General features: G+C 61.2%; 233 protein-coding genes, 4 tRNA genes and 12 pseudogenes (1 of these 249 only partly in view). 100 read left to right on the top strand and 149 right to left on the bottom strand.

Annotated elements, in window-relative coordinates; all coding sequences use genetic code 11:
• On the bottom strand, positions 1-396 hold the 5' portion of the coding sequence (locus tag EJ077_RS16000; RefSeq protein WP_127279942.1) for a MarR family winged helix-turn-helix transcriptional regulator. The gene continues 57 nt to the left of window position 1, outside the view; the window shows 396 of its 453 coding nt (coding positions 1-396); its start codon is at positions 394-396; its stop codon lies beyond the left edge, outside the window.
• A 47-nt stretch (positions 397-443) separates the two neighbouring features.
• On the opposite strand from EJ077_RS16000, the gene EJ077_RS16005 reads away from it, so the two are divergent.
• Positions 444-1355, top strand: a complete 912-nt coding sequence (locus EJ077_RS16005) for an alpha/beta hydrolase (protein ID WP_208695212.1) — start codon at positions 444-446, stop codon at positions 1353-1355.
• Between the two features lie 7 nt (positions 1356-1362).
• Here EJ077_RS16005 and EJ077_RS16010 read toward each other — a convergent pair whose 3' ends face one another.
• Both EJ077_RS16010 and EJ077_RS16015 read right to left on the bottom strand, forming a co-directional pair.
• A complete protein-coding gene (locus EJ077_RS16010; protein ID WP_208695213.1) occupies positions 1363-1761 on the bottom strand; it encodes a rhodanese-like domain-containing protein in 399 nt (132 codons plus the stop codon).
• A gap of 63 nt (positions 1762-1824) precedes the next feature.
• Positions 1825-2439, bottom strand: a complete 615-nt coding sequence (locus EJ077_RS16015; RefSeq protein WP_208695214.1) for a TetR/AcrR family transcriptional regulator — start codon at positions 2437-2439, stop codon at positions 1825-1827.
• A gap of 100 nt (positions 2440-2539) precedes the next feature.
• Here EJ077_RS16015 and EJ077_RS16020 point away from each other — a divergent pair, with 100 nt between their 5' ends.
• Both EJ077_RS16020 and EJ077_RS16025 read left to right on the top strand, forming a co-directional pair.
• Positions 2540-3286 (top strand): 3-oxoacyl-ACP reductase family protein, encoded by a 747-nt coding sequence (locus EJ077_RS16020; RefSeq protein ID WP_208695215.1) that lies wholly within the window; start codon positions 2540-2542, stop codon positions 3284-3286.
• A 211-nt stretch (positions 3287-3497) separates the two neighbouring features.
• A complete protein-coding gene (locus tag EJ077_RS16025; protein ID WP_208695216.1) occupies positions 3498-5384 on the top strand; it encodes a L,D-transpeptidase family protein in 1887 nt (628 codons plus the stop codon).
• Positions 5385-5387: 3 nt separating this feature from the next.
• Here EJ077_RS16025 and EJ077_RS16030 read toward each other — a convergent pair whose 3' ends face one another.
• The 6 genes and pseudogenes from EJ077_RS16030 to EJ077_RS16050 all read right to left on the bottom strand — a co-directional run bounded on the left by EJ077_RS16030 (position 5388) and on the right by EJ077_RS16050 (position 8265).
• Positions 5388-5864: a hypothetical protein gene (locus EJ077_RS16030; protein ID WP_208695217.1), complete on the bottom strand. Its 477-nt coding sequence runs from the start codon at positions 5862-5864 to the stop codon at positions 5388-5390.
• A gap of 114 nt (positions 5865-5978) precedes the next feature.
• The gene (locus tag EJ077_RS32580; protein WP_281040171.1) at positions 5979-6107 is read right to left on the bottom strand and encodes a hypothetical protein; all 129 of its coding nucleotides are present in this window, start codon (positions 6105-6107) and stop codon (positions 5979-5981) included.
• On the bottom strand, positions 6100-6720 hold the full coding sequence (locus tag EJ077_RS16035; protein ID WP_245458432.1) for a lysozyme inhibitor LprI family protein: 621 nt from the start codon (positions 6718-6720) through the stop codon (positions 6100-6102). Before EJ077_RS16035 ends, EJ077_RS32580 begins: the two co-directional genes overlap by 8 nt.
• A gap of 120 nt (positions 6721-6840) precedes the next feature.
• Positions 6841-7097: pseudogene (locus EJ077_RS32805) on the bottom strand (PepSY domain-containing protein).
• A 273-nt stretch (positions 7098-7370) separates the two neighbouring features.
• Positions 7371-7445 (bottom strand) — tRNA-Val (locus EJ077_RS16045).
• Between the two features lie 136 nt (positions 7446-7581).
• Positions 7582-8265, bottom strand: a complete 684-nt coding sequence (locus tag EJ077_RS16050; protein ID WP_208695218.1) for a phosphoglycolate phosphatase — start codon at positions 8263-8265, stop codon at positions 7582-7584.
• Between the two features lie 249 nt (positions 8266-8514).
• On the opposite strand from EJ077_RS16050, the gene rpiA reads away from it, so the two are divergent.
• The 3 genes from rpiA to gor all read left to right on the top strand — a co-directional run bounded on the left by rpiA (position 8515) and on the right by gor (position 11364).
• Complete coding sequence (gene rpiA / locus EJ077_RS16055) at positions 8515-9246, top strand: ribose-5-phosphate isomerase RpiA (protein ID WP_208703018.1); 732 nt, start codon at positions 8515-8517, stop codon at positions 9244-9246.
• Positions 9233-9853: a DUF2059 domain-containing protein gene (locus EJ077_RS16060; protein ID WP_208695219.1), complete on the top strand. Its 621-nt coding sequence runs from the start codon at positions 9233-9235 to the stop codon at positions 9851-9853. The genes rpiA and EJ077_RS16060 overlap by 14 nt, the downstream gene beginning before the upstream one ends.
• A gap of 119 nt (positions 9854-9972) precedes the next feature.
• Positions 9973-11364 (top strand): glutathione-disulfide reductase, encoded by a 1392-nt coding sequence (gene gor / locus EJ077_RS16065; RefSeq protein ID WP_208695220.1) that lies wholly within the window; start codon positions 9973-9975, stop codon positions 11362-11364.
• 56 nt (positions 11365-11420) lie between these two features.
• On the opposite strand, the gene mgtE is transcribed toward gor, so the two are convergent.
• The 4 genes from mgtE to EJ077_RS16085 form a co-directional block, all read right to left on the bottom strand.
• Complete coding sequence (mgtE, locus tag EJ077_RS16070) at positions 11421-12785, bottom strand: magnesium transporter (protein WP_208695221.1); 1365 nt, start codon at positions 12783-12785, stop codon at positions 11421-11423.
• A gap of 270 nt (positions 12786-13055) precedes the next feature.
• Positions 13056-14948 carry an ABC transporter ATP-binding protein/permease gene (locus EJ077_RS16075; protein WP_208695222.1) on the bottom strand — a complete coding sequence of 631 codons (1893 nt, stop codon included), beginning with the start codon at positions 14946-14948 and terminating at the stop codon, positions 13056-13058.
• 489 nt (positions 14949-15437) lie between these two features.
• Positions 15438-16118 (bottom strand): DsbA family oxidoreductase, encoded by a 681-nt coding sequence (locus EJ077_RS16080; RefSeq protein WP_208695223.1) that lies wholly within the window; start codon positions 16116-16118, stop codon positions 15438-15440.
• Between the two features lie 16 nt (positions 16119-16134).
• Entirely contained in the window at positions 16135-17955 is a 1821-nt protein-coding gene (locus tag EJ077_RS16085) for an extracellular solute-binding protein (RefSeq protein ID WP_208695224.1), read from the bottom strand.
• Between the two features lie 232 nt (positions 17956-18187).
• Here EJ077_RS16085 and EJ077_RS16090 point away from each other — a divergent pair, with 232 nt between their 5' ends.
• Positions 18188-18817, top strand: a complete 630-nt coding sequence (locus tag EJ077_RS16090; RefSeq protein WP_015317881.1) for an invasion associated locus B family protein — start codon at positions 18188-18190, stop codon at positions 18815-18817.
• A gap of 83 nt (positions 18818-18900) precedes the next feature.
• On the opposite strand, the gene hspQ is transcribed toward EJ077_RS16090, so the two are convergent.
• The gene (gene hspQ / locus EJ077_RS16095; RefSeq protein ID WP_416859554.1) at positions 18901-19272 is read right to left on the bottom strand and encodes a heat shock protein HspQ; all 372 of its coding nucleotides are present in this window, start codon (positions 19270-19272) and stop codon (positions 18901-18903) included.
• Between the two features lie 100 nt (positions 19273-19372).
• Positions 19373-20586, bottom strand: a pseudogene (locus EJ077_RS16100) (UbiH/UbiF family hydroxylase).
• A 71-nt stretch (positions 20587-20657) separates the two neighbouring features.
• Between EJ077_RS16100 and EJ077_RS16105 the strand changes: the two are divergent.
• The 8 genes from EJ077_RS16105 to EJ077_RS16140 all read left to right on the top strand — a co-directional run bounded on the left by EJ077_RS16105 (position 20658) and on the right by EJ077_RS16140 (position 28996).
• The gene (locus EJ077_RS16105; protein ID WP_208695225.1) at positions 20658-21587 is read left to right on the top strand and encodes a DUF2182 domain-containing protein; all 930 of its coding nucleotides are present in this window, start codon (positions 20658-20660) and stop codon (positions 21585-21587) included.
• Between the two features lie 14 nt (positions 21588-21601).
• Positions 21602-22216 carry a DUF1326 domain-containing protein gene (locus EJ077_RS16110; protein WP_208695226.1) on the top strand — a complete coding sequence of 205 codons (615 nt, stop codon included), beginning with the start codon at positions 21602-21604 and terminating at the stop codon, positions 22214-22216.
• Positions 22189-23031 carry a phosphatidylcholine synthase gene (pcsA, locus tag EJ077_RS16115; RefSeq protein ID WP_208695227.1) on the top strand — a complete coding sequence of 281 codons (843 nt, stop codon included), beginning with the start codon at positions 22189-22191 and terminating at the stop codon, positions 23029-23031. The genes EJ077_RS16110 and pcsA overlap by 28 nt, the downstream gene beginning before the upstream one ends.
• 27 nt (positions 23032-23058) lie before the next feature.
• Positions 23059-24036, top strand: a complete 978-nt coding sequence (locus tag EJ077_RS16120) for a quinone oxidoreductase family protein (protein WP_208695228.1) — start codon at positions 23059-23061, stop codon at positions 24034-24036.
• 216 nt (positions 24037-24252) lie between these two features.
• On the top strand, positions 24253-25830 hold the full coding sequence (locus tag EJ077_RS16125; protein WP_208695229.1) for an ABC transporter ATP-binding protein: 1578 nt from the start codon (positions 24253-24255) through the stop codon (positions 25828-25830).
• Entirely contained in the window at positions 25827-26957 is a 1131-nt protein-coding gene (locus tag EJ077_RS16130; protein WP_208695230.1) for an ABC transporter permease, read from the top strand. Before EJ077_RS16125 ends, EJ077_RS16130 begins: the two co-directional genes overlap by 4 nt.
• The gene (locus EJ077_RS16135) at positions 26957-27877 is read left to right on the top strand and encodes an ABC transporter permease (RefSeq protein ID WP_172737685.1); all 921 of its coding nucleotides are present in this window, start codon (positions 26957-26959) and stop codon (positions 27875-27877) included. Before EJ077_RS16130 ends, EJ077_RS16135 begins: the two co-directional genes overlap by 1 nt.
• A 51-nt stretch (positions 27878-27928) precedes the next feature.
• On the top strand, positions 27929-28996 hold the full coding sequence (locus tag EJ077_RS16140) for a BMP family ABC transporter substrate-binding protein (RefSeq protein WP_208695231.1): 1068 nt from the start codon (positions 27929-27931) through the stop codon (positions 28994-28996).
• 77 nt (positions 28997-29073) lie between these two features.
• Here the strand turns inward: EJ077_RS16140 and rimO are convergent, their stop codons facing one another.
• The 6 genes and pseudogenes from rimO to EJ077_RS16170 form a co-directional block, all read right to left on the bottom strand.
• Positions 29074-30387, bottom strand: a complete 1314-nt coding sequence (rimO, locus tag EJ077_RS16145) for a 30S ribosomal protein S12 methylthiotransferase RimO (protein ID WP_208695232.1) — start codon at positions 30385-30387, stop codon at positions 29074-29076.
• A 158-nt stretch (positions 30388-30545) separates the two neighbouring features.
• On the bottom strand, positions 30546-31232 hold the full coding sequence (locus EJ077_RS16150; protein WP_208695233.1) for a TerC family protein: 687 nt from the start codon (positions 31230-31232) through the stop codon (positions 30546-30548).
• 181 nt (positions 31233-31413) lie between these two features.
• Positions 31414-31821 (bottom strand): DUF930 domain-containing protein, encoded by a 408-nt coding sequence (locus EJ077_RS16155; RefSeq protein WP_208695234.1) that lies wholly within the window; start codon positions 31819-31821, stop codon positions 31414-31416.
• A 55-nt stretch (positions 31822-31876) separates the two neighbouring features.
• Positions 31877-32575, bottom strand: coding sequence for a DUF2161 domain-containing phosphodiesterase (locus EJ077_RS16160; RefSeq protein ID WP_208695235.1), 699 nt, complete (start codon positions 32573-32575; stop codon positions 31877-31879).
• A gap of 100 nt (positions 32576-32675) precedes the next feature.
• Positions 32676-33482 (bottom strand): alpha/beta fold hydrolase, encoded by an 807-nt coding sequence (locus EJ077_RS16165; RefSeq protein WP_208695236.1) that lies wholly within the window; start codon positions 33480-33482, stop codon positions 32676-32678.
• Between the two features lie 117 nt (positions 33483-33599).
• A pseudogene (locus EJ077_RS16170) lies at positions 33600-34463 on the bottom strand (sterol desaturase family protein).
• Between the two features lie 328 nt (positions 34464-34791).
• Between EJ077_RS16170 and EJ077_RS16175 the strand changes: the two are divergent.
• A complete protein-coding gene (locus EJ077_RS16175) occupies positions 34792-35025 on the top strand; it encodes a hypothetical protein (RefSeq protein ID WP_208695237.1) in 234 nt (77 codons plus the stop codon).
• 591 nt (positions 35026-35616) lie between these two features.
• Here the strand turns inward: EJ077_RS16175 and EJ077_RS16180 are convergent.
• The gene (locus EJ077_RS16180) at positions 35617-35850 is read right to left on the bottom strand and encodes a hypothetical protein (RefSeq protein ID WP_208695238.1); all 234 of its coding nucleotides are present in this window, start codon (positions 35848-35850) and stop codon (positions 35617-35619) included.
• 439 nt (positions 35851-36289) lie between these two features.
• Here EJ077_RS16180 and EJ077_RS16185 point away from each other — a divergent pair, with 439 nt between their 5' ends.
• From EJ077_RS16185 to EJ077_RS16205, 5 genes are all read left to right on the top strand, one after another.
• Positions 36290-36490, top strand: a complete 201-nt coding sequence (locus EJ077_RS16185) for a helix-turn-helix transcriptional regulator (RefSeq protein WP_245458433.1) — start codon at positions 36290-36292, stop codon at positions 36488-36490.
• 117 nt (positions 36491-36607) lie between these two features.
• Positions 36608-37063 (top strand): hypothetical protein, encoded by a 456-nt coding sequence (locus EJ077_RS16190; protein ID WP_208695239.1) that lies wholly within the window; start codon positions 36608-36610, stop codon positions 37061-37063.
• A gap of 248 nt (positions 37064-37311) precedes the next feature.
• Positions 37312-39657, top strand: a complete 2346-nt coding sequence (locus tag EJ077_RS16195) for a DUF3987 domain-containing protein (RefSeq protein WP_245458434.1) — start codon at positions 37312-37314, stop codon at positions 39655-39657.
• A gap of 266 nt (positions 39658-39923) precedes the next feature.
• Positions 39924-40619 (top strand): hypothetical protein, encoded by a 696-nt coding sequence (locus EJ077_RS16200; RefSeq protein ID WP_208695240.1) that lies wholly within the window; start codon positions 39924-39926, stop codon positions 40617-40619.
• A 216-nt stretch (positions 40620-40835) separates the two neighbouring features.
• Entirely contained in the window at positions 40836-41882 is a 1047-nt protein-coding gene (locus EJ077_RS16205; protein WP_208695241.1) for a hypothetical protein, read from the top strand.
• A gap of 203 nt (positions 41883-42085) precedes the next feature.
• On the opposite strand, the gene EJ077_RS16210 is transcribed toward EJ077_RS16205, so the two are convergent.
• Both EJ077_RS16210 and EJ077_RS32585 read right to left on the bottom strand, forming a co-directional pair.
• Positions 42086-42538 (bottom strand): hypothetical protein, encoded by a 453-nt coding sequence (locus tag EJ077_RS16210; RefSeq protein ID WP_208695242.1) that lies wholly within the window; start codon positions 42536-42538, stop codon positions 42086-42088.
• Between the two features lie 158 nt (positions 42539-42696).
• Positions 42697-42825 carry a hypothetical protein gene (locus EJ077_RS32585; protein WP_281040172.1) on the bottom strand — a complete coding sequence of 43 codons (129 nt, stop codon included), beginning with the start codon at positions 42823-42825 and terminating at the stop codon, positions 42697-42699.
• A 180-nt stretch (positions 42826-43005) separates the two neighbouring features.
• Here EJ077_RS32585 and EJ077_RS16215 point away from each other — a divergent pair, with 180 nt between their 5' ends.
• From EJ077_RS16215 to EJ077_RS16345, 27 genes are all read left to right on the top strand, one after another.
• A complete protein-coding gene (locus EJ077_RS16215) occupies positions 43006-43392 on the top strand; it encodes a hypothetical protein (protein WP_208695243.1) in 387 nt (128 codons plus the stop codon).
• 22 nt (positions 43393-43414) lie between these two features.
• Positions 43415-45262, top strand: a complete 1848-nt coding sequence (locus EJ077_RS16220; protein WP_245458435.1) for a terminase large subunit — start codon at positions 43415-43417, stop codon at positions 45260-45262.
• On the top strand, positions 45262-46551 hold the full coding sequence (locus EJ077_RS16225) for a phage portal protein (protein WP_208695245.1): 1290 nt from the start codon (positions 45262-45264) through the stop codon (positions 46549-46551). Before EJ077_RS16220 ends, EJ077_RS16225 begins: the two co-directional genes overlap by 1 nt.
• Entirely contained in the window at positions 46548-47174 is a 627-nt protein-coding gene (locus EJ077_RS16230; protein WP_127869494.1) for an HK97 family phage prohead protease, read from the top strand. The genes EJ077_RS16225 and EJ077_RS16230 overlap by 4 nt, the downstream gene beginning before the upstream one ends.
• Positions 47175-47309: 135 nt before the next feature.
• Positions 47310-48581: a phage major capsid protein gene (locus EJ077_RS16235; RefSeq protein ID WP_208695246.1), complete on the top strand. Its 1272-nt coding sequence runs from the start codon at positions 47310-47312 to the stop codon at positions 48579-48581.
• Between the two features lie 53 nt (positions 48582-48634).
• Positions 48635-48835 carry a hypothetical protein gene (locus tag EJ077_RS16240; RefSeq protein WP_208695247.1) on the top strand — a complete coding sequence of 67 codons (201 nt, stop codon included), beginning with the start codon at positions 48635-48637 and terminating at the stop codon, positions 48833-48835.
• Positions 48825-49331, top strand: a complete 507-nt coding sequence (locus tag EJ077_RS16245) for a head-tail connector protein (RefSeq protein ID WP_245458436.1) — start codon at positions 48825-48827, stop codon at positions 49329-49331. The genes EJ077_RS16240 and EJ077_RS16245 overlap by 11 nt, the downstream gene beginning before the upstream one ends.
• 28 nt (positions 49332-49359) lie before the next feature.
• Positions 49360-49767 carry a hypothetical protein gene (locus tag EJ077_RS16250; RefSeq protein WP_208695249.1) on the top strand — a complete coding sequence of 136 codons (408 nt, stop codon included), beginning with the start codon at positions 49360-49362 and terminating at the stop codon, positions 49765-49767.
• Complete coding sequence (locus EJ077_RS16255) at positions 49768-49959, top strand: hypothetical protein (RefSeq protein WP_208695250.1); 192 nt, start codon at positions 49768-49770, stop codon at positions 49957-49959.
• A complete protein-coding gene (locus EJ077_RS16260) occupies positions 49929-50315 on the top strand; it encodes a head-tail adaptor protein (RefSeq protein WP_208695251.1) in 387 nt (128 codons plus the stop codon). Before EJ077_RS16255 ends, EJ077_RS16260 begins: the two co-directional genes overlap by 31 nt.
• Positions 50315-50818: an HK97 gp10 family phage protein gene (locus tag EJ077_RS16265; protein WP_208695252.1), complete on the top strand. Its 504-nt coding sequence runs from the start codon at positions 50315-50317 to the stop codon at positions 50816-50818. Before EJ077_RS16260 ends, EJ077_RS16265 begins: the two co-directional genes overlap by 1 nt.
• 19 nt (positions 50819-50837) lie before the next feature.
• On the top strand, positions 50838-51269 hold the full coding sequence (locus tag EJ077_RS16270) for a DUF3168 domain-containing protein (RefSeq protein ID WP_208695253.1): 432 nt from the start codon (positions 50838-50840) through the stop codon (positions 51267-51269).
• A gap of 64 nt (positions 51270-51333) precedes the next feature.
• Positions 51334-51768 (top strand): phage tail tube protein, encoded by a 435-nt coding sequence (locus EJ077_RS16275; RefSeq protein ID WP_127869485.1) that lies wholly within the window; start codon positions 51334-51336, stop codon positions 51766-51768.
• 4 nt (positions 51769-51772) lie between these two features.
• Complete coding sequence (locus EJ077_RS16280) at positions 51773-52129, top strand: hypothetical protein (RefSeq protein WP_208695254.1); 357 nt, start codon at positions 51773-51775, stop codon at positions 52127-52129.
• Positions 52130-52155: 26 nt separating this feature from the next.
• A complete protein-coding gene (locus EJ077_RS16285) occupies positions 52156-52326 on the top strand; it encodes a phage tail assembly chaperone (RefSeq protein ID WP_127869483.1) in 171 nt (56 codons plus the stop codon).
• 285 nt (positions 52327-52611) lie between these two features.
• The gene (locus tag EJ077_RS16290; RefSeq protein WP_208695255.1) at positions 52612-54891 is read left to right on the top strand and encodes a phage tail length tape measure family protein; all 2280 of its coding nucleotides are present in this window, start codon (positions 52612-52614) and stop codon (positions 54889-54891) included.
• 128 nt (positions 54892-55019) lie between these two features.
• On the top strand, positions 55020-55496 hold the full coding sequence (locus EJ077_RS16295; protein ID WP_208695256.1) for a hypothetical protein: 477 nt from the start codon (positions 55020-55022) through the stop codon (positions 55494-55496).
• Between the two features lie 9 nt (positions 55497-55505).
• Complete coding sequence (locus EJ077_RS16300; RefSeq protein WP_208695257.1) at positions 55506-56069, top strand: hypothetical protein; 564 nt, start codon at positions 55506-55508, stop codon at positions 56067-56069.
• Between the two features lie 25 nt (positions 56070-56094).
• Complete coding sequence (locus EJ077_RS16305; protein ID WP_210212116.1) at positions 56095-56514, top strand: DUF6950 family protein; 420 nt, start codon at positions 56095-56097, stop codon at positions 56512-56514.
• 13 nt (positions 56515-56527) lie between these two features.
• The gene (locus EJ077_RS16310; RefSeq protein WP_208695259.1) at positions 56528-59236 is read left to right on the top strand and encodes a phage tail protein; all 2709 of its coding nucleotides are present in this window, start codon (positions 56528-56530) and stop codon (positions 59234-59236) included.
• A 24-nt stretch (positions 59237-59260) separates the two neighbouring features.
• A complete protein-coding gene (locus EJ077_RS16315) occupies positions 59261-60868 on the top strand; it encodes a hypothetical protein (protein WP_208695260.1) in 1608 nt (535 codons plus the stop codon).
• Between the two features lie 19 nt (positions 60869-60887).
• Positions 60888-62354, top strand: a complete 1467-nt coding sequence (locus EJ077_RS16320; RefSeq protein WP_208695261.1) for a hypothetical protein — start codon at positions 60888-60890, stop codon at positions 62352-62354.
• Positions 62335-62775 carry a hypothetical protein gene (locus EJ077_RS16325; RefSeq protein ID WP_208695262.1) on the top strand — a complete coding sequence of 147 codons (441 nt, stop codon included), beginning with the start codon at positions 62335-62337 and terminating at the stop codon, positions 62773-62775. The genes EJ077_RS16320 and EJ077_RS16325 overlap by 20 nt, the downstream gene beginning before the upstream one ends.
• Before the next feature lie 24 nt (positions 62776-62799).
• Positions 62800-63033 (top strand): hypothetical protein, encoded by a 234-nt coding sequence (locus EJ077_RS16330; RefSeq protein WP_208695263.1) that lies wholly within the window; start codon positions 62800-62802, stop codon positions 63031-63033.
• The gene (locus EJ077_RS16335) at positions 63014-63607 is read left to right on the top strand and encodes a lysozyme (RefSeq protein ID WP_208695264.1); all 594 of its coding nucleotides are present in this window, start codon (positions 63014-63016) and stop codon (positions 63605-63607) included. Before EJ077_RS16330 ends, EJ077_RS16335 begins: the two co-directional genes overlap by 20 nt.
• Positions 63604-63981 carry a hypothetical protein gene (locus EJ077_RS16340; protein ID WP_208695265.1) on the top strand — a complete coding sequence of 126 codons (378 nt, stop codon included), beginning with the start codon at positions 63604-63606 and terminating at the stop codon, positions 63979-63981. The genes EJ077_RS16335 and EJ077_RS16340 overlap by 4 nt, the downstream gene beginning before the upstream one ends.
• A gap of 204 nt (positions 63982-64185) precedes the next feature.
• Positions 64186-64359: a hypothetical protein gene (locus EJ077_RS16345; RefSeq protein ID WP_208695266.1), complete on the top strand. Its 174-nt coding sequence runs from the start codon at positions 64186-64188 to the stop codon at positions 64357-64359.
• 665 nt (positions 64360-65024) lie between these two features.
• On the opposite strand, the gene EJ077_RS16350 is transcribed toward EJ077_RS16345, so the two are convergent.
• Positions 65025-65456 carry a hypothetical protein gene (locus tag EJ077_RS16350; RefSeq protein WP_208703190.1) on the bottom strand — a complete coding sequence of 144 codons (432 nt, stop codon included), beginning with the start codon at positions 65454-65456 and terminating at the stop codon, positions 65025-65027.
• 705 nt (positions 65457-66161) lie between these two features.
• Here EJ077_RS16350 and EJ077_RS32110 point away from each other — a divergent pair.
• Positions 66162-66443 carry a CatB-related O-acetyltransferase gene (locus tag EJ077_RS32110; RefSeq protein ID WP_245458437.1) on the top strand — a complete coding sequence of 94 codons (282 nt, stop codon included), beginning with the start codon at positions 66162-66164 and terminating at the stop codon, positions 66441-66443.
• Here EJ077_RS32110 and EJ077_RS32115 read toward each other — a convergent pair.
• Together EJ077_RS32115 and EJ077_RS16360 are read right to left on the bottom strand one after the other, a co-directional pair.
• A pseudogene (locus tag EJ077_RS32115) lies at positions 66440-66535 on the bottom strand (IS5/IS1182 family transposase); the annotation flags it as partial. The gene EJ077_RS32110 and the pseudogene EJ077_RS32115 overlap by 4 nt on opposite strands.
• Before the next feature lie 12 nt (positions 66536-66547).
• Entirely contained in the window at positions 66548-66727 is a 180-nt protein-coding gene (locus EJ077_RS16360) for a hypothetical protein (protein WP_208695267.1), read from the bottom strand.
• Positions 66728-66774: 47 nt separating this feature from the next.
• Here EJ077_RS16360 and EJ077_RS16365 point away from each other — a divergent pair, with 47 nt between their 5' ends.
• Entirely contained in the window at positions 66775-67002 is a 228-nt protein-coding gene (locus EJ077_RS16365; protein ID WP_208695268.1) for a DUF768 domain-containing protein, read from the top strand.
• A gap of 32 nt (positions 67003-67034) precedes the next feature.
• Here EJ077_RS16365 and EJ077_RS16370 read toward each other — a convergent pair whose 3' ends face one another.
• Positions 67035-67340: a hypothetical protein gene (locus EJ077_RS16370; RefSeq protein ID WP_208695269.1), complete on the bottom strand. Its 306-nt coding sequence runs from the start codon at positions 67338-67340 to the stop codon at positions 67035-67037.
• 202 nt (positions 67341-67542) lie between these two features.
• On the opposite strand from EJ077_RS16370, the pseudogene EJ077_RS32120 reads away from it, so the two are divergent.
• From EJ077_RS32120 to EJ077_RS16385, 4 genes and pseudogenes are all read left to right on the top strand, one after another.
• Positions 67543-67656: pseudogene (locus EJ077_RS32120) on the top strand (ATP-dependent DNA ligase); the annotation flags it as partial.
• A 59-nt stretch (positions 67657-67715) separates the two neighbouring features.
• Positions 67716-67952 carry a DUF6894 family protein gene (locus EJ077_RS16375; RefSeq protein ID WP_208695270.1) on the top strand — a complete coding sequence of 79 codons (237 nt, stop codon included), beginning with the start codon at positions 67716-67718 and terminating at the stop codon, positions 67950-67952.
• Positions 67953-68400: 448 nt separating this feature from the next.
• Complete coding sequence (locus EJ077_RS16380; RefSeq protein WP_208695271.1) at positions 68401-68583, top strand: hypothetical protein; 183 nt, start codon at positions 68401-68403, stop codon at positions 68581-68583.
• On the top strand, positions 68580-68804 hold the full coding sequence (locus EJ077_RS16385) for a DUF768 domain-containing protein (RefSeq protein WP_208695272.1): 225 nt from the start codon (positions 68580-68582) through the stop codon (positions 68802-68804). The genes EJ077_RS16380 and EJ077_RS16385 overlap by 4 nt, the downstream gene beginning before the upstream one ends.
• Positions 68805-69087: 283 nt before the next feature.
• Here EJ077_RS16385 and EJ077_RS16390 read toward each other — a convergent pair whose 3' ends face one another.
• Positions 69088-69336 carry a hypothetical protein gene (locus EJ077_RS16390; protein WP_208695273.1) on the bottom strand — a complete coding sequence of 83 codons (249 nt, stop codon included), beginning with the start codon at positions 69334-69336 and terminating at the stop codon, positions 69088-69090.
• A 109-nt stretch (positions 69337-69445) separates the two neighbouring features.
• Between EJ077_RS16390 and EJ077_RS16395 the strand changes: the two genes are divergently transcribed.
• Both EJ077_RS16395 and EJ077_RS16400 read left to right on the top strand, forming a co-directional pair.
• Positions 69446-70060, top strand: coding sequence for a DUF262 domain-containing protein (locus tag EJ077_RS16395; protein ID WP_208695274.1), 615 nt, complete (start codon positions 69446-69448; stop codon positions 70058-70060).
• Positions 70061-70196: 136 nt separating this feature from the next.
• Positions 70197-71054, top strand: coding sequence for an HNH endonuclease signature motif containing protein (locus tag EJ077_RS16400; RefSeq protein WP_208695275.1), 858 nt, complete (start codon positions 70197-70199; stop codon positions 71052-71054).
• 153 nt (positions 71055-71207) lie between these two features.
• Here EJ077_RS16400 and EJ077_RS32125 read toward each other — a convergent pair.
• Positions 71208-71324 (bottom strand): annotated as a pseudogene (locus EJ077_RS32125) (IS1595 family transposase); the annotation flags it as partial.
• On the bottom strand, positions 71323-71685 hold the full coding sequence (locus EJ077_RS16405; protein ID WP_208695276.1) for an Imm8 family immunity protein: 363 nt from the start codon (positions 71683-71685) through the stop codon (positions 71323-71325). The gene EJ077_RS16405 and the pseudogene EJ077_RS32125, both read right to left, overlap by 2 nt.
• Before the next feature lie 113 nt (positions 71686-71798).
• Between EJ077_RS16405 and EJ077_RS32130 the strand changes: the two are divergent.
• Positions 71799-71882 (top strand): annotated as a pseudogene (locus EJ077_RS32130) (SOS response-associated peptidase); the annotation flags it as partial.
• A 509-nt stretch (positions 71883-72391) separates the two neighbouring features.
• Here EJ077_RS32130 and EJ077_RS32810 read toward each other — a convergent pair.
• From EJ077_RS32810 to EJ077_RS16435, 6 genes and pseudogenes are all read right to left on the bottom strand, one after another.
• On the bottom strand, positions 72392-72571 hold the full coding sequence (locus EJ077_RS32810; protein ID WP_367142409.1) for a Lar family restriction alleviation protein: 180 nt from the start codon (positions 72569-72571) through the stop codon (positions 72392-72394).
• Positions 72568-73007, bottom strand: a pseudogene (locus EJ077_RS16415) (MucR family transcriptional regulator). Before EJ077_RS16415 ends, EJ077_RS32810 begins: the two are co-directional and overlap by 4 nt.
• Before the next feature lie 89 nt (positions 73008-73096).
• On the bottom strand, positions 73097-73759 hold the full coding sequence (locus EJ077_RS16420; RefSeq protein WP_208695278.1) for a hypothetical protein: 663 nt from the start codon (positions 73757-73759) through the stop codon (positions 73097-73099).
• Positions 73760-73894: 135 nt separating this feature from the next.
• Positions 73895-74380 carry a hypothetical protein gene (locus tag EJ077_RS16425; RefSeq protein WP_208695279.1) on the bottom strand — a complete coding sequence of 162 codons (486 nt, stop codon included), beginning with the start codon at positions 74378-74380 and terminating at the stop codon, positions 73895-73897.
• Entirely contained in the window at positions 74377-74925 is a 549-nt protein-coding gene (locus EJ077_RS16430; protein ID WP_208695280.1) for a hypothetical protein, read from the bottom strand. The genes EJ077_RS16425 and EJ077_RS16430 overlap by 4 nt, the downstream gene beginning before the upstream one ends.
• 236 nt (positions 74926-75161) lie before the next feature.
• Entirely contained in the window at positions 75162-75320 is a 159-nt protein-coding gene (locus EJ077_RS16435; RefSeq protein WP_127869455.1) for a DUF1778 domain-containing protein, read from the bottom strand.
• Positions 75321-75417: 97 nt separating this feature from the next.
• Here EJ077_RS16435 and EJ077_RS16440 point away from each other — a divergent pair, with 97 nt between their 5' ends.
• On the top strand, positions 75418-75624 hold the full coding sequence (locus EJ077_RS16440) for a hypothetical protein (protein WP_127869454.1): 207 nt from the start codon (positions 75418-75420) through the stop codon (positions 75622-75624).
• A gap of 93 nt (positions 75625-75717) precedes the next feature.
• Here EJ077_RS16440 and EJ077_RS16445 read toward each other — a convergent pair whose 3' ends face one another.
• The 5 genes from EJ077_RS16445 to EJ077_RS16465 all read right to left on the bottom strand — a co-directional run bounded on the left by EJ077_RS16445 (position 75718) and on the right by EJ077_RS16465 (position 79384).
• Positions 75718-75999 (bottom strand): hypothetical protein, encoded by a 282-nt coding sequence (locus EJ077_RS16445; RefSeq protein ID WP_208695281.1) that lies wholly within the window; start codon positions 75997-75999, stop codon positions 75718-75720.
• Positions 76000-76064: 65 nt separating this feature from the next.
• Complete coding sequence (locus tag EJ077_RS16450) at positions 76065-77297, bottom strand: tyrosine-type recombinase/integrase (RefSeq protein ID WP_208695282.1); 1233 nt, start codon at positions 77295-77297, stop codon at positions 76065-76067.
• A gap of 204 nt (positions 77298-77501) precedes the next feature.
• Positions 77502-77591, bottom strand: a tRNA-Ser gene (locus tag EJ077_RS16455).
• Positions 77592-77672: 81 nt separating this feature from the next.
• Positions 77673-78827, bottom strand: a complete 1155-nt coding sequence (gene xerC, locus EJ077_RS16460; RefSeq protein WP_208695283.1) for a site-specific integrase — start codon at positions 78825-78827, stop codon at positions 77673-77675.
• A complete protein-coding gene (locus EJ077_RS16465) occupies positions 78824-79384 on the bottom strand; it encodes a hypothetical protein (RefSeq protein WP_210212117.1) in 561 nt (186 codons plus the stop codon). Before EJ077_RS16465 ends, xerC begins: the two co-directional genes overlap by 4 nt.
• A 10-nt stretch (positions 79385-79394) precedes the next feature.
• On the opposite strand from EJ077_RS16465, the gene EJ077_RS32135 reads away from it, so the two are divergent.
• The 8 genes from EJ077_RS32135 to EJ077_RS16505 all read left to right on the top strand — a co-directional run bounded on the left by EJ077_RS32135 (position 79395) and on the right by EJ077_RS16505 (position 86930).
• Positions 79395-79784 (top strand): helix-turn-helix domain-containing protein, encoded by a 390-nt coding sequence (locus EJ077_RS32135; protein WP_245458438.1) that lies wholly within the window; start codon positions 79395-79397, stop codon positions 79782-79784.
• 202 nt (positions 79785-79986) lie between these two features.
• The gene (locus EJ077_RS16475) at positions 79987-80817 is read left to right on the top strand and encodes a hypothetical protein (protein ID WP_208695285.1); all 831 of its coding nucleotides are present in this window, start codon (positions 79987-79989) and stop codon (positions 80815-80817) included.
• Complete coding sequence (locus tag EJ077_RS16480) at positions 80795-81340, top strand: hypothetical protein (protein ID WP_208695286.1); 546 nt, start codon at positions 80795-80797, stop codon at positions 81338-81340. The genes EJ077_RS16475 and EJ077_RS16480 overlap by 23 nt, the downstream gene beginning before the upstream one ends.
• Before the next feature lie 60 nt (positions 81341-81400).
• Complete coding sequence (locus EJ077_RS16485) at positions 81401-82492, top strand: hypothetical protein (protein ID WP_208695287.1); 1092 nt, start codon at positions 81401-81403, stop codon at positions 82490-82492.
• Between the two features lie 65 nt (positions 82493-82557).
• On the top strand, positions 82558-83031 hold the full coding sequence (locus EJ077_RS16490; protein ID WP_208695288.1) for a hypothetical protein: 474 nt from the start codon (positions 82558-82560) through the stop codon (positions 83029-83031).
• A 61-nt stretch (positions 83032-83092) separates the two neighbouring features.
• Positions 83093-83440, top strand: a complete 348-nt coding sequence (locus EJ077_RS16495; RefSeq protein ID WP_208695289.1) for a head decoration protein — start codon at positions 83093-83095, stop codon at positions 83438-83440.
• A gap of 62 nt (positions 83441-83502) precedes the next feature.
• Positions 83503-84159: a DUF6441 family protein gene (locus tag EJ077_RS16500; RefSeq protein WP_208695290.1), complete on the top strand. Its 657-nt coding sequence runs from the start codon at positions 83503-83505 to the stop codon at positions 84157-84159.
• A gap of 2 nt (positions 84160-84161) precedes the next feature.
• Positions 84162-86930 (top strand): hypothetical protein, encoded by a 2769-nt coding sequence (locus tag EJ077_RS16505; protein ID WP_208695291.1) that lies wholly within the window; start codon positions 84162-84164, stop codon positions 86928-86930.
• A 475-nt stretch (positions 86931-87405) separates the two neighbouring features.
• Here the strand turns inward: EJ077_RS16505 and EJ077_RS16510 are convergent, their stop codons facing one another.
• Genes EJ077_RS16510 through EJ077_RS16520 form a run of 3 tightly spaced genes read right to left on the bottom strand, consistent with a single transcriptional unit; the run spans position 87406 to position 89354 of the window.
• The gene (locus EJ077_RS16510) at positions 87406-88092 is read right to left on the bottom strand and encodes a hypothetical protein (protein WP_208695292.1); all 687 of its coding nucleotides are present in this window, start codon (positions 88090-88092) and stop codon (positions 87406-87408) included.
• Positions 88093-88106: 14 nt separating this feature from the next.
• Positions 88107-88985, bottom strand: a complete 879-nt coding sequence (locus tag EJ077_RS16515) for an AbiJ-NTD4 domain-containing protein (protein ID WP_208695293.1) — start codon at positions 88983-88985, stop codon at positions 88107-88109.
• Positions 88986-89027: 42 nt separating this feature from the next.
• A complete protein-coding gene (locus EJ077_RS16520; protein ID WP_208695294.1) occupies positions 89028-89354 on the bottom strand; it encodes a hypothetical protein in 327 nt (108 codons plus the stop codon).
• A 438-nt stretch (positions 89355-89792) separates the two neighbouring features.
• Here EJ077_RS16520 and EJ077_RS16525 point away from each other — a divergent pair, with 438 nt between their 5' ends.
• The 5 genes from EJ077_RS16525 to EJ077_RS16545 all read left to right on the top strand — a co-directional run bounded on the left by EJ077_RS16525 (position 89793) and on the right by EJ077_RS16545 (position 95635).
• A complete protein-coding gene (locus EJ077_RS16525; protein WP_208695295.1) occupies positions 89793-90623 on the top strand; it encodes a hypothetical protein in 831 nt (276 codons plus the stop codon).
• Positions 90624-91352: 729 nt separating this feature from the next.
• Complete coding sequence (locus EJ077_RS16530) at positions 91353-92576, top strand: septal ring lytic transglycosylase RlpA family protein (RefSeq protein WP_208695296.1); 1224 nt, start codon at positions 91353-91355, stop codon at positions 92574-92576.
• Between the two features lie 88 nt (positions 92577-92664).
• Entirely contained in the window at positions 92665-93828 is a 1164-nt protein-coding gene (locus tag EJ077_RS16535; protein ID WP_208703023.1) for a D-alanyl-D-alanine carboxypeptidase family protein, read from the top strand.
• An 80-nt stretch (positions 93829-93908) separates the two neighbouring features.
• Positions 93909-94583: a dTMP kinase gene (gene tmk, locus EJ077_RS16540; RefSeq protein WP_208695297.1), complete on the top strand. Its 675-nt coding sequence runs from the start codon at positions 93909-93911 to the stop codon at positions 94581-94583.
• Positions 94580-95635 (top strand): DNA polymerase III subunit delta', encoded by a 1056-nt coding sequence (locus EJ077_RS16545; RefSeq protein ID WP_208695298.1) that lies wholly within the window; start codon positions 94580-94582, stop codon positions 95633-95635. The genes tmk and EJ077_RS16545 overlap by 4 nt, the downstream gene beginning before the upstream one ends.
• Before the next feature lie 61 nt (positions 95636-95696).
• Here the strand turns inward: EJ077_RS16545 and EJ077_RS16550 are convergent, their stop codons facing one another.
• The gene (locus tag EJ077_RS16550) at positions 95697-96560 is read right to left on the bottom strand and encodes a hypothetical protein (protein ID WP_208695299.1); all 864 of its coding nucleotides are present in this window, start codon (positions 96558-96560) and stop codon (positions 95697-95699) included.
• Positions 96526-97650, bottom strand: a complete 1125-nt coding sequence (locus EJ077_RS16555; protein WP_208695300.1) for an aminotransferase class I/II-fold pyridoxal phosphate-dependent enzyme — start codon at positions 97648-97650, stop codon at positions 96526-96528. The genes EJ077_RS16550 and EJ077_RS16555 overlap by 35 nt, the downstream gene beginning before the upstream one ends.
• Positions 97651-98010: 360 nt before the next feature.
• Between EJ077_RS16555 and metG the strand changes: the two genes are divergently transcribed.
• From metG to EJ077_RS16570, 3 genes are read left to right on the top strand one after another with little or no spacing between them, the layout of a single operon-like run.
• Entirely contained in the window at positions 98011-99564 is a 1554-nt protein-coding gene (gene metG / locus EJ077_RS16560; RefSeq protein ID WP_208695301.1) for a methionine--tRNA ligase, read from the top strand.
• Positions 99564-100364, top strand: coding sequence for a TatD family hydrolase (locus EJ077_RS16565; RefSeq protein ID WP_208695302.1), 801 nt, complete (start codon positions 99564-99566; stop codon positions 100362-100364). The genes metG and EJ077_RS16565 overlap by 1 nt, the downstream gene beginning before the upstream one ends.
• Positions 100334-101185 (top strand): MBL fold metallo-hydrolase, encoded by an 852-nt coding sequence (locus tag EJ077_RS16570; protein ID WP_245458439.1) that lies wholly within the window; start codon positions 100334-100336, stop codon positions 101183-101185. The genes EJ077_RS16565 and EJ077_RS16570 overlap by 31 nt, the downstream gene beginning before the upstream one ends.
• Positions 101186-101477: 292 nt before the next feature.
• On the opposite strand, the gene EJ077_RS16575 is transcribed toward EJ077_RS16570, so the two are convergent.
• The 5 genes from EJ077_RS16575 to EJ077_RS16595 form a co-directional block, all read right to left on the bottom strand.
• Positions 101478-102362 (bottom strand): aldose 1-epimerase family protein, encoded by an 885-nt coding sequence (locus EJ077_RS16575; protein ID WP_208695303.1) that lies wholly within the window; start codon positions 102360-102362, stop codon positions 101478-101480.
• A 191-nt stretch (positions 102363-102553) separates the two neighbouring features.
• The gene (locus tag EJ077_RS16580; protein ID WP_208695304.1) at positions 102554-103270 is read right to left on the bottom strand and encodes a Bax inhibitor-1/YccA family protein; all 717 of its coding nucleotides are present in this window, start codon (positions 103268-103270) and stop codon (positions 102554-102556) included.
• A 22-nt stretch (positions 103271-103292) separates the two neighbouring features.
• Positions 103293-104066 carry an anti-sigma factor family protein gene (locus tag EJ077_RS16585; RefSeq protein WP_208695305.1) on the bottom strand — a complete coding sequence of 258 codons (774 nt, stop codon included), beginning with the start codon at positions 104064-104066 and terminating at the stop codon, positions 103293-103295.
• On the bottom strand, positions 104063-104581 hold the full coding sequence (locus EJ077_RS16590; RefSeq protein WP_245458440.1) for a sigma-70 family RNA polymerase sigma factor: 519 nt from the start codon (positions 104579-104581) through the stop codon (positions 104063-104065). Before EJ077_RS16590 ends, EJ077_RS16585 begins: the two co-directional genes overlap by 4 nt.
• A gap of 101 nt (positions 104582-104682) precedes the next feature.
• On the bottom strand, positions 104683-105294 hold the full coding sequence (locus EJ077_RS16595) for a histidine phosphatase family protein (protein WP_208703025.1): 612 nt from the start codon (positions 105292-105294) through the stop codon (positions 104683-104685).
• Between the two features lie 130 nt (positions 105295-105424).
• Here EJ077_RS16595 and EJ077_RS16600 point away from each other — a divergent pair, with 130 nt between their 5' ends.
• Complete coding sequence (locus tag EJ077_RS16600) at positions 105425-106609, top strand: aromatic amino acid transaminase (protein ID WP_208703026.1); 1185 nt, start codon at positions 105425-105427, stop codon at positions 106607-106609.
• A gap of 89 nt (positions 106610-106698) precedes the next feature.
• Positions 106699-107523 carry a nucleoside triphosphate pyrophosphohydrolase gene (gene mazG, locus EJ077_RS16605; RefSeq protein WP_208695307.1) on the top strand — a complete coding sequence of 275 codons (825 nt, stop codon included), beginning with the start codon at positions 106699-106701 and terminating at the stop codon, positions 107521-107523.
• 62 nt (positions 107524-107585) lie between these two features.
• Here mazG and hflX read toward each other — a convergent pair whose 3' ends face one another.
• The 8 genes and pseudogenes from hflX to dusB all read right to left on the bottom strand — a co-directional run bounded on the left by hflX (position 107586) and on the right by dusB (position 117712).
• Positions 107586-108974 carry a GTPase HflX gene (gene hflX / locus EJ077_RS16610; RefSeq protein ID WP_208695308.1) on the bottom strand — a complete coding sequence of 463 codons (1389 nt, stop codon included), beginning with the start codon at positions 108972-108974 and terminating at the stop codon, positions 107586-107588.
• On the bottom strand, positions 108975-109220 hold the full coding sequence (gene hfq, locus EJ077_RS16615) for an RNA chaperone Hfq (protein WP_066989720.1): 246 nt from the start codon (positions 109218-109220) through the stop codon (positions 108975-108977). It lies immediately after the preceding gene.
• Positions 109221-109363: 143 nt separating this feature from the next.
• Entirely contained in the window at positions 109364-110227 is an 864-nt protein-coding gene (locus EJ077_RS16620) for a D-amino-acid transaminase (protein WP_208695309.1), read from the bottom strand.
• A gap of 95 nt (positions 110228-110322) precedes the next feature.
• Positions 110323-111684: a sigma-54-dependent transcriptional regulator gene (locus EJ077_RS16625; RefSeq protein ID WP_015317919.1), complete on the bottom strand. Its 1362-nt coding sequence runs from the start codon at positions 111682-111684 to the stop codon at positions 110323-110325.
• Entirely contained in the window at positions 111674-113959 is a 2286-nt protein-coding gene (locus EJ077_RS16630) for a sensor histidine kinase NtrY-like (RefSeq protein ID WP_208695310.1), read from the bottom strand. Before EJ077_RS16630 ends, EJ077_RS16625 begins: the two co-directional genes overlap by 11 nt.
• Positions 113960-114088: 129 nt before the next feature.
• Positions 114089-115549: a nitrogen regulation protein NR(I) gene (gene ntrC / locus EJ077_RS16635; RefSeq protein ID WP_027142746.1), complete on the bottom strand. Its 1461-nt coding sequence runs from the start codon at positions 115547-115549 to the stop codon at positions 114089-114091.
• Positions 115546-116687: pseudogene (locus EJ077_RS16640) on the bottom strand (nitrogen regulation protein NR(II)). The gene ntrC and the pseudogene EJ077_RS16640 overlap by 4 nt, the downstream one beginning before the upstream one ends.
• Entirely contained in the window at positions 116684-117712 is a 1029-nt protein-coding gene (gene dusB / locus EJ077_RS16645; protein ID WP_208695311.1) for a tRNA dihydrouridine synthase DusB, read from the bottom strand. The pseudogene EJ077_RS16640 and the gene dusB overlap by 4 nt, the downstream one beginning before the upstream one ends.
• A 140-nt stretch (positions 117713-117852) precedes the next feature.
• On the opposite strand from dusB, the gene EJ077_RS16650 reads away from it, so the two are divergent.
• Both EJ077_RS16650 and EJ077_RS16655 read left to right on the top strand, forming a co-directional pair.
• Positions 117853-119082 (top strand): bifunctional 2-C-methyl-D-erythritol 4-phosphate cytidylyltransferase/2-C-methyl-D-erythritol 2,4-cyclodiphosphate synthase, encoded by a 1230-nt coding sequence (locus EJ077_RS16650; RefSeq protein WP_208695312.1) that lies wholly within the window; start codon positions 117853-117855, stop codon positions 119080-119082.
• Positions 119079-119582, top strand: coding sequence for a CinA family protein (locus EJ077_RS16655; protein WP_208695313.1), 504 nt, complete (start codon positions 119079-119081; stop codon positions 119580-119582). The genes EJ077_RS16650 and EJ077_RS16655 overlap by 4 nt, the downstream gene beginning before the upstream one ends.
• Here EJ077_RS16655 and EJ077_RS16660 read toward each other — a convergent pair.
• The 12 genes and pseudogenes from EJ077_RS16660 to eno form a co-directional block, all read right to left on the bottom strand.
• A complete protein-coding gene (locus EJ077_RS16660) occupies positions 119558-120016 on the bottom strand; it encodes a type II toxin-antitoxin system RatA family toxin (protein WP_135928744.1) in 459 nt (152 codons plus the stop codon). The two genes, EJ077_RS16655 and EJ077_RS16660, sit on opposite strands and share 25 nt — an antisense overlap.
• Positions 120017-120052: 36 nt before the next feature.
• Positions 120053-121018, bottom strand: coding sequence for a lipoyl synthase (gene lipA, locus EJ077_RS16665; protein ID WP_208695314.1), 966 nt, complete (start codon positions 121016-121018; stop codon positions 120053-120055).
• Between the two features lie 136 nt (positions 121019-121154).
• On the bottom strand, positions 121155-121412 hold the full coding sequence (locus tag EJ077_RS16670; RefSeq protein WP_027142753.1) for a GlsB/YeaQ/YmgE family stress response membrane protein: 258 nt from the start codon (positions 121410-121412) through the stop codon (positions 121155-121157).
• 99 nt (positions 121413-121511) lie between these two features.
• Complete coding sequence (gene lpdA, locus EJ077_RS16675; protein ID WP_208695315.1) at positions 121512-122957, bottom strand: dihydrolipoyl dehydrogenase; 1446 nt, start codon at positions 122955-122957, stop codon at positions 121512-121514.
• 222 nt (positions 122958-123179) lie between these two features.
• The gene (locus EJ077_RS16680) at positions 123180-123815 is read right to left on the bottom strand and encodes an SGNH/GDSL hydrolase family protein (RefSeq protein ID WP_208695316.1); all 636 of its coding nucleotides are present in this window, start codon (positions 123813-123815) and stop codon (positions 123180-123182) included.
• 4 nt (positions 123816-123819) lie between these two features.
• On the bottom strand, positions 123820-124233 hold the full coding sequence (locus EJ077_RS16685; RefSeq protein WP_208695317.1) for a hypothetical protein: 414 nt from the start codon (positions 124231-124233) through the stop codon (positions 123820-123822).
• 14 nt (positions 124234-124247) lie between these two features.
• Positions 124248-125603 (bottom strand): pyruvate dehydrogenase complex dihydrolipoamide acetyltransferase, encoded by a 1356-nt coding sequence (locus tag EJ077_RS16690; protein ID WP_208695318.1) that lies wholly within the window; start codon positions 125601-125603, stop codon positions 124248-124250.
• Positions 125604-125606: 3 nt separating this feature from the next.
• Positions 125607-125894, bottom strand: a complete 288-nt coding sequence (locus tag EJ077_RS16695; protein ID WP_208695319.1) for a hypothetical protein — start codon at positions 125892-125894, stop codon at positions 125607-125609.
• A gap of 12 nt (positions 125895-125906) precedes the next feature.
• Positions 125907-127306 (bottom strand): annotated as a pseudogene (locus EJ077_RS16700) (pyruvate dehydrogenase complex E1 component subunit beta).
• Between the two features lie 14 nt (positions 127307-127320).
• Positions 127321-128358 carry a pyruvate dehydrogenase (acetyl-transferring) E1 component subunit alpha gene (gene pdhA / locus EJ077_RS16705; protein WP_208695320.1) on the bottom strand — a complete coding sequence of 346 codons (1038 nt, stop codon included), beginning with the start codon at positions 128356-128358 and terminating at the stop codon, positions 127321-127323.
• A gap of 191 nt (positions 128359-128549) precedes the next feature.
• Positions 128550-128873, bottom strand: coding sequence for an FtsB family cell division protein (locus EJ077_RS16710; RefSeq protein WP_208695321.1), 324 nt, complete (start codon positions 128871-128873; stop codon positions 128550-128552).
• 153 nt (positions 128874-129026) lie between these two features.
• Positions 129027-130301: a phosphopyruvate hydratase gene (gene eno / locus EJ077_RS16715; RefSeq protein WP_208695322.1), complete on the bottom strand. Its 1275-nt coding sequence runs from the start codon at positions 130299-130301 to the stop codon at positions 129027-129029.
• 201 nt (positions 130302-130502) lie between these two features.
• On the opposite strand from eno, the gene EJ077_RS32590 reads away from it, so the two are divergent.
• Entirely contained in the window at positions 130503-130628 is a 126-nt protein-coding gene (locus EJ077_RS32590; RefSeq protein ID WP_281040174.1) for a hypothetical protein, read from the top strand.
• 58 nt (positions 130629-130686) lie between these two features.
• Here the strand turns inward: EJ077_RS32590 and EJ077_RS16720 are convergent, their stop codons facing one another.
• The 6 genes from EJ077_RS16720 to EJ077_RS32595 form a co-directional block, all read right to left on the bottom strand.
• Complete coding sequence (locus tag EJ077_RS16720; protein WP_208695323.1) at positions 130687-131052, bottom strand: PRC-barrel domain-containing protein; 366 nt, start codon at positions 131050-131052, stop codon at positions 130687-130689.
• An 83-nt stretch (positions 131053-131135) separates the two neighbouring features.
• Positions 131136-131339: a dodecin family protein gene (locus tag EJ077_RS16725; protein ID WP_135918549.1), complete on the bottom strand. Its 204-nt coding sequence runs from the start codon at positions 131337-131339 to the stop codon at positions 131136-131138.
• 85 nt (positions 131340-131424) lie between these two features.
• Positions 131425-132285, bottom strand: coding sequence for a 3-deoxy-8-phosphooctulonate synthase (kdsA, locus tag EJ077_RS16730; protein WP_208695324.1), 861 nt, complete (start codon positions 132283-132285; stop codon positions 131425-131427).
• A complete protein-coding gene (locus EJ077_RS16735; protein WP_208695325.1) occupies positions 132282-133169 on the bottom strand; it encodes a VOC family protein in 888 nt (295 codons plus the stop codon). Before EJ077_RS16735 ends, kdsA begins: the two co-directional genes overlap by 4 nt.
• Before the next feature lie 138 nt (positions 133170-133307).
• Complete coding sequence (locus tag EJ077_RS16740; protein ID WP_208695326.1) at positions 133308-133598, bottom strand: Dabb family protein; 291 nt, start codon at positions 133596-133598, stop codon at positions 133308-133310.
• 157 nt (positions 133599-133755) lie between these two features.
• Positions 133756-133890, bottom strand: a complete 135-nt coding sequence (locus EJ077_RS32595) for a hypothetical protein (protein WP_272482999.1) — start codon at positions 133888-133890, stop codon at positions 133756-133758.
• Between the two features lie 337 nt (positions 133891-134227).
• Here EJ077_RS32595 and EJ077_RS16745 point away from each other — a divergent pair, with 337 nt between their 5' ends.
• Positions 134228-135484, top strand: a complete 1257-nt coding sequence (locus EJ077_RS16745) for an SAM-dependent methyltransferase (RefSeq protein WP_208695327.1) — start codon at positions 134228-134230, stop codon at positions 135482-135484.
• Positions 135485-135664: 180 nt separating this feature from the next.
• Here the strand turns inward: EJ077_RS16745 and EJ077_RS16750 are convergent, their stop codons facing one another.
• Together EJ077_RS16750 and EJ077_RS16755 are read right to left on the bottom strand one after the other, a co-directional pair.
• A complete protein-coding gene (locus tag EJ077_RS16750; protein WP_208695328.1) occupies positions 135665-137644 on the bottom strand; it encodes a bifunctional 2',3'-cyclic-nucleotide 2'-phosphodiesterase/3'-nucleotidase in 1980 nt (659 codons plus the stop codon).
• A gap of 150 nt (positions 137645-137794) precedes the next feature.
• On the bottom strand, positions 137795-139060 hold the full coding sequence (locus EJ077_RS16755; protein ID WP_208695329.1) for an NAD(P)/FAD-dependent oxidoreductase: 1266 nt from the start codon (positions 139058-139060) through the stop codon (positions 137795-137797).
• Positions 139061-139224: 164 nt separating this feature from the next.
• Between EJ077_RS16755 and EJ077_RS16760 the strand changes: the two genes are divergently transcribed.
• Entirely contained in the window at positions 139225-139884 is a 660-nt protein-coding gene (locus EJ077_RS16760; RefSeq protein ID WP_208695330.1) for a 5-formyltetrahydrofolate cyclo-ligase, read from the top strand.
• A gap of 16 nt (positions 139885-139900) precedes the next feature.
• On the opposite strand, the gene EJ077_RS16765 is transcribed toward EJ077_RS16760, so the two are convergent.
• Positions 139901-140374, bottom strand: a complete 474-nt coding sequence (locus EJ077_RS16765) for an Lrp/AsnC family transcriptional regulator (RefSeq protein WP_015317948.1) — start codon at positions 140372-140374, stop codon at positions 139901-139903.
• Between the two features lie 157 nt (positions 140375-140531).
• Here EJ077_RS16765 and ald point away from each other — a divergent pair, with 157 nt between their 5' ends.
• Positions 140532-141647 carry an alanine dehydrogenase gene (gene ald / locus EJ077_RS16770; RefSeq protein ID WP_208695331.1) on the top strand — a complete coding sequence of 372 codons (1116 nt, stop codon included), beginning with the start codon at positions 140532-140534 and terminating at the stop codon, positions 141645-141647.
• A gap of 203 nt (positions 141648-141850) precedes the next feature.
• Here ald and EJ077_RS16775 read toward each other — a convergent pair whose 3' ends face one another.
• From EJ077_RS16775 to sseA, 4 genes and pseudogenes are all read right to left on the bottom strand, one after another.
• A complete protein-coding gene (locus tag EJ077_RS16775) occupies positions 141851-142339 on the bottom strand; it encodes a DUF1203 domain-containing protein (RefSeq protein WP_208695332.1) in 489 nt (162 codons plus the stop codon).
• Between the two features lie 171 nt (positions 142340-142510).
• Entirely contained in the window at positions 142511-143068 is a 558-nt protein-coding gene (locus tag EJ077_RS16780) for an OmpA family protein (RefSeq protein ID WP_208695333.1), read from the bottom strand.
• A 99-nt stretch (positions 143069-143167) separates the two neighbouring features.
• Entirely contained in the window at positions 143168-143731 is a 564-nt protein-coding gene (locus EJ077_RS16785; protein WP_208695334.1) for a GNAT family N-acetyltransferase, read from the bottom strand.
• 4 nt (positions 143732-143735) lie between these two features.
• A pseudogene (gene sseA / locus EJ077_RS16790) lies at positions 143736-144601 on the bottom strand (3-mercaptopyruvate sulfurtransferase).
• Positions 144602-144715: 114 nt separating this feature from the next.
• Here sseA and EJ077_RS16795 point away from each other — a divergent pair.
• From EJ077_RS16795 to EJ077_RS16805, 3 genes are all read left to right on the top strand, one after another.
• Complete coding sequence (locus EJ077_RS16795) at positions 144716-145147, top strand: hypothetical protein (protein WP_208695335.1); 432 nt, start codon at positions 144716-144718, stop codon at positions 145145-145147.
• 71 nt (positions 145148-145218) lie between these two features.
• Positions 145219-146013, top strand: a complete 795-nt coding sequence (locus EJ077_RS16800) for an alpha/beta hydrolase (protein ID WP_208695336.1) — start codon at positions 145219-145221, stop codon at positions 146011-146013.
• A 26-nt stretch (positions 146014-146039) separates the two neighbouring features.
• Positions 146040-146828 (top strand): Stf0 family sulfotransferase, encoded by a 789-nt coding sequence (locus EJ077_RS16805; RefSeq protein ID WP_208695337.1) that lies wholly within the window; start codon positions 146040-146042, stop codon positions 146826-146828.
• A gap of 10 nt (positions 146829-146838) precedes the next feature.
• On the opposite strand, the gene EJ077_RS16810 is transcribed toward EJ077_RS16805, so the two are convergent.
• On the bottom strand, positions 146839-148089 hold the full coding sequence (locus EJ077_RS16810; RefSeq protein WP_208695338.1) for a cytochrome P450: 1251 nt from the start codon (positions 148087-148089) through the stop codon (positions 146839-146841).
• A 116-nt stretch (positions 148090-148205) separates the two neighbouring features.
• Between EJ077_RS16810 and EJ077_RS16815 the strand changes: the two genes are divergently transcribed.
• Both EJ077_RS16815 and EJ077_RS16820 read left to right on the top strand, forming a co-directional pair.
• Positions 148206-149132 (top strand): Lpg1974 family pore-forming outer membrane protein, encoded by a 927-nt coding sequence (locus EJ077_RS16815; protein ID WP_208695339.1) that lies wholly within the window; start codon positions 148206-148208, stop codon positions 149130-149132.
• Between the two features lie 65 nt (positions 149133-149197).
• Positions 149198-149998: an alpha/beta fold hydrolase gene (locus EJ077_RS16820; RefSeq protein ID WP_208695340.1), complete on the top strand. Its 801-nt coding sequence runs from the start codon at positions 149198-149200 to the stop codon at positions 149996-149998.
• Positions 149999-150041: 43 nt separating this feature from the next.
• On the opposite strand, the gene EJ077_RS16825 is transcribed toward EJ077_RS16820, so the two are convergent.
• Entirely contained in the window at positions 150042-150785 is a 744-nt protein-coding gene (locus tag EJ077_RS16825) for an alanyl-tRNA editing protein (RefSeq protein ID WP_208695341.1), read from the bottom strand.
• Positions 150785-151819, bottom strand: a complete 1035-nt coding sequence (locus EJ077_RS16830; protein ID WP_208695342.1) for a cysteine synthase A — start codon at positions 151817-151819, stop codon at positions 150785-150787. Before EJ077_RS16830 ends, EJ077_RS16825 begins: the two co-directional genes overlap by 1 nt.
• Before the next feature lie 225 nt (positions 151820-152044).
• Here EJ077_RS16830 and EJ077_RS16835 point away from each other — a divergent pair, with 225 nt between their 5' ends.
• Together EJ077_RS16835 and EJ077_RS16840 are read left to right on the top strand one after the other, a co-directional pair.
• Positions 152045-152866, top strand: a complete 822-nt coding sequence (locus EJ077_RS16835; RefSeq protein ID WP_208695343.1) for an SDR family oxidoreductase — start codon at positions 152045-152047, stop codon at positions 152864-152866.
• Positions 152867-152958: 92 nt separating this feature from the next.
• Positions 152959-153933 (top strand): alpha/beta hydrolase, encoded by a 975-nt coding sequence (locus EJ077_RS16840; protein ID WP_208695344.1) that lies wholly within the window; start codon positions 152959-152961, stop codon positions 153931-153933.
• Positions 153934-154037: 104 nt separating this feature from the next.
• Here the strand turns inward: EJ077_RS16840 and EJ077_RS16845 are convergent, their stop codons facing one another.
• Entirely contained in the window at positions 154038-155462 is a 1425-nt protein-coding gene (locus EJ077_RS16845; RefSeq protein WP_208695345.1) for a DEAD/DEAH box helicase, read from the bottom strand.
• A 410-nt stretch (positions 155463-155872) separates the two neighbouring features.
• Between EJ077_RS16845 and EJ077_RS16850 the strand changes: the two genes are divergently transcribed.
• Entirely contained in the window at positions 155873-157405 is a 1533-nt protein-coding gene (locus EJ077_RS16850; RefSeq protein WP_127869351.1) for an acyl-CoA carboxylase subunit beta, read from the top strand.
• Positions 157406-157431: 26 nt separating this feature from the next.
• Here EJ077_RS16850 and EJ077_RS16855 read toward each other — a convergent pair whose 3' ends face one another.
• Positions 157432-158961: an NAD(P)H-hydrate dehydratase gene (locus EJ077_RS16855; RefSeq protein WP_208695346.1), complete on the bottom strand. Its 1530-nt coding sequence runs from the start codon at positions 158959-158961 to the stop codon at positions 157432-157434.
• A gap of 357 nt (positions 158962-159318) precedes the next feature.
• Here EJ077_RS16855 and EJ077_RS16860 point away from each other — a divergent pair, with 357 nt between their 5' ends.
• Positions 159319-159657 carry a P-II family nitrogen regulator gene (locus EJ077_RS16860; protein WP_006205430.1) on the top strand — a complete coding sequence of 113 codons (339 nt, stop codon included), beginning with the start codon at positions 159319-159321 and terminating at the stop codon, positions 159655-159657.
• 66 nt (positions 159658-159723) lie between these two features.
• Positions 159724-161133, top strand: a complete 1410-nt coding sequence (gene glnA / locus EJ077_RS16865) for a type I glutamate--ammonia ligase (RefSeq protein WP_127279623.1) — start codon at positions 159724-159726, stop codon at positions 161131-161133.
• 797 nt (positions 161134-161930) lie between these two features.
• Here glnA and EJ077_RS16870 read toward each other — a convergent pair.
• The gene (locus EJ077_RS16870) at positions 161931-163355 is read right to left on the bottom strand and encodes an APC family permease (protein WP_208695347.1); all 1425 of its coding nucleotides are present in this window, start codon (positions 163353-163355) and stop codon (positions 161931-161933) included.
• A 147-nt stretch (positions 163356-163502) separates the two neighbouring features.
• Here EJ077_RS16870 and EJ077_RS16875 point away from each other — a divergent pair, with 147 nt between their 5' ends.
• Positions 163503-164105, top strand: coding sequence for a TetR/AcrR family transcriptional regulator (locus EJ077_RS16875; protein ID WP_208695348.1), 603 nt, complete (start codon positions 163503-163505; stop codon positions 164103-164105).
• A gap of 34 nt (positions 164106-164139) precedes the next feature.
• Positions 164140-165305: pseudogene (locus EJ077_RS16880) on the top strand (P1 family peptidase).
• A 120-nt stretch (positions 165306-165425) separates the two neighbouring features.
• Here the strand turns inward: EJ077_RS16880 and EJ077_RS16885 are convergent.
• Complete coding sequence (locus EJ077_RS16885) at positions 165426-166466, bottom strand: glutamine synthetase beta-grasp domain-containing protein (RefSeq protein WP_127280110.1); 1041 nt, start codon at positions 166464-166466, stop codon at positions 165426-165428.
• A gap of 313 nt (positions 166467-166779) precedes the next feature.
• Between EJ077_RS16885 and EJ077_RS16890 the strand changes: the two genes are divergently transcribed.
• Positions 166780-166974, top strand: coding sequence for a DUF2735 domain-containing protein (locus tag EJ077_RS16890; RefSeq protein ID WP_127280109.1), 195 nt, complete (start codon positions 166780-166782; stop codon positions 166972-166974).
• An 81-nt stretch (positions 166975-167055) separates the two neighbouring features.
• Here EJ077_RS16890 and EJ077_RS16895 read toward each other — a convergent pair whose 3' ends face one another.
• The 10 genes from EJ077_RS16895 to EJ077_RS16940 form a co-directional block, all read right to left on the bottom strand.
• Positions 167056-168945 carry an MFS transporter gene (locus tag EJ077_RS16895; protein ID WP_208695349.1) on the bottom strand — a complete coding sequence of 630 codons (1890 nt, stop codon included), beginning with the start codon at positions 168943-168945 and terminating at the stop codon, positions 167056-167058.
• Between the two features lie 184 nt (positions 168946-169129).
• The gene (locus EJ077_RS16900; protein ID WP_208695350.1) at positions 169130-169921 is read right to left on the bottom strand and encodes an ATP12 family chaperone protein; all 792 of its coding nucleotides are present in this window, start codon (positions 169919-169921) and stop codon (positions 169130-169132) included.
• Between the two features lie 11 nt (positions 169922-169932).
• Complete coding sequence (locus tag EJ077_RS16905; RefSeq protein WP_208703027.1) at positions 169933-170805, bottom strand: DMT family transporter; 873 nt, start codon at positions 170803-170805, stop codon at positions 169933-169935.
• A gap of 47 nt (positions 170806-170852) precedes the next feature.
• A complete protein-coding gene (locus EJ077_RS16910; protein ID WP_208695351.1) occupies positions 170853-171833 on the bottom strand; it encodes an RluA family pseudouridine synthase in 981 nt (326 codons plus the stop codon).
• Between the two features lie 107 nt (positions 171834-171940).
• Positions 171941-172315 carry a fluoride efflux transporter CrcB gene (crcB, locus tag EJ077_RS16915; RefSeq protein WP_208695352.1) on the bottom strand — a complete coding sequence of 125 codons (375 nt, stop codon included), beginning with the start codon at positions 172313-172315 and terminating at the stop codon, positions 171941-171943.
• A gap of 47 nt (positions 172316-172362) precedes the next feature.
• Positions 172363-174018: a hypothetical protein gene (locus EJ077_RS16920; RefSeq protein WP_208695353.1), complete on the bottom strand. Its 1656-nt coding sequence runs from the start codon at positions 174016-174018 to the stop codon at positions 172363-172365.
• A gap of 250 nt (positions 174019-174268) precedes the next feature.
• A complete protein-coding gene (locus tag EJ077_RS16925; RefSeq protein ID WP_208695354.1) occupies positions 174269-175099 on the bottom strand; it encodes an aspartyl/asparaginyl beta-hydroxylase domain-containing protein in 831 nt (276 codons plus the stop codon).
• 158 nt (positions 175100-175257) lie between these two features.
• Positions 175258-175641, bottom strand: coding sequence for a DUF930 domain-containing protein (locus EJ077_RS16930; protein WP_208695355.1), 384 nt, complete (start codon positions 175639-175641; stop codon positions 175258-175260).
• Between the two features lie 285 nt (positions 175642-175926).
• Complete coding sequence (locus EJ077_RS16935; RefSeq protein ID WP_127279756.1) at positions 175927-177234, bottom strand: replication-associated recombination protein A; 1308 nt, start codon at positions 177232-177234, stop codon at positions 175927-175929.
• A 41-nt stretch (positions 177235-177275) separates the two neighbouring features.
• On the bottom strand, positions 177276-178769 hold the full coding sequence (locus EJ077_RS16940; protein WP_208695356.1) for a DegQ family serine endoprotease: 1494 nt from the start codon (positions 178767-178769) through the stop codon (positions 177276-177278).
• A gap of 364 nt (positions 178770-179133) precedes the next feature.
• Between EJ077_RS16940 and EJ077_RS16945 the strand changes: the two genes are divergently transcribed.
• Positions 179134-179559 carry a hypothetical protein gene (locus tag EJ077_RS16945; RefSeq protein WP_208695357.1) on the top strand — a complete coding sequence of 142 codons (426 nt, stop codon included), beginning with the start codon at positions 179134-179136 and terminating at the stop codon, positions 179557-179559.
• 12 nt (positions 179560-179571) lie between these two features.
• Here EJ077_RS16945 and rplQ read toward each other — a convergent pair whose 3' ends face one another.
• From rplQ to rpsL, 31 genes are all read right to left on the bottom strand, one after another.
• Positions 179572-180000, bottom strand: a complete 429-nt coding sequence (gene rplQ / locus EJ077_RS16950; protein WP_127279754.1) for a 50S ribosomal protein L17 — start codon at positions 179998-180000, stop codon at positions 179572-179574.
• Between the two features lie 104 nt (positions 180001-180104).
• Positions 180105-181115: a DNA-directed RNA polymerase subunit alpha gene (locus EJ077_RS16955; RefSeq protein WP_006205443.1), complete on the bottom strand. Its 1011-nt coding sequence runs from the start codon at positions 181113-181115 to the stop codon at positions 180105-180107.
• Between the two features lie 102 nt (positions 181116-181217).
• Positions 181218-181607, bottom strand: a complete 390-nt coding sequence (rpsK, locus tag EJ077_RS16960; RefSeq protein ID WP_006205444.1) for a 30S ribosomal protein S11 — start codon at positions 181605-181607, stop codon at positions 181218-181220.
• 157 nt (positions 181608-181764) lie between these two features.
• Entirely contained in the window at positions 181765-182133 is a 369-nt protein-coding gene (gene rpsM, locus EJ077_RS16965; RefSeq protein ID WP_006205445.1) for a 30S ribosomal protein S13, read from the bottom strand.
• Positions 182134-182349: 216 nt separating this feature from the next.
• On the bottom strand, positions 182350-182946 hold the full coding sequence (locus EJ077_RS16970; RefSeq protein ID WP_208695358.1) for an adenylate kinase: 597 nt from the start codon (positions 182944-182946) through the stop codon (positions 182350-182352).
• Entirely contained in the window at positions 182849-184282 is a 1434-nt protein-coding gene (secY, locus tag EJ077_RS16975; protein WP_245458441.1) for a preprotein translocase subunit SecY, read from the bottom strand. Before secY ends, EJ077_RS16970 begins: the two co-directional genes overlap by 98 nt.
• A 193-nt stretch (positions 184283-184475) precedes the next feature.
• The gene (gene rplO / locus EJ077_RS16980) at positions 184476-184949 is read right to left on the bottom strand and encodes a 50S ribosomal protein L15 (RefSeq protein ID WP_095775807.1); all 474 of its coding nucleotides are present in this window, start codon (positions 184947-184949) and stop codon (positions 184476-184478) included.
• Positions 184950-184971: 22 nt separating this feature from the next.
• The gene (rpmD, locus tag EJ077_RS16985; RefSeq protein ID WP_006205449.1) at positions 184972-185169 is read right to left on the bottom strand and encodes a 50S ribosomal protein L30; all 198 of its coding nucleotides are present in this window, start codon (positions 185167-185169) and stop codon (positions 184972-184974) included.
• A 24-nt stretch (positions 185170-185193) separates the two neighbouring features.
• Entirely contained in the window at positions 185194-185757 is a 564-nt protein-coding gene (gene rpsE / locus EJ077_RS16990) for a 30S ribosomal protein S5 (protein WP_032933400.1), read from the bottom strand.
• Positions 185758-185885: 128 nt separating this feature from the next.
• Positions 185886-186245, bottom strand: a complete 360-nt coding sequence (rplR, locus tag EJ077_RS16995) for a 50S ribosomal protein L18 (protein ID WP_027145576.1) — start codon at positions 186243-186245, stop codon at positions 185886-185888.
• A 137-nt stretch (positions 186246-186382) separates the two neighbouring features.
• Positions 186383-186916 (bottom strand): 50S ribosomal protein L6, encoded by a 534-nt coding sequence (gene rplF / locus EJ077_RS17000; protein ID WP_013895694.1) that lies wholly within the window; start codon positions 186914-186916, stop codon positions 186383-186385.
• An 88-nt stretch (positions 186917-187004) separates the two neighbouring features.
• A complete protein-coding gene (rpsH, locus tag EJ077_RS17005; protein ID WP_006205453.1) occupies positions 187005-187403 on the bottom strand; it encodes a 30S ribosomal protein S8 in 399 nt (132 codons plus the stop codon).
• A 12-nt stretch (positions 187404-187415) separates the two neighbouring features.
• The gene (gene rpsN, locus EJ077_RS17010; protein WP_010909282.1) at positions 187416-187721 is read right to left on the bottom strand and encodes a 30S ribosomal protein S14; all 306 of its coding nucleotides are present in this window, start codon (positions 187719-187721) and stop codon (positions 187416-187418) included.
• 27 nt (positions 187722-187748) lie between these two features.
• Complete coding sequence (gene rplE, locus EJ077_RS17015; protein ID WP_127278265.1) at positions 187749-188327, bottom strand: 50S ribosomal protein L5; 579 nt, start codon at positions 188325-188327, stop codon at positions 187749-187751.
• A complete protein-coding gene (rplX, locus tag EJ077_RS17020) occupies positions 188320-188634 on the bottom strand; it encodes a 50S ribosomal protein L24 (protein WP_006205456.1) in 315 nt (104 codons plus the stop codon). Before rplX ends, rplE begins: the two co-directional genes overlap by 8 nt.
• A gap of 12 nt (positions 188635-188646) precedes the next feature.
• The gene (gene rplN, locus EJ077_RS17025) at positions 188647-189015 is read right to left on the bottom strand and encodes a 50S ribosomal protein L14 (protein WP_006205457.1); all 369 of its coding nucleotides are present in this window, start codon (positions 189013-189015) and stop codon (positions 188647-188649) included.
• A 72-nt stretch (positions 189016-189087) separates the two neighbouring features.
• Positions 189088-189327, bottom strand: a complete 240-nt coding sequence (gene rpsQ / locus EJ077_RS17030) for a 30S ribosomal protein S17 (protein ID WP_010909280.1) — start codon at positions 189325-189327, stop codon at positions 189088-189090.
• Positions 189328-189338: 11 nt separating this feature from the next.
• A complete protein-coding gene (gene rpmC, locus EJ077_RS17035) occupies positions 189339-189539 on the bottom strand; it encodes a 50S ribosomal protein L29 (RefSeq protein ID WP_006205459.1) in 201 nt (66 codons plus the stop codon).
• Between the two features lie 13 nt (positions 189540-189552).
• The gene (gene rplP / locus EJ077_RS17040) at positions 189553-189966 is read right to left on the bottom strand and encodes a 50S ribosomal protein L16 (protein WP_006205460.1); all 414 of its coding nucleotides are present in this window, start codon (positions 189964-189966) and stop codon (positions 189553-189555) included.
• A 27-nt stretch (positions 189967-189993) separates the two neighbouring features.
• Positions 189994-190719 carry a 30S ribosomal protein S3 gene (rpsC, locus tag EJ077_RS17045; protein ID WP_013895697.1) on the bottom strand — a complete coding sequence of 242 codons (726 nt, stop codon included), beginning with the start codon at positions 190717-190719 and terminating at the stop codon, positions 189994-189996.
• Positions 190719-191108, bottom strand: a complete 390-nt coding sequence (gene rplV, locus EJ077_RS17050; protein ID WP_006205462.1) for a 50S ribosomal protein L22 — start codon at positions 191106-191108, stop codon at positions 190719-190721. The genes rpsC and rplV overlap by 1 nt, the downstream gene beginning before the upstream one ends.
• Positions 191109-191110: 2 nt before the next feature.
• Entirely contained in the window at positions 191111-191389 is a 279-nt protein-coding gene (rpsS, locus tag EJ077_RS17055; protein ID WP_027044977.1) for a 30S ribosomal protein S19, read from the bottom strand.
• Positions 191390-191405: 16 nt separating this feature from the next.
• Positions 191406-192239 carry a 50S ribosomal protein L2 gene (gene rplB, locus EJ077_RS17060; protein ID WP_127278266.1) on the bottom strand — a complete coding sequence of 278 codons (834 nt, stop codon included), beginning with the start codon at positions 192237-192239 and terminating at the stop codon, positions 191406-191408.
• A 22-nt stretch (positions 192240-192261) separates the two neighbouring features.
• Positions 192262-192555 (bottom strand): 50S ribosomal protein L23, encoded by a 294-nt coding sequence (locus EJ077_RS17065; protein WP_010909275.1) that lies wholly within the window; start codon positions 192553-192555, stop codon positions 192262-192264.
• Complete coding sequence (rplD, locus tag EJ077_RS17070) at positions 192552-193172, bottom strand: 50S ribosomal protein L4 (RefSeq protein ID WP_127869366.1); 621 nt, start codon at positions 193170-193172, stop codon at positions 192552-192554. The genes EJ077_RS17065 and rplD overlap by 4 nt, the downstream gene beginning before the upstream one ends.
• On the bottom strand, positions 193172-193894 hold the full coding sequence (rplC, locus tag EJ077_RS17075) for a 50S ribosomal protein L3 (protein ID WP_208695359.1): 723 nt from the start codon (positions 193892-193894) through the stop codon (positions 193172-193174). Before rplC ends, rplD begins: the two co-directional genes overlap by 1 nt.
• A gap of 61 nt (positions 193895-193955) precedes the next feature.
• Positions 193956-194264, bottom strand: a complete 309-nt coding sequence (gene rpsJ, locus EJ077_RS17080) for a 30S ribosomal protein S10 (protein WP_010909272.1) — start codon at positions 194262-194264, stop codon at positions 193956-193958.
• Positions 194265-194333: 69 nt separating this feature from the next.
• Positions 194334-195509, bottom strand: a complete 1176-nt coding sequence (gene tuf, locus EJ077_RS17085) for an elongation factor Tu (protein ID WP_127869375.1) — start codon at positions 195507-195509, stop codon at positions 194334-194336.
• Between the two features lie 67 nt (positions 195510-195576).
• Positions 195577-197667, bottom strand: a complete 2091-nt coding sequence (fusA, locus tag EJ077_RS17090) for an elongation factor G (RefSeq protein ID WP_127869367.1) — start codon at positions 197665-197667, stop codon at positions 195577-195579.
• A gap of 29 nt (positions 197668-197696) precedes the next feature.
• Positions 197697-198167, bottom strand: a complete 471-nt coding sequence (gene rpsG / locus EJ077_RS17095) for a 30S ribosomal protein S7 (RefSeq protein WP_008875664.1) — start codon at positions 198165-198167, stop codon at positions 197697-197699.
• Positions 198168-198227: 60 nt separating this feature from the next.
• Positions 198228-198599, bottom strand: coding sequence for a 30S ribosomal protein S12 (rpsL, locus tag EJ077_RS17100; RefSeq protein ID WP_006333356.1), 372 nt, complete (start codon positions 198597-198599; stop codon positions 198228-198230).
• Positions 198600-199082: 483 nt separating this feature from the next.
• On the opposite strand from rpsL, the gene EJ077_RS17105 reads away from it, so the two are divergent.
• Positions 199083-199364, top strand: a complete 282-nt coding sequence (locus tag EJ077_RS17105; protein WP_208695360.1) for a transcriptional regulator — start codon at positions 199083-199085, stop codon at positions 199362-199364.
• Positions 199365-199507: 143 nt separating this feature from the next.
• Positions 199508-200431 (top strand): Gfo/Idh/MocA family protein, encoded by a 924-nt coding sequence (locus tag EJ077_RS17110; RefSeq protein ID WP_208703028.1) that lies wholly within the window; start codon positions 199508-199510, stop codon positions 200429-200431.
• A 25-nt stretch (positions 200432-200456) separates the two neighbouring features.
• Here the strand turns inward: EJ077_RS17110 and EJ077_RS17115 are convergent, their stop codons facing one another.
• The 14 genes from EJ077_RS17115 to tuf (EJ077_RS17180) form a co-directional block, all read right to left on the bottom strand.
• The gene (locus tag EJ077_RS17115) at positions 200457-201122 is read right to left on the bottom strand and encodes an O-methyltransferase (protein WP_208695361.1); all 666 of its coding nucleotides are present in this window, start codon (positions 201120-201122) and stop codon (positions 200457-200459) included.
• A gap of 80 nt (positions 201123-201202) precedes the next feature.
• The gene (gene rpoC, locus EJ077_RS17120) at positions 201203-205399 is read right to left on the bottom strand and encodes a DNA-directed RNA polymerase subunit beta' (protein ID WP_127277965.1); all 4197 of its coding nucleotides are present in this window, start codon (positions 205397-205399) and stop codon (positions 201203-201205) included.
• A 136-nt stretch (positions 205400-205535) separates the two neighbouring features.
• A complete protein-coding gene (gene rpoB / locus EJ077_RS17125; RefSeq protein ID WP_135867795.1) occupies positions 205536-209672 on the bottom strand; it encodes a DNA-directed RNA polymerase subunit beta in 4137 nt (1378 codons plus the stop codon).
• Between the two features lie 266 nt (positions 209673-209938).
• Positions 209939-210316, bottom strand: coding sequence for a 50S ribosomal protein L7/L12 (gene rplL, locus EJ077_RS17130; RefSeq protein WP_006202136.1), 378 nt, complete (start codon positions 210314-210316; stop codon positions 209939-209941).
• A 54-nt stretch (positions 210317-210370) separates the two neighbouring features.
• The gene (gene rplJ, locus EJ077_RS17135) at positions 210371-210889 is read right to left on the bottom strand and encodes a 50S ribosomal protein L10 (RefSeq protein ID WP_027146631.1); all 519 of its coding nucleotides are present in this window, start codon (positions 210887-210889) and stop codon (positions 210371-210373) included.
• A gap of 412 nt (positions 210890-211301) precedes the next feature.
• Entirely contained in the window at positions 211302-212000 is a 699-nt protein-coding gene (gene rplA, locus EJ077_RS17140; protein WP_127279517.1) for a 50S ribosomal protein L1, read from the bottom strand.
• 4 nt (positions 212001-212004) lie between these two features.
• Positions 212005-212433 carry a 50S ribosomal protein L11 gene (rplK, locus tag EJ077_RS17145; RefSeq protein ID WP_010909262.1) on the bottom strand — a complete coding sequence of 143 codons (429 nt, stop codon included), beginning with the start codon at positions 212431-212433 and terminating at the stop codon, positions 212005-212007.
• 173 nt (positions 212434-212606) lie between these two features.
• Positions 212607-213134, bottom strand: a complete 528-nt coding sequence (nusG, locus tag EJ077_RS17150) for a transcription termination/antitermination protein NusG (RefSeq protein WP_015317996.1) — start codon at positions 213132-213134, stop codon at positions 212607-212609.
• Positions 213135-213162: 28 nt separating this feature from the next.
• Positions 213163-213366 carry a preprotein translocase subunit SecE gene (secE, locus tag EJ077_RS17155; protein ID WP_013531408.1) on the bottom strand — a complete coding sequence of 68 codons (204 nt, stop codon included), beginning with the start codon at positions 213364-213366 and terminating at the stop codon, positions 213163-213165.
• A gap of 357 nt (positions 213367-213723) precedes the next feature.
• Positions 213724-213799, bottom strand: a tRNA-Trp gene (locus tag EJ077_RS17160).
• Positions 213800-213876: 77 nt separating this feature from the next.
• Positions 213877-214431, bottom strand: coding sequence for a putative glycolipid-binding domain-containing protein (locus EJ077_RS17165; protein WP_208695362.1), 555 nt, complete (start codon positions 214429-214431; stop codon positions 213877-213879).
• Between the two features lie 26 nt (positions 214432-214457).
• On the bottom strand, positions 214458-214940 hold the full coding sequence (locus tag EJ077_RS17170; RefSeq protein ID WP_208695363.1) for a group II truncated hemoglobin: 483 nt from the start codon (positions 214938-214940) through the stop codon (positions 214458-214460).
• Between the two features lie 95 nt (positions 214941-215035).
• A complete protein-coding gene (locus tag EJ077_RS17175; RefSeq protein ID WP_208695364.1) occupies positions 215036-216688 on the bottom strand; it encodes a hypothetical protein in 1653 nt (550 codons plus the stop codon).
• Between the two features lie 165 nt (positions 216689-216853).
• Positions 216854-218029, bottom strand: coding sequence for an elongation factor Tu (gene tuf / locus EJ077_RS17180; protein WP_127869375.1), 1176 nt, complete (start codon positions 218027-218029; stop codon positions 216854-216856).
• Between the two features lie 293 nt (positions 218030-218322).
• On the opposite strand from tuf (EJ077_RS17180), the gene EJ077_RS17185 reads away from it, so the two are divergent.
• Positions 218323-219210, top strand: a complete 888-nt coding sequence (locus tag EJ077_RS17185; RefSeq protein WP_208695365.1) for a DMT family transporter — start codon at positions 218323-218325, stop codon at positions 219208-219210.
• Between the two features lie 107 nt (positions 219211-219317).
• Here EJ077_RS17185 and EJ077_RS17190 read toward each other — a convergent pair whose 3' ends face one another.
• Positions 219318-219575: a GlsB/YeaQ/YmgE family stress response membrane protein gene (locus tag EJ077_RS17190; protein WP_127279958.1), complete on the bottom strand. Its 258-nt coding sequence runs from the start codon at positions 219573-219575 to the stop codon at positions 219318-219320.
• Between the two features lie 129 nt (positions 219576-219704).
• Here EJ077_RS17190 and EJ077_RS17195 point away from each other — a divergent pair, with 129 nt between their 5' ends.
• On the top strand, positions 219705-220163 hold the full coding sequence (locus EJ077_RS17195) for a YidB family protein (RefSeq protein ID WP_208695366.1): 459 nt from the start codon (positions 219705-219707) through the stop codon (positions 220161-220163).
• Positions 220164-220239: 76 nt separating this feature from the next.
• On the opposite strand, the gene EJ077_RS17200 is transcribed toward EJ077_RS17195, so the two are convergent.
• A tRNA-Gly gene (locus EJ077_RS17200) sits at positions 220240-220313 on the bottom strand.
• Between the last annotated feature and the right edge of the window lie 98 nt (positions 220314-220411).

Below are 220411 nucleotides of genomic sequence, written 5' to 3' on the forward strand. Positions count from 1 at the left end.
TTGTTCCGGCGTCGACTGGCTCATCGCCTTCTCGATCAGCGCCATATGCACTTTCAGCGCCTGCATCAGCAGCGCCTCGCCGCCTTCGGTCAGCGTAAGCCGCAAGATGCGCTTGTCCTTCTCATCGCCTTCCCGACGCAGCAGGCCGCGCGCTTCGAGCTGCGGCAGCAGCATGGTGATGTTGGAGCGGCCGACCAGCAGCTTGCGGGCAAGATCGTGCTGCGACATGCCGGGATGGCGATAGAGGTTCATCAGCACGTCGAGCTGCGCCGGCTTCAGGTCGAGCGGCGCGAGTTTCACCGCCAGCGTGCGTTCCAGCACATGGCACGCGCGCGCCACCGCGACCCAGTTGCGAAAACGCGGGTTGTCCCAGGGTAGCTCTTGTTTATTGTTCATCTTTGAACTATTATGTTCATGCTTGAACGTATGGATGGATTCTGACTATGGCATCATTCGGGCTGAAGGTCATCCGAGGTGTGTTTGGTGCGGCCGAACATGTCGCGCCGCGCATCACCGGACGCGCGGCTTTCGAATTGTTCTGCCGTACGCCAAGCGCCAAGACATTGACCGACGGCGAGCGTCGCGCCATCGACCGCGCCGCGGAGTTCATGGCCGAGGCGCGGCATCACCGGCTGAAAACCGCGACCGGCTGCGTCGTGCTGCATGAATTTCGTCCCGAGCCCGGCCGCGAGCCTGCCGGCACCGTCCTCGTCATCCATGGCTGGCGCTCGCGTACCGAATATATGCGCGTCTTGATCGAAGGTTTTCGCGCTGCCGGCCATAGGGTCGTCTCGCTCGACCTTCCCGGTCACGGCCATTCGCAGGGCAGGCACCTGAACATGGTCAACGCTGTCGAAGCAGCAAGAGTGGCCGGCGAATGGTTCGGGCCGTTCGTGGCCGCCGTCGGTCATTCCTTCGGCGGCGCCGTTGCCGCCAACGCCCTTGCCGGTTCCGTCAAGGACATCCCGCCGCTGGCGGCCGCACGCCTCGTGCTGATCGCGGCACCAAGCTCGCTGCCGGCAATCTTCGCTGACTTCAGCCGCATGCTGAATGTCGGTCCACGCTCGCAGGTCGCCATGGCCGACCGTGTCGAATATCTCTCCGGCCGGCCACTGCATGAATTCACCGGTGACCGCCAGCTCGCCCAGGCACCCGTGCCGACGCTGGTCATTCATGCCCCCGATGACCGTGAAGTGCCGGCTGAACACGCACGACGCTATGCCGGCGCAGGCGACCATGTGCGGCTTCACTGGGCCGATGGGCTTGGCCATCGCCGCATTCTGGCCGACAAGGGCGTGGTTGAACGCGCCGTCGGCTTCGTGACCACGCAGCGCGGGGCGTCGCTGGTCCACTGAGCGGCGTTCAGGCTTTCTTCTTTTCCCCCGGCTCTACTGGTAATCCGGCTGCCTTCCAGGCCGTGTAGCCGCCGAGAATATGCTTGACCGGCGAAAGCCCCATGTCTTGCGCCGTCTTGGTGGCAAGCGCCGAACGCCAGCCGCCGGCGCAGAAGAAGACGAAGCTTTTTCCGGAAGCGAAGAAAGGCTTGTGGTAGGGACTTTCGGGATCGATCCAGAACTCCAGCATGCCACGCGTGACATGCTTGGCGCCCGGTATTTTGCCGTCACGTTCGATCTCTCGAGGATCGCGAAGATCGACGAAAATGGTGCTTTCGTCTTCAAGCAGTCCTGCCGCTTCCTCGGGCGAAACCACTTCGATCTCGGCGTTGGCCTCATCCAGCAGTTCGCGATACCCTTTTTTCACGTCGTCCCTCCCGGCCGCAGGTTTGCTGGCAAGTCGAATTTCGAGCACAACGAACGGGATTTGTCACGCCTCGACGGTGTCGGCCATCGTCTTCCAGGCGGCCATTGCCCCAGCCACCGTCGCCAGCAGGGCGGCGCGGGAAGCGCCGTCGCGCGCCTGGATCGACATGCCGTTCTGGACCGTTGCAAAAAAGGTCGCGGCCGCACGGCAATTGAAGTGGGCAGGCAGCTCACCCTCGGCCACGCCGCGCTCGAGACGCTTCTTCAGGGCGGCTAGATTCTCGGCTCGGCGGCGCCGCAAATCCGAGCAGATCGCGCCTCGGCTCGAGTCTTCGTGCAGCGCACCCAGCGCAATCAGGCAGCCCTGCGGGCGATCGGTCTGCGAATAGGCCTCTGCGGTCCGGCGCAGAAACCGCTCGATCGCAAGGCGCGCCGTTGGCGCCTCTTCGAGCGCGAGCCAGATATCGGCGCCTTCCACGCGGGAGTAGAGATCCGTCGCCTCGAGGAACAAGGCTTCCTTGCTGCCGTAGGCGGCATAGAGGCTCGGCGAATTGATGCCCATCGCCGCGGCGACATCGCTGATCGATGCGCCTTCATAACCCTTGGCCCAGAACACATCCATCGCGCGCCGCAGGGCGGCGGTTCGATCGAAGGTGCGGGGACGGCCTCTTTCCGACATGACGCTCTGTTCTGTGTTGATCGATACATAAATGAGTTGACGCGATCAAACAAGGCTGGCAGGGATTTATGTATCAATCACTACATAAATGGAGAAACCGATGTCATCCAGGAATTTGAACGGCAAGGCGGCACTCGTCACCGGAGGCAGCCGCGGCATCGGCGCGGCAATCGCGCGAAGGCTTGCCGCGGAGGGGGCCGATGTCGCGCTGACCTATGTGCATGGCGAGGACCAGGCCCGTTCGGTCGTCGCCGAGATAGAGACCAAAGGCGGTCGCGCGATCGCGATCAAGGCCGACAACCGTGACGCCGAAGCCATAGACCAGGCGGTTGCCGATGCGATGACCGCCTTCGGCCGGCTCGACATCCTGGTCAACAGTGCCGGCATCTGGCGCGCCGCACCCATCGATACGCTGTCGCTTGCCGATTTCGACGAGACCATGTCGGTCAATCTGAGGGCGCCGTTCATCGCCTCGAAAGCGGCGGCAAAACACATGGGCGAGGGCGGCAGGATCATCTCGATCGGCAGCAATCTGGCCGAACGGGTCACCGACGCCAACCTGGGAGCCTACTCGACCAGCAAGGCGGCGCTGGTCGGCCTGACCAAAGCATTGGCCCGCGACCTAGGGCCACGCGGCATCACCGCCAATGTCGTCCACCCCGGCTCGACGGACACCGACATGAACCCGGCCGACGGCCCGCATGCCGAACATCAGCGAAAGAAGATGGCAACCCCGCGATTCGGCAAGGCGGAGGACATCGCCGGCATGGTTGCCTGGCTCGCAGGTCCAGAGGGCCGTTTCGTCACCGGAGCCGCGCTGACCATCGACGGTGGCGCAAACGCCTGAAGACGCCCGGATCGCCGCGGCCGGGGCGACTGTTGGGTCGCCCCGGCCGTCACGATCTTGTGAAACCGTTCTGCAACAGGCCCGCCGAAATTTATGAAAGCTTAACGAAATCGGTATGAATCGGTATAGTCGCGCCTTACATCCGCCATGCGGTGAGCGGGACGGTCTTGCGTGCGGAACGGGAACCGGTTGCGACCGGAGCGGGTGATCCATGAAATTCCTCGGTAAAAATGCAACCGTGATGCCGCTGGTGGCTATTACGGCGACGCTGGCTTTCGGCACGCCTCAGGCGGGTGCCCAAGGGCTTTTCGACATGCTGTTCGGCGGCGGCATCAGGCATGAGCCGAAGGGCGAGTTTCCGCCTCCTCCGCCAAAGCACAAGCCGAAGGCGCCGGCCGGTGGTGATGGCGGCGGTGTGAGGATCAGCAGTCCGTCCTACTATACTTACAAGGCCGACAGACTGGTGCGTGTCGACTTCTCGACGCTGGCCACCGCGCCGCAGCCGGCGGCGCCGCAAGATGCCGCTTTCGTTCCCTCGGCCACGGGTGCTGCTTTCCACGATGCCATTGCCGGCCTCAGCGACTACGAACTCTATGCCGAGCCCGACATCGCCAAGGCGCTGATCGCCTACTACTCGGCCAACCCGGATTTCATCTGGGTAGGCGGAACCAGCCCCAACAACCGTGCGCAAGATGCCGTGCGGGTGCTTGGCGAGGCTGCCAGCTACGGCCTCACACCCGCCGACTACACAGTCGATGTGCCGGCGCTCGGTTCGACCTCGGCGGACGACGCAGCCAAATTGAAGGAACTCGTCCGTTTCGAGATGGCGCTGTCGGCGCGTGTCCTGCGTTACGCCCATGACGCCCAGAGCGGCCGTGTCGAGCCCAACCGCATGACCGGCTACTACGATTTCCCGGCCAAGCCACTCGACATGGTGGGTGTGCTGAAAACACTGGCGCATACACAGGAAGTTCGCACCTATCTTGAATCGCGCCATCCGCAGAATGCGGAGTACCAGGCGCTGCGCGTCGAACTGGAGTCACTACAGGCGAGCGCCGAGAACGAGATCGTCGTCGATCCGAAACTGCTGCTGAAGCCAGGCGAAACCAGCCCCGAACTGCCAAAGCTCCTGTCGCTGATCGCGCGCAATCTCGATGACGAGATGGGCGGCACCTATGGCGAGGTTCTGTCGCGGCTGGCAACCAGCGAAGTCTATGTTCCCGAACTGGTGCCGCTGATCAAGGCGGTGCAGCAGAAGGAGGGCATGAAGGGCGACGGCGTCATCGGACCGCGCACCGTCGCCTTGCTGGCGGGGACGTCGAAGGCCGACCGGCTGCTCAAGGTTCAGGTGGCGCTTGAGGAACTGCGCTGGCTGCCTTCCGATCTCGGCAGTCCGCGTGTTTTCATCAACCAGCCCGCCTTCACCGCAAGCTACATTGACGACGGCCAGGAAAAGCTGAAGACACGCGCCGTCGTCGGCCGTGTCACCAACCAGACGGCCTTCTTCTACGACCAGATCAAGCAGGTCGATTTCCACCCCTATTGGGGCGTGCCGCAGTCGATCATCGTCAACGAAATGCTGCCGAGGTTGCGTGGCGATCCCGGCTATCTCGACCGTGCCGGCTATGAGGTGACGGATTCACGCGGCAAGCGCATTCCGTCGTCGGCGATCAACTGGGGCGATTATGGCGCCAACATTCCCTACAGCGTGCGCCAGCAGCCGAGCGAGGCCAATGCGCTGGGAGAATTGAAGATCCTGTTCCCCAACAAGCATGCGATCTACATGCATGACACGCCCCAGAAATCATTCTTCAAGCAGGACATGCGCGCGCTTAGCCATGGCTGTGTACGCCTGCAGGATCCGCGCGGAATGGCGGCGGCGGTGCTTGGCACCTCTGTCGACTATATCGCGGAGAAGCTGAAGCACGGACACTCGACCGAGGATGTGACGCGCAAGATCCCGGTCTATGTCGCCTATTTCACTGCCTGGCCCGACATGTCCGGCAAGGTCGAGTATTTCAGCGACGTCTATGACCGCGACTCGCGGCTGAAGCAGGCCCTTGACGCGACCGAAGCGGTGCGCTCCCCGTCGAGCTAACAGTCAACGCTCTGACATCGGGCGCCGGAAACCGGCGTCGCGGCCGGCGATCAGCCAATAGACCAGCCCGGCCACAAGACCAGCGGCCGCTGTGATTCCAATGTCGGCCCAGCGCTCCAGATCCACGTCCTCCGCCGCGCTCGGCCAGATCAGGAAGAAGCCGCCGGCCGCCGCCGCGGCGCCGAAGAGCATGTGCAGCAGGGCACTGCGCAGGGAGAAGAACTCGGCGATAAGCGCGAAAATCAGCGTCTGCGGCGCTGTCACCACAACCGTCAGGAAATAGATGAACATGCCGAGCGGCGGCACCACAAAGGCCGCGATCGGCGAGACGCCCATGAGGTCGAAATAGGCCGGCGCGTTGGGCAGGGAACTCAGCGCGGCATAGATCGCCACCACGGCGATCAGGCCAACCAGTATCGCGATAAGATAGCCGGCGAGCATCATCAGGACGCGCTTCATCAAGTGCTTCGCAGTCGACATGCCCACCCCATGAAGCCCGGTCACTCCACAATCAGCCATCAATGGCGAATTGACGCAAGGGGAGACAGAGACTGTTAACGTCTCGGCCCGACGCGGACGGACGAAACCCGCCGTTCAGGCGCCGCCGCACATATGCTGCGAATCCGGCAGAGCCCACGAGCCTTTCGAGACGAGGTCGACGGAATAATAGACCCGGCCACGGTCGTCGTCCTTGGGCAGTCCCTGGGAATCGAGATCAGGCATATGACGACCGGTTCTCCGACCTTCGAGGCGGCCAAGCCGGCCTCGCGATCATAGAGACAGCCCCGCCGCCATTGGTGAACGTGGTCGCGCTGCCCGCTTCGGGACTGGCCGTTTCCAGCGGATCGTCGCCGAGCCGGGCGGTAAGCGTCTTGATGTGCGTCGATGCGCATTGGCCGATCGCCGAAGGCAGGGGCTGATCGATGTACCCGGGGTTTCGCCCGGCGGCTTCGAGCGCCTTCTTGCCAATCAGCGCGATGTTGTAGTCCTGGACCCAGGAAGGCGCATTGCCATAGGTCTGCAAGGCGTTGTTGAGGGCGCTGACGATACAGGCCGTATCGCTCCTGCAGGCGTTGCGGTCGGCGATCAGCCCGCGGGCAATCCTGCGCTTGTCGCCGCCGAACGCCGGCTCGAATCCCTTGAACGCCTTCGAAACCAGCAGATCGATCGCCGACAGCTGCGGGTCGGCACAGATCGCTTTTTCCGCGGGCACTGCGGCCTTGGCGCAGTCGAAGGACGGGCCATCGGCTCGCGCGAGAGAAACGGCAAGGAAGCCGTCGGCTGGGATAATGGCGAGTACAGACAGAAAATAGGTTCCAGCGAAACATCGCATCATAGCCCCCAAGCCAACAGGTTTGCCCAAGGCATAACATACCCAGGATGGACAATGTGGGCGCGCGTTTCGTCGCTGAGAATGCTCGGAGGCAGCGCATTCGCGACGAGGTCCCTGCGAACCCTATTTTGGTTCGGCCGTCACAGGATCGAAGTCGATTTCGACTTTTGCCTTGTCCGCGGTGTAGTAGGTGACGGTGTAGCCGTCTTTGTCCCAATCGACTTCTTTCACGTAGCGAAAGCCGTCGCGTTGCTCAACCTTCGCGATGATCTCCGACAGCTTCTTGGCATTGGGTGGCGGCAGGGGGCTTCATCCGCGGCAAAGGCCGATCCGCTGGTAAGAAGAACGGCGACGCTGGTCGCCAGCAGAAATCTGGACATGGTTTTCCCTCAGGTTTCGACGGAAGGAAACTCGCTGGTGTATTGGTTGGTTCCGGAGGCAGGGAACTGTTGGCCTAAAAGAAGCGTGACCGCGCCGCCGAAAGACATCTAAACCCGTCGTGTTTTCGGAGGACCTGGAACGTCGAGTTTCCGACCAGGATTTTGCATTGGGCCTACATTTGCTTACGTCCCAGTAAGCTTTGTCCTACGTGCCAGTAAGCTTTCAAAACAATTTGGTTGCGGCCGAACATCCAACGATTTCTTCAAGTCGGATGGTGGGCGATGCAGGGATTGAACCTGCGACCCCACCCGTGTGAAGGGTGTGCTCTCCCGCTGAGCTAATCGCCCGCTCGTTGCCCGAAGGCCAAGCGAGCCGCGATATAAGGGAGGCCGGCCCTCTAAGTCAAGGCAGTGTCTGGCGTTCTCACACAGATCGGATTTGCGGTCCCGCCAGGCCGTTCCGGAGAGATTCCGTCGCCGGCGCTCAGTGTGCGGCGGCGCCGATCAGCCCTTGTGCCAGATCGAGCGTCAATGCATCAAAATGCGATATCACCGCCGAGGGCTCGAACTCGCGCACATGACGATCAGTGTAGCCGAAATCGACGGCGACGACAGGAATGCCGGCGGCCTTGGCGGTGTCGATATCGGTTTGCGAATCGCCGACCATCAAGGCGCGTTGCGGATCGCCACCGGCCAGTTTGATTGTTTCGATCAGGTGGCGCGGATCGGGTTTGCGGAACGCGAACGTATCCTGTCCGGCAATTGCCGCGAAATGCCTCGTCAGGCCGAGCGCCTCGATCAGCGCCAGCGAATTGGCTTCGTATTTATTGGTGCAGATAGCCAGCAGATAGCCAGCCTTCTCAAAGCGGGCAATCGCCTCGATCACGCCGGGGTAGGGGCGGGATTTGCCCGGAATATTGTCGGTGTAGTGATCAAGGAACAGTTTCAGCAGCCGGTCGTGCTCCTCAACCTTGAGGGATCGTTGCTGCGCGGCATGCGCCCGTTCGATCATCACCCGGCCACCATGACCCACAAATCGTTTGAAGCCGGCTTCGTCGACGGCCGCCAGTTCGCTGGCCGCCAGGCTGTGGTTGAGGCTGTCGAGCAGGTCCGGCGCCGTATCAATCAGCGTTCCGTCGAGGTCGAACACGATGATCGGGCGACTCATGATCCATCCTGAGCAGGTTTGCGCATCGGCAGGCGATAGCGGCTGCGACGCTTGAAGGCAAGCAGACTGGTGGCGCAGCCGCCAAGGGCTTTGACCCGGCCAGCAAAAATGCTAGGAGCCCAAAACGCTAAAGCGCGACGCGTCGAAAAGGACCCATGCGATGCGCTTTGGGTTTTGTTTCATGCATGTCGTTCCCAAGCCGAGGTCACTTTTGGGCGACGTGCATCAGGTTTCGGGGCAGCAAGCAGCATGGATGCGAGGCAATTGAAGGTCGAGGCCGCGCGGGCGGCTCTTGCCCATGTCACCGACGGCATGCGGCTCGGCATTGGCACCGGCACCACTGCCGAGGAGTTCGTGCGGCTGCTCGCCGACAAGGTTGCCTCCGGCATGACCATTATCGGCGTGCCGACCTCGGAACGCACCGCCGCGCTGTGCCGTGAACTCGGCGTGCCGCTGTCGACGCTGGAGGAAACACCCGAGCTCGATCTCACCGTCGACGGCGCCGACGAGGTCGACCCAGAGCTGACCTTGATCAAGGGCGGCGGCGGTGCGCTGCTGCGTGAGAAGATCGTGGCCGCGGCCTCGCAGCGCATGATCGTCATCGCCGACCGTTCGAAGATGGTCGAGACGCTCGGCCGATTTCCTCTTCCCATCGAAGTCAATCAGTTCGGCCTGCGCTCGACCGAGATCGCCGTGGCCGTGGTGGCCGGAAATCTCGGCCTTTCCGGTCCGGTGACATTGAGGATGACGGGAGGCCAGCCTTTTGTTACAGACGGCGGCCATTTTATCCTCGATGCATCTTTTGGCCGCATTCCGGATACAAGAGCGCTTTCGAATGCTCTCCACGCCATTCCTGGCGTGGTCGAGCATGGTCTTTTCATCGGGCTGGCGTCAGCGGCCATCATCGCCGGCGGCGACGGTATCCAAACTGTCCATGCCGCCCGAAAACCAGGGAGTTCTACCGATCATGATGTTGCATAACCGGGTTCGCCGTCTGTCAGTTCTCGTGGCGGCTTCGGCTGTCTTCGCGTTCTCCTCGCCTGTCTTCGCGCAGGACGTCACGGAATCGCATCTGAAGGCCGCACGCGCCGCGGTCGCCGCGATCCACGCGACCGACCCGTTCGACAACATCCTGCCGCAGGCCGCCGCGGCGCTCGAATCGCAGCTCATCCAGAAGAACCCTGACATGCAGGAGCTGATCGGCAATACGATCAACGAGAAGGCGCTGGCGATGGCCTCGCGCCGCGCGGACCTCGAGAAGGAAGCGGCTCTTGCCTATGCGAAGGTGTTTTCCGAAAAGGAACTCACCGACATCGCGGCCTTCTACAGCTCCGAGTCCGGCAAGAAGCTGCTCGACAGCGGCCCGACCGTAACGCGTGACCTCGTCAAGGCCGCCGACATCTGGCAGAACGGCGTAGCCCGCGATCTTGCCCAGCAGGTCGGCGAAACGCTGGCGGCGGCGGCAAAAGCGAATGCGGGGGCTGCGCCTGCGCCCGCCGATGGCGCCGCTCCGGCCGACAATGCGGCCCCGGCGGATGGCGCCGCACCCGCGGACGGGTCGGCTCCTGCCGACGGCACGCAGAACTGATCCTGCATTTCAAACGCGGCCTTTGCGGCCATCTGTAAAGCCCGGCCTGTCCGGGCTTTTCTTTTGATGGTTTGCGGCCTACCTGTCACTCACATTTTCGACGTTCAAGGAGCCGCTTCATGGCCGGTTACGACTACGACCTCTTCGTCATCGGCGGCGGCTCCGGCGGGGTGAGGGCGGCGCGGGTCGCGGCAGCGCTCGGCAAACGCGTCGGCATCGCCGAAGAATACCGTTTCGGTGGCACCTGCGTCATCAGGGGCTGTGTGCCGAAGAAACTCTATGTCTATGCTTCGCAGTTTCCCGAGCATTTTGCCGACGCCGCCGGCTATGGCTGGACGGTGCCGGAAGCCAGTTTCGACTGGCAGATGCTTGTCGCCAACAAGGACCGCGAGATCAGCCGCCTGGAAGCGATCTACAAGAGGAATGTCGAGGGCTCGGGCGGCGAGACCTTTCATTCGCGGGCGATGATCGTCGACCCGCACGTGATCCATCTCCTGGGCGAAGACCGCACCGTCACCGCCGATCAGATCCTGATCGCCACCGGCGGCCGTCCGGCTGCGCATCCGGCACTGCCCGGCCACGAACACTGCATCTTTTCCAATGAGGCTTTCGATCTCAAGGAACTGCCGAAGGCGATCATGATAGAGGGCGGCGGCTATATCGCGGTCGAGTTCGCCAACATCTTTCACGGCCTCGGCGTAGACACCACGCTGGTCTATCGCGGCAAGGAAATCCTTGGCCGCTTCGACATGGACCTGCGGCGCACGCTGCATGAGACGATGGAAAGAAAGGGGATAAAAATCCTTTGCCATGCCGTCTCCGAATCAGTCAGCAAGCGGCCGGATGGGCGGCTCGACGCGCAGCTCACGAGCGGGCAGGTGCTGACGGTCGACCAGGTGATGCTGGCCATCGGCCGCGTCCCCAACACCGAGAACATGGGCCTGGAAGGCGTAGGCATCGAGATGACCGCCGCGACGGGTGCGATCAAGGTCGACCGGTTTTCCCGCACCAACATCGACAATATCTGGGCGATCGGCGATGTAACCAACCGCGTGCAGCTGACGCCGGTGGCGATTCACGAAGCCATGTGCTTCGTCGAAACGGCGTTCAAGGACAATCCGACCGCGCCCGATCACGACACGATCGCGACCGCCGTCTTCTCGCAGCCGGAAATCGGCACGGTCGGCTTGTCGGAGGACGAAGCCGTCAAGCGCTTCGCCGATATCGAAATCTACCGCGCCAGCTTCCGGCCGATGCGGCACACGCTGTCGGGCCGCGACGAAAAGATGCTGATAAAGCTGGTCGTCGACGGCGCTTCGCGCAAGGTTCTCGGCGCCCACATATTGGGGCCGGATGCCGGCGAAATGGCGCAGCTGCTCGGCATCCCACTGAAGGCTGGGCTGACCAAGGACGATTTCGATCGCACGATGGCCGTGCATCCGACTGCGGCAGAAGAGCTCGTCACCATGTACAAGCCGACCTATCGGGTGAAGGACGGCGAGCGCATCTGACGCCTCGCCTGTCGGCGCGCCGCCGCCAGCCTTTGCCGGCGGCGACAGTCAAACCGCTACAGCAACGAGCCGTGCAGGATGACGAGCGCCACCGAGAAATAGATCACCAGTCCGGTGACATCGACCAGCGTGGCTACGAACGGCGCGGACGCACTGGCCGGGTCGAAACCGATCCGTTTCAGGGCGAAAGGCAGCATCGACCCCGACAGCGAGCCGAAGGTGACGATGCCGACCAGTGCAGCACCAACCGTCGCGGCAATCAGCGGCCAGTGCGGGCCATAGTCGTAGAAGCCCATATATTGCCAGAGCGCGATGCGGCAGACGCCGACCACGCCGAGCATGGCGCCGAGCACCAGACCGGTAGGCAATTCGCGCAACGCCACCCGCCACCAGTCACGAAGGCCGATCTCGCGCAACGCCAGCGCCCGGATGACCAGCGAGGTCGCCTGTGAGCCGGAATTGCCGCCGGAGCTTATGATCAGCGGGATGAACAGCGTCAACACGATCGCTTTCTCCAGCTCGCCCTCGTAGCTTTGCATGGCATTGGCCGTCAGCATCTCGCTGATGAACAGCGCGCAGAGCCAGCCGCCACGCTTCTTGATCATGGCGAGGAAGCTCATCTTCATATACGGCTCGTCCAGAGCCTCCATGCCGCCGAACCGATGCACGTCCTCCGTGGTCTCCTCGATCATCGTGTCGATGATGTCGTCGATGGTGACGATGCCGAGGATCTTGCCGTGGTCGACGACCGGGACGGCGAGCAGATCGTATTTGGAGATCGTCTGCGCCAGGTTTTCGCGATCGGTCAGCGGGCTGACCGTCACCGGCATGCGGTCGGGCGCAACCGACAGGATCGAGTCGTCCGGCTCACCGGTGATGAGTCGCCGCAAGCCAGTCGACCGCACCAGGAGGTGGGTTTGCGGATCGACGATGTAGATTGCATAGATGGTCTCGCGCGTCCGCTCGACCTTGCGGATGTAATCGAGCGTACGCCCGACGGTCCAGTCGGAGGGAACGCTGACGAACTCCGTCGTCATGATCGAGGCGGCGCTGCCTTCGGGATAGCCCAGAATGGAAAGCAGGGTCACGCGCAGTGGCGGGGCCAAAGCACCGAGCAGTTCGGAGCGTGCCGGCTCGTCGAGCTCGCGCAGGATGTCGGCTGCGCGGTCGACGGACATGGCGTTGAGCAGCTTGCTCGCCTTGGGACGGGGCAGGGCCTCCGCCAGTTCGGGCGCGCCTTCGAGCTCAGGCTGGTCGAAAATCTCGACCAGCCGTTCGAACGGTACAGCGCAAAGCAGCTCCGTCGCGGTTTCGCGCGACTCATGATTGAGCGCCTCGACGACGTCGGCGACGTGGTCGTTGGCAAGGATGCGGGCGATGGCGACGGCCTCATCGTCCGCTACGGGGAAAAAATCGTTCATGGTTCACTCCTTGCCGTCCGGCAGGACATGAACCACTCAGGTCACGTCTAGGCGGACGGCGGTTGCGTTCGACTGTGACTGTCGCCAGGCATGGCGCGGTGACCTTTCTGCTTGCGGGTTCGCTTTGACTGTCTGCAAGCCGGCGCAACATAGGAGCGAGCCTTGCCGAGTCAATCGCGGTGAGGAAGGAAAACAGTGCCGAACGGCCCTGATCGCGAGACTGTGATCACAGCCCGCCGGTTGACGCGGCAAGTTCCGGTGACGTCGTCGTTATTTCTGCTTCAGCCGGCGCGAAAACCGCGTCCATTTATCCTCGACCGGCCTTGGTTGGACCAGAATCGTGGTGAGTTCGACGGGCAGGCTCGGGGCGAGCGGCTTCTTCGTCGCGACACCGTCGGCAATCAAGACCATCGAGTGGTAGAACTCGGTGCCGGCAACCGATCTCGGCGCTACGGCTTCGTGCATGACACTGATCACCGTCACATCGGGGCAGTTGTCCTTGATGGCCTGATGGAAGGCAATCTTGCCGTCAGGATCGAGAGCACCGGTGGCCTCGTCGAGGAACAGCAGCCCCGGCTGCTGCAGTATGATACGAGCCACCACCAGCTTCTGTTTCTGGCCGCCCGACAGAACCTGATCCCAGCTTTTACCTTCGCGGCTTTCATTGGCCATGTGTTCGATGAAATCGCCAAGGCCAGCCTTATGCAGCGCGGAAGCAACTTGGGCATCGCCATGGTCGCGTTCGGAGCCGGGCAGGCAGACCAGCTGTTTCAGCGATACCTGCGGCAGCTTGACCTCCTGGGCGGCATAAAAACTCTTCACGCCGTCGGGGAAGACAATGGTGCCGCGGCCGTAGGGCCACAAGCCGTTGATCGCCTTGATCAGCGAGGTCTTGCCGCAACCGGATTCGCCTTTCAGGAAGGTCCATTCGCCGCGCCGGAACCGCAGGTTGGCGGAACTGAGGAATGGCGTCGCGTCCTCGCCCTGGTGCGCCAGCTCCAGCTTCTGGATGGTCAGGCCGAAAACCGGATTCTGGCTGACGTAGTGGAAGTCGGAACGGCCGCTCTGGCTGTAGAATTCCCGTGGATGCTGGACATTCTCGATCGCGTTGGCGAGCTCCGTCACGCGCTGGCTGTTGGCGCGAAGCGTGGCTATGGCGGGCATGACATGGATGAACCACGAACACTGGCTGATGAGTTGGGCAACCATTTCGGAGCCGGTGATGTAGCCTTTATAGTCCAGGCGGCTGTGGATGAACGGCACAAGGCCCGGAGCATAGGCTACCATGCGCGCGCCGATGAAATTGTAGATCAGCTCGAACGACATATAGCTGGTGTTGACGACATTCAGCCGTCCCCAAGTGCGATCGATGTCGACATAGAGCCGGTCGTGCATCGCTTTCTGGACGCTCTCGCCATGTGAGGCGGCGACATGGAAGCTGCGGCGCAGAAATGTCGTCAGTTCGCTACGATAGCTTCCCTCGGCCTTCTGCATGCGAATATTGAGACGTTCCAGCAGGCTGCCGAGCTTGACGGCGATCCAGGTGTTTAGGGGCACGTAAGTGGCAACGGCAAGAAGGGCGAGAACGGCGCTGCCATAGCTGCCAAGGAACTCCAGACCTTTGACCTCAACTGACGACTGCAACAGGTTCTGGCCGATAAAGTAGAGCGAAGTCGCCAGCCCCAGCACGCCCATGGCGAGGCCGATCGCACCGCCGGTCATGTCCTTGATCGATTCCTGGATGCGCTGGTCAACGTTGTCGGGCGCAACGATGCCGCCGTCCGCGGAACCATGTTGAGCATGGAAATGAGTATGGTTGCCGTCGAGCAAGGCCTGGTTGAATTGGTCGTTCAGCCAGCCACGCCATTTGCGGTGCAAGGTTGCCGAGACGAGATTGCGTATACCGGTGAAGCCCGCATCCTTGAGCAGGACCAGCAGCACCAGCACGCCGGCGTTGGTCAGGATTGTCTCCAGCGGGCGGGTGTTGGCGGCGTCGTGCAGGAAGGCGATCGAATTCACCAATTCGCCCGAAGCCATGGCGAACCACACGCTGGCCTTGCTGGACAGCGCGGTGAGCAACGCGATCACCAGCGTCAGCGTCCAGGCTTCCTTCCAGCGGTCCGAGACCCAGTAGGCTCGCACGAGCCCCCAGAAATTGCGCATCGAGGATACCGGCGTCAGATGCGACCGCCCTGAGGCATCGCCTTGTAGTCCATCCGGTACTGACTCTTGCGATCGTCTGCCGATCCGAATCACGATCCCGCCCAAACCTTTTTTGTTTTGTTACGGATGGTAACACCAATTGATCATTTTCCATTAATTTTTAAAGCGGGCATGCGAGGTTGCGTCCGCAGCCGTTGCCCTGAGGCAACATATCAATGGCTGGATCGCCACCCGAACGTCTGGCAAAAACCAGAAAAACTCAATTTATTTCAATCATCTAGACTCTAGGCAGATGGCCGCGAGAAACCTTCCCCAGGGGAAGCTCCGTACACGGTTTTGTGAATCAAAAATCCTTTGGCCCGGCCGAATTTCTTATCGGAAACTGACCAGAATTCCGAAACACGCCGTCCCTGATGTCTGATTGATGGCGTACGGGGCGCAGTTTGCTCACGCAACGCCTGCTCTTGATATCGGCGCGGGATGGCTTGCTCAGTCGGCCTTTTCCAACTCGCCACGCGCCTTGGCGGCCGCTACCTGACGGATCGCATCAGCCAACGTGTCCGCGTCCTGCGCGCCCATCACGGCATATTTGCCCTCGAGCAGGAAGCACGGCACGCCTGTGATGCCCATGCGCGATGCAGTGGCGATTTCCGTGCGAACCGCTTCAACATCGGCATCGCTCGGCAACAGCGTTTCAACAACCGAGGCATCCATGCCGGCCTCGCGGGCAGCTTCGAGCAGCACGGTGTGGTCGCCTATGTTGACGCCTTCCTCGAAATTCAACTGGAACAGGCGGCGCACCAGCCGGTTCTGGACGTCCTCGCCGGCGGCCCCGGCCCAGCGGATCAACCGATGCGCATCGAGCGTATTCGGCGCCACCTTGATGGCATCGAAGGCAAAGGAAATGCCCTCGGCCTCGCCAAGCGGTTCGATGCGGGCATGAATTTCGCGAATGCGCTTGTCGCTGCCGAACTTGGCCAGCATGTATTCGTGGCGGTCCTTGCCTTGCGGCGGAATGGTCGGATCGAGCTGGAACGGCCGCCAGCGTATGTGCACTTCGACATCACCGGCAGCCGCCACCGCCTTGTCCAGCCGCTTCTGACCGATGAAGCACCACGGACAGACGACGTCCGACACCACATCGACGGTTATGGCGTTCGCTTCGCTCATCTCTATCTCCGGATTTTCAGTTCGGTTTGCGCCACCACGTCGGCAGCTGGTAACCGAATATGGGCGTCTTTCGCGGATGTTCCAGATAATTCCAGTAAGCAAGCCACTGCTGCGTGTTGTACTGCATCGGCACGATATAGTTGCCGGAGATCAGCAGCCGGTCGAGCACGCGGACCGCGGCGACATAATCCTCCTTGGTGCGTGCGTTCAGCATCGCTTCGATCGCGGCATCGATTGCCGGGTCGGCGACGCCTGCGAGATTGAAGGTTCCTTCTCTCATCGCCTCCGAAGAACTCCAGCGCCCGACCTGCTCGCTACCGGGCGACAGCGAATTGTTGAAGCCGCTCGACCCGAACAGCACTTCGAAGTCCAGCCGCTGCTTTCGCGATTGGATTTGATCGCCATCGAGGCTACGGATGGCGACGTTGATGCCAATCTTCTCCAGCGTGCGCTGATAGATCGTGGCAAGGCGCTCTTCGTCCTGTGACGCGGCAATTATCTCGAAGCCGAACGGCTTTCCCTGGGGATCGAGCATTGTCCCGTCCTGCACGTGATATCCAATGCTCTTCAGCAGATCGAATGCAGCTCTCAACACCTTGCGGTCATTGCCTGATCCATCGGTGACCGGCGGCCGGTAAGTGCCTTCCATGACGTCGGGCGGCACGCGGCCGGGATAGGGGGCCAGAAGCGCCTTCTCCCGGTCATCGGCAGGATGCCCTAGCGCGGAAAGCTCGGAATTCTGCCAATAGCTCATCGTGCGCGTGTATTTGCCATCGAACAGGTTCTTGTTGGCCCACTCGAAGTCGTAAAGCATCCCAAGCGCACGCCGCACGGCCGGGTTGGAGAACTTTGGCAGTCTTGTGTTGAACAGGAAGCCGGTCACGACAGGCGGAATGCCGGTATCGAAATTCTCTGCCTTCACATCGCCATTGCGGAAGGCCGGAAAGTCGATATCGCGCTCGCGCTTGACCGGCTCCGTTTCATCGTCGATCGCGCAGATGCCCTTCTTGAAAGCTTCCGTCTTGGCATTAGCGTTGAGGAAGTACTCGATCGTGATCTGGTCGTAGTTGTCAAAGCCGCGCTTCGACGGGATGTCTTTGCCCCAGTAGTCGGGGTTGCGCTTGAATACGATGCGCTGGCCAGGCTGCACCTTGTCCACTGTGTAGGGTCCGCTGCCGATCAAAGGCTTTAGGGTGGTCTTGTCGAACGTGTCCTTGTCGAAAGCGTGTTTCGGAATGATCGGCGTCAACGCGATGATCAGCGGAAATTCACGATTGGCCTTGTCATTGAAAGTGAAGCGCACACTATGGTCGCCGGTCTTCTCCAGCTTGGCAATCATGCTCATGCGGGCGCTGTAGGGCGGGCGGCCCTTGTCGGTGAAGACATCGTAGGTGAACAGCACATCCTCCGGCGTCACTGGCTCGCCGTCTGACCATCTTGCATTGGGATTGAGATGAAACTCGATGCTCTTGCGTTCGGGGTCCATATCGGCGGCATCGGCCAGCAGGCCATAGAGGCTGAAGGGCTCGTCATAGTTGCGCTGCATCAGCGGCTCGAACACCAGATTGCCGAAAATCGTGTCCATCATGCCGCGCGCCGTCGTGCGCAGGCTTTTGAGGATGAAGGGGTTGAGATTGTCGAAGCTGCCGACGACGCAATAGGTGATGCTGCCACCCTTCGGCGCGTCGGGATTGACGTAGCTGAAATGGGTGTAGTCCGGCGGCAGGGCCGGTTCGCCCTGCATCGCAATCGCGTATTTCGGCTCCGACAACGCCGGTGGCGACGACAGGATGAAAAACGATAGCGCGGTGACCAGCCAAACAAGAACGCGGCCCATGACCGTCTCCTTAACAGGTCGGCTTGATGATTCGGTCCGCACCCTAGCATGGGGCAACTGCGTGGCGGCCAATGGCGTCATCAAGAATTACAAGTGGGCGGGCTGGATTCGACGCCGCTTGCAGTGTAACACGCCGTCCGAAGTCATTCTGTTGCCTCATTTTGGCAACAGGTAGCTGGACCACACGGCACGAAAAAGCCGGTCCCGGGATCATTGAGAGGAAGTGCACGACATGACGAGCCTGAACAGCAACGCGTACCGCCTGTCGGTCATGGCCGCAGGCGTGGTTGGCTTTCTCGGCGCAGGACTTCCCTCTGCTTCCGCGCAGCAGCAGCCGCAGATACCGCAGGGCTGGTTCAAGGCCTGCACCAAGCAGGAAGACGTCGACATCTGCAACGTCCAGAACATCGTCACCGCTGGCAATGGCCAGCTTGTCACCGGCGTCAGCCTGATCGAGCTCAAGGGCAAGGTGAACCGCAAGGTGTTCCAGGTGACGGTCCCGACCGGTCGCCTCGTGCCTCCCGGCATCGGCCTGCAGATCGACACCGGCAAGGCGCAGAAGCTCGACTATGTCATCTGCTTCCCGGATCGTTGCGTGGCGGAAGTGCCGCTGACCGACCAGCTCGTCGCCTCGTTCAAGAAGGGTCAGGGGATCACGCTGACCTCGATCAATTTCCAGAACCAGGCCAACCCGATCAAGATCGCGCTGCAGGGCTTCAGCGGCGCCTATGACGGCCCCCCGCTGCAGCAGTCGGACATCGAGGACCGGCAGAAGAAGCTCCAGGACTTCGTCGCCAAGAACAACCAGGATTTCGCCAAGAAGCTCAAGGACGAGCAGGACAAGGCGAAGACCGCCAACTGATCCGCGTCGGTTCATTATCGTGTCAAAAAAAGCGGGGCCATGCCCCGCTTTTTTATTTCTGGTCGTACCCGGCATGCCGGAAGTCAGTGCTTGGACTGTCGTTTCGGCGCGTAGCGCCCGTCCGGCTTCTTGTCGAACATTTCCTTGATCTGCGGATGGCGGACGGGTTCTCCCGACTGATCCTCGAGCAGATTCTGCTCGGACACATAGGCGATGTATTCTGTTTCCGAATTCTCGGCGAGCAGGTGGTAGAACGGCTGGTCCTTGCGCGGCCGTACGTCGGCGGGAATGGCTTCGTACCATTCGTCGGTGTTGGCGAACTGCGGATCGACGTCGAAAATGATGCCTCGGAACGGGAACAGCCGGTGGCGAACCACCTGTCCGATCGCGAATTTGGCCGTTTTCATCGTACTCACCACTGAATTCCTTGACTTTATTTGGCGCAGACTCCGCATCAATTCAATCCCAAGCGTCTGAGCGCCTTCAAGATACGCGGATTGCGCAACAAAGGTTTTTGGCAAACGTCGCGATACCGCGGCAAAATCCGCAGAATCGCTACCGCTGCCGCGTCGGCTTCCGAAAGCCACCCGCAAGCGCCGCAAAGCCGCTGCCGGGACGAAGCCCTTCGCGCATGAAGAAAGCGCGGAGCGGTGCAAAGCCGCCAAGCACGCCGAGACCGGCGCCGCGCGCCATCTGTGCGGGCAACATGTCCGAAAGCAGCGATATGTTGAGCAGATTGACAGCGCTGCTGCGCGCCAGAATATCGGGCCGGCGCTTGAAATCGTATACGGCAAGGGCGGCAGCAGCCCCCGGATCCTCACGATTTTCCCGCGCGATTCCAACAAGATCGTCGATATCCCTGATACCCAGGTTGAGGCCTTGCGCGCCGATCGGCGGGAACACGTGCGCCGCTTCGCCGACAAGCGCCACCCGCTGCGCCGCGAAACGCAGGGGGTCACCGTCGACAACGGATAAATCTGGCGGCCCGGCTCCACAGTTACCCGGCCCAGCATCGACTGCATCTGCCGTTCGACCCGCAGCGAGAGCGTTGCGTCGTCCAACGCGGCAAGCTCCTTGGCGGTCTCAGGCTTGACCACCCAGACAAGGCTGGAGCGATTGCCCGACAGCGGAACCTGCGTGAAAGGGCCGGTCTCGGTATGGAACTCCGTCGAGATGAAGCCATGTTCGCGGCTGTGGCCGAAATTGAGGACGAGCGCCGCCTGAGGGTAAGCGCGCGCCGCCGTCGAAATGCCCGCGGCCTCGCGGGCCGGCGACAGGCGGCCATCGGCAGCGACCGCAAGCGACGCATCGATCTCGCTGCCGTCAACCAGCGCGGCATGAGCATTGGCGGCGCCGAGATGCCAGGCCTTCACCATCGATCTGCGCCACTCGATCCCGGAATGCGCGGCCACCTTGCCGGCAAGCGCGGGTCCAAGGACGCCGTTGGGAAGGTTCAGGCCGAACTGTTCCTCGTCGATCTCGCTGGCGCGGAACGTAACGACGGGACTGCGGATCAGCCTGCCGGTCGCATCGACAATACGCATCACCTTCAAGGGTGCGGCCCTGGGCTCGATGTCCTGGAGCACGCCCAGCCGTTCGAGCACTTTCAGGGCAGGCGTCATGAGCGCCGTGGTGCGACCGTCGGGAGCCGAAACCTCAGGCCCGGCAATCGTCACCGGAAAGCCGGCATCGGCGAAGGCAAGCGCGGCGATCAATCCCGCCGGCCCAGTGCCTGCGATTAGTATCCGCGCTGTTTCCTGATGCTCCAAGATCGGCTTCCGGCTTGCTATGCGAGGCGGCCATCGGACCTGCCAGTCGATAGACGCATATAGGGCAGATCATGCGGCTTGATCAACGCGGCGATTCGGCCCATTCGAGTGTCATGACCGCCCAACAGGACGATTTCAGCCACCTCGACCGCGCCGGCCGCGCCACGGCAAACGTCGCGGGCAAGCCGCGCTGGACGGTCAACGTCGTCGTCGGTGCAAGCATCGCACTGGCCTGGCTGCTGCTTGCCGCGATGGCGATTCGCGGCGCCGAGGCCCAGACCAGCGCGCCAGGTGACACTTTGTTGCGTAACTTGCCGCAACTGCCGTTGCCGGCCGTGCTCGAACGGTTCTTCGCACTCTGCCTTTCACCCGCGCCGCTGGACGCAAGCATCGGCCCACTTACCCTGGCGCTCATCCTCATGTGGTTTCTCATGGCGATCGGCGCGATGCTGCCATCCGCGGCGCCAATGATCCGCACCTATTGCGAGATCGCCGATACGGCGCGGATCAGAGGGGAGCCAGTCGTCCATCCGCTGGTGCTGGTTGCCGGCTACCTCTGCGTCTGGCTTGCCGCCTCGATGCTGTTTGCGGCACTGACACTTGCCGTCCACGCATTCGCCGCGTCGGGAGGGATATTCGATCCGGTGCTTGGCGTTGCCGGTGGGCTCGCCTTGCTGGTTGCCGGCCTCTACCAGTTCAGTGGTCTCAAGGAGGCCTGCCTGAAGAAATGCCGAAATCCGTTCTCGATCCTGTTTTCGAACTGGAGCGCGAGAACCATCCGCGTCTTCCGGCTCGGCGTCGCGCAAGGCATCTGGTGCCTCGGCTGCTGCTGGGCATTGATGCTGGTGATGTTCGCAGTCGGCGTCATGAACGTCTTCTGGATGGCGCTGATCGGCGTGTTCACCCTGATTGAAAAACAGACGACGGGCAGTCTTCCAACCCGGCTGGCTGGTGCGATACTGCTTGTCTGGGCAGCCGCGCTGCTAGTAGTCTCGCTGTGAGTGGGGGAAAATCGATGGCAGATCAGAGCTGGGCAATGAAAGGAGAGCTCGTACTCTCCTGCAATTGCACGGTTTTTTGCCCTTGCGTGCTCTCCCTTGGCAGCCATCCTCCGACCGAGGGCTATTGCCAGACCTGGGCGGGTTTTCGTATCGACGCCGGCCATTTCGGCGAGGTCGACCTCTCCGGTCTCAATCTTGGGCTGATCATGGAAATCCCCGGCTACATGAGCCGCGGCAACTGGACCGCGGGCCTGTTCATCGACGTCAGGGCCTCGGTCTACGCGGTCAAGGCCTTGACCAAGATCTTCACCGGCAAAGCCGGCGGGACCACGTCGCTGCTCTCGATCCTGGTGGGCAAATTCCTGGGCGTCGAACAGGTGCCGATCACCTACGAGACGCGCGACAAGACGCGTATTTTCCAGATACCGAAGATCATCGACGGGGCGGTCACGCCAATCGGGGGCAAGGACCGCGAGAAGGACACGGTGATCACGAATTCCGAATACTGGATCGCGCCGGAGATCATCGTGGCCAGGTCCGACAAGAGCAAGATGCGGGCCTTTGGCCGCAACTGGAATTTCGCCGGCCGCTCGGCCGAGATATGCAAGCTGGATTGGCGGGGCCCGTGAGGAAGAACACAAAGGCCCGTAAGATCGCCGAGAAGATCACGGAACGGATTCCGCGACCGAAGAAGAAGGTCACTTGGCCGCAGGCGCGCGCGTTTTCGGTGCATCTGCTGACCGCTTCCGGTTCGTTCCTGGCTTTCCTGTCGCTGGTGGCGGCGAGCGAGGAGCGCTGGACGGCCATGTTCTGGTGGCTGGGGCTGGCGCTGTTCGTCGACGGTATCGATGGGCCGATCGCCCGAAAGCTGGAGGTCAAGGAAATCCTGCCGACCTGGTCGGGCGAACTCCTCGACAACATTATCGACTATGTGACCTACGTGCTGATCCCGGCCTTCGCGCTCTATCAGCGCGGTTTCATGGGCGAAGGCCTATCTTTCCTGTCGGCGGCGATCATCGTGGTCTCAAGCGCGATCTACTACGCCGACACCGGCATGAAGACGAAGGAGAATTTCTTCAAGGGATTCCCCGTGGTCTGGAACATGGTGGTGTTCACGCTGTTCGTCATTGAGCCGGGACAGTGGGTTTCGTTCGCGGTGGTGGTGGTGGCCGGCATTCTGACTTTTGTGCCGATAAACTTCATCCATCCGGTGCGGGTGAAGCGGCTGCGGCCGATCAATCTCGGCATGACGCTGTTGTGGTGCGCCTTCGGCGCGCTTGCGCTCGCGCAGGCGGCGCTCGCCGCCTTCTACGACCAGATCGGCGTGCTGGGTGAGCAGGTCGGCACTTTTACCAAGATCGGTATCACCATCACGGGGCTCTACCTGGCCTGCATTGGCGGCATCATGCAGTTCTTTCCAAACCTCGGCGCCAAAAAGGCCTGACCAGCCGCTCTTCAAGGAATCCTGTCCATGTCCAAAGCCATCCGAATTCACGCCAATGGCGGCCCCGACGTCCTGACTTACGAGGACGCCGATCCCGGCCAGCCGGGTTCGGGGCAGATCCTGATCAGGCATACCGCGATCGGTCTCAACTTCATCGATGTCTATCATCGCTCGGGCCTCTATCCGCCGCCTGGCGGATTTCCGCTCATTCCGGGCAGCGAAGCCGCCGGCGTGGTGCTGGAGGTTGGTCAGGGCGTCGACTGGCTGAAGCCGGGCGACCGGATTGCCTATGCCGTGACGACGGGGGCTTATGCGCAAGAGCGCGTCATCGACGCCAGCAAGGTCGTGAAGGTGCCGGACGGCATCAGCGACGAACAAGCCGCCGCCATGATGCTGAAGGGCATGACCGCGGAATATCTGCTGCGCCGGACCTTCAAGGTCAAGGCAGGCGACACGATCCTGTTTCATGCCGCGGCTGGTGGCGTCGGGCTCATTCTAGGCCAGTGGGCAAAACACCTCGGCGCAACGGTCATCGGCACCGCCAGCTCCGCCGACAAGATCGAACTGGCCAAGGCACACGGCTTCGACCATGTCATCAACTACAAGGAGCAGGATTTCGTCGCCGGCGTCGCCGCCATCACCGGCGGCAGGAAATGCGACGTCGTCTACGATTCCGTGGGTAACGACACATTCCCGGCCTCGCTCGACTGCCTGAAGCCGCTCGGCATGTTCGTCAGCTTCGGCCAGTCCTCGGGACCCATCCCGCCGTTCTCGATGTCGCTGCTGGCGCAGAAGGGCTCGCTGTTCGCCACGCGGCCGACGCTGTTCGTCTACAATGCAAAACGCGAGGACCTCGATGCGTCCGCCGCCGCATTGTTCGAGGTCGTGCTCACTGGCGCCGTCGAGATCAAGATCAATCAGCGCTATGCGCTGAAGGACGCTGGCAAGGCGCATCTGGATCTTGAGGGACGCAGAACGACAGGCACGACCATCCTGGTTCCCTGACGACAGTCTGCCTTGGTTTTCAGCGTCCTGCCGCAGCCGCGGACTTGGTTTGCACGAAAAGCCGGCCAGCCACATGCTTGTGCGACGCTGGCTGATCTTTGCCCTTGAGTTTCCGCTGAAATTCTTGAAGCTCTTTCAAGTCGGGTGCTGCTTTCGCACGAGAGCCGGCCGCGCATACGATGCTTGCGGGAACACAGAACATGTCCGGTAATCCGGATGGGAGGCACTGTGAGTGCAAATCATGATGGAGCGAACCTGCTCGAGGTTCGTGGCCTGACCAAGATATTCGGCACGCTGACGGCGTGCGACCATATCGATCTCAACATCGCCAAAGGTGAGATCCACGCTTTGCTTGGCGAGAACGGCGCCGGCAAGTCGACTCTGGTCAAGATGCTGTTCGGCTCGCTCGAGCCCAATTCCGGCGAGATTTTCTGGAACGGCCAGGCGGTGCGGATCACCAGCCCGGGCGCTGCCAAGAAGCTCGGCATCGGCATGGTGTTCCAGCATTTTTCGCTGTTCGAGGCGTTGACGGCCGCCGAGAACATTGCCCTGTCGCTGGATGACGGCTCGCCGATCAGCTCGATCGCGGCCAAGGCGAGGGCGCTTTCCTACAGCTATGGCCTGCCGCTCGATCCGGAATCGCTGGTCGGCGACCTGTCGGTCGGCGAGCGCCAGCGCATCGAGATCATCCGCTGCCTGTTGCAGACGCCGCAGCTCATCATCCTGGATGAGCCGACATCGGTGCTGACGCCGCAGGAAGCCGACAAGCTGTTCGAGACGCTGGAGCGGCTACGCGCTGAGGGCAAATCGATCCTCTACATTTCGCACCGGCTCGAGGAGGTCAAACGCATCTGCGACCGCGCCACGGTGCTGCGGCACGGCAAGGTGGTCGGCCACTGCAACCCGCGCGAGGAGACCGCCTCATCGCTCGCCCGCATGATGGTGGGCAGTGAGGTGCAGGCGGTGGTGCGGGCGCCGGTCGAGGGGATCGACACCGCGCAGCCGCTGCTCGAAATCCGCAGCCTCAGCCGCAAGCCGGCAACGCCGTTTTCCATTCCGCTCAAGAACATCAGCCTAAATGTCCGCGCCGGCGAAGTGATCGGTATTGCCGGCGTCGCCGGCAATGGTCAGGGCGAATTCTTCGAATCCGTCTCCGGCGAGGTTTTGCAGCAGGATGCCGCTTCGGTGCGCATCCGCGGCAAGGACGCCGGCGGCCTCACCATCACCGGGCGGCGCCTGCTGGGGGCGGCCTTCGTGCCGGAAGAGCGTCTCGGCCATGGTGCCGCGCCACGCATGAAACTCTCGGAAAACCTCCTGCTGTCGCGCCACGCCACGGATGGCAAGGCCTTTGTCGGCACCGGCGGCATGGTCAAGAGCGGCGCCGTCTACGTCGCCTCGCAACGCATCATCAAGGCGATGGATGTGCGCAAGAGCGCGCCGGATCCCGAAGCGGCGGCACTTTCGGGCGGCAATCTGCAGAAATTCATCGTCGGCCGCGAACTCGACCGCCGGCCAAGCGTGATGGTGGTGAACCAGCCGACATGGGGCGTCGACGCCGGTGCCGCAGCGCACATCCGCCAGGCCTTGATCGAGCTCTCTCGCAGCGGATCGGCCGTACTGGTGATCAGCCAGGATCTGGACGAGCTGTTCGAGATATCGGATGCGATCGCGGTCATGCACAATGGCGAGCTCTCGAAGCCGATGCCAATCGCCGAAGCGACTTTCGAGAAGGTCGGCTTGCTGATGGGCGGCGCCGAACCCGGCCACGCCGAACACACGCTGGAGACGGCATGATGCGCCTCGAACTCGTCAAACGCCCGCAGCGCTCGCCGCTGTTTTCGATGCTGTCGCCATTCATCGCGTTCGCGCTGACCATCATCGCCGGCGCCATTATGTTCGCACTGCTCGGCGTCAACCCGCTCAACGCGTTCCATATCTATTTCATCGAGCCGATCAGCCAGGTCTGGCAATTGCATGAACTGGCGATCAAGGCGGCGCCCCTGATCCTGATCGCCGTCGGCCTGTCGGTCTGCTACAAGGCCAACATCTGGAACATCGGCGCCGAGGGCCAGTTCATCTTCGGCGCCATCTTCGGTTCCATCATTCCGGTGCTATTTCCCCAATTCGAAGGCCCGCTGGTGCTGCCGCTGATGCTTCTGCTCGGCATGGTCGGCGGTGCGGCCTACGCCGCGATCCCGGCCTTGCTGAAGACTCGCTTCTCAACCAACGAAATCCTCACCAGCCTGATGCTGGTCTATGTCGCGCAGCTGTTCCTCGACTGGCTGGTGCGCGGCCCCTGGCGCGATCCGCAGGGACACGGCTTTCCGCAGACGATCCAGTTCGGCGACTCGGCCGTGCTTCCGGAACTGATGCCCGATGCCGGGCGCGCCAATTGGGGCTTCGTCTTCGCCCTTGTGGCAGCGGTGCTGATCTGGATCCTGATGGGCCGCATGCTCAAGGGTTTCGAGGTCCGCGTGCTGGGCTCCAGCCCGAGGGCCGGACGCTTCGCTGGCTTCGGCCTCAACCGCATGGTGTTCTTCGCCTTCCTGCTGTCGGGAGCGCTGGCCGGCCTTGCCGGCATCTCGGAGGTCTCCGGCGCCATCGGGCAATTGCAGCCGGTGATTTCGCCCGGCTATGGCTTCACCGCCATCATCGTGGCGTTCCTCGGCCGCCTCAATCCGCTCGGCATCATCGCCGCGGGTCTGGTGCTGGCGCTGACCTATCTCGGTGGCGAAGCGGTGCAAAGCGCGCTCGGCATTTCCGACAAGGTGGCAAGGGTGTTCCAGGGCATGCTGCTGTTCTTCGTGCTCGGCTGCGACACGCTCATTCATTACCGCATCCGATTGATCGGCCTGGCGCTGACCAAACAGGAAGCCCCCGCGAAGCTTGAGGCCGCGCCAAAGTTGAAGGAAGCCCGCTGATGGACATCACCGTCAATATCCTCCTGACCATCGCCACGGCCGCGACGCCGCTTTTGATCGCGGCGATCGGCGAACTGGTGGTCGAGCGCTCCGGCGTACTCAACCTTGGCGTCGAAGGCATGATGATCATGGGCGCGGTCGGTGGCTTCGGCGCCGGTTACGTGACCGGCTCGCCTTGGATCGGACTTTTGGCGGCAATCGCCATGGGAGCGCTTTTCTCGCTGCTGTTTGCCGTCATGACACTGTCGCTGGCCACCAACCAGGTGGCGACCGGCCTGTCGCTGACGCTGCTCGGCCTCGGCCTCTCAGGCATGATCGGAACAAGCTTCGTCGGCCAGCCCGGCGTCAGGCTGCCCAATCTCGACATTCCCGGCCTCAGCTCGATCCCGGTCGTGGGCAAGCTGCTGTTTGGCCAGGACCCGGTGTTCTATATCTCGATCGCGCTGACGGCCGCGGTGATGTGGTTCCTGTTCAAGACGCGTACCGGGCTGACGCTGCGCTCGATCGGCGACAGCCACACATCAGCGCATGCGCTTGGCATCAAGGTCATCCGCTATCGCTACCTCGCGGTCATCTTCGGCGGCGCCTGCGCCGGTCTTGCCGGCGGCCATCTGTCGCTCGTCTATACGCCGCAGTGGGTCGAGAACATGTCCGCTGGTCGCGGCTGGATCGCGCTCGCGCTGGTGGTGTTCGCATCCTGGCGGCCGTGGCGGGTGCTGGCCGGCGCCTACATCTTCGGCGCGGTGTGGATCGGCCAGCTTCATGCACAGGCTTTTGGCATTCCGGTGCCCTCGCAGATGCTTTCTTCTCTGCCCTATCTGGCAACCGTCGTGGTTCTCGTTCTAATCTCGCGCAACAAGCGTCTGACGATGATGAACACGCCGGCATCCCTGGGGCAGCCATTCGTTCCGGATCGTTGACAACAAGAACAAGACGGGAAGCTCCAAGGCTTAACTCAGAGAGGTAACACAATGAAAAAACTGCTTATTGCCCTGATGACCACGACCGCCGCGATGTCGCTGGCGGCATCCGCGCAGGCCGCCGACAAGTTGAAGGCGTGCTGGGTATACACCGGTCCGATCGGCGATTTCGGCTATTCCTACCAGCACGACCAGGGCCGCCTCGAGGTCGAGAAGGCCCTCGGCGACAAGGTCGAGACCGCCTATCTGGAGAACGTCTCGGAAGGCCCCGACGCCGACCGTGCTTTCGAGCGTCTGGCGCGCGAAGGCTGCAAGATCATCTTCGGCACCTCGTTCGGTTTCATGGACGCCGAAGTGAAGGTCGCCAAGAAGTTTCCCAAGGTGATGTTCGAGCACGCCACGGGCTACAAGAGCGGGGATAATCTCGGCATCTACAATGCGCGCTTCTATGAAGGCCGCTACGTGCTCGGCCAGATCGCTGCCAAGGAATCGAAGTCCGGCGTCGCCGGCTACATCGTCTCCTTCCCAATCCCGGAAGTGGTGATGGGCATCAACTCCTTCATGCTCGGCGCGCAATCGATCAATCCGAACTTCAAGGCCAAGATCGTTTGGGTGAACTCGTGGTTCGATCCGGGCAAGGAAGCCGACGCCGCCAAGGCACTGTTCGACCAGGGCGCCGACATCATCGTCCAGCACACCGATTCGACCGCCGCCCTGCAGGTGGCTGAAGAGCGCAAACTGCACGGTTTCGGCCAGTCGTCCGACATGATCAAGTTCGCGCCGAACGCGCAGCTGACGTCGCTGACCGACGAATGGGGGCCGTACTATATCAGCCGCGTACAGGCAGCCATCGACGGCACCTGGAAGCCGGACAATGTCTGGCTCGGCATCAAGGACGGCGCGGTCAAGCTCGCGCCCTACACCAACATGCCCGACGACGTGAAGGCGATGGCCGAAGCGACCGAAAAGAAGATCGCCGGCGGCTGGAACCCCTTCACCGGACCGATCGCCAAGCAGGATGGCTCGGCGTGGCTGAAGGATGGCGAGGTCGCCGACGACGGCACGCTGCTCGGCATGAATTTCTACGTCAAGGGCGTGGACGACAAGCTGCCGCAATAAACGGCAGAACACTTTTCGATATGGAGAGGGCGCCGCGAGGCGCCCTTTTCATTTGGATGGAGAAGCTGACGGGAGGCTCAGACGGCCGAGCCGTAGAGGTCGTAAGCGTCGGCGCGCTCGATCTTGACGGTGACGATGTCGCCGGCGCGCATCGGGCGGCGCGACTGGATGTGGACCGAACCATCGATCTCGGGCGCGTCATATTTGGTGCGGCCCCTTGCCGAGGTGCCGTGCGCCTCGTCGATCAGCACCGGCAGACGCTTGCCGACCTTCCTGGCAAGCTGCGTCGCCGAGATCTTCTGCTGGCGCTGCATGAAGCGATGCCAGCGCGCTTCCTTGACTTCCTGCGGCACCTGCTCGAGCCCAAGCTCGTTGGAGCGGGCGCCTCTGACCGGCTCGTATTTGAAGCAGCCGGCGCGATCGATTTTCGCTTTATCCAGCCAATCGAGCAGCATCTCAAAATCGTCGTCGGTTTCGCCGGGAAAGCCGACGATGAAGGTCGACCGGATGGCGAGATCCGGGCACACATCGCGCCAGCCGCGGATGCGCTCGAGCGTCTTCTCGCCATGGGCGGGCCGGCGCATGTTCTTCAGTACCTGCGGCGAGGCGTGCTGGAAGGGGATATCCAGATAGGGAAGGATTTTTCCATCGGCCATCAGCGGGATGACGTCGGCGACATGCGGGTAGGGGTAGACATAATGCATGCGTACCCAGATGCCGAGCTTGCCCAACTCCTCCGAGAGATCGAGGAATTTCGCCCGCACTTCGCGATCACCGAACATGGACGTCTGGTATTTGATGTCGATGCCGTAGGCGCTGGTATCCTGCGAGATGACGAGCAGTTCCTTGACGCCGGCCTTGGCCAGTTTTTCGGCTTCGCGCAGCACATCGGCCGCCGGCCGCGAGACGAGATCGCCGCGAAGGGCTGGAATGATGCAGAAGGTGCAACGGTTGTTGCAGCCTTCCGAGATCTTTAAATAGGCATAGTGGCGCGGCGTCAGCTTGACGCCCTGCGGCGGCAGGAGGTCGATGTAGGGATCGTGCGAGGGAGGGGCCGCCTCATGGACGGCGGCCATCACGCTCTCATAGGCCTGCGGTCCGGTGATCGCCAGCACGTTGGGGTGCTTCTCGCGGATCACGTCCGGCTCGGCGCCCAGACAGCCGGTGACGATGACCCTGCCATTTTCCGAAAGCGCGGAGCCGATGGCGTTGAGTGACTCATCGCGGGCGGAATCGAGGAAACCACAAGTGTTGACGACAACGAGATCGGCGCCGTCATGCTTGCGGGCGATCTCGTAGCCCTCGGCCCGCAGACGCGTGATGATGCGCTCGGAATCGACAAGAGCTTTGGGACATCCGAGACTGACGAAACTGACGCGCGGGGCGGACATGGGCGATTTTCCAATGGACGCGAACCGGAAACACCGATCCGGCCCGCAGTCTCAACATATAACGGTTTGCATGGCTCCTGGCAGGAGCTCAATTCGGGCGGCGCAATAGCACGGCTTCCTCGATCAGGCAAACGGAGCCCTGCGGCTCCGCCTGTGCGTCAGTGCCCGCTTGACCCGAACCAAGGTGACAGGAAGGCGAAATGATCGGGGAATTGCTGCACGGCCCCATCAAGCAGCATCTTGACCGCGACATAAAGGATGATGACCAGGCCGATATAGGCAATCCAGCGGTATTTGTGCAGCAGGCGCGCGACGAACGACGCAGCAAAGCCCATCAAAGCGATCGACAGCGCCAGCCCGACAATCAGAACCGTAGGATGGTTCATGGCCGCGCCCGCAACGGCCAGGACATTGTCGAGCGACATCGAGACGTCGGCAATGACGATCTGCCAGGCGGCCTGCGAGAAGGTTTTGCTCGGCCCCTTGCCGCCAATGGCACCATCCTTGTTGAAGTCGCCGTTCGACAGCGCTTCGGTGGCGTCGCGCTCCTCGTCGTGGGTGACGCGCAATTCGCGCCACATCTTCCAGCAAACCCACAACAAAAGCAGGCCGCCACCGATAAGCAGCATGGGACCAATGGTCAGCAGCCATTGCGTGATCAGGGCGAAGAAAATGCGAAGAACGGTGGCCGCCGCGATGCCGACAAGAATGGCTCGCTGGCGTTGGCTGGCCGGCAAGCCTGCAGCGGCAAGGCCGATGACGATGGCATTGTCGCCCGCGAGCGCAAGGTCGATGGCGATGACCTGAAGGAGAGCCGAAAAGCCTGTGGCGGTAAATATTTCCATCGACCTGGAAGCCCTTCGTCAAGTGTTCGTCGTCGATCGTCCGAACGGGCCTAAAGGCATGGTCCGCTGGCGTCAAGTCGCAGCACCGGACTACGCTGGAAAACCATTTTCGTGGCGGTGGAATTACAGGAGATTCTCAACAGCGACCGGGCTGCAGATGCCGGCACAAACCCGCGAGAACCTAATCGTAGAGATTGTACTTCGCCCAGTCGGCTTCCGGGATCTCATCCCCGATCCGATAGCGGAGCTGGATAACTTCCATATGATCCGGCCCAGTCTGGCATTTGAATTTCAGCCGGTACCACTGTCCCTTGCTGCGAAACGCCGCACCGGGGCTCCGGATCGCGTCGGCGCTCATCTCGGGCGTCGCGAAGGCGTAGGCGACGACGCGATCGGCCTTGAACTTGCGATCATCATGGCTGATCCGGTCCAGGACTTCGGCATCGCAACGCTGCTCGAGGCGGGTCTGCGGATCAAGTTTCATCAGTCCGGAGCGCAAGGCGTTGTCCATCGCACTGGCCGGAAAAGCCAGCGTCAGGGACGCAATGGCCGTCATGCAGAGTGTCTTCATGGGTGGGACAAGCAGCATGTTTTGTCTGAAAAATCAACCAACCGGGCGGTTCATGCTCGGCAAACCCCGGTATTCAGAGGCCCGGCGCAATCAAAATCTCGTGTCGGGCCTCATCATCCGGGACCTGTGGCCAACGCACCAGCGAGGCGCGGCCGGCATCCGTGAGATCGTAAAGACCACGCTCGACCCTTGCGAACCAGCCATAGACATTGTGCTGCAGAATTTTCGGCGCGATCGGCGTCAGGCCTTTCAGATCGCGCGGCCGCTTGGGGCCGTCCGAAAGCGCGGCGGCGCAGGCGAGGGCGCTCTGCCGGTAGGCGGTCATGATCGGAGTGCGCGATCCGCCGCCGGCGACAGGATCGCCGCGGCGGCGCTGGTGCTCGTCGACAAGGCGAGAACGCCGTCGCGCATTCTTGCGCGGCGCCACGGCGATCGGACTGAGAAGCACTTCGACCCGATCATTGACAGTCACGCCAATCAGGCCGAAGCCGAGTCGGCGGCAAAGGTTGCGGAACCTGGCATCGCTTTCGCGCCCCTTGCCTCGTGCCGACATGCGCGCCGCCAGCCACACTTCATCGCAAGCGGCCGCACGGTCGACGCCCTGCAGAACCAGTTCGAGATTGAACTGCAGCTTCAACTCGCAGATGACGACGATCGGCGGCTCCCCCTCACGCAGCGCGACGATATCGCAGCCGCCGATTTCCCCTTTCACGACGAAGTCGAGATTTTCCAGGAAACGCTTCACCGGCGCATAGAGTGAGGTCTCGTTCATACCGCAAGGTCTAGCCGATTCGACATGAAAAGCCTCGCAGGCGAAATGGTGTGTCGCGAGCCTGGGCCAGAGCGGTGATTCCGGAAGCGGCGAGGCAGGCTCAGGAATGAAGTTTTGCGAGGAAACCCAACAGTACGCGGTTGAACTGGTCGGGACGCTGCAGGGGCGCGAAATGACTGACCTCAGGCAGCGTCACCAGTTCCGATCCCGGTATGCTGCGGGCCAGATAGGTGGCGTGCTCATCCCTGATAAACTCGTCGTGTTCGCTTTGGACGACCGCAACGGGCACGCGGATTTCTCCCAGCTCGGCTGCGCCATAATTGGGTTCGCTCTTCATCATCAGGCCGACAGCTTTGACAAACGCATCGAATTGATCTGGCGTGGCCGACAGCTCGGCATAGTCCTTTTTGTGCCGGCTGAAACACCGCTCGATGACCGGACTGGCCTCGAAGTCCTTCGTGCCGCTGGGATCCATATTGCAGCCGAAGAAGAATACGCCCGCGATGCGATCGGCGGCCTTCATGCCAAGGATCAGGGCAAGGCAGGCGCCATCGCTCCAACCGACTGCGATAGCCTTGTTCAATTGCAGGCGATCCATCACGGCCAGGACATCCGAGGCCATCAGCTCGTATTTGTATGGCCGTTCGTCGCGGGTGCTGCGTCCATGGCCACGGCTGTCGATGGTGACGACCTGATAGCCGTGCTCGACCAATGTCGGGACCTGAAATCCCCAATTGCCGCTGTGGCCAAGGCCGCCATGCAACAAGATCACGGGAAACCCCGCCCCAAAGGTGGCGTACCAGATTCTCGCACCCTCATGCTCCACCTGGCCTTCTTCCGCCGCGACCGGCAAAGGAGCGGCACCATGCGCTTCGAATTTCGTGAGGTCGTCGTCGCGATAATCCATGCCGAAACAGCCTCGTGGCAAATGCGCAGGCTTACATTTATTGCCGGCACCCGCCGAGACCAACCCGCAAGGCAATTTCTGCTGCCATCAGGCGACACGACAGGGGAGATTGCAGGCCTAACGGCCGATATTGACCTCACCTGTTGCCGCTCGATCCTGGTTGTTTCGCGCCGGCTGATTTTCATGGAGGGCTTCACCGTCCGGCACTGCCCGATCCGATCGTTTCCTGCGGCGCCGCAGCGGATAGCCGATCTGTCCGAAATAGCTGGAGGGGACTGGGTCATCGACGCCATATTCTCAGGCACTTTGTTGCCAGTCGCATTGTACGTGCCGAACATCACGTCGAGGAAGGGCAACTGTCCGGCGAAGTTCTTGTCGTAGGCTTCGCGCTGGTTGGCATGGTGCCAGCGATGGAACTGCGGGCTGGCGATGAGCCACTTCAAGGGGCCGAACGGAATCCGCAAGTTCGAATGAACAAGCAGCGTGTGCCAGAAGTAGATGACGGAAAAGACAGCGATCGAGGCTTCGGAGAATCCGAGAAAAAGATCGGTGTCAGCGAAATTGCCTTCGTGACTATGGCGTCGACGGGATGAGAGTGGAATGCACCGAGCCAATCCAGTTCCTCAATGCCGTGATGAACCGCGTGGAACTTCCACAGCGCGGGATTTCGTGAAAGGCACGGTGTGCCCAATAGACACCTATGTCGGTAATCACGATGATTTCGGCGACCTGCAGCCAGATGGGCTGGCCGCCGACCGCATGCGTTACCGATCGCGGGATCAGCATTGCAGCGGCTTCGAGTGCGTTGGCCGCTATCAGGATTATCACTGCCTTTACCACGAGGCCGTTGAACAGCACGTAGATCAGGTCGACACCCAGGCCCTTGCGCAGGATCTTCTGCGGTCGCTCGGCAATCAGATGCTCGAACGGAATGAAGATCAGCGCGCAGATCAACAACCCCTTGATGCCAAAGATATCCATTCGACCGCTTTTCGCCTTGCCTTTGGCCAGCGCACCCCGCGCTTCAGCTCCCGAACAGAACCACATTTCTCCTTTCCAAAGGCTTGATGCCGGCCGCTTGTGTCGCTCCTGGCTTGTCATGTGGCAAACGCGCTCGCCGGGTGTCACATCCGTGTCGCAAGCTGGCGCTGCCTGGTCGGCGCGCGCTTGTCGAACGCAGCGCAACGCGCGTCCTCCCAGGATTAACCCCTCCGGTCCCTGCCGGCGGTTTTTCATTTCCAGAACCATATTGTCGGTCGCGAGTTGTCCTTGCTACTATGGCATTACGGTCAGCACAGGGACGCCCATGATGGACGCAAGTGAAATGAGTGCGATCGGCGACACCCTCATGCGGATCGTCACCCCCGACATATCTCCCAAACAGCTTGTCAAAGCCGCCCGGAAAGCTCACCCCAAGGCCTCGAAGAAGGATATTGCCAGAGCAGCCTTCTTCTCGATCATCGCAAACGCGGATCAGGACATCGGCAAGGCCAGGAACCTGCAGGCATTTGCCATCGCGGAGCGCGCACAGCAGTCGGACTGAGCAGGTCGCCGCTTCGCATTGTGGCTCGCCGGCACGCCTCATCGCCGCGCATATGCCGCCCGGCAGGCCGACATCACGATATCGCCCAGCCAACGGACCGACGAGTTCGTGTGCGTGATGGTCACAAATGCACTCAGCCCGATGCGTGCTTTCGAGAGCCGGAGCCATTTGTTCCGGCGACCGGCCTGATCGACGTGATGTCGTCCGGGCAGGGGAGCATCTCCAACAACGAGACAGGTCGACGTGAGGTATGCCGGGGCAGCAAGGCGGCGCTGAACATGTTCATGCGAAGCTTCGCCCCCGCCATGCCGCGACATCGCGTGCCATGGTGCTGATGGCGTCCGGCTGGGTTCGTACGGAGCTGGGAGGGCCGGATGGAAGGCTGAGCATCGAGGAAAGCGTGCCGAGCCTTGTCAACGTTCTGCTTGCCAAGAAGGGAAGCCAGGGATTGCACTATGTCGACTACCTCGGACGCACCGTCCCCTGTTAAATCCTGTCGCTATGCCTGCGCGGCGACGAGCGCCAGCTTGTCCGCGGCCACACCGAACAAATTGGTACCGCGACCGGCTGGCCGCTTCTGCATCCAGCCCTTTATTGACCTGCCGTCATGGCGATGAGCTTTCGGACCTGGACGCGCTCTACGCAGTAAGCAGGAAATTCCGGCCGGATGGCCTCCGCGCAGTCTTTCGCGGTGGCGACAGGTTCATTGAGCGGAACGTTCGATGCCTGCGTGGACGCGGATGAAAAAAGCAACGTTTGGGTGGTCAGCGCCGAGACGGCAGCGACTTGCATGAGAAGCGCGGCGAAGGCGATATTTTTGAGCATGCGCGACAACGCGCCTACCTGCTAGAACGTTCCAGTTGGTCGGGCCGCTTGGGGGCTTTCTTACTTCAACCGCCCATCTTGCGCCAGCGTCCGACGTAATTTCGGGCATTTTGGTCCCGGACTTCACCTGGTCGAAAGCGATTTTCCGGGCAGGGGTCACAGGCGTACATTGCCGTCGTTCTGGCGGAGGGAGTGTCCTTACGACCAGGTAACTAGTGCGTTGATTACAAACACGATTTTGTTACAACTTCTGAAAAGCACCCCATATCATACCCCAATGGACGGCGCGCATAAAAATAGTCCCATTTGGTTGAATGGGACTTGACATTAATCTGGTAAAGAGGTATTGGTTGCGGCTGTCTTAAGTTCACGACGCAATACGCCACACTTCGAATAATATCACTTTGCCAAAAGCTGTCAACCCCATCGGAGGAAAACTTTGGATCACTCGAACGACAACCTTCCACCGTTGCTGCTGCGCATCGGAGACGTGGAGCGAATGATTGGCCTCGGCCGCAGTTCGATTTACCGGAAGATGGAGACCGGCTTTCCTCATCCCGTCGCGCTTGGACCAGGCTCGGTGCGCTGGCGTTATGCTGATGTGAAATCGTGGGCAGACGGGCTGCAATCGGCAGCGTGACCTTTGGAAAAGGCCCGTAACCCCATACATCTACTAGCGCCCGCCGCTAGATAGTTCCAGCATCCAAACCCCAGCAACTAACTCCCGAGTGCCCGTACAAGCGGGGTGGAGATATCTTTGCGCTTCAAACCAACCTTCGAATTCACCGCCTGCCGGATCAATGCCGTTCAGTTTTGCGCCCAAGCGGATGGCCTTTCCACAATCACGATAATTTATTCGAAAGTCCGCGACCCGAACGTCGGGTGGCCACAGGAGTTTATCGGTGGTCTAGGCTTCACCTCGTGGCGTCTGCAGCGTCTTCTCAGCGCGGTCGGCATAGTTGGTGAGCTCACCGATCCTGACCAGTTGGTGGGTAGGTACTTCGCGATTAAAGATGGCGGCAGCCAACCCGACCACTTCGCCTCGCTAGAATATGCCAGCGCGTGCTTGCAGTCCGATCGCCAGGCCTTCGAAGCGGCGAAAGCCTACGCCGAAGAATGCGCAGCCGAAGAAGAAGCAGACGCGGCGATGGAAGCCTACTTAGAGACCGGCATTGAGGCGTTTTCGCGCAAGGCTGCCCGCTGTGCAGCTTGAACCGCGCATCCGATCCATCAGGGCGACGGGAGAAACCCCGTCGCCGAAAGGCTTCGCGTGTGTGGCCCGATTTGACGCCGAGATAGGCCCACACGTTGCGTTGCATGGCCTGCGGCTTGTGCAGACGCCAACCGGTGGCTTCCAGGCGTACCCGCCGGACACCCAATTCGGCATGCGCTCCGCTTCATTGGCGCCAGCGCTACGAGACCAACTCGCCATCCTTGCTGCCGCTTCCTTGGAGACACATTTTGGCGCCGATTCCCCGTCTGAAAATTAAACCTGCCTCTTCAGTCAAGACCCACGTTGAGATGCTGCACAGCTTGGCATCAGGTATCGACGGCGTACTGGTTGTCAGCGCATACGATGCGCTCGCCGCCGACACCAAGGGGACAGTCACCCACCACAGGATTGGTGACGTCGCGGGCATGGTTGACGCCATAGAGGCACACGCCGATACGCCGAACAAGAACGTGTTTACTGGTTTGCAATTGATGCGTCGCGGGCTTGCCCGTGGCTCTCGCGGCACGGAATCTGACATCGTTGCTATGTTGGGTTTGGTGGTCGACCTCGATGCTGACACTGGCAAGTCTGGTGAGATGCCGATTGAGGCAAATTATGTGCTCGAGACGTCACCTGGCAACTTTCAGCCATTTATCCTTTTCGATAAGCCTCTGGCAGCATCCGAAGCCAAGCCTTTGGCCGCCGCACTCAAGCGTGCAACGGGCTCTGACCACGGAACGGGTGACATCGCCCACGTCTGGAGAATCTCGGGGACCAAGAATTGGCCGAACCGCAAAAAGATTGAACGTGGTCGTACGCCCGATCCAGTTGGCGTCACGGTAGCGCAAGAATGGGACGGCTCGCTTACCTCAGTCGAGGAATTACGCACCGCCCTTGAGCCATGGGCAAAGGCCGCTGCTGAAGAGCGAACCGTGACCATCGGTGATGTTTTGCCGGATGCATCCGCCTTGTCTGTTCACGACAAAGCCGCCGCGGCTCTCGCTGCCAATGACGTCGGTGACCGGTCAGAACACGCGGCCCACGTCGTTGAACTGCTGGCCTTCGATGGCCATGCAGCCGAGGAGGCCATGGCCCTGTTCCTGGCTGCGTCTGGAGATTGGCTGGCGCGCTACAAGACGGAAGAAGCGGCGCGTGCCGACTTTACTCGGATGTGGGGTAAGTTCGGTCAGCCTCACGTTGACGCGCGAGCGGCGGCTGCGGAGATTGTCGCAAATCTTGGATCGAAGAAATCGGCCGCGACTCCGGAAGCTGCCAACGACAACGTTTCTGGTGCTACAGAGCCTGCTCGCAGCGTGCCAACGCCGCCCGCAATGTGCCCGGACCCATTCAGCCTAGAGAATGCTGGTGGTTTGCTTGCAGAGGTGGCTGACTGGATCACGTCGACTGCGATTATCCCGGTTGAGGAGCTGTCGCTGACCGCAGCTATCTCTCTGCTCGGCGGCATGTTCGGTGATAAAGCATTGGGGCCGACGCGAAGCGGCCTGAACCTGTACCTCGCTACCGTGATGGGCGTGGCTTCGGGAAAAGGTCATGCGCCGAAGAGCATTATTGCCTTGGCGTCGAACGCCGGCCGTCCCGGCGCGGTCACAAACGGCGATCCCACGTCTTACGCCGCCATCGAACGTATGCTGCGGAAGAATATTTCCACTGTCGTCGTCATGGACGAGTTGGGTGTGACGCTTCAGGACGTCAACAGCCGCCACAAAAACAGCGCCGCGGCTTCAATCCGCAAATTCTTGCTTACCATCTACGACCAGGCGGACACGGTATTTCATGGCCGCCAGTACGCCTCCGATGAAACGAAAAAGGACGACTCGCCACTAGTCGGCCCGGCCCTCTCGATTCTCGGTATGACGACACCCACGACACTTTACGCTGGCCTTTCTGACGATTCGTTGTCCGACGGTTTCTTGAGCAGGTTCGTCTTCATTGAGGGCGCTGGGCCTGACCAGATCGTGGCGCCCAAACTGAATCGAACCGTGAAATTACCTCGGGACCTGATTGCGAAATTGAAGCTTGCGTTCGAGAGTTTCCCGAAAGTGCCGCGTGACGGCACGCAACTCCATAACCCGAAGTATCAAATCCCCTTCGAAGGGGAAGGGGATGGCGAAGCGTACAAACGCTGGACCGAGGTGTTTGACTGGCAACATGATAGGGCCTGGTCGATACGCGAATACCACGTGAATGGTCGCGCAGCGGAAAACACCATCAGACTTGCCACCATCCGCGCAGTGAGCCGGCGACCGTCCGACCCCGTGATTACAGTTGATGATGTTGAGTGGGCATGGGCGATCGTCCACCGCTCGATCCAAGTAATAACTGACGGCGTCGAGCGGCACATGGCGGGCAGCATGGCGGAAGCGCTGCGCAAAGCTATCATCCGAGCGCTATCACAGGCCAAGGAAACGACTCTGCCCTGGTCTCAGTTGTTGCAACGCGAGGGTGTTAGCCATGCGGACAGCGAAGACGTTGCAAAGGCCCTCACATGGCTAATTGAAACAGGGAAAGTGGTGGACTTATCTGGACGCTCCAAGCCGGCCGCCCGTGCGTCCTTCAAACTTTTGGATGCGTGAAAAGTTAGCCACAACTTCAAAAGTTGCCCCCCCTAAAATGGCCTCAAAACTTTTGGAGTTTTTGGCTACTTTTGCCACCAACAAAAGTTGAGGCGGGACGAGAAAGACAAGCAATATCAATATAATAATAGAGAAAAATATATATAATATCTACTACTTTTGAACTTTTCCCATCGGTTTGGGAAACTGTTTTCTTGCCCCGTCCCCCTGTCTGTCAGAGCGTTTGGAAAAGTTCAAAAGTTCAAAAGTTGCAACGGAGGATTAAAATGGGCGAGGCAAAGCGACGTCGGGAGAGTGCGGCTCCAACTGTCTATCACCACACGAGTACACTGCGCACCAACTTGATCTGGATGGCTGGCGTCATTGAGGTGGAGGGAAAGTCACAGGGCGCGTTTCATCCAAAGCTTGGCGAGATCAAAACCGATGCCATTACCAGGAGGGCGATGAACGATTTTCCAGCGCTAGCCTGGTTCACAACCAATATCGATATCCCGAAGACGCTTACAACTGGCGCGGCCATGTTCACAGTCGATAAAACGACTGGTGAGCGAAAGGAACTCAAGGCCACATCGGATGATCTGAATGCGCTTGCCTTGAACCGCGTTGCCCTTGGCTTTCACGTCTCTGACATTCCTGTCGCCCCTTGGCGTGAGCACAAGGGTTACTCTACGGAGGAAGGCCAAGAATTGAATGAATCTGCTCGCAGTGTGGGGGACGACCCCCGCGATTGGTACGTGTCAGAAACACCGGTCGACGTCCTCCAGGCATCTGAGTTCTGGATGTCGCCGAGCGTCATAAATCCGAAGCTCCGGCGTCTGGACGCCTATATCCCTGAAATGCGGCGCATGGTGACGATGTGCCGAGAAACAAAAGGCTGCTTTATCCCGCCATCGTGGCTCAAGCCAGAAGAAGCCATGCTGCTCGCGAAGCAACTTGGCAAACCCGTTCGCCAGTTTTCCTGACGGAGTTTCGATTGCCACCCTTCAGACCCTTCCGCGCTCAAGGCGCACCAGCATGGCGCGGCCCTGCTCCAGCGATGCTGCGTGATTTCCACTTGCCGCCTGACGGCATCACCGGACTCGACCGATTCAATGCCGCAGCATCCGGTGTGTACGCCTCTACGCCGCGGCCACACTTTCCGGCCAACGATAACTGCAAATCCGAGGAGGGCGCCGATAATGCAGCAGCCTAGCCACGACGAAAAGTACCGTTCGTTTCAGACGGCACTGGCGGCCTATCTGGATCGTCCGGCCCCGAAGAAAAAGACGAACGCGAAGGCAAAGCGACTTGCTGGCGTGCTGGCTTGGCGTAACAAGCCCGAAACGGTCGAGCCAATGCAGTCGAATTGGTCGACCTCTGCCGACAACGATAACCGGCAGGATCCTGAGGCTGATCAGGAGGAGCGGACGTACTCTGTCGAACACAGGCATGAGATAACACCGAGCTTGCAGGAGATGGAGCGGTCGATCAGCACGGTCGAATGGGTAGTGCGACCGCTCGCTAGATTCGGCGGCAGTGTCGATCAGCACCTTGTGCCCGTTGCCGGTAACTTTGAAACTAAGGGTGGCCATGTCGTGCGCGTAGGCAAGTTGCGCTTCAGCGACGGCACACAGATGGAGAAGGCCCTGCGAAAGCCGCCCGCCAAGAAGGGCAAAGCCGTCGAGTTTCGGGCCGAGATGCCTGTTGGAGCTATGCTCGGCACAAGCGAGAAAGCCGCTGACGAGAAGGGCGCCCGCAAGGCAAGCTCCAAACGCTTCTTCGAAGGTGTGCTTGGCGCGCGCCATCGGTACATCGCCAGCAGCCGAAAGAAGCGCGGTGGGAGATCCTACTCGGCCGACGAATCCCGCGAGATGTTGGCGCGGGCAATCGCGAACACGCCAACCATACCGCCCGCGACCGTGTATGAATCGGGCATAGCAAGCGGGAGTCGCGACGTCGGCGAGTTGTTCATCGGAATGAAGAAGACCACCTGCGCAGGCGGCGGAGCCATCTCGTGGGTCGACCTATACACGGCGCAGCGAAATAAGGAGACGTGGAAAGAGGCCGCCAAGGAACTGTCTCGGGAAGACACCGCCGTGCTCGACGCGGCTATGACCGCCAGAAACTATGGGGATATCGGTGCTGCACTTGGACATACTGGCGCCTATGCGGCCAAGGTTGGGAGGCAACGCCTGCAGGCTGCGAACGACAATCTCGTCGCCGCCGTGAAAAAAGTTGCGGCCTGAAGGTCGGATTTGCCCGGCTCGTCACCCTTACAAACTGTACAGCGGTTACGGCCGCCCCGGCGTCACTTGTTGAACGCCGGGTAACTCTTTATTGCCGCTGGCGCCTCTTAACGGGCGACGACGGCATTTCGCTTAACCGTTTAGCGGCGCGGGCGTGTGCAACCCCGCATGACGGTCGGCGCGGTGCAAGGCCGCGGACCAATTTACCACCTGTAGAGATCGTGCCCTATTGCCACTACCGCCACGAAAAGCAGCACAAACGAAATGATCATTGGACCCGCAGTGAGCCAAAGATAGGTGCGAAACGCGCCCTCCGTTTTCTTCTCCCAGTGCCGAGTATTTACCTCTTCAAGGGCGTAATACGAGAAAAAATTAGAAAACATCGATAGAATGAAGCCATAACAGAATACTGCGCAAAATACATTGGCGTTCGCAAGCTTAGCGTTCTGATTTTGACTTATAATTTGCAGAGATGCGACAACGGCGGCGCCGTGCGCAATCAATAATGCGCGAGACGCACTTGCAAGTCGTTCGATCGATCCCCTTGTTTTTGATGCGATCTCCTCATAGGCAACCTTAAACGCCTCTGGCCTGAGCAATATCTTCTTTATCTCGTCGTCCATTTCCTCAATGGGCACGGTGTCATCTTCACTCATATCAGCACCCCCAATTAGCTAAAGTCGATGTTATGCAGCCGATAGCGCGAAGTCTATCGACGCACACGGGCCGCTCGCAAGAAGCCACAGAATATCGCCGCCTCTATGCAACCGCTCAATGGCGCCGCCTACGCCTCGCCAAGCTAGCGCAGGATCCACTATGCCAGTGGTGTCTCGAGCGCGAGATAGTCGAGCCCGCGACCGAGGTGCACCACGCGGTCGCCCATCGCGGCGATGTAGCCAGGTTCTGGACCGGCCCATTCGTCTCGACGTGCAAACCATGCCATTCGAGCCGCGGGCAGCGCGAAGACCTCGGGCTGACTGTGATCCGGTTCGACCCGTCTGGCTGGCCGACGTGACAGGGTAGGGGGTGCCTCAGGCCTGGCGGACACCGCCTCTTAGTAACCGGTGCATCCCCAAAGCGCACGCATCCACAATTGAGAATATGACCATGATGAGGGATTGACGTGGCCAGGCCAAGAACACCTCGCGCCAAAGCGGCGGTTGAGGCCAGCGACAAGAAGAACCCGCAGCGATTTGCGGCGCGCAAAGAGCCGAAGACAAATGGTCCGCTTGGCGTTCCGCCGAAATGGATCGCCGATACGGACACCAGCAAGGCCAAATCGGCTTGGCAGCTTTTTGCCAAAGAGCTGCCCTGGTTGAACGAGTCGCATCGCACGCTGATTGGGATGGCGGCGAATATTCAGGGTCGGATTATGGCGGGGCAGGAAGTCGGCGTGCAGGCCATGAACCTGCTGCGCCAGATGCTTGGCCAGATGGGCGCTACGCCGGCCGACGCGACAAAGATCTCGGTGGCTGATGACGAAGAGGACGCTGACGACTTGCTCGACTGACGCCGCCCCTGCGCTGGCGCGTGTGAATGCCTACGCCGAGGCTGTTCTTGCCGGTGAGATTGTCGCTGGCCCGCATGTTCGGAATGCCTGCAGACGTCACCTCGATGACCTCGCCAACGGCGCAGAGCGCGGACTGTGGTTCGACGATGCCGCTGCTGTGCGCGTCTTCCGGTTTTTCGAGGAGCGGCTAAAGCTCTCCGAGGGCCAGTTCGAGGGCAAACCGTTCACGCTGGCTCCGTCGCAGGCTTTCAAGCTTGGCTCGCTCTTCGGTTGGAAGAGAGCGGATGGCACACGCCGTTTCCGACGCGCCTACATCGAGGAAGGCAAGGGAAACGGCAAGTCGCCATTTGCTGGCGGTGTCGGACTCTACGGTCTGATGGCCGACAACGAAGCAGGCGCGCAGATCTATGCGGCAGCGGCGAAAAAAGAACAGGCAGCCATCCTGTTCCAAGATGCTGTGAAGATGGTTCGCGCCGCTCCGGCGTTGAAGTCGCGACTAAAATTCAGTGGCGGTCTCGGGCGTGAGTACAATGTCGCGCACCATCGTTCCGGGTCATTCTTCCGACCGATTTCGAAGGACAGCGGCAAATCGGGCAGCGGACCACGACCGCATTTCGCCCTGGCAGACGAGGTGCATGAGCATCCCGATCGCTCCACGATGGAGATGCTGGAGCGCGGGTTCAAATTCCGGCGCCAACCGCTCCTGCTAATGATTACGAATTCCGGCAGCGACCGGAATACGGTTTGCTGGGAAGAGCACGAGCACGCCGTTCGAGTTGCCGCCGGCACCAGGGAGCCCGACGATGACTTCACCTATGTTGGTGAGGTGCTGGACGACACCACGTTCGCATATGTCTGTGCGCTGGATAAAGATGATGATCCGCTCGAGGATCCGGCGTGCTGGGTGAAGGCGAACCCGCTGCTCGGCACGATCCTGACCGATGAATACTTGGCTGGCGTTGTGGCGCAGGCGAAGCAAATCCCTGGCAAGCTGAACGGTATCCTTCGTCTCCATTTCTGCCGTTGGACCGACGCTGATAAGGCGTGGATGCCGCGCGCGACCGTCGAAGCCGTCATGGACGACTTCGATCCCGAAGAAGAGCACGCAGAGGCGCCGCTTTTCTTGGGTGCCGACCTCTCGGCGAGCAAAGACTTGACCGTGCTGGCGTGTGTTGTGCCGACTGGTCACAAGGACATGCAGCGAGACGATGGCACGGTCGTTAGCTTGCCGATGTTCGACGCTTGGGTGGAAGCCTGGACGCCAGGCGACACGCTGAAGGCGCGCGTACTGGCCGACAAACAGCCTTATGATTTGTGGGTGCAGGGCGGTTGGCTGAATGCACCGCCGGGTTCACGCATTCGGTTCGATTTCGTAGCCGCGCGTGTGCAGCAACTCGACCAGATTTTCGATATCCAGGCGATCGCTTACGACAAATACGCCTACGCCAAATTCCGCGAGGAAGTCGAAGCGCTTGGCGTAGAGGTTGAGCACATAGCGCACCCGCAAGGCGGCAAGGTTCGCGCCAGGCCAAGCGAAAACAAGGTGGAAGCCGCAAAGGCAGCAGGCGAGGCGCCTCCGTTGGGCTTGTGGATGCCCGGGTCCGTTTCTGCTCTGGAAGACATGATCATCGACGGCCGCATTCGGTTGCGGCGCAGTCCGGTGTTGATGACCGCGCTCATGGGCGCCGCATTTGATCGAGACCCGCAGGACAACCGTTGGTTCGTGAAATCGAAGGCCTCGGTACGCATTGATGCTGCCGTGGCCCTTTGTATCGCGATCGGCGCTGCGGTGGACGGCGGGTCGACCGCAGCGCAACCCACATCACCGTGGGATGATCCCGAATATTCACTCATGAAGGAGGCGGCTTGATGTGGCCATTTAGCCGCGAAAACCGAGCAGAATCGGTCATTAATGTCGCAGAAACACGCGATTCCATCGAAAACCAGAACATTCCGGTAAGTGCCGAAAATTTCTTGGCATATTTCGGCATCCAGTCGCTCAATCTGCCCGCCGTTACGATCGACAGCGCCCTGGCCGTACCGTCTGTGTGGGCCGCTGTGGCGTTTCTGTCGCGCACTCTGGCTGCATTGCCACTGCACGCTTACCGCGACACCAAGGACGGCCCTAAGCAACTTACAGGCAAGCTACAGGCGGTTGTGCACGACGCTCCAAACCCGGAGCAAGGTTCCTTCAAGTTCCGCCAGTGGTTTTGGCAGCAGGTGTTTACGGGCGGCCGAGGCCTGGCATGGATTGAGCGCACGCCGCAGGGCGTAGACTCTATCTGGCCTATGGATCCGACGAGGACGACGATCCAGAGGCGAGGTGGTAGAGTTGTCTATCAGTTCGGCGACTCAGCGCATCCGGTCAAGGAATACTCAGCCGAAGACGTCATCGACGTTCCATTCATGCTGTGGCATGATGGCCTGAGGCACTACGGGCCGATCACCATGGGGTCCAAGGCAATTCAGCTTGCCTTGGCCATGAATGATTACGGCTCGAATTTCTTTGCTGGCGGTGGCGTACCTCCGCTAGCGCTGACCGGCCCGCTGCCTGCTGGCAAAGACGCAATGCAGCGCGCTCAGGCCGACATCAAGCGGTCTGTCGACGCAGCGAAGAACGCAAACGAGGCGGTTTTCCCGATTCCGCCTGGCTACGAGCTTAAGCCGGTCGGCATCGACCCGGCAAAAGGGCAGATGATCGAAGCCCGTCGCTTCCAAGTGGAAGAGATTGCCCGCATCTATCAGTTGCCGAAGGTGTTCCTGCAGGATCTTATCGGCGCAACGTTTAGCAACACCGAGCAGCAAAACCTGATGCTGGTTCAGCATCTTGTTGGCCAGTGGGCCGAGGCTTTCGAGGACGAATTGAACCTCAAGCTGTTCGGTCGCAACGGCGCCGGCGGGAAGTACGTTTCCCACAACCTTGATGGCATCCTTCGCGGTGATTTCGTCACACGCATGACCGGCTTGGCACAGGGCGTGCAGAACGGACTAATCACGCCGAACGAAGGCCGCGCGCTGGACAATCGCCCGGCAATGCCGAACGGCGACGCATTGTACATCCAAGGTGCCACAGTTGCGCTTGGTAGCAATGTTGCCAAGTCTGTTGCGCCGCCTGCGAACGACAACAATGCTACAGACAGTGGGGCTGCTGCCGCATGACGAACGATATTGAACGGCGCGGCGGGCTGCTTGGTGTTGAAGCCCGCGCCGCGGACGGCAAGCGCACCCTTGTTGGGTATGCCGCCGTCTGGAATTCAGACACGACTATTGGCGACTATTTCGTTGAGCGCATCGCGCCTGGCGCCTTCAGTAAGGCGATCGGCGGCGACATCCTAGCGTTATACGATCACGACATGGGCCGAGTTTTGGGGCGCACTCGCTCTAAGACGCTGCGCTTGTCTGAGGATGCCAAAGGTCTGGCCGTAGAAATCGACGTACCCGATACGAGCGACGGCAATGATCTTTGGACGCTCGTCGAGCGCGGCGATGTTTCAGGCATGTCATTCGCGTTCCGCGCAACGAAACAAGAGTGGGATGACACTCAAGAGCCTCCGCACCGCACCATTCTCGAGGCTGAGCTTTACGAAGTGACGGCCACGGCAAACCCGGCATATCCGGACACCACTTTGGCGGCGCGCTCGCTAGAGGCTGCGCGCGAAGAGGTCGAGCGCCACAAGAAAGACGCTGAAAAGCGGACTGCAGATGCTACCGCTGCAGCCAGGCGAGTTGCCGAAAGGCGCGCCTCCATGGAGCAAAAGATCCGAGGCATCCAAATCGCCTGACGGGCGATCAGCGGACGCTTCGTAGTCACCCTCGGCAAGCCGAGGAGGGCGGCACGTCCGCCATTTCAACCCAAGACTGCCCGCTAGCGCCGCCAAAAGCCGCGCAAGGGCTTCCTATTGCCAAAAGGCTAGACAATGACTCTCAGGGAAATGCAGGAAAAGCGCGGCCAACTGGTCACGCAGGCGCGCGAAGCGCTCAACGAAATCAAGAAGAACACCGACCCGGCCCGCGCCGCCGAGCTTGAAGCTCGCCACGACTCCGTCATGGCCGATTTTGACAAGGTCGAGAAGGATATCGAGCGCGAGCAGCGCATGTCCGCGGCCGAAGATCGCATCGCTCGCGCGGCCGAGGAAGAGCGCAAGGCCAAGCGCCCGACTGGCGGCGATACCGAGCAGCGTGGCCGGGCCGAAGGCGACAAGCCGGAATACCGCTCGGTGTTCTACAAATTCCTCGCCAGTGGCGCCTCCCTCGACGCGCTCGACGCTGAGGAGCGCAACGTACTGCGCGAAGGCGTGCAGGACATTGAAAAGCGTATCCAGACCGCAGGCTCGAATTCGGCCGGCGGCTATACCGTTCCGGTCGAACTTCAGAACATGCTCGTCCGCGCGATGAAGGCGTGGGGCCCGATGTATGATGGCAACATCGTCAGCGAACTGAACACCACTTCAGGCAATGCTCTGCCGATCCCGACAACCGACGACACCGCAAACACGGGCGTTGCTGGCACGGAAGGCGTTGCGCTGACCGACGACGGTTCGGCTGATGCGGCGTTTGGCCAGAAGCAGCTCGAGGCATACGACTACAACACCAAGTTCGTGAAGTTCTCCTGGCAGCTGGCGCAGGACAGCATCTTCTCGGTCGAGGCGCTGCTCGGTGACCTGCTGGGCGAGCGCCTTGGCCGCCTTGCCAACGCACAGCTCACGACTGGCACCGGCACCAACGCCCCGAACGGCATTGTCACCGCCTCGACCCTTGGCAAGACGGCTGCGTCGGCCACTGCAATCGCCTCGGACGAACTGATTGACCTGCTGCACTCGGTAGACCCGGCTTACCGCCAGTCGCCGAAAGTGGGGTGGATGTTCAACGACAAGACTCTGGCGGCCATCCGCAAGCTGAAGGACGGTCAGGGCAACTACCTCTGGCAGATGGGCGACATTACCAAGGGTCAGCCGGCAGCCCTGCTGGACCATAAATATAACATCAACCAGGCCGTGGCCGATATTGCCACTGGCGCCAAGGCTGTGATCTTCGGTGACCTCGGCAAATTCTGGGTGCGCAAGGTGGGAAGCCCTGTAATTGGGGTACTCCGAGAAAGATTCTGGCCCGACTTGGGGATCGCCGGCTTGATCCGTTTCGACGGAGAGTTGCTCGACGCGGCCGCGGTCAAACACCTGAAGTTGGCCTAATCTGGAACAGCGGGCCGGCTATTGGCTGGCCCGCCTCCTTGTTTGGAGGCGACATGCTTTTGAAGATGCTTACCGGCCTTTCGGGGCCACTGTTCAGTCTAGCGCCCGGCGATGAGTATGATTTTGAAGACGCCGAGGCAGAGCGCCTTAAGGCTGCAGAGTTCGCTGTTGACGCCGACCCCAAGGAACCGGTCAAGGGCAAGAAGGGTAGGGGCGATGTGGTACCAGCCAGCGGTAACAGTAGTGCCGACTGATGAGCCGGTAACGGTCGCAGAAGCCAAGCGTCATGTGCGCGCTGTCGACTTCGATGATGATGACGAGTGCCTGGCGTCCCTGATCGCAGTTGCACGCAACCATGTCGAAAAGTACTGCGGCGTGTATCTGGCGTCGCAGACGGTAGAGGTGAAGGCGGATGATTGGTGCGATTTCGCGCACCTTCCGGTTGGGCCTGTGACGTCGATTACCTCGATTGCCTACGTGGATGCCGACGGCGACGCTCAAACGCTTGACGACACTGTCTACGAACACCGCGGCGACGCCATTGTGGTGAAGTATGGGCAGACCTGGCCGTCTATCCAGCCGCGCTCGCTGATTACCCTTACGGCGGTGATTGGCACAGAAGATGTGCCGCCTGCTGTTAAGCACGCGATGCTTATCCGCTTGGCCGATCTCTACGAAACTCGCGAGACGGCTGACGAGTCCGGCTGGACGACGTTCGACTCGCTACTCAGCAACCACCGATATTACTAACCGCGGCTAGGCCGCCAAGGAGGCCGCATTGACGGCACTAGTTATCACGGCAGCCAATGTCGCTGCCGGCGCTAATTCCACGCGCGAAAACGGCACCGCCGGCGCTTCAATCACTGCGGGCCAGGTTGTGTACAAAGCCGCGGACGGCACGTACAAGCTTGCCGACACCAACGACGCCTCGGCGGTTGTGCGCAAGCCTCGCGGCATTGCGCTGCACGCGGCGTCTGCTGGCCAGCCGCTTGCCGTACATCTGAGTGGCCCAATTACGATCGGCGCTACCGTGACGCCTGGCGTCGCGTACTATCTCGGCGGCACGCCCGGCGCGATTGTTCCCGTTGCCGACCTTACGACCGGCGACCACCCTGCCTTGCTCGGCCTGGCCGCTAGTGCGACCGTCATCAATATCGACATTCAGGCGCCAGACGCGGCTCTGTAAATGTGGGTGCGGTTTGTCGCCGACTACGAGTATCGGCAGCCCAATTTCACCATCGACTACAAGGCCGGCATGGAATGCAACGTGACGCGCAATTGCGCCGCTCTTGCTATCGATGCCGGCAGGGCTGAGCCGATAAGCAGAAGCCGCAAGGAGCCGGAAACATGGCAAAGCGATCAGGAGCCGGCGCCTTAAATTGTCGCGTGACTTTCCAGCGCCGCGATGTGGTGCAGGACGAGTACGGCAACGACGTCACAGGCGAACTTGCCGACGTGTTTTCGATATCGGCACGGCTTGCGCCGCAGTTCAATGGCAGGCTTAGCGTTGAAGGCGTCACAGCCGCCCGCCTAGCCGCCTTGCAGCCGTATAACCTTACGGTGCGCAGTTGTGCCGATACGCGTGCCGTGCGTGCTGACTGGCGCGTCTATGACGCGCGAAAAGGTAAGGTGGACGGCAAACCTCTGCGATTCTGGAATATCAAGACAATCGTTAATCCGGATGAGCGCGGCCAGTACATTGAATTGCTGGTGATAGAAGGCGAGGCCAGCTAATGGCAATGAAGGCCACCATCATCGGCCGCGAGGCTCTGCAGCGTCGACTAGACGAACTTGTGCCCGAAGCATCAGCAGCTGCAGCGAAAGCCAAGCTTGAGGTTGCTCGAGAAGCCGCCAATCGCATTGCGGCACGCGCACCGGTTGGCGCTACTGGAGTTCTAAAGGACAGCATCATCGGCGCGCGCCAGGCTGACATGCCAGGAGCAAAAGCGATCGGGAACAAGCCCTCCAAGGATCCTGATGCGACTGGCGTCTATGCTGACTTCACGTGGAAGTTCGTAGAACACGGCACCGCGCCGCACAAAATAACCGGACGCAATGGCAAAAACCTTGTGTTTACCGCGAGTGACGGCACTCGAGTTTCGACGCCGTCAGTCAACCATCCGGGTTCGCGCGCACAGCCTTTCGTCTTCTACACATGGAAGGCGTACCGCAAAGCCGCCAAGGCCAAGATAGCGCGAGCCATCGGCAAAGCCGTCAAGGCGTCAATGGGGCAGTAAAAACCCATAAGGAGCGAATATGGCCGCACCGGCACATGAACTTGTCGGCGTTGCCACGGCTCGCCTTAAGGCATACGCAGCGCTCACCGCACTGGTCCCGTCTGCCAAGATTTTCTACCGTCCGCCTGCGTCTTTCACGCCGCCTTATGTGACTGTGGATGACGTATCGACCCGCCGTGACGACATGCAGTGCGTTACGGGAATAATCGCCAGCCTTACAATCCATGTCTGGACTGACGATAGCAATCCGCTGCCAGGCGGCGGTGGTGCGCTACAGGACGCAAGGGCGATAGCGTGGGAAGTCGCCAACGCATTGCATCACTATCCGTTGGCGCTTCCCAATAACCGGCTGGTAACGCTCGCGCATACCGGCGAGCGGGTATTCTACGACGCTGATGGCACAACTGGCCATGCAGTCGTGGATTTCGAGGCGGAAATCGAAGCCGCATAGCGCGACACAGCAACCAAACTCAACAACTGCCCGCTTGGCGGGCTTTATCTTTATGGAGCCTACCATGGCAGTTACTCCCGGCCAGCAGACTGGTCGTCTTTTGCTCATCCAGATCGGCGACGGCGGCGGTCCCGAGACTTTTACGAATCTCTGCGGTCTTATGACCCGCAGTTTCAACCTGTCGGCCAACGATGTCGACACGACTGTCGTTGATTGCGATAATCCTGGAAACACGCCTCAGAAGACTGGCGTTCCCGGCATCCTGAATCGCACCTTCACCGGTTCTGGCAAGTACGTTGCTGGTGCCAATCAGACGGCGTTCATGGCCTACGTGGTTGCTGGCTCGACATTCAATGCCAAGGTCATTGTGCCTGGCCTCGGCACATTTACTGGCCCTTGGTACGTTACCAATTTTGAGCTGGGCGGGGATGTTGAAGGGACTATGACCTTCAACGCAACCTTCAACGCGGGCGGCGCACTGTCGTTTGTTGCGGAGTAATTGAATGACTACAGAGGAGAAGCCGTTTCCGTTGGAAGTCAACGGTGCGCGCGGCGAGGTACCGCTCTGGGTCGGCAATACGCCACTTGCTATTGCCGCCACTATGGCTGGCCTGGCTGCCGTCTCGACGCGGCTTGAGTGCAAGTCGCTGAACGATTTGTTTCAGCGACTCTCTGGCGTTGAGGCCGCGGCTACCATGGCCGCCATCGATCTGCTTACCGTCCGCGGTGACAGGGGTGCGGCCATTGATGCGCTTAAGCTTAAGCACTTCAAGGCGTGCTCGGATGCGTTCGCGCTCGCGCTGTCGCACCACTTCGATGGTGAGCAAAAAAACGACCAAGCCGCGCCGGCAGCGGGGTAGAAAAGCCGTTCCCTTGGCGAAATTGGATGAAGGGCGCATTTGGCGCCCTTCAGTGGACACCGGAGACCTTTTGGCGCTCGACGCTCACCGAGTACATGCTAGCGATTGACGGCTTTAACGAGCTTAACGACGGCGGCAAAAGGGACAATGGTCCGAGCGACGACGATTTGGCGACGCTATTGGCCAAATATGGTTGAGCCTAAAGATACGGGCGTGCCGCCTCGGCGAATTGCTTGTCGTGATCTGCGCAATTCTGGACGTATTCAGCAGTGCTGTGCTCGGTAAGAGGCGCATTCGCCGGCTCATAGCCTGCCTTGAAGGCACGTAGGTCGCTTAGGCGACCGGCGCAATAGGCTGCGTCGTAGGGGGCGGCCGGTGGCTCATTTGCGCCTGCGTAGATCGCCGCAACCGCAACTGCCGCGCCCGCAAGTATCCCGATTTGCCATTTCCACATAACTGTCCCGTGTCAAGAAGGTTTCTAGATGACCGATAGAACCGACGACCTTCTTATTAGTGTAAGTACCGATCTTTCTACCATCAAGAGGCAGTTAAAGCAACTCGGCCAAGATGTGGGCCAGGCAACCTCTGGAGTGCAGAGGCAATTCGATGCCATGGGTAAAGGCATCGATGCGTCGATGACGCCAATTCAGAAGCGCATCAACGCCATGGTTGGCCTGCCTGTCGGGCCAAGGCTTAAGGAATGGCAGGGCGCACTCTCTGGCGTTGAGGGCGGTTCAAAGATTACCGCTAACCAGCTTTTGAACCTGTCGCGACAAGGCAACGACGTCATCACGATGTTCGCGCTTGGCGCCAAGCCGATGCAGATTTTCGCATCGCAGGCCGGTCAAATTTTCGACGCACTGCAAAGCGGACCTGCTGGTGTCATGGGGTCGATCAAGGCCCTTGGCGAAGGCGCCATTGGTCTTGCCACCAAGTTCCCGCTGGTTACCGCTGCGGTTGCGGCGGCAGGCGTTGCATTCATCGCGTATGAGGCTGTCGGCGGATCGAACCTCAAGACTCTTGACGAGATCACCAAGACGCACGAGGGCAACATCAAGTTGCTTGGCGATGCGTGGGATGAGGCGTCCGCCAAGAAGAAGAATTACGCCGCGCTGTCGGTGAATTCCGTTGTCGCGCTGAACGAAAAGGACGTCCAGAACGCAAAAGATCTGCTTTCCGCGCAGATCAAAGGCATTTTGGATCAACTTTACAAGACGATCGGCGCGGGCGGCGGCAACCAGTTCGCGCTTTCCAAGTCGCTTATATCGACGTTTGAGCCGTTCAGGCAGGCGATTGAAGACCTGGCGCGCACCAGCGACGTCAAGACGTTCATCAGCCAGATTGACCAGATCGCCGAGGTGAATCCTAAGCTTTCGTCAACGCGCGATGAGCTTAAGGCGTTGGCGTTGGAGGCGGCCAACACGGCGGCTGCGATTCCGGGGTTGAGCCAGCCTGTCGATGAGATGGGCGACACGATTGACAAGTTCAATCGCGCGATGGCCTCGGTGACGTCTGAGCCGCTGCAAAAGACGCTGCAGGACATCTTCAACGACGCCAAAGACGGCAAGTCGAGTATTGATGAAATCAATGCAGCCATTGCTGCGCTTGAGCAGGCAAATCCTAGTTTTGCTGGCATACTTCAGGGCTTGCGCAATATCGCCATTGAGGCGCGCGGCGCATCGCAGGCTGTAGCCGACGCCTACGCTAAGGCGGCCGGCAGTTCTCCGAATGGCCGCGTTTACAATCCGCTCGGCGCACAGGTCGACGACGCGATCGCGCGCGGCGCGAATATCATTCCGACGCCTGCACCAAATCGCGAAGACCTCGGCGCCGAATACGACAAGGCGGTTGCGGCGGCACAGCGCAAAGCCGACGCAGCAGCCAGGCGAGCCAACAGGGCGCAGCCAAAGACTGCCGACGATCGCTTTGCAGAGGACTTGCAGTCGATCCGCGACCGCACTGCAGCGCTGACTGAGGAGTATAATTCGCTCGGCCTGTCGTATGAGGCGCAAACCAAGCGCAAGACGGCACTCGACCTCGAGCAGCAAGCATTGAAACAGGTCCGCGAGGAGGCCCGCAAGAAGGGCGACACGGACTGGCAGAACGCGCAGCTCACGCCTGACCAAATTGCCAAGATCGACGCCGTTTCCGAAGCCTACGCTCGGCAATCTGACGAACTGCGCAAAGCGCAAGAAATGTACGACCTGCAAAAGGACGTCATCAAGGGCGCGTTTGATGATCTGCGTTCGGCACTGGACGACGGCAAGCTGGATTGGCAGGACTTCGGCAAGATCGCCGAAGGCGTTCTCGATAAGATCATCGACAAGATCGAGAATGATTTGGTCGACGCCATCATGCAAGCCTCATCAAGCGGCGGTGGCGGTGGCGGCTGGCTTGGCAGTATCTTGGGCGCCGTTACTGGCGGCGGCGGTGGCAGCGACCCCGGCATTATCGGAGCGCTTGGCCTGCGCGCCAATGGCGGCCCGGTTACGGCTGGCCAGCCTTATATTGTTGGCGAGAAGAGGGCCGAACTGTTCATCCCGAGCACGAACGGCACGATTGTACCGCAGGTGCCAAGCATCCAATCTGGGGGTGGATCCTCGCAATCCAACGTCATCACCTTCGCCCCAACCATCCAGATGCAGGGTGGAGGCAAGGACGCTGGCGAGCAGGTGACTGCTGCGCTGAAGAAGTTCGAGAAGGAATTCACGCCGCGGGTTGTCAAGTCGCTGCGTGAGGCAAAAACGAGGGGGATGGCATGACAATAAACCTACCCGCCGTCCCCTTTATGCCAGCCTATCCGCAACTTGTGGAGTCGGTCTCGGTATCCCGTAGCGGCACGCGCGCAATGTCGTTTGTCGAGTATGCAGATGCGTATTGGACAATCCAGATGAAGACCGTGCCTCTAAAACCGGCACAGCGCCTTTTAGTGGAGGCGTTCAAGGACGCGTGCCGCGGCGGGCTAACCACGATCACCTACACGCCGCAGCATATGTGCGTTCCGCAGGCTTATTGGGGCGACGCCAACAACGCTGCGCTCGCCAACAACGGCAACCTTGTTTCGATCACAGGCAACAGCCTGGTTATCAACAGCGTCGACAACGGCCTGATACTTGGTCCTGGCGACCTGGTCTCGGCAACCACTGGCGGCTACAATTCACTATTCCGGGTGCAGACCGGCGCCACGGCTGTGGCCAACACCATGACCATTACGGTTGAGCCGACTGTGCCTGCATACATTACCGCTGGCGCCGTTATCACGTTCAAGAATCCGATTGCCAACATGCGCGTAATGCCTGGCTCGTTTTCGATCGGCGACGACTTCTTTTCGTCGGCATCGTTCACGCTTGTGGAAATTCCGAAGTAGGAGGCGCAATTGACATTCCCAACGCGCCTACAGGACGTTCTAACGGACGGTCGGGCAATCATCCGCTCCGGCATCAAGATCGTCTGTACGACCGGCACCTACGGCTTCTGGAACGGCAAGGGCGACATCACCATTGATGGCCAACTCTACTGGCCCAATGCGCTCATTACCGTTTCGGAGCCGATCTATGGCCTCGGCACCGCGGCGTCGACATTCACGGTCGACCTTGTCGCCCAACGCGATTCCGGCCTTACGCCCGACAAGCTCCTGCTTATCGAGGCCGAGGGCTACAAGGACGCACCGGTAACGGTTTACGACTTCTACTTCGATCCGGACGACCGCTCGTTCCTTTACGCGCAGCCTGGCGCTTATGGCTTCATCGATACCGTCGATCACTCTCGCGATAGCGGCGAGTCGAAACTGATTGCTAACGTGCGCTCAGGCGCGATTGCCAACCACCGCGACGGCTACAGGACGGCCAGCCATGAGGACCAGCAATTGGTTTTGGCTGGCGATATGTTCTTTCAGTATGCGTCCAAGGTGAAGCACGAGACGTTCGACATCACGTTCTAGGCGCGCTGCACGCTAAAGGAATCCCATGCTCACCCTAACCCGGTTGCCCGATTGGGACCGGCGCCTTGCGCGCATGGTCAACGAACACAACAAGACGCCAGGCGAGTGGGGAACATCGGACTGCCTGCTTACCGTCATGGACGCCGTTGTCGCAGTCACCGGGTTTGACCCCGCGGAGGACATCCGCGGCGGCAAATATAGCACCCCCGCAGGCGCAACGAAGATCCTTCTGAAACGCGGCTTTGCCGATGTCGAGGCGGCATTGGCAAGCCTATTCCCGCCCGTTGCTACGCTCATGGCGCAACGTGGCGACGTTGGCGTCGTTGAGCGCGATGGCGTGCTGTCCTGCGGCTTTGTCTGCGATCGCGGCTTTGCTGTGAAAGACGAGCGCGGGCTGTCGTTCATTCCCCAAACTGAAATCAAGACGGCATTCAAGGTCGGCTAAAGGCGGGTAACGAATGGGATTCCTAGTCCCTATTTTCTCGACCATCCTTGGGGCGGTCGGGCTGGGTGGCGTTGCGTCTTGGCTTGGCGGTTCGACTATCCTGGCGGGCCTGGCTCGCTTCGGCCTCGGACTGGCCGCCAAATATCTTCTTGGCAACCTCCTGCATCCGAAGGCGCAGGCGCAGACGTCGCAACTTGAGACCGCTTACGGCGAAGACCTTTCGCGTTCGGTCGCCATGGGCAAGGTCGGCACTGCTGGCCACCTCATCTATCGGAACGCCTACGGCTCCGGAAACCGCTCGGTGCAGGACGTATACATCCTGTCCAACTTTCGTATAGGCGGCGTTACTCGCGTTCGTTACAACGGTGTGTGGGCGACCCTCGGCGGCACAGTGGACGCGACGCGCGGCTATCGCATTCAGGGCATTGACTCGGAAATTTGGGTCAAGGTCTACACCGGTACGATGACGCAGACGGCCGATGCCGGCCTGATCGCGAATTCCAATCCCGCGGGTCGCTGGACATCTGCGCACAAGGGCGCAGGCATCGCCTATGCCGTCGTTACGCAATACCTCAACCGCGAACACCTGACGCAGCCGTGGCAGGCGTTCTTTGAGGTGCAGGGCGCGCCGCTCTATGACTGGCGCAAGGATAGCACGGTCGGCGGCTCGGGCAGCCATCGCTGGTCCGATCAGACCACATGGGAGTTTACCGAAAACCCCATTCTGATGGCCTATGCGCTCGAGCGCGGGATATTCAACGGCACAGAAATGATGGTCGGCAAGGGCGCTAAGGCGTCCAGCCTTCCTTTGGCAAATTGGACCATTGCGGCCAATATCTGCGATGAAGTCGTGGGCGCCGGCACGCGCTATTCGGCGGGCTTGATTCCGGCCGCTGGTTCTGGCGTGACGCATGACCAGAACATGCAGCCGCTGCTTGAAGCATGTGCCGCGACGTGGGTTGAAGATGCTACCGGCGAGTACCCGATAGTTGGTGCTGCGCAATCGCTGGTGTTGACGTTCACCGACGACGACATCATGGTCGATGAGCCTTTCCGTTTCTCGGTCAAACGCACGAAATCGGAACTGATCAACACGCTTGCCGGCACCTATTTCGAGCCATCCAACTTCTACGAGCAAACACCGTTCACGCCACGCATCGATGCATCGGCTCTGGCCGAGGACGGCGAGCGCCTAGCTGTGTCGGTGCCGTATAGCGCGGTAAACCGTTCCGATGTTGCTGACCGGCTCGCGGACATCGCCTTTAAGGCAAGCCGCTACCAGGCCAATGGCGAAATATGCATTCACCCTCGCTTCCTGGCGGATGCGCAAGTCGGGCGCTGGGTGCAGTGGACGAGCGCCGCGTATGGCACGCGCACTTTCCAAATCATGGAAAAGCGCCTCGGGCCGTTTGGCGATAAAGCTACCCGCAATATCTACTTGACGTTGCAGGAGGTCAGTACGGGCATTTTCGACGGCACGGCCTATGTGACTGTGCCTGTCGTTGCCGTCGATCCAGGCAACCCCAATTATGCAAATGCTGCATCCAACTTTGCCGCCATTGGCGTTCAAATCAAGGTTGCTGACGGATCCACGCAACGCAGGGCTGCCATCCGGTTCTCTTGGGATGCATTCACAGACATCACGGTTAGCGCTGTCGATGTCGAATACCGACCGCAGGCCGTTGGCGTTACCGTTTCCATACCGGGCGGAGTCATCACCTGGCCTAACCACGGCCTTGCTGCAAACGACCTGTTCTACCTCGCCACGACGGGCGCGCTGCCGACCGGCTTGACGCCTGACAGTCCGCTCTATGTCAAGACTGTCCTGACGGCAGGTACCTTCACGGCGTCGTTGACGCCAGGCGGCGCGGCCATCGTCACTAGCGGCACGCAGTCGGGCATTCATAGCGGCTACGTCAACAGCATCGTCAAGCGGGCAGAAATGCCCGTACAGGTGCTTACCGTCTCCGAGGGCGTGCTGCCTAGCAAGACATACGAGTATCGGCACAGGATCATCACCAGCCCGCCGCGCGCGACGTTCTTTACGGCGTGGGCGCAGGTATCGACGCCGACCGACGTATTTGACGTATCGGTCGGCCTGGCGCAGCAGCAGGCCGATGTTATAGCGTTCCTGACCAGCCTGTCGGCTGGTCTGCAGGATGCGCGCGACAAGCTTTCGCAGTTGGCCGCAGCGGCGGTTGAGTCTGCCGGACGCCAGGTTGAGGACAACTCGGTCTCGCGCCGGCTTCGCGATGCAAGTGCCGCAGCGTTTACCGAACTTGAGGCATCGATAACGGACATCGATGGGCAACTCACAGCGCAGGCCGCGGCCATTACAGGCGTCCAGGCGTCGGTAGGCACAGTGTCGGCCAACGGCCTATTCCAGATCGTTGCGACTGCCGGGACCGGAGATGTCGTGTCGCGGATGACGGCGCAGGTTCGCGCCACAACGGGCAGCGCTTGGGTTGACGCGGGATGGGTGATTGAGGCGGGTTTCACCGGAGGCAATCCGGCGTTGCCGTTCTCGAATTTCATCATCAAGGCAAGCCAGTTCGTGGTTACGGACGGCACCAATACGGGGACGCCGCTGACCTTCTCTGGCGGGACGCTGAAGTCGCTGGTGGCCAACATCGGAACGGTGACGGCGGGTCTTCTGCAGAGCGCGGATGGCTCGGTGAAGCTCGACCTGAACAACAAGTTTTTCTCGATAGCGGTGCCTTAGCGTCGCGCAGTGCGGAGTGCCTTAATGCCCAATATGGGATTTGGAATTCTATATAACGGCAAACCGGCACTTCGCATTGCGTTCGATAACTCTACCGACCTCATAAACGAGTCGATCACAAGTTTCGGCAAGTTCCAATTCGATAGTTCAAATGCCCAACTGGGCTACATCTACGACATCGTGCCGCTTACTTATCTCAGCTCGTTTACCAGCGGCGGTTATCTCGGCGCGTGGTGGTATTTCAACAATTACGATTTAACGGCCGGTTCGTCATCGCCGACGTCGGCGTTTGAAACTGCCGGTGCGATTACACGCTATAGGAGCACTAGTGGCGGAACTCAATCAATCCATTTCTTTCAAAATTGGTGGAATTTCGGATATTTACCTATTCTGGAAGGACGCATTCCGACCGGAGCGGGTTTGGATACATTCAACGGGCCGACTGTCAATTATAGCAATTTCGGCTCTACAAACGGATATGTAGACAGTTATACAGCTGCCGGCCCATTCTTTACCGCAAATGCTTTGGTGGACAGTAATATATTCTCAGGTATTAGCGGGAATGCCCGTGAATGCTACGGCCCTGCAAATTTGCGTGGCACCGGCACCAATGTAAATTGGCTGTTTAGCACTTTCCAGCTACCGGCTCGCAATGACGCCTTGCCGGATTTCTCCGCTACACCGGTAAGCGGCCAAATTCCTCTCTTGTACAACCCGACAGTGGCGCGCCTGGCTCTGCCGGGGCGTGACGTGACCGACTCCAATGTAGATCACTACATTTTCCACGAGAACAAGATACCAGCCAAAATCATGGCCGCTGGTGACGTCGAGGTTCCGGGAAGCGGCACGGCAACCATCAACTGCAAATTGCCTCTGACTAACCTGACGTACATGGACTTCCATGTTAAGCGGAAGACGGATACGGAGTTTTGGAACCCGCCATATTACGACAGCATTGCTTCGGACAAGTCGCTTCAGTTCACGTACAAAATCCAAAGCAACAGCGTTCTTATAACGAACGGCAACGCGACCGACATCACCATCAGGTACGTCGTTTTTGCCGATAGCGGCGAGGCCGAGACAACTGGCGGCAAGAAGGTCTTCCTTAAGGGTAACGATGGCACGCGAGACTACGTGCAGATCAAGCGGCCCGGTTCATCCGACCTATCGCCAAACCTAAACGACATCATTGTCGACACGCGCTTGGCATACATGCCTATCCTGGCGCAGGGGTTTCTTGCCTGGCAGACCGATTTCCCTACTGCGATCACCGGGTCTAATCGCTTCAAGGGCGAGAGGATGGCGACCGTATCCTTCAGCAACCCTTCGCCAGCCCTGAAGATATTCGTCAAGCAGACAATCGTCTTCCCGTCCAACTGCACGAACGTAACGGTTCGCAATGGATACCATCGGGTGTTCTGCAATAATGCAACGTGGGCGGGCATAGCATCCGGCGATAGCAGTTGGGCCAACATCCACGACACAAGCGTCGACTTCTATATGGCCGGCGATAATCCGATATTCCTTAATAGCGCTACCGGAGCCACCAACTACAATCCGGACACCGGCGGCACTAATCGCTCTGCGCTTGGCCTCCGCTACTACATCTTCGGCATCCCGCAGAGCTTGTAACCACCCGCAAGGAACATAAATGAGCACCTACAAAACCGGCACGGTATCCGTGACGAATGGCAGCGCTACGGTTACTGGCAGCGGCACCGCTTGGTCGGTCGCGCTTGTGGCCGGCGGCATGTTCTCGAGCGCTGGCGTGGCTGTGCCTATCGCATCGGTGGGCAGCGACACATCCATTACGCTCGACTACCCATGGCCAGGCTCCACGGCAAGCGGTGCGGCTTATTCGATCGCGCTGGAGAGTTCGTCCGCGGCTAGCGTTGTCAATCTGCAGACCACGCTGTCGCGCGTGCTGGTGACTTTGTCGCTCGCCGGAATCACGCCCAACTCATCTGGCAGCCTAACTGACCGCGCTGCACTTACGCTGACGATGGCCGATAAGGGCTATCTCTTCCTGCGCGCCGAGATCGGCGTTGCGTTCGCGTTCTATCGCTGGACCGGTACATCGTGGGACGGGCCGTTTGCGGTCGGCACAGGTGTGGTTGGAGGTGGCGTTAATAGCCTGGTGAGCGGCACTGGCATTACGGTCGATAACACCAATCCGCAGATACCGGTGGTCAACGCCGCCAGTATGTCAAATGCCACCATTAAAGGCCGCGCCAGCGCGGGCACAGGGGCGCCCGAAGACCTGACGCTTTCGCAAGTTGATGCGCTTCAGGTGGCAGCGGGCAAGAAGCGTGGAGTCCTTACGGCGGCGCGAACCTTTTACGTGCGGACCGATGGTGCTGATACTCATGACGGTTTGACGAACGCGGCGGGTGGTGCGTTCTTGACAGTTCAAAAGGCGATTGACGTTGCCGCTTCGTTGGATACGTCAATTTATGACGTGACAATTCAAATTGGCGCGGGAACCTATGATATCGGCAACGTTGGGTTGATCGCGAAATCTGCGGTGGGTGCCGGCTCAATTATTATTGTGGGTAATGAAGCGTCCCCGTCTACAGTCGTGTTGCGCACTACTGGTGTGTTTTCTGGGAACGTCGCAAATCTTGTCAGTCAAAATCTTTCGACTGTCTATAAGTTGCGCGGCGTGCGCATCGAAAGCACAGGAAGCGGTATATCGTTCGGCTTGTTGGTGGTCGGTTCATCGCGTCTGGAATTTCAGAATATTGACGTGGGCGCGGGGTTGTATCAGCAACTTCGAGCGGCAGATGGTGGCGTGCTTATTGCGACCGGGCCTTATTCGGTCAGCGGTAGTTCGTCCGCTGGCGGTCTCCATTGGTCGGCTGTAGGCGGTGCGATCATTCGTGTACAATCGCAAACAGTTACATTCGCGGGCACGCTTTCGTTCGGCTCATTTGCCAGTTCCACAACAGGTGCGATTGTCTTTGCGAACGGCATCACGTTCGCCGGAACTGCGGGTTCCGTTACTGGTACACGTTACGCCGTCGATGCTAATGCGGTTATTTCTATCAATGGCGCGGGCGCGACTTATTTCCCCGGCAATGCTGCCGGAACCGTAACCAATGGCGGTCAATATGTCTGATAATTATAATCCTTGCGATTGGTATTGGATCGTCGGGAACGATGAAAGCCGCGCGTGGTCGAGCGTGGCTGGCACCTACGTCGATGCGCTACCGGAGGATGCCGGAATAACCCACATTGTAAGCGAAGACGAACTTACCGACGTCTTGGCAGTCTACGGATTGCCAGGACCGTCGCTTCGCGTCCCCGATCGCGTATCACCGGCGCAAGCTGAGATCGCGCTATTCAATGTCGACAACGGATTGCTGCTCGGCATCGTCAACGCGGCAATCGAGGCGTTCCCATATGAGCCGGTCCGCATCTGGTGGCGCAAGGCGACCTACATTTCGCGCGACCATGCCTATCTACAGGCGCTCGCAATTGAGGTTGGTCTTACCGACGAACAGGTCGAAGATCTGTTCGTGGCGGCGGCTAAGCTTTAGCGCCCCACATAGAGATCCCCATCAATGCGCCTCATCCCTGACGTCGAGCGGGTGCTTAAACGCGCCTGGTCGCTGCGGCTCATTGAGCTGGCCGCGCTCGTAGACATCATCATCAACGTCGTCCCGTACGTGTCCGATTACCTGCCGTGGTGGCTCACGCTTGCGCTGCTCGGCGGCGCTTGGACGGCACGGCTCACTTGGCAGTCTGACGGCGACGACAAACAAATTGGAGGCAGCAATGCCGATAAACAAGATTAGGCCGAGCAGGCGGGCCATTGCGGCTATTGCGGCCGTCGTGGTTGCTGCCGGCGCTGCGCTTATGCCGTCCAGCCCGCCGCCCGCCGTTACGCTTGCCGTAGACTCGCTAATCATTCCTTGGGAGGGTCTTGTGCTGCACTCTCATTGGGATCGTTACGCCGAGATTTACGACATCTGCTACGGCGAGACGCAGATTGACGGCAAGCCGGTAAAGGCCGGCATGACGCGCACGAAAGAGCAATGTCACGACATGCTTATGACGCGCGTGGTTGCGGACTACTACAAGCCGCTGACACGCTGCATTGCCGGCTACACCAGCCTGCCGGTCAGCCTTCAGGCTTCGCTTCTGTCGGGCGCCTACAACTTCGGCGTAGCCGCGGCGTGCAAGTCGCGGGCGGCCAAGTTCGCGACCGCCAAGCAGTATCGGCAAGCATGCGAGGCGCAGACCGCATTCAATAAGGCGGGCGGCCACACCGTACAGGGCTTGGTGCTTCGCCGCGAGATGGGCGACGCGCAGCGCATCGGCGAAGCCGAGCTTTGTGTGTCTGGCTTGCCGCAGGCGGGTGGCGCATGAAGTGGCTTGACCTCCTGACAGGCGGATACGCCAGCCTCATCAAGTACGGCCTGATTGCCGCAGTGATCGTCGGTGCGTTTGGCTACACCTACCATTTGGGCGGCGCGCACAAAGAGGCCACATGGTCCGCGAAATACGACAAGCGCGAAGCCGAAATCAAAGCCGCTACGGCGGCCGAGATTTCGCGCCAGGCGCAAGCCAATGCGCAGGCCAAGGCGAATGAGTCAAAACGCCTGGACGAACTCGAGGCCGCAAACCAAGCCCTAGAAGCCCACATCAAGGAATTGTCAGATGCAGCGAACGCTGACCCTGATCGCGATCGCGTTTGCCTGTCTGACGGCAGCGGGTTGCGTATCGACTCGGTCCATCAGTGAACCGCCAACGCTAAGCGAGCCGGATAGGTCTCTGCTGATTTCCTGTCTTGGCCCGGTGCGCTTGCCGAATGGCGAGTTGAAACAAGGCGACGTCGAGCGGCTGTGGATCTCGGACAGGAAGGCGCTCATTCAGTGCGGCGGCCGACTGAAGGCGCTGCGCGATTTCTATCATGAGCGTGACGCAGCTTTGCGGGGTGCGAAGAAGTGATCAACGACCCCGTCATACAAGAGCGCATAACCACGGGCATCGCTGCAGCTGCAACGACCAACGCCCTTTGGCTTCCATACATTCAGGATGGCTCATCCCTGTTGCTGACGCTCCTCGGCATCGTGTGGCTCGCCGTCCAAATCTATTACAAAATCTGGCGCGGCAAGTAGCCCGCTCGATTTACGCCCATCGTGCTTCGGCATGAGGGGCTTTTTTGCTGGAACCAAACCGCTGCTATGAAATTCACTATATGCTCAGTCCCCTCAACTGAGCAGACCAACAAAGGGCCCGTCACTGCTTCCTCAGTGGCGGGCTTTTCCTAGTTCGAATAGCTCGGGGTTCCAACGCCTCGGGTTATTGCCCCTGATTCATCCCTGGGGCGCCCGTCGCTGCCGTGAAATGGGGCGGCGGGCTAATAGGGGCGGATCATACAGCATACCGGACTTGCCGCTGCCGGAAGGTAGCGGGCTTTTTGTTCTTTAGCCCGTGCTACAATGCCGATCTGCAACGAGGCGGGCGTCGCATGCGGCTTTTACTGTTTTCAATGGTAGTGCTGCTGTTCATGGCCAGTGGCTTCTGGCTGGCGGCCGAGCTGGTGATCTCTGGCGCAGGCGGTTGACAAGAATCGTCGGCGTAAGGCAGTTTCCTGACCGAGGGTAAAGCGAGGAGCGCCACTATGAAGAGAGCCTATGAGAAGCCAGTGCTGATTAGGCGCGAGCGCCTGTCGGTTGTGACAGCCGCCGTGAGCCTATCGTTTACACCGCCGCCTCCGCCGCCTTGAGTTCTGCCTTATGTTCCATAAAGCCCGTTTGCCCTGACCGGCAGGCGGGCTTTTCTATTTTGGTCGAGGGAAACTGAGGATTGTCGCGGGCTCTGTCTCCAGTGGCTCATGGCCAGGAACTTCATGCCACATGACTTGGCGCAAATCGCGCTGATCGACCTTCTGGCCGCAGGTCGGGCAATTGTAAAAATGGTCCTCGTCGCGGGGGAAGCCGCCTCCGTGCATTGTGCCGGCGATTGGCGGGCCAAGGTCTGACAACTTCGTCGATCCAGAGAGGTCTGGACGCTGGTCAGGTCCGACCAAGCTGTACTCGTATACGGCGGCCCGATCCTCGTCGACCACGCGGAACCAATGATCCTGTAGTGCCCTTGCCGAAACAGGTTGACCGGCCAGTATCTCGGCGGCCTTTATCGGATCGTCCTCCAAGACCACGCCAGCTGACACCACCGCGCCGCCGTAAATCTCTTCCACCACGTACTTCGTCATCGGGCGCCTCCGCAGATGCAGGCAACGTGGTTTGTCCCGCTTTGTTGCATGGCGCACGGATGGATGGTTTTGGAACTATTTCAGTCCGAGCTAATTTGAACTGCTGATAAGTCGCACTCGACGAATCTTGCACAGAGGCGTGATGTTCAGGGATAAAGAAACCCGAGTTTTAGAAGCGGTCCTGGTCGCCGCAGTTCCCCTCTCAACCCTGCTCGGGGTGGTGATGGTGTTCCTGACCTTCGGCTCGTCTGGATGAGCACGCGCTCGAACCGTTAAAATCTTCCGGAACTAATTAAGGGCATGCTAAATGATCGCGGTTCCGCGAGTCCTGTGCATGCGTTTGAAGTTCATCGAACCGGGGCGACGACTGGATACGGATGGGCCGGGGCTGCGCCATTGCGCAAGGGGTTGTATGTCGAAATTGACAGATTGGCTGCGCGGTCGCGGGGTGCTTCGGCCAAAAGTGGTGCTGCCTCCCTTTGTTACGCTGGGACCGCACTCGCATGGCATTCATAGCGGGTCGTTTCTCTTCCTCTCAGAGCAATCTCCAGTCAGGATTGGCGCCTTCTGCGCAATTGCCGCCGAAGTTCGCTTTATTTGTCATGCAGACCATCCAACGGAAACCCCGTCGAATTTTGGATTGCAGGACCAGATCCTGAAAACCAAGACCACAATGGAATACCTGCGCACGAAAGGCCCATCGTCTTGGGCAACGACGTATGGGTAGGAGCGCGGGCGACCATCCTCTCGGGTGTTAACATCGGCAATGGCGCCGTGGTTGCAGCGTGCAGTGTCGTGACCAAGGATGTGGAGCCTTATGCGATCGTTGCCGGCAACCCGGCACGTTTTGTCAGATACCGCTTTTCGGAGGATACTATCGCGGCCATGCAGAAAATCCGCTGGTGGGACTGGCCCATCGAACGCATCAAGCAGGAGAACGCAGCTTTCGACCTGCCTGCGGAGGAATTCGTTCGCCGGTTCAGCTAGAAAAGAAAGACTGCAGCGAAAGCGAGCGCCGACAGGAAAGTGTGAGCACATCGGTCGTACCCGGTGTGGATGCGACGCCAGTCTCAAACACGGGCCTTCTCGGACTATCCTCGGCCTTCGGCCAGGAAGGCGGCCAACGCGCTCATCAATGCCTCGGCGCTGTCCTTTTCAAGATGAAGCTCGATCTCTTCGTCATCTTCCGTGATCAGCAGTAGCTTGCCTATCAGCGGGTCGCGCGAGATCACCGCTATATCGTCATCCTGATAATCGGCTTCCTTAGCCATTGGCTTCCTCAAACGGAACCTAATATACCTATGCAGCTTATCGCGATATGAGCACTCGCGGCACAAACTTCTTAGATCGGTGGATAAGCAACAACGTTCCCAAGACAGTCGGGGCCGATGTTATCTCAGTCGCAGAATTGACCCAGAAGCTTTTTGCCGACGCCAAAGTGGTCGGAATCGGCAGCGTCGAGATCGAGGAAGATATCGGCAGCGTCTACGAGGCGATCCTTGATGCGATAGTGCACCATGATGCCGGCTTGGTGGATCGAAGTTAGCCCGCGGTCGCCATGCCAATGCCGACGACTTTCTAGGTTGCCTCGTCAACTAGCGGCGTCTTCCGCGTCGGCGGCTTATAGGGCGTCACCAGCCTGACGGTCGCGGCATCAACGGTGATGGGAATGCCCAGGTTCACCGTCACCTTTCCCTCATCGATGTGTGTGACGTCGCCAATCAGTTCGATCGGCTGCCCCTTCTGCACTTTCAACGTGCTGTCAACGATGGAGTGCGGCTGCCCATAGGAGGGTATGGAGACGCTCACGCGGTCCTCAGTTACGCGCCTGCGTATCGTTGCGGTGATGGCTACCTCGTCGCCGATGCGGAAGCTTCTGCCCATGTCATGATTCTGGAGCAGTGAACGGCCTCGTCAAGCGATTGCTAATATACGGCGGGGAACATTATGGCCTTGCTCGGGTAAAAGGGTAAGGACTATGCATATATGGCCGTAGGCAAGATTTCGGATCGCTGCTGGTCTTCGACTTGCCGTTGATCCGGCTGCTCATGCCACACAACCTGGCCAGATCGCGCTGATCGACCTTCTGAAGCGGCCGGCAACGCAATGGGTCAAGCCGGGCCTCATCGGTCGTGTGAAGCCCTTGCGCGGCGAGGAGGATTTGCGCCACGCTTCGTTGCAGGATTTTCGCGAGGAATAGGGCGGTTCACGAATTCTCCCTTTCAGGAAACTTTTTCACGGTTGCCAGATTAATTGCCTATGGCCCTCTATTTCTTTGACTTTTTGGATAATGGCGTAGCTCAGCCCGACGAGGTGGGGACAGACTTATCCAGTTTCGATGCCGTTAAGCGCGAGGCCATCAGCGCCTTGGTCGATGTGATAAAGGAAGTGTTGCCGGATGGTTCCCATCGGGAGCTGTCATTCAAGGTCCGCGATGAGAAGGGCCGCCAGCTTCTGCAGGTGGCTATGACTTTTCATATTCAGATCGATTCTTAGCCCGCGACATACAAATGTTGTGTCGGGCCTCCCCCAGATAGCGTAGGGTCCTTAAGTCGCCCGAAACTGCACGGCATACGGGTCGCTTGGAAGCCAACTACGGTGCTTTCGCCCAATCTTGGGAGGAAGCAATGGCTTCAGAAATAACCCCCGATCCCATCCACGATTCCGTCGAAATAACCGAGAACCTTGGCGTTGGTTCGTTCGCGTTGTGCGGAATGGCAACGCCACAATCAAGTCGTTCGAGGTCGAATCGTATGCACGAGCCTTCGCCGAGGGCCAACGGATCGGTCTCGGCCTGCATAAACCCTCGATGGAGGGTGAGGTTCGCGAAGACGCCTGCACCGACCGTCACGGGCAATAACATTTGATATTAGGCGGCAAAATTTCGTGTGGAACTTTTTCAAGGTCATTTCTTTTTTGGCTTGTCCGGCCAAAGGAGGCTGTCATGGCGCAACGCAAGGTCGATCGGGAAAGGCTTGAAAGAGCCGATCGGGAAAGCAAGCTTGTGCTGGCTGCGGAGCGGAAGGCAAGGGCCGATAAGACCGCTCGATTGAGAGAGCAGCGGCTTAAAGCCGCGCAATTGTCCTCGCAGGAACCTAAGCCGGCGACGAAGCTTCAGCGTCAATGAGCGCGCGCGGCATCAACTTCCTGGACCAGTGGATCCAGAACAACGTTCCGGAAAACGCGAAGGCCGATGCGGTCTCGATACACGACCTAACTCACAAGCTATTTTCCGACGCTAAGGCCGTCGGCATCCGGCGTGACGAGATCGATGATGAAGTCGACAGCCTATACCGCACGTTGGTCGATTGGATAGTGCACTCCCATGATCCTGGATTGGTGGACTGATGGCTGGGTTGACCCGCAATATTAGGGAGAGCCCGGGTTAACCCGCTACCACGAAAAGCTCTGACTGATGCCGAGATTTTTTTCGACAGCCACGATGGGACGATCCTTACACGCGACAGTGACGGCTTGGAGTTCGCCAACGCGCAGGAGGCGAAGCAGGCCCTTCAGGATTTCCTGATGAGCACATTGCAGAACTCCAAGCGAAAAGACGCGGAACGTTCCGTGGTGTGGGTACTCCTCCGCGACGAAACCGGTAAGCCGCTCACCCAAGCTATCGCGGAGATCAGAGACATTTCAAAATGACCCCTACCGGAAAGCGCGGCCGTATAAAAAGCGCCAGAAACCTGCTATCCGTTAAGCGATGAGGGAAACCGTTCTGGCGATGCTGGAGCAGCACGTGCTGCGAGGCGAGCGACACATTGCACGCCAGCGGGAAATTGTCGCCGACTTCCACCACAATGGTTTCAGGACGGACTTGGCCGAAGAGCTTTTGACGCTGTTTGAGCAGATGCAACTTCTGCACATTGCTCACCGGGATCGGCTTTTAAATTCAAACTGAGACACTACCCTGTTTGTTCTGGCTTGCCTGCTCTACCGAATTGAGGAATAAATTCCGCACTAGCGGGTGGGGAGAAATGCAGATGGTTAAGCGTCTAAATCTCGACGCCATGATCAAGCGCGAAGATTTGGAAATTAGCACCACTGGGCGGGGATCAATCGGTTCGGGCGGCATTCCTGTCTCTGAGTTGCAAACCAATCGCCTGCATTATGGGCTTTTGCGAAAACCGTCCTTTCAGCGCGTGACTAATGATTGGGATATCGACAACGTAGTTACGCTTATTAAGGCCTTCAGAAATGGTAGCCTGATCCCGGCCCTTATCCTGTGGAAGTCAGATGCGGGCTATACCTTCGTGATCGACGGAGCCCATCGACTTAGCGCCTTCATCGCATGGGTAAACGATGACTACGGCGCAGGGCCAATCTCGCGTCGTTTCTTCGAAGATAAGATCCCAAAGCAGCAAAAGGACTATGCCGATGAGTGCCGGCAACGCGTCGTAAGCGAGGTCGGCAGCTACGCAGAAATCAGCACCATCCTCCAGCAAGAAAATCCGACCAGAGAGCGCATCAAATGGGCGTCCAATATCGGCAAACCGCTGGACGCTCAGTGGGTTGAGGGTGACGCAGATACCGCCGAGGATTCGTTTCTCGCCATCAATCAACGAGCCGTTGAGATCAACGAGACTGAAAATATATGATCGTCTCGCGGCGAAAGCCGAATGTAATTGCTGCCCGAGCGCTAGTCCGCGCTGCAACGGGATACGAATATTGGTCCAAGTTCGAGGAAGCGCAGAGGGAGGAAATTAAGCGCAAGGCCAAGAAATCTATGACGTCATGTTTGAGCCTGAAAATGCCGATTTGTCGCGGTCAATTGAGATGCCTATCGCTGGCAAGCCGTACTCGGCGGAAGCTCTGCGCATCTCCCTCGACTTGGTAAATTTCGCTAACGATCTAAGAGCTAAGAAAGCTCTAGATGAACTGCAAAACGATGAAGATGGAAGCAAGACCATCCGTTTTTTGGACAAGGTTCACGGCGTCGTAAAGTACCTTTCAGGTGATGGCAAAGCGAGCCTTGGGCTGCATCCATCCGTCTATTTTTGGGGTGCCACTAAGCATCATCCATCTGCCTTCTTGGCAATGGTCAGCTTTATTCAGCACCTGAATTCATCCGGCCGAATGATCGATTTCTGCTTTCACAGAGCCGAATTCGAAGAGTTCTTGGTGGCTAACGACAACATCGTCAAACACATCTTGGGCAAGTATGGTGGATGGACGAAAAGTGCGCCATCTGTGTTCGAAATGTACAAGCTGATTTTTGAGGGATTTAGGGGAGGCAAGGCTTCGAGCGCAATCCTAGCATCGCTAATTGCGGATCATCGCTTCAAAGGACTTTCCGAGGTCGTTGAGATCGAAAATTCGCCGGGTAAGCGTTTCACGAATGACAGTAGGGGCGCGACGCGGCGTCGGGAATTGTTGAGATCAGCGCTCCGCTGTCCGCTTTGCTACGCCAGATTGCCCATTTCAGCCTTGAGCGACGACCATGTCGTTAGGGTGCAAGATGGTGGGAGGGGCGATGCGGACAATGACCAGTTGACCCACCCATTCTGCAATACGGGCTTTAAGGAGTATCTGGTTTCTTCCGGACGGGAGTTCCCGCCGCGTCCCGCTTTTCTGGCAGAAGCTGCCGAATAGCACGATCAAAGGCGGCTCCCGTCTCGTCGGCTTCAAGCTCCCGAGCGGTTTGCTTGAACCGCTCGGATTGCTCTTTCTGACTAAGTGGCTTTGCCTTTTTGCTGCTTGGCTTTGGGGCGGTATTTTGAGGGTCGCCAGACGCCATATGGTGCCTCACCTCGCTTTAGTTGTTTCATAGGTCAGGCGCTTGCCAACCACGCCATCAAGGATGCGCTCGGCGCGCGCTTCATCGTTCACGCCAAGGGCTACGCGCTGCTCAGTTTGAAATTCAGAGCTTGTATTCAAATTCCCATCGCCCGACCCGCGAAAGCTCACAGGCTATCTCATCCCAGCTATTGCCCTGAGCCGAAGCGCATCGAGCGATGAGAAATTTTTCAAGTTGAAGGTGATCGAACGCCCGCATGAAAATCACGCCTTCACCAGAAAAGGCCGCTTCTGTGTGGGACCGAAGAAACCATGTCGGCGAACACACCGTGGCCGTGAAAGCATCTGAGCCTTCTTTACCCTCTTCTCCCGCATAGAAATCAATGGTGAGCGAAAAATCAGTTGGATCAGACGGACGCCATGTAGAGAGATCGAACGCGAGTTTATCGGCGTCCACAATCCTATGACCCTTATACTCCGCTTTCATGAAACTCGCTTTTCCTGCTTCTTGTAAGTCCCGCGCTTGCCCGGCTTCGGTGCAACCGCGTCCATCTTCTCGCAAAGATCGTCCATTGACCAAAGCGTCTGCGACACGCCAAGAGGCCGCCCGTCAACGCCCGCTGCGAGACCATCCCCAGCAATGGCTTGTTTCGCAAGGCCTATGCGTCCCGCCGCTGCCTGGTTCTGACAAGGAAGGCCACCGCGGCGTCGCGATCGGCGAGGCAGTGAGCCGCCACTGCTCCTGCTTCCCGGCACCCACCCATAAGGCGCAGCCGGGGATATCCCCAAGCGCTGCTGCGGCCTCGAAGGAAGCAATACCGTCGTCAATCGCCGCGTGGTCTGGCTCTTGGTGCTGGCAAGCTATCGCACGGATTTGCGGCCAATCTGGCGGCTCCCGGATCTCTTAGCCACAGCGATCTCCTCCTTCTTTCAAGTGTCTCATTGAGGCTGACATCGACGCCCGATCGGCCTTTCGTCGCGGCGATCAAATAGTCGGCCTTGTTCGTTCGATAGTCTTCTTTCTGGGCAGACATTGGTTTTCCTCCCGATCCGCAGCCTTTCTCCTCCACCGGTATGGACGGAGACACTAGCTGCCGATGCACCATGGGAGTCTACAAATTGGGGATTGTATTAAAATGGCACACTTCGCGCGCGCGTTCGGGCGGGTCGACTATGCTTGCTGGAAACGGCCGCTAGTCCCAATCCTGATCAGGTGTAGCGGGACGACGATTCCAGCTTCTAAAGGCGTTCAATTCGTCGATGCAGACCGGGCCGGATGCACCGCAGTCTTCGCATCTCATCACCGTTCGCCCTTCTGCCACGTGTGAGATCACGTCAGAGCTTGTGCAAAACGGGCAGGGCTCCGCCGTCACCGTGCCGAGCGCCTTTTGCCGCCCTTCGCCGGTTTTGCCGCGGGCTTCCGCCCGAGCCCAGTCGATTTCGCCAACGCCGAACGCTGGGCAGCATAGTTGGGCGCAACCATCGGATAGTCCGCCTTCAAACCCCACTTCTCGCGATATTCTTCCGGGGTAAGGCCATAGTGTACGCTGAGGTGGCGCTTCAACGACTTGAATTTCTTCCCCTCTTCGAGGCAGATGATGTAGTCGGGAAATACCGAACGCTTCGGATTGACGGCCGGCTCCTGCTTGGGCTGCTCCGGGACGGTCGGTTGGCCTACAACTGACAATGATGCGTGGATCGAGGCGATGAGGTCGGGCAACCCTGAAACGGGGAGGGATTGTTGCCAACATAGGCAGAGACGATGTCTGCAGTCAGGGTGATCAGTTCATCGTTGTTTTCGTCGGCCAAAGTAGTTTGCTCCTGTGTCTTGTCACCCCGCCCCTGCAGTCGCTTGTAGTGCAAGTTTGCTGACTCGCCAATGACGAGCCGACCGCTCATCAATCCGTCGATCTCGTTGCCAGTTCATCGAGGGCTTGATTGATGCGTCCACGCAACAGCCTCCGCGCCTCCCGCAGATCCATGGGGTTCGGCGGCGGAGGGTTCTTCGTGTCATGGTGACGATGGAACCAGTTCGCAGTCCGGCTAAAGCGAGTCATTTCTTGCCCCTTTTTCGCAAATCCCGCCTGCTCAAGACACTCCATCGCTTTATAGAGGTCGAACCAGCCAGGCTCGCCAGCGCAATAGTTCAACGCATGCGTCAACAGCTCGTTTTTTCTCGATGCGGCATATCGGCTTTGTGCGGCAGACGGCGCTGGCGGTGGGACGACGATGTTTCCTTCCTTGTCTCGAATAATTACGGTGAATTCGGCCGAAGGTCCGCCAAAAGAAAAGTGTGCTGTTTCAGTCCGCATCATCATATGGCGGATCAGTTTGCCGCCGCGCATTTCGGCAGCGCCATCCGGCTCAACAGCAGACTTTTCCATTATGGCTGCGACGACTCCGTTCAAGGTGCGGACTATGCCCTCGCCGACGTTGTAGGTGTCCTTGAGTGTAGAGAGATCGTCCAATTCTTTAGTCTTGAGGACGAGCAATTGGTCGCCCGAATCATGAGACATAAGTTCGACGTGAGGATCGAAGGGGGCTTGAACATCTTCAGCCAATTGTATTGGTCTGACTCGTTTGCCTTAAGCACCAACCACATCGATCGGGTCCGACTCTTTCCTCGCTCGCGCGAACGGTCTTCGATCGGTGGACGGGACGCAAGTATGCTTTGTCCCGGAGCCGAGACAGTGCATTCAGGATTGGCCGTTAGCGGCCTCGGCTGCCCGCTTCGCCCGGTGGGCCTCTAGGGCATTGCGCTTTTTCACAGCCCAAGCCTCTGCGTTGGCTTTAGCCTCCGCTTTGCGCTGCGCATGAGATCGCCGAAGGTTTGTTCCCGGGTTAGTTCCCGGTGCATGGCTCGCGGTCGAATCGTCTCTGTTCTGATCGCGCGGTCGCCATGATCCCACCTTGTCGACACCGTCTGGCGGCGGCGCCATCGTGAAGCCAGCGGTGATCCCAAGGTAGAGGGCGTAAAATTGGCGCACGTGCGGCACGGCCCGCCCTTGGTGCAACGAGTCCCATTTCGGAAAGCCTCTGCGCTCGAGCGCCGGGATCACATCGCGCTTCCACCTTGATGCGTTCTGCTTGCCGACGATTGCGATGGCTATTTCCAAGTCGGTCGCGAATAGCGGTAGCTTGTCGAGAGCAGCATTCGTGACGGTGCGAGGCTCTGGCGTCATGGCGTGCTCTCCATCCGGGCGATGCGTTCCCGCCGCAGCCGCTTCTTTCGTTGCGACGTCCAGTACGACGGATCCTTGTTAGCGAGGTCGAGTTGTTCGCCTTCAACCGAGGCGCGCTTAGCCGCGGTCATCGCCGCTTTCTCAGCGCGCTTTGCCGCTCTCGCCTCGACTTTGGCACGCGACACTAGGCGCTTCTCTTCGAGGCGTCGCTCTCGGTTTGCGGCGTCCTTTTCCTTGCGGAGACGGCGTTTTTCTTCCCGCTCGCGTTGGTTGGTGCGCAGCAAGTCCTTGTAGGAGGTATCCGCCGAATAAAACGCCACGGCGCGCGCAGAAACAGGCTTGGTTTCCGTGGCGGGCGCCCGCATGACCTGCCAAATGTCGAGAAGATCCTGCTCTGAGAATAGCACGGATCTCCCGTGCATGGAGCAGCAGCCATAACGCTTGCCGAGTGTGATAACGCCTCGCCGCGTCATCTTGAGGCGCGTCGCAGCTTCCTTTGCTGTGTAGATGGTGCCAAGGCCAGCGAATGACGGAATATCGATCATTGCGCATGAAATCCATAAAATCCTTGCGGAGTCCAGAGGGAGTACTTGCAGGTATCTGTCTTTCGGCGACTACCGATTTACTGTCGCGTTATCTCGGTAAAGCGGTATTTGACTTGGCTGCCGGCGTTTTTATATGCTCTGCAGCCTACCGAGATCGGGTGGCAGGCATTTGGAAGGCCCGGCAATGACCGCTTCAATGCCGGGGCGCGCTGTAGCGTGGTAACTGCGGCGCGCCTCTACTCTGCCTTCGGAAGGAAGCCCTTGGCCTCTAGATCGGCAACGATCAAAAGCTCGACATATGCAGATAGCGTGCGTCTATCGGCCTTGGCTGCCTTGTCCAATGCGGCTTTGACCTCGTCTGACAGCCGAATGCCGATGCTTGCTGCGCGGATCATTTTTGCTCCTGTTGAACGATGTTGAACATTGTTGTTGACGATTGTTGAACATCGTTATATAACGTTCAACATCGCAACGCAACGAGGAGTCGCAGCAATGCTTAATGCAGTTCAACCCGGCCAGGTCGTGCAGTACGGCCACAACGCGGCTAAGGCCTTCGTCTTGGCGCCTGCGCACTACCGCGGATACTGGCAACTCGAAAACGTGTATGACGACGAGGGCGCGTTCGCCATTGTAGCCGAGAAGGATCTGCGGCCTGCCGAGCTTGATGATGATGAGCGGGAGCTTTGGGGAAGGAACTGACCACTTGCACCCGCGCGCGGTCTTTGACCAGCCATAACCCAAAGCCGACGTGCCGCGCGAGGCCCGTCTCTCGAAAGGGAGGCGGGCCTTTCTCTAGGTCGACTTCGCGGTATACTTCTTTCTGCCCACAATTTTTGTCCCGCACCAGGGACAATGGCTGATTGCGACGCCATTATCTCTTGCGAAATATCCTTCGCTTGTGACGGGCATCATATAGAACGAGTTGTTCCCTTCGCTCGCAAAATTGCTGACGAAGATAAATTTATCATCGTCCACGGCAGCCTTAAGCAGTGTGCAGCAGTTAGGTGCCACATCCCACTCGAAGTTGCCACCAACGTGATCTTTGCTTTGATCGAATTCCATTTGGTCGGCCATGCGACTCTCTCCGCAGCAGGCTATCATCGTGCCATGCCGATGGGCACAGCGAAAGCCGATTTTGACTATCGCCTCGGCCCGACCAGCAATTCGGTGGCGGGCTTCGCGCCCTCTAAAATCAAATCAGCCCATATCTGGGCGAGTTCCCGGCGCCGCTCTAAGTGCAGAGCGCGATTGTAGGCACCCTCTACCTTATCCTTCGGAACATGGGCCAGCATCAGGTCAATCACTGGCTTGTCTGGCCGGAACCGCTCGTTCATGACTGATGAGAACGTGGCTCGCCAGCCGTGCGGGACGTGCTTGCTGTGATAGCCCGCGCGGTTGAGAAGGTAGCCGATGGCATTCTCGCTCATAGGCTTGTGCGCATGGCGAGAGTTGGGGAAGGCGAGGGGACCGCGGCCCGTTATTGTGCGCAGCGCGTCGATCGCCTCAACGGCCTGACGAGACAGCGGCACAAGATGGTCACGTGTCTCGTCGTCCTTGTGCTGAAGGCGCAATTTCATCCGTTCGGCGGGAACCTGCCAAAGTTCGCTCCCGGCAGGCCACTCGCTCCATGGCGTTGTCGCTAGCGTGCCAGGACGCACGGCGGTCAAAGCGAGAATGCGGAGCGCAAGCTTGGTGACGGGGTGCGCTGTTTCCGCCTCCGCCTTGGCAAGCATTTCGCGCGCCTTATCCAGATCAGTGATGGCCGGCTGTTTGCCCTTCTTCATCGGAGCCATGGCTTTTTTGACCATGGCTGCAGGATCGTTGTCGGCTAGGCCGGAGGCCACCGCATAGACGAACACGGCGGACATGCGCTGCCGGACGCGGCGTGCCGTTTCTTTAGCGCCGCGCTTTTCGATCGGCCTCAAGCATGCCAGCACATCGGCGGCAGAAATGTCTCTTATTGGCGAGCTGCCAAGCGTGGGGAAGATCTCCGCTTCAAGGCTGTCGATGACATCGGACGAGTGGCGGGCAACCCACTGCGCCTTATTCAACTCGTACCATTCGCGCGCGATGGCTTCGAAACTGTCGTCACCGCTCACCGCGTTCAGCTTGCGGATCTTCTTTGCAACGCCAGGATCCTTGCCTGCGCGCAACTGCGCACGGGCCTCATCTCGAGCTTCGCGAGCCGCTGACAATGTGACTTCAGGGTAGGGGCCGAATGACAGCAGTTTCTCCTTGCCGCCAAACTGGTATTTCATCCTCCAGAGCTTACCGCCCGAAGTGGCAACGACCATATGTAGGCCACCCGAGTCGTAGAGCTTGTACGCCTTGTCGCGCTTCTCAGCCTTTCGAGCTGCCATGTCAGTCAGCATGCTACTGCCCCGCAGTCGTATTCAATTCGAATCCCACTTTACCCCATATACCCCACTCTGCAAGATGCGATACCCCACATGATACCCCGCGAGGCATGAGATTGATTGCTATCACGTGGGATTAGATGGGATAACAGAAAGGCGTCAAAGCCTTGCCTGTCAACGGTTTGTTCGTACTATCTGGGGCTGTTTGGGAATGCGAAGTGGCGGAGGGAGTGGGATTCGAACCCACGGTGAACTTGCGCCCACGCCGGTTTTCAAGACCGGTGCCTTAAACCGCTCGGCCATCCCTCCAAGGCTTGATTTGGTTAGCTTTTCTGGTTTTTTCCGCCGCCCGAAAATGGCTGCTGCTACCGAATTGCTACCGAACGCCTTTTAGGCCTTCGGCTTTACAGCCCGCCTGATCGCTTCGTCAACCTGTTCCGCAGCATTGGCCTGCATTCCAGGCATGACATGCGAATAGAGGTCGAGCGTGATGGCGATCGTCGAGTGGCCAAGCCGCTCCTGGGCGATCTTCGGGTGGATGCCGGCCGCCAGCATTTGCGTCGCATGGCTATGGCGCAGATCGTGAAACCGGATCCGCTTCAGCTTCGTCTTGGCAAGGACGCGCACCCATTCATGCGTCAGCGAGCGCGGCTGCAGCGGACTGGCGTCAGCCTGAGCGACGACGAAAGCGTCGTCGTCGAGCCTGACGCCGAGCCGCAAGTTCTCTTCGGCCTGGCGGACGCGGTGGCGCTTTAACTCCTCGACCACAGTCGACGAAAGGTCGACGACGCGGGCATGGCCCGACTTCGTCTCCTTGTAGCGCACCGCGCCCTTGATCTGCTCGGCCGTCTCGACGACCGACAACTGGCGATGGTTGTCGCCAAGCTCGACGTTTCGCCAGCGCAGAGCGACGATCTCGCCGCGGCGAAGTCCGCACATCACCGCCAGCAAGACCGGGATGAACATTCGCGTCGGGCGAAGTGCGTCAAGCAGCTCGGCCGTCGTGCCGGCCTCATAGGCCGTCATCGACTTCCGCTCGACCTTCGGCGGCTTTGATGCCGTGGCGGGGTTCTTGGCCAGCATCTCCCAGGTCACGGCCTGGTTGAGGGCCTTAATCAGCACCCGGCGCATGTGATGGACGGTGCGCGGCGAGAGGCCGCCCTTGCCGTCGCGGCGCCCCGATTCGAGCGCCTTGGTCCACGCGGCATCAATCTTCTCGGTCTTCAATTTCGAAATCACGACCTGGCCGATCAGAGGGACGATATTTTTCGTGGCCAACTCGGTATAGCGCTCCAGCGTCTTGGGCGAGACGCTCGATTTTTCATGCTTCAGCCAGCGATCGAGATAATCGGCGAGGGTGGTTTTGTCGGGCTCGAGATAGACACCGTGCTTCATTTCCGTGACCAGCCTGGCGCACTCCTCCTGCGCCTGACGCTTGGTGCCGGTGAAGCTGTGCCATTTCCGTCGGCGCTTGCCAGCTTCGGTGTATAGGTCGAGAACGATTGCCCACTTGCCCGGGCTGCGCTCTGTGATGTGCCCTTTCATTTGCGCTTCCTCGCCCTCATTTCCTGTGCCCGTTTATTGACATCGTCGAGCGTAGCGGGGGAGCGCTCAGCGACGTGACCAACGCGGCTCTTGACCCACCTCATCAATGAATCATTGCTTGTGCCGGCATGGCGCGGCAACGACAGATCGGCTGATTTGACATCTAGCCAGATAGCATCAGCTACGGTGTCCCGCATGTATTGCTGGACCGCTTCGATATCCTCTTTGGAGGCGGATGTTTTGATATTGGGAGATGTGTCTCCCTCTGGCCTCACAACTTCCAAAAGCCGGTTGATTGTTTTTACGGCTTGGTCAAACCAAGCCGGATCGTCTAGCCAACTCAAACGGCTAGCGATGCCGCCGACGCCGCTCCAACTGATCGCAAGGGCGATCGTCCTCATCATTAAATAGGTCTGCTCATCGCCAAAGTGCTCGGCAATCTTGTCATCCAGTTTGAACGATTGAACCAGCCGCGTCTGGATTTCTTCCGACAGGGTCACAGGCCGGAGCAACCTGGTGCTGCTCTCGGCGGCAGCTTCCTCCAGTTTCGCCTTCAATTCGGGAGCCATGCGCGAAGAAAAGACGACTGAAGGCGCGCCTGCTGCGTTCTGCGGTTTTGGCTTTGGGCCTCTCTTTGCCACGGGCGTTCCCACCTCTCGAATTAATTCTTACAATTTGTTGCATGGCGGAGTTGTCACCGTCAAGGACGGCGCGGTATCAAATCTTACAAATCGTAAGGCAGAGGACCGAAACAAAATGAAAAGCGCATCGAGCGAACTTCTCGTGATGACCGTTCCTGAGGCTGGCGCCAAGTTGGGCCTCGGCCGCAATGCGGCGTACGAAGCGGCGGCCAACGGCGAGATCCCCACGATCCGCATCGGCAAGCTCATCAAGGTTCCGAAGGCGGCGCTTGAGCGCATGCTGGAGAATGTCTCGACCAGTCGCCGCTTCGCTTAGGGAGCGCGATCCAGATGCGAGGGGTAAGAATGACGGCCGCGGGCTCGGCCGAAAATCGGGAAGGTTCGCTGCGTTCCCTCGGCGCTCTGCATGGCGCATATCCGACGTCCAAGCGAACCGCGAGCCCAGTCAAGCAAGTCGAGCAGTTCCCGCCGGCGATCGATACCGCCGGCGGGGGTCCATTTGCAGAGGTGCCGGCACCATGAGCGGACCTCGCTATTGCATCATTCCTGCCGATGCGCTGGCCGACGTGCGGATGACCGACCGTCATGTGCGCGCTCTTGCCGTTTGCGGCACCCTTTCCGACAACAACGGATGGTTCATCGTCGGCCAGTCGACGCTTGCCAAGCGGATGCGCTGTGCGCGCGAGACCGTAAACAGGCTCCTGCGTGACCTAGAGCACCTCGGCTATCTGCGCAAGCGGGGCCGCGTCGGAGAAGATGGCCGGCGCCTGGTCTGCCAGTACCAAGTCCTCATGGACCGCGAGCCGGCAAAGGCGGACCTCGCTCCAGGCGGTAACGAGGTGGCGTCCGAGGCTACCCATGTGATGGCCACGTCACAGGGGGTATGTGACGGCACCGTCACATACCCTGTGACAGAGCTTGATCACACCCCCTGTGACGAAGCTGCGTCACAACAAGTAAACGACCCTTTTCTAGAACGACCCTTTTCTCCTAACGGAGAGACGCGCGCGCTGCAGCTCTCGCTGGCGATGACGGCCTTCCCGGTGTCGTCATTCGAGTCGTGGTGGCAGCTCTATCCCGAGAAGGTCGGCAAAGGCGCAGCGCGAAAGGCCTTCGAGCGTGCGCAGCGCAAGGCCACGGTGGACACGCTGACTGCCGGCCTGGAACGCTATATCGCCGACAAGCCTGCTGATAGGGCCTGGTGTCATCCGTCGACCTGGTTGAACCAGGAGCGCTGGACCGACGAGCCGACGGCGACAAAGGCAACAACACAGAAGACGCTCGGCAATTGGGCGCTCGATCGCTTGAAAGAGATGGAGGGCGCTCATGTCGTCGGACATCAGCACTGAAGTCGTGAGGACAGCGACCGATCGTGACCTGCTGGTCAGCCTGGCTGCTCTTGATCCTTTGCCGCGCCGAGCCAGCACCAATCCCGAGTTGGAGTTCGCAGCGTTCAAGACGGCTCTCGAGGGCCGGCAGGTAGGTCTGATGGTCGTGGCCTATGTCGACCTGATGGCTGCTGTGAGGGCGATCGTGCAGGGCTGTCTTGGTCATGCCTATCACCCGAGCCCCGCTGAGTTGCGAATGCGTTGCAACGCGAAGCGCGACGAGCGTCTCGAAGAGATCGCAAAGGCGGCTCGCCGCCGTGCAGCTGATGAAGAGCAGGCCAGCTATCGCTCGACTTCGACCAAGACGGCTGAAGCACGTGAGCGCGCGGCCGCGACCTACGCGGCCTTCTGCGAAGCGAATGCCCAGGCCCGCCTCGATGTGGACACCAAGAACTATCACCGACCCCGACCGAGGAAAACGACGGGTCCTCCCGACGGCAAAACCGTATGCGGGACGGCGAAGCCCGATCCCGCTCCAGTCTGACGGTTTTTAGCGAGCCTAAACTCAAGCCTAAACGACAGTTCCAACCGGAGATTGTACGAAATGACACAGTTTTACGATGGCCAGGCTTCGATGTCGCCGATGGCCGGCGCCGAGATCGTCAGCGACAATGGGAAGAACGGTATCATCTCGATGCCGCCGATCGACGGGCCTGCGCTTGTTACGGCGGAACTGCCGAACATCATGAAACGCATCACCACGCCCGAGGGCCTGGTGTTGTCGCTGCCCAGGCCTGCAGCCATGCGCTATCGCAAGCTGACAGAGCTCAAGGAAGACGCTCACACGCTCTATCTTGCCGCCGAGCCGAAGATCGAAGAGATCCGCGTCGACATCAGCAAGGCGCGGACGCGCCTGGCCCGGTTCGACAACGAGTGGCGGTTGACAATGAGCCAGGACGAACTGGAAGCGGGAAAGGCTGAAATGGAGAAGGCGATCGCCAGGCTGAAGGCCGACATCGCCTACATCGAGGAGCGCCGACAGCCTTATTCGATGCAGCTTACTGCCATCGGCACCGCCATCCGCCGCGCCGACGCCTATATCGCCAGAATCGGGCCGTATGCCCTGAAGGATGCCGCTTTGCCGAAGCTCGGCAAGGGCGAAACGGTCGATGCCGCGGTTGCCCGCATCGCCGCCCTGCGCGCTGAGTTGGCCGATGTGATTTCCCGGCCGTGGCCGGCTGCGGATGCCAAGGCGCGCGCGCGGCGTGAAGTCGAATTCCTGGCGGACGAAGGCCGCGTCGATGTCAGTAAATCTGTACTGCATCGCAATCAGCTGGGGTGGCCAGTCGCAGAGCGCACCATCAACTTGCGTGGGTTCGGCAAGGGCATCGCGGACCAGTACGACACTACAAACGCGGCGAGCACCCTGGCCGTGGTTTGCTGGCTTTTCAAGGACGACATCATCGCCAAGCTGAACGCCGAAATCGATGCGGCCGCGCACGATACCGAAACGCAGGCCATGACCGCCGAGCAGCGCACCGCGCAGGTCGCCAAGATCAAGAACAGCATCGAAGCGGAACAGCGCATCATGGCGGCCATCATCTGGCAGGACGAGGCTTTCGATCGCATTCCAGGCGACATGGATCCCCGCGCCTTGCTCGGTCTGACAGGTCCAGAACCGGGCGAGTTCCATTGAAACGCTGAAGGCCGCTTTTAACCCCTGCCGATTTGGGCAGGGGCCGAACCTTGGAGCAAAAACACATGAGCACCTTGAACAACTTCCCGGCGCACTGGCGGAAGGCGATCGACGCCGAGGACATCTCCGCGTCGATCTTCGCCGACACTAAGGACGCCATTTCATTTTTCGTGGCGACAAACGGTTGCTTCATCGACCTGACGGATGCCCAGAAAGGCAACGTCATAGCTTTGCGCGATCGCTATGCCGACGAATCCCTAGAGGCGAACATGCGACGGGACAACAACAAGGCCCAAGCAGATTCCGCTCCACGTTTCATCGGCAACATCAGCAACGCACCGCCGACGCTTGAAACGTTGCGGCCGGAAATCGCCGGCATCGAAGGCGAGCTCGCCAAGATGCGGAGCGCGCCGGCGAGCAGCTCGCGCCGTCGGCCGGCACGCGACCCTGCCAAGCGGGCGCTGCATCCAACGTGGGAAAAGTTCGGTGCCGAGCATCCCGGCTTCTTCCGTTCCGACGAGCCGCCGGCCGCCGCATGATGTTCGCTACGCGCGGGTCGCGTAGCCCGTTACAACAGAAAGGGAACATGGAATGCCTACCATGTGGACTGAAAATGTCGCTCTTGTCGCTCACGAAGGCCGCCACGCGGCCGAGTTCATCCTGTCCGAGGGAAACGGTCACATATCGCGTGACTTGGGCAAGGCGGGCGCCACGCTCGCCCCTGGGGCAGTCGTCAAGCTCTCAGGAAATAAGCTCGTATCGTATGACGGCACGGGCACCGTCGCGGGCATCATGATGTACGACTGTGTCGACGACGCTATCGTCACATTCATCGTCCGCAAAGCCGAGGTAAACGGCAAGCTGCTGACGTCGACCGAACAGACGTCGGGTGAGATCGACGCTGGGGCGATCGCCGGTCTGCTTGCTCTGGGGATCGCCGTTCGCTGATCGGCCAGCCAGATCGCGGGGCTCAAGGTGTCCAATATCAACCGTAGTGGAGCAACAGCACCATGACCGCGCGCTTCCGGTACAGCTATGGCAAGGGCGAGTTCGCCTCCGCGATGGCGTCGATCAAGAACCCGATCGCCGCTGCCGGCACTGGCGCCATGAAGGAACTCGCCGACATGGTGAAGCGTGAAGGCCGGCAGAACATGGCCTCTGCCGGCTTCTCCAACCGTTTCCAGAACACGTTTCGCGGGCAGATCTATCCGACCGACCGGAACTCGATCGACGCGGCCGCGGTGCTCTATTCCAAGGTCCGATACAGCAATATTTTCGAGACCGGCGGTGATATCGGCGGCAAGCCGCTCCTATGGTTGGCGCTGCCATCGACGCCAAAGAGGATCGGGCGCCAGAAGATGACGCCGCAATTGTACGTTCGGCAGATCGGCCCGTTGTTCACGATCGAACGTCCGGGCAAGGCGCCACTCCTGGCAGCCAATATCGGGGTGTCGGCACGACAGCGCGCCGCTGGCAACGTCGGCAAGATTTCCAACGCGAGATTGCGCAAGGGCGCATCCGGTGTCGGTGCGAAACAGGCAGTGCCGTTGTTCGTCGGCATCCCCAGCGTATCGATCAAAGACAAACTGCAAATCCGCGAGATCACCGAGCGCGCCGCCGGCCGCTTGGGCGAGCTCTATTTCAAGCATTTGAACCCGGAGGGCTAAACATGGCCAAGGCACCAATTGTTCAAAGAGTCGCGTTGGAAGGCGGCGCCGCGATCGAGGCGCAGCTCAAGAGCATGGGTGAGGCCGGTGAGCGGGCTTTCCGCGACCTGCAGAAGATCGCGGCATCCGTGAATTTTCAGAAGCTTTCCGCGTCTCTCAGCAAGGCGCGCACCGACCTCGTCGCATTCGGCCAGAACGTCGCCATCCTGGGAACGGCCATCACCGCCGCTGCGGCGGGCGCCGGCGCCGCTGTGTTGGAATTGGCGTCTTCGGCTGGCGAAGCCGCCGACCAGGCTGGCAAGGCTGCGCAAAGCGCTGGTGTCACCACCCAGGCATATACCGAACTCGCATTCGCGGCGAAGATGTCGAACCTTGAACAGGCCGACCTCGATGCCGGTATGGCGCGGCTGAACAAGACGCTCGGCGCAGCCGCGAGCGGATCGAAAGCCGCTGTCGACCTGTTCCAGAAACTCGGCGTTTCGATCCGCGATTCGACGGGCAAGCTGCGCTCGCCGGATGCCGTCCTGCTCGACCTGGCGCAGGCCTTCTCGAAGCTGCCGGACGGCGCTCTGAAGTCAGCACTCGCCATCCAGCTCTTCGGCAAGGCCGGCGCGAAGCTGATCCCGTTCCTCAACGAGGGCAAGAAGGGCCTGATAGATCTCGGCGCCGAGGCCAAGGCGCTCGGCGTCACGCTGACCGACGCCCAGGCCAAGATCGGCGACAATCTCGGCGACGCATTGGACGGTGTCGGCGCCGCAGCGCGCGGCGTGAAATTGCAGTTGGGGCTGATCTTCGCGCCCGCGATCACCCAGGCGGCCACGGCGCTGACCGAACGCATCAAGCAGCTTCGCCCGGTCATTCAGGGCTTTGCGCAGGACATCGCCAACAAGGCGCTGCCGGTCATGCTCGACTTCGCCAACGCTCTGACCGGCAATGACGCGAACGTGTCGAACAAATGGGTGCTCGAATGGAGGGACGGCGCCATCGCATTCGGCCAGTCGATGGTCCAGGCTTCCAGCATCGTCCTTTCGGCGATCGACAAATTGCGCTCGGGGCTCGATCTCACGGCAACTGCGCTAAATGGCGTTTTTGGCACGCACCTTTCCGGCGACGCTATTGGCCTTGTGCTTATCGCCGGCCAGATCACAGGCGGGTTCAAGGCGCTTTATTCGTCCGTTATCGCGGCGAAGGACGCCGTGGTCTTGCTGTTCGGCCTCGCTCGGGCCAACCCGTGGATTGCGGCAATCACCCTCATCGGTAGCGGGATCCTGCTTTGGGCCACGCGCACCGACAACGCCACCGCGGCACTACAGCGCCATGAGGGTCTGGTCGAGGGCGTTAAGGACGCCTACGGGCGGGCCGGCAATGCCGTCAAAAACATGACCGACGAGATTCGCAACGGTCTGATCATTCAACAGCGCGCCGCCCTGCAAGACCTGGTGCCGGCCTTCGAAGCCGAGATCAAGCGCTTGCGCGATCTGGCCGCCGCGCCTGCCAAGGAAAACCCCTTCAGCCAAGCCCTTCGGGACTTCGCCGGCGGTGGGAGCCTCGAAGCCTATCTCGCCGCGATCAAGAAAATCGGCGCCGCCAATCCTGAACTCAACGCCGCAGCGGATGCCTTTGTGCACTTGACCGACAAGGCCACCGGTTTGCAGGAGAAGATCAAGCCGTCGGCCGACTTCCTCGATCTGCTCACCGGCAAGATCACCGACGCCGCCTTCCAGGCGCGTCAGGCTGGTGCCGGCTTCCAAACGCTCGGCGCAGATGCCAACGCGGGGCTCACCAATGCGGGAGCCGCTGCCGATACGACGAAGGCCAAGGTCGAGGCATTGGGCCAGACGATCAACGTCATCCGCGGCGGTCGCGACAAGCTCACGTCCGAGACGTTCAACGTCGTCAACGGCATTGCCCAGCGTACCGAACAGGGCAAGCAGGCCCTCGACAGCTTGAAGACCAGTGTCGATGACACCAGCAACGCTGTTGGCGGTGTCTCGGATGAAATCACCAACAGCATCAGCACAATCGCGCCGGCTGCACAGGAGGCCGCCAGCGGGTTCAACAGTTCGCTCGGCAATCTTGACGCTGGTGCCGCTCAGGCAGCCGCAGAGGCTATCGTGGCACCGTTCACGACGCTGCCCGGAAAGTTCAGCGCCATCCTCAACGGCATCCGGGCACTGCTGCAAGGCGGCTTCACCGGCCTGCAAGGCATCGTCACCAGTCTCGCCAGTCAGATCGAATCCGCGATCGCCCGGATCCTGTCGGCATTGCGGGAGGCCGCCGCGGCAGCCTCGTCGTTGCGTGCACAGGCTGGCTCCTCGTCGGCTTCGCAGTCCGGCGGCTCGCATGGCGGCTTCTCTGGCGGCGGCGCCGTGCGCGGCGCCGGCGGGCCAAGGGATGACAGCATCCTGGCTTGGCTCTCGAATGGCGAATTCGTCATTCAGGCGGCGGCCGTGCAGCGGCTTGGTGTCGATTTCTTCCATATGGTCAACAATGGCTTCATGCCCTCACTGAAAGGCCTGCGCGGCTTCAGCCTTGGCGGTGTCGTCGACAACTTCAATCGCTCGATGGCGATCCCGAGATACGCGGCCGGCGGGCTGGTTTCATCTGGGGCACCTTCCAATGCGACCGGCAATCAGCGCACGCCGATCGTCCTGCAGCTGCCGGGCGGCGAGCGAATTGATGACCTCACTATCGGGGATATCGCGCTCAATCGCCTGCAGCAGTTCTTGCAGCGCGAGGCGACGACGAGCAACGGCAGGAGGCCCAAATGACTTTTCCAAATCCCGACCTTGGTGCATTCGAGGGCGACAATCAGCGGTGGTGCGTGCATTACACGGAGCAGTTTCTGAACAGGGTCACAATGCCCGAGATGGCAGCCCAGGGATGTGATGCGCATAGGGTATGGGCACACCTCGTAGGCGCCATGATGTGCGCTGTCGGGGACGCTGGCGGCCGAAACGAACATGTCATCTCGGATGAGATACTCCAACTATTCCGCGATGCGTTGCGAAACGTGGAGAATGGGGGGATCACGCTCAGCTTCCCGGATCGACGTCCCCGGCCGCGTCTGACGCCGTTGACCGGTGGCAGGAAAGACGACCCGGAGCCGGATGACGCCGCATGAATGGCCTATCTCGCTTTCACGAAGGTGTCGCCAGCCTCGATCTAAGCGGCGGCTGGCATGGTGGCCGTTCTTGCTGCGCGTGTAGACGGCGGCTCTGGTTGGGGCAAGCCGTCTAGGCGTCATTACAGATCGCGGGGATAGGCTTCGATGCTATAATCGCCGGCCTGTCGCCGCTTGCGTCGCTCATCTTGGACGGCCAGTCCGTCGTGTATTGTGTAAAGCAGCCATTCCGCATCCGGCAGCGGGGTAACGATATGATCGTATGCCGTCTCACTGTCCAAAAAATGAGAAGCGATGATGTTCAGGACCTCGGCAAGCGATGTCAGTGCGGCATCGACCTTGAGCCGGGTAGCGGGCAGGAGCGCCCTGGCGTTCGGGTTGATCCGCATGTCGAGGTTGTTGTGCCCGATCCGATTGTTGCGCCAGTCTCGGCAAAACTTCTGTGCGGTCATCGCGAGATCGACTTTAGTCCTGACTGCATCGGCTAGCGCCGCGTCGGAAATGAGAGCGGCAAGCCGTCGAATCGTGAGCGTCTGCTTGCCGGCAATCTCGGGTTTGTCGGTAAATCTTGCGATGGCGAGAATCACCTGGTCGAATATGCAATCCTGGGCGACGCGAATGAAGGTGCCGCCGGCCTTGTTCAGAAGGTCGACGCGAGATTTCTTGGTTCCGAACAGGATCTTGTATTGGCCCCAAACGACGTAAATGTTGCAGAGTTCCTGCACTAGTTCGGCATATATCGCACCGAGTTCCGGACCCATGACGGTTTCATAGTCGGCGCGCAATTCGGCTGCGCTGCGGGTGGTCATTTGCGTGCCTCTTTTCAGAGCAGTCCAGCTGCGCGGCCTTTGTTGATGAGATAGGAGACGAAGGCGGCGCATGCGCCAAGCATAAACATCGCATCGGCCTCGTCGACAGTTGCGGCATCTTTGTCGAGCAAGGAATGCCGGATACCCTGCTCGTCACTGGCAAATCCGTATAGGCTCGCGAAGCCGGCTTTCATCGCGCCGTGGATCGCCCCGGCTTCGTCCAACTTCTTCAGCGCGGGGCCAAGCTCTTTGGTGCCAGGCGCCAGCTGAACAGCAACCGATTCGACAGCGTGGATGCTGTTGCGAACGCTGTCCGCGAAGTGGCCGGTCGAACAAGCGCCGGCCGCATCCAAAAGATGCTGCCTGGGTCCCTTCAATCCTGCGCTCTCGGCCGCGTTGAGGGCAGCGACAAAGGTTTCAGCTTCTTCCTTTGTCTGCTTTGGGACGAATGTCTTTCCGTCAACGAGAATGTATGCAGCCTGGCTGACACGCAAGATCCGCTCTAAATTGTCAGCGAAAAGATATGGACGTTCAGCGTGCCTTAAAACGTATTGGAGAAAGTCGAAAAATTCCACATAATCTCCGTTCCAAATAATGTGCTTCAACTCTCTTTTATTGATCTCCCAATCATTATCAAAATCATCTGCTGGACGATGTAGAACGTATACATAACGATCAAAGAGAATTTTGCGCCAGTTATTGACCAATACCCGGCCGCGACTATAAATACTGTCTCGTTCAGAGGTCTGCACCGTTTTCAATAGCTGGGCCCAAACCATTGACCTAAGTTGGTCAGAAATCTCCTTTGGCTGGAGCTGGCTCGGTAGTGCAGCGGCGCCCTCAGCCTGGGCGAAAGTGATAGATTTTCGCCGCTCGATCTCTTCGTCGCTCATGAAGATGGATTCCGCTTGGTGGCAAGAGCAGCGCAAGCGCCGCTAGTTGCTGGAGTGGGTCAAGTACCAGAACAATCCGAATAGAACGACCAAGACGACAGTTAGCAAAACATTTTGCCGCTTTACGCGCTCCACATCGAGCGGATTGTCGATTTCGCCCAGGATGAAGAGCGCGCGCATGTGAAACAGCCAGCCCACCAGAAGTCCTCCCATGAAAATGAGCGTCCCCTGATAGATCGTGGCTCTGTCTACTTGTTTCGTCATCAGCGCGACCGTTGGCGCCAAGCCGCCGACAGCCACGAACGCGAGGCCGACGCCGTTGTGGAACACCGCTCGCAACTTGATCTGTTCTTTCTCGCCCTCGGTCAATGCTTACACTCCCCACTATCGCTGGGATAAATCACCTCAGAACGCAAAATACAAGCCTCTCCCCCGGCGGGGAGCGCTTGACGATTTCGGCGAATAAGCGGAACGTGTCCGTGGGCTTCGAAACCCGGACCGTGATAGGCCGCGACCCTTTGGCGAGGATCAGCCGATCGATTGGCTTCGATCAGCTGCGGCTGAAAGAACTGCGGAAATTCCGCAGTGAACAGACGCGCTTGGCGGCGCGGCTCTGACCGGCTGAATAATGGCCGGGGGCGAGCGTGCTGTCCAGAGCGAAAGCTTAAAAGCGTCTCGGCCAGTCTCACGGCTGGTTTCGAACCCCCGGCTTCGGCGCCGCCCGCCGATCTTGGGAAAACCGTTTCAAGAGAACGGTTTTCCGCCGGCCTTCGAAAGCCGGTTCGAACCGTGAGAGGGAAATCCACCATGTCGAATATCAAGCCATCGGCGGCCGAGGGCCAGCCTAAGCACAGTTTCGTGACATTGATTTCGGAGTGGCTGAAGGCTCCGCCGCATCTTCAGCAGCTCGCCCTCGACCACGCACGGCGATCCGCCGAGGAAAACCAGCGCAGAGTTGAGAAAGTAGAAACCACGTCGGCCGGCGCCGGGGGATGTCCCCAAAAAGTAGAGCGGCATGGCCTCGTCGCGGGAACGCAACGGCATATCATCCCATCGGCGGAAGGAGGCCAACCGATGGAGGGTTTTTTGAACCAACACATTTCCCGCCGGACCATTATGGGCGCATCAGCCGGCCTCGCGGCGATCGCCATGCCTACTGCCGTAGCGGTCGCGGCCGATGGAAATTTGCAGACCCGCCAAGCTGGCGGCGTGGCTCTCGACCTGCAGGCATTGCAGAAAGCGTTCAACGTCGAATTTCGAGCGCTCAACAAGCACCGGAAGATTTTCACCGCTGCCGAGCAGCGGTTTTTTGCGATGCGTCCGGCTCAACCGAAACGGAGAGCCCAGGATGATGAGGCCTGGGACGCTGCCTATGAGGTGGCGCGACACAAGAGCGGCTTTGCTGCCGTCGACAAAGCGTTCGTGGCTCAGTTCAGGCGAACTGATCGGGCGGCCGGCAGAATCCTGCGCTTCAAGGCGACGTCGTTGGAAGACATCCAGGTCAAGGTCGAAGTGCATCGCAGGTGGGTATTCGATGAAGGCGACAAGATCATGCAGGTCTTGGGCAGCGATATCCGCCGGGTCGCCAAGGCACAGCGCTCAAATGTTTCACGGGGAACTGCTGCTGTAACAGCCTGAATTGGCGGCCCCTTTGGCATGTCTCACGCGGTGCGGAATTTCCCACGCGCGAACTGCGGAATTTCCGCAGTCGCGGTCCGCCCACCTTTGTTCGGAGCGAACAGTCGGGGGTCTGCAAATTTGCTGACCCGACGGGCTTCGGACATCCGGCGGCTGTGCAGCGTTCCGGGACGGGACGGTGCTGTTGACCCCGCCGAGGTGGGGGCAGGGCACACACAAGCCTTGACGTGCCCATTTGACAGCGCCGACCGGCCCCGCCGCCGCCAGAACGTCCAAGGAACGGATTGCTACCATTTTGCTACCGAACTCGGTAGCACCAGCCGGTACAGCCGAGCACGAAACCCGCATATGGGAGGGGAAACTGCAGACAAAACAGGCCGCTATAAAACAGGAAGAGACGGCGCGGGATATCGGTAAACGAATTTCAAGACCGGTGCCTTAAACCGCTCGGCCATCCCTCCGGTGACTGCCGGCCACTGCTCTAGTGTGCCCGGCAAAGGCCTGTCAACCGGCTTGCGTGAAGCGGCCCTTCTCCAAGCCCCAGGACAGGACAAGCAGCGTCACAATCTTGCCCGGTTCCGGCCACAATCGGTTAATACCGTGATAAACAATTCCTGCGCACAAAGGATCGGGGTCCGAGACGTCGTTGGCAGTGTCGAGTGAGCGCTTGGCTCCTCTGATGGTCGGACACGACGTCGTTGGTCGAGACTTTTAGGGGGGCAATCAAGAATGCAGGCTCTGACGCACCCGCGTCTTCGTCGCGTTGCCACGGTTGCGTTGCTTGCAGCGTCGGCTGCATTGCTTGCCGCTTGCGCGTCGCAGCCCGAGCCGAAGGGCATGGTCTACAAGAAGACCCGCTCCAAGGAATATTTCGCCGAGACCGAATATGGGGTGAAGGCCAGTCCGCGCGTTCAATTCATGCGGCGCGGCGGCGGCCGCGACCAGCTCGGCAAGCCGTATCAGGTGCGCGGCAAGTGGTATTATCCCAAGGAAGAGAAGCGCTACGCCAAGGTCGGCCTGGCTTCGTGGTATGGCGACGCCTTCCATGGCCGGCTGACCGCCAACGGCGAAGTCTACGACACGGCGCAACTAACGGCGGCGCATCCGACGATGCCGCTGCCCAGCTATGCCCGCGTCACCAACCTCGAAACCGGCAGTTCGGTCATCGTGCGCGTCAATGACCGCGGCCCATACCATGAGGGCCGCATCATCGACGTCTCGGAGCGAGCCGCGCAGATGCTCGACTACGACAAGGTCGGCACCGCGAAGGTGAAGGTCGAATATGTCGGCCGCGCGCCGCTCGACGGCAATGACGACCAGTACCTGATGGCCTCTTACCATCCGGGGAACCGGATACCGGATCCATCGGACGGCTTGCCGACCGGCGTCATGGTGGCCATGAACGGACCGTCGCCGAGCCTTCCGGTGGGTGCTGCCGCCGTGCCGTTTCCAGGTCAGCTGACCGATTCCACGACTCCGGTCCAGGCGCAGATGTCCGAGCAGTCGCCAGCCTTCGGCGATCTGGCGTTGCCCGATTTCGGACCGATCGTGCCGGAACGGCCCGAGATCGGCTTGCCGCCGCAATCGCCGTTCGCCATGGCCTCGCTGTCCTATGCGGATGAACGCGTCCGTCGCGCGGATGTGTTTGCCGCGCTGGACGACAACGGCATGTCGCCCGCCGACATCCTGCGGTCGTGGAAAAAGACCGATCACCAAGCGGCGCCGTCCAGCTCCGACTATGTCGCCGCCGGCACGTTCGACGATGCCTCCGAGGCCAGACGTGTGGCCTTGGCACTAAAATCCTTCGGCAGAATAGAGATCCAGCGCTCCGATCTCGACGGCAATGACTGGTATGCGGTCAACCTCTATCCGGACGGCCATGGCGGCCTGGACGAGTTGCTGAAGGCGGCATGGTCGCATGGCGCGCCCGACGCGCTGGTCGTGCGCGACTAGAGCCGGCTTGTCGCCGGCAGTTGATCCCTCGCCGAAAAAGCCCGATAGTTTCGGCACGCCGGAGGGGCCGGCCAACGGGTCGCGTTTCATGCAGTTTCGCTTGCTACAGCCTTTCGCCGGGTTCTTTCTCCTTGGCCTGCTGCTTACGCTTTCGCCGGCCCAAGCACAGCTTTTCGAGACCAAGGCCGCACAGGTCTTCATGATCGATGCCGACACCGGCACGGTGCTGTTTTCGAAAGATGCCGACAAACCCATTCCGCCGGCCTCAATGGCCAAGCTGATGACGATGGAGGTGGTTTTCAACGCCCTCAAGTCCGGGCGCCTCAAACTCGACGATACGTTCGTGGTCAGCGAGAACGCCTGGCGCAAAGGTGGCGCGCCGTCGGGGACCTCGACGATGTTCGCCAAGCTCAAATCGGCGATCCGGCTCGAGGACCTGATCCAGGGGGTGACCGTGCAGGCCGCGAATGACGGCTGCATCGTCATCGCCGAAGGCATGGCCGGGTCGGAGGATAATTTTGCCGGAGAGATGACCGAACGCGCGCGCCAGATCGGCCTCAAGACATCGACTTTCGTCAATTCGACCGGCCTGCCGGCCGATGGCCAGCAGACAAATGTGCGCGAACTGGCGCAGCTCGCGCTCCATCTGTGGCGCGAATACCCGGATTTCTATCGCTACTATGGCCTCAAGGATTTCACCTGGAATAAGATCTCGCAGAGGAACCGCAACCCGCTGCTGGCGATGGACATCGGCGCCGACGGCCTGGCTGTCGGCGCAAGCGAGACATCCGGCTTCGGCATCGTCGCTTCGGTCAGCCACGACGGCAAGCGGGTGATCGCTGCAATGAGCGGACTGGCCAATGACAAGGAGCGTGCCGAAGAGGCGCGCAAACTGCTCGATTGGGGCGTTCGTTCGTTCGAGAAGACCGAGATCTTCGCCAAGGACGAGGTGGTCGGGGAAGCCCAGGTCTTTGGCGGTGCGAAATCCGGTGTGACGCTGAAGGCAAAAGGTCCGATCGACATCTTCCTGCCGATCACCAACCGCGACAAGCTGACGGCGAGAATCGTCTACACCGGGCCGGTCGCCGCGCCGGTGGAGGAGGGGCAACCGGTGGGCGCACTGCGCGTCTGGATCGGCGACACGCTGAGCCAGGAGACACCGTTGTTCGCCGCCGAAACGATCGGCGTCGGCACCCTGCCGCAACGCGCGCTCGATGCCGTCAAGGAACTGGCTATCGGCTGGCTTCGATAGCACCGACGGCATGGACGTTTTCCCGAACGCGGACTATCTAGTGCGCAACAATCCACTCGAACACGAACAAAGGCCCTCGGTTGGCGCGCGGATTTTTCATCACCTTCGAAGGCGGCGAAGGCGCAGGCAAGTCGACACAGATCGAGCGGCTGGCCACAAAGATGCGCGCCAAGAAGTATGATGTCCTGCGCACGCGTGAACCGGGCGGCTCGCCGGGCGCCGAAGCGGTCCGGCATGTGCTGCTCTCGGGTGCCGCCGAACCGTTCGGGCCGAAGATGGAAGCGCTGCTCTTCGCCGCCGCGCGTTCCGACCATGTCGAGCAGGTCATCCGTCCGTCCGTCGAGCGCGGCTCGATCGTGCTTTGTGACCGCTTCCTGGATTCCTCGCGTGTCTATCAGGGCGTTACGGGCGGGATCGATCCGGCGTTCATGGCCATGCTGGAACAGGTCGCCATCAACGGCATGATGCCCGACATGACGCTGATCTTCGATATAGACCCGGCCGAGGGTTTGAAGCGCGCGACCTTGCGGCGCGGCAGCGATGCCGCCGCCGACCGCTTCGAGAAAGAGACGCTGGCCATCCACCAGGCCCGCCGCGAAGCGTTCCTGGCGATCGCGGCGGCAGAGCCGGAGCGCTGCATCGTCGTCGATGCGTCCGTCGATCCGGACACTGTGGAGGACGTCGTCACCGCGGCCGTGTTCGCGGCACTGGAGGCAAGGGCGCCCGAGCGCAACAGGCAGGTCGCACCGGTATGATCTTCGAACGCATCGCGCCGGAACAGCACGACACGCTGGACGGTGTGCCGGAACCCTCCGAAACGCCGCGTCTGGTCGGGCACGGGCAGGCCGCCGCCATGCTGGCCGCCGCCTATCGGGCGGGAAAGCTGCCGCATGCGCTGATCTTCGCCGGACCTGTCGGAATCGGCAAAGCGACGCTTGCCTTCCATCTTGCCCACCACCTTTTGAAGCATCCGGTTTTCGACCAGGCACCTGGCAAGCTTGCGGTTCCCGATCCGGCCTCGCCGCTGTTTCGCCAGATCGCCACCGGGGCGCATCCCGGGGTGCTGCACCTGACCCGCCCCTTGAACGACAAGACCAAGAGCTTCAAGACCGTCGTCACCGTCGACGAAATTCGCAAGGTCAGCCGCTTCCTGTCGCTGACGTCGCACGACGGCAGCTACCGGGTGGTGATCGTCGATCCGGCCGACGACATGAATGCCAATGCGGCCAATGCCTTGCTGAAGAATCTCGAGGAACCGCCGGCACGAACCCTGTTCATTCTCATCGTCCATGCGCCGGGCAGTCTGCTGCCGACGATCCGCTCGCGCTGCCAGGTGGTGCGGCTGACGCCGCTCGACGCCAACGAGCTGATGGCGGTGCTGGAGACCGCGGAGCCGCCGCCGCCGGACGATCCGGCCGCGCGAGCCGCACTGGTCGAGCGGGCAGGGGGAAGCGCCCGCAGCGCGATCCTGTTGACGCAATATGGCGGGCTGGAGATCGCCCAGACGCTCGATGGCCTGGTGGCGAAGGGAAAGGGCGATATTGGCGGCGCCTATCGCCTGGCCGAAGCCGTCGCGGGCCGAGATCAGGCGATCCAGTTCGACATCTTCAACCGCCGGGCGCTGGACCTTATGTCGGACGCGGCAAGCCAGGCGGCGCTGGCCGGCGACCTTGCGCGGGCCAAAACACTGTCGGACAGCTGGCATGAGGCGCTGGACGCCATATCGGAGACCGATACCTACAATCTCGACAAGAAGCAGCATGCCTTGACCATGATCGATCGACTGAATTCGGCGATGCGAGCGTGACGGTCATCTGGGGCAATCGCCACCCGCTGCCAGCCGTTGGACCGGATCGCGGCCGGGCTATTCAGACCGTCATCCGCGCTGGCTTGCTCGCGGCACCGTTGAGCGCGGCATCATATTTGGCGCGATTGGCCCAATAGATCGTGGCGAACAGCAGCGCCTGGTCGCGGAAAGGAATGTGGTCCACAGCATCGCTGGCGGCCTCGGCTTCGATCCAGTCGATATGGAAGTCGGCGGCCCCCTTCCTGTCGCCGCCATGTGCCATCTGCTGGAACCGATGCATATGGTCCTCGATGTCGGGATAGCGGTCGGCCCAGACGATCGACCATTGCCGGTTCTGCATGGTGAATTTGCGGATCCAGCGCTCGCTCAGGTCCATGTCGCCTTCGGGCTTCGAGTACATGACGTTTCGCCGCGCTTCGAGCAGCGTGTTGGTGGCCACGACTTCGTTCTCGCGCCATAGAAGCCGCATGGCCGGATCATTGAGAAACCGATCCGCATAAATGGGGTGAGGAAACGCGCTTTCCCTCAGTCCATCGATCTTGAAATAGACCAGCAGTTCGGAAGCCACGCTCGCTTCGAGCTCGTTGCGCTCCATCTTGCCGTGGAACGCCTCGAACCCGATGCCCGGTATGAAGGGCATGTGCGCGGCGTGCCAGATTTCATGCAGAATGTAGAGATCCTCGACGGCCGGGGCTGCATAGTCGTCCCGGCGCATCGTCAGCCCCCACCAGGTGCAGAAGTGCGCGCGTTCCAGGCGGTCGTTGGTGGTCTCGCAGGTGAAGCGCGGCAGGCGGGCGTACTGATCGACGACGTCGTGGATGTAGCCGCCCTCGCGATGCGAGGATCGGAATGCATCCGTTTTGCAGTGCGCCAGGCAGTGGGCATGGACGTCATCGCGGGTGACTAGCGGGATTAGATGCTTCATGAAACCGGTCCAGGAGGGCCATGCCGATCCGCTCCGCCATACCTGGCGTGAGACACAAGCGGGGCCGAGCACCAATCGCGCCAGGGGCGCGGGTGAGGTAGGAGGCCATGTCTGAATCCATGTCCGCCCCTGCCGATGCCTGGGCAAGAATGAAGACGTCCGCCGGCACCAGGGCGAGGCCGAGAGCCTGGCCGGCATGTTCTGCAGCGCTCTGTTGAACCTCGGTGTAGCGGCGCGCCATGGCGAACACGTCAAACCGCTCCATCAGCCGGATTCCCAGTTGCAGCGACGTCAGGTTCTTGAACCATTGATTGCCGAACAGGCCGAGATTCTCCGATCGGCAAAACACACCGCCTATGCGGTCGTAATAGGTGCCGAACGGTTTGGACAGGCTGATCACCACGGCACTCACGCAAGGCGCGTCGGCGAGGATCGTTTCCGGCGGCGGCTCGGCGGTTGCTCCGACATAGGTCAAATCGAAGACGACCTGGGCCGGGTTCGCGCGTCCGCTGAGCCGACGAAGAAATGCGTTGGCCTCGGGCCATAACATGCCGTCAATGGCCGAGGGTTGGCTGAGACACAGCAGATGCTGGGGATCGATGGTGTCGGCGATATCGCGCCAGTCGTGGCGGTCATATTCCGTCACCGGAATGCCGCAGGCTTCAGCATAGGCTCTGTAGCCCTCATACTCGCCACGAAAGATTGCAAGGCGAGGGGAGAACCCGTCGAGGCGCGCGCGGTTGCCGTAATCGGCAATCAGGTGAAAAAGCGGCTCGCTTGCACCAGCGGTCGGATAGCTGAATGGAAAGTCAGCCGTGTTCAACGGCGCCATCGGCTTCGCCCAACCGAGCCAGGTGTCGAAGAACCGTTTGTGCAGCGCGTTCTGCTTTCCGGTCCAGGCATGGCGAAACTGATCGAGATAGGCCGCACGGACCGGATCAGGGCCGTTTCCGGCACTGTTGCCGAGCAATTCGGCCTTTACCGCCTCGATCTCGGGGGTGACGAGGGCGTAGACGGTTTTGCTCGCGCCGGCCTGGCGCAAGCGCAGATCGAGATTCGGTCGCGGATCATATTGTGTGGTCGTGGCCATGCGCGTCTGCCTTTGCCCGTCACGACCCTAAGGGAACGTGGCCGGACTTTGCAACGGCTTGCCGCTGGACCATCGTGATGAATGCGGAGGTCAGGCAGGCGGTCTGGACTTGGCATGAGGCCTAGGACGTTATATTTGAGACCGACATCCCGCAATCTCGACAAGAAGCAGCACGCCCTGACCATGACCGACCGCCTGAATTCTGCAATGCGAATGTGACGGCCTTTTTTGGTGCATGCCGTTGCCCCCCAAACCGGGGCGACTTTTGGGCAGCATGCATTGGTCTCGGGATGGCAATCGCCATTCCGATGCGATATCCACCGCCACGGCTCCCATTCAGACATTCATGACGGTTCATTCATGTCACGCGACACATTCTACATCACGACCGCGATTTCCTATCCGAACGGCAAGCCGCATATCGGCCATGCCTACGAGCTGATCGCCACCGACGCGCTTGCCCGCTTCCAGCGGCTTGACGGCAAGCAAGTCTTCTTCCTCACCGGCACCGACGAACACGGCATCAAGATGCTGCAGACGGCCAAGCGCGAAGGCATTTCGGCGCGCGAACTGGCCGACCGCAACTCGGCTGAGTTCAAGCGCATGGCGACCGCGCTCAACGCCTCCAACGACGATTTCATCCGCACCACCGAGGAGCGGCATTACGCGGCTTCGCAGGCGATCTGGAAGGCGATGGCCGCCAATGGCGACGTCTACAAAGGCGGCTATGCCGGCTGGTATTCGGTGCGCGACGAAGCCTACTACGGCGAGGAAGAGACCGAGGTCCGTCCCGACAATGTCCGCTACGGGCCGCAGGGAACGCCGGTCGAATGGGTCGAGGAAGAGAGCTATTTCTTCCGGCTGTCGGCCTATCAGGACAAGCTCATTGCGCTTTATGAAGGCCAGCCCGATTTCATCGGTCCGACCGAGCGACGCAACGAGGTGATGAGCTTCGTCAAGTCGGGACTGAAGGACCTGTCGATCTCGCGCACCACATTCGACTGGGGCGTGCCGGTGCCTGGCGACGAAAAGCACGTCATGTATGTGTGGGTCGACGCGCTGACCAACTACATCACCGGCGTCGGCTATCCCGATGAAAAGGCTGAGAATTGGCGTTTTTGGCCGGCTGATGCGCACGTCATCGGCAAGGACATTGTGCGCTTCCACGCGGTTTATTGGCCGGCCTTTTTGATGTCGGCCGGAATTCCGCTGCCGAAGCGGGTCTTCGGCCACGGCTTCCTGTTCAACCGCGGCGAGAAGATGTCGAAGTCGGTCGGCAACGTCATCGACCCGTTCGCCATGATCGAGCATTACGGCCTTGACCAGGTGCGCTACTTCTTCCTGCGCGAAGTGCCGTTCGGGCAGGACGGCAGCTACAGCCATGAGGCAATCGTCAACCGCACCAATGCGGATCTGGCCAATGGTCTCGGCAATCTGGCGCAGCGCTCGCTGTCGATGATCGCCAAGAATTGCGGCGGCGTGGTGCCGAAGCGCGGCGATCTGGCGGAAGCCGACAAGGCGATCCTGGATCAGGCGATCGACGCCCTCGTCACCGCGCGCAAGGCAATGGCCGAACAGGGCATCCATCTGGCACTGGCGGCGATCTTCGGCGTGGTTGCGGAAGCGGACCGGTATTTCGCCGGGCAGGAACCCTGGGCGCTCAAAAAGACCAATCCGGAGCGTATGGAAACGGTGCTGTGGACGACGGCCGAAGTCGTCCGGCGCGTGGCGGTTCTATGCCAGCCCTTCATTCCGGGCTCGGCCGGCAAGCTGCTCGACCTCCTGGCGGTGCCGGCGGACAGTCGCGATTTCGTGCATGTCCACGCCGACCATGCGCTTGTGTCCGGCACGGCGCTGCCTGCGCCGGAGGGCGTGTTTCCACGCTATGTCGAACAGACGGACGCGAACGCCTGATGCTGGTAGACAGCCATTGTCATCTGGACTTTCCGGACTTTGCCGAGGAGCGGGCGGCCATTGTCGCCCGCGCCAAGGCGGCCGGTATCGGCCGCATGGTGACGATCTCCACGCGCGTTAAGCGGTTTCAGCAAATCCTTGAGATCGCGGAGACTTTCGACGAAGTCTATTGCTCTGTCGGTACCCATCCGCACAATGCCGCCGAGGAGTTCGACGTCACCACGGCCGACCTTGTCCGCCTGTCTGCTCATCCGAAGGTGGTGGCGATCGGTGAAGCGGGGCTCGATTTTTTCTATGACAAGGCACCTCGCGAGGCGCAGGCGCAGGGTTTTCGCGCTCATATCGCCGCCGCCCGCGAGACAGGGCTGCCTCTCGTCATCCACTCGCGTGATGCCGACGACGACATGGCCGCCATTCTCGAGGACGAGACAGGGAAGGGCGCCTTCCCGTTCATCCTGCATTGTTTTTCGTCGGGGCGGCGGCTCGCCGAGGTTGGCGTGTCGTTAGGCGGCTACGTATCGTTCTCGGGCATCCTGACTTTCAAGAACTCAGCCGAATTGCGCGCCATTGCCGCCGATGTGCCGCATGACCGGCTGCTGGTCGAGACGGACGCGCCATATCTGGCGCCGGTGCCGTTTCGCGGCAAGCGCAACGAGCCGGCCTATGTCGCGCAGACCGCCAAGGTGCTGGCTGAAACGATCGGCGTCAGCGAGGCTGAAATCGCAGCGTTGACGACTGACAATTTCTTTCGGCTGTTTGGAAAAATGCCATGCCCGGACCAGCGGGCGCTCGAGGCATGAGCGACGACCGGCTGCGCCTGACCATTCTCGGCTGTGGATCGTCGCCAGGTACGCCGCGCATCACCGGCGACTGGGGCAATTGCGACCCCACCAATCCCAGGAACCGGCGCATGCGCACGGCCGCGCTTGTCGAGCGCATTACCGCCAATGGCGGCCGCACCACGGTCGTCATCGACACCGGGCCGGATTTCCGCGAGCAGATGCTGATGGCTTCAGTCAGGCGCATCGATGGCGTGATCTACACGCATCCGCACGCCGACCACATCCACGGCATCGACGATTTACGCGGCTATGTGCTGGAACAACGGCATCGCATCGACATCCATGCCGACGAGCCGACCATGCTGCGGCTGCGCGAGGCGTTCGGCTATTGCTTCGAGACGCCGTCAGGCAGTTCCTATCCGCCGATCGTCGACGCCCACATCATTGACCATGCCAGGCCGGTTGTGATCGAAGGCGAGGGCGGTGCCCTCACCTTCGAGCCGTTGCCCCAGATCCATGGCGACATCATTTCGCTGGGTTTCCGCATCGGCGGGCTCGCCTATTGCCCCGATATCAGCGACTTTCCGGAAGTCACCGCAGAGCGGCTGCGCGGCCTCGATGTGCTGGTCATCGACGCGCTGCAATACCATACCCATCCCAGCCATCTGTCGCTTGGCCAGGCACTTACCTGGATCGAAAAGCTGGCGCCCAGAAATGCCGTGCTGACGCACATGCATGTGCCGCTGGATTACGCCACGGTGATGACCGAGACTCCCGACCACGTGGTGCCGGCCTATGATGGCATGGTGATCGAAATTCCTTGCGAGTCAAAGCGATAGAGAAAGCTGCTCAGTCGGGTTTCCAGTCGCCTTTCGAACGTTGGGCGATGGGTTCGAGGTCGTGAAGTGCCGCTAGAGTGCCGTCCACGATGGTTGCCCGCCAAGGGCCGAAACCGCAGCAATTCCGGGGTTACGCCCCATACGCTAGTTCCATAATCTATCTTATGCGACTTTTGTTGCAATGTGAAAGCGCCTCGAACCCATCTCGTCAATGTGATCGGCGCCGTGGCCCGGCAGGTTTGAAACCGACCTGAGGTCGAATACGGCTCCGGTCCCCTGCTTGCAGGAAACTTTACCGAGGCCCCTGCTCCAGCCTGATCCGATAACTCAGCGAACGCTTCGCGCCCGGCGCAATCAGCATCAGGCCGGGCTTGTCGGTGAACTCTCCATCGAAATCCAGCGGGCTGGCAATGCCGTGCCAAGGCTCGATGCACAGGAACGGTGCGCCGCCGGGTTTGGACCAAATGCCCAGTTCCTGAAATCCCTGCCATGAGACCTCGATCGCCGGACCGCGATCGGCGCTGTAGCGAACGCTGTTGCTGGCCGGCTGGTCCAGGATCACGGCGTCCCCATCAAACAGCCGTTCGGACAGCTCGAGGATATTGCCTTTGACAGGCGTTGGCTGCGGCGTTGCGGTGAGCAGGCCATCCTTCAGCCGGCGGATCGGTGTCCGCTCTGCTTCGGCGAACGTCAGGCGATAGGCGTCCTTGGCTACATCGGGCAGAAGCGGCCAGTTGAATGCCGGATGCGCCCCGATCGAGGCCGGCAACGGGTCGTCGCCGGTGTTGGTGACCTCTAATCCTATGTCGAGTTGCCCCTCGCCCAGCGCATAGGTCACGGCCAGGCGAAATGCGAATGGGTAGTGCGTTCGGGTCTCCGCGTCATCGGTGAGCACCAGCGTGCAGGACCGAGGGCCCCTCTCCGCCCACGCAAAAGGCTTATCGCGCGCGAAGCCGTGCTGCGTCATCGGATAGGTCTGGCCGCGATGGCGCAGCCGATCGCCCTTCAGCCGGCCGACGATCGGAAACAGCACCGGCGAATGGCGTCGCCAGGCCGGTCCGGCCTGCCACAGGAACTCAAATCCCCGTGCATCCCGCAGCGAAACCAGTTCCGCGCCATCCGCGATGATGGTTGCCGATATGCCGTCACCGTGGAGCGTCAGGCTGTCCTGTCCCATATGTCCTCGCGGTTTGTCTGGTGTGGCCAGCAGGCTAGCAAATGGCCGGGCTCGAACTCAAGGCGGCCGACCCATTTGCGTTTATGAACATCAACGGCGCTGCGGGCCAAGCGTCGTCTCGAATAAAAAAGTGGCCGGAGGTTTCCCTCCGGCCACGGTAGAATGCCAGATGTTGCCTGCTACGGTTCGAACTATTCCCGCTCGCCGGTGAAATTCAGCAGCAGCTGGAAGATGTTGATGAAATTCAGATAGAGCGAGAACGCACCGAAGACGGCGAGCTTCTGCCGCGACTCCGCATCGAAATTCTCCGCATACTGCTCCTTGATCGTCTGCGTATCCCAGGCGGTCAGGCCGATGAACACTGCGATGCCGATCACCGAGATGGCGAACTGCAGGGCGGTCGAGCCGAGGAAAAGGTTGACGATGCTGGCGATCATCACGCCGATCAAGCCCATGATCAGGAAGGACGAGAACTGGGTCAGGTCGCGCCTTGTCGTGTAGCCGTAGAGGCTGGTGGCACCGAACATGGTGGCGGCGATGAAGAAAGTGCGCGCGATGCTGGTTCCGGTGAAGACCAGGAACACCGAGGCCAGCGACAGGCCCATGACGGCACAGAAGGCCCAGAACATTGCCTGCGCGCTTGCCGCCGACATGGTCTGCATCTTGAACGAGAACAGCAGCACGAAAGCGAGCGGCGCCAGCATCACCACCCATTTCAGCGGGCTGGAAAAGATCGGCACATAAAGAGCGGGCGTCGACGACACCAGCAAGGCGACAAGGCCCGTAACCACCAGGCCGAGGCCCATATAATTGTAGACGCGCAGCATGTGCTGGCGCAGGCCCTCGTCGTAGACGGCTCCGGTCCGGGCGCCTGTGCCCACGCGGTATCCAAGATTGGGCGTATTCATTTCAGGTCTCCTTGTGGATCGGTCAGTAAAGCGTTTTGGCGAGCGTTTCGGCGGCGCGGTCGAGATCATGAACCTCGCTCCTCGCGACAACCGCGTAGGCGACATCGCCGATCTGGAAGTAAGCCGAGGAGATATCGCCGGAGGGCGCGACGGTGGGTTTGACCACATCGAAAGTGCCCGGCCGGATCGCGAACAGCGACACCAGGCCCATCTCCTTGGTCTCAACAGCAATCTCGACACTCGGGCCGAAGCGCGACGGATAAATCTGCACGTCGCGGACTTTCCAGTCCTTCGGCAGCGATGGCATGACGATGGCCGTGGCGGCGCGGATCTCGCCGGCATTGTAATTGGGTGCCTCGGTCTGCGAGGGCATGTTCTCGCGCAGCAGCGTCGTCCTATGTGCCTGTACGGCCTCGTCGACATAGGCTGGCGGCTGCGGCGAAGCGACGACCTTTGTCACCGACATCGGCCCGATGATGCCGTTGGCCAGCCAGCCGGCGGCAACGAAGGCAGCAACCGCCGCCGCGCGTTGCAGCACGCCGAAGATGCGGCCCCGGCCAAGTCCCCTCTCCAGCCGCCGTGCGGCATCGGCCGTTGCGGGTCGCGCCATGCCCTCGGAACCAGCCAGCGCCACGCGCAATTCGTCGCGGGTGCGCAGATCGGACATCACGCGCGCGGCAGACTCCGGACGCGCGGCCAGGAAAGCCTCGACCTCGATGCGGCGGGTGACGTCGAGCTGGTCGTCGACATAGGCGTCGAGATCGACGTCCGTAACCGGGTCGACAAGAGCGGTCATGAGTCACCTCCCACGATCCTGAGATGATTTTTGCCACGGGCGGGCGCCTCTTCCATCTGGCGCAAAGCCGCGCGCGCCCTGCCGATACGCGACATCAGCGTGCCCAGCGGCACGCCGCTGGCATTTGCCGCCTGCTGGTAAGAGAGGCCCTCGATGGCGACCAGATGCAGCGCCGAGCGCTGCTCTTCCGGCAGGCTGAAAAAGGCTTCGCGCACCTGCGCCAAGCGCACGGAATGTTCCTGCGGCGCCGGCGTGCTGCCGTCGGCCAGATATCCGGCCTGTTCCAGCCGCGCCGCTTCCGAACGGCGCGAACGCACGCGGTCGATGAAGGTGTTGTGGACGATCGACAGCAGCCATGCCCGCAGGTTTCCGCCGGAGCGGAAGGCGCCGCGCCGCTCATAGGCGCGCACCAGCGCGTCATGCACGAGATCCTCGGCCTCGACGCCGTCGCGCGTCAGCGAGCGCGCATAGCGCCGCAGCGACCCGAGCTGTCCTATGATGTCAAAGCGTGGCATCGACCGTTTCATGCCCTGTTTACGGAGCATGTGGGGCCTTTAATCCCGCTGGTGCCATTTTTTCTTCGTTGGAGGATACGTCGGCGGCCGCCCTCGCTCGCTCAACTGTCGCAGGCGCCCTCTGGTCCAAAGTGTTTTGCCGGTTTGGGAAGCGTTACGCCGCAGGCGCGCAGCATCCACCTGTGGCCATCGCTGCGAAAATCGGTGATGCTCAGCGGCTCGACGTCGATCTTCCAACTGGCGGCAAGCGGCGCGCCGAGAACATGCAGGATCGCGGCGCGGATGAAGCTGGCATGCGTCACTGCGATCGTGTGACCAGGTTCGGCGATCAATCGATCCATCAATCCAGCCGCCCTTTGGGCAACGTCGGCCAGCGATTCACCACCATGCGGGGCCGCATTCGGATCCGTGCGCCATGCGGCGATCTCGTCGGGCTGCCGCGCCTCCACCTCATCAAAGCTCCTGCCTGCCCACCGTCCGTAGTTCTGGTCCGCCAGCGTCGGATCGATAGATGCATCCAGCGATAGCGCCTGCGCGGTCTGACGGGCGCGAAGCGCTGGCGCTGTCCACACATGGTCGGCGCGACGCAGCGTCCCGCGCATCGCATTTGCCAGTGTCAGCGATCGTGGCTCCAGCGGTTCATCCGAAGGAAACGATCCTTTCCGGGTCGACGCCGCGGCGCCGGCGCAGATCATGGTCAGACGGACGAGCATGGAGCATGCTTTCTCTGAAGTATGTGGAAGCTGTACCAACAGGTGCCGCCTTTCGTGTCGGCGCACCGAAACCGCTGGTGAAACGTAGCCAATTTGCGTATCACTCCGCCGCGCCAACGGAACCATAATGATGTTCGAAGACCTGCAGCCAGCTCCCGCCGACAAGATTCTTGCGCTGATCGGCCTCTATCGCGCCGATCCACGCCCTGGCAAGGTCGACCTCGGCGTCGGCGTCTACAAGGATCGCGACGGCAAGACGCCGGTCATGCGCGCCGTGCGCGAGGCCGAGAAGCGGCTGCTGCAAGGACAGGATACCAAGACCTATCTCGGCCTTGCGGGCGATATCGGATTCAATACCGTGATGGCCAAGCTCGCCTTCGGTCCCGGTGCGGACCTGTCGCGTATCCGGGCAGCACAGGCGCCTGGCGGCTCCGGCGCGCTGCGGCTGGTGGCGGAACTGCTCAAGCGCACACGATCGGACGCGACGGTCTGGGTCTCCGACCCGACCTGGCCGAACCATATGCCGGTGATGCGTGCCGCCGGTCTGCAGATCCGCGAATATCCCTATTTCGATGCGGCCTCGGGTGCGGTTCGTTTCGACGATATGCTGGCCGCGCTACGGGCGGCCAACAACGGCGACGTGGTGCTGCTGCATGGCTGCTGCCACAATCCGACCGGCGCCAATCTGGACGCGGCCCAGTGGGAGGCCGTCACGGATCTGGTCGTCGAGCGCGGCCTGCTGCCGTTTGTCGACATCGCCTATCAGGGCTTTGGCGACGGCCTCGAGGCGGACGCACTCGGCTTGCGGCTGCTGGCCGCGAAGGTCCCGGAAATGGTCGTGGCGTCGAGCTGTTCGAAGAATTTCGCCGTCTACCGTGACCGTGTGGGGGCGGCGATGGTGCTGGCCAGGGACGGCGCGCAGGCCGACGTGGCGATGAGCCAGATGCTGTCGGCGGCGCGCGCCATGTATTCGATGCCGCCGGACCATGGCGCGGCCGCGGTGCGCATCGTGCTGGAGGACGCCGCGCTGCGTGCCGACTGGGAAGCCGAGCTCGAAGAGATGCGCCTGCGCATGTTGAGGCTTCGGGTCGCGTTCGCCGAGGCGTTGCGCCGGCAATCCAATTCCGATCGCTTCGACTTCGTTGCCAGCCATCGCGGCATGTTCTCCCGGCTTGGCCTCACGGAAGCGCAGGTCGAACGGCTGCGCGCCGAGCACGCCGTCTACATGGTCGGCGACAGCCGCATCAACGTGGCCGGCCTGCCCGAGGACGGCATGGATGACCTCGCCAAGGCGATCGTTTCCGTGCTGGACTGACGAAGCGGGTACGGCGCAACTGTGGACAAAGTCCCCTCGCCGGCTGACAGCGTTGGCCGTGCGGCGGTCGGCGCGATAGCATCCGCCGCATGACGCCATCGAAAGATATTTCACGCCTGATCGAGATCATGGCGGCGTTACGGGCGCCGAAGACCGGCTGCCCGTGGGACATCGAGCAGGATTTCTCCACCATCGCCCCTTATACGATCGAGGAGGCCTATGAGGTGGCGGACGCCATTGCGCGCGGCGATCTCGACGACCTGCGCGACGAGCTTGGCGACCTCCTGCTACAGGTCGTCTATCACGCGCAGATGGCGCAGGAAGCCGGAGAGTTCACGTTTGGCGACGTGGTCCAGGCCATCACCACCAAGATGATCCGCCGCCATCCGCACGTCTTTGGCGACGAGAAGGCTCGCAGCGCCGGCATGGCCAAGGGCATGTGGGAGAAGATCAAGGCGCAGGAGAAGGCCGAGAAACGGCAAGCCCGCCTCGCGCGTGGCCTCGACCCGGAGGACAACGGCAAAGGCTTCCTGGACAGTGTTCCCGTCGCCCTGCCCGCCTTGACGCGAGCGCTGAAACTTCAGGAAAAGGCTGCCCGTGTCGGCTTCGACTGGAGCGAGGCCGCTCCCATCCTGGACAAGATCGAAGAAGAGATCGGGGAGTTGCGCGAGGCACTGGCCAAGGGCGAAACGGCTGACATCAAGGATGAGTTCGGCGACACGCTGTTTGCCGTCGTCAATCTCGGCCGTCACTTGAAGCTCGACTCGGAAGCGGCGCTTGCCGGCACCAACGAGAAATTCCGCACACGCTTCCACTATGTCGAGCAGGCCGTGGAGAAATCCGGCAGCACGCTGGAGGAAGCTACCCTGGAGGAAATGGAAGCGCTCTGGCAGGAAGCGAAAACCGCGACGTAAGCCCTATAGCTCGGCAATTCCGGGCGAAAAACCGCGCTACACTTTCTTGGAACTGCTGCGCGTTAGCCGTTGTTTTTGCGCCGCAATCGGCTTTCGATCTCTTCGCGAGCGCTTTGCGTGGCCTTCAGTGAAATGGTGGCGCTGCCGTCGTCATTGTCGGTCCGCGAAACGACGTCACCATTGCGATAAAGCCAATCGACCAAGCCAAACTGGGCCGGCTCGATCGTCACCGTCAGGTCTTGCAGTTCGCCGGCCATTCGCATTTCGATGATGGCTTTCAGTACATCGATGCCTTCGCCTGATACCGCCGATACGGCGATTGGCGGTTCCTTGCTGCCGTCGGCGCCGTCGGCAAGCAGCCGCTGCCTGTTGCCTTCGTCCAGAAGGTCGATCTTGTTCCAGACTTCGATGACGCGCTTGGTGTCGCCGGCATCGACGCCGAGGTCGGCGAGGATGCGCTCGACATCCTCGGCCTGAGCCGCCGTATCCGGGTCGGAAATGTCACGCAGATGGATGACGAGATCGGCCTCGACCACCTCTTCCAAGGTCGCGCGGAAAGCCGCGATCAGATGTGTCGGAAGGTCCGAAATGAAGCCCACCGTGTCGGAAAGTATAATCGGCGTGCCATGCGGCAGGCGTACGCGGCGCAGTGTCGGATCAAGCGTGGCAAACAGCATGTCCTGCGCCAGCACCCCTGCCCCGGTCAGCTTGTTGAACAGCGTCGACTTGCCGGCGTTGGTGTAGCCGACGATCGCCACCACCGGAAACGGCACCTTCTTGCGCTTGGCGCGATGCAGGTCGCGGGTGCGGCGCACGGTTTCCAGCTCGTGCTTCAGCTTTATGATCTTTTCCTGCAACTGCCGCCGATCGGATTCGATCTGCGTTTCACCGGGGCCGCCGAGGAAGCCGGCACCGCCACGTTGACGCTCCAGGTGGGTCCAGCTGCGTACCAGGCGGCCCTTCTGGTAGTTGAGATGGGCAAGCTCGACCTGCAGCGTGCCTTCCTTGGTGCGCGCCCGCTCGCCGAAAATCTCCAGGATCAGCCCGGTGCGATCCAGCACCTTGGCGTTGAATTCCTTCTCGAGATTGCGCTGCTGCACCGGCGTCAGCGGATGGTCGACAATGACCACTTCCGCGTGGCCCTCCTTGACGATTTCGGCGAACTCCTCGACCTTGCCGCTGCCCAGCAATGTCGCCGGACGCGGGTCGTTGACGGTCACGACCGCCGTATGGATCAGATCAAGATCGATGGCGCGGGCAAGACCGACTGCTTCGTCGTGGCGCGCCTCGGCCGAGCGCGTCAGCCGGGGACGGCTCGTGTCATCGTCATTACGCGGTTGGCGGGTAAGCACAGGTACAATGACAACGGCCCGGGTCGGGGCTTCGGCCGTCCCGGGATGATGCGCTGGTTTTCCGCGAACCGTGCCGTCCGCGTCCTTATCACGTGCCAATCAGGCGCCCTGGCCTTCCTCGCCATCGAACATCTGAACCGGCTGGCTCGGCATGATCGTGGAAATGGCGTGCTTGTAGACGAGCTGGGAGTGGCCGTCGCGGCGCAACAGGACGCAGAAATTGTCGAAGGAAGTGACCACGCCGGTCAGCTTCACGCCGTTGATGAGGAAGATGGTGAGCGGGTTCTTGCTCTTGCGAACTGAGTTCAGGAACAGGTCCTGAAGGTTTTGCGATCGTTCCGCCATTGTTTTTGTCTTCGCCGATCCCCTTCGGTTTGCAGCCAATGCGCCAAATTAGCGGGCACATGTCAAGCGCGCAAACACCCTCTTGCCGTCAGTAACGACAAGCAGAACGAGATATATTGATGTTCATTCCACCTGTGCGGTTATCAGGCTGGACTTTTTTGCGCAATGTCAAAAAAGGCTTGCCGCAACGAAAGTGTTATTGAGCCGGGGTGTCCATTGGCTATGGGATCACCGTCAATGGCCACGATTGGCATGGCAATAGTCGTTGCCGAACTGATGAATGCTTCGCGAGCCGCCTTGGCCTCGGCGACTGAAAATCCACGCTCCTCGATCTTCAGGCCGAGCTTTGCCGCGACTTCGAACATGGTGGTGCGCGTGATGCCGCGCAGAATGCCATGTTCGGCCGGCCTGGTGACCAGAACGCCATCCCTGGTAACGATCCAGGCATTCGACGAGCCGCCCTCCTTGACGTTGCCGTCCGTGTCCACGAACCAGGCTTCCTGGGCGCCGGCTTCCTTGGCCTTCTGCTTGGCCAACACATTGGGCAGTAGCCCGACGGTCTTGATGTCGACCCGGTCCCAGCGGTTCTCCGGCACGGTAATGACTGCGATACCGGTCTCGGCTCGTTTCGTGCCGGCGGCAGGATCCGCCTTTCTGGCTGTCACCACCAAAGCCGGCTTCGTGTCCGCCGACGGGAAAACGAAATCGCGGCTGGCGACACCGCGCGTCACCTGGACATAGACCAGACCGTCGACGACATGATTGCGGTTGACCACCTCGCGCAGGATCAGCGGCAACACATTGCGTGTCACCGGCCAGGCGATCGACAGTTCGGTCAGCGAGCGGTTCAGCCGGGCAAGATGGCGCGGCATGTCGACGATGAAGCCGCGCGCCACCTCGCAGACCTCGTAGACGCCGTCGGCGAACTGATAGCCGCGATCCTCGATATGCACGGAAGCGTCAGCATGAGCGACGTAGCGCCCGTTGACATAGGCAATGCGCGGCATTGGCGACCCCTGGAAAATTCTCGGGCTTTCTTATGCGATTCCGCCGCCGCCGTAACCGGCAAATGGTTGGCCCAGCGCGGCTGATGGACGCCGCGTCAGACGCCCAGCGACTTCAGCTTGCGATGCAAGGCGGAACGCTCCATGCCGATGAACTCGGCCGTCTTCGAAATGTTGCCGCCGAACCGGTTGATCTGGGCGATCAGATAGTCCTTTTCGAACTGTTCGCGTGCCTCGCGCAGCGGCAGCGCCATGATGTGCTGGTCCGACTGGTTCGGCGTGCGCGGCATGACATCGCCGATCTCGGACGGTAGCAGATCCGCGGTGATCGGCGCATCGACGTCCTCGCCGCGTGCCAGGATCATCAGCCGCTCGACATTGTTGCGCAGCTGGCGCACGTTGCCCGGCCAGTTGTGCGCCTGCAGCACGGCCAGCGCGTCGTCGCCGATACGGCGCGGCTTGATGCCGGCCTGGCGGGCGATCTGCTTCATGAAATTGTCGACGAGATAGGGAATGTCCTCGCGCCGCTCGGCCAGCCCCGGCACCATGACCGGAACCACGGCGAGCCGGTGGTAAAGGTCCTCGCGGAAACGCCCGTCGGCGATCATCGCCTCCAGGTTCTGCGAAGTCGAGGAAATGATGCGGACATCGACCTTGACCCGCTTCGTGCCGCCCACCCGCTCGAACTGCTGTTCGACCAGCACGCGCAAGATCTTGTTCTGCGTCTCGCGTGGCATGTCGGCCACTTCGTCGATGTAGAGAATACCGCGATGGGCTTCCTCCAGCGCTCCCACCTTGCGCTCGACCCCGTTCGATTCGGTGCCGAACAATTCGATCTCCATGCGCTCGGGCGTGATGTTGGCGGCGCTCAGCGTCACGAACGGCCCGCCCTTGCGGGTCGACAGCGTATGGATGGCGCGCGCGGCCAGTTCCTTGCCCGAACCGGAGGGGCCAACGATCATCACGCGGCTGTTGGTCGGCGCGACGCGCTCGATGGTCTGGCGCAACTGGCTCATCGCCGACGACATACCAATCAGGTCGAAGGTCTCGCCGCTGCGCAGCTTGAGGTCGGAAACCTCGCGGCGCAATTTCGAGGTCTCGAGCGCGCGTTCGGCAATGAGAATGAGCCTGTCGGCCTTGAACGGCTTCTCGATGAAGTCATAAGCGCCGCGACGGATGGCGGAAACTGCCGTTTCGATGTTGCCATGGCCTGAAATCATCACCACGGGCAGGTTGGGGTGCATGGTCTTGATCTCGTCGAGCAACGCCAACCCGTCCAGGCGCGAACCCTGCAGCCAGATGTCCAGGAAGATCAGCCTCGGCGCTCGATCGGCGATGGCCGCCAGGGCGCTGTCGGCATCGAATGCCGTACGGGTTTCGTGACCCTCGTCACTCAGGATGCCTGCGACGAGTTCACGGATGTCTTCCTCGTCATCGACGATGAGAATATCAGACGCCATTACCGACCTTTTCAGTTTCTCTTTCGTGGTCCGCCCTGCTTTCGCCGCGTGGCAGCGCGCCGGTCGCGGGCGGCAGGATGATGCTGATCATCGCGCCGCGCCCGCCATGGAAATCCGCAGGCGCGTCATGGAGTTCCAGCCTGCCGCCATGGTCCTCCACGATCTTCTTGACGATAGCGAGACCAAGCCCGGTGCCTTTTTCACGTGTGGTCATATAGGGCTCCAGCAACCGTTGGCGATTCTCGCGCGGCAGGCCTTTGCCATTGTCGATGACGTCGATGCGAATCGCGCCATTCTGGCGGCCGGCTTGAATCCGGATTATGCCGTGCGAACCGTCCTTCTGTTCCAGCCCGTCGATCGCCTCGGCGGCATTCTTGATCACATTGCCGAAGGCCTGAGCCATCAGCCGGCTGTCGAACGTGCCCTTGAGCGGTTCGTTGCCGAATATCCGCTCGAAGGTGATGTCGGCGCGGCTGACTTCGACCAGGAACGAAGCCTCGCGCAGCGATTCGCGCAGGTCTATGGCCTTCATCTCGGGCTTTGGCATGCGCGCGAAGGCCGAGAACTCGTCGACCATGCGGCCAATGTCCTCCACCTGCCGGATGATGGTGTCGGTGCACTGGTCGAAAACTTCGCGGTCTTCGGTGATAACCTTGCCGTAGCGGCGCTTGATACGCTCGGCGGAAAGCTGGATCGGCGTCAGCGGATTCTTGATCTCGTGGGCAATGCGCCGCGCCACGTCGGCCCAGGCGGACGAACGCTGGGCCTGAACCAGATCGGTGATGTCGTCCACCGTCACGACATAGGATTTTTCCTCCGAGCCGTCATCGCCCGCCTCAATGGTGACCTGCACGTTAAAGGTCCGCTCGGCGCCGGCGCGATAGAAAGTCACCTGCTCGCGGTAGACAGGTTTGCCGGACTTGCGGCCGATCTCGAAGACACGGCCGACATGCGGCAGGACCGCGGAAAGGTTTTGCCCGAGCGCCGCGCTGGCGGAAATGGCCAGCATCGATTCGGCGGAACGGTTGACGATGGTGATGATGCCGTAAGGGTCGACGCCGATGACGCCGGCGGTGACACCGGCAAGCACGGCTTCCGAAAAACGCCGCCTCTCGTCGATCAGGTCCTTCGCCGACAGAATCTCGTTGCGCTGTGATTTGAGCTCCAGCAGCATCTTGTTGAACGTATCGCCGAGCGAGGCGACATCGCCATCGGATGGCCGCACCGGCACCGCAACGTCGAGATTGCCGGTCGCGACTTCGTCGGCGGCGCCGATCAACTGACGGATTGGCCGCACCAGCCGGTCGGCAACGGCTATGCCGGTCCAGATCGCCGACAGGATGATGATCAGGGTCAGCGACAGGTAGGGCAGCGCAAATGCCACTTGCGAGGTGCGCCTGTTATCCTCGAGATTGCGATACTCGTCGGTGTTGGACCTGACGATCTGCCGCGCCTTGATCACCTCGGGGTCGACAAGACGGATGGTGTAGAGATAGAGGCCCTCGATCTCGCGCAGTTTGACGATGGCGCCCATGATGTTGCGCGTGCGCGGCTCGATCAGCACCGGCTTGCCGTCTGTGGCAGTGGCAACCGCTCCTTCCGGCGGTTCCGGCATGGCGAAATCGGCATCGGTCTTGGCGCTCATGACGAAGGAACCGTCGGGCTTGATCAGCGCGGCATGCGCCAGCGAGCGGCCCACGGCCTCCTTGTTCATGAGGTCGAGAAAGCCGGTGCGATCGAGGCCGTAGAGGGTGCGGGACGCGTCGAGATCATAGGCCATCGAGAGCGTCGTGCCCTGCAGATTGCGCGCGTTCTCCTGCACATAGGCGTCGGCGATCGACAGTGAAGAATTGACGATCGTCTTGGTGCGAATCTCGAACCAGCGATCAAGGCCGATATCGAGCGTGATCGAGGCGATGATCGCCACCATGATGGCGGGAATGGCGGCAACCAGCGCGAACATGGCAACGATGCGCACATGTAGCCGAGAAGCCGCCTTGCCATGGCGGCGCGCCATGACGATGCGATGCACCTCGCGTCCAACCAGCGCGATGAGAAAGAGCACGAAGGCGGCGTTGAGCGCGATCAGCGCCCAGGTCGTCTTGGCGTCAGGCGCGATCGGCGTCGCTCCGACCAGGATGGCGAACGAGATAGCCGCCATGACCAGGGCGCCGACGACCGCCACCACGCCGGGCAGCGCCAGCAGCCGGCGCCCGTCGCGCGCGCCAGGTTCGCTGAAAAGCGGTTTGTTGAGTACAGGTGCCTGCGGAGCCATGTCGCCGTGTAGAGCCAGTGATTGCGTCCGATCTATGCAACGCATTGTGGCGATTATGCAACAAGTGTGACGGCGGCGGGACTCTTTCCCCGTTCGGTCCCCTGAAAAGATCGTGTCCTTGGCGCTAGCTCAGGTCTGGCGGGAGGACTTGTAGACGTTGACGCCCAACTCGCGAATCTTCTTGCGCAGGGTATTGCGGTTGAGGCCCAAAAGCTCTGCGGCCTTGATCTGGTTGCCGCGGGTTGCCGTCATCGAAGCCAGCACCAAGGGATATTCGACTTCCGACAGAATGCGCTCGTAGAGACCGGCGGGCGGTAATTCGCCCGCAAAGGAGGCGAAATAGCGCTGCAGGAAGTGCTCCACCGCCTGGCCGATGGAAAGATCGTCGGGAATGAGGTTGCCGGCGCCCGGCACCACCGGGCGCTCGCCTGTCTTGAGTTCCGCCTCGATGATCTCGGCGGAGATCTCGTCCTGCGAATAAAGCGCGGCGAGCCTGCGAACGAGGTTTTCCAGTTCGCGCACATTGCCTGGCCAGGGATAGCGCTTCATCAGTTCGATGCCGCCGGAGGAGATGCGCTTGGTCTGCAGCCCTTCCATCTCGCCAAGCTTGAAGAAATGGCGCACCAGGTCAGGCACGTCCTCGGAGCGTTCGCGCAGCGCCGGCAACCTCAGCGGCACGACGTTGAGACGGTAGAAGAGGTCCTCGCGGAAGAGGCCCTGGTTGATCAGCGTGCGCAGGTCCTTGTTGGTGGCGGCAACGATGCGCACATCGGTCTTGATCGGCGTGCGGCCGCCGACCGTCGTGTACTCGCCCTGCTGCAGGACGCGCAGCAGGCGCGTCTGCGCCTCCATCGGCATGTCGCCGATCTCGTCGAGGAACAGCGTGCCGCCCTCTGCCTGCTCGAACCGGCCGGTCGAGCGGTTCTGCGCGCCGGTGAAGGCGCCCTTCTCGTGGCCGAACAATTCCGATTCGATCAGATCGCGCGGGATCGCGGCCATGTTGATGGCGACGAACGGACCGCCACGACGGCGTCCATATTCATGCAGCGCGCGCGCCACCAGTTCCTTGCCGGTGCCCGATTCGCCCGAGATCATGACCGTCAGGTCGGTCTGCATCATGCGCGCCAGCATGCGGTAAATGTCCTGCATGGCCGCCGAACGGCCGACCAGCGGCATCGTTTCGGGCTGCTCTTCCTGCCGGGCATCGATCTTGGGCCGCCGGGGCTCGGACAGCGCGCGGTTGACGATGTTGAGGAGTTCGGTCAGGTCGAAAGGCTTCGGCAAATATTCGTAGGCGCCGGTTTCGGAAGCGCGGATCGCCGTCATGAAGGTGTTCTGAGCGCTCATGACGATGACAGGCAGTTCCGGCCGCGCCTTCTTAATACGCGGCAGCATGTCGAAGGCGTTCTCGTCCGGCATCACGACGTCGGTGATGACGAGGTCACCCTCGCCTGCGGCCACCCAGCGCCACAGGGTCGAGGCGTTGGAGGTGACGCGCACTTCGTGACCGACACGCGACAGGGCCTGATTGAGCACGGTGCGGATCGCCGCATCGTCATCGGCGACGAGAATGTTGCCGCGAACGGTCATTTGCGATCTCCTTCGCCGTCTTGATCGGCGCCAACCGCCGTTTCCTTCCAGGCCGGCATCAGCACCCGGAACGTCGTTGCGCGCGGCGTCGAATCACATTCGATGATGCCGCCATGTTCACCGACGATCTTGGCGACCAGCGCCAGCCCCAGCCCCGAGCCGTTCGGCTTGGTGGTGATGAAGGGATCGAACAGGATTGGCAGGATATCTTCCGAGACGCCCGAACCATTGTCGCGCACGCAGAACTCCAGCGGTAGCGATACGCGGTCCTGCGTGCCGGGAACCGAAACGCGAATGCCGGGCCGGAAGGCGGTGGACAGCACGATCTCGCCCTGGGGATCGCTACCGATCGCCTCGGCGGCGTTCTTGACCAGGTTGAGGAACACCTGGATCAACTGATCGCGATTGGCAAACACTGGAGGCAATGATGGATCATAATCCTCCAATATCTTGATTTTCTTCGCGAAACCGTTCTTTGCGATTGCTTTCACGTGATCGAGCACGACGTGGATGTTGACGGGATAGCGATCGATCGGTCGCTCGTCGGAAAACACCTCCATTCGATCGACCAGCGACACGATGCGGTCCGTCTCGTCGGTGATCAGCCGCGTCAGCGCGCGATCCTCATCGGAGGCGGACAGTTCGAGCAGCTGGGCCGCCCCCTGATGCCGGACAGCGGGTTCTTGATCTCATGCGCCAGCATCGCGGCCAGGCCAGTCACCGAGCGCGCCGCACCCCGATGCGTCATCTGCCGGTCGATCTTGTCGGCCATCGACCGCTCCTGGAACATGACCACGACGGAGCCCGGAAATTCCGGCACCGGGGCGACGTAGAGATCGACGACCTTCTCGATGCCGAGGCGCGGTGACGAGACGTCGACCCGATACTCGTTGACGGGCGCGCGGCGCTCGCGCACCTGGTCGACCAGCGTCAGCAGCGGGCTGCCGAAAGGTATGAGTTTGGACAAGGTGTTGCGCGCCAGCATGGTCGCGCTGGAGCGAAAGAAATCCTCGGCATCGGCGTTGGCAAAGATGATGAACCCTTCCTCGCTGATCATGATCACCGGGCGGCGGATCGTATTCAGCACGATCTGGGCGGCATCCGCTATTTCGGTGCTTTGGCCGGCAGTGGCGGTCATGCGGCGCTCCGCAGGTTCATGGTTTGCGGATCGCGCGAGAATACCTCGCGCAGCAAGGCAATGACGCGAGCGGGTTCGAACGCGGTCATTATCGCTTTTCTACTGTCGCCAGCGACACCCCCGGCATGTCGATCGAGATACCAGCCCAGATGCTTGCGCGCCTGGCGCAGGCCGCTCTCGATGCCGTAGAGCGCCAGCATGTCCTGGTAATGAGCAACGACATAGTCGGCGAGCGCTTGGCGGGTCTCGGGCATGCCGGGCGAAAATGCCCCGGCGGCGGCCGTAGCGATGCTCCCGGCGACCCACGGCGCGCCATAGTGGGCGCGGCCGACCATCACCGCGTCGGCGCCGGACTGTTCGAGAATGACCGAGGCTTCAGCCGGGGAGCAGACATCGCCATTGGCGACGACCGGGATGGAAACGGCCTCCTTGACGCGAGCGATGGCACGCCAGTCCGCCTTGCCCTGGTAGAACTGGCAGCGTGTGCGGCCATGGACCGTGACCATCCTGACGCCCGCCTGCTCGGCTCGGCGCGCAAGGACGGGAGCGTTCAGTGCGCCTTCGTCCCAACCCAGCCGCATCTTCACCGTCACCGGCACCTCGACGGCGCCGACCACAGCCTCGATCAGCGAGAGCGCGTGGTCGAGGTCCAGCATCAGCGCCGAGCCGGCATAGCCGCCGGTGACCTTCTTGGCCGGGCAGCCCATGTTGATGTCGATGATGTCGGCGCCCTCGCCGGCGGCGATCCGAGCGCCTTCGGCCATATGCATCGCCTCTCGGCCCGCAAGCTGGACCATATGGACGGGCAGGCCGGAATGACGTATGCGCAGGTCGCAGCCAGCCCTGCCCTTGGCGAGTTCGCCGCTGGCAACCATTTCGGATACGACCAGGCCGGCGCCATGCGCATGGGCGCGCTGCCTGAACGCCTCGTCCGTAATCCCAGACATCGGCGCGAGGAAGACGCGGTTGCGGATTCTCACGCCGCCGACCTCGAGAGGCGCGGCCAATCTTATCAAGTTAACCATGCACAAAAACCAAGCATGTCCATTCGTTGCACATTCTCTAGCCAGATCGAGAGAAATGTGCAACGCGGAATGACGCCACATTGAGGCGCAATTGGGAAAATGCTGGCCTTCGGCCTTGGCCGCGACTAGGACCAGACTGGATGATTGGCGCAACTGAAAATCAGGCTTCGGATCCGGGTGGCAAAGTCGCGGTGGTTATCGTCGCGGCCGGTCGCGGCGCGCGCGCCGGGCAGACCGATGGCCCGAAGCAATATCAACGAATCGGCGGGCGCGCCGTCATCGCGCGCGTCATCGATATTTTTCTCGCGCACCCGCTCATCGGCCGGATCGTCGTGGCCATTCATGCGGAGGACCGCGAGCTTTTTCGGCAAGCGGTAGGCACCGATGCCGATCGGGTGACGGCAATCGCCGGAGGCGCGACCCGGCAGGATTCGGTTCGGCTCGGGCTGCAGGCGCTCAGAAGCTACGCGCCCGACAAGGTCCTCATTCACGACGCCGCGCGCCCCTTTGTCGATATGGATCTGATCGACCGGACCATCGCGGCTATCGGCGAACGGGAGGGCGCGCTTCCCGCCCTGCCCGTCGCCGACACGCTGAAACGCGAATCGGCCGCCGGCACGGTCGGCGAAACAGTCCCCAGGAGCGGGCTGCACGCGGCGCAAACGCCGCAAGGCTTTCCCTTCCTCGCGATCATGACGATGCATGAGGAAGCCTACAGCAGAGGCAAGACCGACTTTACCGACGACGCGTCGATCGCCGAATGGATGCAAATGCCGGTAAAGCTCGTTCCCGGCTCGCCGGACAATGTCAAACTCACCTGGGCACGGGACGTCGCCATGGCACACCAGCGGCTTTCCAGCGAACGGGCACACTTCCCCGACATCCGCACCGGCAATGGCTACGACGTCCATGCCTTTGAGCCCGGCGACCACGTCACGCTCTGTGGCGTCGCCATCCCGCATGACAGGAAGTTGTCGGGCCATTCCGACGCCGATGTCGGCCTGCACGCCCTGACCGACGCGTTGCTCGCGACCTGCGGGGCCGGCGACATCGGCACGCACTTTCCGCCGTCCGATCCGCAGTGGAAAGGCGCTGCGTCGCGGATATTCGTCGAACATGCGGCAAGACTGGTGCGCGAGCGCGGCGGGCGCATCGCCAATGCCGACATCACGGTGATCTGCGAAGCACCGCGCGTCGGCCCGCACCGCGAGGCGATGACATCGGTCCTTTCGCAGATGCTGGGCATTTCCGCCGACCGCATTTCGGTCAAGGCGACGACCAACGAGAAGCTCGGCTTTATCGGCCGCGAGGAAGGCATCGCGGCGATCGCCACCGCCAGCGTGGTGTTTCCCGGCGAGGTTCCTGAATGACCAACCTGGCAATCGCCCTGTTTGAGGCCTGCCGCGAGCGCGGCATCATGCTGGCGACGGCGGAAAGCTGCACCGGCGGCATGATCATTGCCGCGCTGACCGACATTGCCGGCTCCTCCGCCGTGGTCGATCGCGGCTTCATCACCTATTCCAATGAAGCCAAGATGGACATGCTTGGTGTTTCCGCCACGACGCTCGACGCGCATGGCGCGGTATCCCGCGAGACGGCGGCCGAGATGGCAACCGGTGCGCTTGCCCGATCGCGCGCCGGCCTCACCCTGGCCGTTACCGGCATTGCCGGTCCGGGTGGCGGTTCCAGGGAAAAGCCGGTCGGGCTAGTCTGGTTCGGCGTTGCCGTGAACGGCCAACCCGTGACGGCCGAACGAAAGCTGTTTGCCGACAATGGTCGCGACTTCATCCGCCGCGAAACGGTCAACCATGCACTCGAGCTCGGCTTGCAGGCGCTTGGCGAGAGTCAGGCCGCCGGTGTCTTGCCGTAGATGACATCAGCGCGTTTTTCGAAAGCCTCTGCGAACATGCGGAACGCACGGTCGAACATCGTGCCCATCAGCGCGCCCAGGATGCGGCTCTTGAATTCATAGTCGATGAAGAAGCGCACGGCACAGCCGGCGCCGTCTGGCTCGAAACGCCAGACATTGCTCAGATATTTGAACGGGCCATCGATGTATTTCACATCGATGGCGTTTTCGTCGGGCTTCAGCAGCACCTGCGTCGTGAAGGTCTCACGTATCGCCTTGTAGCCGATGCTCATGTCGGCCACGAGGATGGTGCGCCCATCCCGCTCCTTGCGTGAGCGGACCGTCAGCGCCTCGCAAAGCGGCAGGAATTGCGGATAGGTTTCGATGTCGGCAACCAGCGCGAACATCTGCTGCGGCGTGTGGGCAACGCGGCGGGTGGCTTCGAATTTCGGCATGAACCCGGCTCTAGAGCGCGTCGCGTCGAAGACGCATCAGAGCGATTTCGCGAGCTGCGCTTCGCGCGCCGCGCGCAGCCTGGCGAAATCGTCGCCGGCGTGATGCGACGAGCGCGTCAGCGGGCTTGACGCCACCAGCAGGAAACCCTTGGTCTTGCCAATCGTCTCGAAGGACTTGAATTCCTCCGGCGTGACGAAGCGGATCACCGGGTGGTGCTTCTTCGACGGCTGCAGGTACTGGCCGATGGTCATGAAGTCGACATTGGCCGAACGCAGATCGTCCATCAACTGCAGGATTTCGTTCCGCTCCTCTCCCAGTCCCACCATGATGCCGGACTTGGTGAAGATCGAGGGATCGAGTTCCTTCACCCGCTGCAGCAGCCGGATCGAATGGAAATAGCGGGCGCCCGGCCGGACCTTCAGATAGTTCGACGGCACGGTTTCGAGATTGTGGTTGAAGACGTCGGGCCTGGCCGCCACGACGATCTCCAGCGCGCCGTCCTTGCGCAGGAAATCCGGCGTCAGGATTTCGATCGTCGTCAGAGGCGTTGCCACCCGGATCGCACGGATGACATCGGCGAAGTGCTGCGCGCCGCCATCGGCGAGATCGTCGCGGTCGACCGAGGTGATGACGACATGGGTAAGGCCCATCTGCTTGACGGCATGCGCGACGCGGGCCGGCTCGTCGGGATCGAGCGCGGTCGGAATGCCGGTGGCGACATTGCAGAAGGCGCAGGCGCGCGTGCAGATCTCGCCCATGATCATGAAGGTGGCGTGCTTCTTTTCCCAGCACTCACCGATGTTCGGGCAACCGGCCTCTTCGCATACAGTCACCAGCTTGTGGGATTTTACGATCTCGCGTGTCTCGGCATAGCCTTTCGACACCGGCGCCTTGACGCGAATCCAGTCCGGCTTGCGCAACACCTCCTGGTCGGGCTTGTGCGCTTTCTCGGGATGCCGCACCCGCGGCGCGTTGGCGATCGTGTCGAGGACAGTGACCATCTGAACCTTGGCTTTTCTCGCGACCGCCCGTCGGCGCTCGTCACTTTTACGTCATCTAGGACTTTTCAACACAAAGAAAAAGGCTGCGGCGGCGCATGCCGCCACAACCGTTTTCGCATAGCCGGAACGATATCGACTAGCGGCGCACCAGGCGACCGACCCAGATCAGCAGGCAGGCACCGATGAAGCCGGTGATCAAATAGGCGGTCCAGCCGACGCCGAACACGCCGATGTTGAGCGCCTGCAGGATGGCGTTCAGCACCACCGCGCCAACGATGCCCATGATAATGTTCATGAATATGCCGGTGTTGCTCTTCATGACCATTTCGGCGAGCCAGCCTGCCAAGCCGCCGATGATGATGGCTGCGATCCAGCCCACGCCGTTCAAGTGCATATGCCTTCTCCTTGCGCGCGTAAAAATGCATCCGGAAACGAACTGCCCCGCCGTCGCGATCTCGCGGCTTTCGAAGCTGAGTCTCCTGCGGCGAATCTATCATGCGTTCAAGGCGCGGCCATAGGCGTCGAGCACGCTTTCCTTCATCATCTCCGACAGCGTCGGATGCGGGAAGATCGTGTGCATCAGCTCTTCCTCGGTCGTTTCAAGGTTCATCGCCACGACAAAGCCCTGGATCAATTCGGTGACTTCGGCGCCGACCATATGCGCGCCGAGCAACTGACCGGTCTTCTTGTCGAAGATGGTCTTGATGAAGCCCTGGTCCTCGCCAAGCGCGATGGCCTTGCCGTTGGCGGCGAACTGGAAGCGGCCGACGCGAATATCCCAGCCCTCGGCCTTTGCTTTCGCTTCCGTCAAGCCAACGGAGGCGACCTGCGGGTTGCAATATGTGCAGCCGGGAATCTTGAGCTTGTCCGTCGCGTGAACGCCGGGAAAATTGGCGATCTTTTCGATGCACACCACGCCCTCGTGCTCGGCCTTGTGGGCAAGCATCGGGGGACCGGCGACATCGCCGATGGCATATATGCCAGGCACATTGGTCTTGCCATAACCGTCTATGACGACGCAGCCGCGCTCGGTCTTCACGCCGAGTGCCTCCAGGCCGAGATTCTCGATATTGCCCTGGACACCGACGGCCGAGATCATGCGATCGGCCGATATCTTCTCGACCTTGCCGTCCTTCATCTCGACATGCGCGGTGACGGAGTTCGCCCCCTTCTCGACCTTCGTCACCTTGGCCTCGAGGATGATCTTCATGCCTTGCTTCTCGAACTGCTTTTGCGCGAACTTCGAGACTTCGGCGTCCTCGACAGGCATCACCGCCGGCAGCAGTTCGACCACCGTCACCTCGGCGCCCATGGTGCGGTAGAAGGAGGCGAATTCGATGCCGATGGCGCCCGAACCCATCACCAGCAGCGACTTCGGCATCTCCTTGGGCACCATGGCCTCGAAATAAGTCCAGATCAGCTTGCCATCCGGCTCGATGCCGGGCAGCGCGCGCGGCCGGGCACCGGTCGCCAGGATGATGTGCTTGGCGGTGTAGGTGCCCTCGCCCTTGACGCCTTTCGGCACCGGCGGCTGCGGCTCCATTGGCTTCTTGGCCGTCTTGGAAACAACGATCTCGCCGGGCTTCGACAACTTGGCCTCGCCCCAGATCACGTCGACCTTGTTCTTCTTCATCAGGAAGGCGACACCGCCATTGAGCCTGAGCGACACTTTCCGCGACCGATCGACCACGGCCGCGGTGTCGGCGCTGACCTTGCCGTCGAGCTTCAGGCCATAATCCTTCAGGTGATCCGAATAGTGCATGATCTCGGCCGACCGCAGCAGCGCCTTGGTCGGAATGCAGCCCCAGTTGAGGCAGATGCCGCCGAGATGTTCGCGCTCGACGATCGCCGTCTTGAAGCCAAGCTGGGCGGAACGTACCGCCGTGACATAGCCGCCGGGACCGGAGCCGATGATGATGACGTCGTATGATTCAGACATTTTCTGGTCCTTATTGAAGCGAGGCTTCACCGAACGAAGGCTTTGGTATCGACCATGGCTCGTGCGTCAGCATTGGGGGCCTGAAAGCTGGCTCATGCATCAGTACCGAAATTGCGTCGAAAACCCAAAACCCAAGAAGTGCGTAGCCTGCAAGAAGCCGGCTTCGGCGGCCTTGCCAATGCACAGCCAACCAAATGCCAATGATCAGAAACGATCCGACTATCATGTCGCTAACATCACGCGCACGAATGGCGTCAGCGCCTTGCCGATGTTTCGCGTGTTTTCGGCGTCGAGGTGGACGCCATCGAGAGGTGTTGTTTGCGCCACTGTGCCAGCGTCGAAGAAGCCGCAACCAACTTCGTCGGCGAGTGCTGCGTATTGCGGTGCAAGCTGCTTCGAGGCGTCATCGCCACCGGCGAACATCTCCTTGAAGTCGGCATTCTCCGTGCGGCTGACAAGGGGCGGCGAAACGATCAGAATCTGCGGCGCCGGCCAGTCGAAAGGATAGTCGTGGCCACGCACGATGTCGATCAGCCGCTGGATGCCTTGCTTGGCGGCAACCGGGTTGCCATGGATCCAAGGTTTCATGTCATTGGCACCGAGCATGATGACGATCAGGTCGATCGGCGCATGCGTCGTCAGCACCGTCGGCAGCAGCCGCGCGCCGTTGCGGTCGGCTCCGGCCAGATGATCGTCGAAAGCGGTGGTGCGGCCATTGAGGCCGTCGGCGATGACCTGAACGCCTTCGCCGAGGCCGGCCTGCAGCACGCTTGGCCAGCGATCCGGCAACGCATGACGCCCGCCTTCGGCATTGTAGCCCCAGGTCAGCGAGTCGCCGTAACAAAGCACCGTCTTCATCCGTTCAACCTGCCTTTATGTCGGCCACGCCGCGCTTCACGCGCCAGCGCACGAACAACCAATGGATGACGATCGTCACCAAGCCCGGTAGACCGAGACCGGCAACCATCGGCATGTCTTTCCTGACCACCGCGACGCTGCTGTCGCTGTAAAGGATCAGCCCGACCAAGAGGACGAGCAGCACCACAAACACAATCAGCGTCCACTTACCCGCCCTCGCCACGGCCGCGACCGGATCGTTCGTCAATTGCGCCACGAAGAAGATGAAGGTGACGACAAAGGTCACCAGCACCGAGAACATGAAGACGATGATGTATTCTTCCTCGGCGCCGGTGGCGACAGCCAACCATTGCGCGATCAGACCGCCAGCCAACCCGGAAATGAAAAAAGCGAAAAGGCTGGTGAAGAATATTCGCACAGCCTTTCCCTTTCCTAGACCAGCATGCCCATCGGGTTTTCGATCAACTTCTTGAAGGCGACCAAGAGTTCCGCCCCCAGCGCACCGTCAACCGCACGATGGTCGGTCGACAGCGTCACCGACATCACTGTGGCAATTTTGATCTCGCCGTTCTTGACCACCGCCCGCTCCTCACCGGCGCCAACCGCCAGGATCGTCGCATGCGGCGGGTTGATGACAGCGGCAAAATCCTTGATGCCGAACATGCCGAGATTGGACACCGCCGTCGTGCCGCCCTGATACTCTTCCGGCTTCAGCTTGCGGCTGCGGGCACGGCTCGCCAGATCCTTCATCTCGTTGGAGATGACGGAGAGCGTCTTTTCATCGGCATGCCGAATGATCGGCGTGATCAGGCCGCCGGGGATTGAGACGGCGACGCCGACATCGGCGTGCTTGTGCTTGACCATGGCGCTCTCGGTCCAGGAGGCATTGGCATCCGGCACCGCCTTCAGCGCCATGGCCATCGCCTTGATCACCATGTCGTTGACCGAGAGCTTGTAGGCGGGCGCCTCACCCTTGTCGGTCTTCTTCACCGGTGCCGCAGCGTTAAGCTGCGTGCGTAGCGCCAGGAGCGCATCGAGTTCGCAGTCGAGCGTCAGGTAGAAATGCGGGATGGTGGTTTTGGCTTCGACCAGGCGCCGCGCGATGGTCTTGCGCATATTGTCGTGGGGGACCAGCTCATAAGAGCCTTGCTCGAACAGCTTCACCACTTGATCGTCCGACATCGCCTTTGGTGCAGTCAGAGCCGCCGCTGGCGCGCCAGCCGGAGCCTTGGCTGCCGGCGCTGCCTTGGCGCCGCCGCCGGCGATCGCGGCATCGACATCGGCCTTTACCACCCGTCCATGCGGACCGGTGCCGGTCACGGCAGACACATCGACCCCCGCCTCCCTGGCGATGCGGCGCGCGAGCGGCGACGCAAAGGTGCGCTCGCCAGCCGCATGACCATTGGCGGCCGGAGTTGCATCGGCCTTGGGTGCGGCCGCAGCAACAGGCTCGGCCTTCGGCGCTTCAGCCTTTGGTACCTCCGCCTTGGGGGCCTCGGCTTTCGCCGGTGCGCCACCGCTTTTGGCGGCAGCGCCCGCATCTTCGCCTTCGGCGGCAAGCACCGCGATCAGCGCGTTGACCTTGACGCCTTCGGTTCCGGCCGGCACGACCAGCTTGGCGACAGTGCCCTCATCGACGGCTTCAACTTCCATCGTCGCCTTGTCGGTCTCGATCTCGGCAATGACATCGCCCGGCGCAACCTTATCGCCTTCCTTGACCAGCCACTTTGACAGATTGCCTTCTTCCATCGTGGGCGACAGGGCCGGCATGGTGATGTTGATAGGCATCGCTCACTCCTGGATGAATTTGAAAAGGCCGCGCATGACGGTCAGCGTGGCGACGATGAACACGGGTGGCAAGACACCGAAATGGTAGCTACCCTTGCCCATCTCGAGCGTCATCATGCTGCCGGTCTGGTCGACCTTTGCGGAAGCAGTTGCCACAATAGCAAGAACCAGCGACGCGGCACCGCTGAGCATCAACAGAACCGCATCGAACTTCCCGGTCATCGATCGCACGAAAAATGCGACCACGACGGTGGGAACAATGATGGCTGCCAACGTCCAGAAAGACAGCATCCACATTGCTCCCTAGCGATATGCGACGGCTTTGACCGCCTCGATGACCTCGCCGACATTCGGCAATGCCAGTTTTTCGAGGTTGGCCGCATAGGGCATCGGCACGTCCTTGCCGGCAATGGTGATGACCGGCGCGTCGAGGAAATCGAAGGCGCGTTGCGAGACCTGGTTGGCGATGTGGTCGCCGACCGAACTCTGTGGGTAGCCTTCTTCGACCACCACCAGCCGATTGGTCTTCTTGACCGAGGCGATGACGGTGTCGAGATCGAGCGGACGGATGGTCCTGAGGTCGATGATCTCGGCATCGATGCCCATGCCGCGCAGCTCGGCTTCCGCCTTCACGGCATAGGTCATGCCGATGCCGAAGGAGACGATGGTGACATCCTTGCCCGTCTTGTGGATGCGCGCCTTGCCGATCGGCAGCACGAAGTCGTCCAACTTCGGCACGTCGAAGGACTGGCCGTAGAGGATCTCGTTCTCGAGGAAGATGATCGGGTTCGGATCGCGGATTGCCGCCTTGAGCAAGCCCTTGGCGTCGGCGGCCGTATACGGCATCACGACTTTGAGACCTGGAATGTGGCTGTACCAGGCGGCATAGCACTGCGAGTGCTGTGCGGCGACACGAGCGGCCGCGCCGTTCGGCCCACGGAACACGATCGGCGCGCCCATCTGGCCGCCCGACATATAGAGCGTCTTGGCGGCGGAGTTGATGATCTGGTCGATCGCCTGCATGGCGAAGTTGAAGGTCATGAACTCGACGATCGGCTTCAGCCCGGCCATCGCAGCACCGACGCCGACGCCGGCAAAACCATGTTCGGTGATCGGCGTGTCGACGACGCGACGCGGCCCGAATTCCTGCAGCAGGCCTTGCGTGATCTTGTAGGCGCCCTGGTATTCGGCGACTTCCTCGCCCATGACGAAGACATCGCCGTCGCGGCGCATTTCCTCGGCCATGGCGTCGCGCAGCGCTTCACGCACCGTGGTCGAGACCATTTCGGTACCAGCCGGAATGTCCGGATCGGCGGCGATTTCCGTTTTCGGTGCGGCCGCGACCGGTACGGCGGCTGGCTTTGCCACCTCCGCCTTATCCTCGGCCGGCGCTTCCGCCTTTGCCGGTGCTTCCGCCTTGGCGGGAGCCGACGCCGACTTGCCGACATCGGCGGCGCTCTCGCCGTCCTGCAGCAAAACGGCGATCGGCGTGTTGACCTTGACGCCTTCGGTGCCGGCGGCGATCAGGATCTTGCCCAGCGTACCTTCGTCGACGGCTTCGACTTCCATCGTCGCCTTGTCGGTCTCGATCTCGGCGATGACGTCACCGGCGACGACCTTGTCCCCTCGTTCTTCAACCACTTGGAAAGATTGCCCTCTTCCATGGTCGGCGAGAGAGCGGGCATGAGAATTTCGATCGGCATGTCCTGGCCCTCCCTTACAATACGATATCGGTCCAGAGCTCGGACGGATCCGGCTCGGCATCGTTCTGGGCAAATTCGGCGGCGTCGGCGACGATGTCGCGAACCTCCTTGTCGATGGTCTTGAGCTCGTCCTCGGTCGCCCACTTCTTCTCGATCAGCCGCGCTTTGACCTGCTCGATCGGGTCGTGCTCGGAGCGCATCTTCTGCACCTCTTCCTTCGACCGGTATTTTGCAGGATCGGACATCGAGTGGCCGCGATAGCGATAGGTCTGCATTTCGAGGATCAGCGGGCCATTGCCGGCGCGGCACCATTCGGTGGCGAGATCGCCAGCGGCCTTGACCGCGCGCACATCCATGCCGTCGACCTGGATGCCGGGAATCTTGAAGGAAGCGCCACGGTGCGAGAAGTCAGTCTCCGCTGAAGAGCGCGACACCGAGGTGCCCATGGCGTAGCGGTTGTTCTCGATGATGTAGATCACCGGCAGCTTCCACAGCGAGGCCATGTTGAAGCTCTCATAGACCTGGCCCTGGTTGGCGGCGCCGTCGCCAAAATAGGTCAGCGAGACATTGTTGTTGTCGCGGTAGCGGTTGGCGAAGGCCAGACCGGTGCCGAGGGAAACCTGCGCGCCGACGATGCCATGACCGCCATAGAAATGCTTCTCCTTGGAGAACATGTGCATGGAGCCGCCCTTGCCCCTGGACAGGCCGCCGCCGCGGCCGGTCAGCTCGGCCATCACGCCACGCGGCGAAAGCTCCATCGCCAGCATGTGGCCGTGATCGCGATAGGCCGTGATCATCTGGTCGCCGTCGATCAGCGCCATCTTCATGCCGGTGACGACGGCTTCCTGGCCAATGTAGAGGTGGCAGAAGCCGCCGATGAAGCCCATGCCATAGAGCTGGCCGGCCTTTTCCTCAAACCGGCGGATGAGCAGCATGTGCCGGTAGGCGGCAAGCTCTTCGTCCTTGGTGAAGTCAGCAGGCTTGGGTGCTGACAGGCCGGATTTGCCGTCGGATTTCGATTTGGCAGGCGCTTTTCTGGCTGCGGTGGCCATGCATCACTCCCTGTTGGCGTCTCTTTGCGGACACTGGAGCAAGATCAACCTGCTCCGGGGAGATCGCCCTCCCCTTCGATTTATGGGAGGCTAACACGTAGAAAGGCGTTCCGCCATGTCGAAATTGCATAGCTGGCATGCGCCTAAGCGATTAAAATCATTGAAAATATTGCTGATTAACCGAAAGTCGGTTACTTCCCCGAAACCGGCAGCATGATGGTAATCTCGTCGGCCTGGGACAGATTGAGCGCTTTACGCGCCTGCTCGTCGAGCATGTCCCTCTCCAGCGTGCCATCATGCATGAGCTTGACGCGCCGCTCGAGTTCCATCCTGCGCGCCTTGATCGCGTCGAGCTGACCCTGCAGCGCGACCGTTTCGGCCTCCAGCTTGTATTTGGAATTGATGCCGAATTCGCCGTGATACGCGTGGAAGCCGAAATAGGCCAGGAACACCACGCACAGCGAGGGAATGATCAGCCGCCCGGTGTTTCTCTGCTTGTGCTGACGCGTCCACATGACCGATTCCCCGTGGCCGCGAACTCAAACGGCTCGACGCCTTTTTCGCCTGATTGTGCTTAACGGACGGTTACGGGAAGGCGGCCCAGCCCGGCCTGAAATGAAAAAGGGCGGGATGCCCCGCCCTTTCGATACCAATGATGCGCGGCCGGATCAGCTCTTGATCACCGACTTGCCGGCGTAGCGCGCTTGCTTGCCGAGTTCTTCCTCGATGCGGATCAGTTGGTTGTATTTGGCCATGCGGTCGGAGCGCGACAGCGAGCCGGTCTTGATCTGCCCGCAATTGGTGGCGACGGCCAGGTCGGCGATGGTCGAATCCTCGGTCTCGCCCGAACGGTGCGACATGACGGCTGTGTAGGCTGCCTTATGCGCGGTCTCGACCGCGTCGAGCGTCTCGGTCAGCGAGCCGATCTGGTTGACCTTGACCAGGATCGAATTGGCGACGCCCATGCGGATGCCGTCGCGCAGGCGCGCCGTGTTGGTGACGAAAAGATCGTCGCCGACAAGCTGCGTCTTCTTGCCGATCAGGTCGGTCAGGTATTTCCAGCCTTCCCAGTCATCCTCGGCAAGGCCGTCCTCGATCGAGATGATTGGGTAATCGGCGGCGAGCTTGGCGAGGTACTTGGCCTGCGCCTTGGGATCGCGTGTCTTCTTCTCACCCTCATAGACATAGTTGCCGTCCTTGAAGAATTCGGTCGCGGCGCAATCGAGGCCGAGCGCGATCTCTTCGCCCGGCTTGAAACCGGCCTTCTCGATCGATTCCATGATGAAATCGAGCGCCACCGGCGCACTCTTCAGGTTCGGCGCGAAGCCGCCCTCGTCGCCGACATTGGTGTTGTGACCGGCATCCTTCAGCTTCTTGCGCAGCGTGTGGAAGATTTCCGAACCCCAGCGCACGCCTTCGCGCAGTGTCGGCGCGCCGACCGGCAGGATCATGAATTCCTGGAAGTCGATCGGGTTGTCGGCATGCGCGCCGCCATTGATGATGTTCATCATCGGCACGGGCAGGATATGCGGCTTGGTGCCGCCGACATAGCGATAAAGCGGCAGGCCAGCGGCATCGGCCGCGGCTTTCGCCACCGCCAGCGAAACGCCCAGAATGGCGTTGGCGCCGAGCCTGCTCTTGTTGGGCGTGCCGTCAAGCTCGATCATGGTCTGATCGATATGGATCTGGTTTTCGGCTTCCATGCCGCCGATCGCCTCGAACAGTTCGCCATTGACCGCTTCGACGGCCTTGAGCACGCCCTTGCCGAGGTAGCGGGCGCCGCCGTCGCGCAGTTCGACGGCCTCATGGGCGCCGGTCGAGGCGCCCGAGGGCACCGCGGCGCGGCCCATCGAACCGTCTTCGAGAACGACATCGACCTCGACGGTCGGGTTTCCACGGCTGTCCAGGATTTCACGCCCGACAATATCGATGATGGCGGTCATTGCGATGTCCTCGATTTGATCTGGAGAAAACGTCGCGCCCGTCTTAGCCAAAGCGACGCAAAAGGCAATCGGGCCCTGGCCGAATATTGCCGCCCGCGCGATTCACGAAGCGCAAGTTTCTGTCATCATAAGTCATGCCACAAGGCGCGCATTCCGGGTTAAGGCTGTTGTCGCGCGGGGCGAAACAGGAGGAGTTTCGCCATGTCTGAGTTGAGCGGTATCATCAGTCTGTTCCTGATCGCGGCGGCATTCCTGACGTCGTGCGACAATCGGCAACCACCGCCAAAGGCCATTGCGCCTTTGCCGGCCTTGCACATCAGCGAGTAGCGTTGCTTCGAATCGAAAAGGGGGCCGTCGAAACGGCCCCCTTTTTTCGGTTGTGGCGTCAATGCCAGTAGGGCGTGACCTTATAGTATTCGTACGACTCATCGCGCGCGCTCTCGCCATCAGCGCCGGCCAACTCGTTGATCGAATGGGCGGGCGCTGCCTTCAGCTGTTCCTTGGTGAAGGGTACGACATAGCCGCCCTTGTCCTCGTCGTAGTCGAGGCTCGCCCAAGGAATGGCATGGTACTTCTCGCCAACACCGAGAAAGCCGCCAAATCCGATCACCGCGAACATGATGCCGTTCGACGTCTTGTCGAGCATGACGTCCTCGATGCTGCCGATGCTGTCGCCTTGGGTGTTGTAGACGGTAGTGCCGATCACTCGCGAAGCGGCAATCGCTTCGGTGTGGCCTGTTTGCGTCGTCATTGTTTGCTCCTCGTTGTCGTTAATCTGCACGTTGACAATGAGGGGCGCGGGTGAAAGTTCCCGACTTTTTGGCGTCTGCCTGCTCACTCCGCGAGGATGAAAGTCACCTTCATGTTGACGCGATAGGCCGCGATCTGGCCGTCCTCGACGACGATCTTCTGATCCTGGATCCAGGCCCCTTCGACGTTCTTTAGAGTTTTGGCGGCGCGGGCGATTCCCTTCTCGATGGCGTCCTGAAAGCTCTTCTTCGACGATGAGGTGATTTCGGTGACGCGGGCGACGGACATGGCTTCCTCCTGCCAAAACGCTCATTTGCCGGCCAAGCGTACAACTGGCCCCTGGCAACCACAAGCACCGGCAAGAAGCCTTGGATTAGCGGCCCTTCGCTACCCGGTCCAATGCCATCAGCTTTTCGAGCAGCGCCGGCATATCTTTCAGCGGCACCATGTTCGGACCGTCGGAGGATGTCGAATTGTCGGGGTCCTGATGGGTCTCGATAAAGACGCCGGCAACGCCGACGGCAACGGCCGCGCGGGCCAGCGTCTCGACAAAGCGGCGCTCCCCGCCAGACGACCCGCCCTGCCCGCCCGGCTGCTGCACCGAATGGGTGGCGTCGAAGATCACCGGGGCGCCGATCTCGGCCATGATAGGCAGAGCGCGCATATCCGACACCAGTGTGTTGTAGCCGAAAGAAGCGCCGCGCTCGGTGGTCAGCACATTGGCATTGCCGGAACCGGTGATCTTGGCGACCACGTTCTTCATGTCCCAGGGGGCGAGGAACTGTCCCTTCTTCACATTGATGACCTTGCCTGTCCTTGCGGCGGCGACCAGCATGTCGGTCTGGCGCGACAGGAAGGCCGGTATCTGCAGCACATCGACATGCGGCGCGACGATCGCGCACTGCTCCTCCGTGTGGACGTCGGTCAGCACCGGAAGCGAGAATTCCTTGCGCAACTCGTCGAACACGGGAAGTGCGGCGTCCATGCCGGCACCGCGTGTCGCCGACAGCGAGGTGCGGTTGGCCTTGTCGTAGCTGGTCTTGTAGACGAGGCCGATGCCAAGCCTGCCGGTCAACTCCTTAAGCGCACCGGCCATGTCGAAGGCGTGTTGGCGCGATTCGAACTGGCACGGGCCGGCGATCAGCGCCAGGCGTGCCGCGTTGTCGAAGACGACATTGCCGACGGTTACCGAAGAATTGGGCGCCGCCGAATTTGGTGCTTGGGACTTGCTCATTTGGTCTCCCGGAAGATGAAAGCCGCGCCTTGGCCGCCTGCCGGCGGCACGACAATGTCGGTGCCCGCTATATCGTGCTGGATTGAGTTGGCCGCAAGCAGCCTCGCCGCGGCATCGGCACTTCGGATCGCAAATACCACGGCGGCGAAACGAAGCTCCGTCGCCGGGGCGATCGGGATGCCAAAGCGCGCGGCGTAAGACGCGGGATCGAGCACACGCAACGTTGCGTTCGGCAAGCGAAACGCGCCGTCTTTCCCGCCGGCGGACGGGTCGTTGACCGCCACGGCAATCAGCCTGCGCTGTTCGGCGGGAGCACTGCTGACTGCAATCACCTCGACGACCCCATCGACGCCATTGGGATGAGCCTGCAAGGCTGCGCGGTCCACTTTCGGCGCGTTGATGCGCTGGCAGGCAAAAAGAAAAGCGTCCCTGGCATGATTGGCCGAAGCAAAAGCGAGCTTGAACGAGGCGGTATCGCTTTTGCCCGCCGTGTCGGTGAAAGCGCGCGAAAAGCTCAGCGTGTCTCCCGCCGACAGGCCGGCGTCGACATAGCGTTCATGGTCGTCATCGGCATTGTCAGTGCCAAGAACCACCGCGGAAAATCCCTCGTTACCACGGCTTTCGCGATAGAGGCGATCGCGCGCAACGAAGACATTGCCCTCGGCGGCAGCCTTCGTCGCAACCTGTTCGCTGCCAATCGCGAGCGGCTCCAGATAGGTGCCGTCGGCAAGGAACACGCAGCAGTTTTCCGTGCCAAAGGGATGGATGCCGGTCGGAGCGACGACGAAGCCCAGCGCGGTGAGCCGGGTCCGCGCCGTGTCGAGGTTCTGCGTCGGCAGAACCAGGTGATCGAGCGGGTGAATGGCTGATGTGGTTGGGGTCATGGAGGCGCGATGTGCATCATTCCGAACGTCGGTTCAAGACTTGATCGCAATGCCGCCGGCGGCGGCGCATGGTTCGCGCAGCACGATCTATCGGGAAACGCGCCCCCGCGAACGGCGCCTTCCGGAGCAGGCGCCGGATCAGCTTCCGGCCACGACATCCGCCGAATAGCGCAGCTCGCGCAGTGGTTTGACCTTGCCAGTGGTCCGCGCATAGAGCGGGTGGGCCTTGTAGGCTGCCAGCGCCACGTCATCGGCGAATTCAGCGTAAACGACGACATCGACTTCATCCGACAGCGGGTCGACCTTGGTGTTCAACGTGACCTCGAAGAGGTTGGAATGAGGAATGTCGCCGAGCGCCAGCAGCCCGGTACGAACTGCTTCCACATCTTCCTTGCGCCGCGCGCTGAAGAAAACGATATGCCGGATCAATCCCGCCTCCTCGATCTGAATGTCGGGGTCTTTTGTGACGGCGGTCTCTTTGCGTCAACCGGTCATGGCGCCACGCGTCCTTGCGACGCGCCTCGATCGGCGCTGGACCTCGGTCCGCGCGAATCAGGGAAAAAGCGCCGGCCTGCCCAGGGGATGTCTAGGCCTTGCCGGTGACGTAGCGTACCGCATGGGATACCTCCCTGACCGCGACGTCGAGATACCGGCCTTGATTGTAGAGACCGTCCCAGATCAGGAAGAATGCGATGGCGGCAATGACGATTACATAACGCATGGCTAAAGCTATCGCACAAGCGATGCGGCTGCCATAGGCGTTTTTGATTTCGGGCCGCAGCGACCTGACGCAAGGCGGCAGATGTGGGGCGCGGCGTGGCACAGTCCAGCCCTCGGCATGCCTCTTGAAGTTCCCCCTCATGACGTGGAAGATTGTGGCAGGCATTCACTGGGAAGCGCTGAAGCTCCGCTAAGGGGCGCGCGCTTTCGTTCGAGCCCGCCTGCCGTCGAGCCCGCAAGCTGTCGGGACAAGGCAACGGCGTTTGAACCCGGCGGATGATCCAAGAGAACCGTGGCTCGGCAATTGCGCCGACATCACGGAGATCCAGGGGCATGGAATGGCACACGGGGAAGATCATGGCATAGCGCCGGGCGAGGCGGTCAGGCTCGACGAATTCAATTTCGCCGAGATCGTCAAAGGCCTGCCGGCCAAGGCGCGCATGGTGCTGTCGGCGGCCATGAACCTGCCGCGTGGTTCGCTGAAAGTCAGGATGCCGGACGGCCGTGCCGTCCTCGTCGGCGGCAAGGCGCCTGGCCCCGACGCCGAACTCGTGCTCAAGAACTGGCGTCTGCCGGGACGCGCCTTTTCCGGCGGCACGATCGGCGTTGCCGAATCCTATATGGACGGCGATTGGGAAAGCCCTGACGTCACCAGTTTCCTCGAACTGTTCGTGGTCAACTCGGCGATCGGCGAACGCGTCGCGGGCGGCGCCAGCTGGCTCATCAACACGGTCCAGCGCATCCGCCATTGGTTCAACGAGAACACGCGCAAAGGGTCGAAGCGCAATATCTCGGCGCATTACGATCTCGGCAACGCCTTCTACAAGGAATGGCTCGACCCGAGCATGACCTATTCCTCGGCGCTTTACGCCAATGGCGCCAATGATCTCGAGAGCGCCCAGGCCGCCAAATACCGGGCGCTGGCCAGGGACACCGGCATCGGCGGAAAAGATCATGTGCTGGAGATTGGCTGCGGCTGGGGCGGCTTTGCCGAATTCGCGGCACGCGAAATCGGCTGCCGGGTAACCGGATTGACCATCAGCCGCGAGCAGCACGATTTCGCCAAGGCGCGCATAGCCAAGGCCGGGCTTGCCGACAAGGTCGACATCAAGTTGCAGGATTACCGCGATGAAACCGGCACCTACGATCGCATAGCCTCGATCGAGATGTTCGAGGCGGTCGGCGAGAAATACTGGCCGGTATTCTTCTCCAAGATGAAGGCCTGCCTGAAGCCCGGCGGCACGGCGGGGCTGCAGATCATCACCATCAACGAAGCCGCCTACGACACCTATCGCGCCAGGCCGGATTTCATCCAGCGCTACGTCTTCCCGGGCGGCATGCTGCCAACGCCGTCCATCTTGAAGTCGCTTGGCGCCGCGCACGGCCTTGCCCATTTACGCGAACACGTTTTCCCCGAGGACTATGCCCGCACGCTTGCCGAATGGCGCCAGCGTTTCCGGGGGTCGTGGGAGAAGATCGTGCCGCTCGGCTTCGACGACCGTTTCAAGAAGCTCTGGGAATTCTACCTGCATTATTGCGAGGCCGGTTTCCGCACCAGCTATATCGACGTGCGCCAGGTGGTCTACAAGGCGTAGGCTGGGGACAACGAACTCATCGCCTCCCAGACATCGACCGCCCACGAGGTCCATGCAACCAGCGGGAATGATGCCGTTGACTGTGCCGAGCGATCCGGCTGCTCCTCCCTCGCTATGGCGAGGTCATCTCCCGCACGGGGGATGCGCCAAGACCGGACGCATCCAGCCCTGACAGCCGGATCAGAGAAGGATGCGATATCGGGCAAAACCAGCTTCGCCCTCGCCTACCGGCTCGATCTTCAGCGACTTCACATCGGCGATGAAGTCCTTTGCCTTGACGCCTGTCTCGAAGACGACGCTGGTTCCCGGCAACGGCGCGAACGACCAGTTGCCATCTGCCGACGGGTTGATGGTGCCTTGGCTGACGACGTAGCGGACGATGACGTCGCGGTTGGTGTCCGGCGCCTCGTAGATGATCTTCGAGGCATTGATGTCAGGAAAGTTGCCACCGCCGCCGGCACGGTAGTTGTTGGTCGCAACGACGAATTTCGCTGCTGGATCAATCGGTTTGTTATCGTATTTGAGATCGACGATGCGGTTCGATCCGGCGCTGGCGATGCCGCCCTTGGCATCGTATTTCGGAGGCTGCGACAAATCTATTTTGTAGGTTACGCCATCTATGACGTCGAAATTGTAGGATGGGAATTCGGTGTCGATCAGCGGCTGGTCGGCTTTTCCTGCCTCGATTTTCTTGAAGATGCCGGCCGACATCTCCAGCCATTCCTTGACCTGCGCACCCGTGATCTCGACCGCGCGAACGGTGTTCGGATAGAGATAGAGGTCGGCGACGTTCTTGATTGCGATATCGCCCACCGGCACGTCGGTGTAGTAGTCGGCGCCGTTGCGCCCGCCGGCCTTGAAGGGCGCCGCCGCCGACAACATCGGCACGTCCTTCCACTGGGTGCTCTTGAGGATATCCTTGAGATACCAGCTCTGCGCCTGGTTGACGATTTGCACGGACGGATCATCGGCCACCAGCGCGAAATAGGAATAGAGCGGCGCCGAGGTCTTGCCGACAGGGCGGCGCACATAGGCGAGCGTCGCCTCGTGGTCCTGCTCAAGAGCGGCGATGATGCGCTTGTCGTCGGGGACAGTCGGCTTGTTCTTGTTGTCGACACGCTCGAAGATTGGCCGCGCCTCCGATGTCGCCGAGACCACTTTCCACTTCGACCCGTCGCGCTCCAGCATCAGGTCGATCAGGCCCATATGCGAGCCCCAGAAACCGCCCATGACGGCGGGCTTGCCCTGCAGCGTGCCCTTCTGTGTATCAACGCCCTCGAGCGCCTGGAAATCCTTCTTGCCGGGGAAGACCAGGTGCTGGTGGCCCGTGAAGACCGCGTCGATGCCTTCGACGCCGGCGACGAAAAACGATGCGTTCTCCATCATGTCACCCTGCTTGACGTCGATGCCGGAATGCGAGAGCGCGATGACGATGTCGGCGCCCTCCTCCTTCATCTGCGGCACCCAGGCCTTCGCCGCCTCGACGATGTCGCGCGTCTTGACGCTGCCTTCGAGATTCTTGAGGTCCCAGACCATGATCTGCGGCGGTACGAAGCCGATGATGCCGATTTTGATCGGTTGCTCGGAGCCCGAACCGTCCTTGATCTTCTTGTTCAGGATTATGTAGGGCTTGAGGTAGAGCTTGTCGTCGCGCGGGTTGGCGGCAAGCTCGGTGCCCCGGATCAGATTGGCGCTGACGAACGGGAAATCGGCGCCGGCCAGTACCTTGTCCAGGAAGGACAGGCCATAGTTGAACTCGTGGTTGCCAAGTGTCGAACACTCGTACCCAAGCAGGTTCATGCCTTTCATGATCGGATGGAGATCGCCCTCCTTCAGGCCCTTCTCATAGGCGATGTAGTCGCCCATCGGGTTGCCCTGCAAAAGGTCGCCATTGTCGATCAGCATCGAATTGGCGGCTTCCTTGCGCACCGCGTCGATGAGGGACGCCGTGCGCGACAGGCCCATCGTGTCATTGGCTTTGTCGGCGTAATAATCATAGGGCAGCACGTTCACATGGATATCGGTGGTTTCCATGATCCTCAGATGCGCCTGGTTGGCCTGCGCACGGGCGGAGAAGGGGTGCAGCATGATCATCGCCCCTGTGGCGGCGGCCCCCGCAAGGAGTCCACGGCGAGAGACGGGATGGAGCAGTTGCGACATGTTTTCTCCTTCTTCGACGACCTGACATGCCCTGCCCCGAAGCGAACTTCGCGCTGAAATCGGCTCAAGTCCACTCAAGAAATCGCGCGCATCGGTACGCCAATCCATCAGCAACAGATGACGGCCGGATGAAAAGCGTGGTGAAGAAAGTCAGGTCTTGTCGTCGTCGCCCTGGGTGATCAGCCGGGCGCTGCGCTGGCCCGTGACATAGATCCATAGCCAGCTCAGCGAAACCGCAAGCCGGTTGCGGAAGCCGATCAGGAAATAGATATGCGCAATGCCCCACAGCCACCAGGCGAGCCAGCCGGTCAGCTTGATCCAGCCGAAATCGATCGCGGCGGCGCGCTTGCCGATCGTCGCCAGATCACCGGCATGCTTGTAGTGGAAAGGCCGCGGGCTCGTGTCGCCGGCAAGCCTGGCCTTGACGGTCGCGGCAACATGGCGGCCTTCCTGCTTGGCGGAAGGCGCCACGCCGGGCACAGGCCGTCCGTCGGGCCGCAGCACAAGCGCGGCGTCGCCGATGACAAAAATTTCCGGGCTGCCAGGCACGCTGAGATCAGGCTCGACCAACACCCTGCCGGCCCGGTCGGCCTTCGCTTCCAGCCATTCGGCGGCTGGCGAAGCGGCAACGCCGGCTGCCCACAGGATCGTGCGAGCCGGCAGAACGGCATCGCCAAAAACCACGCCTTCGGCATCGCAGCGCGTAACGGCCCGGCCAAGCTCGACCACAACGCCAAGCCGTTCCAACGCCTTTCCGGCATAGTCGGAGAGCTTCGGCGCGAAATTGGCCAGGATGCGGTCGCCGGCCTCGATCAGCACCACGCGCGTCTGGCGCGTATCGATGTTGCGGAATTCGCCGCGCAGCGTGTCATGCGCCAGTTCGGCAATGGTTCCGGCAAGTTCGACGCCGGTCGGCCCGCCGCCGACGATGGCAATGGTCAGCAGCGCCTGGCGCCTGGCAGCGTCGGGTTCCCGTTCCGCCTGCTCGAAAGCCAGAAGGATGCGGCGCCGAATGGTGGTGGCGTCCTCCAGCGTCTTCAGGCCCGGCGCGAAAGGCTCCCATTCGTCATGGCCGAAATAGGCGTGGCGCGCGCCGGTAGCGAGCACCAGCGTGTCGTAGGCGACGGCGCTGCCATCATCGAGCAGGACGCGTTTGCCGATCCGGTCTACTCCTGTGACATTGGCCAGCAGCGTGGTCACATCCTTGCGCTTGCGCAGCAGATGGCGGATCGGCCAGGCCACCTCCGAGGTCGCCAACGCCGTGGTTGCCACCTGATAGAGCAGCGGCTGGAACAGATGATGGTTGCGCTTGTCGATCATGGTGATGCGCACTGGCGCGCCAGCCAGCGCGCGGGTGAATTCGAGGCCGCCGAACCCGGCGCCGACGACGACAACATGATGTCTGGCATCGCTCATTTCATCACCCCTGATGGGCAAGATTGCCTGCCCTGGATGTAGGTGTTTTTGTGCAATGCAACAATGGCAGGACAGTGCCCGAGACTCGTCGTTCCATGTCGTGAACGCACATGTTGTATCGTATCGCGAGGTATAGCGTCATCGAACACGCGATGAGGTAAGGCATGGCCAACGATCATGACGACCAGGGTCCGGCGCAGTATTCTTCGCCGCCTTGCTTCATGCATGAGTTCGATCCCGCGTTCCAGGCACCACTCAGCGACTGGACCGACGTGAGACGCTGGCGCAAGGCTGAACGTGAACGCCTGATCGCGGCACGCCTTTCGGTTTCCGCCGATGCGCGAACAGCAATGGCGCGGCGCATCGCGGAAGGCCTCGACGCTGTCATCGGTGGCATAGCAGGCCGGATGGTCAGCCTTTACTGGCCGTTTCGCGGCGAGCCGGATTTGCGGCCATGGATGGCGTCGATCAACGAACGCGGTGGCCGCACCGCGCTGCCCATCGTCGTCGAAAAAGGTCAGCCGTTGATCTTTCGCGCCTACAAACCGGGCGACCGGTTGGAAAAAGGCGTCTGGAACATCCCGATCCCGGCAGAAGGCGATCCGGTACTGCCGGACATCGTCATCTCGCCCATTGTCGGCATCGATCCGGCAAGCTATCGGCTGGGCTACGGCGGCGGCTTCTTCGACCGCACGCTGGCCGCCATGCCGTTCAAGCCGCTGGTCATCGGCGTCGGCTACGAATTGCAGCGCATCGCCACCATCTATCCGCAACCTCACGACATCCCGATGGATCGGATCGTGACGGAGGATGCCACGGCATAAGGCGGCTGATCAGCGCTCAGGCCATTTCCGGCTTTAGCCCCATGGCCGTCCGGTCGACGATTTCACGCAAGGCGAAGGACGAATTGATCTTCGTTACATGCGGCATCGCCGACAGCCATTCCTTGTGGATGCGCTCGTAGTCGACCAGGTCCTTGGCCGCGATCCGGAGGATATAGTCGTACTCGCCCGACATCAGGTGGCACGACAGCACGTTCGGGCAGCGTTTGATCGCCGCCTCGAAATCCGACAGCGTCTTCTCGAACTGGCCGGAGAGGGATATGTGGACGATCGCGGTCATCTGATGGCCGAGGGCTGCATTGGAGAGCCGGGCGTGATAGCCGCGGATGGTTCCGGATTTCTCCAGATTATCAAGCCGGCGCGAACAGGCCGACTGCGACAGGCCGACCTTTTCGGCAAGGGCGGCGTTCGGCATCCGGCCATCCTTCTGCAATGTCTCCAGAATGGCGATATCAATCCTGTCGAGCGGCATTCTTCGTGGATCCTGCGAATATGTTGCTATTTCACGCAACGATTATCGAAACCCTCCTGTTCGCGCAAGCGCATTCGCAAACACTTGCTAGCCGATTCATGGTTCACTCCGACAATACAGGGAGTGAGCCCAAATGGGCCCGGATCAGGAGAAGAAAATGCGAGTCGGTTGCCCCAAGGAAATCAAGAACCATGAATATCGTGTCGGCCTGACGCCGGGTTCGGTCCGCGAATATGTGGCCCACGGCCACGAAGTGCTGGTCGAGACCGGCGCGGGCGCCGGCATCGGCGCCGATGACAACGCCTATCGCGCCGCCGGCGCCACCATCGCCAAGACGGCCGCCGACGTGTTCGCCAAGTCGGACATGATCGTCAAGGTCAAGGAGCCGCAGCCCAATGAGTGGGTGCAATTGCGCGAAGGCCAGATTCTGTACACCTATCTCCACCTAGCCCCAGATCCGGAGCAGACCAAGGGCCTGCTCGCTTCGGGCGTGACGGCGATCGCCTATGAAACCGTGACCGACGATCGTGGCGGGCTGCCGCTGCTGGCGCCGATGTCGGAAGTTGCCGGCCGCCTGTCGATCCAGGCGGGCGCCACGGCGCTGCAGAAGGCCAATGGCGGCCGCGGCGTGCTGCTCGGCGGCGTGCCCGGCGTGCTGCCCGGCAAGGTGACCGTGCTCGGCGGCGGCGTCGTAGGCCTGCATGCGGCCCGCATGGCCGCCGGCCTTGGCGCGGATGTCACCATCATCGACCGCTCGATCCCGCGCCTGCGCCAGCTCGACGACCTCTTCGCCGGCCGGGTCCACACCCGTTACTCGACTGTCGAGGCGCTCGAGGAAGAATGCTTCTCGGCCGACATCGTCGTCGGCGCCGTGCTCATCCCCGGCGCGGCCGCGCCGAAGCTGGTCACCCGCGAAATGCTGTCCGGCATGAAGAAGGGCTCGGTGCTGGTCGACGTCGCCATCGACCAGGGCGGTTGCTTCGAGACCTCGCATGCGACCACCCACGCCGAGCCGACTTACGAAGTCGACGGCGTTATCCACTACTGCGTCGCAAACATGCCAGGTGCCGTGCCGGTCACTTCGGCCCATGCGCTGAACAACGCAACGCTGCATTACGGCCTGCAGCTCGCCGACAAGGGCCTGAAGGCCCTGGTCGACGACCATCACCTGCGCAACGGTCTCAACGTCCACAAGGGCAAGATCACCAACCGCGCGGTCGCCGAAGCGCTCGGCTACGAACTGGTCGAGCCGAAGGCAGTGCTCGCGGCTTAGTTCACTCGAAAAGCTTCCTTCAGTCTCCCCGCCGGCTCAAACCGGCGGGTTTTTTCTTGGCCCATCGGCGCAGGCAACAAAAAAGCGGAGCCAAAGCCCCGCTTCCTCGATATCGAGATCGCCACCGGTTCATCCGCGGTCAGCCAATCGATCGACAATGGCTGTCTAGCGCGTCCATGCGACAGCAGTGCGACAGAAACTTTCTAATCGTTAATCCCTGGACCTCTCGCGCGCTCGATCCGGCATTGGTAGCAATTGTTGCGCGCCGAGCGGACATGCACATAGGCAATGTCGTCACGCTCGAACAAGGTTTCCGCCCGCGCTACTATAGCGTCCGTTGGGATGACGCCGCCGCTGCCATAGACAATACGGTCGTTCTTGCCATAGCCGCGCACGATATAGTCGGCGCTTTCCAGTATCTCGGGAACGATCCCCGCTTCAACAGCGCGGTCGCATTCCTGCGCGTGCAGGAAGATGGGGCCTGTCTCGGCATAAGGCTGAAGCTGCGGGAATGGCCGGTAGGCGAGGACGAGGTAGTCGTCGCCGGCGGCGATGTTCTTCAAACAATGCCGGCAAGGCATGCCGTCACCGTCAGAAACCTGGCGCTCGGGCGTGTTGCCATAGGCGTCTGGCCCACCTCCCTGCAGCGCTCGTACATCTTCTGTCGGCAGAGCTTTGAACTGGATGGTCATCACATGATCTCCTGTGTGGTTGACCGGAAATTATGCTTCCCTCCGATGCTTCCCACCCGATTCCTGCCAAGAGTCGAGGGATCGATCGCCGTCGGCAAATCGAACCCTCGAGATCAAAAGGGATTAGCGCTGATACTAAGCCGGATAATCAGTTTGAATCGGCGCCTGCGTTCAACGGATGAAATCGTCGAAGCGGCGCAATGTCACCCGGCGATTCTGCCAGTTCTCGTTCTGGGTCGGCACGAGCAGGAATTCCTCGCCGTAACCGACAGTCTCCAATGCATAACCGGGCACGCCGAATTCACGCACCAGTGTGCGCTTCAGCGAAGCGGCGCGCTGTTCGGAAAGAACCTGATTCGACTGAAACGATCCGACGGCATCGGTATGCCCCTCGATGAGCACACGCGCACCGGGATCGCGGCGCAGGATGCGGCGCAGCGCATCGGCGATGTTTTCGATCTTGTCATACTGCGAGCTGGAAATCGCTGCGGAGCCAAAGGCGAAATTGATCGACTGGATATCGATCGAGCGCGCCATGCGGCGCAGGTCCGGCCGGCGCTTGAATTCGCGAATGGTCACGCGCTCGTTCGGCCGCAGCTTGACCCGGGGTGCCGCCTCGAGCTTTCGCTCGATCGTCGCGGCCGAAGGCGTCGTCGCCTGGGCAGCGGCAAGGCTCGGCATGGCAATCGCCGCGATCAGCGCGGCGACAAGAGTACGTCGGGTCAGCATGTCTTTTCTCCTTCGGCCTCGGCCGCATTGGCAATGCGGGCAACATGGCAAAGGCAGGCTGAAGCGCCGATGAACGAGAGGTTCAGATTCCGGCTGGAGTTACGGCCGCATGACACTGGCCGAGCGCTCGGCGAAAGGCAGGGGATGCACAACCTCCTTCTTCTGCGCGACCGGCTTGAAACCGAGCTTCTGGTAGAGCGGCAGGGCAGCGGGGTGGTCGAGCGTGCAGGTCTGCACCGTCACCCTTTTCGGCCCGTGCGACCATGCCGCGGCAATCGCCGAGCCGAGGAACCAGCGGCCGATGCCTTGCCCGGTGGCGTGTTCCATCATGCCGAAATAGGCGAGCTCGACTTCCTCGGGCAGATGCGGCTTGAGGTCGAAGAAACCGGCCGGCGAACCGTCGAGATAGAGCACCCTGATGTCGCGATCCTCGCGGTGGATTCCGGCCGACAGTTCATCGTCATTCAGCCTCAGAACATTGACCCAGTGCCATTTGCGCCCCACCCGGTCCATCAGGTAGCGGTAGAAATGCAAGGGAATGTCCCTGGTCTTCAGCAGTGCGACCTGGCGGTTGTAGGGCACCGGTGGCGAGGCGGCCGGCGGTGCATGCATTTCGAGAAAAGTCACCGTAACTTCAATATCCTGCAGCACGCCGTTTTCCATCAATTCATTCCTTGCCGGTAGTGGCTGGGCCGGTCACGACTGGCGTATCGGGCAATCCTCCCCACTCGGTCCATGAGCCGTCATAAAGCCTGTTGTCGGTGTGGCCAAGCGTCTCCAGCGCCAGCGTGACCACAGCGGCCGTGACACCGGAGCCGCAAGATGTGACGACGGGTTTGGACAGGTCGATGCCGGCGTCCTCGATCACCTTGCGCAAACGGTCCTTTGGCAGCAGCGTGCCGTTTTCGGAAAGCGCCGAATAGGGAATATTGCGTGCGCCTGGCATGTGGCCCGAGCGGATGCCGGCGCGGGGCTCGGGCTCTGAACCGGTAAAGCGCCCTGCCCCCGCGCGTCGGCAATCTGACTTGCCCCGGTGCCGACGATCCGGCGCATGTCGGCCAGGCCGACGACGCGACCAGCGTCGAAATCGGCATGAAAGACACTTGGCGCGATCTTGGTCGGCTCGGCCGTTACCGGCCGGCCGGACGCCTTCCAGCCGTCGAAGCCGCCGTCCAGAATATAGGTCTGGAAGACGCCCATGACGCGGAACATCCACCATGCCCGGGGTGCCGAGAAAAAGCCTGGGCCATCATAGACGACGATGGTGTCATCGGCCGAAACGCCCATCGCGCCGACATACTGGGCAAAATGCTGCGGCGATGCGAGCGTATGCGGCAAGGCGGCATCGGGATCCGAAACGGCATCTTGGTCCAGGAAGCGGGCGCCTGGAATATGGGCTGCATCATACTCGGAGCGCGCATCGCGTTTTTGCGCCGGCAGATACCAGGAGGCGTCTATGATCGTCAGGCCGGGCTGGCCCAAGCGCTCCTGCAGCCAGTTCGCGTCGACGGTGAAAGGACTATCCTCGGCCATTGCTGTTCTCCCGGTTCGTCTTTGGCAGCATGCTAATTCCAATTGTTTTCGCATTTTATGGCGAGTACGGATTGATGGTTATGATCTGGGGTGGGTGGGGTCAATAATCCTGGCATGAGCAATCTTCTGTTTTCCCGTGTCCCCAGCAATCCGGTTTCGCTTGGGCTTGTTTGCAACTTCATTGCCCACTATCCGCCGTTCGACGGTTACGAGTTCGGCCTGATGGTGAAAACGTTGCGTTATCAGTTGGATCAGCAGACACACATGATCGGGGCAATCGACGACGCGATCGTCGCCTATGTCGGCTGGATCCAGACCAGCCGTGAGATCGCCGAAGCCTGGGCAACGAATGGCGGGCCGCTCAATCCTTTCCCTGGCGGCGACGCCACCGCAGTAACGGTGCTGGCGACTCGGTCCTCATCCCACATCCTGCCGATGATCAAGGAAGCCAAACGCAGCAATCTCGACAAATCGGTGTTCTGGAAACGCGATTTCATCGACAACCGCGGCTCGGTCAAGCGTGCCGTCCGCAAGCGCGACGTCTGATGCAATCGATCAACGCTGCCGAAGCGCTGACACAAGAGATCCTGATCCGGCTGGAGGATCGCTATGCCGCAATGTTCGTGCGCATCTGGCGGCCGTCGGGCACGCCGCGCGCGACGGTCTTCTGCCTGCACGGCTTCACCGGCAACGGCGCCGACTTTGATTATCTTGCCACTTTCCTGTGCCGCAACGGCTTCCTGGTGATCTGCCCGGACTTGCTGGGACGCGGGCGCAGCGCCTATCTGGGTTCTGGTTACGACATCAATGTCTATTCCAAATGCCTGCGTGCGCTGGGCGAGTTCGCTGGCACGGAAAACCACTTCATCGGCACCTCATGGGGTGGCACGATCCTGCTGTTGTTTCTGCAGATGACCCGCTCCAGGGCCTCGAAGATCATTCTCAATGAAGTGCCCATGCTTGGCGGACCTAGGGTCGACGCAATGAGAAACGAGGTCCTGAAAGAGAGCGCGCTTGCATTTCCGACCCGCGCGGCAGCCAGGGATTATCTGAACGCAAGCCGAGGCGTAATGGGCCGGGTTGAGGATGCGGTGTTCAGCCGTTATGTCGAAAATCGGATAGCCTCGGGCCCAGATGGCTTCCGGCTTGCCCATGATCCGGCCACCACAGGAAATTTCGGTGCCCTGGCCGGCCGCGAATACGACCTTTTCCCGATAGCCGCCAAGGTCGACGCCCGTATCCTGCTGATGTACGGTCGCGACAGCCAAGTCATTGACCGGCAGGCTGTCGAGCGCACGCGGAAGGTACGGCCTGATCTGTGGCTTGTCGACAACATCGATGCGGGCGATCCACCATCGCTGATGACACTGGACCAGGCTCTGCTCATCCTGGGGTTCCTGTCTGCTGCCTGAAAACTTAGCGCGGGTTGGTTCGGGAAATGCATTTCGACTATTTGTACAGTGAATATATCGCTGCGACCTATGATCGCCAAAGCTCCACCGAAAACCCGGCCAAAATCCTGATTTGCACGACTCCTCGAACGGCGGGGCATTCCTATTGTCAGGCTCTGCAGCAGTTCGGTCTGGGAATACCCACGGAGTATTTTCAATGGCAGTATGCCTTGCCGCTGATGAGACGGTGGTCGGCAGACGACACCATGGACCTTGAAGAACTCAATCAGCAGGCGCCGGAATATGGTCGCCGTCTGCTTGCAAAAAGGACTGAGAACGGCGTGTTCGCCGCCAAACTCTTCTTTGAAAACCTGCCATTCGCGCGCAATTCAATCGGCGATGACGACGGCAACTCGTTCTATGTCTTTCTTTCCAGAAGAAACAAGATCGATCAAACCATAAGCCTGCTCTCGATGCTGCATACGGGCCAGCCGTTCGATGGCCAGGAGACACTGTCCGGAATTCCCACGGTATCGATTTTGACCGAGAGGGTCGTGAACGAAACAGCTCAGTACATCTTTGACAGCGAGGTCAGATGGAAAAATTACCTGAACACTCTTGAACGGCGCAGGGTGGCCCAAGTCTGGTACGAGGACTTTATAGCGGGCCAGCAGGAAAACGCTTCCACCACGATGAGCAACTGGTTCCCAGGCTTCGAGCTGAAATCAAAAGCCATATCGGCAAGCGCGCGCTATGCGCACGACGCCGACTTCAAGATCATGATCAAAAGGCAATTTGGGGACTACCTCAGGCGATTCTGGCACGACCATGCCTGACCAGGCGTTTTCATCGACGTGAAACGCTTACCGACAATCCGCTCGCGGGCCGCAGTGCCAGCGCATAATCGAAGCGGATCACGTCGTCCGCGCGGCTGAAGGCGAACCGGCGCACCACGGCGCGAACCGCCTCTTTTATTTCCAGTCGGCCAAGACGCGCGCCGCCGCACATGCGCGGTCCGGTGAGGAAAGGAATGAATGCCCGCCGGTCGAAGCTGTCGTCCATGAATTCCTTGCGACTGGCGTCGAATGTCCTGGGATTTTCCCAATATGCAGGATTTTGATGCACGCCCACGATCGACACCATGACTAGTTGGCCCGCCCGCAAGGTTCTGCCATCGAGTGCCATGTCGGCACCGACTTCCCGCGTCAGAAATGGTATAGGCGGGAAATACCGCATCGTCTCGTTGATGATGCAATCGGTGAACGGTGTCTCGGCCTTGTCTGCCAGGATTTCGGCATGGATGCGTTCCTGCACCTGCTGGTTGGCGCCCAGACGGTCAATCACCCACAGCACCGTTGTCACCGTCGTCTCGACGCCGGCAAAGAGGTTCATCACGAACTCTTCTATCGGCGAGAAACCATCGATGTCGCGAGCCATTTCGGCGAATCGATCCATCTCCGCCGCCGATCGGGGATCGGCCATCAACTGCGATCCAAAATCGCCAATCACCTTGCGCGCTTCGTGGATCGCGCCGGTGCGCTCGGCATTCGTGGGCGTAACCCAGGAATAATATTGCAACCGCCTCAACACCTCACGGACCCGGTCGAGCAGCTCAGCCGTGGGCGCGATCTCAGGCACCAATCCGAAGGCTTTGTAAAAGATGTCCATGGCGGCTGCAAAAAGTGCCTGCTGGATATCAGCCAATGACGCGTCGCAACCGGCGATGCCCATCCTGTAGATTTCCGCCACCGTCCTTTTATGGGCGGGTTTTGCCGCTGACAGATATCGGTCCTGGGTGATGGTCCGCCTGACTGCCCAATCCTGGTCGTTGGTGTTGAAACGGCTGAAACCGAGCGCCGAAATCAGGGAGAAATTCTTGCGGAAAAGATCCGGTGCCTTGACGATACTGTCGACGGCCACGGGATCGTCGAAAATCACGAGATTGCCGATCTCTCTCGGCATCGCGACTTCACCCGGGTGGCCGCTCTTTGCAAAGAGCGCGTAGACGAGGTTGTTGAGAACGCTTTCGATTTGCGCCGAACTGTCCACCATACCCCCTCGACGCTGACCTGGCTGCCCGCTGGCGTTGTCCGCCACTGTGGTAAAAACGTGACACTGACGTCACAAAGTCGCCAGCACCGACTCGCGGCAATATGCCGTTATGTTTGTCTCTGCAATATTAAGGCGGGCAAGAATCTGTTTGGGGTTGGGAAATGCAAGCTAAAATACCGGGTAAACTTCTTGCGACTGTCGCGGCGTCAGCCGCCTCGGTGACTTCCGTGGGAGTGGTTGCTGCGCAAGCGGAGGATTCGAAAGTCACGGACCCGGCGGCAATCGATTCACGCGTCAAGATCGCCTTCGAAGGCGCGTTCTTTCAAAACAACGTCCACAAGGACGACAAGACCGGCGGGTCTGACAAGCTTGGAAACAGCAATGGTGACTTTTCGGGGTCAATCGCGCTGACCAAGCAGATTTCTTCTGACATGGACTGGCGCCTTGCAGGCGCGTTTCACCTTGGCAAGAATCGTTCCTGGCAAGAGAGTGGCCATATAACAGGCAGCGATCCAGGCTTTCTGACTATAGGCTACGGCGACGATTACAGTTTCCAGGCGTTCGATTTCGATGTCGGCAAGCACGTCAAGGTGCAGGCAGCCGATATCCGCTTCTTCGGCGGTCTGCGTCTGGTGCATTCGGATGAACATGGTACTGCCTCCGAAGGCTTCTCTCCGGACAATCCGGGGGCCGACAAGGGCGGTGCCGTCGACAAGGTTGGGTCATCGGAATACTGGGGCATCGGCCCGCGCGCCGGCGTCGAGGCCTATTACCCGCTGGGCGAGACCTGGGGGCTGACAGGCTCAGCTTCCGGCGCCGTCATGTGGGGCCGCCGCACCGACCGCGCCGGGGTTAATTACAACTTTACCAATCCGGATAACCACGGCTCAGTGACGCTGTTTAGCGAGTCGGCCAACCAGACCGTCACCAGCCTCGACGCCTCGGCCGGCTTGAGCTGGACCCCTCTCGCGGGCGCGACCTTTACCGCCGGCTACAAGATCGAGCAGTGGCACAATCTGCTGATCAATGCGGACCACAGCAGCCAGACCTTCCACGGACCGTTCCTGCGCCTCGAAGTCAAGATGTGACGGCGGCAGGGTGGACCTTGACTGCAGGTTTTGAGTCCAGGTTCGCGGTCAACAGGAGCGTCAAATTGCATTACACGGCGGCGGGCTCTGGCCCGCCGATCGTTTTTCTGCACGGCTTTCCCGATCACGGCATGGGCTGGCGCCACCAGATGGAAGCGCTCTCACAACGCTACCGCGTTCTGGCGCCGGATTTGCGGGGTTTCGGACGAAGCGATGCGCCGCAAGGCTACGGCAATTACGTGCTAGCGAACCTGGTGGAGGACGTGCTGGCCGTTCTCGCGGCGGAAAGGCTGACCCAAGCCGCGATTGTCGGCCATGACTGGGGCGGCATCATCGCATGGTGGCTGGCCATGCGTATGCCGCAGGTGGTGCGCCATCTCATCCTGTTGTCGACGCCGCATCCGCGCAACCATCTGCGCACCATCGCCGATCCGGCCAATGCTGAGATCACCGGATATATTCGCCGCTTCCAGGTGCCCGGCGCCGCCCAGATGCTGGATATCGACGAACTCGCCGCCTGGGTCGCCGATCCGCAAGACAGGGAGGCGCTGGTCGAGTCGCTCCGACGCTCGGACCCGGAGGCGATGCTAGGCGTCTACAGGGCCAACATACCGCTTGGCAGAGTGCCGGATCTTGGGCCATTGCCGCCGATCCGTGCTCCGACCTTGGTGCTGTTTGGTACAGACGACCCCTATATTCCATCCAGCGCCTTCGATGGTACGTTTCGCGAAATCGACAATGTGAGCGCGCTGGTGGCATTGCCCGGCGCTGGTCATTTCATCCATCATCAAGCAGCCAAATTCGTCACGGAGCAAATCGAAGCATGGGTGGAGCGGCCACCTTCCAGTTTCCGTCACCGTGCTTGAGTGGGCGTCTCGCGATCGCCTGGGAAGCAACAGATCGCTCTTCTCAATTTGCCGGCATCGGGCCGAAGCGGATGCGGAAGCGCCTGTTTTCCCGGCCCTTCTTCTCGATCTTGCCGATGTGGATTTCGCCGATTTCGCCGGTGCTCTTCACATGGGTGCCGCCGCAGGGCTGGCTGTCCACCGGGGCGTTCTCACCGATGCAGACCAGGCGGATCTTGCCAGTGCCAACAGGCGGTCGGACATTCTTGGATTTTACCAGGCCGGGATTGGCGGCCAATTCCTCGTCGCTGATCAGCCTGGTGAAGATGGGATGATCAGCCCGCACCAGGTCCATCATGCCGGCAGTCACCTCTTCCTTGGTGAAGCTGGCGTCCGGAATGTCGAAATCGACACGGCTGTCGTCCTCGGAGACCGCCGCCCCGGTGATCGGGAATGGGCAGACGACCGTCAGCAGGTGGCAAGCAGCGTGCATGCGCATCAGCAGGTGCCGGCGCTCCCAGTCGATCGCCAGCTTCACGCGCTCACCGATCCGCAGCGTGGCCTGCTCCGGCGCCGGCACATGGATGATCTCGTCCTTGGTCTCGCCGGTGATCGTGGCTGCGATCGCGATGCGACTGTCATCGGCACGTTCGATATGACCAGTGTCGCCCGGTTGGCCGCCCGAGGTGGCGTAGAAGATCGTCCGGTCGAGAATGATGCCGCCGCGCTCATTGATGGCGACGACCGTGGCTTCAGCCGTCCTGAGATAGGCATCGTCGCGAAACAGCGCTTCCGTCTTGTGCGCCATCACGCAACCTTTTCGAACGGCACCGAGATCTTGCTCTGCAGTTCCATCCAGCCCGGCACCGGCAGCTTCTTCTCGCGCAGGAATTCCGGGTTGAACAATTTGGACTGGTAGCGCGTGCCGTAGTCGCAAAGGATGGTCACGATGGTGTGGCCCGGGCCCAATTCCCTGGCCAGCCGCATCGCGCCGGCAATGTTGATGCCGGTCGAGCCGCCGACGCACAGGCCTTCTTCCTGGATCAGGTCGAAGACGATCGGCAGCGCGTCCTCATCCGTGATCTGGTAGGAAAAGTCAGGCGTGAAGCCTTCGAGATTGGCGGTGATGCGCCCCTGCCCGATGCCTTCGGTGATCGAACTGCCTTCGGACTTCAGCTCGCCGCTGGTGTAGAAACTGTAGAGCGCGGCGCCAAGAGGGTCGGCGAGCGCAATCTTGACGTTCTTGCTCTTGGCCTTCAATCCGAGCCCCACACCGGCCAGCGTTCCACCCGAACCCACCGCCGAGACGAAACCATCGACCTTGCCGCTGGTCTGGGCCCAGATTTCCTCGGCCGTGGTGCGGATGTGGCCATCTCGGTTGGCGACATTGTCGAACTGGTTGGCCCAGATGGCGCCGTTCGGCTCGCTCCTCGCCATCTGCTCGGCCAGCCTCCCTGACAGCTTCACGTAATTGTTGGGGTTCTTGTAGGGCACGGCCGGCACTTCGATCAGCTCGGCGCCGAGCAGCCGGATTGTATCCTTCTTTTCCTGGCTTTGCGTATCCGGGATGACGATGACGGTGCGGTAGCCGAGCGCCTTGGCGACCAGCGTCAAGCCGATGCCGGTGTTGCCGGCCGTCCCTTCGACGATGACACCGCCCGGCTTCAACAGGCCACGTTGTTCGGCGTCGCGGATGATGAACAGGCCGGCGCGATCCTTGACCGACTGTCCCGGATTCATGAACTCGGCCTTGCCCAGGATCTCGCAGCCGGTTTCCTCGGAAGCTTTGTTGAGGCGGATCAGAGGCGTGTTGCCGATCGCGTCGATCACAGAACGGGGCATTCAGGATTCCTTGTGTACGTGCGCCGAAACCCTAGAAACCCAACGCTTCGGTTTCAAGGCAAGAATTCGTCTGGTCCAGTCGCATTTCCGGCGCCGCGGGTGCCGACCTTGCCGCGACCGGGCTCGATATCACACAGTTCATTTGCACCTGTGGTGGAAAAGCACTCTTTTCATTCGATTTCTTCGCCGCTAGAGCAAGGCACCAACAACTCGGCAGGGCGCAGCATGACACTCTATCGGGCCGATCCGAAACACGGCGTCGCCTGGGTCACGGGCGGCAGCAGCGGCATTGGCCGTTCGCTGGCCAGGGATCTGGCGTCACGAGGCTATGCGGTGGCGGTGACAGCGCTGGACGACGATCCGATCGACACGCTCATCGTCGAGACCGCGCAGATGCCGGGCAAGGTCGTGTCCTTTCCCTGCGACGTCACGGACGAGCCGCGCATGGCAAGAACGGTTGCCGCGATCGAGAAGGACCTCGGGCCGATCGTGCTCGCCATATTCAACGCCGGAAATTACATCTCGACACCTGGAGAGTCCCTCGTGGTCAAGGACTTCCGCCGCTCCTTCGAGGTCAACTATTTCGGCATCATCAATGGGCTAGTGCCTGTCGTCGAGCATATGAGGGTGCGCGCGCGCGGCCATGTCGTTCTGGTCGGCTCGGTGACAGCCTATTTCGGCTGGCCGACCACGGCCGCCTATGGCGGCACCAAGGCGGCGATCAACATCCTGGCGGAGTCGCTGAAATATGATTTCGACAAGATGAACATCCGCGTTCAGGTGATAAATCCCGGTTTTGTCGATACGCCATTGACCGAAAAGAACATGCTGCCGATGCCGGGCCTGATGCCGGTCGGCCGCGCGACCCGCCGCATGGTGCGGGGAATCAAGTCCGGCGGCTTCGAAGTGACCTTCCCGTACCGGACGAGCTGGCCGCTGAAAATTCTTGGCATGCTGCCAAGGCCGTTATGCCGATGGGTGATCAGCCTGACGACCAGCTGGAAGGCACGGCCGCTGCATTACGAGCGCAAACCGCCCAACGAATAGATGCCCACAGGATTGGTGGCATGGCTGCCTGAACGGCCGTTGCCTGCCCATGGCCACCGCCATAGGTTGAAAGTTGTTGCGTGGAGTCTGCGATGGGGCGACGGATCGTGCTTGCTGTGCTGGGCCTGGTCGCCATCCTTGCACTGACCTTCGTATTGGGTCCACGCGTACCCGTTGACAGCACGATCCGTTTCGATCCTTCCGTCATCGGCGACGACCCACAGGCCTATGTGGCAAAAGTGGAGGCCGCCGTACCCAATATCCGCGACGGGCTGGAGAAGGAAATCGTCTGGGCCAACCCGATGGTGCATGCCAAGACCCCGCTGTCGATCGTCTACATCCACGGCTTTTCCGCATCGAAGGGCGAGGTGCGCCCGCTACCAGACGACGTGGCCGACCAGCTCGACGCCAATCTGTTCTACACCCGCCTCACCGGCCATGGCCAAGACGGCGAAGCTATGACGGAGGGCAGCGTCAATGCCTGGATCAACGACTATGAGGAGGCGCTCGCCATCGGTCGCGCGATCGGCGACAAGGTGATCGTCATCTCGACGTCGACCGGCGGCTCGCTGGCGGCCTGGGCGGCGACGCAGCCCGGGGCGTCCGAGGGTGTGGCGGCCATTGCATTCATCTCGCCCAATTTCGGCGTAAAAGCATCCGGCGCCGAGATCCTGACCGTGCCCTGGGGCAAGCAGATCGCCGAACTGGTCGCCGGCAAGGAACGCAGCTTCGCGCCGCGTAACGCGCTGCATGAGAAATTCTGGACCACAAGATATCCGATCGCGGCGACGATGCCGATGCAGGCCCTGACCGAGCTTGCCTATGGCGCGCCGGTGGAGAAGGCGACCATCCCTGCCCTGTTCATCTTCTCGGATTTGGACAGAGTGGTGCGGGCCGACCGCACACGCGAAATCGCCACGCGCTGGGGTGGCGCGCATGAGCTGGTGCCCATCGAAAGCACTGGTGATCCCGACAATCATGTCATTGCCGGCGACGCGCTGTCGCCATCCACCACGGCGTTCCTGGCGCAGCGGATTGCCGTCTGGATCGAAGCGGTGGCGAAGTAGGCTCAAAACGAAGAGGGGCGGCCGAAGCATTGCCTCGGCCGCCCTCTTCTTTGCTATTCGTCAACCAGCCAACCCCAGGGATTGGCCGGCTGCCGTGAGGCGTATCAAGCAGCCCGCGCTGCCGGACGCTTGCCGCCGAAGCGGCGCTTGTTGTTGCCCTTGAAGGGCTTGGCGCCTTCGGGCTTGCGCTCACCGGCAAAGGCCGGCTTATCGCCGAAGCGCTTCTTGCCGAAGCCGTTGTTCTGCTTCTTCTCGCCGCCGGGCCGCCGGCCGTCGCGACGGCCATTACGGTCGCTGCGATCGTTGGCGGGTTCGAAGCGCTCGTTCTTCTCAGCCGGATTGCGTGCCGGATCTGGGCTGCCGAGATGGTCGGCAACAACAGGCAGCTTGGTGCGGATGATCCGCTCGACCTGGCGCAGCTTGCTATTCTCCGAAGGATCGCAAAGCGTGATCGCGATGCCATCCATACCGTTGCGGCCAGTGCGGCCGATGCGGTGGACGTAGCTTTCCGCCTCATCCGGAAGGTCGAAATTCACGACATGGCTGATGCCGGGCACGTCGATGCCACGCGCCGCGATGTCGGTCGCGACCAGAATGCGCACCGAGCCGTCACGGAAGTCATTCAGTGCCTTCTGACGGGCATTCTGCGACTTGTTGCCATGGATGACGGCGGCCTTGAAGCCGTCGCGCTCGAGGTCCTTGGTCACCCGGTCCGCACCATGCTTGGTGCGCGAAAAGATGATGACGGACTTCATCGCCGCGTCGGCGAGCATCGTCGACAGAACCTGGCGCTTCTGCTTGGTGCGGGCGAAGACGACGCCCTGCACGATCTCGGCCGCCGCAGTGCTTTGCGGGGAAACTTCAATGCGGACCGGGTTCTTCAAGAGGCCCTTGGCGAGCTCCGCGATCTCGTCCGGCATGGTGGCCGAGAACAGCGCCGTCTGGCGGTCGGGCGCGGTCGCCTTGGCAATGCGCTTGACGTCGTTGATGAAGCCCATGTCGAGCATGCGATCGCCCTCATCCAGCACCAGCCATTTGGTGTCGGAGAGGATGAGGTCGCCCTCGCGCACGAGATCGGTCAAGCGGCCGGGCGTGGCGATGAGGATATCGACGCCGGGAGCAACCTTCTTCACCTGGCTGAAGCGCGAGACGCCGCCCAGTACGAGTGCCGTCGAGACATGCGCGCCCTTGGCGAGGATCTTGATCGTGTCCTCGATCTGCACGGCGAGTTCACGGGTCGGCGCCAGGATCAGCGCACGGGTCGTCTTGGCGCGCCGCTTGGTGCCGAGCGCGATGATCTTCGACAGGATCGGCAGCGCGAAGGCCGCGGTCTTGCCGGAGCCGGTCTGCGCGATGCCGAAAATGTCACGGCCTTGCAGCTGCGGCGGGATCGCCTGCATCTGGATCGGCTTCGGTTCGGCGAAGCCGGCATTGTGGGTGGCCTTGAGCAGCGCACCCGTAATCCCCAGCGCCGCGAAACCGGAGAGTTCCACGGTGTCATTGCCGGGCAAAGTGTTTTCGTTGGTCAAAATAATCTTCTTTCACGCGGCCTCTGGCCGCAAACATCAATGGCGGCAGGGCGCAACCTGCCGTCGGATAAACTGTCATGGAACGACAAGGCGGCGGACAGGATTGTCCGCGCGGCTGCGCTGTCGTGCCCGCAGGCATCATGCCACGGGGCTTTTTCGCCACTTTGTGATGTACCGGAAAGAGGGGCCGATATACCGGAAAGAGGGAAAACAGACGCAACCAGTCTCATTCGTCGAGAAGGCCGGTGAGTCCGGCCCAAGCGCCTATGCCGCTGCATATGGCTGAGTTCGCCCCGAAATGCAAGGGCTGCATGTTGCAGCGCAACAAAACGGACCAAAAAGCGGACGCTTGCGCTCCCCGTCGGGCATCATTACCACAAACGCAGCTTCCGTTTTCTGGGGACCGAGCGATGAAGGACGTGCTGAAGGAACTCGAGCGGCGGCGCGACATCGCCCGCATGGGTGGCGGCCAGGCCCGCATCGACGCCCAGCACAAGAAGGGCAAGCTCACAGCGCGCGAGCGCATCGAGGTGTTCCTCGACGAAGGCTCTTTCGAGGAGTTCGACATGTATGTCGAGCACCGCTCGACCGATTTCGGCATGGAGAAGACCAAGATCGCCGGCGATGGCGTCGTCACGGGCTGGGGTACGGTCAATGGCCGCCCGGTCTATCTCTTCGCCAAGGATTTCACCGTGTTCGGCGGCTCGCTGTCGGAAGCGCATGCCGAAAAGGTCATCAAGGTGCAGGAGATGGCGCTTCGCAACCGTGCGCCGATCATCGGTCTCTACGATGCCGGCGGCGCGCGCATCCAGGAAGGCGTGGCGGCACTCGGCGGCTATGCCGAAATCTTCCAGCGCAACGTGCTCGCTTCCGGCGTTATACCGCAGATCTCCGTCATCATGGGCCCTTGTGCCGGCGGTGACGTCTATTCGCCGGCCATGACCGATTTCATCTTCATGGTGCGCGACACCTCCTACATGTTCGTCACCGGACCGGACGTGGTGAAGACCGTGACCAACGAGACGGTGACCGCCGAGAGCCTCGGCGGCGCTTCCGTCCACACGACGAAATCCTCGATCGCCGACGGCGCCTATGACAATGACGTCGAAGCACTCTTGCAAATGCGCCGGCTGATCGACCTGCTGCCGGCTTCCAACACATCAGAGATTCCGGAGATCGAATGCTATCAGTCGGTCACCGATCATGACATGTCGCTCGACCGGCTGATTCCCGACAATGCCAACAAGCCCTATGACATCAGGGAATTGATCCTGAAGGTCGCCGACGAGGGCGATTTCTTCGAGATCCAACAGAGTTTTGCGAAGAACATCGTCACCGGTTTCGGCCGGGTCGAGGGCCGCACGGTCGGCTTTGTCGCCAACCAGCCAATGGTGCTGGCGGGTGTGCTCGATTCCGACGCCAGCCGCAAGGCGGCACGCTTCGTGCGCTTCTGCGACTGTTTTTCAATCCCGATCGTCACCTTCGTCGATGTTCCCGGTTTTCTGCCGGGTACCGCGCAGGAATATGGCGGCCTGATCAAGCATGGCGCCAAGCTGCTCTTTGCCTATGCCGAGGCGACCGTGCCGAAGATCACCGTTATCACCCGAAAAGCCTATGGCGGCGCCTATGACGTGATGGCGTCAAAGCATCTGCGCGGCGACATGAACTATGCCTGGCCGACGGCGCAGATCGCAGTCATGGGGGCGAGAGGCGCGGTCGAGATCATCTACCGCAAGGACATCGGCGATGGCGAAAAGATCGCTGCCCATACAAAGGCCTACGAGGACCGCTTCCTGTCGCCTTTCGTGGCCGCCGAGCGCGGCTATGTCGACGAGGTGATCATGCCGCACTCGACCCGCCGCCGTATCGCCCGGGCGCTTCGCATGCTGCGCAACAAGGACATGCAGAACCCGTGGAAGAAGCACGACAACATTCCGCTGTGAACTGGTGTCGCGAGCATCGCGGTTGATCAGCGCCCGCCTCCGGCAGCCACCAGGTCGCGCAGCACCGGCACCATGGCCAGCGGCAAATCCTCGGCGATCAGTCCCGGTCCAAACCGGCTGCCGGCCTCGGCATGGATCCAGACCGCCGCGCAGGCCGCTTCGAACGCCGGCATGCCTTGCGCAAGCAGTCCGGCCGCGATGCCGGACAACACATCGCCCGACCCCGCTGTGGCAAGCCAGGCCGCGCCGTTGGAATTGATCGCCGCCCTGCCATCCGGAGCGGCGATCACCGTATCGGCGCCCTTGTAGACGATGACGGCATTGGCGTTCGCGGCAGCCGAGCGTGCCTTGTCCAGCTTCGAGGAGGCATTGTCACCGGCGATACCGGGAAACAGCCTGGCGAACTCCCCTTCATGCGGCGTCATCACCAGCGCGGGCGCGTCCGGCTTGCGGGCTGCCTCGAACAAGACATCCGGCGCCTCGCGAAACGACGTGATCGCGTCGGCGTCGAAGACCAGGCCGTCAATTCCGGTGGAGGCGGTCGCTGGCTTGGCCAACGCGAGCAGCGCGAGCGCGAACACCTTGGTTTTTTCACCGACGCCAAAGCCGGGTCCGAGAACAAAGGCCGATGGCCGGCGCTCCCTGACGAATGCCTCAATGTCGGCAGTGTCGTCGGTCCTGCGCAGCATGATGGAGGTCAAGTGCGCGGCATTGACCTGCATGGCGTTGCCCGGCGATAGAACCGTCACCGCCCCTGCCCCGCTTCGGGCGGCGGCAAGCGCCGAGAGCCGCGCCGCGCCGGTAGCGTTCGGGCCGCCGGAAAAGACGCCGACATGGCCGCGCTTGTATTTGTGCACGTCGATGGCCGGCACCGGCAAACCGCGCGACCAAAGCGCCGGTCCGTTCTCGAATGTCCGGGGCTGGAGCTTTGCAATGATGTCATCGCCGATGCCGATATCGGCAAGCACGATCTCGCCGCATCGTTCTCGGCCCGGCAGGAACAGATGGCCGGGCTTCTTGCGCGCGAAGGTCACGGTGAGGTCGGCTGAAAACGATGTGCCGAGCACCTTGCCGCTGTCACCGGAGATTCCGGAAGGCAGGTCGACCGCGACAATCGGCAGATGCAGGTCGGTGACCAGATCGACCGCCCTGGCGGCCTCGCCGGACAGCGGCTTGGACAGCCCTGCCCCGTAAAGCGCATCGACGACGATCGAGCCGGGTCCGGCATCAAAGACCGATAGCGGCCGGGGCTTGATTGGGCATTCCGCGGCGGCGAGTGCCGCGTCGCTATTCGGCCTTGGCGGACCATGCGCCCAGACCGTGGTGGCGACGCCGCTGCCGGCAAGGACCTGGGCAACGACATAACCGTCGCCGCCATTGTTGCCCGGGCCGCACAACACATGGACGTGCGCCGCTGCGGGATAGCGCCTGAGCACTTGCGCCGCGACGGCTTGCCCGGCACGCCGCATCAATCCAATGCCGTCGGTTGGACCTGCTGCAATAGTCAGCCGATCCGCCTCGCCCATCTCGGCGGAAGTAAGAAGTTCGTGGCTCATGGATTGCCGATCCGCATTCGATCAAGCATTGTCCAGTTTTCGGCTCGACGCAAACGGGGAGGAGTTGGCGCTGTCATGGCCAGGTCGATTGGCGCAAGGATCACAGGCATCAGGTTGCCCGCTCAGTGAGCAATTTGCCCAGATATTGGGCAGACTTGCATAGTGGCGCCGGATAGGCTGTTGCCACTCATGCCGCTTCCAATGCAGCGAATGACGCGAATTTGCATCTGGGGGTGACATGGCTTTGGAATCGTATGACACCGCTTCGGTTCCCTCCGACTGGCACAGTTCGTGCTTGATGGAGGCGCAAGCGGGGGCTCACAACCCGTTTTTTTGGCAGTGGAGGCCACTTTTTACATGAAAAAGATCGAAGCGATCATCAAGCCATTCAAGCTGGACGAAGTGAAGGAAGCGCTTCAGGAGGCCGGACTGCAAGGCATTACCGTGACCGAAGCCAAGGGTTTCGGGCGCCAGAAAGGTCACACCGAACTCTACCGCGGCGCCGAATATGTCGTCGACTTCCTGCCCAAGGTGAAGATCGAGGTCGTGCTCGGCGACGATGCCGTGGAAGGCGCGATCGAGGCCATCCGCAAGGCGGCCCAGACCGGCCGTATCGGCGACGGTAAGATCTTCGTCTCCAATATCGAGGAAGTCGTGCGCATCCGCACCGGCGAAACCGGCATGGACGCGGTTTGATCCGACCCGGCCATCCTCTAAGAAGCGTCATCCATCAAAAAACGTCAGCACACAGGGATACATGACATGACGACAGCCAAAGACATCATGAAGCAGATCAAGGACAACGACGTGAAATTCGTCGACCTGCGCTTCACCGACCCGAAGGGCAAGCTGCAACACGTGACGATGGATGTCGTCGAGGTCGAGGAAGACATGTTCGCCGACGGTGTCATGTTCGACGGCTCCTCGATCGCCGGCTGGAAGGCCATCAACGAGTCCGACATGGTGTTGATGCCCGATCCGGACACGGTCCACATGGACCCGTTCTTCGCGCAGTCGACCATGGTCATCCTGTGCGACATCCTCGACCCGGTCTCGGGCGAATCCTACAACCGCGATCCGCGCGGCACGGCCAAGAAGGCCGAGGCCTACATGAAGGCGGAAGGCATCGGCGACACCATCTATGTCGGCCCGGAAGCCGAGTTCTTCGTGTTCGACGACGTCAAGTACAAGGCCGATCCCTACAACACCGGCTTCAAGCTCGATTCGACCGAACTGCCGTCGAACGACGACACCGACTACGAAACCGGCAACCTCGGTCACCGGCCGCGCATCAAGGGCGGCTATTTCCCGGTGCCGCCGATCGATTCGGCGCAGGACATGCGTTCCGAAATGCTGACGGTGCTGGCCGAAATGGGCGTGCGCGTCGAAAAGCATCACCACGAGGTGGCTGCCGCCCAGCACGAACTCGGCATCAAGTTCGACACGCTGGTCCGCAACGCCGACAAGATGCTGATCTACAAGTATGTGGTGCACCAGGTCGCCAACGCCTATGGCAAGACGGCGACCTTCATGCCGAAGCCGATCTTCGGCGACAACGGCTCGGGCATGCACGTCCACCAGTCGATCTGGAAGGGCGGCAAGCCGACCTTCGCCGGCAATGAATATGCCGGTCTGTCGGAGAGCTGCCTGTTCTATATCGGCGGCATCATCAAGCATGCCAAGGCGATCAATGCCTTCACCAATCCGCTGACCAACTCCTACAAGCGTCTGGTGCCTGGCTACGAAGCGCCGGTGCTGCTCGCTTATTCGGCGCGCAACCGCTCGGCGTCCTGCCGCATCCCGTTCGGCTCGTCGCCAAAGGCCAAGCGCGTCGAGGTCCGCTTCCCCGATCCGGGCGCGAACCCCTATCTCGCTTTCGCCGCCATGCTGATGGCCGGCCTCGACGGCATCAAGAACAAGATCCATCCGGGGCAGCCGATGGACAAGGATCTCTACGACCTGCCGCCGAAGGAGCTGAAGAAGATCCCGACCGTTTGCGGCTCGCTGCGTGAAGCGCTGCAAAGCCTCGACAAGGACCGCGGCTTCCTGAAAGCCGGCGGCGTCTTCGACGACGACCAGATCGATAGCTACATCGAACTGAAAATGGCGGAAGTGATGCGCTTCGAAATGACCCCGCATCCGGTCGAATACGACATGTACTATTCGGTCTAGGATTCCGTTCGGATGTGTTTGAAAGCCCTTGAAGGATTTCCCCCTTCAAGGGCTTTTTGCTGATCCAAAGGGCTCTATCGATGGATGGTTCGCGGCCAGCCACGCAACGATAGTCAACTTGCTATTGTTTTGGGGGACGCATTGCAGCTGGAGCTGCCGGGCCTCGTGGCCGCCGGCGAAAGGCCTCAGGTCAAGGGCGGCAAAGACCCAGCCCATGCCCATTTGAGCATTGCCTGAGCGCAATCGAACGCCAGGAGCGAGCGGCGCACTGCCTCAGGCTGCAATGCCCGCTCGTCCGGCGCCCCCGCCAATGCAGTCGTTCACGAAACCCCCGCCCCGTTCGAACAGCATCGCTTGGCGTAACCCCATAGCCACGAATACGCATGCCGCGGCGTCATATGTCAACGCCACGGAGGTCTGGCAGGAAATGGCGATTTCCTTGTATGAACAGTGGCTTATACAAGGGTTCGTTGGTGTACGGACGAGCCGGAAACAGGCAGTTTTCCGGGCTTTTTCACCAAATACGGAAACGCAAGCCACCGATGAAGGCTATGGCATGCCGGCCAAAAGGCTCCTCATTCGCTGGAGTAGACGCGACCTTTTCAGCCTGACTTTTTTGGGTGTATTCAAGTCGCGGCCGTTCGATCGGTTTTGATTGACGTTCAGCGTCTGTTCCGCCCACTCGCTGTTAACGTGGCATCCCGGAGCGAGTCTCTCCGGAATGGACGGGCCGCCACAAAAAAGAACCCCGGCGAAGGCCGGGGTTCTCGCAAGGACAGAGCGTCGGAGGGTAACGCCTATCCGGCAAGCTCGTCCGGACCGTGCAGGTTCCAGTCCGTTCGCCTGGCCAGGATCAGCAGATAGTAGATCGCCGCCACTGCCATGATCAGCAGAGTCGCGATCAGGCTCGGGCGCCCGAACGCGGCATCGAGCAGGTTCTGGTAGGCGACATAGACCAGCGCCACAAAGGCAAGGACCGCCGGCACCGGAAACAGCGGCATGCGGTAGTACCCGCCAGCCGTGGTGCCATTGCGGCGGCCGGCAAACACCGCCACGCACAGAAGTGCGTAGATCACCACCAGCGACGTGCCGCTGACCACCAGCAGCAGATTGAGATCGATGAAGCAGGCGAGCGAAGCCAGCACCGCCACGACGATGGTGGCGATCCAAGGCGATGCGTAGCTGCCGTGGACCGAGGCGACGGCGGCGTTGATTGGGCCGAACCAGGTCTTGTCGCGGCCGGAGCTGAACAGCAGCCGCGCGGCCTGCAGGATGATGGCGATGACGGCGTTGAAGATGGCAACGACGATGGCAAGGCTAATCAGAACCGTCAGCGCATGGCCGCCGCGCGCTTCCAGAAAATACTCGATCTTCTGGGGTGCCGCGAGCAGGCCGGGAAGATCCGGAGACCCCAGCAACACCGCCGTCAGCGGAATGAGTTCGGCCGCGACGGTAATCACCAACGCCCAGAGCACCACCTTGCCGATGTTGCGCCTGGCATCCTGTGTCTCCTCGCCAAAATAGGCGGCCGCGCCATAGCCGTTATAAGCAAACAGCGAAACAGCGGTTGATGCCAGGATGAGGCCGGCCGAGGCCGGAACAAGCGTGTTCGTGGTGGCGTCGAGCAATTGCGGCGAGGTGAACAGGCTGGAGAGCGGCCGCTCGACATGGGCAAAGCCGAGACCGGTCAGGATCAGCAGCGCCAGCATCTCGATGCCGAGGAAAATGCCGGTGACGAAGGCATTGAGCTTGATGCGCATCGCCGCGACCGTACCGGCCAGCCCGATCGTCACCACGCCGACCCATTGCGGACTGAGGTTGGGGATGAGCACGCCGAGATAGGTGCCGACACCAAGCGCGATGACGGCGACGATCAGCACGATCGAGACGAACACCAGCACCAGCGTGACGAAGCCCCAGAAGCGGCCGAGCGTGCGGCCGATCATGGTGTATTCGCCGCCGGCCATCGGATAGGCCGATGAGAGCTCGGCATACACGAAGGCCATGAACAGCCCGATGACCGCGGCAATGACGAAACTGAGGAATGAACCGGTGCCGGCCAGCGCGATGACGCCCGGCACGATAATGAACACCGAGGATGCCGGCGTCACTGCCGACAGCACGATCATCAGCGTGCCGAGCGCATTCAGCGCCCGATCCAGTCCCTTGGCGGCGGGCGCAGCCTTGGCAGTTACCCCTGTCGTTGCTTCGTTTGTAGACATCTTCCTCCCCTTTTTTTTAATAAGATAAAAACTTCCTCCGATGGGGAACCTATCGATGGAGTCAGATACCGTCAATAAATATGGTGCATTGGTGCTTGCGAAATTTCATGAGGCTGTTTTAAACTGAATCAAATTCAGGAAACGAAGATGGGACGACCCAAAACCCAGACCGATCGTCGCCTTACGCTCGTCGCGGCAGCGGAATCGATGATCGCCAAGCGCGGCCTTGCCGGCGTCACGTTGCGAGACGTCGCCAATGAGGCAGGGATGAGTTCGAGCGCCCTGCTCTATTATTATCCGGGGCTGAAGGACCTGCTGGACGATGTGCAACGCAAAGCCGTCGAGCGGTTCTGCACCATACGCGCTGCGTCGGTTGCCGAGATCGCCGATCCGCGGCTACGGCTGAAAACGATGATCGAAAGCGGACTGCCGACGGACACGGACGATCAGCTCTGCCGGCTGCTGCTTGAACTTGGCGCCTATTCGCGCTCGGATGCGAGCTACGCGGCCCGCCACATCACTTTGTTCGAGCGGCAGGTGTCGATCTATGTCGGCATACTGGAGGCGGGCGCCGCCACCGGCATCTTTAAACTACGGGCGGCCAGCGAGACGATCGCACGCAGCCTGGTCGTGCTCGAGGACGGCCTGGGGCTGCATCTCGTCAATGTCGTGCCCGCGGTCGATCAACCTTCGGCGATGGCGATCCTGACCAGCTATGCCGAGCTTGCGACGGGCTGCAGCCTGCGCTGAGCCAGAATATCAATCAACGGAGCGGAACCCCAGCATGGACCAACTGCCGACCCATACCACCACGCCAGCCGGCAAGGCCCGCGCCCGGGCGCTCGCCATTCCCTTGCAGGGCACGCCCGGCCCCGCCAATGCCATCACCGATGTCGGAGGCGTCCTGGTCGGCTACTCCACGATCATCGAGGGCGAAGGCAAGCTCACACTCGGACAGGGACCGGTGCGCACCGGCGTGACGGCCATACTGCCGTTCGGCCATGACGGCGTCGGCGTGGCCTGCGCCGCCGGCTATCACTCCTTCAATGGCAATGGCGAAATGACTGGCGCCTCATGGATGGAGGAAGCCGGCAGCATCAGCCTGCCGATCCTGATCACCAACACCCATGCGGTCGGCCCCTGTCATCGCGGCGTCATCGACTGGGTGGCGCGCCACAAGCCCGACGTCGCCAATCAGTGGCTGCTGCCGGTGGTGGCCGAAACCTGGGATGGCTATCTCAACGATATCAACGGCTCGCATGTCACGGTCGACCATGCGATCGCGGCGATCGACAATGCGAGGAGCGGGCACATCGAGGAAGGCTCGGTCGGCGGCGGCACGGGCATGAACTGCTACGCTTTCAAGGGCGGCTCGGGCACGGCTTCAAGGGTCGTCGACTACGGCCATCGCTCCTACACGGTCGGTGTCTTTCTGCAAGCCAATTTCGGCTCGCGCCGGGAACTCACCATTGCCGGCGCGCCGCTCGGCAACGACCTGGCCGACGACAACCCGATGGAGGCCTATTTCAGCGGCGGCCCGACGGGCGCCGGCTCCTGCATCGGCATCGTCGCCACCGATGCGCCGCTGCTGCCTGGCCAGTGCAAGGCGCTGGCAAGGCGCGTGCCGCTCGGCCTCGCACGAACCGGCACCACCGGCTCGCATTTCTCCGGCGATATTTTCTTGCTTTCTCGACCGCCAACCGCGACGCCCTCAACGGCCGCTTCCCGCGGGGACCGGCGACCGAACACAGCTATGGGCACATGGATTTCATCCCGTGGGGTCGCATGGATGATTTCTACGCAGCCGTCGTGCAAGCAGCCGAAGAGGCGGTGCTCAACGCGCTTGTCGCCAACAGCGACATGATCGGCCGCGACGGCAATCGGACCCCTGCCCTGCCGCATGCCAAGGTGATGACGGCGCTGAACGCGCGTGGGGTCATGGCTGATTGACAATAGCGAAGGCCCATCGGGCAAACTGCTTGAAGAAAAAAGGCCCGGGCGTTTCCGCCCGGGCCTTTTCCATAATGAGCATCCGTTCACGGCGCGGAGTTGCCCGCACCGCAAAGAGGATCAGGCGGCGGCCGAAACCTCCGCGCTGGCCGGCACCGAAGCGATCGTCTTCAGGATCTGCGAGGCGATCTGGTAGGGGTCGCCCTGCGAGTTCGGACGGCGGTCTTCCAGATAGCCCTTGTAGTCGTTCTTGACGAACGAATGCGGGACGCGGATCGAGGCGCCGCGATCGGCGATGCCATAGCTGAACCTGTTCCACGGCGCGGTCTCATGCTTGCCGGTCAAACGTTTGTCGTTGTCCGGGCCGTAGACGGCGATGTGGTCCATCAGGTTCTTGTCGAAAGCCGCCATCAGCGCTTCGAAATAGGCCTTGCCGCCGACTTCACGCATATAGGCGGTCGAGAAATTGGCATGCATGCCCGAGCCGTTCCAGTCGGTGTCGCCGAGCGGCTTGCAATGGTATTCGATGTCGATGCCGTATTTCTCGGTCAGGCGCTGCATCAGATAGCGGGCCATCCACATCTGGTCGGCGGCCTTTTTGGAGCCCTTGCCGAAAATCTGGAATTCCCACTGGCCCTTGGCCACTTCGGCGTTGATGCCTTCGTGGTTGATGCCGGCCGCGAGGCAGAGATCAAGATGTTCCTCGACAATCTGGCGCGCAACGGAGCCGACATTCGAATAGCCGACGCCGGTATAGTACGGGCCCTGCGGTGCGGGATAGCCACTCTCGGGGAAGCCGAGCGGACGGCCGTCCTTGTAGAAGAAATACTCCTGCTCGAAGCCGAACCAGGCGCCTTCGTCGTCGAGGATGGTGGCGCGCTTGTTGGATGCATGCGGCGTCACGCCATCGGGCATCATGACTTCGCACATGACGAGCACGCCGTTGGTGCGGGCCGGATCAGGATAGACCGCGACCGGCTTCAGCACGCAGTCGGAGCTATGCCCTTCGGCCTGCTGTGTCGAGGACCCGTCGAAGCCCCACAGCGGCAGCTGCTCGAGCGTCGGGAACTCGGCGAATTCCTTGATCTGCGTCTTGCCGCGAAGATTGGGGACCGGGGTGTATCCATCGAGCCAGATATACTCGAGCTTGTATTTGGTCATTCTAGAGCCTCTCGTTGCTTGGACACCGCAAGCAGGCGATGTCGATGCATGGCCGAAACAGGCCGGCCTGCCGATGATTAAAAAGCAATTCGTATGCCACTCGGCCTCCGACGGGTGCGGCAAAATGGTCATGCCAAGGCTTTGATTTTGCTGAGCCGTCTCAGCAATGCGTCCAGATCGCCCAAGTGGCAATACTGCTTAAATCATAGGCAAATAATGATCTTTTCATAGGCATATTGCCTAAATGAATCGCAGAACTTATGTTGATGAGAACTGAATCGACGAGCTTCTGAAAAAGCAGGGGAGACCGGCAATGCAAGTCACGCAATCGCGTCCGTCGGCGAAAATCCTGATGTTCCCGCTGGCAGCGCGCAGGCCTGCCTTAAATTTAGGCGCCAAGGCCAAATTCGCGGCAGAGCTTGCCGCGCTTCGCGGCGAGCACGCCGATTTCGATGGCTGGTACCACGAGGCCGCCGTCGAGGAAGAAAACCCACAACGCAAGAGCTGAAGTCGTTCCACGTCGATCTCGCATGACAAAGCCCGGCGCGATCGCTCGCGCCGGGCTTTTTCATTCGTATGGGCCTATCGACTATTCCTTGGCGTGCAGGTCGGTGCCAAGCGTATCCTTGACGAAGATCATGCCGATGATCAGCGTCATCGCCGCGATGACCACCGGATACCAAAGGCCATAGTAGATGTCGCCCTTGTAGGCGCTGAGCGCGAACACCGTCGCCGGCAACAGGCCGCCGAACCAGCCATTGCCGATGTGGTAGGGCAATGACATGCCGGTGTAGCGGATGCGGGTCGGGAACATCTCGACAAGGATCGCCGCGATCGGCCCGTAAACCATGGTCACGAACAGCACCAGGATGAACAGGATACCGATTGTCATCGGCCAGTTCACCGCCGCCGGATCGGCGAACATGGCAAAGGCACCGCCGTCCGGTATGTTGTAGACGGTGACTTCGGGTGCGCCCGCGGCCTCATCGGCGGTCAAGAGTTTGTCCTTGACCGCCTGATCGGTCGGCACCGCTGCCTTCTCGCCGCCGCGGATCGCGGCTGCGTCGAGCTTGAGTTCAGGATTGGCTGCGATGAAGGCATCGAGTTTCTGGTCCGCAACCTTGATCGGCGCACGCCTCAGCGGATAACCGCCGTCCCGCAGGGACATGTTGACGGCCTTGACGAAGGCCGCGTCCTTGGCCTTGGCCTGATCGCCAGCCGCGATCGCATCGTAGGACGGCACCGTCTCTGTACCAATCTTGACTGACGCAGCCGTCCCGGCCGCCGCCGTCGACACCACATCGTACGGAACCGAGTTCTTGGTCAGGAACGAAGTCGCGATGTCGCAGGATGTCGTGAACTTCGCCGTGCCGACCGGATTGAACTGGAACCTGCAGTCACCGGGTGCCGCCGTCACCGTTGCCCGGGTGGTCTGCTGTGCCTTGGCGAGCGCCGGATTGGCGGCCCAGGTCAACGCCTTGAACAGCGGGAAGGTGCAGACGATGGCCAGCGCAAGGCCAGCCATGATGATCGGCTTGCGGCCGATCTTGTCGGAGAGCCAGCCGAACACGACAAAGAAGATCGAGCCGAGCGCCAGCGCGATGGCGATCATGATGTTGACCGACTGCGCGTCGACTTTCAGCACGTTCTGCAGGAAGAACAGCGCGTAGAACTGGCCGTTGTACCAGACGACGGCCTGACCGGCGGTGAGGCCGAGCAGCGCCAGAAGCGCGATCTTGGCGTTCTTCCACTGGCCAAAGGCTTCCGAGAGCGGCGCCTTGGAGCCCTTGCCTTCTTCCTTCATCTTCTGGAAGGTCGGGGACTCCGACAGAGACAACCGGATCCAGATAGAAACGGCGAGCAGCAGGAAAGAGACGATGAAAGGAATGCGCCAGCCCCAGGCGGCGTAGGTCTCCTTGCTCAGCGATCCCTGCACGATCAGGATGACAATCAGCGACAGGAACAGGCCGAGCGTCGCGGTCGTCTGGATCCATGAGGTGTAGAAGCCGCGGCGGTCATCGGGCGCGTGCTCGGCGACGTAGGTGGCCGCGCCACCATATTCGCCGCCCAGCGCCAAGCCCTGCAGCATGCGCAGGACGATCAGGATCACCGGAGCCGCGATGCCCAAGGTCGCATAGCCGGGCAGCAGGCCGACAAGGAAGGTCGAGAGACCCATGATCGTCATGGTGACGAGAAATGTGTATTTGCGGCCGACAAGGTCGCCGATGCGACCGAACAGCAGCGCGCCGAACGGGCGCACCAGGAAGCCCGCGGCAAAGGCAAGCAGCGCGAAGATGTTGCGCGTTGCCTCGGGAATGGTCGGGCTGAAAAAGGTCGAGCCGATGAAAGCCGCCAGCGAGCCGTAGAGATAGAAATCGTACCATTCGAAAACGGTGCCGAGCGACGAAGCGAAGATGACTTTCTTCTCCTCCCGCGTCATGCCGCGGCTCGTTCCGCCGGCGGTCGATGCCATTGCCATTGAGTTATCCTCCCGTGAGACCCAGTCCTCGATGCTGTGCGCCAACGTCCGCGTTCTCCTCCGAACGCAGACTCACAAGACGCAGCCAACACAGGAAAAATGGCAGAAAGCGCCGTGGAAAGGCACCGCGACGATGGGATTATGACTTTCGTATTAGGTGCAGTGCGAAGGCGGAGCGAAACGCTCAGGCCTGCAGCGCTTCGAGCAAGCTGACGGCGGCCATCATGTCTCGTTTGCGCGCGGTGCGGCGCGCGACGGCTTCGGCGTCCTGTCCCCACTGCGCGATCTGCCAGTCCTCGTCGACATGGCCGGCGGCCCAGGCTTCCTCGCCGTCGAGCTCGCCGAAATCGACCGCCAGCGCCAGCAATGCCGAGCCGGTCAGCGAAGTCATGACATGAATGGCGGCAAGCCGCAGCGGCTCGGCGCGCTGCGCCAGATGGCTGCCCAGCACGGCAATGGTTTCGCGCGGCTGCTCGACATGGATAATGCCCTCGGCAAGGTTGAAGCGAACCCCGAGCGAGGCGCGTGCCCAGTCGATGACGGGATCCCACTGCTTGTTCTGCCGCTCGACCAGCCCTCGTGGGGCGTCGGCGCGATAGCAGAGCAGATCCGACGAGGCGAAGCGCAGAATGTCTTCCAGCACCGCCTGCGGATCGCTGGCCACGCCATCGATGGCAGTGTTGACAAGCCGCATCACCGGCATCGTCACCGGATTGATCGTCTCGCCCTGTTCCGCGAACTCGCCGGCAACCAGCGCCGCGGCCGCCTCGGTCGGCAGCGCCAGCAGCGCCTTGCCCGGCGTGCGCACCGGCCTGCCGTCGAGTTGCACGGCAAAGCCAGCTTCCGCCGGCACGACCGAGACCTCCTTGTAGAAGCGCTTGGGCAGCGGCGTCTTCATCTGGATCTGGGCGCGACGTACCGGATCCGGATCGGAAAGATACTTGCCCACTTCGAGGTCGTTGAGGATATCACGCATGAAAATCTCTTTCACACCGGTGTCAGCTTGCGCGCCGGCCGGTTGACGATGATCAGGCCCGCCGCGATGAGACCAAGTGCCAGGAAGATGCGAATGGTCAGCGGCTCATTCAAGAAGATCGCGCCGCATAAAACACCGAAAACCGGCGAGAGGAAGGTGAAGCTCGACAGGCCGGAGGCCGGATAGCGGCGCAGCAGCCAGAACCACAGCACGTAGGTAAAGGCGACGATATAGATCGCCTGGAAAAGCAGCGCCATTGTCGGCAGCAAGGCTGGATCGCGAACCGGCGGGCCCGCGAGAGGCATCACCAACACGCCAACGACCGCCGCGCCGGCGAGTTGATAGAGCAGCAGCTTCTCCGCGGTTGCCTCGACCAGTCTCGATCGTTTGATGAGGATGTTGGTCAGAGCCCAGAAAAACCCGGAACCAAGGCTGAGGAGATCGCCGAACAGCATGTCTCCGCTACCGCCAAGCTTGTCGGAAAAAACGGTGGCGAGACCCGCAAAGGCCAACAGCAGGCCAAGGAACTTGCGCGTGCTGATCTGTTCGCCGAGCAGGAAGTGGCCGCCGATCAGCATCCAGAACGGCATCGAGTTGACCAGCAGCGTATTTCGGGCAACGGTCGTATGCTCCAGGCCGACATAGAGACAAAGGAACTCGACGCCGAAAAGCACGCCGACCGCGATGCCGGCCAGCAGTGTCCCATCCCTGGTGAACAGCGCAATGCCGCGCCAGCGGCACCAGAGGAAAACGCAGAAACCACCGATGACCGAACGCGCGATCGACAGGAAGACGGGGTCGTAGCCGGCATAGGAGATTTTGGCGGCGACGTAGTTCAGCCCCCACGAAAAGGTCAGGCCGACCATGATGGCGGCGGCGGCCATATCGACCGTGTCGCGCCGATCGAGCGCGTCCGTGGCGCCGCTCACGGTCAATCCTCCGCGCTGGCGTCGTCGAAGCCGATCAGGTTCCAGCTTTGACGCATGTGCGGCGGCATCGGCGCGGTGACGTCGATGACGCCCTTGTCCGGGTGCGGAATAATGATGCGGCGCGCGTGCAGGTGCAGGCGGTTTTGAATGCCGCCTGGAAAATCCCAGTTGGTGTCGGCCTCGAAGTATTTCGGGTCGCCGATGATCGGACAGCCGATATAGGCGGCGTGGACGCGGAGCTGGTGCGTGCGGCCCGTATAGGGCTCCATCTCCAGCCAGGTCATGGTCTGCGCCGCTTGCTCGATGATGCGGTAATAGGACACGGCGTGGTCAGCGCCTTTTTCGCCATGCGCGGCGATGCGCACGCGGTCGCCGTCCGGCGTCGCCTCCTTGATCAGCCAGGTCGAGATCTTGTCCTCGCGCTTGGGCGGCACGCCCTTGACCAGCGCCCAGTAGGTCTTCTTGGTTTCCCGTGCCCGGAACGCCTCGGAGAGCTTCATGGCGGCCAGCCTGGTACGGGCGACGACCAGCACGCCCGACGTATCGCGGTCGAGCCGATGAACCAGCCGCGGCTTCTCGCCCTTCTGGCTGCGCCAGGCTTCCAGCATGTCGTCGACATTGCGCGTGACGCCGGAGCCGCCCTGAACGGCAAGGCCCGCCGGCTTGTTGAAGACGAAGACCTTCGGGTCCTCATGGATCAGCATCTTGGCGAGTACATCGGCGTCGCCCTGGTTGCGGATCGAGTGGCCCGTGAGCGCGCTCTCGCCCTTCTTGTCCACCTCGAGCGGCGGCACACGCACCATCTGGCCCGGCTCGACTCGGGTGTCGGCCTTGACCCGACCGCCATCGACGCGGATCTGGCCGGAGCGCAGCAGCTTCTGCAGATGGCCGAAGCCAAGACCCGGGAAATGGGTCTTGAACCAGCGATCGAGCCGCATGCCCGCCTCGCCGGCCTCCACCGTGATCTGTTCAACGCCTGCCATGTCTTTTTCGCTTATCCGTTTCCCAAGCAGGGCTCTTGGCCTGCGTTTGGCGCGGCAATAGCACTAATGCACGCCGCCCAAAACCACAAAGCACGCCATGGCGTGCTTTATGGCAGGCTTCTTGCGAGCCAAAGTCCCAGAAACAGGGCAATGATCGCGCCAATGACGCTTGCAAGCGCGTAACCAAACGCCGGCAACGCGGCCCCCCGCTCCCACAGCGTCGCGAAATCGAGCGAAAAGGCGGAGAAAGTGGTGAAGCCGCCAAGGATGCCGGTGGCGACGAATAGCCTGAGTTCGTTCGATCCGCCGCGGCGCGCCAGAATGGCGATGAACAGTCCCATGGCAAAGGAGCCGATGATGTTGATCGCTATCGTGCCCCAAGGATAGTTAGGGCCGACAAGGCGCAGCGCGCCCATATTGGTCAAATGGCGGATGCCGGCACCGATGCCGCCGCCGACGACTACGAGAAGCAGATTGAACATCGTCGTCTACTGCCCGTGTTGAGGCGATGGCGTCAATCCCTTCGCAGTCACCATTCGGGCACCGTCCAGTCCGGATACTTCTTCCTGAATTCAACATAGAGGGCATCGACCTCGGCCTTGCTGACCGGGCGCACTTGTTCGTAGAGATAGCCTGCGACACCGCCGGACAATCGATACTGCGCAATGCGCCTGTATGCGGCACCGATGCCCCTGCCTTCAAGAATATACTGGTTCGGGATCGTGACGCAGATCTGCGCGCCCGGTTGCAGATGAGTAACCGGTCGGTCGGTCACGACAACATATCTGGATTTCAATGCGTCCGGTCGGAACCGGTCACGACTGTCCACCTGGCAAATCCACCCGATATGGGCAACAAGGTCCCGCTTCATGCCGAACAACAGGGCGTCGCTCATCACAGGACCCGACGCAAATACCGAAAAACGGTCCTCCGGTCTCATTCTGGCGACGAGGTCATCGATCAGGCGCCTGTATTCGGGGAGATTGTCGAGGCGAAGTGGAAGCGTGGATTCCCCGGCGAAGACGAAACCCACTGGAGACAACACTTGACGGCCAGCTGGAAAAAACGTGCCCAAAAAAGCAAACCCGGCCACAACCGCCATGGCGGCGGTCAACCATCGTGATTTCAGTCCCGGCACGGAGACGATCGAAACGATTGCCTGGGCATAGGCGGGAAACAGCCAAAGAAACATCGGCAAGGAGTGATGACGTTCCGGGTCCTGCGTCCGGATGAAAGCCAGGAAAGTGAGCACAGAGGCCATGGCACAGAACATGGCAAATCTGTTGCGGCGCACGACCGAGATGTAGAGGCCCACTACAATCAACGCCCAGTTCAGATAGCTGAGCCGGGATCCGACGTCACCGAGCTGGGTGACAAAGGTGGTCTTGTATCCGCTGTAAAGGTCGGCGTAACTGGTTTGCAGAATCTTGGCGATCAACGGCAGCTGGAAGTTCAACGCCGTCGCGGCAATAAGGAAAATCGCACACGCGCCGCCCAGAGCCGCGCTGCGCAGGGCCGGCAAATCCCGCTCCCTTGCGATCTGCAGCAAACCCAGGAATGCCGCTGAAACGGTGATCCCTATGGCCCCATAGGCGTACCATCGGCGCAGCATGAACGCCAACCACAGGCAGGCGCCGACGGATATTCCGCTTGTCACCGGTTCGCGGGTCAGGAACCTGGACTTCCAGAGAAAATAGGTTGCCGCGGTCAGGGCAAGGCAGCCGGCAATATCAGGCATTCCCCGAAGCGTCGGCGCCCAGAATGGTGTGTACAGGAAGGTCGCGATCCAGACGGCGATCCAACTCCGGGACGGTGTCTCGGAGACCGCCTCCCGATAGCTTATTCTGCCTATCATGAGAACCGTCGGGACCAGGTAGACCCCGACTATTCCGGCAATGAAGGAAAGCCTTGAACTGCCAAAAACAAGGTGAAACGGCATCAGCGGCACCAGGATCGCCACGCCGTAATCTTCCGTCGCGATGGAGGTGCTCAACTGGCTCAGCCATTCGAAAGGGCGCTCGACCAACAGCGCGCCCTGCTGGTTGAACATGTTGAAATAGGCCGCGAAATCCCAATAGTAGACGGACTGTTCGAGATTTATGTACGCGGCGCCAAGGCCAATCCCAAGCAACAAGGTGCACAGGTAGGTACCCGTCCAGAATCCGAAGATTTTGTTCTTTGTCACTTGAGGCCGCCAAGGAAGGGAGAGACAGAACTACGGGACCAAAGCCGGAGCCATCCCCTGACGCCCGCCAGGAGTCGCTCCGGCGAATCTTGTGACAAGATTCATATAATGAATTGTTGAGAGCCCAAATGGGCGTTGCTTGAACGAGCATCTTGCAAGCATGGAAACGCCTTAAAAGCGGCGTCCAAGGAAGCAGCCGGCGGAGGTACTTGCTTGCAACCGCCGCCGGAAGCGCTGACAGATTCTCAGTTCAGGTGGTCTCGACCTTCTTCGGCTTGGTCGAGCCGATCATCTTCCAGTTCTTGTAGAACATCGAATTAATGCGCTCGACGCTGACCGAGACAACCGCGAGCATGCCGGCAATGAGTCTCGGGAACGGGGACGGCCGGATGATGTCCATGAAGACGCAGTAGCGGCGGCCGTCATATTCGTTGACCGAACGATGCAGCAGCGTGTCGTCGAAAATGTAGAGCGGATTGTCATGCCAGTAGTTCCTGGCGTTGTTGCACTCGACGAAAACCTCCGCCTTTACCGGCAGCAGATTGTAGAGAATGCGTAGGCTGAGCCGCAGCGGCCCGAAATGCCAGGAAGTCGATTCCTTGCCCCTGAAGACCGAAACGGCAATGGTCTTGATGTATTTGAAATCCTTGTTGAATTCAGCTACGTTGTCGATCCGGTGCTTGCCGTACCATTGATAGACATACATGCCACGCCGGCCGGTGCCGAAATTGGCGTCGATGTCGGCAATAATCTCGTCCTTGCGCGCCTTGAAGACATCAAGGACCTCGTTGACCTCACGCTGATAGTCGGCGGGAAACTGCTCCAGCTTCCACACGCCCGGATTTCTGTAGCACAGAAGATCGACCAGCAGGTTGAAGGGTGAGAGCAACCAGGTGAAGAGCCCGTTGCCAAGGAAGTAGCCGCTGAACAGCGCCAGATCCTTCCTGTTGTTGCGCATCACGTCGATCAGGCCACAGACGATGAAGATCGTCGTCAGGATCGGGATGAAATAGAAGCCAAGGGCGAGAAGCGGGATGGCAATGGCGAATTTGCGAAGGGATTTGCGAAGGGTTTTTGTCATTTTTCCACGCGCGACGCGCGATCCTGTTGCGAATGAGGTGCCCAAATCATGGCAACGGCCACCGCCCGACCGTGCGCCTTGATAAGGTTTTTTGGGTCACCGCACAACGGCCATGGTATCCGGCCGGGCTGGTTGCCTAGTGGAGCCTGCCGGGGCTGTCAATGCACCGCCGGCAAGCCAAGCTCGTCCCATCTATCCCTGGCCACGGGATCACCGACCAGAAACTCAAAGCCGATGACGCTTTCGCCGTCCTGCGCGAGCTGGCATTTGAACTTCAGACTATACCAGTTCTTACGGCTGCGAAAAGCCGCGCCATCGGCGGCGATCGTCGTGCCGGTGATTTTTTCCTCGATGGTGGCGTAGGGCACCACTCGCTCCGGCTGGAAATCCGCTCGCCATTGGCGGATCTGATCCATGGCCTCCAGATTGCAAAGCTGCACCATGCGCTCGTCGGACGCGAAGGTCTCGAGATCGGCGCGGGCCTGCTTGCTGCGCGGATCGGCGAGCGTCTTGGCCGACAGCATCCGCGTCGGGCGTATCATGGCCGGCGCGGCGGGAGACCGGGGAGCGCTTGGCGCAGGGGCTGCGGGTATGGGTGCGCTGGACGCCTCGGGGGCAGTGAAGGGGTCTTGGCGAAGCCTCGAACTGCTGTGGCGTCAGGATGGCCACCGCCACGCGCTCCTCCTCCTCAGGCCGGCTCGGGGGCTTCGGCAGTGGCATCAAAACAACCCTGGCGGCAAGCAGCGCGTGCAGGAGAACCGAAGTGGAAATCCCCCAAGGCGAGGCCTCGTTTCGCACCGCCAAGGCCACCGGACTCCGCAAGCCAGCTATTCCCGCTCTTTGCGCAGCTTTGCCCAGTAGTCGAGCCGCTTCCTGATATCGCGCTCGAAACCACGTTCAGGCGGATCGTAGAAGGTCTGTCGACCCATTTTTTCGGGAAAATAATCCTGGCCTGAAAAGGCGTCCGGCTCATCATGGTCGTAACGGTAGCCGGCGCCGTAGTCCTCCTCTTTCATCAGCTTGGTCGGCGCGTTGAGGATATGCTTGGGCGGCAGCAGCGAGCCATGTTCCTTCGCGGCCCGCGTGGCTGCCTTGAAGGCCGTATAGACGGCGTTGGATTTCGGCGCGGTGGCGAGATAGACCGTGGCCTCGGCGAAAGCGAGCTCGCCCTCGGGAGAGCCGAGATAGTCATAGGCATCCTTGGCGGCGTTGGCGACGACCAGTGCCTGCGGATCGGCCAGCCCGATGTCTTCCATCGCCATACGCACCAGCCGACGGCCGAGATAGAGCGGATCCTCGCCGGCATCGAACATGCGAGCCAGATAGTAGAGCGCCGCATCCGGATCCGAGCCGCGCACCGATTTGTGCAGCGCCGAAATCAGATTGTAATGGCCATCCTGGCCCTTGTCGTAGATCGGCGCACGGCGCTGTACGATGCGCTGTAGCCCTTCGGGATCGAATATCTCGCCAGGCTTGGCTGCACGCCAGACTTCCTCGGCCAATGTCAGCGATGCGCGTCCGTCGCCATCACTCATGCGGATCAGCATCGCCCGCGCCTCGTCATCGAGTGGCAGCGCCCTGCCCTCCGTCTCCTCCGCCCTTATCATCAGCTTGGCGATGCTGTCTTCGCCGAGCGAATGAAATACCATGACCCGCGCGCGCGACAACAAGGCCGCGTTGAGTTCGAAGGATGGGTTTTCGGTCGTGGCGCCAACCAGGACGACCGTCCCGTCCTCCATGACGGGGAGGAAAGAGTCCTGCTGGGCACGGTTGAAGCGGTGGATCTCGTCGACGAAAAGCAGCGTCTGGCGCCCGTTGGCGCGGCGCAGCTTGGCCGCCTCGAACACTTTCTTCAGATCGGCGACGCCGGAAAACACGGCCGATATCTGTTCGAACGCAAGGCTGGTTTCGCCGGCAAGCAGCCTTGCCACCGTGGTCTTACCGGTGCCGGGCGGACCCCAGAAGATCATCGATCCCAGCGAACCGGAACCGATCAGCCGGGTCAGCGCGCCATCGGGACCCGTCAGATGCTCCTGGCCGACGACCTCGCCAAGGTTTTTCGGACGCAACCTGTCGGCCAGCGGCCGCCCGGGCGGCACCTTTTCCGGTTCGTCAACGCTGAACAGATCGGCCATGCATTTCTTTTGGTTTGGAGCGCGATCCCTTCAGATCGAACTCAGTAACGCAACACCTGGCGCAGTATCTGCCCGCCGCGCTCGACGGTAAAGCGCCACCAGCGCGTATCCTGCTGGGCTACTTGCGCCAGCGTTGCGGCGGTGTCGATGCTGGTGCCATTGACCTCGCGCACGATGTCGCCCGGCTGGAAGCCGAAATCGGCGGCCGGCGAATCACGGTTGATGTCGATCACCGTCACGCCCTTGAGATCCGTGCGCAGGCCGAGCTTCCGGGCAAGCCGCGGCGACAGTTCCGAGACCTTGGCGCCCGAGAACGGGCTGCGGCCATGCAGCGTCACCTCCGAGGCTTTCGCACCCTCCGGCGCACGCTCCAACGCGATATCCATGGCTGCTTGCTTGCCCTTGGTCAGGATCGCGAAATTCGCCTTGGTGCCGATCGACAGCGTCGCCATGCGATAGTCGAGCGCCTCGATGCTCTCGACCGGCTTGCCATTGATCTGCAGCACGACATCGCCCGGCTTCAGTCCTGCCTTGCCGGCGGGACCTGTCGCGTCGACGGACGAGACCAGCGCCCCGGTCGGCTTTTCCATACCGAGCGATTCGGCGATCTGCGGCGTCACCGCTTCGAACTCGGCGCCGATATAGGGCCGTTCGAAGAAATCGAGGCCGGCCTTGGCGGCATCGGCGAAAGCCCGCACCATATTGGCTGGGATCGCAAAACCGATGCCGATCGAGCCGCCGCTGCGGCTGTAGATAGCGGTGTTGATGCCGACCAGTTGGCCGCCCATGTTGATCAGCGCGCCGCCGGAATTACCGGGATTGATGGCGGCGTCGGTCTGGATGAAATAGCCCGAATCCGAGACGCCGATATGGCTGCGCGCAAGCGCGGAAACGATGCCGCTGGTGGTGGTCTGACCGACACCGAACGGATTGCCGATGGCCAGCACCAGGTCGCCGACCTCGAGCGCGTCGGAATCGCCGATGGCAATCACCGGGAACGGCTTGTCGGACTCAATCTTGAGCACGGCAAGGTCGAGCGTCTCGTCCTTCAGCATCACCTTGCTGGCGAATTCACGGCCGTCGGCGGTCGCCACCTTGACCTCGTCGGCGTCCTTGATGACGTGGAAATTGGTGACGATGACACCGCTCGGATCAACGAGCACACCCGAGCCCAGAGAAGACTGAGCACGCGGCTGGGCGCGGCCGAAAAACTCCTCGAAGAACGGATCGCCTTCGAAGGGCGATGTCACCTTGGCTGTCTGCGAGGCATAGACGTTGACCACGGCCGGCGCGGTCTGCTTGACCAGAGGCGCGAACGACAATTGCACTTCCTCACGACCGAACGGCACGCGCTTGTCCGGGCCTGAAGTGGCATTCTCGCCTTCGACGCCATGCAGCAGGTCTGTCAGCACATCGGAGAGCCCCGGATCGGCGGGCTTGGCGGCGTCCTCGGCCAGCGCCTGCCGGACTGCCGGTGCGGCTGCGAACACCATGAAGGCGCAGAGCAAAACAAGGGACAGTCTTTTGGCGGGCATTCGCGAATCCTCCAAGGCGAGTTCGGGCGCATTGTCCCGACGAATGTGCAAAATGAAAGGCTAAGCCGCTGAAATCCGATTATTTTAAGCTGCAAAGCAGCTACAGCTGAACCTGAAACCGGAAACCACGTCTGGCCTGATGAAAAACAACTCCTGTCATTCCGTGACTTTTTGAAGACCGGCAGATTGTGCGGTGTCTCTCCCAACATGACAATGGCCGAGATTGTCGACGTACTCGGTATGCCTGAGCATCCCGACCCATATTACTGGACGTTCGGAAAACTCGAAATTTCCTTCGCTGGCGAGGCGCCTCGCCAGATGAACTCTGTTTCAGATCGAGGAAGCTGGTTACCTCGAAGGCGAGTTGGAAACTCTCACCGATCGCATCGCTGGATGGGTTCAGCGGAAAGACAAAGCCATCGGAGTTCCTGGGGCCGGCCTTTGGGCCGCAGGTCAGGCCAAGGTTTTCTACGCGGCTTGCGGCGATGACATCATGCTGAACATCTGCGCCGGGCTGATTCAGATGCATTTTGATGTGGATACCGATTTCATCGGTGACCAGGACGCCGAAGCCTATTTGAGCGCTTCCTCTCCGTCACAATCGATAGCGGAGATCGACTCGCGAGCCGTCCTCGACAGTATCTATTCATATCCCAACCCAAAGGCTGAAGAGGTACCGGGGGCGTTTAATTGGAAGCGGTTAAGTGCAAGCCACTACCTCGTCCTGGCCGATAGGCGGCAGACACCGGCAAACGAAAAAGGGCCCGCAGGCCCCTTTAATTCAATCTGAACAGACGAAGCCTTATGCGGCCGCGGCTTCGTCCGTGCCTTCCGCCTCAAGGCGGGCGCGGTCGCCGGCGCCCTTGGCGTCGGTGTCGCGGTCGACGAACTCGATCACGGCCATCGCGGCATTGTCGCCGTGACGGAAGCCCGCCTTCATGATGCGCAGATAGCCGCCGTTGCGGGTGGCGTAGCGCGGGGCGATGGTATCGAACAGGCGCTTGACGACGCCTTCATTGCCGATCTGCGCGATCACCTGACGGCGGGCGTGCAGGTCGCCGCGCTTGCCGAGCGTGACCAGCTTCTCGACGATCGGACGCAGGTCCTTCGCCTTCGGCAAGGTGGTGACGATCTGCTCGTGCTCGAGCAGCGACACCGCCAGATTGGCGAACATCGACTTGCGGTGGCTTATGCTGCGGGCGAAGCGGCGGCCTTTGAAACCGTGGCGCATGGCTCTTTTCCTTCTTCAGTTGTTCAAGAGGCCACGGCCTCTGATGGTTTTCCGCATGACCGTCGGATCGAGCGGCTCACGCCGCCGATCCTTGGAGTTCATGCTCAATATTGGTCTTCGTAACGCTTGGCGAGGTCTTCGATGTTTTCCGGCGGCCAGTCCGGCACTTCCATACCGAGGTGCAGGCCCATAGCCGCCAGCACTTCCTTGATCTCGTTCAGCGACTTGCGGCCGAAGTTCGGGGTGCGCAGCATCTCGGCTTCGGTCTTCTGGATGAGATCGCCGATGTAGACGATGTTGTCGTTCTTCAGGCAGTTGGCCGAACGCACCGAAAGCTCGAGTTCGTCGACCTTCTTGAGCAGCGCCGGGTTGAAGGCGAGCTCGGTGACGGCTTCGGCGGCGACTTCCTTCTGCGGCTCGTCGAAGTTGACGAACAGGCCAAGCTGATCCTGCAGGATGCGGGCGGCGAAAGCCACCGCGTCCTCGCCCGAGATCGAACCGTCGGTCTCGATGGTCATGGTCAGCTTGTCATAGTCGAGAACCTGGCCCTCACGGGTGTTCTCGACCTTGTAGGAGACCTTCTTGACCGGCGAATAGAGGCTGTCGACCGGGATCAGGCCAATCGGCGCGTCCTCGGCGCGATTGCGCTCGGCCGGCACGTAGCCCTTGCCGGTGTCGACGGTGAATTCCATGCGGATTTCAGCGCCTTCATCCAGCGTGCAGATGACGTGGTCGGGGTTGAGGATCTCCACGTCGCCAACCGTCTGGATGTCGCCGGCGAGAACCGCACCCGGTCCCTGCTTGCGCACGACCATGCGCTTGGGGCCGTCGCCTTCCATGCGGATAGCGATTTCCTTGATGTTCAAGACGATGTCGGTCACGTCCTCGCGCACGCCGGCGATGGACGAGAATTCATGCAGGACGCCGTCGATCTGCACGGCGGTGACAGCCGCACCGCGCAGCGAAGACAGAAGCACGCGGCGCAGCGCGTTGCCGAGGGTAAGGCCAAAGCCACGCTCGAGCGGTTCGGCGACCAGCGTGGTCAGCGTCTTCTTCTTCGACGAGAACTCGATCTTGTTCGGCTTGATCAGTTCCTGCCAATTTTTCTGGATCATGATGCTTTCCTTCCGTTGACCCGCCACCATCCAATCGTGGCGGGCGACCTGGAATACCGTGGAGGAACGCTTTCGTGAGCGTTCGCGCGGCGTTCAATAATGTTAGACGCGGCGCTTCTTGCGCGGGCGGCAGCCATTGTGCGGGATCGGCGTCACATCGCGGATCGAGGTGATGGTGAAGCCGGCCGCCTGCAGGGCGCGCAGCGCCGATTCACGACCCGAGCCCGGTCCGCAGACCTCGACTTCGAGCATGCGCATGCCGTGTTCCTGGGCCTTCTTGGCAACGTCCTCGGCAGCCATCTGGGCGGCGAACGGGGTCGACTTGCGCGAACCCTTGAAGCCCTGGGCACCGGCCGACGACCAGGCGATCGAATTGCCCTGCGCGTCGGTGATGGTGATCATCGTGTTGTTGAAGGTCGAATTGACGTGGGCGACGCCCGACGAAATGTTCTTGCGTTCGCGGCGGCGAACACGTGCGGCTTCCTTGGCCATGGTAGTCCTTTCAGTTGATCTCTACACCGCCGTAATGCCAGCGGCTCCACCTTCGTAAGGGAGTAGGGGAATAGGGCAGTGAGGGAGTAGGGAAAAATGCGACCCGACTGGCGGGCATCCCTACTGCCTTACTCCCCTACTCCCTTATTCCCCTAAATTACTTCTTCTTGCCGGCAATCGACTTGGCCGGGCCCTTGCGGGTACGTGCATTGGTATGGGTGCGCTGACCGCGAACCGGCAGCGAGCGGCGGTGACGCAGGCCGCGGTAGCAGCCGAGGTCCATCAGACGCTTGATGTTCATCGACACTTCGCGACGCAGGTCGCCTTCGACCTGGTAATCGCGGTCGATGGTCTCGCGGATCTGCAGCACTTCCGCGTCGGTCAGCTGGTTGACGCGGCGCTCGGCCGGGATGCCGACCTTGTCGACGATCTCCTGGGCGAACTTCTTGCCAATGCCGTGAATGTACTGAAGCGCGATGACGACGCGCTTGTTGGTCGGAATGTTGACGCCGGCTATACGAGCCATGTTCTTCTCTTCTCCATGTGGACCGGACAACCTTCAACAAGGTAGATCCCGGCGCTGTTCAAATTACCCCGCGTCCGGTGGAGGCCGGCCCTTGCGGGAGTTTCCGTTCAAAGCGACTGCCTTGCCCTTGCGGACAAGCAAAGTGCGCACCTGATAGGAAGACGGGCCGCCATACCGCAGCGAACCGTCTCCGTCAAGCTTATTCTTTAAATTCCCTTACCGCGTCTTCGCGGCCGCTGCCAGCACGGTCTCGATCTCGGCGGTCACCGCGTCGATACTGGCCATGCCGTCCACAGTCTTGAGCTTGCCCTTGGCGTAATAGTAGCCGGTCAGCGGAGCTGTCTTCTTGTAGTACTCCCGCAGGCGCTCTTCGAACACAGCGGGATTGTCGTCCTTGCGCACCGGCTGGCCGGCGGCCTTAGCATCATCGGCGCGCTTGACGATGCGGCCCACCAGGGCCCTGTCATCGACGACGAGTTCGATGACCGTATCGAGACCAATGCCGCGCTCCGAGAGCATCGATTCAACCGCATCGGCCTGCACCAGCGTACGCGGGTAGCCGTCGAGGATGAACCCCTTGGCGCAGTCGGCCTGATCGATGCGTTCTGCGACGATGGCGTTGACGATGGCGTCGGATACCAGTTCACCGGCATCCATCACCGCCTTGGCGCGCTTGCCGACCTCGGTACCCGCCTGGACGGCGGCACGCAGCATGTCACCCGTCGAGAGCTGGGGTATGCCGTGTTTTTCTACCAGTCTTTGTGCTTGTGTCCCCTTGCCCGCCCCCGGCGGCCCAAGCAAAATCAACCTCATCTGGCTTTCTTCCCCCGCGCAGCTTCGACTTCTTGATCAGGCCTTCATACTGGTGCGCGATCAGGTGACCCTGAATCTGCGCAACCGTATCGAGCGTGACACTGACCACGATCAGAAGCGATGTGCCACCAAGGTAGAATGGTACGCCAGTCGCCGAGATCAGGAACTCCGGCAGCAGGCACACCAGCACCAGATAGATGGCGCCGACGACGGTGATGCGGGTGAGAACGTAATCGATGTAATCGGCGGTGCGCTCGCCCGGGCGATAGCCCGGGATGAAGCCCGAATGCTTCTTGAGCTGATCGGCGGTGTCCTTCGGGTTGAAGACAATCGCAGTGTAGAAGAAGGCGAAGAACACGATCATCGCCGCGTAGAATGCCATGTAGAGCGGCTGGCCGTGGCCGAGCGAGGCCAGGATGGTGCTCGCCCAGGCCGGCATGTTGGTCGTCTGCGAGAAGCCGGCGACGGTGGCCGGCAGCAGCAGCAGCGAGGACGCGAAGATCGGCGGGATGACGCCCGACGTGTTGAGCTTGAGCGGCAGGTGCGAGGTATCGCCCTGGAACATGCGGTTGCCGACCTGGCGCTTCGGATACTGGATCAGCAGGCGGCGCTGGGCGCGCTCGAAAAAGACGATAAGCGCGATGACGACGATGGCCAGCACGATGATCGCCAGGATCAGACCGGTGGACAGGGCGCCGGTGCGGCCGAGCTCCAGCGTGCCGGAAATGGCGTGCGGGAGACCAGCGACGATGCCGGAGAAGATGATCAGCGAGATGCCGTTACCGATGCCGCGCGCGGTGATCTGCTCGCCGAGCCACATCAGGAACATGGTGCCGCCGACCAGCGTGACGACCGTGGAGATGCGGAAGAACATGCCGGGGTCGCTGACGATGCCGTTGCCGTTCTCCAGCCCCACCGAAATGCCGTAGGCCTGCACTAGCGCCAGAAGCACAGTGCCGTAGCGCGTGTACTGGTTGATGACCTTGCGGCCCTGCTCGCCTTCCTTCTTCAGCGCTTCCAGCGAGGGAATGACCGATGTCATCAGCTGCATGATGATGGAGGCGGAGATATAGGGCATGATGCCGAGCGCAAAGATCGCCATGCGCTGCACGGCGCCGCCGGCGAACATGTTGAACATGCCGAGCACGCCCTTGCTCTGCGAGGAGAAGGCCTGGGCGAAGGCATCGGGATTGATGCCGGGAAGCGGGATGTAGGTGCCGAGGCGATAGACGAGCAACGCGCCGATGGTGAACCAGATGCGTTTCTTCAGGTCCTCCGCCTTGGCGAAGGCCGAGAAATTCAGATTCGAGGCTAGTTGTTCAGCAGCCGAAGCCATGCCTGATTCTCCGCTTGGTAACGCTTGATGGCCCGTGAGGTCAGGCGGTGCGTTTCACCGAAGCTCACGAGATAAGCTCCGGGCTGTAAACATGCAAGCGGCCGCGTTGACGCGGCCGCTAAATTGAGCAGATCAAAGCGCGATCGAAAGCGAAAACGGATGCCACTCTTGCCGGCCGCGCTTCAAATTGCCGTTACTCGGCAGCTGCCTTTTCCGGCAGCTTGACCGACCCGCCGGCCTTTTCGATCTTCTCGATCGCGGCCTTGGAGGCGCCGGCGACGTCGAAGGCGAGCTTGGCCTTGAGTTCGCCGTCGGACAGCACGCGCACGCCATCCTTGACGCGACGGATGACGCCGGCGGCGACAAGCGCCTCGGCCGTCACGGTTGCCTTGGCGTCAAGCTTCTTGGCATCGACGGCTTCCTGGATGCGGGCCAGCGATACGACAACAAAGCTCTTGGCGAAGATGTTGTTGAAGCCACGCTTCGGCAGGCGCCGGTAAAGCGGCATCTGGCCACCCTCGAAGCCGTTGACGGCAACGCCGGAGCGCGCCTTCTGGCCCTTGACGCCGCGACCGGCGGTCTTGCCCGAACCGGAGCCGATGCCGCGGCCGAGACGCTTCTTGGAGTGCGTCGCGCCGTCCTTGTCACGCAGATCGTTGAGTTTCATCTTGCTTCTCCTGCGCTTTGGCTCAGCCCTCGTCCACGACGCGGACGAGATGCTGGACGGCGGCGATCATGCCGCGCACGGAGGGCGTATCTTCCAGCGTGCGCTGCTTGTGCATCTTGTTGAGGCCGAGGCCGACCAGCGTCGCGCGCTGTTCCTTCGGACGGCGGATCGGCGAGCCGATCTGCTCAACGGTGATGGTCTTGGTTGCTTTCTTGGCCATGGTCAAAATCCCTGGTCAGATCGACTATTCTTCAGCCGCAACGGCGGTGCCGCGGCGGGCCTGAAGGGTCGAATACTTGATGCCGCGCGCGGCAGCCACATCCTTGGGATGCATCTGGCTCTTCAGCGCGTCGAAAGTGGCGCGGACCATGTTGTAGGGGTTCGACGACCCCATCGACTTGGCGACCACGTCATGCATGCCGAGCGTCTCGAAGACGGCGCGCATCGGGCCGCCGGCGATGATGCCGGTACCCTGCTTGGCGGCGCGCAGCAGCACGCGGCCCGCACCCCAGCGTCCTTCGACGTCGTGATGCAGCGTGCGCCCCGAGCGCAGCGGCACGAAGATCATGTCGCGCTTGGCCGATTCGGTTGCCTTGCGGATGGCTTCCGGCACTTCGCGCGCCTTGCCATGACCGAAGCCGACACGGCCCTTCTGGTCGCCGACGACGACGAGCGCGGCGAAGCCGAAGCGGCGGCCACCCTTGACGACCTTGGCGACGCGATTGATGTGGACGAGCTTGTCCACCATGCCGTCATCGCGTTCTTCACGCTCGCGGCCGCGGCCGCCTTCCCTACGTTCCTGTGCCATATCCTGTTCCTTGTTCTTTTCCGGAAGCACGGGTTGCTGATTGCTGACGCCGCTTTTGGGTCATCAGCGGTGAACTTCTCCTTTGCATGATCTTGTCCGAAAAGTCTGCAACTTTTCGGGATCATGCATCAGAAGCTGAGACCGCCTTCGCGGGCAGCCTCGGCCAGCGCCTTGACGCGGCCGTGATAGATGTACGGGCCACGGTCGAAAACGACTTCCTTGATGCCGGCCTTAGTAGCGCGCTCGGCGATCAGCTTGCCGATCGCGGCGGCGGCGGCGGTGTCGGCGCCGGTCTTGAGCGAACCCTTGAGGTCCTTCTCGAGCGTCGAGGCGGCAGCGATGGTGTGGCCCTTGGCGTCATCGATCACCTGGACGTAGATGTTCTTCGACGTGCGGTGCACCGAAAGACGCGGACGTTCGCCGGCGACTTTCTTGATCTGGCGACGGACGCGCTGCGCACGGCGCTGGATGGCTTCCTTGGTACCCATGATGTCTTCCTTGCCTTCAAAAACGGGGGCCGTCATATGCGGTAGGCGAAGCGCCTCCCGCGACCGCTCCCCGCGGCGTTACACTTCCGTGGCTTGGTCCTGTCCGAAAAGTCCGCGACTTTTCCAAGCCAAGCCGATTACTTCTTCTTGCCTTCCTTGCGGACGATCTTCTCGCCAGCGTAACGGACGCCCTTGCCCTTGTAAGGCTCGGGACCGCGGTATTCGCGGATCTCTGCGGCAACCTGGCCGACCTGCTGCTTGTCGATGCCGGCCACGGTGATTTCGGTCGGCTTCGGCACGGTGATCGTGATGCCGGCCGGCGTCTCGTAGACGACATCATGGCTGAAGCCAAGAGCCAGCTGCAGGTTCTTACCCTGCAAAGCAGCGCGATAGCCGACGCCGGTGATCTCGAGCTTCTTCTCGAAGCCGTCCTTGACGCCCTGCAGGATGTTGACGATCTGCGTGCGCGACATGCCCCATTTGGAGCGGGCGGTCTTGGTCTGGTCGCGCGGCTGGACAGCGATCTCGCTGCCTTCCATCTTGACCAGCACTTCGTCGTTCACCACGAACTTCAGCTCGCCCTTGGGGCCCTTCGCCGTCACGGTCTGGCCGTTGACGGTCGCGGTCACGCCCTGCGGCAGCGAAACGGGTTTCTTTCCAATACGAGACATTTTGTTGTCCTCGTCACTTCTCTTGTTTCAGGTCTCTGTCTTCGGAACGATCCGAAGACCGGATTCCAATTTGCGGTGAGCTGCCAGATCAGAAGATCTGGCAGAGGATCTCGCCGCCGACGTTCTGCTCGCGTGCTTCGTGGTCGGCCATCACGCCCTTCGGTGTCGAAAGGATGGCGATGCCGAGGCCGTTGGCGACGTGCGGGATCGACTTGGCCGAAACGTAAACGCGGCGGCCGGGCTTCGAAACGCGGGCGATTTCGCGCACGACCGGAGCACCGTCGAAATACTTCAGCTCGATTTCGATCTCGGACTTGCCGTTGTCGAAGTCGGTCTGGCTGTAATCGCGGATATAGCCTTCAGCCTTCAGCACGTCGAGGACGCGGGTGCGCAGACGCGAGGCCGGCGTCGAGACACTCGACTTCTTGCGGCCATAGGCGTTGCGGATGCGGGTCAGCATATCGCCGAGAGGATCGCTCAATGACATGTTATGTCCTCCTTACCAGCTCGACTTGACCAGGCCCGGGATCTGGCCGTTGTTGCCGAGATCCCGAAGCGCGATGCGCGATACTTTGAGCTTGCGATAGTAGGCACGCGGACGGCCGGTGACTTCGCAGCGGTTGCGGATGCGGATCTTGGCCGAGTTGCGCGGCAGGGCAGCAAGCTTCAGCTGAGCGCGGAAGCGCTCTTCCATCGGCTTGGACTGATCCATGATGATCGCCTTCAGAGCAGCGCGCTTGGGACCGTACTGGTCGGCAAGCTTGCGGCGCCTGTTGTTCTTCTCGACTGAGCTGGTCTTTGCCATTTCAGATTTTTCCTTTTCTCGCTGCCGTTACTGGCGGAAGGGGAAGTTGAAAGCCTTGAGCAAAGCCCTGGCTTCGTCGTCCGTCTTCGCAGTCGTACAAACGATGACGTCCATGCCCCAGATCTGATCAACCTTGTCGTAGTTGATCTCCGGGAACACGATGTGCTCCTTGATGCCCATGGCGTAGTTGCCACGGCCATCGAAGCTCTTGGGGTTCAGTCCGCGGAAGTCGCGGACGCGCGGCAGCGCGATGTTCACGAGGCGGTCGAGGAACTCGTACATACGTTCCTTGCGCAGCGTGACCTTGGCGCCGATCGGCATGTTCTCGCGGACCTTGAAGCCAGCGATCGAATTGCGGGCACGGGTGACGACGGCCTTCTGGCCGGCGATCATCGCCAGGTCTTCGGCCGCGACCGAAGGCTTCTTCGAATCGGCGGTCGCTTCGCCGACACCCATGTTCAGCACGATCTTGTCGAGGCGCGGAACCTGCATGTCGTTGTCGTAGCCGAACTGCTCCTGTAGCGCCTTGCGAATGGTCTCGTTGTAGACCTGCTTGAGGCGCGGCGTGTTGTTGGCAGTCGCCTGCTTGGTTTGGGCCTTAGCCATTGATGACTTCTCCCGAGCGCTTGGCGACGCGCACCTTCTTGCCGTCCTTCTGGAAGATGAAACCGACGCGGGTCGGCTTGCCATCCTTCGGGTCGGCCAGCGCGATGTTCGACAGCTGGATCGGCGCTTCCTTGGTAATGATCCCGCCCTCTTGGGACTGGGACTGCTTCTGGTGACGACGGATCATGTTGACGCCGCGCACCAACGCGGTGTCATCCTTCGGCTGAACCGAGAGGACTTCGCCCGAACGGCCCTTGTCCTTGCCGGCCAGCACGACGACCTTGTCGCCTTTTCTAATCTTTTGCATTGGTCCGGCTCCTTACAGCACTTCAGGCGCGAGCGAGATGATCTTCATGTGGTTCTTGGCGCGAAGTTCGCGCGGAACCGGTCCGAAGATACGCGTGCCGATCGGCTCTTTCTTGTTGTCGACGAGAACGGCCGCGTTCTTGTCGAAACGGATCACGCTGCCGTCCGGGCGGCGGATGTCCTTGGCCGTGCGAACCACGACCGCCTTCATCACATCGCCCTTCTTAACGCGGCCGCGCGGAATGGCTTCCTTGATCGACACCACGATGATGTCGCCCACGGAAGCGTATTTCCGCTTCGAGCCGCCCAGCACCTTGATGCACATGACACGACGCGCACCGGAATTATCCGCCACGTCGAGGTTTGTTTGCATCTGAATCATGACTGGCCGCCTTCTTCTTTTCTAACGGGACGGGCTCGAAGCCCCTCCCCGGTCTGTCCAAAATTCGTTTGTTTACGCCTGGTCCGAGGATACGACGATCCAGCGCTTATCCTTGGAAATCGGCTTCGATTCCTGGATGAACACCTGATCGCCGACCTTGTGGGCGTTGTTCTCGTCGTGCGCCTTGTACTTCTTGGTCATGCGCACGGTCTTCTTCATCACGGGATGCGTGAAGCGCCGTTCGACCTTGACGACAACCGTCTTCTCGTTCTTGTCGCTGACGACGGTGCCCTGCAGAATGCGCTTTGGCATGGTTTTCGTCCTTAAGCCTTCTTGGCTGCGGACTTTTCCGCAGCGATGGTCTTGATACGCGCAATGTCCTTGCGAACCTGCCTCACGCGCGCGGTCTTCTCGAGCTGGCCGGTGGCCTTCTGGAAGCGCAGGTTGAACTGCTCCTTCTTCAGGCTGGCCAGGTCGTCGGTCAGCTGGTCCTGGGTCTTGGTCCGGATGTCTTCGGCTTTCATGATCAGCCCGTCCTTATTCTGCGATGCGCTGTACGAAGCGCGTCCTGACCGAGAGCTTGGCCGCGCCGAGACGCAGCGCCTCACGGGCGGTTTCTTCATTGACGCCGTCGATCTCGAACATGATGCGGCCCGGCTTGACGCGCGCCGCCCAGTAGTCGACCGCGCCCTTGCCCTTGCCCATGCGGACTTCGGTCGGCTTCGAAGTGACCGGCACGTCCGGGAAAATACGGATCCAGACGCGGCCAGCGCGCTTCATTTCGCGAGTGATCGCGCGGCGGGCCGCCTCGATCTCACGCGCGGTGACGCGGTTCGGCTCAAGCGCCTTCAGCCCGAAACCACCGAAATCCAGGTTGGTGCCGCCCTTTGCGGTACCATGGATACGGCCCTTGAACTGCTTGCGGAACTTTGTGCGCTTTGGCTGCAGCATCGTTCTAACTCCAAATTCCTAAATGTCTCAGGCGTTTTCGCGACGACGACCGCGTTCGCGATCACCACCACCGCCATGCGCGGCATCACCCTCGGTCGCACGACGCTCCGAAGCCATCGGATCGTGCTCGAGGATCTCGCCTTTGAATACCCAGACCTTGACGCCGCAAATGCCATAGGCCGTATTCGCCTCGGCCGTGCCGTAGTCGACATCGGCGCGCAGCGTATGCAGCGGCACGCGACCTTCACGGTACCATTCCATGCGCGCGATCTCGGCGCCGCCAAGACGGCCGGCGCAGTTGATGCGGATGCCTTCGGCACCGAGGCGCATGGCCGACTGCACGGCACGCTTCATGGCGCGGCGGAACGCAATGCGGCGCTCGAGCTGCTGGGCGATCGACTGTGCGACCAGGGTCGCGTCGATTTCCGGCTTGCGCACTTCGACGATGTTGAGGTGCGTCTCGGACTTCGTCATCTCCATCAGCTTCTTGCGAAGCTTCTCGATGTCGGCGCCCTTCTTGCCGATGATCAGACCCGGGCGCGCGGCATGGATGGTGACGCGGCACTTCTTGTGCGGGCGCTCGATCACGACCTTGGAGATCGCAGCCTGCTTGAGTTCCTTCTCAAGATACTTGCGGATCTTGATGTCCTCATGCAGCAGCTTGCCGTACTCGCCGGTGTTCGCGAACCAGCGCGAATCCCAGGTGCGGTTGATGCCGAGGCGAAGACCGATCGGATTGACTTTCTGGCCCATTATGCGGCCTCCCCTTTTTCTTCGACTTCACGAACGACGATCGTGAGGTGCGAGAACGGCTTCTCGATACGGCTGGCGCGACCACGGCCACGAGCGTGGAACCGCTTCATGACGATCGACTTGCCGACATAGGCTTCCGCCACGATCAGCGCATCGACGTCGAGGTCGTGGTTGTTTTCCGCGTTGGCGATTGCCGATTCCAGCGTCTTCTTGACCGTGCCGGAAATCCGCTTGGCCGAGAATTCGAGATCGGAAAGCGCTGTCGCGACCTTCTTGCCGCGGATCAGCGCGGCAACCAGGTTCAACTTCTGCGGGCTGATACGGATCGTGCGCAACACGGCGCGCGCTTCGTTGTCAGCAAGCCTGCGCGGAGCTTTGGCCTTGCCCATGATTATTTCCTCTTCGCCTTCTTATCCGCGCCGTGACCGTAATAGGTCCGCGTCGGAGCGAATTCACCGAACTTGTGACCGACCATGTCCTCGTTCACCGCGACGGGAACGTGCTTCTGGCCGTTGTAGACACCGAAGGTGAAGCCGACGAACTGCGGCAGGATGGTAGAGCGACGGCTCCACATCTTGATCACCTCATTGCGACCACCTTCACGAACCTTATCCACCTTCTTGAGAAGGTAGCCGTCGATGAAGGGGCCTTTCCAAATAGAACGAGTCACTTGGCGTTACCTCTTCTTAGCTCTTGCGCTGATGGCGCGAGCGCAGGATGAACTTGTCGGTCGCCTTGTTGGACCGCGTCTTCTTGCCTTTGGTCGGCTTGCCCCACGGGCTGACCGGATGACGGCCACCGGAGGTGCGGCCTTCGCCGCCGCCGTGCGGATGGTCGACCGGGTTCATGGTCACGCCGCGATTGTGCGGACGCTTGCCACGCCAAACCGTGCGGCCGGCCTTGCCGTCATTGATGTTGCCGTGATCCGGATTGGACACGGCACCGACAGTGGCCATGCAGGAGCCGTGAACGACACGCTGCTCGCCCGAGTTGAGGCGCAGGATCGCCATACCCTGGTCACGACCGACCAGCTGGCCGTAGCCACCCGCGGAGCGGGCAACCTGGGCGCCCTTGCCCGGCTTCAGCTCGATGTTGTGGACGATGGTGCCGACCGGCATCGAGGCCAGCGGCATCGCGTTGCCCGGCTTCACGTCGACCGCTTCGCCCGCCACGATCTTGTCGCCGGGAGCCAGACGCTGCGGAGCGATGATGTAGGACAGCTCACCATCATCATACTTGATCAGCGCGATGAAGGCGGTGCGGTTCGGATCGTATTCGATGCGCTCGACCGTGCCGACGACGTCGAACTTGCGGCGCTTGAAGTCGATGATGCGGTACGAACGCTTGTGACCGCCGCCGATGAAGCGGGCCGTGATGCGGCCGTAATTGTTGCGGCCGCCCGACTTGGTCAGGCCTTCGGTCAGGCCCTTGACGGGCTTGCCCTTGTAGAGGCCGGAGCGGTCGACGATGACCAGCTGGCGGGTGCTCGGCGTTATCGGGTTGAATTTCTTAAGTGCCATTGTCCTGTCCTCGCGGCCTTGCTCAGAGACCCGTCGCGACGTCGATCGACTGGCCATCGGCCAGCGTCACAATCGCCTTCTTGACGTCGCTCTGGCGGCCGATCGTGCCGCGGAAGCGCTTGATCTTGCCCTTGCGGACAAGCGTGTTCACGGCCATCACCTTGACGCCGAACAGCGCTTCGACGGCGGCCTTGATTTCCGGCTTCGACGCCTTCTTGGCGACGTTGAAGACGACCTGGTTCTGCTCGGAGGCCATGGTCGACTTTTCGGTGATCGCCGGCGAGACGATCACGTCGTAGTGACGAAGGTCGGTCATTTAAAGCGCTCCTCGAGAGCCTCGACGGCGGCCTTCGAAAGGACCAGCGTACCGCGGCGCAGAATGTCGTAGACGTTGATGCCCTGGATGGGCAGCACGTCGATGTTGGGGATGTTGGTGGCTGCCAGCTTGAAGTTCTTGTCAAGCTCGGCGCCGCCAATCACCAGGGCGTTGGTCAGGCCCAGCGTCGCGAAATTCGCGATCAGCGCCTTCGTCTTGGCCTCAGTCAGCTTCAGCTCGTCGACGATGATGATCGACGCACTCTTGGCCTTGGCCGACAGAGCATGCTTGAGGCCAAGCGCACGAACCTTCTTGGGCAGTTCATGCTCATGGCTGCGAACGACCGGGCCGTGGGCCTTGCCGCCGCCGCGGAACTGCGGAGCGCGTGCCGAGTGGTGACGGGCGCGGCCCGTACCCTTCTGCTTGTACATCTTGGCGCCGGTGCGCGCGATTTCGGCGCGGCCCTTGGCCTTGTGCGTGCCCTGCTGCTTCTTGGCAAGCTGCCAGCGCACGACGCGCTGCAGGATGTCCTCGCGCGGATCAAGGCCGAAAATTCCGTCGGAAAGTTCCACCTTGCCGGCGTCTTTACCGCCGAGCGTTGTGATCTTGAGATCCATTATTCCGCTCCCTCTGTGGCCGGAGCCTCGTTCTTCGCAGCTGCCGCAACAGCGCGGATCGCGGCGGGCTTCGGCGCATTGGCCGGCAGCGCCACCTTGGCCGCGTCGCGGACCAGGATCCAGGCGCCCTTCGATCCGGGAACCGCACCGCGGATCAGGATCAGGCCGCGGTCGGCGTCGGTCGAGACGATCTCGACATTCTGCGTGGTGACCCTGACGTCGCCCATGTGGCCAGCCATATGCTTGCCCTTGAACACCTTGCCCGGGTCCTGACGCTGGCCGGTCGAACCGTGCGTACGGTGCGAGACCGAGTTACCGTGCGTCGCGCGACCACCACCCATGTGGTGACGCTTGATGACGCCCTGGAAACCCTTGCCGATCGTCGTGCCCGTCACATCGACCTTCTGGCCGGCGACAAAGTGCTCGACGGTGATCTCGGCGCCAACATCGATCATGTTGTCGGCGGAGACGCGGAACTCGGCAACCTTCGCCTTCGGCTCGACGGAAGCGGTCGCGAAATGGCCGCGCATCGCCTTCGACGTGTTCTTCACCTTGGCGAGGCCAACGCCGAGCTGAACGGCGGTGTAGCCATTCTTCTCCTGCGTGCGCTGTGCCACGACCTGGCAGTTCTCCATCTGGAGAACGGTGACGGGAACATGTTCCCCGGCATCATTATAGATGCGGGTCATTCCCACCTTCTTTGCAATCACACCTGAACGCATCGGTTCAATTCCTTTAGAGTTCCGGGCCAGGGACACCGCCCCTTACCGCGCTCTCATTCCCTTAGAGCTTGATCTCGACGTCGACGCCGGCGGCCAGATCGAGCTTCATCAAAGCATCGACGGTCTGCGGGGTCGGATCGACGATGTCGAGCAGACGCTTGTGCGTGCGCATCTCGAACTGCTCGCGGCTCTTCTTGTCGACGTGAGGCGACCGGTTGACCGTGAACTTTTCGATCCGCGTCGGCAGCGGAATGGGGCCGCGGACGTTTGCACCAGTGCGCTTGGCCGTCGACACGATTTCCTTCGTCGAGGCGTCGAGCACGCGGTGATCAAACGCCTTCAGGCGGATGCGGATATTCTGTCCGTTCATGCGTCACTTCCTTGTTCTGGCGCGGCGCGGGCAACTCCGGCGCCCGCGACAGATCGGTTTAAGTCCAAATTACTCTTTGATGGTGACGACGATGCCGGCACCGACGGTGCGGCCGCCTTCACGGATGGCGAAGCGCAGCTTCTCTTCCATGGCGATCGGCACGATCAGCTCGACATCGACCGTGATGTTGTCGCCAGGCATCACCATCTCGGTGCCTTCCGGCAGCGACACGATGCCGGTCACGTCGGTCGTGCGGAAGTAGAACTGCGGACGGTAGTTGGTGAAGAACGGCGTGTGACGGCCACCTTCGTCCTTGGTCAGGATGTAGGCTTCGGCCACGAACTTCTTGTGCGGCTTCACCGTGCCCGGCTTGGCCAGAACCTGGCCGCGCTCGACACCTTCACGATCAACGCCGCGCAGCAGCGCGCCGATGTTGTCGCCAGCCTGGCCCTGATCGAGCAGCTTGCGGAACATTTCCACGCCCGTGCAGGTCGTCTTGGTCGTCGGACGGATGCCGATGATTTCCAGCTCCTCGCCGACCTTGACCACGCCGCGCTCGACGCGGCCGGTCACGACCGTGCCACGGCCCGAGATCGAGAACACGTCTTCGATCGGCATCAGGAACGGCTTGTCGAGCGGACGAACCGGCGTCGGGATGTAGGCGTCGACCTGAGCCATCAGCTCGCGGATCGCGTCCTCGCCGATGGTCTTGTTCGAATCCTCAAGTGCGGCAAGCGCCGAACCCTTGACGATCGGAATGTCGTCGCCGGGGAATTCGTTCTTCGACAGCAACTCGCGAACCTCCAGCTCGACCAGTTCGAGCAGCTCGGCGTCGTCGACCTGGTCGACCTTGTTGAGGAACACCACGATCGACGGCACGCCGACCTGACGGGCAAGCAGGATGTGCTCGCGGGTCTGCGGCATCGGGCCGTCGGCGGCCGACACGACCAGGATCGCGCCGTCCATCTGCGCGGCGCCGGTGATCATGTTCTTCACATAGTCGGCGTGGCCGGGGCAGTCGACATGCGCGTAGTGGCGGTTCTCGGTCTCGTATTCGACGTGAGCCGTCGAGATGGTGATGCCACGCGCCTTCTCTTCCGGCGCCGCGTCGATCTGGTCATAGCGCTTGTATTCGCCAAAATACTTGGTGATCGCAGCCGTCAGCGACGTCTTGCCGTGATCGACGTGACCAATCGTGCCGATGTTCACATGAGGCTTAGTGCGCTCGAATTTACCTTTTGCCATGTGATGTCTCCATTTCCTGCTCGCCCATGCGGGCTTTGAATTGCGTTACCGCGGCAGCTCTTTCGAGTTACGCGTATTTCTTCTGAACTTCCTGCGCGACCGCGGTCGGGACCGGCTCGTAGTGATCGAACTGCATCGTGTAAGCCGCGCGGCCCTGGCTCATCGAGCGCAGGTTGTCGACGTACTTGAACATGTTGGCGAGCGGCACCATCGCGTTGATGACGACGGCCACGCCGCGCGCTTCCTGGCCCTGGATCTGGCCGCGACGGCCGTTCAGGTCACCGATGACGCTGCCGACGTAGTCTTCCGGCGTCACCACCTCGACCTTCATGATCGGCTCAAGCAACTGCACGCCAAGCTTGGGAGCAGCTTCACGGAAGCACGCGCGGGACGCGATTTCGAAGGCCAGGACCGAGGAGTCGACGTCGTGGTAGGCGCCGTCGATGAGCGTCGCCCTGACGCCGATCATCGGGAAGCCGGCGAACGGACCAGCGCCCATGACGCTCTGGATGCCCTTTTCGACGCCCGGAATGTATTCCTTCGGCACCGCGCCGCCGACGATCTTGGACTCGAACACGAAGTCCTCGCTCTCGGAATTCGGCTCGAACACAACCTTGACGCGCGCGAACTGGCCGGTACCGCCGGTCTGCTTCTTGTGCGTGTAGTCCTGCTCGTGCTTGCGGGTGATGGTCTCGCGATAGGCCACCTGCGGCGCGCCGACATTGGCTTCGACCTTGAACTCGCGACGCATGCGGTCGACGATGATGTCGAGGTGCAGTTCGCCCATGCCGGAGATGATGGTCTGGCCGCTTTCCTCGTCGGTCTTGACGCGGAAGGACGGATCCTCGGCAGCCAGGCGATGAAGGGCGAGGCCCATCTTTTCCTGGTCGTTCTTGGTCTTCGGCTCAATGGCGATCTGGATGACCGGATCGGGGAATTCCATGCGCTCGAGGATGACCGGGTGCAGCGGATCGCACAGCGTGTCGCCGGTGGTGGTGTCCTTGAGGCCGGCCAGGGCGACGATGTCGCCGGCAAAAGCTTCTTCGACGTCGGCGCGCGAATTCGCATGCATCTGCAGCATGCGGCCGATGCGCTCCTTCTTGCCCTTCACGGTGTTGTCGACAGAGACGCCCTTGGTGAGCTTGCCCGAATAGATGCGAGCAAAGGTCAGCGAACCGACGAACGGGTCGTTCATGATCTTGAAGGCGAGCATCGACAGCGGCTCGTTGTCGTCCGCATGACGCTCGATCTCGGCGTCGGTCTTGGCATCAACACCCTTGATGGCCGGAACATCGGCCGGCGACGGCAGGTATTCGACAACGGCGTCGAGCAGCGGCTGCACGCCCTTGTTCTTGAAGGCCGAGCCGCAGAACATCGGGTAGAACTTGACCGCGATCGTGCCCTTGCGGATCAGCGAACGGATCTCGTCATTCGACGGCATCTTGCCTTCGAGGTAGTTCTCGAGCGCCGTCTCGTCCATTTCGACGGCGGCTTCGATCATCTTCTCGCGGTATTCCTCGGCACGCGCCTTGAGGTCGGCCGGGATCTCGACGACGTCCCAGGCAGCGCCGAGCGTCTCGTCGCGCCAGACCAGCGCGTTCATCTCGACGAGGTCGACGACACCCTTGAATTCGGTCTCGGCGCCGATCGGCAGCTGCATGACGACAGCCTGCGCGCCGAGGCGCGAGCCGATCATCTCGACCGAGCGGTAGAAGTCGGCGCCGATCTTGTCCATCTTGTTGCAGAAGATCATGCGCGGCACGCGGTACTTGTCGGCCTGGCGCCAGACGGTCTCCGTCTGCGGCTCGACACCGGCATTGGCATCGAGCAGCGCGATGGCTCCGTCGAGCACGCGCAGCGAACGCTCGACCTCGATGGTGAAGTCGACGTGTCCGGGGGTGTCGATGATGTTGAAGCGGTGCATCTTGCCGTCACGACCCTTCCAGAAGGTCGTGGTCGCAGCGGACGTGATGGTGATGCCGCGTTCCTGCTCCTGCTCCATCCAGTCCATGGTGGCAGCGCCGTCGTGCACTTCGCCGATCTTGTGCGACTTGCCCGTGTAATAGAGGACGCGCTCGGTGGTCGTCGTCTTGCCGGCGTCGATATGCGCCATGATACCGAAATTGCGGTAGTCTTCGATTTTGTATTCGCGGGCCATCGTAGCTGCCTCTCAGTCCTGTTCGCGCTTTACCAGCGGTAGTGTGCGAAAGCGCGGTTGGCTTCAGCCATCTTGTGGGTGTCTTCACGCTTCTTCACGGCGGTGCCGCGGTTGTTGGCCGCGTCCATCAGCTCGCCGGAGAGGCGGTCGACCATGGTGGTCTCGTTGCGGTTGCGGGCCGCGGCGATCAGCCAGCGGATCGCCAATGCCTGGCGACGCTCGGGACGAACGTCGACCGGAACCTGGTAGGTGGCGCCACCAACGCGGCGCGAACGCACTTCCACATGCGGCGCGACATTGTCGAGCGCCTGGTGGAAGACGGTGACCGGCTCCTGCTTGGTCTTCGACTGGACCTGGTCCAGCGCGCCGTAGACGATGGTCTCGGCAACCGACTTCTTGCCGTCATACATGACGGCGTTCATGAACTTGGTGACGATCAGATCGCCGAACTTGGGATCCGGGTTGATCTCACGCTTTTCTGCACTGTGACGACGCGACATGGCTTTTGTCTCTCAATCTCGTAGCCCGGCGCATTCAAGCAACGCCAAGGCCTGAAAATCTTACTTCGGACGCTTGGCGCCGTACTTCGAACGGCGCTGCTTGCGGTTCTTCACGCCCTGCGTGTCGAGCACGCCGCGGATAATGTGGTAGCGCACGCCCGGAAGATCCTTGACGCGGCCGCCGCGGATCATGACCACGGAGTGTTCCTGAAGGTTGTGACCCTCGCCGGGGATGTAACCGATCACTTCAAAACCATTGGTCAGGCGGATCTTGGCCACCTTGCGAAGCGCCGAGTTCGGCTTCTTCGGCGTCGTCGTATAGACGCGCGTGCAGACGCCCCGCTTCTGCGGGTTCTGCTGCATGGCCGGGACCTTGTTGCGCTTCACCGGCGCAATGCGCGGCTTGCGGATCAGCTGGTTGACGGTAGGCATTAAACCCTCTTGTCTCTCAATTCCGTGTCTCGTGCCGGTCAAGGCTCGCTCAAAGCGTCATTTCCATACGCAAATTCGGGCCACAAACCGCGCCTCGCGGTCTTGCCCGAACAAATCGCAGAGGAAGCGGAAACCGCTTCGTGCACGCCGGAAATGTCTTTTCGCTCGTAAAACGAACCCTGTTTGAGACAAACTCCAAAGCGTGTCGCTTCGGAAGGGAGAGCCTCACATCGGTTCTGACTGGGCGGCTTCTACTCGTAAGCCCGCGAACCGTCAACCCCGCAGCGGCAAATATTGCATTGAAGCCGGGGCTTGGCAGCCATGCGAAAACCGCATGTAATTTTCTTTCGCCGTTTGGCAAGGGCGAGGAAGAAAGTGCCAAGCCTCTAGCAAAGTGAATGGCTTTTGGCTGTTGCGAGGCCTTGCTTCATGCGAAAAGGCCGCATGAACACTGACAATCCCTCGCCGCGAAGGAATCGGCCCGTGAACGACAATGAAGAACGCCCGGTCACCATCATCACCGGCCGGGTGTGGAAGAAGAAAGGCGGCAAGCCGGAAGGCGTGCATGTCATGCTGGTGGCGCCCGATGACGATTCGGCGGTGCGCCGCGCGCTCGAATCGCTGGCTGCCGAAGGCTACGCCGAGGCCGAGCTCGACCAGATCGGCGAAATGGAGGGCGAGCCCGACGATGAGCCGCATCTTTCGGCCTTCCAGGGCGCGCTCGAAGGCGAAGTGTCGATCGTGACCTTCGACGTGCCGATCTGATCGCAGCGTGGCGCCCCTCGCCTGCCTTGCGCCATGATGCCGATTCGTTCGGATAGCTGGCACGGCCGACGCTTGCCCGTCATGGCCGATCTGCTAAGAGACGCGCAGTCGTCCCAACCCGGCGGAGCCTCATGTCCTCATCCATCTCGCCTATAAGAATCGGCATTGTCGGCGTCGGCAAGATCGTCCGCGACCAGCACCTTCCGGCGCTGGCCAAGGATCGGGACTACCAGCTGATCGCAGCTGCCAGCCGGCACGGCAAGGTCGACGGCATCGCGAATTTCCCCGATATAGAGACGATGCTTGGCGCGGTTGCCGAACTCGACGCGGTGTCGCTGTGCATGCCGCCGCAGTTCCGCTATGACGCCGCGCGCAAGGCACTCGAGGCAGGGAAGCACGTCTTCCTGGAAAAACCGCCGGGTGCCACGGTCAGCGAAGTCGAGGACCTGAAGGCGTTCGCGGTGAAACAAGGCGTCTCCTTGTTCGCAAGCTGGCACTCGCGCTACGCGCCGGCTGTCGAAGCGGCGCGGACATTCCTGGCTTCGACCAAAATCAAATCGGCGGCGATCGTCTGGAAGGAAGATGTGCGCCGCTGGCATCCGAACCAGGACTGGATCTGGCAGCCTGGCGGCTTCGGCGTCTTCGATCCCGGCATCAATGCGCTGTCGATCGCAACCTATATCCTGCCGGCCATGTACATCACCTCGGCCGTCCTCGATTTTCCGGAGAACCGCGACGCACCCATCGCGGCCCAGGTCGCCTTCCGCGCGGCGAACGGATCCGATGTGACCATGGACCTCGACTGGCTGCAGACCGGACCGCAAAGCTGGGACATTCTGGCAGACACGGATGCCGGACAGATGGTGCTCTCCGGCGGCGGCTCGAAGCTCGCCTTCGACGGCCGTGTCGTACACGAGGAGCCGGAAGCGGAATATCCGATGCTCTACCGGCGATTTGCCGAGGTCGTGCGGAGCGGCACATCGGATGTCGACCTAGCGCCCCTCCAACATGTCGCCGACGCCTTCATGCTCGGCAAGCGCAATGTGGTCGAGGCGTTTTTCGACTGAAGGTTGCCGGCGGAGGCTCCCGGCCTCAGTCGACAACCGCGATGGCAAAGCCGTCATAACCCTTGGCGCCCACGGTCTGGATGGCCGTGCCATCCAGCCGCCTGTCGCCGCCAATGAAGGAAAATGCCGCGCGGGCGCCTTCGACATTGGCATCGCGGCCATCCTCATCCAGGACGGCGCCGTCACGGATGACGTTGTCGCAGACGATGACCGTTCCGGAGCGCGACAGCCGTAAAGCCCAGGACAGATAGTTCGGATTGTTAGGCTTGTCGGCGTCGATGAAGATCAGATCGAACGGGCCGGCATCCTCGCTGCCGAGTGCGGCAAGCGACTGGAGCGCCGGACCGACGCGCAGTTCCACCCGGTCCGCAACCCCTGCCCGCTCGAAATTCGAACGCGCGACCTTGGCATGATGCGGATCGAGTTCGAGTGTCACGACCTTGCCGTCGGCGGGCAGTCCTCGCGCCATCCAGATGGTCGAATAGCCGCCCAGCGTGCCGATCTCGAGCGCCTTTTTCGCGCCGCTGATGCGCGCCAGCAGCGAGAGCAGTTTTCCTTGCGCCGCCGAGACATCGATCGCCGGCAGGCCATTTTCGCGGTTGGCCGCCAGAACCGCGTCGAGAACAGGATCGGCCTCAAAGAGCGAGGAGACGATGTAGTCGTCGACAGCCGTCCAGGTCTTCGTGCTCATCTGCCTTCCTCCGATCGTTGAAACGAAAAGCCGCCGGGTTGCCCCGACGGCTTCTGTTGCCTGAGATTTTGCCGCCGCGCTTACTGCGCGGCGGTTGTCATGTCGGCGAGCATCGGCTCGGCCACTTCAACACCGGAGGCCTTCCGGCGCTCGTCGATGATGAGTTCGTCGCGCGAGGTGGCGATGCGCCGGATTTGGCTCATCGTGCCGCCGGTGCCGGCCGGGATCAAACGGCCGACGATGACGTTTTCCTTCAAGCCCTGCAGCATGTCGGTCTTGCCGGCAACCGCGGCCTCCGTCAGCACCCTGGTCGTCTCCTGGAAGGAGGCGGCCGAGATGAAGGACGGCGTCTGCAGCGAGGCCTTGGTGATGCCCAAGAGCACCGGCTGGCCTTCGGCCGGCTTCTTGCCGTCCTCGACCAGGCGCTCGTTCACCTCTTCCAGTTCGATCACGTCGACGTGGTCACCCGGAATGTAGGTCGAGTCGCCCTGCGTGGTGATTTCGACCTTCTGCAGCATCTGGCGAACGATCACCTCGATGTGCTTGTCGTTGATCGACACACCCTGCAGACGGTAGACTTCCTGGATCTCGTTGACGAGGTAGGACGCAAGCGCCTCCACGCCCTTGATCGCCAGGATGTCGTGCGGCGCCGGATTGCCGTCGAGGATGTAGTCGCCCTTCTCGATGACGTCGCCGTCCTGGAGATGGAACGGCTTGCCCTTCGGGATCAGGTATTCGACCGGCTCGAGCGTCGAGTCATGCGGCTCGATGATGATGCGACGCTTGTTCTTGTAGTCGCGGCCGAAGCGGATCGTGCCGTCGATCTCGGCGATGATGGCGTGATCCTTCGGACGACGTGCCTCGAACAGTTCGGCAACACGCGGCAGACCGCCGGTGATGTCCTTGGTCTTGGCGCTTTCCATCGGGATACGCGCCAGCACGTCGCCGGGGCGAACCTGCGCACCCGGCTCGACCGAGAGAATGGCCTCGACCGAGAGCAGGAAGCGGGCGTCGCCGCCCTTCGACAGCTTGCCGACCTTGCCCTTGGTGTCCAGGATGGCAATCGCAGGCTTGAGGTCGTTGCCACGCGGCGTCGAACGCCAGTCGATGACCTCACGCTTGGTGATGCCGGTCGACTCGTCGGCCGTTTCCTGGACGGAAATACCGTCGACCAGATCCTCATACGACACCTTGCCCTCGATTTCAGTGAGGACAGGACGGGTATAGGGATCCCACTCGGCGATACGCTGGCCACGCTTCACCTTGTCGCCATCGTCCACGAAGATGCGCGAACCATAGGTGACGCGGTGCGTTGCACGCTCCTTGCCGGCCTCATCGAGGATCAGCACCGCCATGTTGCGGCCCATGACCATCTGCTGGCCGTCCGAGTTGCGCACCACGTTGCGGTTGCGGATCTCGACCTTGCCCTCATACGAGGCTTCAAGGAACGAAGAGTCCACCACCTGCGCGGTACCGCCCATGTGGAAGGTACGCATGGTGAGCTGCGTGCCCGGCTCGCCGATCGACTGCGCCGCGATGACGCCGACGGCTTCGCCCTGGTTGACCGGGGTGCCGCGGGCCAGATCGCGTCCGTAGCAGACAGCGCAGACGCCGATCCTGACTTCACAGGTCAGGGCCGAGCGGATGCGGACCGACTGCACGCCGGCCTTTTCGATCTGTTCCACGTCACGCTCGTCCATCAGCGTTCCGGCCTTGACCAGAACCTCGCCCGACACCGGATGAGTGATGTCGTCGAGCGATGTACGGCCCAGCACGCGCTGGCCGACCGAAGCAACGACCTGACCGGCATCGACGATCGGCTGCATGGTGAGGCCCTTGTCGGTGCCGCAATCCACGGAGTTGACGATGCAGTCCTGCGCCACGTCGACCAGACGACGGGTGAGGTAACCCGAGTTCGCCGTCTTCAAGGCGGTGTCGGCCAGACCCTTGCGGGCGCCGTGGGTCGAGTTGAAGTACTCGAGCACGGTCAGGCCTTCCTTGAAGTTCGAGATGATCGGCGTCTCGATGATTTCACCCGAGGGCTTCGCCATTAGGCCGCGCATGCCGGCGAGCTGGCGCATCTGGGTGGGCGAGCCGCGCGCACCGGAGTGCGACATCATGTAGATCGAATTCATCGGCTTCTGACGGCCATTGTCCTCGAACTCGACCGCCTTGATGCGGGCCATCATCTCGTCGGCGACCTTTTCCGAGCACTTGGCCCAGGCGTCGACGACCTTGTTGTACTTCTCGCCCTGCGTGATCAGACCGTCATTGTACTGCTGCTCGTACTCCTTGGCCAAAGCCTCGGTATCGGACACCAGCTTGATCTTGGTGTCCGGGATCAGCATGTCGTCCTTGCCGAACGAAATGCCGGCACGGCAGGCGTGAGCGAAACCGAGCGCCATGATGCGGTCGCAGAAAATGACCGTCTCCTTCTGACCGCAATGGCGGTAGACGGTGTCGATCATCTTGGAGATGTTCTTCTTGGTCATCTCCTGGTTGGCGGTCTCGTAGGGCACGTTGACGTTCTTCGGCAGAAGCTCGCCGATGATCATGCGGCCAGGCGTGGTGTCATGGATCTTCGACACAACCTTGCCTTCGGCGTCGACCGTGCGGAAGCGACCCTTGATCTTGGCGTGCAAGGTCACGGCCTTGGTCTCGAGCGCGTGCTGGAGTTCGCCCATGTCGGCAAACACCATGCCCTCGCCCGGCTCGTTCTGGTTGACGATCGAGAGGTAGTAGAGACCGAGAACCATGTCCTGCGACGGCACGATGATCGGCGCGCCGGAGGCCGGGTGCAGGATGTTGTTGGTCGACATCATCAGCACGCGGGCTTCCAACTGCGCTTCCAGCGACAGCGGCACGTGAACGGCCATCTGGTCGCCGTCGAAGTCGGCGTTGAAGGCCGTGCAGACCAGCGGGTGAAGCTGGATCGCCTTGCCTTCGATCAGGATCGGCTCGAACGCCTGGATGCCGAGGCGGTGGAGCGTCGGCGCGCGATTCAACAGAACCGGATGCTCGCGGATGACCTCGTCGAGGATATCCCAGACTTCCGGACGCTCCTTCTCGACCAGCTTCTTCGCCTGCTTGACGGTCGAGGAGTAACCCTTGGCGTCGAGGCGGGCGTAGATGAAGGGCTTGAACAGTTCGAGCGCCATCTTCTTCGGCAGGCCGCACTGATGCAGCTTGAGCTCCGGACCGGTGACGATGACCGAACGGCCGGAATAGTCGACGCGCTTGCCGAGCAGGTTCTGACGGAACCGGCCCTGCTTGCCCTTGAGCATGTCGGACAGCGACTTCAGCGGACGCTTGTTGGCACCGGTGATGACGCGGCCGCGACGGCCGTTGTCGAACAGCGCATCAACGGCTTCCTGCAGCATGCGCTTTTCATTGCGCACGATGATGCCGGGGGCGCGCAGCTCTATCAGCCGCTTCAGACGGTTGTTGCGGTTGATGACGCGGCGATAGAGATCGTTCAGGTCGGACGTGGCGAAGCGGCCGCCGTCCAGCGGGACCAGCGGGCGCAGGTCCGGCGGGATCACCGGAACGACCTTCATGATCATCCATTCCGGACGATTGCCGGACTCCATGAAGTTCTCGACGACCTTGAGCCGCTTCAGGTACTTCTTCTGCTTCAGCTCGGACGTGGTCGAAGCCAGTTCCGAACGCAGGTCGCCGGCGATCTTCTCCAGATCCATGCCGGCCAGAAGGTCATGAATGGCCTCGGCGCCGATCATGGCGGTGAAGGAATCCTCGCCATATTCGTCGACGGCGATCATGTACTCTTCCTCACTGAGCAGCTGGTGCTCCTTCAGCGCGGTGAGGCCAGGTTCGGTGACGATGTAGTTCTCGAAGTAGAGGACGCGCTCGATGTCCTTCAGGGTCATGTCGAGCAGCGTGCCGATGCGCGAGGGCAGCGACTTCAGGAACCAGATATGGGCGACCGGTGCCGCGAGCTCGATGTGGCCCATGCGCTCGCGCCGGACGCGCGACAGCGTGACTTCGACGCCGCACTTCTCGCAGATGACGCCCTTGTACTTCATGCGCTTGTACTTGCCGCACAGGCACTCATAGTCCTTGATCGGGCCAAAAATGCGCGCGCAGAACAGACCGTCACGCTCCGGCTTGAAGGTGCGGTAGTTGATGGTCTCCGGCTTTTTGATCTCGCCGAACGACCAGGACAGAATCTTCTCAGGGCTGGCGAGCGAAATCCGGATGGAATCGAACACCTGCGCCGGCGCCTGCGGATTGAAGAGATTCATGACCTCTTGGTTCATGCCGTTCTCCTTTTCGGGGTCCTCGAAAACCCCTTGCATCTAACGCGGGCCAAACGCCCGCTGAGTGGTCGGCCCACCGGCCGAAGAAATTGAAGCATCCGGTCGCGGGAGCCTCTCCCGCGACCGGATGTCTTGTTTACTCGGCCGCGTCGGGCAGCCGGACAGGGTTGTCGTCGAGCTTGGTGTTCTCCAGCTCGACATTGAGGCCGAGAGACCGCATTTCCTTGACGAGCACGTTGAAGCTCTCGGGAATGCCTGCCTCGAACGTGTCGTCGCCACGCACGATCGCCTCGTAGACCTTGGTGCGGCCGGCGACGTCGTCCGACTTCACCGTCAGCATTTCCTGCAGCGTGTAGGCGGCGCCGTAGGCTTCCAGCGCCCAGACCTCCATCTCGCCGAAGCGCTGGCCGCCGAACTGCGCCTTGCCGCCCAGCGGCTGCTGGGTGACGAGCGAGTACGGACCGATCGAACGCGCGTGGATCTTGTCGTCCACCAGGTGGTGAAGCTTGAGCATGTAGATATAGCCCATCGTCACCTTGCGATCGAACGGCTCGCCGGTGCGGCCGTCATAGAGCTGCGACTGACCGCTGGTGTGCAGGCCCGCCTGCTCCAGCATGATGTTGATGTCAGCCTCATGTGCGCCGTCGAACACCGGGGTCGCGATGGAGACGCCGCGGCGCATCTGCTCGCTGAGGCGAACGATGCTCTCGTCGTCATACTCGCGGACCGGCTCGTTGCGGTCGTTGGCGGGCATGAAGCTTTCCAACGTCTTGCGAAGCGGCTTGATGTCGCCGGCAGCCTTATAGGTGTCGATCAGCTCGCCGATCTTCCTGCCCATGCCGGCACAAGCCCAGCCCAGATGCGTTTCCAGGATCTGGCCGACATTCATGCGGCTCGGCACACCCAACGGGTTGAGCACGATATCGGCATGCGTGCCGTCCTCAAGGAAAGGCATGTCCTCGACCGGAACGATGCGCGACACGACACCCTTGTTGCCGTGACGGCCGGCCATCTTGTCGCCGGGCTGCATCTTGCGCTTCACCGCCACGAAGACCTTGACCATCTTCATGACGCCCGGAGGCATTTCGTCGCCGCGCTGCACCTTCTCGACCTTATCCATGAAGCGCTGTTCGAGCGCTTTCTTGGAATCGTCGTACTGGCCACGCAGGGCTTCCAGTTCGCTCTGGAGCTTTTCGTTCTCCACCGCAAACTGCCACCACTGCGAACGCGGATACTCGTCGAGCGTGTCCTTGGACAGCGTCGAGCCCTTCTTGAAGCCCTTCGGTCCAGCGATCGCTTCCTTGCCGACGAGAACGTCGGAAAGACGCGCGTAGACGTTGCGGTCCAGGATCGCCTGTTCGTCGTCACGGTCCTTGGCGAGGCGTTCGATCTCCTCGCGCTCGATCGCCATGGCGCGCTCGTCCTTCTCCACACCGTGGCGATTGAACACGCGCACCTCGACGACTGTGCCGAAAGTGCCCGGAGGCATGCGCATGGAAGTGTCGCGCACGTCGGAAGCCTTTTCGCCGAAGATGGCGCGCAGAAGCTTCTCTTCCGGCGTCATCGGGCTTTCACCCTTCGGCGTGATCTTGCCGACCAGGATGTCGCCCGGCTGAACTTCGGCGCCGATATAGACGATGCCGGCTTCGTCGAGGTTTTTCAGCGCTTCTTCCGAGACGTTGGGAATATCGCGCGTGATTTCCTCCGGACCGAGCTTGGTATCGCGCGCCATGACCTCGAACTCCTCGATGTGGATCGAGGTGAAGACGTCGTCGGCGACGATGCGCTCGGACAAGAGGATGGAGTCCTCATAGTTGTAGCCGTTCCACGGCATGAACGCGACCAGCACGTTGCGGCCGAGCGCCAGATCACCGAGTTCGGTCGACGGACCGTCGGCGATGATGTCGCCCTTGTTGACCCGGTCACCCATGCGCACCAGCGGACGCTGGTTGATGCAGGTGTTCTGGTTCGAACGCTGGAACTTCATCAACCGGTAGATGTCGACGCCGGACTTGCCCGGGTCGAGATCCTCGGTGGCGCGGATAACGATACGCGTCGCGTCCACCTGGTCGACAATGCCGCCGCGGCGGGCGCCGATGGCGGCGCCCGAGTCACGGGCGACGATCGGCTCCATGCCGGTGCCGACGAACGGCGCTTCGGCGCGTACCAGCGGCACGGCCTGACGCTGCATGTTCGAGCCCATCAGAGCGCGGTTGGCGTCGTCGTTCTCGAGGAACGGGATGAGCGCCGCGGCAACAGACACCATCTGCTTGGGCGACACGTCCATCAGGTCGACGTTTTCGCGCGGCGCCATCATCACTTCGCCGGCGCTGCGGCAAATGACGAACTCGTCGACGAAACCGCCGTTCTTGTCGAGCTCGGCATTGGCCTGCGCGACATGATGCTTGGCCTCTTCCATCGCCGAGAGATAGACGACCTCATTGGTCAGCTTGCCGTCAACGATCTTGCGGTACGGGCTTTCGATGAAACCGTACTTGTTGACGCGCGCGAAAGTCGCCAGCGAGTTGATCAGACCGATATTCGGCCCTTCAGGCGTCTCGATCGGGCAGATGCGGCCGTAATGCGTCGGGTGCACGTCGCGCACTTCGAAGCCGGCACGCTCGCGGGTCAGACCGCCCGGTCCAAGCGCCGAGAGACGACGCTTGTGGGTGATCTCCGACAGCGGATTGGTCTGGTCCATGAACTGCGACAGCTGCGAGGAACCGAAGAACTCGCGCACGGCGGCGGCCGCCGGCTTGGCGTTGATCAGGTCCTGCGGCATGACGGTGTCGATCTCGATCGAGGACATGCGTTCCTTGATCGCGCGCTCCATGCGAAGCAGGCCGACGCGGTACTGGTTTTCCATCAGCTCGCCGACCGAACGCACGCGGCGGTTGCCGAGATTGTCGATGTCGTCGATCTCGCCCTTGCCGTCACGCAGTTCGACCAGCGTCCTGACCACGGCCAGGATGTCGTCCTTGCGCAGCACGCGCACGGTGTCCTCGGCCTTGAGCTCGAGGCGCATGTTCATCTTGACGCGGCCGACGGCGGACAGGTCGTAACGCTCGCTGTCGAAGAACAGCGAGTTGAACATGGCTTCGGCGGTCTCGAGCGTCGGCGGCTCGCCCGGACGCATGACACGGTAGATGTCGAACAGCGCGTCCTGGCGGCTCTCGTTCTTGTCGACGGCGAGCGTATTGCGGATATAGGCGCCGACATTGACATGGTCGATGTCGAGGACCTGAATCTCCTGTTCGCCGGTGCCGAGCAGCACCTTGAGCGTCTTGTCGTCGATCTCGTCGCCGGCCTCGAGGAAAATCTCGCCGGTGGCATAATTGACGATGTCCTCGGCCAGGTAGTTGCCGAGCAGATCCTCGTCGGTCGCCTTGATCGCCTTGAGGCCCTTTTCGCCAAGCTGACGCGCCTGGCGGGCGGTGATCTTCTTGCCCGCCTCGACGACGATCTCGCCGGTGTCGGCATCGACCAGGTCGCCGACGGCCTTGAGGCCGCGGAAACGCTCGACGTTGAACGGAATGCGCCAATGGTCGCCGGCGCGCTTGTAGGTGATCTTGTTGTAGAAGGTCGACAGGATCTCCTCGCCGTCCATGCCGAGCGCCATCAGCAGCGACGTCACGGGGATCTTGCGGCGGCGGTCGATGCGGGCGTGCACGACGTCCTTGGAATCGAACTCGATGTCGAGCCACGAGCCACGGTAGGGGATGACACGGGCGGCAAACAGAAGCTTGCCCGACGAGTGCGACTTGCCCTTGTCGTGGTCGAAGAAGACGCCCGGCGAGCGGTGCATCTGCGAAACGATGACGCGCTCGGTGCCGTTGACGATGAAGGTGCCGTTCAAGGTCATGAGCGGCATGTCGCCCATGTAGACGTCCTGCTCCTTGATGTCCTTGATCGACTTGGCACCGGTATCCTCGTCGATATCGAACACGATGAGGCGCAGCGTCACCTTCAGCGGCGCGGCATAGGTCAGGTCGCGCTGACGGCATTCGTCAACGTCGAATTTCGGTCCTTCGAACTCGTACTTCACGAACTCCAGCATGGAGGAGCCGGAAAAATCGGAGATCGGGAAGACCGACTTGAAAACAGCCTGCAGCCCTTCGTCCGGACGTCCGCCCTTGGGCTCGTCCACCATCAGGAACTGATCATAGGATGCCTTCTGAACCTCGATGAGGTTCGGCATCTCCGCAACTTCCGGGATCTTTCCGAAGAATTTGCGTACGCGTCTGCGGCCATTGAAAGTCTGGGTCTGGGCCATCGTCGCTCCTTAGCTCTAAACTCGGGACGAACCTCGCCGCGGTTCGTCTTGCATACTGAGCCACCTGGCCGGCGGCTCTCTGTCTGTTCTCCGGCCGCCTTTTCCAATTACTTGGCGGCTACCGGCTAAAACCGGAGAAAACCCGTTTCCTGAAGGCCGGTTTACGGCCCTCAGGAAAGAGGTGTTCGTACATCTCGCGTCACGCAGCCTCCCCTGGCAACCCAAGGGAGTGGCGGACGGCGCGAGGCCGCCCGCCGCTTTTACGCTTACTTCAGGTCGACCTTGGCGCCGGCTGCTTCCAGCTGGGCCTTGAACTTATCAGCGTCGGCCTTGGAAACGCCTTCCTTGACCGGCTTCGGAGCCGCTTCAACCAGGTCCTTGGCTTCCTTGAGGCCAAGACCGGTGATGGCACGGACTTCCTTGATGACGTTGATCTTCTGAGCGCCGGCGTCGGTGAGGACGACGTCGAATTCCGTCTTTTCCTCGACGGGGGCAGCAGCAGCGGCAGCGCCGCCAGCAGCGGCAACCGCGACCGGAGCAGCAGCCGAAACGCCCCACTTTTCTTCCAGAAGCTTCGACAGCTCAGCCGCCTCGAGGACGGTCAGCTTCGAAAGGTCGTCTACGATCTTTGCGAGATCAGCCATTGTTGTATTCCTTCGTTAGGTTCGAACGTGTGTTTTTGATAGCGAGGAACGGCCTCATGCCGCCTCGTCCTTCCGGGCGTAAGCGCCGATGACGCGCGCGACCGAGGCCGCTGGCGCATTGACGATCTGGGCGATCCGGGTTGCCGGCGTGGCGATCATGCCAACCAGCCTGGCGCGCAGCTCATCGAGCGACGGAAGTGTGGCGAGTGCCTTCACACCGTCGGCGTTGAGCGAGGTGGTGCCCATTGCGCCGCCGAGAATGACGAGCTTGTCATTCCCCTTGGCGAAATCGGACGCGACCTTCGGCGCCGCAATCGGATCCTCCGAATAGGCGATCAGCGTCTGTCCCTTGAACAGGTCGATGATCGATGCGGAGTCCGTGCCCTGAAGAGCGATTTTGGCGAGACGGTTCTTCGCGACTTTAACGGTGCCACCGGCGGCGCGCATTTTCGAACGAAGGTCGTTCATTTGCGCGACGGTGATACCGGCATAGTGGGCCACGACGACTGAACCTGCGCCCGAAAACGCATCATTCAGGCCCGTGACGAGTTCGCGTTTTTCCGCTCTGTCCACTGCCTATCTCCAGTTGACCCCTGCCCCGTCAATGGGAACATTCCCATTTGCGAGGACAGGCGTCGGGTTGCCTTTTTGCCGGCCGGGCCATCCAGTAACGGATCTCCCGAACGACGCTCGAGGATCCTGCCCCCTTTCGCCACATCGACGGTCAAGCCGGCGATGCGCAGACAAAAGGCAAACACGGTTCGAACCTTTCATTGGAGCTTGTCGCTCCTTTGTCCGGTTTTCACCCGTCTCATGCAGGCCCACATGAATTAAGGCCCTCCTCTTGAATCAAGACTCGGGCCGCCCGCAATCTCGGACAGGATGTCCGGAAGCCTTCCGGCTTCCGGTACCGGGCCCAGGATAAATCCAAGGCCCGGAATTCAGTCACGGATCAGCCTTCGAGAGGCCGATCCAAATGGTCTAATCAGGACGCGGCGAGCGTCGAGACGTCGAGCTTGAGGCCCGGGCCCATCGTCGAGGTGACAGACACCTTCTTGACGTAGTTGCCCTTGGCGCCAGCCGGCTTTGCCTTGGTCACCGCATCGGCGAAGGCACGGATGTTCTCTTCCAGCGCCTTGACGTCGAACGAAACCTTGCCGACGCCGGCATGAACGATGCCGGCCTTCTCGACGCGGAACTCGACCGCGCCGCCCTTCGAGGCCTTGACGGCCGCGGCAACGTCGGTGGTGACGGTGCCGACCTTCGGGTTCGGCATCATGCCGCGCGGGCCGAGCACCTTACCGAGACGGCCGACGAGCGGCATCATGTCCGGCGTGGCGATGCAGCGATCGAAATCGATCGTGCCCTTCTGGACGATGTCGACCAGATCCTCGGCACCGACGATGTCGGCGCCGGCGGCCTTGGCCTCTTCAGCCTTGTCGCCACGGGCGAACACAGCAACACGGACCGAGCGGCCGGTGCCGTTCGGCAGGTTGACCACGCCGCGGACCATCTGGTCGGCATGACGCGGGTCGACGCCGAGGTTCATGGCGACTTCGACGGTCTCGTCGAACTTCACCGAGGAGCGATCCTTGAGCAGCTTCAGCGCGTCAGCGAGCGCGTAAGCCTTGTTGGGATCGATGCCTTCACGGGTCTTCGATACACGCTTTGCAATCTTTGCCATGATCTCAGCCCACCACTTCCAGACCCATCGAGCGGGCGGAGCCCTCGACCATACGCATGGCCGCTTCGACGTCGTTCGCGTTCAGATCCTTCATCTTGGCAGTCGCGATTTCGCGAACCTTGTCGCGCGAAACGGTGCCGGCCTTGACCTTGCCCGGCTCCTTCGAGCCCGACTTCAGGTTCGCGGCCTTCTTCAGGAAGTAGCTCACCGGCGGCGTCTTCATGACGAAGGTGAACGACTTGTCCTGGTAATAGGTGATGACGACCGGAACCGGCGATCCCTTTTCCATTTCCTGGGTCTGCGCGTTGAACGCCTTGCAGAACTCCATGATGTTGATGCCGCGCTGACCAAGCGCCGGGCCGATCGGGGGCGACGGCGTAGCCGATCCCGCGGAGACCTGGAGCTTGAGCTGGCCTGCAATTTTCTTAGCCATCTCTTTTCCTGCCTTTGTTTATGCCGGCCCCACTATGGGAAACACCGGCGGTTGCAGTCTGGTGGTGCGGTTCTTGCGGCCGGCTAAAGCCGCCTTCGCCTCCCACCGTTCTCAAGGCCGCGCGTTGCCGCACCGCCTCCCCTGATCGCCAGACCGGCATCAGGGATTTCGGATCAGCCCTTTTCGACCTGTCCGAATTCCAGATCGACAGGCACGGCGCGCCCGAAGATCGAAACTTCCACCTTAAGCCGCGCCCGCTCCTCGTCCACTTCCTGGACGAAACCGTTGAACGACGCGAAGGGACCATCCGAAACGCGGATTGCCTCGCCGATTTCGAAGGTAACCGAGGGCTTCGGCCGCTCGACGCCTTCCTGCACCTGGTTCAGGATGCGCTGCGCTTCCGCCTCGGTGATCGGCACCGGCTTGGAGTCTCCGAGGAAACCGGTGACCTTCGGCGTGTTCTTGACCAGCGAAAACACGGCGTCGGTCAGGTTGGCCTTCAGGAGCACATAGCCCGGGAAGAACTTGCGCTCGGCGTCGACCTTGCGGCCGCGACGAACCTCGACGACCTTCTCGGTCGGCACCACGATCTGCTCGATATCGGCTGACAAGCCCTTCTGCTTGGCCTTGTTCTCGATGTCCTCGGCGACCTTCTTCTCGAAGTTCGAATAGGCGTGGACGATGTACCAGCGCGTAGCCATTTTTACGACTTCTCCGTAATCGCCGGACTTAGCGTCCAATGCCCAGAATCTGCTCGACCGCGAGGCCCATGAGCTGATCGGCGGTGAAGAAGAAGATCATCGCGATCACAGCAAAAGCCAGGACCATGACCGTCGAGATCATCGTCTCGCGGCGCGACGGCCAAGTCACCTTGGCTGTCTCCGCGCGCACCTGCTGGAGAAAGACGAAAGGATTTGTGGTTTTCGAAGCCATATGCCGCCTGTCTTCAAGACCCGTTGGCCGGGCCCCCTGGATGATCCCGCTGACCGGGACGTGCCGCCTGAGCCCAATCTAGCGCCGAATCAGCGCAATCATTTCGCCCATGCAAATCAGACGCGTAAAGCCGGCTTCCCAGCTTCACGCGTCGCGTGTCTGTTCCATCTACATAAAACCGATTCTTGATCCACGCAAGTGGCAAGTGTCCGCTTTATGACCAAACGCCGCCTCGGAACCATCCAGTCGTTCCGTCCCGGCTATGGCGCCCTTATGCCCCAATCGGGCTAATATGGCAAGCGGGTCGCCGATTTTCAAAGGCCGCCCGCAAAAACCGTTGTGATGCCATCTTGGAAATGGCACGGGCAGCAGGGCTCGAACCTACGACCTGCGGTTTTGGAGACCGCCGCTCTACCAACTGAGCTATGCCCGTACACGTGCGCCTCGGCGCAGGCGCTTCCTAAAAGCTTCCGCACGCTCTGTAAAGAGTGGTTTGCAAGCAAACATGCCTTAACCCCTGCGCCAGAAATCGGGATAGTCGACGACCAGCCCCTCGGCATCGATCTCCAGCTCCCGCCTGAAGTCGCTGGCGCGCGATTCATAGAGGTAGCGCCTGCCCTCTTCGAGGCACGTGTAACGCTGCGGGTTGCGCACGACAGTGAGCGCCGGGAAATCGATGAAGGCGGTGGCGATCTCGGCACTCTGCCCAGCCGAAAGCGCCAGGCGCCTGATCGGCAGCGTGTTGGTGAAAGGCGTAACGGTGAGGTCGGGTTCGAGCACACCTGCCAGCTCGGGCATCGGCAGGCCGTCCCTGGTCCAATGACCATCGCCATCGGACGCCAGGACAAGCCTCCGGCCATCGCCGATCATATCGACCATGACACTCTTCGCGTGCCAGCCGGCATCGCAGGTGATGCGGTAGCGGACCGCAAATGGCGTCTCGCCCGAGCAGATGACGACTGAATCTGCCAGGAACCGCCCCGCTTGCTCCCCCAGCACAAGATGTTCGAAGCCCGGTCCATCCCACTCGCGCCAGCGCACGATCTTGGCATTTTGCGACGTCAATCATCCACCTCCCTGGCAAGCGGAAGCTATTTTGCGTCCGGCACCCGGTACGGCCCACCAGGCACGCCCCAGCCCCAGGCGGGCATCGGCTCGGTCTCGGGATCGCAGGTCTCGCCGAGATTGGAATTCATCTTGGCCAGCCGCGATCCCCATTCGACGTAGCCCATGAAGGCGGAACGGAATTCGGGATCGTCCGGCAAGCCGACCTGATCCGCCGCGTCGGCGAGAAGATTGATCCAGCGGCGGCGCTGCTCCTCCGACAAATGCTTGCCCAGATGATGCATGACCATTTCGCGGTGGCCGCCGAATTCCTCGCTATAGGTTTTCGGTCCGCCGAAGACCTCGCCTATGAAGGCGGCGACATGGGCCGGGTGATCCGGCGACATGTGCTTGAACACCGGGCCAACGACCGGATCCTTTGCCACCTTGTCATAGAAGGTTTGCGTCAGCCGGTTCAGCGCCTCGCTGCCGCCGGCCCATTCGTAGAGTGTCGGAACGTCCTGGCTCATTGTCGATCCTTCGCCGGCCCCGCAGCCGCGACGATAGCGGAAATCGGGCATGGCTCAACCTGCCTCGATGGGCAGTTTGCCGTCGTCGCCGCGCTCTACAGCTTGGCAGGCGCATCAGCCTGTGCATTGGCGGCTGGCAGGCCTTGGCAATTGTCGGGCTTGGCAACGGCCTTGCAAACCGTGGAGCCGGTCAGCGCGTCGACCGACTGCGGTCCCGTTGTCAGTCCGGCCTTCAGCATCGTGTCGGGGTCGAGTTGCCCCTCGGACGAGCGTCGCTCGATCGTAGCGAACAGAGCGGGACCGATCGCCATCTCGTTGAGATATGCCTTGACCACCAGCTTCTGTCCCATCGGATACAGGCTGAGCCGCGCCCGGGGCCCGACAAGCCGTCTGGCACCGCCGGCGACCATGAGCGCACAGGCAGAATCACACTCCACCCCGGCGTCGATGGTCAATCCCGCATAGGCTCCTTCCGTGGCCAGGCAATTCCACGCGCCGGGGTCGCAGTCGACGAATTCGGTCCGGGCAACGGCGATGTCGAGCTTTCTTTCATGGATAAGTCGTCCCATTGCGAGAGCGCTGGGCAGGTCGCCTCCGCGTGAGCTGATGACGACAGGCAGCCGCCGATGGCCAAGCGTGGCCAGCAACTGCCGCAGCTTCTGCGGCGTCTGGCTCGTTATCGGACCTTCCGCCGATATCCATTCCGGACAGTCGGGATTGCACAGCGGATTGCTGCCGCGAACCACGATGAAGCGCATGTCTCCGCCGGCCCTCTCGGTATCCGGTTGACCGGGGCCGGCAGTGATGGATTTGTTCGCGGCCGATGGCGTCGTCTTGTTTGCAGGTCCATCTATCTCCCGGCAGTTCGTGGCCGGCTGGTCCAGCCTGCACAGGCTTGCCGTGGTCAACAGATCTACCGTGTCCCGGCTGGTGACCAGCTTCATCGTCAACATGGCGTCGAGCGGAATCTGACGAATCTCGCTGGCCGGCGTGGCCTTCATGATTTCCAGTACGCCGTCGCCTATACCCATTTCCCTCAGGTAAACCGAAAGCGTCTTCTCGACGGTCCCGCTCATCTCGTAGGTTTTGTAGCTGCCTGCGTTTTTACGGCTGACCACCTTGGTGCTGATGATCTTCTTCTTGCCGTTCACGATCTGGTACGTGGTCCGATAGAGCAGCCTCTCCCGGTGGAACGTGGTGGTGATCTGGTGGACGCCGAGATAGCCGTAATCTCCAACCACGCGGCGGACACCGCCGGAAAACATCAGCGGACAGGCCGAATTGCACATGGCTCCGTCGTCATAGGCCATCCCGAAATAGTCGGCACCCTTGCCCTTGTTGTCCTTGCAGTTGTCCATTGCCGGCTGGCAACCGGAAAAAACCGTCACGCCGACGGCGATATCGAGCTTGTTCTTGCGGATCATCCGGCCCAGGGCCAGCGCCGCATCGACATTACCGCCGGGCGAATTGACGACCACCGGCAATTGCCTTCCCTTGAGCGCCTTGAGCGTGCGCTTGAGGAGCGACGGCGTGTCCGCCGCGATGGTGCCGTCCGCCGATATCCATTCAGGACAGTTGGGTTCGCATCCCGGAGCGTTGCTGCGCACAACGACGAAGCGCATGGACGGGATTTCGGGAGGCCCATCTTCCGCTTGCGCTGTCACATCAGGCAGAGCCATGGCGACGGCGAGGCAAACCAGTGCCCACAACCGCCATGCCTTCCCATCGAAACGGCGCCTTGGAACCACTGTTGGCAAAGCTCCCTTGGTGCAACCTATACTAGTTGCAGCCATGGCGCTTGCAACAGCTTTGAAACAATCCGCGAAATACTTGCACCGAGGAGCGCCCGAAACGAAAAAGGGCGGCCCGCGGGCCGCCCTTTCCTTGTCGAACCCGGCAGCAGCCGGTCTCGATTATTCCTTGATGGTGACGACGATGCCGGCACCGACGGTGCGGCCGCCTTCACGGATGGCGAAGCGCAGCTTCTCTTCCATGGCGATCGGCACGATCAGCTCGACATCGACCGTGATGTTGTCGCCGGGCATCACCATCTCGGTGCCTTCCGGCAGCGACACGATGCCGGTCACGTCGGTCGTGCGGAAGTAGAACTGCGGACGGTAGTTGGTGAAGAACGGCGTGTGACGGCCACCTTCGTCCTTGGTCAGGATGTAGGCTTCGGCCACGAACTTCTTGTGCGGCTTCACCGTGCCCGGCTTGGCCAGAACCTGGCCGCGCTCGACACCTTCACGATCAACGCCGCGCAGCAGCGCGCCGATGTTGTCGCCAGCCTGGCCCTGATCGAGCAGCTTGCGGAACATTTCCACGCCCGTGCAGGTCGTCTTGGTCGTCGGACGGATGCCGATGATTTCCAGCTCCTCGCCGACCTTGACCACGCCGCGCTCGACGCGGCCGGTCACGACCGTGCCACGGCCCGAGATCGAGAACACGTCTTCGATCGGCATCAGGAACGGCTTGTCGAGCGGACGAACCGGCGTCGGGATGTAGGCGTCGACCTGAGCCATCAGCTCGCGGATCGCGTCCTCGCCGATGGTCTTGTTCGAATCCTCAAGTGCGGCAAGCGCCGAACCCTTGACGATCGGAATGTCGTCGCCGGGGAATTCGTTCTTCGACAGCAACTCGCGAACCTCGAGCTCGACCAGTTCGAGCAGCTCGGCATCGTCGACCTGGTCGACCTTGTTGAGGAACACCACGATCGACGGCACGCCGACCTGACGGGCAAGCAGGATGTGCTCGCGGGTCTGCGGCATCGGGCCGTCGGCGGCCGACACGACCAGGATCGCGCCGTCCATCTGCGCGGCGCCGGTGATCATGTTCTTCACATAGTCGGCGTGGCCGGGGCAGTCGACATGCGCGTAGTGGCGGTTCTCGGTCTCGTATTCGACGTGAGCCGTCGAGATGGTGATGCCACGCGCCTTCTCTTCCGGCGCCGCGTCGATCTGGTCATAGCGCTTGTATTCGCCAAAATACTTGGTGATCGCAGCCGTCAGCGACGTCTTGCCGTGATCGACGTGACCAATCGTGCCGATGTTCACATGAGGCTTAGTGCGCTCGAATTTACCTTTTGCCATAGTCTCTTTCCTTGGACGGCCTGGACCTTCAGTTCAGTCGAATGCGGGGCGATTAGCGAGAAAGGCCAAAAAACACAAGCGTCTTTTGCCCAGGCGCCATCTCACTCGGCCAGAACCCATGATCCGATTGCGGGGATATGGCATCGATATAGGGACGCGACATCGAAAATGGAATGGGCGAAGGCCGACGGAGCAATGCGGGGTTTCCCGCGCCTTCTACATCCGTCACTGTCGGATTTGTCGGCGGTCCATGGCCCATTGCGGCGACGATCCGCGTCTGATTTCCTGCGCCGATGCATTTCATCCCGACTGCCATTCGCGGCCCGCTGTTCATGATCGTCTCGACCGGGTCGTATCTGGTCAACGACACGATGATGAAGCTCGCCACTGCCGGTTTGCCGTCCTACGAAGTGCTCTTCCTGCGTGGTGCCGCGGCAACGCTGTGGGGCTTTCCGCTGTTGTTTGCGCTCGGCTACGGCAAGCAGGTCCCTCTGATCTTCGACAAGCGGGTGCTGGGAAGGAACCTGCTCGAACTGGCGGCGATCCTCTGTTACGTCGTCGCGCTCGCCAACATGCAGATTGCCGATTCCACCGCGCTGGGGCAGATCACGCCGCTCCTGATGCTGGTCGGATCCTCGATTCTGTTTGGCGAGCGTATCGGCGGGCAACGCATGGCGCTGATCGGGCTCGGCTTCATCGGCGCGCTGATGGTGGCGCAGCCGACCATGCAAGGCATTTCGGTCTACGCCTTGCTGGCGCTCGGCAACGCGACATTCGCCGCCGCCCGCGATCTGGCCGGCCGCAAGATCACCGCCGAAGTGCCCGGAATGATCGTGGCGATCTCGGCGGTCGTCGTCGTCCTGATCGGCGCCGGCGCCGCGCATCTGGTTTCCGAGCGCTGGGTGGCGCCGGAGGCGCGCCATCTGCTGCTGATGGCGGGAGCCGGTTTCTTCCTGATCTTCGGCCACTTCTTCATCTTCATGGCCTATCGCGTCGGGCCGACCGGAGCGGTAGCGCCGTTCTACTACTGCTTCACGGTCTGGGCCGTCATTTCGGGCCTGCTGGTGTTCGGGCAATTCCCCAATGCACTGGCGGTCTGCGGCATCCTGCTGGTCGTCTGCAGCGGGCTGACCATCGTGTCGCTGGACCAGCGCAAGCGTCGGCTGGCCGTGGTCGCCTGATCCGCGGCGGCACGGCATATGGCTTCCAATGCCGTGAGCGCAGGCAGCACCGACGGCGGATTATCGCAATTCAGGATTCGGCAGAGCTGGTAGTCTGCCGATCACGCCTAGATGGTCCGCTTGCCCGAGAACTGATGATAGGCCCACAACACCACGACGGCACCCACGACCGCGACGATCAAGCTGTAGATGTTGAGGCCGGTGACACCCGAAGCACCGAAGGCACTGAAGATCAGGCCGCCGACAATGGCACCGACGATGCCGAGCACGATATCCATGATCATGCCCTGACCGGTCTTGTTGACGATCTTGCTGCCGATGAAGCCGGCGATGACGCCGAGAATGATCCAGCTGATGATACCCATTTTTTCCTCTCCATCCCCCGCCAACCCGACATTTTCATATGAATGTCAAAACCACAAGCCAGCTTGAAATTCCGCTCGATTGCGCCATTGTTCACGATGGGCAGGGCTTGGCCAGATGGAGGATCCACTATGGGACTTTTTGACAACGCCGTTCCCGGCGGCAACATCACCAAACCGCTGATGATCGCGCTCGGCGCGCTGCTGGTCGGAAAGATGCTGAGCGGCAGAAGCGCCGAACAGCCGGCCGAACCTCAGGCGCCCGCACCGACCGACCCCACAGGAACCACCGCCAGTGATGGCGGCCTGCTCGGCGGACTGGGCGGCCTGCTCGACAAGCTCAAGAACGCCGGCCATGGCAATGTCGCCGACTCATGGGTCGGCACCGGGCAGAACCAATCGATCAACCCCAATGAGCTGGGCAACGCGATCGGACCGCAAGTCATCCGCGAGATCGCCCAACGGACGGGGCTCGACGAACAGGAGCTGCTCAAGCAACTATCGGCTGCCTTGCCCGGAATCGTCGACAAGCTGACGCCGAACGGCCAGGTGCCGCAGCAGCACCAGGTCGCGTCCGCGTTCAACAGCTAGCGCGGCGCACACCAATGCCTGAAGCGCTGCGCGCCTGCCGCGCAGTGTTTCGGCTTGCCGATGTGTAGCTGAAACTTGGAGCGGGTAGCGGGAATCGAACCCGCACCAAGAGCTTGGAAGGCTCATGTGATACCATTTCACCATACCCGCGCACGCACGCCCTAGCTATTCGACAAGGTTGCGAAGGTCAAGAAGCTCTCGCGACCCAATCGACATTGCAGGCCAGGCTCGATGGCTGAGGCAAGTTG

It is taken from the genome of Mesorhizobium sp. M8A.F.Ca.ET.057.01.1.1, assembly GCF_003952565.1.
Classification (GTDB): Bacteria; Pseudomonadota; Alphaproteobacteria; order Rhizobiales; family Rhizobiaceae; genus Mesorhizobium.

Excerpts from the sequence above, each read along its gene's own strand:
- EJ077_RS16005 (WP_208695212.1), top strand. The coding sequence starts at position 444 with ATGGCATCATTCGGGCTGAAGGTCATCCGAGGTGTGTTTGGTGCGGCC.
- EJ077_RS16015 (WP_208695214.1), bottom strand. The coding sequence starts at position 2,439 with ATGTCGGAAAGAGGCCGTCCCCGCACCTTCGATCGAACCGCCGCCCTG.
- EJ077_RS16020 (WP_208695215.1), top strand. The coding sequence starts at position 2,540 with ATGTCATCCAGGAATTTGAACGGCAAGGCGGCACTCGTCACCGGAGGC.
- EJ077_RS16025 (WP_208695216.1), top strand. The coding sequence starts at position 3,498 with ATGAAATTCCTCGGTAAAAATGCAACCGTGATGCCGCTGGTGGCTATT.
- EJ077_RS16030 (WP_208695217.1), bottom strand. The coding sequence starts at position 5,864 with ATGTCGACTGCGAAGCACTTGATGAAGCGCGTCCTGATGATGCTCGCC.
- EJ077_RS32580 (WP_281040171.1), bottom strand. The coding sequence starts at position 6,107 with ATGCCTGATCTCGATTCCCAGGGACTGCCCAAGGACGACGACCGTGGC.
- EJ077_RS16035 (WP_245458432.1), bottom strand. The coding sequence starts at position 6,720 with ATGATGCGATGTTTCGCTGGAACCTATTTTCTGTCTGTACTCGCCATT.
- EJ077_RS16050 (WP_208695218.1), bottom strand. The coding sequence starts at position 8,265 with ATGAGTCGCCCGATCATCGTGTTCGACCTCGACGGAACGCTGATTGAT.
- rpiA (WP_208703018.1), top strand. The coding sequence starts at position 8,515 with ATGGATGCGAGGCAATTGAAGGTCGAGGCCGCGCGGGCGGCTCTTGCC.
- EJ077_RS16060 (WP_208695219.1), top strand. The coding sequence starts at position 9,233 with ATGATGTTGCATAACCGGGTTCGCCGTCTGTCAGTTCTCGTGGCGGCT.
- gor (WP_208695220.1), top strand. The coding sequence starts at position 9,973 with ATGGCCGGTTACGACTACGACCTCTTCGTCATCGGCGGCGGCTCCGGC.
- mgtE (WP_208695221.1), bottom strand. The coding sequence starts at position 12,785 with ATGAACGATTTTTTCCCCGTAGCGGACGATGAGGCCGTCGCCATCGCC.
- EJ077_RS16075 (WP_208695222.1), bottom strand. The coding sequence starts at position 14,948 with ATGCGCAATTTCTGGGGGCTCGTGCGAGCCTACTGGGTCTCGGACCGC.
- EJ077_RS16080 (WP_208695223.1), bottom strand. The coding sequence starts at position 16,118 with ATGAGCGAAGCGAACGCCATAACCGTCGATGTGGTGTCGGACGTCGTC.
- EJ077_RS16085 (WP_208695224.1), bottom strand. The coding sequence starts at position 17,955 with ATGGGCCGCGTTCTTGTTTGGCTGGTCACCGCGCTATCGTTTTTCATC.
- EJ077_RS16090 (WP_015317881.1), top strand. The coding sequence starts at position 18,188 with ATGACGAGCCTGAACAGCAACGCGTACCGCCTGTCGGTCATGGCCGCA.
- hspQ (WP_416859554.1), bottom strand. The coding sequence starts at position 19,272 with ATGCGGAGTCTGCGCCAAATAAAGTCAAGGAATTCAGTGGTGAGTACG.
- EJ077_RS16105 (WP_208695225.1), top strand. The coding sequence starts at position 20,658 with ATGCGGCTTGATCAACGCGGCGATTCGGCCCATTCGAGTGTCATGACC.
- EJ077_RS16110 (WP_208695226.1), top strand. The coding sequence starts at position 21,602 with ATGGCAGATCAGAGCTGGGCAATGAAAGGAGAGCTCGTACTCTCCTGC.
- pcsA (WP_208695227.1), top strand. The coding sequence starts at position 22,189 with ATGCAAGCTGGATTGGCGGGGCCCGTGAGGAAGAACACAAAGGCCCGT.
- EJ077_RS16120 (WP_208695228.1), top strand. The coding sequence starts at position 23,059 with ATGTCCAAAGCCATCCGAATTCACGCCAATGGCGGCCCCGACGTCCTG.
- EJ077_RS16125 (WP_208695229.1), top strand. The coding sequence starts at position 24,253 with ATGGGAGGCACTGTGAGTGCAAATCATGATGGAGCGAACCTGCTCGAG.
- EJ077_RS16130 (WP_208695230.1), top strand. The coding sequence starts at position 25,827 with ATGATGCGCCTCGAACTCGTCAAACGCCCGCAGCGCTCGCCGCTGTTT.
- EJ077_RS16135 (WP_172737685.1), top strand. The coding sequence starts at position 26,957 with ATGGACATCACCGTCAATATCCTCCTGACCATCGCCACGGCCGCGACG.
- EJ077_RS16140 (WP_208695231.1), top strand. The coding sequence starts at position 27,929 with ATGAAAAAACTGCTTATTGCCCTGATGACCACGACCGCCGCGATGTCG.
- rimO (WP_208695232.1), bottom strand. The coding sequence starts at position 30,387 with ATGTCCGCCCCGCGCGTCAGTTTCGTCAGTCTCGGATGTCCCAAAGCT.
- EJ077_RS16150 (WP_208695233.1), bottom strand. The coding sequence starts at position 31,232 with ATGGAAATATTTACCGCCACAGGCTTTTCGGCTCTCCTTCAGGTCATC.
- EJ077_RS16155 (WP_208695234.1), bottom strand. The coding sequence starts at position 31,821 with ATGCTGCTTGTCCCACCCATGAAGACACTCTGCATGACGGCCATTGCG.
- EJ077_RS16160 (WP_208695235.1), bottom strand. The coding sequence starts at position 32,575 with ATGAACGAGACCTCACTCTATGCGCCGGTGAAGCGTTTCCTGGAAAAT.
- EJ077_RS16165 (WP_208695236.1), bottom strand. The coding sequence starts at position 33,482 with ATGGATTATCGCGACGACGACCTCACGAAATTCGAAGCGCATGGTGCC.
- EJ077_RS16175 (WP_208695237.1), top strand. The coding sequence starts at position 34,792 with ATGGACGCAAGTGAAATGAGTGCGATCGGCGACACCCTCATGCGGATC.
- EJ077_RS16180 (WP_208695238.1), bottom strand. The coding sequence starts at position 35,850 with ATGCTCAAAAATATCGCCTTCGCCGCGCTTCTCATGCAAGTCGCTGCC.
- EJ077_RS16200 (WP_208695240.1), top strand. The coding sequence starts at position 39,924 with ATGGGCGAGGCAAAGCGACGTCGGGAGAGTGCGGCTCCAACTGTCTAT.
- EJ077_RS16205 (WP_208695241.1), top strand. The coding sequence starts at position 40,836 with ATGCAGCAGCCTAGCCACGACGAAAAGTACCGTTCGTTTCAGACGGCA.
- EJ077_RS16210 (WP_208695242.1), bottom strand. The coding sequence starts at position 42,538 with ATGAGTGAAGATGACACCGTGCCCATTGAGGAAATGGACGACGAGATA.
- EJ077_RS32585 (WP_281040172.1), bottom strand. The coding sequence starts at position 42,825 with ATGGCATGGTTTGCACGTCGAGACGAATGGGCCGGTCCAGAACCTGGC.
- EJ077_RS16225 (WP_208695245.1), top strand. The coding sequence starts at position 45,262 with ATGTGGCCATTTAGCCGCGAAAACCGAGCAGAATCGGTCATTAATGTC.
- EJ077_RS16230 (WP_127869494.1), top strand. The coding sequence starts at position 46,548 with ATGACGAACGATATTGAACGGCGCGGCGGGCTGCTTGGTGTTGAAGCC.
- EJ077_RS16235 (WP_208695246.1), top strand. The coding sequence starts at position 47,310 with ATGACTCTCAGGGAAATGCAGGAAAAGCGCGGCCAACTGGTCACGCAG.
- EJ077_RS16240 (WP_208695247.1), top strand. The coding sequence starts at position 48,635 with ATGCTTTTGAAGATGCTTACCGGCCTTTCGGGGCCACTGTTCAGTCTA.
- EJ077_RS16255 (WP_208695250.1), top strand. The coding sequence starts at position 49,768 with ATGTGGGTGCGGTTTGTCGCCGACTACGAGTATCGGCAGCCCAATTTC.
- EJ077_RS16260 (WP_208695251.1), top strand. The coding sequence starts at position 49,929 with ATGGCAAAGCGATCAGGAGCCGGCGCCTTAAATTGTCGCGTGACTTTC.
- EJ077_RS16265 (WP_208695252.1), top strand. The coding sequence starts at position 50,315 with ATGGCAATGAAGGCCACCATCATCGGCCGCGAGGCTCTGCAGCGTCGA.
- EJ077_RS16270 (WP_208695253.1), top strand. The coding sequence starts at position 50,838 with ATGGCCGCACCGGCACATGAACTTGTCGGCGTTGCCACGGCTCGCCTT.
- EJ077_RS16275 (WP_127869485.1), top strand. The coding sequence starts at position 51,334 with ATGGCAGTTACTCCCGGCCAGCAGACTGGTCGTCTTTTGCTCATCCAG.
- EJ077_RS16280 (WP_208695254.1), top strand. The coding sequence starts at position 51,773 with ATGACTACAGAGGAGAAGCCGTTTCCGTTGGAAGTCAACGGTGCGCGC.
- EJ077_RS16285 (WP_127869483.1), top strand. The coding sequence starts at position 52,156 with ATGAAGGGCGCATTTGGCGCCCTTCAGTGGACACCGGAGACCTTTTGG.
- EJ077_RS16290 (WP_208695255.1), top strand. The coding sequence starts at position 52,612 with ATGACCGATAGAACCGACGACCTTCTTATTAGTGTAAGTACCGATCTT.
- EJ077_RS16295 (WP_208695256.1), top strand. The coding sequence starts at position 55,020 with ATGAAGACCGTGCCTCTAAAACCGGCACAGCGCCTTTTAGTGGAGGCG.
- EJ077_RS16305 (WP_210212116.1), top strand. The coding sequence starts at position 56,095 with ATGCTCACCCTAACCCGGTTGCCCGATTGGGACCGGCGCCTTGCGCGC.
- EJ077_RS16310 (WP_208695259.1), top strand. The coding sequence starts at position 56,528 with ATGGGATTCCTAGTCCCTATTTTCTCGACCATCCTTGGGGCGGTCGGG.
- EJ077_RS16315 (WP_208695260.1), top strand. The coding sequence starts at position 59,261 with ATGCCCAATATGGGATTTGGAATTCTATATAACGGCAAACCGGCACTT.
- EJ077_RS16320 (WP_208695261.1), top strand. The coding sequence starts at position 60,888 with ATGAGCACCTACAAAACCGGCACGGTATCCGTGACGAATGGCAGCGCT.
- EJ077_RS16325 (WP_208695262.1), top strand. The coding sequence starts at position 62,335 with ATGGCGGTCAATATGTCTGATAATTATAATCCTTGCGATTGGTATTGG.
- EJ077_RS16330 (WP_208695263.1), top strand. The coding sequence starts at position 62,800 with ATGCGCCTCATCCCTGACGTCGAGCGGGTGCTTAAACGCGCCTGGTCG.
- EJ077_RS16335 (WP_208695264.1), top strand. The coding sequence starts at position 63,014 with ATGCCGATAAACAAGATTAGGCCGAGCAGGCGGGCCATTGCGGCTATT.
- EJ077_RS16340 (WP_208695265.1), top strand. The coding sequence starts at position 63,604 with ATGAAGTGGCTTGACCTCCTGACAGGCGGATACGCCAGCCTCATCAAG.
- EJ077_RS16350 (WP_208703190.1), bottom strand. The coding sequence starts at position 65,456 with ATGACGAAGTACGTGGTGGAAGAGATTTACGGCGGCGCGGTGGTGTCA.
- EJ077_RS16360 (WP_208695267.1), bottom strand. The coding sequence starts at position 66,727 with ATGGCTAAGGAAGCCGATTATCAGGATGACGATATAGCGGTGATCTCG.
- EJ077_RS16365 (WP_208695268.1), top strand. The coding sequence starts at position 66,775 with ATGAGCACTCGCGGCACAAACTTCTTAGATCGGTGGATAAGCAACAAC.
- EJ077_RS16370 (WP_208695269.1), bottom strand. The coding sequence starts at position 67,340 with ATGGGCAGAAGCTTCCGCATCGGCGACGAGGTAGCCATCACCGCAACG.
- EJ077_RS16375 (WP_208695270.1), top strand. The coding sequence starts at position 67,716 with ATGGCCCTCTATTTCTTTGACTTTTTGGATAATGGCGTAGCTCAGCCC.
- EJ077_RS16380 (WP_208695271.1), top strand. The coding sequence starts at position 68,401 with ATGGCGCAACGCAAGGTCGATCGGGAAAGGCTTGAAAGAGCCGATCGG.
- EJ077_RS16385 (WP_208695272.1), top strand. The coding sequence starts at position 68,580 with ATGAGCGCGCGCGGCATCAACTTCCTGGACCAGTGGATCCAGAACAAC.
- EJ077_RS16395 (WP_208695274.1), top strand. The coding sequence starts at position 69,446 with ATGGTTAAGCGTCTAAATCTCGACGCCATGATCAAGCGCGAAGATTTG.
- EJ077_RS16400 (WP_208695275.1), top strand. The coding sequence starts at position 70,197 with ATGTTTGAGCCTGAAAATGCCGATTTGTCGCGGTCAATTGAGATGCCT.
- EJ077_RS16405 (WP_208695276.1), bottom strand. The coding sequence starts at position 71,685 with ATGAAAGCGGAGTATAAGGGTCATAGGATTGTGGACGCCGATAAACTC.
- EJ077_RS16425 (WP_208695279.1), bottom strand. The coding sequence starts at position 74,380 with ATGACGCCAGAGCCTCGCACCGTCACGAATGCTGCTCTCGACAAGCTA.
- EJ077_RS16430 (WP_208695280.1), bottom strand. The coding sequence starts at position 74,925 with ATGATCGATATTCCGTCATTCGCTGGCCTTGGCACCATCTACACAGCA.
- EJ077_RS16435 (WP_127869455.1), bottom strand. The coding sequence starts at position 75,320 with ATGATCCGCGCAGCAAGCATCGGCATTCGGCTGTCAGACGAGGTCAAA.
- EJ077_RS16440 (WP_127869454.1), top strand. The coding sequence starts at position 75,418 with ATGCTTAATGCAGTTCAACCCGGCCAGGTCGTGCAGTACGGCCACAAC.
- EJ077_RS16445 (WP_208695281.1), bottom strand. The coding sequence starts at position 75,999 with ATGGCCGACCAAATGGAATTCGATCAAAGCAAAGATCACGTTGGTGGC.
- EJ077_RS16450 (WP_208695282.1), bottom strand. The coding sequence starts at position 77,297 with ATGCTGACTGACATGGCAGCTCGAAAGGCTGAGAAGCGCGACAAGGCG.
- xerC (WP_208695283.1), bottom strand. The coding sequence starts at position 78,827 with ATGAAAGGGCACATCACAGAGCGCAGCCCGGGCAAGTGGGCAATCGTT.
- EJ077_RS32135 (WP_245458438.1), top strand. The coding sequence starts at position 79,395 with ATGCGCGAAGAAAAGACGACTGAAGGCGCGCCTGCTGCGTTCTGCGGT.
- EJ077_RS16475 (WP_208695285.1), top strand. The coding sequence starts at position 79,987 with ATGAGCGGACCTCGCTATTGCATCATTCCTGCCGATGCGCTGGCCGAC.
- EJ077_RS16480 (WP_208695286.1), top strand. The coding sequence starts at position 80,795 with ATGTCGTCGGACATCAGCACTGAAGTCGTGAGGACAGCGACCGATCGT.
- EJ077_RS16485 (WP_208695287.1), top strand. The coding sequence starts at position 81,401 with ATGACACAGTTTTACGATGGCCAGGCTTCGATGTCGCCGATGGCCGGC.
- EJ077_RS16490 (WP_208695288.1), top strand. The coding sequence starts at position 82,558 with ATGAGCACCTTGAACAACTTCCCGGCGCACTGGCGGAAGGCGATCGAC.
- EJ077_RS16495 (WP_208695289.1), top strand. The coding sequence starts at position 83,093 with ATGTGGACTGAAAATGTCGCTCTTGTCGCTCACGAAGGCCGCCACGCG.
- EJ077_RS16500 (WP_208695290.1), top strand. The coding sequence starts at position 83,503 with ATGACCGCGCGCTTCCGGTACAGCTATGGCAAGGGCGAGTTCGCCTCC.
- EJ077_RS16505 (WP_208695291.1), top strand. The coding sequence starts at position 84,162 with ATGGCCAAGGCACCAATTGTTCAAAGAGTCGCGTTGGAAGGCGGCGCC.
- EJ077_RS16510 (WP_208695292.1), bottom strand. The coding sequence starts at position 88,092 with ATGACCACCCGCAGCGCAGCCGAATTGCGCGCCGACTATGAAACCGTC.
- EJ077_RS16515 (WP_208695293.1), bottom strand. The coding sequence starts at position 88,985 with ATGAGCGACGAAGAGATCGAGCGGCGAAAATCTATCACTTTCGCCCAG.
- EJ077_RS16525 (WP_208695295.1), top strand. The coding sequence starts at position 89,793 with ATGTCGAATATCAAGCCATCGGCGGCCGAGGGCCAGCCTAAGCACAGT.
- EJ077_RS16530 (WP_208695296.1), top strand. The coding sequence starts at position 91,353 with ATGCAGGCTCTGACGCACCCGCGTCTTCGTCGCGTTGCCACGGTTGCG.
- EJ077_RS16535 (WP_208703023.1), top strand. The coding sequence starts at position 92,665 with ATGCAGTTTCGCTTGCTACAGCCTTTCGCCGGGTTCTTTCTCCTTGGC.
- EJ077_RS16545 (WP_208695298.1), top strand. The coding sequence starts at position 94,580 with ATGATCTTCGAACGCATCGCGCCGGAACAGCACGACACGCTGGACGGT.
- EJ077_RS16550 (WP_208695299.1), bottom strand. The coding sequence starts at position 96,560 with ATGAAGCATCTAATCCCGCTAGTCACCCGCGATGACGTCCATGCCCAC.
- EJ077_RS16555 (WP_208695300.1), bottom strand. The coding sequence starts at position 97,650 with ATGGCCACGACCACACAATATGATCCGCGACCGAATCTCGATCTGCGC.
- metG (WP_208695301.1), top strand. The coding sequence starts at position 98,011 with ATGTCACGCGACACATTCTACATCACGACCGCGATTTCCTATCCGAAC.
- EJ077_RS16565 (WP_208695302.1), top strand. The coding sequence starts at position 99,564 with ATGCTGGTAGACAGCCATTGTCATCTGGACTTTCCGGACTTTGCCGAG.
- EJ077_RS16570 (WP_245458439.1), top strand. The coding sequence starts at position 100,334 with ATGCCCGGACCAGCGGGCGCTCGAGGCATGAGCGACGACCGGCTGCGC.
- EJ077_RS16575 (WP_208695303.1), bottom strand. The coding sequence starts at position 102,362 with ATGGGACAGGACAGCCTGACGCTCCACGGTGACGGCATATCGGCAACC.
- EJ077_RS16580 (WP_208695304.1), bottom strand. The coding sequence starts at position 103,270 with ATGAATACGCCCAATCTTGGATACCGCGTGGGCACAGGCGCCCGGACC.
- EJ077_RS16585 (WP_208695305.1), bottom strand. The coding sequence starts at position 104,066 with ATGACCGCTCTTGTCGACCCGGTTACGGACGTCGATCTCGACGCCTAT.
- EJ077_RS16590 (WP_245458440.1), bottom strand. The coding sequence starts at position 104,581 with ATGCCACGCTTTGACATCATAGGACAGCTCGGGTCGCTGCGGCGCTAT.
- EJ077_RS16595 (WP_208703025.1), bottom strand. The coding sequence starts at position 105,294 with ATGCTCGTCCGTCTGACCATGATCTGCGCCGGCGCCGCGGCGTCGACC.
- EJ077_RS16600 (WP_208703026.1), top strand. The coding sequence starts at position 105,425 with ATGTTCGAAGACCTGCAGCCAGCTCCCGCCGACAAGATTCTTGCGCTG.
- mazG (WP_208695307.1), top strand. The coding sequence starts at position 106,699 with ATGACGCCATCGAAAGATATTTCACGCCTGATCGAGATCATGGCGGCG.
- hfq (WP_066989720.1), bottom strand. The coding sequence starts at position 109,220 with ATGGCGGAACGATCGCAAAACCTTCAGGACCTGTTCCTGAACTCAGTT.
- EJ077_RS16620 (WP_208695309.1), bottom strand. The coding sequence starts at position 110,227 with ATGCCGCGCATTGCCTATGTCAACGGGCGCTACGTCGCTCATGCTGAC.
- EJ077_RS16625 (WP_015317919.1), bottom strand. The coding sequence starts at position 111,684 with ATGGCGTCTGATATTCTCATCGTCGATGACGAGGAAGACATCCGTGAA.
- EJ077_RS16630 (WP_208695310.1), bottom strand. The coding sequence starts at position 113,959 with ATGGCTCCGCAGGCACCTGTACTCAACAAACCGCTTTTCAGCGAACCT.
- ntrC (WP_027142746.1), bottom strand. The coding sequence starts at position 115,549 with ATGACCGTTCGCGGCAACATTCTCGTCGCCGATGACGATGCGGCGATC.
- dusB (WP_208695311.1), bottom strand. The coding sequence starts at position 117,712 with ATGGTTAACTTGATAAGATTGGCCGCGCCTCTCGAGGTCGGCGGCGTG.
- EJ077_RS16650 (WP_208695312.1), top strand. The coding sequence starts at position 117,853 with ATGATTGGCGCAACTGAAAATCAGGCTTCGGATCCGGGTGGCAAAGTC.
- EJ077_RS16655 (WP_208695313.1), top strand. The coding sequence starts at position 119,079 with ATGACCAACCTGGCAATCGCCCTGTTTGAGGCCTGCCGCGAGCGCGGC.
- EJ077_RS16660 (WP_135928744.1), bottom strand. The coding sequence starts at position 120,016 with ATGCCGAAATTCGAAGCCACCCGCCGCGTTGCCCACACGCCGCAGCAG.
- lipA (WP_208695314.1), bottom strand. The coding sequence starts at position 121,018 with ATGGTCACTGTCCTCGACACGATCGCCAACGCGCCGCGGGTGCGGCAT.
- EJ077_RS16670 (WP_027142753.1), bottom strand. The coding sequence starts at position 121,412 with ATGCACTTGAACGGCGTGGGCTGGATCGCAGCCATCATCATCGGCGGC.
- lpdA (WP_208695315.1), bottom strand. The coding sequence starts at position 122,957 with ATGTCTGAATCATACGACGTCATCATCATCGGCTCCGGTCCCGGCGGC.
- EJ077_RS16680 (WP_208695316.1), bottom strand. The coding sequence starts at position 123,815 with ATGAAGACGGTGCTTTGTTACGGCGACTCGCTGACCTGGGGCTACAAT.
- EJ077_RS16690 (WP_208695318.1), bottom strand. The coding sequence starts at position 125,603 with ATGCCTATCAACATCACCATGCCGGCCCTGTCGCCCACGATGGAAGAA.
- EJ077_RS16695 (WP_208695319.1), bottom strand. The coding sequence starts at position 125,894 with ATGCTGTCTTTCTGGACGTTGGCAGCCATCATTGTTCCCACCGTCGTG.
- pdhA (WP_208695320.1), bottom strand. The coding sequence starts at position 128,358 with ATGGCCACCGCAGCCAGAAAAGCGCCTGCCAAATCGAAATCCGACGGC.
- EJ077_RS16710 (WP_208695321.1), bottom strand. The coding sequence starts at position 128,873 with ATGTGGACGCGTCAGCACAAGCAGAGAAACACCGGGCGGCTGATCATT.
- eno (WP_208695322.1), bottom strand. The coding sequence starts at position 130,301 with ATGACCGCCATCATCGATATTGTCGGGCGTGAAATCCTGGACAGCCGT.
- EJ077_RS32590 (WP_281040174.1), top strand. The coding sequence starts at position 130,503 with ATGTCTGAGTTGAGCGGTATCATCAGTCTGTTCCTGATCGCGGCGGCA.
- EJ077_RS16720 (WP_208695323.1), bottom strand. The coding sequence starts at position 131,052 with ATGACGACGCAAACAGGCCACACCGAAGCGATTGCCGCTTCGCGAGTG.
- EJ077_RS16725 (WP_135918549.1), bottom strand. The coding sequence starts at position 131,339 with ATGTCCGTCGCCCGCGTCACCGAAATCACCTCATCGTCGAAGAAGAGC.
- kdsA (WP_208695324.1), bottom strand. The coding sequence starts at position 132,285 with ATGAGCAAGTCCCAAGCACCAAATTCGGCGGCGCCCAATTCTTCGGTA.
- EJ077_RS16735 (WP_208695325.1), bottom strand. The coding sequence starts at position 133,169 with ATGACCCCAACCACATCAGCCATTCACCCGCTCGATCACCTGGTTCTG.
- EJ077_RS32595 (WP_272482999.1), bottom strand. The coding sequence starts at position 133,890 with ATGCGTTATGTAATCGTCATTGCCGCCATCGCATTCTTCCTGATCTGG.
- EJ077_RS16745 (WP_208695327.1), top strand. The coding sequence starts at position 134,228 with ATGGCACACGGGGAAGATCATGGCATAGCGCCGGGCGAGGCGGTCAGG.
- EJ077_RS16750 (WP_208695328.1), bottom strand. The coding sequence starts at position 137,644 with ATGTCGCAACTGCTCCATCCCGTCTCTCGCCGTGGACTCCTTGCGGGG.
- EJ077_RS16755 (WP_208695329.1), bottom strand. The coding sequence starts at position 139,060 with ATGAGCGATGCCAGACATCATGTTGTCGTCGTCGGCGCCGGGTTCGGC.
- EJ077_RS16760 (WP_208695330.1), top strand. The coding sequence starts at position 139,225 with ATGGCCAACGATCATGACGACCAGGGTCCGGCGCAGTATTCTTCGCCG.
- EJ077_RS16765 (WP_015317948.1), bottom strand. The coding sequence starts at position 140,374 with ATGCCGCTCGACAGGATTGATATCGCCATTCTGGAGACATTGCAGAAG.
- ald (WP_208695331.1), top strand. The coding sequence starts at position 140,532 with ATGCGAGTCGGTTGCCCCAAGGAAATCAAGAACCATGAATATCGTGTC.
- EJ077_RS16775 (WP_208695332.1), bottom strand. The coding sequence starts at position 142,339 with ATGACCATCCAGTTCAAAGCTCTGCCGACAGAAGATGTACGAGCGCTG.
- EJ077_RS16780 (WP_208695333.1), bottom strand. The coding sequence starts at position 143,068 with ATGCTGACCCGACGTACTCTTGTCGCCGCGCTGATCGCGGCGATTGCC.
- EJ077_RS16785 (WP_208695334.1), bottom strand. The coding sequence starts at position 143,731 with ATGGAAAACGGCGTGCTGCAGGATATTGAAGTTACGGTGACTTTTCTC.
- EJ077_RS16795 (WP_208695335.1), top strand. The coding sequence starts at position 144,716 with ATGAGCAATCTTCTGTTTTCCCGTGTCCCCAGCAATCCGGTTTCGCTT.
- EJ077_RS16800 (WP_208695336.1), top strand. The coding sequence starts at position 145,219 with ATGTTCGTGCGCATCTGGCGGCCGTCGGGCACGCCGCGCGCGACGGTC.
- EJ077_RS16805 (WP_208695337.1), top strand. The coding sequence starts at position 146,040 with ATGCATTTCGACTATTTGTACAGTGAATATATCGCTGCGACCTATGAT.
- EJ077_RS16815 (WP_208695339.1), top strand. The coding sequence starts at position 148,206 with ATGCAAGCTAAAATACCGGGTAAACTTCTTGCGACTGTCGCGGCGTCA.
- EJ077_RS16825 (WP_208695341.1), bottom strand. The coding sequence starts at position 150,785 with ATGGCGCACAAGACGGAAGCGCTGTTTCGCGACGATGCCTATCTCAGG.
- EJ077_RS16830 (WP_208695342.1), bottom strand. The coding sequence starts at position 151,819 with ATGCCCCGTTCTGTGATCGACGCGATCGGCAACACGCCTCTGATCCGC.
- EJ077_RS16835 (WP_208695343.1), top strand. The coding sequence starts at position 152,045 with ATGACACTCTATCGGGCCGATCCGAAACACGGCGTCGCCTGGGTCACG.
- EJ077_RS16840 (WP_208695344.1), top strand. The coding sequence starts at position 152,959 with ATGGGGCGACGGATCGTGCTTGCTGTGCTGGGCCTGGTCGCCATCCTT.
- EJ077_RS16850 (WP_127869351.1), top strand. The coding sequence starts at position 155,873 with ATGAAGGACGTGCTGAAGGAACTCGAGCGGCGGCGCGACATCGCCCGC.
- EJ077_RS16855 (WP_208695346.1), bottom strand. The coding sequence starts at position 158,961 with ATGAGCCACGAACTTCTTACTTCCGCCGAGATGGGCGAGGCGGATCGG.
- EJ077_RS16860 (WP_006205430.1), top strand. The coding sequence starts at position 159,319 with ATGAAAAAGATCGAAGCGATCATCAAGCCATTCAAGCTGGACGAAGTG.
- glnA (WP_127279623.1), top strand. The coding sequence starts at position 159,724 with ATGACGACAGCCAAAGACATCATGAAGCAGATCAAGGACAACGACGTG.
- EJ077_RS16870 (WP_208695347.1), bottom strand. The coding sequence starts at position 163,355 with ATGTCTACAAACGAAGCAACGACAGGGGTAACTGCCAAGGCTGCGCCC.
- EJ077_RS16875 (WP_208695348.1), top strand. The coding sequence starts at position 163,503 with ATGGGACGACCCAAAACCCAGACCGATCGTCGCCTTACGCTCGTCGCG.
- EJ077_RS16885 (WP_127280110.1), bottom strand. The coding sequence starts at position 166,466 with ATGACCAAATACAAGCTCGAGTATATCTGGCTCGATGGATACACCCCG.
- EJ077_RS16890 (WP_127280109.1), top strand. The coding sequence starts at position 166,780 with ATGCAAGTCACGCAATCGCGTCCGTCGGCGAAAATCCTGATGTTCCCG.
- EJ077_RS16895 (WP_208695349.1), bottom strand. The coding sequence starts at position 168,945 with ATGGCAATGGCATCGACCGCCGGCGGAACGAGCCGCGGCATGACGCGG.
- EJ077_RS16900 (WP_208695350.1), bottom strand. The coding sequence starts at position 169,921 with ATGCGTGATATCCTCAACGACCTCGAAGTGGGCAAGTATCTTTCCGAT.
- EJ077_RS16905 (WP_208703027.1), bottom strand. The coding sequence starts at position 170,805 with ATGGCCGCCGCCGCCATCATGGTCGGCCTGACCTTTTCGTGGGGGCTG.
- EJ077_RS16910 (WP_208695351.1), bottom strand. The coding sequence starts at position 171,833 with ATGGCAGGCGTTGAACAGATCACGGTGGAGGCCGGCGAGGCGGGCATG.
- crcB (WP_208695352.1), bottom strand. The coding sequence starts at position 172,315 with ATGTTCAATCTGCTTCTCGTAGTCGTCGGCGGCGGCATCGGTGCCGGC.
- EJ077_RS16925 (WP_208695354.1), bottom strand. The coding sequence starts at position 175,099 with ATGACAAAAACCCTTCGCAAATCCCTTCGCAAATTCGCCATTGCCATC.
- EJ077_RS16930 (WP_208695355.1), bottom strand. The coding sequence starts at position 175,641 with ATGATACGCCCGACGCGGATGCTGTCGGCCAAGACGCTCGCCGATCCG.
- EJ077_RS16935 (WP_127279756.1), bottom strand. The coding sequence starts at position 177,234 with ATGGCCGATCTGTTCAGCGTTGACGAACCGGAAAAGGTGCCGCCCGGG.
- EJ077_RS16940 (WP_208695356.1), bottom strand. The coding sequence starts at position 178,769 with ATGCCCGCCAAAAGACTGTCCCTTGTTTTGCTCTGCGCCTTCATGGTG.
- rplQ (WP_127279754.1), bottom strand. The coding sequence starts at position 180,000 with ATGCGCCACGGTTTCAAAGGCCGCCGCTTCGCCCGCAGCATAAGCCAC.
- EJ077_RS16955 (WP_006205443.1), bottom strand. The coding sequence starts at position 181,115 with ATGATCCAGAAAAATTGGCAGGAACTGATCAAGCCGAACAAGATCGAG.
- rpsK (WP_006205444.1), bottom strand. The coding sequence starts at position 181,607 with ATGGCCAAGGAAGCCGCACGTGTTCGCCGCCGCGAACGCAAGAACATT.
- rpsM (WP_006205445.1), bottom strand. The coding sequence starts at position 182,133 with ATGGCTCGTATAGCCGGCGTCAACATTCCGACCAACAAGCGCGTCGTC.
- EJ077_RS16970 (WP_208695358.1), bottom strand. The coding sequence starts at position 182,946 with ATGAGGTTGATTTTGCTTGGGCCGCCGGGGGCGGGCAAGGGGACACAA.
- secY (WP_245458441.1), bottom strand. The coding sequence starts at position 184,282 with ATGGCTTCGGCTGCTGAACAACTAGCCTCGAATCTGAATTTCTCGGCC.
- rplO (WP_095775807.1), bottom strand. The coding sequence starts at position 184,949 with ATGAAACTCAACGATCTGCGTGACAAGGACGGCGCGACGCACTCCAAG.
- rpmD (WP_006205449.1), bottom strand. The coding sequence starts at position 185,169 with ATGGCCAAGAAAGCAACCAAGACCATCACCGTTGAGCAGATCGGCTCG.
- rpsE (WP_032933400.1), bottom strand. The coding sequence starts at position 185,757 with ATGGCACAGGAACGTAGGGAAGGCGGCCGCGGCCGCGAGCGTGAAGAA.
- rplR (WP_027145576.1), bottom strand. The coding sequence starts at position 186,245 with ATGGGTACCAAGGAAGCCATCCAGCGCCGTGCGCAGCGCGTCCGTCGC.
- rplF (WP_013895694.1), bottom strand. The coding sequence starts at position 186,916 with ATGTCTCGTATTGGAAAGAAACCCGTTTCGCTGCCGCAGGGCGTGACC.
- rpsH (WP_006205453.1), bottom strand. The coding sequence starts at position 187,403 with ATGTCATTGAGCGATCCTCTCGGCGATATGCTGACCCGCATCCGCAAC.
- rpsN (WP_010909282.1), bottom strand. The coding sequence starts at position 187,721 with ATGGCAAAGACCAGCTCAGTCGAGAAGAACAACAGGCGCCGCAAGCTT.
- rplE (WP_127278265.1), bottom strand. The coding sequence starts at position 188,327 with ATGGCTAAGGCCCAAACCAAGCAGGCGACTGCCAACAACACGCCGCGC.
- rplX (WP_006205456.1), bottom strand. The coding sequence starts at position 188,634 with ATGCAAAAGATTAGAAAAGGCGACAAGGTCGTCGTGCTGGCCGGCAAG.
- rplN (WP_006205457.1), bottom strand. The coding sequence starts at position 189,015 with ATGATTCAGATGCAAACAAACCTCGACGTGGCGGATAATTCCGGTGCG.
- rpsQ (WP_010909280.1), bottom strand. The coding sequence starts at position 189,327 with ATGCCAAAGCGCATTCTGCAGGGCACCGTCGTCAGCGACAAGAACGAG.
- rpmC (WP_006205459.1), bottom strand. The coding sequence starts at position 189,539 with ATGAAAGCCGAAGACATCCGGACCAAGACCCAGGACCAGCTGACCGAC.
- rplP (WP_006205460.1), bottom strand. The coding sequence starts at position 189,966 with ATGCTGCAGCCAAAGCGCACAAAGTTCCGCAAGCAGTTCAAGGGCCGT.
- rpsC (WP_013895697.1), bottom strand. The coding sequence starts at position 190,719 with ATGGGCCAGAAAGTCAATCCGATCGGTCTTCGCCTCGGCATCAACCGC.
- rplV (WP_006205462.1), bottom strand. The coding sequence starts at position 191,108 with ATGGGCAAGGCCAAAGCTCCGCGCAGGCTTGCTGACAACGAAGCGCGC.
- rplB (WP_127278266.1), bottom strand. The coding sequence starts at position 192,239 with ATGGCACTTAAGAAATTCAACCCGATAACGCCGAGCACCCGCCAGCTG.
- EJ077_RS17065 (WP_010909275.1), bottom strand. The coding sequence starts at position 192,555 with ATGACCGACCTTCGTCACTACGACGTGATCGTCTCGCCGGCGATCACC.
- rplD (WP_127869366.1), bottom strand. The coding sequence starts at position 193,172 with ATGGATCTCAAGATCACAACGCTCGGCGGTAAAGACGCCGGCAAGGTG.
- rplC (WP_208695359.1), bottom strand. The coding sequence starts at position 193,894 with ATGCGTTCAGGTGTGATTGCAAAGAAGGTGGGAATGACCCGCATCTAT.
- rpsJ (WP_010909272.1), bottom strand. The coding sequence starts at position 194,264 with ATGAACGGACAGAATATCCGCATCCGCCTGAAGGCGTTTGATCACCGC.
- tuf (WP_127869375.1), bottom strand. The coding sequence starts at position 195,509 with ATGGCAAAAGGTAAATTCGAGCGCACTAAGCCTCATGTGAACATCGGC.
- fusA (WP_127869367.1), bottom strand. The coding sequence starts at position 197,667 with ATGGCCCGCGAATACAAAATCGAAGACTACCGCAATTTCGGTATCATG.
- rpsG (WP_008875664.1), bottom strand. The coding sequence starts at position 198,167 with ATGTCGCGTCGTCACAGTGCAGAAAAGCGTGAGATCAACCCGGATCCC.
- rpsL (WP_006333356.1), bottom strand. The coding sequence starts at position 198,599 with ATGCCTACCGTCAACCAGCTGATCCGCAAGCCGCGCATTGCGCCGGTG.
- EJ077_RS17115 (WP_208695361.1), bottom strand. The coding sequence starts at position 201,122 with ATGAGCACGAAGACCTGGACGGCTGTCGACGACTACATCGTCTCCTCG.
- rpoC (WP_127277965.1), bottom strand. The coding sequence starts at position 205,399 with ATGAACCAAGAGGTCATGAATCTCTTCAATCCGCAGGCGCCGGCGCAG.
- rpoB (WP_135867795.1), bottom strand. The coding sequence starts at position 209,672 with ATGGCCCAGACCCAGACTTTCAATGGCCGCAGACGCGTACGCAAATTC.
- rplL (WP_006202136.1), bottom strand. The coding sequence starts at position 210,316 with ATGGCTGATCTCGCAAAGATCGTAGACGACCTTTCGAAGCTGACCGTC.
- rplA (WP_127279517.1), bottom strand. The coding sequence starts at position 212,000 with ATGGCAAAGATTGCAAAGCGTGTATCGAAGACCCGTGAAGGCATCGAT.
- rplK (WP_010909262.1), bottom strand. The coding sequence starts at position 212,433 with ATGGCTAAGAAAATTGCAGGCCAGCTCAAGCTCCAGGTCTCCGCGGGA.
- nusG (WP_015317996.1), bottom strand. The coding sequence starts at position 213,134 with ATGGCTACGCGCTGGTACATCGTCCACGCCTATTCGAACTTCGAGAAG.
- secE (WP_013531408.1), bottom strand. The coding sequence starts at position 213,366 with ATGGCTTCGAAAACCACAAATCCTTTCGTCTTTCTCCAGCAGGTGCGC.
- EJ077_RS17170 (WP_208695363.1), bottom strand. The coding sequence starts at position 214,940 with ATGAGCCAGGACGTTCCGACACTCTACGAATGGGCCGGCGGCAGCGAG.
- tuf (WP_127869375.1), bottom strand. The coding sequence starts at position 218,029 with ATGGCAAAAGGTAAATTCGAGCGCACTAAGCCTCATGTGAACATCGGC.
- EJ077_RS17185 (WP_208695365.1), top strand. The coding sequence starts at position 218,323 with ATGCATTTCATCCCGACTGCCATTCGCGGCCCGCTGTTCATGATCGTC.
- EJ077_RS17190 (WP_127279958.1), bottom strand. The coding sequence starts at position 219,575 with ATGGGTATCATCAGCTGGATCATTCTCGGCGTCATCGCCGGCTTCATC.
- EJ077_RS17195 (WP_208695366.1), top strand. The coding sequence starts at position 219,705 with ATGGGACTTTTTGACAACGCCGTTCCCGGCGGCAACATCACCAAACCG.